At 30.4% G+C, this 230,686-nt stretch carries 190 protein-coding genes, 1 tRNA gene, 2 rRNA genes, 7 pseudogenes, 1 riboswitch and 1 other annotated feature (2 of these 202 running past the window's edge); of the genes and pseudogenes, 25 read left to right on the top strand and 175 right to left on the bottom strand.

Annotation, left to right across the window (positions count from 1 at the left end; translation table 11 throughout):
* The 8 genes and pseudogenes from AXY43_RS25755 to AXY43_RS25720 all read right to left on the bottom strand — a co-directional run.
* A protein-coding gene (locus AXY43_RS25755; RefSeq protein ID WP_039771955.1) for a hypothetical protein crosses the window boundary here: on the bottom strand, window positions 1–815 show its beginning. It extends 1,057 nt beyond the left edge of the window; the window shows 815 of its 1,872 coding nt (coding positions 1–815); it begins with the start codon at window positions 813–815; its stop codon lies beyond the left edge, outside the window.
* A gap of 193 nt (window positions 816–1,008) precedes the next feature.
* On the bottom strand, window positions 1,009–2,448 hold the full coding sequence (gatB, locus tag AXY43_RS25750) for an Asp-tRNA(Asn)/Glu-tRNA(Gln) amidotransferase subunit GatB (protein ID WP_017212623.1): 1,440 nt from the start codon (window positions 2,446–2,448) through the stop codon (window positions 1,009–1,011).
* 13 nt (window positions 2,449–2,461) lie between these two features.
* Window positions 2,462–3,900: pseudogene (gene gatA, locus AXY43_RS25745) on the bottom strand (Asp-tRNA(Asn)/Glu-tRNA(Gln) amidotransferase subunit GatA).
* Window positions 3,901–3,915: 15 nt separating this feature from the next.
* Window positions 3,916–4,200: an Asp-tRNA(Asn)/Glu-tRNA(Gln) amidotransferase subunit GatC gene (gene gatC, locus AXY43_RS25740; protein WP_012058353.1), complete on the bottom strand. Its 285-nt coding sequence runs from the start codon at window positions 4,198–4,200 to the stop codon at window positions 3,916–3,918.
* A gap of 322 nt (window positions 4,201–4,522) precedes the next feature.
* Window positions 4,523–5,812 (bottom strand): aspartate--tRNA(Asn) ligase, encoded by a 1,290-nt coding sequence (aspS, locus tag AXY43_RS25735; RefSeq protein ID WP_105412385.1) that lies wholly within the window; start codon window positions 5,810–5,812, stop codon window positions 4,523–4,525.
* A 344-nt stretch (window positions 5,813–6,156) separates the two neighbouring features.
* Window positions 6,157–6,412: a binding site (T-box leader), on the bottom strand.
* A gap of 202 nt (window positions 6,413–6,614) precedes the next feature.
* Window positions 6,615–7,169, bottom strand: a complete 555-nt coding sequence (locus AXY43_RS25730; RefSeq protein ID WP_039771951.1) for a GNAT family N-acetyltransferase — start codon at window positions 7,167–7,169, stop codon at window positions 6,615–6,617.
* Between the two features lie 283 nt (window positions 7,170–7,452).
* Window positions 7,453–8,565 (bottom strand): amidase domain-containing protein, encoded by a 1,113-nt coding sequence (locus tag AXY43_RS25725; RefSeq protein WP_023976983.1) that lies wholly within the window; start codon window positions 8,563–8,565, stop codon window positions 7,453–7,455.
* 33 nt (window positions 8,566–8,598) lie between these two features.
* Window positions 8,599–9,501 (bottom strand): M15 family metallopeptidase, encoded by a 903-nt coding sequence (locus AXY43_RS25720; protein WP_023976984.1) that lies wholly within the window; start codon window positions 9,499–9,501, stop codon window positions 8,599–8,601.
* A gap of 371 nt (window positions 9,502–9,872) precedes the next feature.
* On the opposite strand from AXY43_RS25720, the gene AXY43_RS25715 reads away from it, so the two are divergent.
* Complete coding sequence (locus tag AXY43_RS25715) at window positions 9,873–11,282, top strand: peptide MFS transporter (protein ID WP_105412384.1); 1,410 nt, start codon at window positions 9,873–9,875, stop codon at window positions 11,280–11,282.
* A 63-nt stretch (window positions 11,283–11,345) separates the two neighbouring features.
* Here AXY43_RS25715 and AXY43_RS25710 read toward each other — a convergent pair whose 3' ends face one another.
* The 43 genes and pseudogenes from AXY43_RS25710 to AXY43_RS25510 all read right to left on the bottom strand — a co-directional run bounded on the left by AXY43_RS25710 (window position 11,346) and on the right by AXY43_RS25510 (window position 62,449).
* Complete coding sequence (locus AXY43_RS25710) at window positions 11,346–12,401, bottom strand: alpha/beta fold hydrolase (protein WP_031276446.1); 1,056 nt, start codon at window positions 12,399–12,401, stop codon at window positions 11,346–11,348.
* 124 nt (window positions 12,402–12,525) lie between these two features.
* Window positions 12,526–12,867, bottom strand: a complete 342-nt coding sequence (locus AXY43_RS25705; RefSeq protein ID WP_087702746.1) for a hypothetical protein — start codon at window positions 12,865–12,867, stop codon at window positions 12,526–12,528.
* A gap of 739 nt (window positions 12,868–13,606) precedes the next feature.
* A complete protein-coding gene (locus AXY43_RS25700; RefSeq protein WP_023977037.1) occupies window positions 13,607–13,789 on the bottom strand; it encodes a hypothetical protein in 183 nt (60 codons plus the stop codon).
* A gap of 124 nt (window positions 13,790–13,913) precedes the next feature.
* On the bottom strand, window positions 13,914–16,070 hold the full coding sequence (locus tag AXY43_RS25695) for a sensor histidine kinase (RefSeq protein ID WP_242986324.1): 2,157 nt from the start codon (window positions 16,068–16,070) through the stop codon (window positions 13,914–13,916).
* A complete protein-coding gene (locus tag AXY43_RS25690) occupies window positions 16,045–16,749 on the bottom strand; it encodes a response regulator transcription factor (protein WP_017212614.1) in 705 nt (234 codons plus the stop codon). The genes AXY43_RS25695 and AXY43_RS25690 overlap by 26 nt, the downstream gene beginning before the upstream one ends.
* A gap of 638 nt (window positions 16,750–17,387) precedes the next feature.
* Window positions 17,388–18,641, bottom strand: coding sequence for an HD domain-containing phosphohydrolase (locus AXY43_RS25685; protein WP_087702745.1), 1,254 nt, complete (start codon window positions 18,639–18,641; stop codon window positions 17,388–17,390).
* Window positions 18,642–19,411: 770 nt separating this feature from the next.
* Complete coding sequence (locus AXY43_RS25680; protein ID WP_017212612.1) at window positions 19,412–21,298, bottom strand: endonuclease MutS2; 1,887 nt, start codon at window positions 21,296–21,298, stop codon at window positions 19,412–19,414.
* Between the two features lie 666 nt (window positions 21,299–21,964).
* Window positions 21,965–23,473: an IMP dehydrogenase gene (locus AXY43_RS25675; RefSeq protein ID WP_077842241.1), complete on the bottom strand. Its 1,509-nt coding sequence runs from the start codon at window positions 23,471–23,473 to the stop codon at window positions 21,965–21,967.
* A gap of 491 nt (window positions 23,474–23,964) precedes the next feature.
* Window positions 23,965–24,225, bottom strand: a complete 261-nt coding sequence (locus tag AXY43_RS25670) for a DUF1883 domain-containing protein (RefSeq protein WP_012058339.1) — start codon at window positions 24,223–24,225, stop codon at window positions 23,965–23,967.
* A 210-nt stretch (window positions 24,226–24,435) separates the two neighbouring features.
* Window positions 24,436–25,485 (bottom strand): ACR3 family arsenite efflux transporter, encoded by a 1,050-nt coding sequence (gene arsB, locus AXY43_RS25665; RefSeq protein WP_105412383.1) that lies wholly within the window; start codon window positions 25,483–25,485, stop codon window positions 24,436–24,438.
* A 28-nt stretch (window positions 25,486–25,513) separates the two neighbouring features.
* Window positions 25,514–25,927 (bottom strand): arsenate reductase ArsC, encoded by a 414-nt coding sequence (locus tag AXY43_RS25660; protein WP_023976194.1) that lies wholly within the window; start codon window positions 25,925–25,927, stop codon window positions 25,514–25,516.
* Window positions 25,928–25,953: 26 nt separating this feature from the next.
* Complete coding sequence (gene arsA / locus AXY43_RS25655) at window positions 25,954–27,702, bottom strand: arsenical pump-driving ATPase (protein ID WP_105412382.1); 1,749 nt, start codon at window positions 27,700–27,702, stop codon at window positions 25,954–25,956.
* A 55-nt stretch (window positions 27,703–27,757) separates the two neighbouring features.
* Window positions 27,758–28,144: an arsenite efflux transporter metallochaperone ArsD gene (arsD, locus tag AXY43_RS25650; RefSeq protein WP_012058335.1), complete on the bottom strand. Its 387-nt coding sequence runs from the start codon at window positions 28,142–28,144 to the stop codon at window positions 27,758–27,760.
* 73 nt (window positions 28,145–28,217) lie between these two features.
* Complete coding sequence (locus AXY43_RS25645) at window positions 28,218–28,535, bottom strand: ArsR/SmtB family transcription factor (RefSeq protein WP_023976197.1); 318 nt, start codon at window positions 28,533–28,535, stop codon at window positions 28,218–28,220.
* A gap of 412 nt (window positions 28,536–28,947) precedes the next feature.
* A complete protein-coding gene (locus AXY43_RS25640; RefSeq protein WP_039771945.1) occupies window positions 28,948–29,553 on the bottom strand; it encodes a YdcF family protein in 606 nt (201 codons plus the stop codon).
* Window positions 29,554–29,594: 41 nt separating this feature from the next.
* Window positions 29,595–30,395, bottom strand: a complete 801-nt coding sequence (gene hisJ / locus AXY43_RS25635) for a histidinol-phosphatase HisJ (protein WP_023976199.1) — start codon at window positions 30,393–30,395, stop codon at window positions 29,595–29,597.
* A 602-nt stretch (window positions 30,396–30,997) separates the two neighbouring features.
* Complete coding sequence (locus AXY43_RS25630; RefSeq protein ID WP_023976200.1) at window positions 30,998–31,474, bottom strand: GNAT family N-acetyltransferase; 477 nt, start codon at window positions 31,472–31,474, stop codon at window positions 30,998–31,000.
* A gap of 485 nt (window positions 31,475–31,959) precedes the next feature.
* On the bottom strand, window positions 31,960–32,256 hold the full coding sequence (locus AXY43_RS28250; RefSeq protein WP_171786255.1) for a group II intron maturase-specific domain-containing protein: 297 nt from the start codon (window positions 32,254–32,256) through the stop codon (window positions 31,960–31,962).
* A 132-nt stretch (window positions 32,257–32,388) separates the two neighbouring features.
* The gene (ltrA, locus tag AXY43_RS25625) at window positions 32,389–33,303 is read right to left on the bottom strand and encodes a group II intron reverse transcriptase/maturase (RefSeq protein WP_012059836.1); all 915 of its coding nucleotides are present in this window, start codon (window positions 33,301–33,303) and stop codon (window positions 32,389–32,391) included.
* A 635-nt stretch (window positions 33,304–33,938) separates the two neighbouring features.
* Window positions 33,939–34,742 (bottom strand): N-acyl homoserine lactonase family protein, encoded by an 804-nt coding sequence (locus AXY43_RS25620; RefSeq protein WP_105412381.1) that lies wholly within the window; start codon window positions 34,740–34,742, stop codon window positions 33,939–33,941.
* A gap of 35 nt (window positions 34,743–34,777) precedes the next feature.
* Window positions 34,778–36,078: pseudogene (locus tag AXY43_RS25615) on the bottom strand (acetyl-CoA hydrolase/transferase family protein).
* A 27-nt stretch (window positions 36,079–36,105) separates the two neighbouring features.
* Window positions 36,106–36,369, bottom strand: a complete 264-nt coding sequence (locus AXY43_RS25610) for a hypothetical protein (protein ID WP_023976203.1) — start codon at window positions 36,367–36,369, stop codon at window positions 36,106–36,108.
* Window positions 36,370–36,384: 15 nt separating this feature from the next.
* Entirely contained in the window at window positions 36,385–36,654 is a 270-nt protein-coding gene (locus AXY43_RS25605; RefSeq protein WP_243099112.1) for a NifU family protein, read from the bottom strand.
* Between the two features lie 13 nt (window positions 36,655–36,667).
* Window positions 36,668–38,122 carry a 4-hydroxyphenylacetate 3-hydroxylase family protein gene (locus AXY43_RS25600; RefSeq protein ID WP_105412379.1) on the bottom strand — a complete coding sequence of 485 codons (1,455 nt, stop codon included), beginning with the start codon at window positions 38,120–38,122 and terminating at the stop codon, window positions 36,668–36,670.
* Between the two features lie 456 nt (window positions 38,123–38,578).
* Window positions 38,579–40,351 (bottom strand): sigma 54-interacting transcriptional regulator, encoded by a 1,773-nt coding sequence (locus AXY43_RS25595; RefSeq protein ID WP_105412378.1) that lies wholly within the window; start codon window positions 40,349–40,351, stop codon window positions 38,579–38,581.
* A gap of 111 nt (window positions 40,352–40,462) precedes the next feature.
* Window positions 40,463–41,743 (bottom strand): acyl-CoA reductase, encoded by a 1,281-nt coding sequence (locus tag AXY43_RS25590; RefSeq protein WP_243099111.1) that lies wholly within the window; start codon window positions 41,741–41,743, stop codon window positions 40,463–40,465.
* A gap of 11 nt (window positions 41,744–41,754) precedes the next feature.
* Window positions 41,755–42,852, bottom strand: coding sequence for an acyl-protein synthetase (locus AXY43_RS25585; protein WP_105412376.1), 1,098 nt, complete (start codon window positions 42,850–42,852; stop codon window positions 41,755–41,757).
* Entirely contained in the window at window positions 42,849–44,327 is a 1,479-nt protein-coding gene (locus AXY43_RS25580) for a class I adenylate-forming enzyme family protein (protein WP_105412375.1), read from the bottom strand. Before AXY43_RS25580 ends, AXY43_RS25585 begins: the two co-directional genes overlap by 4 nt.
* Window positions 44,324–44,566, bottom strand: coding sequence for an acyl carrier protein (locus AXY43_RS25575; RefSeq protein WP_017212825.1), 243 nt, complete (start codon window positions 44,564–44,566; stop codon window positions 44,324–44,326). The genes AXY43_RS25580 and AXY43_RS25575 overlap by 4 nt, the downstream gene beginning before the upstream one ends.
* A gap of 464 nt (window positions 44,567–45,030) precedes the next feature.
* Window positions 45,031–45,279 (bottom strand): hypothetical protein, encoded by a 249-nt coding sequence (locus AXY43_RS28245; RefSeq protein ID WP_238953652.1) that lies wholly within the window; start codon window positions 45,277–45,279, stop codon window positions 45,031–45,033.
* 262 nt (window positions 45,280–45,541) lie between these two features.
* A complete protein-coding gene (locus tag AXY43_RS25570; protein WP_243099110.1) occupies window positions 45,542–46,375 on the bottom strand; it encodes a reverse transcriptase domain-containing protein in 834 nt (277 codons plus the stop codon).
* Between the two features lie 703 nt (window positions 46,376–47,078).
* Window positions 47,079–49,007, bottom strand: coding sequence for an ABC transporter ATP-binding protein (locus AXY43_RS25565; protein ID WP_023976210.1), 1,929 nt, complete (start codon window positions 49,005–49,007; stop codon window positions 47,079–47,081).
* A complete protein-coding gene (locus AXY43_RS25560) occupies window positions 49,004–50,779 on the bottom strand; it encodes an ABC transporter ATP-binding protein (protein WP_023976211.1) in 1,776 nt (591 codons plus the stop codon). Before AXY43_RS25560 ends, AXY43_RS25565 begins: the two co-directional genes overlap by 4 nt.
* Before the next feature lie 13 nt (window positions 50,780–50,792).
* Window positions 50,793–51,236, bottom strand: coding sequence for a MarR family winged helix-turn-helix transcriptional regulator (locus AXY43_RS25555; RefSeq protein ID WP_023976212.1), 444 nt, complete (start codon window positions 51,234–51,236; stop codon window positions 50,793–50,795).
* Window positions 51,237–51,412: 176 nt separating this feature from the next.
* Entirely contained in the window at window positions 51,413–52,513 is a 1,101-nt protein-coding gene (locus AXY43_RS25550; RefSeq protein ID WP_103698709.1) for a PQQ-dependent sugar dehydrogenase, read from the bottom strand.
* Between the two features lie 851 nt (window positions 52,514–53,364).
* A complete protein-coding gene (locus tag AXY43_RS25545) occupies window positions 53,365–54,369 on the bottom strand; it encodes an ABC transporter substrate-binding protein (protein ID WP_023976214.1) in 1,005 nt (334 codons plus the stop codon).
* A complete protein-coding gene (locus AXY43_RS25540) occupies window positions 54,350–55,132 on the bottom strand; it encodes an ABC transporter permease (protein WP_023976215.1) in 783 nt (260 codons plus the stop codon). The genes AXY43_RS25545 and AXY43_RS25540 overlap by 20 nt, the downstream gene beginning before the upstream one ends.
* A gap of 1 nt (window position 55,133) precedes the next feature.
* Entirely contained in the window at window positions 55,134–55,895 is a 762-nt protein-coding gene (locus tag AXY43_RS25535; protein WP_023976216.1) for an ABC transporter ATP-binding protein, read from the bottom strand.
* Window positions 55,896–56,564: a thiaminase II gene (gene tenA, locus AXY43_RS25530; RefSeq protein ID WP_105412374.1), complete on the bottom strand. Its 669-nt coding sequence runs from the start codon at window positions 56,562–56,564 to the stop codon at window positions 55,896–55,898.
* A gap of 91 nt (window positions 56,565–56,655) precedes the next feature.
* Window positions 56,656–56,753, bottom strand: a riboswitch (TPP riboswitch).
* A gap of 771 nt (window positions 56,754–57,524) precedes the next feature.
* Window positions 57,525–59,459: a Cache 3/Cache 2 fusion domain-containing protein gene (locus AXY43_RS25525; protein ID WP_039771929.1), complete on the bottom strand. Its 1,935-nt coding sequence runs from the start codon at window positions 59,457–59,459 to the stop codon at window positions 57,525–57,527.
* Window positions 59,460–59,665: 206 nt separating this feature from the next.
* Window positions 59,666–60,862: an enoyl-ACP reductase FabV gene (gene fabV / locus AXY43_RS25520; RefSeq protein WP_023976219.1), complete on the bottom strand. Its 1,197-nt coding sequence runs from the start codon at window positions 60,860–60,862 to the stop codon at window positions 59,666–59,668.
* Between the two features lie 32 nt (window positions 60,863–60,894).
* Window positions 60,895–61,119 carry a hypothetical protein gene (locus AXY43_RS25515; protein WP_105412373.1) on the bottom strand — a complete coding sequence of 75 codons (225 nt, stop codon included), beginning with the start codon at window positions 61,117–61,119 and terminating at the stop codon, window positions 60,895–60,897.
* 373 nt (window positions 61,120–61,492) lie between these two features.
* Window positions 61,493–62,449, bottom strand: a complete 957-nt coding sequence (locus AXY43_RS25510) for a tRNA dihydrouridine synthase (RefSeq protein ID WP_023976221.1) — start codon at window positions 62,447–62,449, stop codon at window positions 61,493–61,495.
* Window positions 62,450–63,001: 552 nt separating this feature from the next.
* On the opposite strand from AXY43_RS25510, the gene AXY43_RS28240 reads away from it, so the two are divergent.
* Entirely contained in the window at window positions 63,002–63,139 is a 138-nt protein-coding gene (locus tag AXY43_RS28240) for a hypothetical protein (protein ID WP_243099109.1), read from the top strand.
* Window positions 63,140–63,207: 68 nt separating this feature from the next.
* Here the strand turns inward: AXY43_RS28240 and AXY43_RS25505 are convergent, their stop codons facing one another.
* From AXY43_RS25505 to AXY43_RS25465, 9 genes are all read right to left on the bottom strand, one after another.
* Window positions 63,208–63,825: a LysE/ArgO family amino acid transporter gene (locus AXY43_RS25505; protein WP_105412372.1), complete on the bottom strand. Its 618-nt coding sequence runs from the start codon at window positions 63,823–63,825 to the stop codon at window positions 63,208–63,210.
* Window positions 63,826–63,932: 107 nt separating this feature from the next.
* The gene (locus tag AXY43_RS25500; protein ID WP_023975676.1) at window positions 63,933–65,408 is read right to left on the bottom strand and encodes a PLP-dependent aminotransferase family protein; all 1,476 of its coding nucleotides are present in this window, start codon (window positions 65,406–65,408) and stop codon (window positions 63,933–63,935) included.
* Window positions 65,409–65,909: 501 nt separating this feature from the next.
* Complete coding sequence (locus tag AXY43_RS25495) at window positions 65,910–67,130, bottom strand: adenylosuccinate synthetase (RefSeq protein ID WP_105412371.1); 1,221 nt, start codon at window positions 67,128–67,130, stop codon at window positions 65,910–65,912.
* 137 nt (window positions 67,131–67,267) lie between these two features.
* A complete protein-coding gene (locus tag AXY43_RS25490) occupies window positions 67,268–68,176 on the bottom strand; it encodes a hypothetical protein (RefSeq protein WP_243099108.1) in 909 nt (302 codons plus the stop codon).
* Window positions 68,177–68,362: 186 nt separating this feature from the next.
* Complete coding sequence (locus tag AXY43_RS25485) at window positions 68,363–69,412, bottom strand: hypothetical protein (protein ID WP_242986307.1); 1,050 nt, start codon at window positions 69,410–69,412, stop codon at window positions 68,363–68,365.
* 24 nt (window positions 69,413–69,436) lie between these two features.
* A complete protein-coding gene (locus AXY43_RS25480) occupies window positions 69,437–70,906 on the bottom strand; it encodes a nicotinate phosphoribosyltransferase (protein WP_105412369.1) in 1,470 nt (489 codons plus the stop codon).
* A gap of 11 nt (window positions 70,907–70,917) precedes the next feature.
* Window positions 70,918–71,457, bottom strand: a complete 540-nt coding sequence (locus AXY43_RS25475; RefSeq protein ID WP_023975682.1) for a cysteine hydrolase family protein — start codon at window positions 71,455–71,457, stop codon at window positions 70,918–70,920.
* Between the two features lie 792 nt (window positions 71,458–72,249).
* Entirely contained in the window at window positions 72,250–73,050 is an 801-nt protein-coding gene (locus AXY43_RS25470; protein WP_023975683.1) for a ribose-phosphate pyrophosphokinase, read from the bottom strand.
* Window positions 73,051–73,119: 69 nt separating this feature from the next.
* A complete protein-coding gene (locus AXY43_RS25465) occupies window positions 73,120–74,013 on the bottom strand; it encodes an NUDIX hydrolase (RefSeq protein WP_023975684.1) in 894 nt (297 codons plus the stop codon).
* A 731-nt stretch (window positions 74,014–74,744) separates the two neighbouring features.
* On the opposite strand from AXY43_RS25465, the gene AXY43_RS25460 reads away from it, so the two are divergent.
* Entirely contained in the window at window positions 74,745–75,281 is a 537-nt protein-coding gene (locus AXY43_RS25460; protein ID WP_023975685.1) for a GNAT family N-acetyltransferase, read from the top strand.
* A 694-nt stretch (window positions 75,282–75,975) separates the two neighbouring features.
* Here AXY43_RS25460 and AXY43_RS25455 read toward each other — a convergent pair.
* Window positions 75,976–77,310, bottom strand: a complete 1,335-nt coding sequence (locus AXY43_RS25455; RefSeq protein WP_087702719.1) for an ATP-binding protein — start codon at window positions 77,308–77,310, stop codon at window positions 75,976–75,978.
* Window positions 77,311–77,691: 381 nt separating this feature from the next.
* On the opposite strand from AXY43_RS25455, the gene AXY43_RS25450 reads away from it, so the two are divergent.
* From AXY43_RS25450 to AXY43_RS25435, 4 genes are all read left to right on the top strand, one after another.
* Complete coding sequence (locus AXY43_RS25450) at window positions 77,692–78,546, top strand: ABC transporter substrate-binding protein (RefSeq protein ID WP_105412368.1); 855 nt, start codon at window positions 77,692–77,694, stop codon at window positions 78,544–78,546.
* A 192-nt stretch (window positions 78,547–78,738) separates the two neighbouring features.
* Window positions 78,739–79,017 (top strand): spore coat associated protein CotJA, encoded by a 279-nt coding sequence (locus tag AXY43_RS25445; RefSeq protein WP_039771906.1) that lies wholly within the window; start codon window positions 78,739–78,741, stop codon window positions 79,015–79,017.
* Window positions 79,018–79,026: 9 nt separating this feature from the next.
* Entirely contained in the window at window positions 79,027–79,290 is a 264-nt protein-coding gene (locus tag AXY43_RS25440; protein WP_039771905.1) for a spore coat protein CotJB, read from the top strand.
* A 6-nt stretch (window positions 79,291–79,296) separates the two neighbouring features.
* The gene (locus AXY43_RS25435) at window positions 79,297–79,863 is read left to right on the top strand and encodes a manganese catalase family protein (RefSeq protein ID WP_012058296.1); all 567 of its coding nucleotides are present in this window, start codon (window positions 79,297–79,299) and stop codon (window positions 79,861–79,863) included.
* 222 nt (window positions 79,864–80,085) lie between these two features.
* Here the strand turns inward: AXY43_RS25435 and AXY43_RS25430 are convergent, their stop codons facing one another.
* The 3 genes from AXY43_RS25430 to AXY43_RS25420 all read right to left on the bottom strand — a co-directional run bounded on the left by AXY43_RS25430 (window position 80,086) and on the right by AXY43_RS25420 (window position 83,115).
* On the bottom strand, window positions 80,086–81,849 hold the full coding sequence (locus AXY43_RS25430) for a sensor histidine kinase (protein ID WP_105412367.1): 1,764 nt from the start codon (window positions 81,847–81,849) through the stop codon (window positions 80,086–80,088).
* A gap of 550 nt (window positions 81,850–82,399) precedes the next feature.
* Window positions 82,400–82,528, bottom strand: a complete 129-nt coding sequence (locus tag AXY43_RS28575; protein WP_278337367.1) for a hypothetical protein — start codon at window positions 82,526–82,528, stop codon at window positions 82,400–82,402.
* 239 nt (window positions 82,529–82,767) lie between these two features.
* On the bottom strand, window positions 82,768–83,115 hold the full coding sequence (locus tag AXY43_RS25420) for a hypothetical protein (RefSeq protein ID WP_105412365.1): 348 nt from the start codon (window positions 83,113–83,115) through the stop codon (window positions 82,768–82,770).
* 382 nt (window positions 83,116–83,497) lie between these two features.
* Here AXY43_RS25420 and AXY43_RS28235 point away from each other — a divergent pair, with 382 nt between their 5' ends.
* The 3 genes from AXY43_RS28235 to AXY43_RS28230 all read left to right on the top strand — a co-directional run bounded on the left by AXY43_RS28235 (window position 83,498) and on the right by AXY43_RS28230 (window position 84,759).
* Window positions 83,498–83,644 (top strand): hypothetical protein, encoded by a 147-nt coding sequence (locus AXY43_RS28235; RefSeq protein ID WP_179208060.1) that lies wholly within the window; start codon window positions 83,498–83,500, stop codon window positions 83,642–83,644.
* A gap of 438 nt (window positions 83,645–84,082) precedes the next feature.
* Window positions 84,083–84,385, top strand: coding sequence for a hypothetical protein (locus tag AXY43_RS25415; RefSeq protein ID WP_105412364.1), 303 nt, complete (start codon window positions 84,083–84,085; stop codon window positions 84,383–84,385).
* A gap of 233 nt (window positions 84,386–84,618) precedes the next feature.
* The gene (locus AXY43_RS28230) at window positions 84,619–84,759 is read left to right on the top strand and encodes a hypothetical protein (RefSeq protein WP_181246125.1); all 141 of its coding nucleotides are present in this window, start codon (window positions 84,619–84,621) and stop codon (window positions 84,757–84,759) included.
* 85 nt (window positions 84,760–84,844) lie between these two features.
* Here AXY43_RS28230 and AXY43_RS25410 read toward each other — a convergent pair whose 3' ends face one another.
* From AXY43_RS25410 to AXY43_RS25360, 12 genes are all read right to left on the bottom strand, one after another.
* Complete coding sequence (locus AXY43_RS25410) at window positions 84,845–85,366, bottom strand: hypothetical protein (protein ID WP_039772475.1); 522 nt, start codon at window positions 85,364–85,366, stop codon at window positions 84,845–84,847.
* Window positions 85,367–85,570: 204 nt separating this feature from the next.
* Window positions 85,571–85,750: a (2Fe-2S)-binding protein gene (locus AXY43_RS25405; RefSeq protein ID WP_087702713.1), complete on the bottom strand. Its 180-nt coding sequence runs from the start codon at window positions 85,748–85,750 to the stop codon at window positions 85,571–85,573.
* Between the two features lie 410 nt (window positions 85,751–86,160).
* On the bottom strand, window positions 86,161–86,595 hold the full coding sequence (locus AXY43_RS25400; RefSeq protein WP_105412363.1) for a hypothetical protein: 435 nt from the start codon (window positions 86,593–86,595) through the stop codon (window positions 86,161–86,163).
* A gap of 59 nt (window positions 86,596–86,654) precedes the next feature.
* Window positions 86,655–87,089, bottom strand: a complete 435-nt coding sequence (locus AXY43_RS25395; RefSeq protein ID WP_039772481.1) for a hypothetical protein — start codon at window positions 87,087–87,089, stop codon at window positions 86,655–86,657.
* Between the two features lie 234 nt (window positions 87,090–87,323).
* The gene (locus AXY43_RS25390) at window positions 87,324–88,538 is read right to left on the bottom strand and encodes an NAD(P)/FAD-dependent oxidoreductase (protein ID WP_105412362.1); all 1,215 of its coding nucleotides are present in this window, start codon (window positions 88,536–88,538) and stop codon (window positions 87,324–87,326) included.
* 123 nt (window positions 88,539–88,661) lie between these two features.
* Window positions 88,662–88,961, bottom strand: a complete 300-nt coding sequence (locus AXY43_RS25385; protein ID WP_146145465.1) for a phytoene desaturase family protein — start codon at window positions 88,959–88,961, stop codon at window positions 88,662–88,664.
* Window positions 88,962–89,226: 265 nt separating this feature from the next.
* Window positions 89,227–89,973, bottom strand: a complete 747-nt coding sequence (locus tag AXY43_RS25380) for a hypothetical protein (RefSeq protein ID WP_087702710.1) — start codon at window positions 89,971–89,973, stop codon at window positions 89,227–89,229.
* Window positions 89,957–90,118 carry a hypothetical protein gene (locus AXY43_RS28225; RefSeq protein WP_179208058.1) on the bottom strand — a complete coding sequence of 54 codons (162 nt, stop codon included), beginning with the start codon at window positions 90,116–90,118 and terminating at the stop codon, window positions 89,957–89,959. Before AXY43_RS28225 ends, AXY43_RS25380 begins: the two co-directional genes overlap by 17 nt.
* A gap of 244 nt (window positions 90,119–90,362) precedes the next feature.
* Entirely contained in the window at window positions 90,363–93,092 is a 2,730-nt protein-coding gene (locus AXY43_RS25375; protein ID WP_087702709.1) for a class I SAM-dependent DNA methyltransferase, read from the bottom strand.
* A gap of 282 nt (window positions 93,093–93,374) precedes the next feature.
* Complete coding sequence (locus AXY43_RS25370) at window positions 93,375–94,895, bottom strand: FAD-binding oxidoreductase (RefSeq protein ID WP_423236888.1); 1,521 nt, start codon at window positions 94,893–94,895, stop codon at window positions 93,375–93,377.
* A 7-nt stretch (window positions 94,896–94,902) separates the two neighbouring features.
* Window positions 94,903–97,557: a phosphoenolpyruvate synthase gene (locus AXY43_RS25365; protein ID WP_105412360.1), complete on the bottom strand. Its 2,655-nt coding sequence runs from the start codon at window positions 97,555–97,557 to the stop codon at window positions 94,903–94,905.
* Window positions 97,558–97,571: 14 nt separating this feature from the next.
* A complete protein-coding gene (locus AXY43_RS25360; RefSeq protein WP_105412359.1) occupies window positions 97,572–98,186 on the bottom strand; it encodes a TetR/AcrR family transcriptional regulator in 615 nt (204 codons plus the stop codon).
* A 308-nt stretch (window positions 98,187–98,494) separates the two neighbouring features.
* Here AXY43_RS25360 and AXY43_RS25355 point away from each other — a divergent pair, with 308 nt between their 5' ends.
* Together AXY43_RS25355 and ppsA are read left to right on the top strand one after the other, a co-directional pair.
* Window positions 98,495–99,082, top strand: coding sequence for a TetR/AcrR family transcriptional regulator (locus tag AXY43_RS25355; RefSeq protein ID WP_181246123.1), 588 nt, complete (start codon window positions 98,495–98,497; stop codon window positions 99,080–99,082).
* A 58-nt stretch (window positions 99,083–99,140) separates the two neighbouring features.
* Window positions 99,141–101,764: pseudogene (gene ppsA / locus AXY43_RS25350) on the top strand (phosphoenolpyruvate synthase).
* Window positions 101,765–102,010: 246 nt separating this feature from the next.
* On the opposite strand, the gene AXY43_RS25345 reads toward ppsA, so the two are convergent.
* The 8 genes from AXY43_RS25345 to AXY43_RS25310 form a co-directional block, all read right to left on the bottom strand.
* Window positions 102,011–103,132 carry an IS4 family transposase gene (locus AXY43_RS25345; protein WP_243099107.1) on the bottom strand — a complete coding sequence of 374 codons (1,122 nt, stop codon included), beginning with the start codon at window positions 103,130–103,132 and terminating at the stop codon, window positions 102,011–102,013.
* A 275-nt stretch (window positions 103,133–103,407) separates the two neighbouring features.
* Window positions 103,408–103,803, bottom strand: coding sequence for a hypothetical protein (locus tag AXY43_RS25340; protein ID WP_105412357.1), 396 nt, complete (start codon window positions 103,801–103,803; stop codon window positions 103,408–103,410).
* A 495-nt stretch (window positions 103,804–104,298) separates the two neighbouring features.
* Window positions 104,299–105,516, bottom strand: a complete 1,218-nt coding sequence (locus AXY43_RS25335; RefSeq protein ID WP_105412356.1) for an ammonium transporter — start codon at window positions 105,514–105,516, stop codon at window positions 104,299–104,301.
* 718 nt (window positions 105,517–106,234) lie between these two features.
* Window positions 106,235–106,843 carry a hypothetical protein gene (locus tag AXY43_RS25330; protein WP_087702700.1) on the bottom strand — a complete coding sequence of 203 codons (609 nt, stop codon included), beginning with the start codon at window positions 106,841–106,843 and terminating at the stop codon, window positions 106,235–106,237.
* A 251-nt stretch (window positions 106,844–107,094) separates the two neighbouring features.
* The gene (locus AXY43_RS25325; protein ID WP_105412355.1) at window positions 107,095–108,414 is read right to left on the bottom strand and encodes an SEC-C metal-binding domain-containing protein; all 1,320 of its coding nucleotides are present in this window, start codon (window positions 108,412–108,414) and stop codon (window positions 107,095–107,097) included.
* 220 nt (window positions 108,415–108,634) lie between these two features.
* Window positions 108,635–109,360: a DsbA family oxidoreductase gene (locus AXY43_RS25320; RefSeq protein WP_181246126.1), complete on the bottom strand. Its 726-nt coding sequence runs from the start codon at window positions 109,358–109,360 to the stop codon at window positions 108,635–108,637.
* A 699-nt stretch (window positions 109,361–110,059) separates the two neighbouring features.
* Window positions 110,060–112,483: a flavocytochrome c gene (locus AXY43_RS25315; RefSeq protein ID WP_105412353.1), complete on the bottom strand. Its 2,424-nt coding sequence runs from the start codon at window positions 112,481–112,483 to the stop codon at window positions 110,060–110,062.
* A gap of 14 nt (window positions 112,484–112,497) precedes the next feature.
* Window positions 112,498–113,097 (bottom strand): NADPH-dependent FMN reductase, encoded by a 600-nt coding sequence (locus AXY43_RS25310; protein ID WP_012058282.1) that lies wholly within the window; start codon window positions 113,095–113,097, stop codon window positions 112,498–112,500.
* Window positions 113,098–113,542: 445 nt separating this feature from the next.
* Between AXY43_RS25310 and AXY43_RS25305 the strand changes: the two genes are divergently transcribed.
* Entirely contained in the window at window positions 113,543–114,490 is a 948-nt protein-coding gene (locus AXY43_RS25305) for a LysR family transcriptional regulator (RefSeq protein WP_105412352.1), read from the top strand.
* The gene (locus AXY43_RS25300; protein WP_105412351.1) at window positions 114,483–115,421 is read left to right on the top strand and encodes an FAD:protein FMN transferase; all 939 of its coding nucleotides are present in this window, start codon (window positions 114,483–114,485) and stop codon (window positions 115,419–115,421) included. Before AXY43_RS25305 ends, AXY43_RS25300 begins: the two co-directional genes overlap by 8 nt.
* Window positions 115,422–115,575: 154 nt before the next feature.
* On the opposite strand, the gene AXY43_RS25295 is transcribed toward AXY43_RS25300, so the two are convergent.
* From AXY43_RS25295 to AXY43_RS25265, 7 genes and pseudogenes are all read right to left on the bottom strand, one after another.
* Entirely contained in the window at window positions 115,576–115,755 is a 180-nt protein-coding gene (locus AXY43_RS25295; RefSeq protein ID WP_077869958.1) for a hypothetical protein, read from the bottom strand.
* A 77-nt stretch (window positions 115,756–115,832) separates the two neighbouring features.
* A complete protein-coding gene (locus AXY43_RS25290) occupies window positions 115,833–116,495 on the bottom strand; it encodes a hypothetical protein (protein WP_105412350.1) in 663 nt (220 codons plus the stop codon).
* A 754-nt stretch (window positions 116,496–117,249) separates the two neighbouring features.
* Window positions 117,250–119,844 (bottom strand): ABC transporter permease, encoded by a 2,595-nt coding sequence (locus AXY43_RS25285; protein ID WP_105412349.1) that lies wholly within the window; start codon window positions 119,842–119,844, stop codon window positions 117,250–117,252.
* Window positions 119,841–120,524: an ABC transporter ATP-binding protein gene (locus AXY43_RS25280; RefSeq protein ID WP_065416982.1), complete on the bottom strand. Its 684-nt coding sequence runs from the start codon at window positions 120,522–120,524 to the stop codon at window positions 119,841–119,843. Before AXY43_RS25280 ends, AXY43_RS25285 begins: the two co-directional genes overlap by 4 nt.
* A gap of 135 nt (window positions 120,525–120,659) precedes the next feature.
* Window positions 120,660–121,661, bottom strand: coding sequence for a sensor histidine kinase (locus AXY43_RS25275; protein WP_105412348.1), 1,002 nt, complete (start codon window positions 121,659–121,661; stop codon window positions 120,660–120,662).
* Between the two features lies 1 nt (window position 121,662).
* Window positions 121,663–122,340 (bottom strand): response regulator transcription factor, encoded by a 678-nt coding sequence (locus AXY43_RS25270; RefSeq protein WP_105412347.1) that lies wholly within the window; start codon window positions 122,338–122,340, stop codon window positions 121,663–121,665.
* Between the two features lie 236 nt (window positions 122,341–122,576).
* Window positions 122,577–122,810, bottom strand: a pseudogene (locus tag AXY43_RS25265) (hypothetical protein); the annotation flags it as partial.
* Window positions 122,811–123,298: 488 nt separating this feature from the next.
* Between AXY43_RS25265 and AXY43_RS28675 the strand changes: the two are divergent.
* Window positions 123,299–123,538, top strand: coding sequence for a hypothetical protein (locus AXY43_RS28675; RefSeq protein ID WP_338418617.1), 240 nt, complete (start codon window positions 123,299–123,301; stop codon window positions 123,536–123,538).
* Between the two features lie 51 nt (window positions 123,539–123,589).
* Here the strand turns inward: AXY43_RS28675 and AXY43_RS25255 are convergent, their stop codons facing one another.
* Both AXY43_RS25255 and AXY43_RS25250 read right to left on the bottom strand, forming a co-directional pair.
* Window positions 123,590–124,792: an alpha/beta hydrolase family protein gene (locus AXY43_RS25255; protein WP_087702690.1), complete on the bottom strand. Its 1,203-nt coding sequence runs from the start codon at window positions 124,790–124,792 to the stop codon at window positions 123,590–123,592.
* Window positions 124,793–124,813: 21 nt separating this feature from the next.
* Window positions 124,814–125,386 (bottom strand): flavodoxin family protein, encoded by a 573-nt coding sequence (locus AXY43_RS25250; protein ID WP_017212772.1) that lies wholly within the window; start codon window positions 125,384–125,386, stop codon window positions 124,814–124,816.
* A 143-nt stretch (window positions 125,387–125,529) separates the two neighbouring features.
* Between AXY43_RS25250 and AXY43_RS25245 the strand changes: the two genes are divergently transcribed.
* The gene (locus AXY43_RS25245; protein WP_017212771.1) at window positions 125,530–126,042 is read left to right on the top strand and encodes a MarR family winged helix-turn-helix transcriptional regulator; all 513 of its coding nucleotides are present in this window, start codon (window positions 125,530–125,532) and stop codon (window positions 126,040–126,042) included.
* Window positions 126,043–126,697: 655 nt separating this feature from the next.
* Here the strand turns inward: AXY43_RS25245 and AXY43_RS25240 are convergent.
* Both AXY43_RS25240 and AXY43_RS25235 read right to left on the bottom strand, forming a co-directional pair.
* Window positions 126,698–127,735, bottom strand: coding sequence for an LPO_1073/Vpar_1526 family protein (locus AXY43_RS25240; RefSeq protein WP_017212770.1), 1,038 nt, complete (start codon window positions 127,733–127,735; stop codon window positions 126,698–126,700).
* Window positions 127,716–127,949 carry a hypothetical protein gene (locus tag AXY43_RS25235; RefSeq protein WP_017212769.1) on the bottom strand — a complete coding sequence of 78 codons (234 nt, stop codon included), beginning with the start codon at window positions 127,947–127,949 and terminating at the stop codon, window positions 127,716–127,718. The genes AXY43_RS25240 and AXY43_RS25235 overlap by 20 nt, the downstream gene beginning before the upstream one ends.
* A gap of 217 nt (window positions 127,950–128,166) precedes the next feature.
* Between AXY43_RS25235 and AXY43_RS28780 the strand changes: the two are divergent.
* Window positions 128,167–128,972: pseudogene (locus tag AXY43_RS28780) on the top strand (IS3 family transposase); the annotation flags it as partial.
* Window positions 128,973–129,068: 96 nt separating this feature from the next.
* Here AXY43_RS28780 and AXY43_RS25220 read toward each other — a convergent pair.
* From AXY43_RS25220 to AXY43_RS25165, 12 genes and pseudogenes are all read right to left on the bottom strand, one after another.
* Complete coding sequence (locus AXY43_RS25220; RefSeq protein ID WP_012058272.1) at window positions 129,069–129,260, bottom strand: YwbE family protein; 192 nt, start codon at window positions 129,258–129,260, stop codon at window positions 129,069–129,071.
* Between the two features lie 106 nt (window positions 129,261–129,366).
* On the bottom strand, window positions 129,367–130,146 hold the full coding sequence (locus tag AXY43_RS25215; RefSeq protein WP_077856925.1) for a class I SAM-dependent methyltransferase: 780 nt from the start codon (window positions 130,144–130,146) through the stop codon (window positions 129,367–129,369).
* A gap of 1,262 nt (window positions 130,147–131,408) precedes the next feature.
* A complete protein-coding gene (locus tag AXY43_RS25210; RefSeq protein WP_105412532.1) occupies window positions 131,409–132,302 on the bottom strand; it encodes an AraC family transcriptional regulator in 894 nt (297 codons plus the stop codon).
* A gap of 838 nt (window positions 132,303–133,140) precedes the next feature.
* Window positions 133,141–134,534: pseudogene (locus tag AXY43_RS25205) on the bottom strand (GntP family permease).
* Between the two features lie 188 nt (window positions 134,535–134,722).
* Entirely contained in the window at window positions 134,723–136,279 is a 1,557-nt protein-coding gene (locus AXY43_RS25200; protein ID WP_039772531.1) for an acyl CoA:acetate/3-ketoacid CoA transferase, read from the bottom strand.
* A 434-nt stretch (window positions 136,280–136,713) separates the two neighbouring features.
* Complete coding sequence (locus tag AXY43_RS25195) at window positions 136,714–138,420, bottom strand: sigma-54-dependent Fis family transcriptional regulator (protein WP_023975724.1); 1,707 nt, start codon at window positions 138,418–138,420, stop codon at window positions 136,714–136,716.
* A 318-nt stretch (window positions 138,421–138,738) separates the two neighbouring features.
* On the bottom strand, window positions 138,739–139,164 hold the full coding sequence (locus tag AXY43_RS25190; RefSeq protein ID WP_017212763.1) for a MaoC family dehydratase: 426 nt from the start codon (window positions 139,162–139,164) through the stop codon (window positions 138,739–138,741).
* A gap of 72 nt (window positions 139,165–139,236) precedes the next feature.
* On the bottom strand, window positions 139,237–140,244 hold the full coding sequence (locus tag AXY43_RS25185; RefSeq protein WP_039773941.1) for an electron transfer flavoprotein subunit alpha/FixB family protein: 1,008 nt from the start codon (window positions 140,242–140,244) through the stop codon (window positions 139,237–139,239).
* Window positions 140,245–140,266: 22 nt separating this feature from the next.
* Window positions 140,267–141,046 carry an electron transfer flavoprotein subunit beta/FixA family protein gene (locus AXY43_RS25180; RefSeq protein WP_011967673.1) on the bottom strand — a complete coding sequence of 260 codons (780 nt, stop codon included), beginning with the start codon at window positions 141,044–141,046 and terminating at the stop codon, window positions 140,267–140,269.
* A 13-nt stretch (window positions 141,047–141,059) separates the two neighbouring features.
* The gene (locus AXY43_RS25175; RefSeq protein WP_105412346.1) at window positions 141,060–142,199 is read right to left on the bottom strand and encodes an acyl-CoA dehydrogenase; all 1,140 of its coding nucleotides are present in this window, start codon (window positions 142,197–142,199) and stop codon (window positions 141,060–141,062) included.
* Between the two features lie 74 nt (window positions 142,200–142,273).
* Window positions 142,274–143,059, bottom strand: coding sequence for a short-chain-enoyl-CoA hydratase (locus AXY43_RS25170; RefSeq protein WP_105412345.1), 786 nt, complete (start codon window positions 143,057–143,059; stop codon window positions 142,274–142,276).
* Window positions 143,060–143,476: 417 nt separating this feature from the next.
* The gene (locus AXY43_RS25165) at window positions 143,477–143,836 is read right to left on the bottom strand and encodes a hypothetical protein (protein ID WP_105412344.1); all 360 of its coding nucleotides are present in this window, start codon (window positions 143,834–143,836) and stop codon (window positions 143,477–143,479) included.
* Window positions 143,837–144,174: 338 nt separating this feature from the next.
* Between AXY43_RS25165 and AXY43_RS28570 the strand changes: the two genes are divergently transcribed.
* On the top strand, window positions 144,175–144,306 hold the full coding sequence (locus tag AXY43_RS28570) for a hypothetical protein (protein WP_257721991.1): 132 nt from the start codon (window positions 144,175–144,177) through the stop codon (window positions 144,304–144,306).
* 219 nt (window positions 144,307–144,525) lie between these two features.
* Here the strand turns inward: AXY43_RS28570 and AXY43_RS25155 are convergent, their stop codons facing one another.
* The 6 genes from AXY43_RS25155 to AXY43_RS25125 form a co-directional block, all read right to left on the bottom strand.
* On the bottom strand, window positions 144,526–146,529 hold the full coding sequence (locus tag AXY43_RS25155) for a KUP/HAK/KT family potassium transporter (protein WP_023976941.1): 2,004 nt from the start codon (window positions 146,527–146,529) through the stop codon (window positions 144,526–144,528).
* Window positions 146,530–146,702: 173 nt separating this feature from the next.
* Window positions 146,703–147,092, bottom strand: a complete 390-nt coding sequence (locus AXY43_RS25150) for a DUF4118 domain-containing protein (RefSeq protein ID WP_023976940.1) — start codon at window positions 147,090–147,092, stop codon at window positions 146,703–146,705.
* A 228-nt stretch (window positions 147,093–147,320) separates the two neighbouring features.
* Window positions 147,321–147,665 (bottom strand): hypothetical protein, encoded by a 345-nt coding sequence (locus AXY43_RS25145; protein WP_023976939.1) that lies wholly within the window; start codon window positions 147,663–147,665, stop codon window positions 147,321–147,323.
* A 406-nt stretch (window positions 147,666–148,071) separates the two neighbouring features.
* Window positions 148,072–148,869, bottom strand: a complete 798-nt coding sequence (locus AXY43_RS25140) for a nucleotidyltransferase domain-containing protein (protein WP_105412343.1) — start codon at window positions 148,867–148,869, stop codon at window positions 148,072–148,074.
* 477 nt (window positions 148,870–149,346) lie between these two features.
* Window positions 149,347–149,772, bottom strand: coding sequence for a helix-turn-helix domain-containing protein (locus AXY43_RS25130; RefSeq protein WP_023976937.1), 426 nt, complete (start codon window positions 149,770–149,772; stop codon window positions 149,347–149,349).
* A gap of 106 nt (window positions 149,773–149,878) precedes the next feature.
* Window positions 149,879–150,649: a type II toxin-antitoxin system HicA family toxin gene (locus AXY43_RS25125; protein WP_023976936.1), complete on the bottom strand. Its 771-nt coding sequence runs from the start codon at window positions 150,647–150,649 to the stop codon at window positions 149,879–149,881.
* Between the two features lie 797 nt (window positions 150,650–151,446).
* Between AXY43_RS25125 and AXY43_RS25120 the strand changes: the two genes are divergently transcribed.
* Complete coding sequence (locus tag AXY43_RS25120) at window positions 151,447–151,797, top strand: thiol reductase thioredoxin (protein ID WP_077869914.1); 351 nt, start codon at window positions 151,447–151,449, stop codon at window positions 151,795–151,797.
* Between the two features lie 282 nt (window positions 151,798–152,079).
* Here AXY43_RS25120 and AXY43_RS25115 read toward each other — a convergent pair whose 3' ends face one another.
* The 25 genes and pseudogenes from AXY43_RS25115 to AXY43_RS25000 form a co-directional block, all read right to left on the bottom strand.
* Window positions 152,080–152,811 (bottom strand): HNH endonuclease, encoded by a 732-nt coding sequence (locus AXY43_RS25115; RefSeq protein WP_087702989.1) that lies wholly within the window; start codon window positions 152,809–152,811, stop codon window positions 152,080–152,082.
* Between the two features lie 337 nt (window positions 152,812–153,148).
* On the bottom strand, window positions 153,149–153,313 hold the full coding sequence (locus tag AXY43_RS28215; protein WP_017212855.1) for a hypothetical protein: 165 nt from the start codon (window positions 153,311–153,313) through the stop codon (window positions 153,149–153,151).
* Between the two features lie 390 nt (window positions 153,314–153,703).
* A complete protein-coding gene (locus AXY43_RS25110; protein WP_105412342.1) occupies window positions 153,704–156,634 on the bottom strand; it encodes a helicase C-terminal domain-containing protein in 2,931 nt (976 codons plus the stop codon).
* Window positions 156,635–156,646: 12 nt separating this feature from the next.
* Complete coding sequence (locus tag AXY43_RS25105) at window positions 156,647–157,075, bottom strand: HepT-like ribonuclease domain-containing protein (protein ID WP_012058245.1); 429 nt, start codon at window positions 157,073–157,075, stop codon at window positions 156,647–156,649.
* Complete coding sequence (gene mntA / locus AXY43_RS25100) at window positions 157,072–157,461, bottom strand: type VII toxin-antitoxin system MntA family adenylyltransferase antitoxin (protein ID WP_243099106.1); 390 nt, start codon at window positions 157,459–157,461, stop codon at window positions 157,072–157,074. Before mntA ends, AXY43_RS25105 begins: the two co-directional genes overlap by 4 nt.
* A gap of 989 nt (window positions 157,462–158,450) precedes the next feature.
* Entirely contained in the window at window positions 158,451–159,233 is a 783-nt protein-coding gene (locus tag AXY43_RS25095) for a homocitrate synthase (protein WP_023976163.1), read from the bottom strand.
* A gap of 21 nt (window positions 159,234–159,254) precedes the next feature.
* Window positions 159,255–160,169 carry a homocitrate synthase/isopropylmalate synthase family protein gene (locus AXY43_RS25090; protein WP_012058242.1) on the bottom strand — a complete coding sequence of 305 codons (915 nt, stop codon included), beginning with the start codon at window positions 160,167–160,169 and terminating at the stop codon, window positions 159,255–159,257.
* Window positions 160,170–160,386: 217 nt separating this feature from the next.
* Window positions 160,387–160,854: a siroheme decarboxylase subunit beta gene (ahbB, locus tag AXY43_RS25085; protein ID WP_023976165.1), complete on the bottom strand. Its 468-nt coding sequence runs from the start codon at window positions 160,852–160,854 to the stop codon at window positions 160,387–160,389.
* The gene (gene ahbA / locus AXY43_RS25080; RefSeq protein ID WP_039773838.1) at window positions 160,847–161,314 is read right to left on the bottom strand and encodes a siroheme decarboxylase subunit alpha; all 468 of its coding nucleotides are present in this window, start codon (window positions 161,312–161,314) and stop codon (window positions 160,847–160,849) included. Before ahbA ends, ahbB begins: the two co-directional genes overlap by 8 nt.
* A 51-nt stretch (window positions 161,315–161,365) precedes the next feature.
* Entirely contained in the window at window positions 161,366–162,340 is a 975-nt protein-coding gene (gene nirJ2, locus AXY43_RS25075) for a putative heme d1 biosynthesis radical SAM protein NirJ2 (RefSeq protein WP_105412531.1), read from the bottom strand.
* A 49-nt stretch (window positions 162,341–162,389) separates the two neighbouring features.
* Complete coding sequence (nirJ1, locus tag AXY43_RS25070) at window positions 162,390–163,559, bottom strand: putative heme d1 biosynthesis radical SAM protein NirJ1 (protein WP_039773840.1); 1,170 nt, start codon at window positions 163,557–163,559, stop codon at window positions 162,390–162,392.
* A 368-nt stretch (window positions 163,560–163,927) separates the two neighbouring features.
* Complete coding sequence (locus tag AXY43_RS25065) at window positions 163,928–164,236, bottom strand: 2Fe-2S ferredoxin (protein WP_012058237.1); 309 nt, start codon at window positions 164,234–164,236, stop codon at window positions 163,928–163,930.
* A gap of 345 nt (window positions 164,237–164,581) precedes the next feature.
* A pseudogene (nifB, locus tag AXY43_RS25060) lies at window positions 164,582–167,271 on the bottom strand (nitrogenase cofactor biosynthesis protein NifB).
* Window positions 167,258–168,622, bottom strand: a complete 1,365-nt coding sequence (nifE, locus tag AXY43_RS25055) for a nitrogenase iron-molybdenum cofactor biosynthesis protein NifE (RefSeq protein WP_039773842.1) — start codon at window positions 168,620–168,622, stop codon at window positions 167,258–167,260. The pseudogene nifB and the gene nifE overlap by 14 nt, the downstream one beginning before the upstream one ends.
* A 1,090-nt stretch (window positions 168,623–169,712) precedes the next feature.
* Window positions 169,713–171,077: a nitrogenase molybdenum-iron protein subunit beta gene (nifK, locus tag AXY43_RS25050; RefSeq protein ID WP_012058234.1), complete on the bottom strand. Its 1,365-nt coding sequence runs from the start codon at window positions 171,075–171,077 to the stop codon at window positions 169,713–169,715.
* A complete protein-coding gene (locus tag AXY43_RS25045; RefSeq protein ID WP_105412341.1) occupies window positions 171,077–172,663 on the bottom strand; it encodes a nitrogenase component I subunit alpha in 1,587 nt (528 codons plus the stop codon). Before AXY43_RS25045 ends, nifK begins: the two co-directional genes overlap by 1 nt.
* 18 nt (window positions 172,664–172,681) lie before the next feature.
* The gene (locus AXY43_RS25040) at window positions 172,682–173,065 is read right to left on the bottom strand and encodes a P-II family nitrogen regulator (protein WP_012058232.1); all 384 of its coding nucleotides are present in this window, start codon (window positions 173,063–173,065) and stop codon (window positions 172,682–172,684) included.
* 24 nt (window positions 173,066–173,089) lie between these two features.
* Window positions 173,090–173,416, bottom strand: a complete 327-nt coding sequence (locus AXY43_RS25035; RefSeq protein ID WP_023976171.1) for a P-II family nitrogen regulator — start codon at window positions 173,414–173,416, stop codon at window positions 173,090–173,092.
* A gap of 251 nt (window positions 173,417–173,667) precedes the next feature.
* A complete protein-coding gene (gene nifH / locus AXY43_RS25030) occupies window positions 173,668–174,489 on the bottom strand; it encodes a nitrogenase iron protein (protein ID WP_012058230.1) in 822 nt (273 codons plus the stop codon).
* A 456-nt stretch (window positions 174,490–174,945) separates the two neighbouring features.
* Complete coding sequence (locus AXY43_RS25025; RefSeq protein ID WP_242976457.1) at window positions 174,946–175,875, bottom strand: hypothetical protein; 930 nt, start codon at window positions 175,873–175,875, stop codon at window positions 174,946–174,948.
* Window positions 175,876–175,912: 37 nt separating this feature from the next.
* The gene (locus AXY43_RS25020; protein ID WP_077830421.1) at window positions 175,913–176,521 is read right to left on the bottom strand and encodes a Fe-only nitrogenase accessory AnfO family protein; all 609 of its coding nucleotides are present in this window, start codon (window positions 176,519–176,521) and stop codon (window positions 175,913–175,915) included.
* A 156-nt stretch (window positions 176,522–176,677) separates the two neighbouring features.
* On the bottom strand, window positions 176,678–177,643 hold the full coding sequence (locus tag AXY43_RS25015; RefSeq protein WP_023976174.1) for a helix-turn-helix transcriptional regulator: 966 nt from the start codon (window positions 177,641–177,643) through the stop codon (window positions 176,678–176,680).
* 61 nt (window positions 177,644–177,704) lie between these two features.
* Window positions 177,705–178,667: an ABC transporter substrate-binding protein gene (locus AXY43_RS25010; protein WP_105412340.1), complete on the bottom strand. Its 963-nt coding sequence runs from the start codon at window positions 178,665–178,667 to the stop codon at window positions 177,705–177,707.
* A 210-nt stretch (window positions 178,668–178,877) separates the two neighbouring features.
* Window positions 178,878–180,395 carry an ATP-binding cassette domain-containing protein gene (locus AXY43_RS25005; RefSeq protein ID WP_105412339.1) on the bottom strand — a complete coding sequence of 506 codons (1,518 nt, stop codon included), beginning with the start codon at window positions 180,393–180,395 and terminating at the stop codon, window positions 178,878–178,880.
* Window positions 180,396–180,719: 324 nt separating this feature from the next.
* Complete coding sequence (locus AXY43_RS25000) at window positions 180,720–180,926, bottom strand: TOBE domain-containing protein (protein ID WP_039773847.1); 207 nt, start codon at window positions 180,924–180,926, stop codon at window positions 180,720–180,722.
* 632 nt (window positions 180,927–181,558) lie between these two features.
* Between AXY43_RS25000 and modA the strand changes: the two genes are divergently transcribed.
* Window positions 181,559–182,362 (top strand): molybdate ABC transporter substrate-binding protein, encoded by an 804-nt coding sequence (modA, locus tag AXY43_RS24995; RefSeq protein WP_023976178.1) that lies wholly within the window; start codon window positions 181,559–181,561, stop codon window positions 182,360–182,362.
* Window positions 182,363–182,418: 56 nt separating this feature from the next.
* Here modA and AXY43_RS24990 read toward each other — a convergent pair whose 3' ends face one another.
* The 11 genes from AXY43_RS24990 to AXY43_RS24940 all read right to left on the bottom strand — a co-directional run bounded on the left by AXY43_RS24990 (window position 182,419) and on the right by AXY43_RS24940 (window position 195,752).
* Window positions 182,419–182,850 (bottom strand): MOSC domain-containing protein, encoded by a 432-nt coding sequence (locus AXY43_RS24990; RefSeq protein WP_023976179.1) that lies wholly within the window; start codon window positions 182,848–182,850, stop codon window positions 182,419–182,421.
* The gene (moaC, locus tag AXY43_RS24985; protein ID WP_105412338.1) at window positions 182,850–183,329 is read right to left on the bottom strand and encodes a cyclic pyranopterin monophosphate synthase MoaC; all 480 of its coding nucleotides are present in this window, start codon (window positions 183,327–183,329) and stop codon (window positions 182,850–182,852) included. Before moaC ends, AXY43_RS24990 begins: the two co-directional genes overlap by 1 nt.
* Window positions 183,330–183,408: 79 nt before the next feature.
* A complete protein-coding gene (gene moaA / locus AXY43_RS24980; protein WP_105412337.1) occupies window positions 183,409–184,383 on the bottom strand; it encodes a GTP 3',8-cyclase MoaA in 975 nt (324 codons plus the stop codon).
* Between the two features lie 119 nt (window positions 184,384–184,502).
* Window positions 184,503–185,522 carry a molybdopterin-binding protein gene (locus tag AXY43_RS24975; protein ID WP_105412336.1) on the bottom strand — a complete coding sequence of 340 codons (1,020 nt, stop codon included), beginning with the start codon at window positions 185,520–185,522 and terminating at the stop codon, window positions 184,503–184,505.
* 222 nt (window positions 185,523–185,744) lie between these two features.
* Window positions 185,745–186,674 carry an NTP transferase domain-containing protein gene (locus tag AXY43_RS24970; protein WP_077855899.1) on the bottom strand — a complete coding sequence of 310 codons (930 nt, stop codon included), beginning with the start codon at window positions 186,672–186,674 and terminating at the stop codon, window positions 185,745–185,747.
* A gap of 574 nt (window positions 186,675–187,248) precedes the next feature.
* Window positions 187,249–188,067, bottom strand: a complete 819-nt coding sequence (locus AXY43_RS24965; protein ID WP_105412335.1) for an FAD binding domain-containing protein — start codon at window positions 188,065–188,067, stop codon at window positions 187,249–187,251.
* Window positions 188,061–188,528 (bottom strand): (2Fe-2S)-binding protein, encoded by a 468-nt coding sequence (locus AXY43_RS24960; protein WP_077868579.1) that lies wholly within the window; start codon window positions 188,526–188,528, stop codon window positions 188,061–188,063. Before AXY43_RS24960 ends, AXY43_RS24965 begins: the two co-directional genes overlap by 7 nt.
* Complete coding sequence (locus AXY43_RS24955; RefSeq protein WP_105412334.1) at window positions 188,528–190,642, bottom strand: xanthine dehydrogenase family protein molybdopterin-binding subunit; 2,115 nt, start codon at window positions 190,640–190,642, stop codon at window positions 188,528–188,530. The genes AXY43_RS24960 and AXY43_RS24955 overlap by 1 nt, the downstream gene beginning before the upstream one ends.
* A gap of 129 nt (window positions 190,643–190,771) precedes the next feature.
* Window positions 190,772–191,383: a nucleotidyltransferase family protein gene (locus tag AXY43_RS24950; RefSeq protein ID WP_105412333.1), complete on the bottom strand. Its 612-nt coding sequence runs from the start codon at window positions 191,381–191,383 to the stop codon at window positions 190,772–190,774.
* A gap of 52 nt (window positions 191,384–191,435) precedes the next feature.
* Window positions 191,436–194,003, bottom strand: coding sequence for a selenium-dependent xanthine dehydrogenase (gene xdh / locus AXY43_RS24945; protein ID WP_105412332.1), 2,568 nt, complete (start codon window positions 194,001–194,003; stop codon window positions 191,436–191,438).
* A gap of 402 nt (window positions 194,004–194,405) precedes the next feature.
* A complete protein-coding gene (locus AXY43_RS24940) occupies window positions 194,406–195,752 on the bottom strand; it encodes a nucleobase:cation symporter-2 family protein (protein ID WP_105412331.1) in 1,347 nt (448 codons plus the stop codon).
* Between the two features lie 419 nt (window positions 195,753–196,171).
* On the opposite strand from AXY43_RS24940, the gene AXY43_RS24935 reads away from it, so the two are divergent.
* On the top strand, window positions 196,172–197,473 hold the full coding sequence (locus tag AXY43_RS24935; protein WP_105410909.1) for an IS110 family transposase: 1,302 nt from the start codon (window positions 196,172–196,174) through the stop codon (window positions 197,471–197,473).
* 152 nt (window positions 197,474–197,625) lie between these two features.
* Here the strand turns inward: AXY43_RS24935 and AXY43_RS24930 are convergent, their stop codons facing one another.
* From AXY43_RS24930 to AXY43_RS24870, 13 genes are all read right to left on the bottom strand, one after another.
* Window positions 197,626–198,693: an XdhC family protein gene (locus AXY43_RS24930; protein ID WP_105412530.1), complete on the bottom strand. Its 1,068-nt coding sequence runs from the start codon at window positions 198,691–198,693 to the stop codon at window positions 197,626–197,628.
* An 80-nt stretch (window positions 198,694–198,773) separates the two neighbouring features.
* Window positions 198,774–199,151: a RidA family protein gene (locus AXY43_RS24925; RefSeq protein ID WP_105412330.1), complete on the bottom strand. Its 378-nt coding sequence runs from the start codon at window positions 199,149–199,151 to the stop codon at window positions 198,774–198,776.
* Window positions 199,152–199,234: 83 nt separating this feature from the next.
* Window positions 199,235–200,563 (bottom strand): putative aminohydrolase SsnA, encoded by a 1,329-nt coding sequence (gene ssnA / locus AXY43_RS24920; protein ID WP_105412329.1) that lies wholly within the window; start codon window positions 200,561–200,563, stop codon window positions 199,235–199,237.
* A gap of 283 nt (window positions 200,564–200,846) precedes the next feature.
* Window positions 200,847–202,049, bottom strand: coding sequence for a diaminopropionate ammonia-lyase (dpaL, locus tag AXY43_RS24915; RefSeq protein ID WP_105412328.1), 1,203 nt, complete (start codon window positions 202,047–202,049; stop codon window positions 200,847–200,849).
* Between the two features lie 46 nt (window positions 202,050–202,095).
* On the bottom strand, window positions 202,096–202,719 hold the full coding sequence (locus AXY43_RS24910; protein WP_241394670.1) for a TetR/AcrR family transcriptional regulator: 624 nt from the start codon (window positions 202,717–202,719) through the stop codon (window positions 202,096–202,098).
* A gap of 374 nt (window positions 202,720–203,093) precedes the next feature.
* Window positions 203,094–204,518 (bottom strand): NCS2 family permease, encoded by a 1,425-nt coding sequence (locus AXY43_RS24905; RefSeq protein WP_077830441.1) that lies wholly within the window; start codon window positions 204,516–204,518, stop codon window positions 203,094–203,096.
* Window positions 204,519–204,893: 375 nt separating this feature from the next.
* Window positions 204,894–207,911: a putative selenate reductase subunit YgfK gene (gene ygfK / locus AXY43_RS24900; RefSeq protein WP_105412327.1), complete on the bottom strand. Its 3,018-nt coding sequence runs from the start codon at window positions 207,909–207,911 to the stop codon at window positions 204,894–204,896.
* Between the two features lie 154 nt (window positions 207,912–208,065).
* Window positions 208,066–209,349 (bottom strand): guanine deaminase, encoded by a 1,284-nt coding sequence (gene guaD, locus AXY43_RS24895; protein ID WP_105412326.1) that lies wholly within the window; start codon window positions 209,347–209,349, stop codon window positions 208,066–208,068.
* Between the two features lie 526 nt (window positions 209,350–209,875).
* Window positions 209,876–210,517 carry a helix-turn-helix transcriptional regulator gene (locus AXY43_RS24890; RefSeq protein ID WP_103698556.1) on the bottom strand — a complete coding sequence of 214 codons (642 nt, stop codon included), beginning with the start codon at window positions 210,515–210,517 and terminating at the stop codon, window positions 209,876–209,878.
* A gap of 122 nt (window positions 210,518–210,639) precedes the next feature.
* Complete coding sequence (hydA, locus tag AXY43_RS24885) at window positions 210,640–212,016, bottom strand: dihydropyrimidinase (protein ID WP_105412325.1); 1,377 nt, start codon at window positions 212,014–212,016, stop codon at window positions 210,640–210,642.
* A 671-nt stretch (window positions 212,017–212,687) separates the two neighbouring features.
* The gene (arcC, locus tag AXY43_RS24880) at window positions 212,688–213,608 is read right to left on the bottom strand and encodes a carbamate kinase (RefSeq protein ID WP_077831265.1); all 921 of its coding nucleotides are present in this window, start codon (window positions 213,606–213,608) and stop codon (window positions 212,688–212,690) included.
* Between the two features lie 170 nt (window positions 213,609–213,778).
* Window positions 213,779–214,972, bottom strand: coding sequence for a knotted carbamoyltransferase YgeW (ygeW, locus tag AXY43_RS24875; RefSeq protein WP_105412324.1), 1,194 nt, complete (start codon window positions 214,970–214,972; stop codon window positions 213,779–213,781).
* A 36-nt stretch (window positions 214,973–215,008) separates the two neighbouring features.
* Window positions 215,009–216,319 (bottom strand): YgeY family selenium metabolism-linked hydrolase, encoded by a 1,311-nt coding sequence (locus AXY43_RS24870; protein ID WP_105412323.1) that lies wholly within the window; start codon window positions 216,317–216,319, stop codon window positions 215,009–215,011.
* A gap of 558 nt (window positions 216,320–216,877) precedes the next feature.
* On the opposite strand from AXY43_RS24870, the gene modB reads away from it, so the two are divergent.
* The gene (gene modB, locus AXY43_RS24865) at window positions 216,878–217,555 is read left to right on the top strand and encodes a molybdate ABC transporter permease subunit (protein WP_423236889.1); all 678 of its coding nucleotides are present in this window, start codon (window positions 216,878–216,880) and stop codon (window positions 217,553–217,555) included.
* The gene (locus tag AXY43_RS24860) at window positions 217,555–218,604 is read left to right on the top strand and encodes a sulfate/molybdate ABC transporter ATP-binding protein (RefSeq protein ID WP_105412321.1); all 1,050 of its coding nucleotides are present in this window, start codon (window positions 217,555–217,557) and stop codon (window positions 218,602–218,604) included. The genes modB and AXY43_RS24860 overlap by 1 nt, the downstream gene beginning before the upstream one ends.
* Window positions 218,605–218,810: 206 nt before the next feature.
* Here AXY43_RS24860 and AXY43_RS24855 read toward each other — a convergent pair whose 3' ends face one another.
* The 9 genes from AXY43_RS24855 to AXY43_RS24820 all read right to left on the bottom strand — a co-directional run bounded on the left by AXY43_RS24855 (window position 218,811) and on the right by AXY43_RS24820 (window position 227,544).
* A complete protein-coding gene (locus AXY43_RS24855; protein WP_105412320.1) occupies window positions 218,811–219,755 on the bottom strand; it encodes a polysaccharide deacetylase family protein in 945 nt (314 codons plus the stop codon).
* Between the two features lie 571 nt (window positions 219,756–220,326).
* Entirely contained in the window at window positions 220,327–220,491 is a 165-nt protein-coding gene (locus AXY43_RS28210; RefSeq protein WP_181246136.1) for a hypothetical protein, read from the bottom strand.
* Between the two features lie 404 nt (window positions 220,492–220,895).
* A complete protein-coding gene (gene istB, locus AXY43_RS24850; protein ID WP_078114545.1) occupies window positions 220,896–221,648 on the bottom strand; it encodes an IS21-like element helper ATPase IstB in 753 nt (250 codons plus the stop codon).
* Entirely contained in the window at window positions 221,641–222,936 is a 1,296-nt protein-coding gene (gene istA / locus AXY43_RS24845) for an IS21 family transposase (RefSeq protein WP_105410817.1), read from the bottom strand. Before istA ends, istB begins: the two co-directional genes overlap by 8 nt.
* 391 nt (window positions 222,937–223,327) lie before the next feature.
* Window positions 223,328–223,561 carry a hypothetical protein gene (locus AXY43_RS24840; protein ID WP_017212907.1) on the bottom strand — a complete coding sequence of 78 codons (234 nt, stop codon included), beginning with the start codon at window positions 223,559–223,561 and terminating at the stop codon, window positions 223,328–223,330.
* A 306-nt stretch (window positions 223,562–223,867) separates the two neighbouring features.
* Window positions 223,868–224,746, bottom strand: coding sequence for a tyrosine-type recombinase/integrase (locus AXY43_RS24835; protein ID WP_017212908.1), 879 nt, complete (start codon window positions 224,744–224,746; stop codon window positions 223,868–223,870).
* Between the two features lie 82 nt (window positions 224,747–224,828).
* The gene (gene spoIIM, locus AXY43_RS24830; protein WP_023976443.1) at window positions 224,829–225,461 is read right to left on the bottom strand and encodes a stage II sporulation protein M; all 633 of its coding nucleotides are present in this window, start codon (window positions 225,459–225,461) and stop codon (window positions 224,829–224,831) included.
* Window positions 225,462–225,626: 165 nt separating this feature from the next.
* Window positions 225,627–226,409 (bottom strand): SDR family oxidoreductase, encoded by a 783-nt coding sequence (locus AXY43_RS24825; protein ID WP_031276223.1) that lies wholly within the window; start codon window positions 226,407–226,409, stop codon window positions 225,627–225,629.
* Window positions 226,410–226,620: 211 nt separating this feature from the next.
* The gene (locus tag AXY43_RS24820) at window positions 226,621–227,544 is read right to left on the bottom strand and encodes a ketopantoate reductase family protein (RefSeq protein WP_105412319.1); all 924 of its coding nucleotides are present in this window, start codon (window positions 227,542–227,544) and stop codon (window positions 226,621–226,623) included.
* Between the two features lie 132 nt (window positions 227,545–227,676).
* On the opposite strand from AXY43_RS24820, the gene AXY43_RS24815 reads away from it, so the two are divergent.
* Both AXY43_RS24815 and AXY43_RS24810 read left to right on the top strand, forming a co-directional pair.
* Window positions 227,677–228,561 (top strand): LysR family transcriptional regulator, encoded by an 885-nt coding sequence (locus AXY43_RS24815; RefSeq protein ID WP_105412318.1) that lies wholly within the window; start codon window positions 227,677–227,679, stop codon window positions 228,559–228,561.
* A gap of 106 nt (window positions 228,562–228,667) precedes the next feature.
* A complete protein-coding gene (locus AXY43_RS24810) occupies window positions 228,668–229,174 on the top strand; it encodes a flavin reductase family protein (RefSeq protein ID WP_105412317.1) in 507 nt (168 codons plus the stop codon).
* A 74-nt stretch (window positions 229,175–229,248) separates the two neighbouring features.
* Here AXY43_RS24810 and AXY43_RS24805 read toward each other — a convergent pair whose 3' ends face one another.
* The 4 genes from AXY43_RS24805 to AXY43_RS24790 form a co-directional block, all read right to left on the bottom strand.
* Window positions 229,249–229,662, bottom strand: coding sequence for an acyl-CoA thioesterase (locus tag AXY43_RS24805; RefSeq protein WP_087703043.1), 414 nt, complete (start codon window positions 229,660–229,662; stop codon window positions 229,249–229,251).
* A gap of 91 nt (window positions 229,663–229,753) precedes the next feature.
* Window positions 229,754–229,870, bottom strand: a 5S ribosomal RNA gene (gene rrf, locus AXY43_RS24800).
* A 3-nt stretch (window positions 229,871–229,873) separates the two neighbouring features.
* A tRNA-Asn gene (locus tag AXY43_RS24795) sits at window positions 229,874–229,948 on the bottom strand.
* Window positions 229,949–230,086: 138 nt separating this feature from the next.
* A 23S ribosomal RNA gene (locus AXY43_RS24790) occupies window positions 230,087–230,686 on the bottom strand (it continues 2,310 nt past the right edge of the window).

Raw genomic sequence — 230,686 nt, 5'->3', positions numbered from 1 at the left:
TTTTCACCTTTAGGGCAATCAATAAATATTATTCCTAAGTATCTCGCTTTGCTAGCAGGAAGCTTAATATATGCTCTTTCAACCATAAGATCACAAGAAGTATTTATTCCGTAAATGACATTACACAAATTTCGGAAATCTCTATTTAAAAACTTATTAATATAATCTTGAGCTTCATTTGCATATTCATGCCCCTCTTCATTACATTCATAGTATTTTGAAATCATTTTCAACCATTTGCTATAATGTTTATGAAACTCATCTTTGAAATCTCCAAAATAACTCTTCCATATATGCTCATCTTTCTCTTCAAAATTATCAAAGTCATCAGAAGAATTTATTTTCCTTAATTCAATAAGCAATTCATTAAAATTAATATCTTTAAATACATTTTGTATACTATTAACTTCATAAAATTTAATTAAGGAAACATTATTAATTTGATTGTTTAAAGAATTATAAAAAGCTTTCTTAAAACCTTCTTCACTAAAATTATCGTTTTCTACACAATTATCTTTATCAAGAATTAGATACGCCTCATATAGTGATTTTATAATCTCATCTTTAAGTTTTTCAACCATGCTAAGTTCATTTTTCAAGCATAAATAAACATTAATAAAATTGCTTTTTGTAGATGAGCACAGCATTTCTGTTGGAAAACTAATATAGTTGTCACTTTTTAAAAAATCTGTTTCTTCAAAAATTCCATCTTTAATAACTACTTTTTGCAATTGAGATTTCCCTAAATTCTCAAGATCTATCACGTTTACCCTTGTCTTAGTTTCATTTTCAAATTTGTTTATGATATTCCCCATAATTTCCTCCCTTTATTAAAATATAATGGAGCTTGAGTATTTAACATATAAGTTAATATATAATATTATTTTTTGTAAATATTTATTCCAATAAAACAAGGCAAAATGCACAATTATTTAATTCATGAATTAGGTAAAATAAAAAGGAGAGCTTTTGCATATATAATGCATGCTCTCCATTTCAATTTAATTTTTAAATCTCACTAAGTTTTTTGTCAACAAGTTCTTTAGCAACTTTTGGGTTCGCTTTACCTTTTGACAATTTCATTACTTGACCCATTAAGAATCCAGCACTTTGTGTCTTTCCTGCTTTAAAGTCTTCTACTGATTGAGGGTTATTTGCAATTACTTCATCAACTATTTTTTCAAGTTCATCAGACGAACTGATTTGCATAAGCCCTTTTTCTTCAATCATCTTCATTGGATCTTTGTTTTCATCAAAGATTTCATCAAGAACTTCTCTTCCTACATTATTGCTAATTTTACCTTCTTCAACTACCTTAAGAAGCTTTGCAAAGTTTTCAGCTTCAAGAGGCATATCTTCAGATTCCATTTTTCTATCATTTAATATTCTTAAAATATCACCTAATATCCAGTTAGAAGCAATTTTAGGCTTAGCACCTAATTCTACAACTTTTTCAAAGAAAGTAGCAAGTCCTTTATCACCTATTAAAATATCAACTTCTTTTTCTGTAAGTTCATATGAAGTTAAAAATCTTTCTTTCTTTTCATCTGGCATTTCAGGTAAAGATTTAGTTATTGTTTCAATTTGTTCATCATAGATTATGATTGGTGGTAAATCTGGTTCTACAACATATCTATAGTCATCTGCTTCTTCTTTAGATCTCATAGAGATTGTTTTACCTTTTGCAGCATCCCATCTTCTAGTTTCTTGAACTACCTTATGACCTTCTCCATAAGTGTAAAGTTCTCTTTGTCTTCTTTCTTCTTTTTCTAAAGCTTTTTGAAGTTCTCTAAATGAGTTAATATTTTTAAGCTCTACCTTAGTTCCATATTCTTTTTGCCCTACTGGTCTTAATGAAATATTAGCATCGCATCTTAATGACCCTTGTTCCATACGACAATCAGAAATTTCACCATATTCTAAAATTGATTTGAGCTTTTTCATAAACGCTACAGCTTCACTAACACTTCTCATATCTGGTTCTGTAACTATTTCTGCTAGAGGAACACCAACTCTGTTATAGTCTACTAAAGAAATTGGTTCTCCTTCTACGTGAACTAGCTTTCCAGCATCTTCTTCTATGTGAATTCTATTTAATCTAACTTTTACTTGCTTTCCTTCATGTTCAAATTCTACAAGCCCACCTGAACAGATTGGTAAATCAAATTGTGAAGTTTGATAATTTTTAGGAAGATCGGGATAAAAATAATTTTTTCTATCCATTTTGTTATATTTATTTATTGTACATCCTAGTGCAGTTCCTGCTTTTATTGCTAAATTTACAACTTCTTCATTAAGCACTGGAAGCGTTCCAGGAACCCCTGTGCATATTGGACATGTATTAGCATTAGGTTCTGCTCCAAATTTAGTTGAACAAGAGCAGAAAATTTTTGTCTTCGATTTTAATTCTGCATGTATTTCAAGTCCTATTACTGTTTCAAAATTCATCGTAATTCCCCTCCTATAATTCAATAGCTAAAGCTTGCTCTAAGCTATATGCAGCTTTGAATATTTTTTCTTCGCATAACATATCACCCATTAATTGAATTCCAATTGGTAAGCCTTCTTTGCTCTTTCCTGCTGGAATTGATATTGCTGGATTTCCAGCTAAATTAACATTAATAGTGTAAATGTCACTAAGTACATTGATAATGGATCAGCCTTTTTTTCACCAATTTTAAAAGGTAATACAGGTGAAACTGGTCCTACTATTAAGTCATATTTTTCAAAAGTCTTTTTAAGATCATATCTTAATTTTCTTCTAAAAGCATCTGCTTTCTTATAATAAGCATCATAATATCCAGAAGCAAGTGCATATGTTCCAAGCATTATTCTTCTCTTAACTTCTGCTCCAAAACCTTCAGTTCTACTGTTTTCAACTAATTCATCTAGATTTGTGTAATTTGGAGTCTTATAACCATATCTTATTCCATCATATCTATCTAAATTAGTACTTGCTTCAGCAGATGACATTATATAATAAGCTGCTAATCCATCCTTAATTATAGGAAGAGAAAATGTTTCAACTTCTGCTCCTAATTCTTTTAATTTATCTAAACTATTTTTTACTGATTCCTTAATTTCTTCATCTAATCCTTCACCAAAGAATTCTTCAGGGACACCGATTTTCATTCCCTTAATTCCATCTTGAAGACTAGCAGTATAATCTATTTCTTTTAAATCTCTTATACTTGTAGAATCATATTCGTCAGTTCCAGAAATTATATTTAAAATATAAGCACTGTCTTCTACTGAATTAGAAAATGGTCCAATTTGGTCTAATGATGAACCAAAAGCAATAAGTCCAAATCTAGAAACTAATCCATATGTAGGTTTTAATCCTACAACACCGCAAAATGCTGCTGGCTGTCTTATAGATCCACCTGTATCAGATCCTAACGACACTGGTGCGAATTTTGCTGCAACTGCCGCTGCTGATCCACCTGATGATCCTCCTGGAACTCTAGTTATGTCTCTTGGATTTAAAGTCTTTTTAAATGCTGAGTTCTCATTTGAAGATCCCATTGCAAATTCATCCATATTTGTTTTACCAATAATTATTGCATCTTCAGCTAATAATTTTTTTATTACAGTTGCATCATATGGTGGAATAAAATCTTCAAGCATTTTTGATGCACAAGTAGTGTTTACTCCTTCTGTACAAATGTTATCCTTTATAGCTATTGGAATACCTGCAAGTCTTCCTAGAGATTCACCAGCTTTTACTTTAGCATCTATTTCTTTAGCTTTAGCCAATGCTTCTTCACAAGTAAGAGTTAAAAATGCATTTATAGTCCCTTCGTTTTTTGTAATTTCTTCAATATATGATTGAACTAGTGCTTCACTAGTTAATTCTCCACTTTTAATTTTTTCTACCATTTCTTTAATATTCATTTGCATTATCTAGTCACCACCCTATTCAATAATCTTTGGTACTTTAATATAAGTCTCTTGCATGTCTTTAACATTTCTAAATAAATCCTTACATTCGAATTGTTTAACTTCATCCTTTCTTACTACTGGCTTTAATTCTGCCTTATTATCTATATCTTCTTTAATATCTAAATCTAATTCATTTAAATATTGAAAATGCTCTAAAATATTTTCAAATTCTTTTGCAAATTTAGCAGCTTCTTCATCAGAAAATCTTAATTTAGAAAGCTTTGCTATATATTTTACTTCATCAATACTAACTTTCATTAATTTCACCTCATCAAATTTTTTGTCATTATAATGCTGTTTAAAACACTATGTTAAAATTCATTAACTTTACATAAACTAATTAGCTTTATTCAATAGAAGCTTTTTAGGTTTCTATTGAATAACTTTTTTAAATGAAACTCGACTCACTACGTTCGCTGAGTAGGTTCGACTTAACAAATATAAAATTTGAAGTCTTACTTAAGGAAACTCGACTCGCATTCCCTCACTGAGTAAGTTCGAATATCCAAATGTAAAAGCTCACAGAGAAAGTTCTGCTAACCAAATATAAAATTTGGAGCATCACTTTTTGGATTCTCACTTACGGTGTTAATCTCTTCATGTCTCTTGGGAATAATGATGCTTCTCTTATATTTCCAAGGTTTAATATTTGCATTGTAATTCTTTCTAGACCAATTGCAAACCCTCCGTGAGGTGGCATTCCATATTTAAATGTATCTAAATAGAAAGCAAAGTCTTCAAGCTTTAATCCTAGTCTTTCCATTTTAGCTTTTAACATTTCATAATCATGTATCCTTTGACCACCAGTTGTAATTTCAACGCCCTTGAAGATTAAGTCGAAACTCTTTGTCATTTCTCTATTTTCTTCACATTCCATTGCATACATTGGTCTCTTAGCTGTTGGATATTCTGTTAGGAATACATAGTCACTATTATATTTTTCTTTAACATATTTATGGAATAGTGCTTCACCCTCATTATCAATATTTCCAACTGGAGATTTTTTATTAAATTCTGTTAATAAAATTTCTTGAGCTTTAGCAAGTGGAATTCTTGGAATATTAATTTCTTCTGGAAGAACCACATCAAATAATTTCAATTCTTCAGCACATTTTTTATTTAAGTGTTTATATAAATATCTTATAAAGCTTTCTTCCATTTCCATAAGATCAGTTTCGTCTTTTATAAAGCCCATTTCAACGTCTAAACTAACATACTCATTTAAATGTCTCCAAGTGTTGTGAAGTTCTGCTCTATATGCATAACCAACTTCAAATACTCTTTCAAAACCTGCTCCAACCATCATTTGCTTCCAGAATTGAGGACTTTGTGCAAGGAAAGCTCTTCTGTTAAAGTAATTAACAGTAAACATTTCAGATCCACCTTCTGTTCCAGAATGAGTTATCTTTGGAGTATGGATTTCTTCAAAATCATTACCCTTGAAGAACATTCTAAATGCTTCTTCAATTTCATTTTGAACCTTGAAAATTGCTTTTTTCTTAGGAATTCTAAGACTTATTGTTCTATAATCCAATTGAGTTTCAAGAGCAGCCTTTTCTTTAAAGCTTTGAATTTCAAATGGTAATTTGTCATAATATACAGTTCCTGCTATTTTAATATCTGATACTTCAATTTCCATTCCCTTTGGAGCCTTTTCATTTTCGCGAACTATTCCAGTTACTTCTACTGCATTTTCAAGTCTTAAACCTTTAATTTGTTCCTTAGTACATACTAATTGAATTATCCCAGATTTATCTCTAAGTAAGATAAATGAAACATGTGAAAGATCACGAATTTTATGAACCCAACCTTTAAGTAATACTTTTTCTTCCCCGTTAACTGCTAAATCTTTAATAAATATTCTTTTCATGATTATTGCTCCTTTTCCCATATATTGATTATTTTTACATAAGATTTTTATAGATATTTTGTAAAAATAAATATTTTTATTTTAATTAAAATTTATAATAAAAAAATCGTAGGCGACTGTGGTTAAGTTCCGTATTGTGCTTCGCACTCTTTTCATATGTGTAGATTTTTTTCACGCATCTGCCTTTTCGAACGCATGTGAGAAAAATTTGGCAGGCGAATAAGATTTTTTTTATTCTTTTCTAAATACAAATACTATTCAATCAACCTTTTTTAAGTTATCTACAGGTTTTACTGAAATATAAATTCCTAAAGAATAAAAAAATCTCGTCCCTATGCATTATGCATAGGGACGAGATTAACTCGCGGTACCACCCTAGTTAGTTTATAAAAAACTCACCTCAATGAAGTACAAAACATTATTGTTTTATACTCTCCACTTTTAACGGTATGGACCCGATTAAGCCTACTCTTTTAATCTAAAATTTCGGTTAATAGCTCCGAAGTGTTCTTCAATTCAAGACTCATACAGATATTCCACCATCATCTGCTCTCTAAAAATCATCTATTTGAATTTACTTTTCTTCATCATTGCATATATAAATTTTAATTTCTCAAAAGTTAATTTCTTTATTATTTATAAGCATATTTGCTTTATGGAATTCATTATATTGCAAAATAATTTATAAATCAATACTTTTTTTAAAAATTTGTTAATGAATTTTCAAATTATACTTTTTTATGAATAATTTTCTTGAAATGCATTTTAAAATAAACTAAGTTTTTACAGTGCTTAGAGTTTATCATTTTAATTCTTTCATTAAAACAAATCTTCTTAATCCACCATATTTTAATTTATCTTCCATAACATTATACCCAAGTTTTTTAAATGTATTCAGGCTATATTTATTATCAGGATAAACTGTTGCACAAATACAATTCATTCCTGCTGTTTTGCTTATTTCTTCAAGAGATTCACACATTATCTTTTGAAGTTTATTTCCTCTATAATCATCCAAAACCATAGTTGATTCAATCTGCCCTACCTTAAGCAACTTTTCCCCTTGAATTTTTATATCATGTCCATAATTATGTTCATCGTATCCATATTCAATATATGCTCCTATAGCAATTAGCTCATCTTCATCTAACGAAACACAACCCAAGACTATACCTTTTTCATTTATAGCAGTTTCAAATTCTTTTTTATCTGAACATACAAAGAAATCTTTGTTTTCTAATCTTGTATATACATCATCTTGTAATTTCATAATTTTATCGATATAGCTTACATCCAATAGTTTCAATCGGGCTTGTACAACACTTTTATCTTTTTTATTTAATACTATTTGTTTCATTCTACTTTAGTAAGAATACAACTATATTTCTTACTAGTCCCCCCCTTAATGATTAATATCTGATTTGTATTATACTATAATAATTTGATTATATAAAACTATATTACAATTCACAATGCACAGTTCACAATTCACAGTTCCAATTAGGGTTATTCTTGCAATATTTTTTAGACTTATATCTATGAAGAAAACATTTTGAAATTAGTTGTTACACAAATTTTATTCTTTTAATTTCAAATAAAGCCTTAAAGTGCATTTAATTACCCCTTAAGGCAAATTTTATTTAGTAATGAACTCTAATAAGCCAAAACTTAATTTTTTTATCACTCCATCCTAAATCCCATGGAACATTATTTCTATCCGTATTATGACATGTTACTAAAGAATATCCTTTAGAATCGACTCCTGTAACTGTCGATACATGGGTTATATCACCTTTCTTTTCGTATGCTATGAAATCTCCTGGAAGTAATTTATAAGAAGCCTTATATACCTTTTCATAACTTCCTCTAGCAATTACCGATGCTCTTCCGCTATTAATCATATAATGAGTGAACTTACCGGCATTTACCCAAGGACCTGTCGCACTCCCTTTGTCATAGTTCCATGTAGAATTTTCCTTGAATTTTCCTCCTTCGCGTAGTATTTGTGACGCAAAATTTGCACAATCTCCACCCTCTGGATTAAAATCTCTATATTTATTGTTATACTTAAAGCCATATTCCTCAATAGTTGCCGCTCCACAGTACCTTTCTGCATATTCCTTTGCTCCTTTTCTTTTTTCATTAATATTGGAAATATCCCTAAGAGGCTGTGATGATATATATTGTTTAATCTCATCTGCTTTAATATTTTCTAAACTTAAGGAATCAGCAAATGGATCTGTATACCACTCCTTTGTTATTATCCAATTATTATCTCTCTTGCTTAATTGAAAAGAATGATAGGTCCCCATCCTTGAGCTATTTATAGCTTCCGGCTGATCCGGATATATGTACTTATACTCTGTATTACAAATTAAACTAAAAGAGCATTTATTATCTCCAATTTTACATTTTTTGATTACCACTTTAGGAATTATATCCACAAATTGTATTCCCTGCTTTTCTGCCCAGTTATTAATATATTTGACCTTTTTCTCCTCATATTCATATGCCCATTGACCATATCTAGTATCGGTAGCATATAAAGCTTTAATTGAATCCAAATCTTTGCTAAGTATAGCTTTATTTTTTATTGCAAATATATTTTCTACGATACTTTTCACCTCATTGTCGGTACTAGCATCAGCAAATACAATGCCACTTTTATCACTAGTAATCAACGATAAAAATACAATGAATACTAAGATTATCATAAATTTTGACCGGTTTTTTTTGATTTTAGAGAGTCGCATCTATCATACCCCTTTCTAAATTAAGTCATTCTGTTACAATTTATTGTTAATTATTTCAATATACTTATTAGTTTCTTCGTTTAGAGGAACACCTTGGAACCATTCATCATTTTTATTCCAATTAGCAAAATATCTAGCTTTTAATATTATTTCTGGTCTATATTCAAAATGCAATATATCAAAATGTCCCCATTTTCCTCCCCACACGAAATTATTCTTTTCAAATGCTTCCACTAGTTCTTTAGGGTAATCAGAGAGTCTTTCCTTTCCAGCCTTTTCTGAACTCCACTTCCAATAATCTCTCTTATCACTTTTAAGATCAATTGCGATTCCATATGAATGTGGGCTTAGCCTTCCAGTTCCAGATATGACTCTATAATTAAATGTTCCGCTAGCAGGGTAAAGTATACTACCTATATCTGATCTTGATTTTGCTAAAGGCATTAATTCTTTTAAAGCTGCTTCTAAAGACGCATTAGCATTATTTTGCTTATTGAATTGATAATTAGTATATCCATACTTTAAGCTAGCTAAGTTTTTTTCAATTGCTCCCTTAGAATTTCCATATACTTCGCTTAATAACTCGTAATGTCTAGCTCTACCAGGATCAAAATTTTTATCCATGATCTCTGTATTTTTTTCTAATGGGTAGTCTTGCTCTAACATATCTTGTAAATCAGGATTTGTTAATTTTACTTCATGATTTTTTTCCTTTTTATCATCATAAATAATTTTCTTACCTGATTTCATAATTATGTAAACTTCATCATCACTTTTCTTTTCTACATCTACTATATGTTGAGGATATGATAACATAAGAATCAAAATATCCTGCTTCATCTCTGTTTGGTAATCCCTATCTTCTGATGCCCTTGAATCTATAGGAATGCTAAAAATAATAAAAAAACATATTATAAAATTACTAATTTTTCTTATCAATTATATTTCACCACCTTTTTAATCGTATAAATATATACTGTCCCAAGAATAAACATACTATGTACAATAATTTCTTATAAAAACTTAGTAAACAAATTTTAAAAATACATAAAAAAATCATATTTTTTAATTAATATCAAAAAATATGATTTTTTTATGAAAAGCTATCATTTTTTAATATATTGCTAATTCAACAACTGTTTTTAGGGATTCTATTATTAAATTTTTTATATAGAATATTTAATTTTTCATATAAATACCACTATTACAGGTTATAATTTAACATTTTTATAACCAAAAATTTGCAAGTTGTCGAATTTGTTGCTAAAATTGTTATGTTAATAAAATATCAAAGAAAGAGGTTTATTATGGAACTTAAAAAAGACAGCGATATAATGATGAAAGAAGTTTCATCAAACGGATCAAGCAAAATGAAACACCCACCAGGTCTGTATATGTTATTTTTTACAGAAATGTGGGAAAGATTTAGTTACTATGGTATGAGAGCATTGCTTGTAATGTATTTAACTACAGAATTTATAAGAGGTGGACTTGGTGTAGATAAGGTATCTGCAATGACTATATATGCAAATTTCACATCTCTTGTATATCTTACACCACTAGCAGGCGGATATATCTCAGATAGATACTTAGGACAAAGAAAAGCTATCACCATTGGAGGAATAATAATAGCTCTTGGACAGTTAACATTATTCTCAAACCAAAGTATGACTACATTGTACATAGGTTTATTTTTACTTATAATCGGGAATGGTTTCTTTAAACCAAATATTTCAACAATGGTTGGTCATTTATATGCTGATGGCGATAAAAGAAAAGATTCAGCTTTCACTATTTTCTACATGGGAATAAACGCCGGATCATTTTTAGCACCTCTTATATGTGGTACATTAGCAGAAAAAACAATGGCTACTACACAAGCAGGGGAAATTATACACTACGGATTTAGATATGGTTTCTTAGTTGCAGGACTTGGAATGATTTTAGGACAAGTAATCTTTAATGGATTAGCAAACAAATTCCTTGGAGATATTGGTAAAACACCTGTAGGTGTAGCTAAATCTAATTCCAATGATAATAAAGCAAAAGCTAACCCATTAACTACAAAAGAAAAACATAGAACTGCAGTTATTTTAATATTAACAGCTTTTGCTATAATATTCTGGACAGGCTTTGAACAAGCTGGAAGTTCACTTACTATATACACACAAGATTTTATAGATAGGTCAGTTGGTGGATGGGAAGTGCCAGTATCTTGGTTCCAATCACTAAATCCATTGTTTATATTAATACTTGGAATACCTATATCAAAGCTATGGTACAAATTAGCTTGCAGCAAGAGTGGTGATTTAAGTATTCCTCAAAAGATGGCAACAGGTTCAATACTATTAGGACTTGGTTTCTTACTTATGGTTGGTGCTGTTATGCAAAGAGGCGGAAATATAGAAGACACTGCTATTAAAGCTAACATGATATGGCTTGTAGGAACTTATTTCTTCCATACTGTTGGTGAACTTTGCTTATCACCAGTTGGGCTTTCAATGGTAAGTCAATTGGCGCCAGCTAAACTTGCATCTTTCCTAATGGGTGTATGGCTTCTAAGCAGCTTTGTTGCTAATCAAATAGCAGGAAGACTTGCTGGTTATACAGAAACTTTAGGACACTTACAAATATTCGCTGGAATAGCTGCTGTTTCAATTATAATGGGAATATTATTCTTATTATTTAATAAAAAATTAGCAGCAATGATGGAATAGTATATTATGAATAGAAGCTTGTCTTTATATGCAAAGACAAGCTTCTATATTTTGTTTAAAAAATTATACTTTATCATAAAAATCTAATAATTCATTTAAATACGGTTTTTGAGTTTCATCTTTTTCTAGATATATTTCATGTCTAGAGTTTTCTATCTTTTCTATTTCGCAATTCTTTGCGCTACTTGCGAATTTATTTTGTCCTTCTGCTTTTACATAAGTATCATTATCAGCTTGAAATAATAATATTGGAATTTCTACTTTCGATGCATTTTCTGTTTTTATAATTTCCTTCGTTGTATCAAAGGCTTCCTTTGTCCAATTATAGCTCGCACCACCTCTTTGAAGTTCTTTGTTATTAGCTACTATATCATGACTATATTTATAACGATTCAAAGAACTTGTCCCAATCTCATTTTCCTTATACTCTGGTGTATATGCTTTCTTACCTAAAACGTAATTTCCACCATTACCAATAGCAACTTCAAATTCTACTATAAAATCAGCTAGAAATCTTGGTATATTTCCGGTGTTAACTTCAAGCATGGGAGCACTTAATACCGCAGCATCAAAATAATCTGGGTAATCCTCTATGAATTTTGTTCCAATAGTTCCCCCCATTGAATGAGCAAACAATAATACCTTTTTACCTTGATTATTGGGCATAACAACTTCATCCATAAATTTTTTAAAATCAGTTACATATTGATCGAATTTTTCTACATTCACTTGGGTTTTATCAGCTATTCCAAGTGTGCCGGATCTGCCATGACCTCTATGTTCAATTCCGAAAACATTATATCCTTCTTTTAAAAAATAATATATTAATTCATGATACTTCTCTAAACTCTCAGTATATCCATGAGATATTACTATATTAGCCTTTGCATTTTCTATATTGTATTTTTCATAGTACAATTTAACGTCCTTATCTCCATATATGTATCCAGATTCCAGTTTACTTTTTATATATGGTTCGACTTTACTTTTCATATCTTCATTGTAATTATACTCAGATATATATATTTCATCTAATTTACTATTTATTTCAGCAGCATTAACTTTAATATTAAAAGTATTTATATTGACAAATAGCTGTACTATAAGTGAAATTAGCATTAAACCAATTTTAAATCTTTGAATATTTCTATTACTATGCTTCCCCAATTGTTTTACATCCCTTCTTATACATTAATTCATTTTATAAAAGAAAAAGCTGTATCAACAGCTAATTATCCTATAATTATTCTAATATAGAAATTACCCACTTATTACATGCTGTACACTTATGTACTGTTATAACAAATAAATCAAATCTCTTATTTAGATCCATAACTCCTAAAGCGTCTCTCTCCTCTTTAGTAATAAACTCGTCATTTTCATCAATATATCCAATTATCTCCACCAGATAATTTTTCTTTGTCTTATCACAACACCCATTAGAACCTGCAATTTCTATAATCTCATAACTTAAATTTTCACTTAATTCATCAATAATACCAATTATGTCTTCATAATCTTTTATATCATCAACAAAATCCTCTTCATAAAAATCTAAATCTTTAATTTGAAATAATTTATTCATACATATCGCTCCTATTTTTATTTATATATGTTGCAATTCACAATGCACATTTCACAACTCACAATTACGGCTAAAATTCTTGCAATAGTTTTAAAATCATGATGAAGAATTATTTTTGCAATATATATATTTTTTTTAATATAAAACAGTAATTTCATACTAAAACATTATAATATGTTAACTTTCTTTTAGCAAACCAATTCGATTCAAATAACTTATAACCGATATACAAATTTAAAATTATATTACGTGTGTTAACTTGCCGAAATCATAAATATTTTGATTCCGAAAATCTATGAAAATATTTTCTCCACAAATATATTTATGATTTCTAGTTAAAGACATGAACTTAAACTTTGGGCAAATTTATAAATATATTCATGAAATAAGTGAAGTATAATTGCATAAAAATATAGTAGACTCATCATTTTTTCAATAAGATGAATCTACTATATTTAATGTTGCTCTTCTTTATAGATATCCAATTTGAGAATTATACTTATAGTTTGAAAAATCTGCTATATCAGAAAGGACAGGTACTCTTTTGTGCAGTGTTACATTAGAGAATATGTTGCAGGCATTTCTTCATCATAAGTTGTTCCATTTTGCTTGTCACGAGCTTGTCTCGTGAGCATGCTGAAATGGTGCAACTTATGATGTTAGAAAGCCTCAACTTATTCTCAGTAACCGAAACAACAGAGTACCTGTCCTTTCGGCAGATTATCGCATAAGTCTAAATTTAATTTTGTTCTTCTTTAAGTTTTTTTAATTTATTTTGAACTAACCATAACTTCTTTTGCTTTCTATTAAATGCAACCATTCTGTTTTTATTATTTTTGTTTTCATCAATTAACTTTATATATTCTGCATCTGCAATTTTTAATGCATCTTCAATTACTAAAAGTTCCTCCTTGGTAAACATAATGCCTCCTTTATTAACTAACAACCTATTATTTTTTTGATTTTGCCGTCTAACATAAGTATATTAAAAATCACTTAACTAGTAAAGCTGCATTAGTTTATTGTCAACAGATTAAATCTACTCATTACTTATTAAATTTAATTACAACCTTAAATAAATCTCCATCTATCTCTATATTAAAAGTTCCACCTTGGACTTCCACAAAACTCTTTGCAATTGCAAGACCAAGACCAGATCCTTCTGTATTCCTTGATTTATCTCCTCTTTGGAATCTATCTACAATATCAAATGGATCAAAATTCAACTCTTCTGCAGACATATTTTTTATTGTAATCTCTACATTTTTCTCATGATCTATTATGTCTACATATACTCTTGATACCTTCATAGCATATTTGACTACATTTATTATTAGATTTTCAAAAATTCTAAAGGTTTTTTGGCTATCAAGATTTAATATCACCTTACTTGCAGGGTAACTATTTTTTAATATTAACTTTGAATCCTTTATTTTATCATCTAATTCAATTTGCGTCTGTCTCATTAATTCTACAATATCTACATTCACTAAGTTTAGCTTAATATCTCCACTAGTAGCCTTACTTACTTCAAACAAGTCTTCAATCAGAAATTTTAATCTTTGTGATTTTTTATCAATTGTATCAATATACGATTTTCTTTCTTCTTCAGTTAAATTATCTTTTTTTAATAAATCAGTATAAGTTATTATTGAAGTAAGAGGTGTTTTTAAATCATGCGAAACATTTGAAATAAGTTCAGTTTTCATTCTCTGACTTTTAACTTCTTCACTTACCGCTTTTTTCAAACCATCTTTTATTTTTTCAATTCTATCTTTTAGTGGATTGAATAATCCTAAATCATCCTCTATTTCTACTTCTAAATTACCGCCAGCAATTCTATCTGCTTCATTTAAAAGTATACTAAACTTATTCCTTATATCTCCATACTGTTTTCTAATTGAATGAAATAATATCATATTATAAATTAATGCTATTACTATTCCAAAAAACCAGAAAATACAGCAGATTAACATTATTATCAAATTTACGCCAATAACTTTTATAATGAACTTATTGGATTTATCATTTAAATCTATATGCTCTATATAATTAAATACATTACTGAATAGCTTTTTAATCTGCCTAGAAATCTTAATTATTAATAAGTTTTCTTTTAAGTATTTAATTACTCCAAAATTTATTATGCTTTTTAATAACATGACACCTGCAAATATAATATAAATAGCTGCCATCCACATAATTATATTTACTGAAATTACTGTATAACTTTCAAGGTTTTTATCCATTCTTGAGCCAATTAAATTTATAGCGAATCTATTTCTTAAAGTTTCTGTTACCGTAAGTCCTAATACAGTTCCAATGACAATTCCACCTGCTCCAAAAATAAAGCAATTAATCTCAAAAGGAATTTTCGAGAAATATTTAACTCCAAATACTTCCTTACCATTTTTATAAGGAATTAGTAAACTAAGTATTAATATAATACTTACTATTCCTAAGAGGATAGCTACCACAGATGCAATATTCATTTTATTTTGTGATTCATCTATCCTTCTGCTTAAGGCATCTGTATATTTAAGGTCTTTAGGAATTCCATAAATGAAAGTTACATTCTTAATAGAATTAAATTTAACATTATCTTCAGTAATAAGAGGATAGCCCCAAATTTCTCTTATATTTAGGCCTGAAAATGCATTTTTTACGATATTTGCATCAGCACCGTAAATATTACTTATTGACATTAACCCAGTGTTATCATATTTTACGGTCATGTACCACGAATATTTATCATTTAAATTATTAACTTCACTATCGGATATTAATTCCTTTAAATCATTATTTGTATTTGTAATATTTATATCATCACTATACACTAAATAATCAAGATTTTTATAGTTATTATTCAAATTATTCTTCCACTCACTCAGTTCATAGTTAAAATTTCGAATAATATTATCCTCAGTATCATTATGTGTATCATAGGATGATATATAAATTTTATCACCTGATAATTCTTCATGGTTTGTCTGTCCTACAAGATCTTTATATAAAGCATAATCATTTTTATAAATAGTTCTTAAGAAATCATCTTCTTCAAATGGAGATTTAGGCTCTGCTTTTGCCCATCCCCTCATGTTAGGATAAATATTAAATATTCCTACTGACATTATTAAAAATATAATAAATGTTACTAAATTTGTAACATATGATTTTTTACTGTTTTTCAATTTTGTATCCAACTCCCCATACCACCTTTAAATATTTTGGATTCTTTGTATCAATCTCTATTTTTTCTCTTATATTCCTAACGTGAACCATTACTGTATCAGTATTTATGGCTTCCTCATTCCACACTTTTTCATATATTTCTTCTGCTGAAAAAACTCTTCCTGGATTTTTCATTAACAATTGTAATATTTTAAATTCTATTGGTGTAACTTTTATTAATTCTCCATCAAGAATCACTTCTTTTGTATCATTGTTTAATTCTAGACCACCAATTGAAAATACATTACTTTTTTGTTCAGCTCCACTTACAACACTTAAATATTTTGAATATCTTCTAAGCTGCGAATTGACTCTAGCTATCAACTCCATTGGATTAAACGGCTTAGTTACATAGTCATCCGCTCCAATATTAAGGCCTAGAATTTTATCCATCTCCTCTGATTTTGCAGTAAGCATTATTACAGGAAAATCATAATTCTCACGGAGTTTCATCACCATTGTTATTCCATCCATCTTTGGCATCATTATGTCAACTATTGCTAAATGCAAAGTTTGATTTTCTATTATCTCCAATCCTTCTATTCCATTGCTTGCTCTATAAACATTGTAGCCTTGGTTTTTCAAGTATATCTCTATTCCATCACATATTTCTTTTTCATCTTCAACTATTAAAACATTATAAAAATTCATTATTCTTTAACACCCTCACTTACTATAATTTACAAATAATATTTGATTCATATATATATTGTAATGCACAATTCACATTTCACAATTCATAATTACAGCTAAAATTCTTGCAATATTTTTAGAATTGTCATGAAGAATTATTTTTGCAATATATATTTAATTAATCTCATAACCTAAATTAAAATTCCTATTCTTATTTAATTTGGAATAAAATTCACATAAAATTTATTATATATCATATGTGAAGCATTTCCAAACTTACAAATATACTTTCCTACTAAATTTATTTTATTAAATTTGATTGTAAATTATAGAATTAAAGATTCTACCATAAGCACCTCCTATTCTTAGATTATATATGCTGCAATAATGTACTTGCATTTAACTCCTAGTAATCCAAACGTTAAATTAAAACAAAATGTATAAACTCAATTACAACATATTTATTTTTTATATACTGATTAGCTACAACTAAAATATACAATTGAAAAATAAAGATAATTTACAATTAAATCGAAAGAATTTCTAAAGAAATTTGGAAATCCTATGAAAAATAACTTTTCAACTAAAAATCCCAAGCAATTAATTATATAGCACATATAATTAATTGCTTGGGATTATATGATATTCACTTATTTTTACGAGAATTTTTTTAATAATTGTTTATATTCAGTCGTTATATTTAGATATTTTGCCATTAAATCACTAGCCTGCTTTTTTGCCTCATCAATTATAAAATCATAATTATCTATAAGCAAATTAGTGATATGTAAATCAATTTTATTATCCTTAGCCATATTATTTAGAATTTTTATTATCCTATCTTTACTAAATTCCTCTTTATAACTCCTTACTCCTAATAAAGCGCTAGTAATATCCCCTATTGCTACTATTCTCATTTCTTTAGTTAATTGATCTCCTTTTAGTCCAAACGGATAGCCCGCACCATCTAACTTCTCATGGTGAAATGTTCCTATATCTCTTATATCATCTATATTTAAATCACTTAAAATATCATATCCTATAATAGCATGGCTTTTCATAATTTCAAACTCTTCGTCTGTAAGTTTACCGGGCTTTTCTAAGATTTCTACTGGAATAGCAATCTTTCCTATATCATGAAGTGCAGCTGCTATTTTAATTTTTGATAAAATTTTCTCATCTAACCCACACAACTTTGCAATTTGAAAACTTACAGCTTCTACTAATATGGTGTGTTTAACTGTTGCTTCACTTCTAAAATCAATTGAATAAGCTAACATTTTACTATACGATACAACTTCATCTCTTGTAAGTATTCTAGTACCAAAAAAATCATACAACTCATCAACATAAGTTTTATCTATTAACTTTTCGATAAAATTAAATTTTCTATCTGCTTCCATCAATAATTCTATATATTCATTTGAATATTCTTCTGCATGATTTCTAATAAAATCTTTCGTTAATTCTTTTTTTGATAAATATACTCTATCAATATAATCGGCAAAACTTAATATCATTCCTTCTTTAGATAGAATATCCATGTGCTTGTCCTTAAAATACTTACACGTAAAATGATGGCTTAGAACTATGTTATATAAATTAGGTAACGGAGAAAAATATTTTATAAATAATGAACCATAGATAGCATGATCAAATGGAGTTTTTACATCAATATCAACAAGCTTATCTCTTTCCGCAACCTTATATGCACCAATATCGTGAAAAATTGATATGACACAAATTTTAAGCATATCTTCATTATTATAATTTCCTTTTGCTTTTAATAAATTTAACATTATATATGCAACTTTTTCCCCATGATTCAAAAGTCTTTTGTCCACAGAATTAATAGCTCTATGAATGATATGAATCATTTGCTTTAATGTAACTTCCAAGTTTTCCTTCATATGTTTCCTCCAATTCATTCAGTAACAGTAAAATTATCACCTATGACATGCGTAATAATCTGTTCATATTATAGCATTATTATTTACCAATAAAAAGGCTTACTTAATACATGTTTCCTGAATTAGAAAGAATTAATACATTATTGTGCTTTTTATAAAAAGAGGTTATCTTATTGTTTTATATACCTTTATAAGATAACCTTTTTTAATATATATGCTGCAATTCACAATGCAAGTTTCACAATTCACAATTACAGCTAAAATTCTTTCAATATTTTTAGAATCATAACTAAGAATTATTTTTACACTATATATAATTGTTCAAAGCGTTGAAAACACTACAAATTGTTAACTTTTTATGTTTTTTCTTTAAAAATATTTTCACTTTTAAATTCTTAAATTCTTTCCTTCTTAAGAATTTAAACTCTTATATTCTTTAATTCTTAAATTCCTTTATTCCTAAATTCTTATATTCTTTCCTTTTTAACTTTATAGATAGACAATTTAAGAGCTCAACTTACAGTAGAATATACCGCTATACTAGAAATTAAATACATTTTTATGAAATAGGCATTTGAAAAGCTCGCTGCCAAAAGCACTTAATTGAAGCTTGTTCCTCATCAGCTTGTCACGTTATAAACGGGAGCAAGCTAATGTGGATACAAGCTCCTATTTAGTGCTTTCAGCGAAATTTTTCATAGCTCTGTGGAATAAAAATGTATTTGATTTCGTTGAGTCATCGAATAAATCTAAGTTTTAACGTTAGATATCTATATACCTTCCTGCTTTCTAAATTTTTTGAGTCCTTTTTTAGATCCTCTTTCAATATCTCTATTAAGTTTTCTTTCTTTATAGCTTGAAAATAGCTGGCTCATATCATAATCTTTAGGATATAATTCTTCTGCGCTAATTTCGAGTTTAATTCTTTTATAGTTTACTTCTATAAATTCATTATTAAATAAAACAGTTATATTATTTAATCTATCAATTTCTTTATAGACAATTCCACTTGCACCTTTATCTAACAGTAATACTTTATCTCCAACTCTATAAATATACTCATGAGTTTCGGATTTTTCTATTTCTCTTTTAGAAATTTTACTTTCTTTTACTAAATTATAATTATATTCTTTCGTTTGAATATATTTTCTACTTCTTTCAATTATATTATCACTAATCCCCATTTTTCTTGATATATATAAGGCATTACTGTCTCCACTTTTTCCTATATGAAGTTTATATAATGGCTCCAAAGTATCTCTTTTAAATTCCATAGCTGCATTTTCGAAGTCTGGATGATTTTGCGAAAAATTTTTAATTTCCCCATAATGAGTGCTTGCTACTGTAATGCACCCCTTATGATAAAATTCTTCTAAAATTGCAATAGCAAGTGCTGCTCCTTCATTTGGCTCAGTTCCACTTCCAATTTCATCAAAAAGCAATAATGAATTTCTGCTGCTTTCTTTTAAAATCTCTGCTAAATTCTTTACATGAGATGAAAATGTACTTAAAGCATTTTCTACACTTTGATTATCACCAATATCAACAAAAATATCATCAAATACTGCAATTTCAGTATTTTCATGTGCACTTATATGAAATCCACTTAATGCTGCTAAAGTAAGTAATCCAACACTTTTTAATACAACTGTCTTTCCTCCTGCATTTGGACCAGTTATTATTAAGCTTCTATATTTATTTCCTATTTCAAAATCAAGTGGAACGCACTCTTTAATTAATGGGTATTTTCCATTTACTATTTTTATATAGCCATACTCATTAAGTTTTGGCTCAATTCCTCTTATTTCCTTGCTATATTTTGCTTTTGCAAGTATCATGTCATACTCTGAAATAACTTCGATATTTATTTTTATTTCTTGATGCTTTTGAAAAATCATTTCACTTAAGATAGATAATATTTTGTATTCTTCAACACTCTCTTCAGCCTTTAAAGTTATTAATTCAGTTGTATATTTTGAGACTGAAGCTGGTTCCATAAACACTGTAGTACCTTTTGAAGAAGCTTCAACTATAGTCCCTTGTATATGATTTTTATAAGCAGCTTTTATAGGAACCGTATATCTTCCATTTCTTATACTAACAAAAAATTCTTGCATATACTCTTTATTGCTTGGATTCTTAATAAATTTCTCTATCTTTTCCTTTATTTTTTCTTCACAAAGCTCAATGCTCCTACGAATTTTTTTAAGTTCTTTTGTAGCATTAGAATCAACAATTGTTCCTCTAATAGCCATATTTATTTCATCTTCAATATATTTTAAATCTGTAATATTTTCTCCATATGCACTTAATGTTTCTGCATATCCTTCTTTATCTTTAATGAACGCTTTTACTTTTCTGCATCCTCTGAGAAAATCTCCTACTGTAATCACTTCTGATGGCTCCAAAACCCCACCTTTTTCTATTTTTTCAATTAATGGAGATATATCAAATACTCCTTCAAGGGGCATATGGTAAGATGCATCGATTAGTCTTCTCCCTTCGGAAGTTTCTTTAATCATTCTTCTTACTTGTTTTATATTATTACTTGGAACTAATTTATCAATCAACTTTTTTCCCAAGTTACTTACACAATATGATTTTACAATGTCTTTTAATTCTTTATAATTTAATTTTTCTAATGTGGCATTATTCATTTTTTCATTTCCTTTTCTTATATATTCAAGCCACGAATAAGGTTATAGATCTCAAAATTGAGCTGCTCAGCAAACTAATATTTAATGCAATGTATACCGTTCATCAAACATATATGTTGCAATTCACAATTCACAATTACGGCTAAAATTCTTCCAAGATTTTTAGAATTATGATAGAGGATAATTTTGCAATACATATAATTTAAATTTTTAAGTAAGTCAGGCCCACCCGCTTAGCAGTTGGTTTTCTGAATGCTAAAGCATAAAATAAAAAAAGCTGTGGATACCTCCACAGCTAAAAAATTCAATATCAAATAAAGATAGAAATATACCTATCTTTTGAAAGCAAATTCGTGGCTCGTATCTTTTAATAGTTATAATTAATTCAACAACAAATAAAAGTATAAAATACTTCTTTTTTGAATTAATATTAAATTACTATAATTAAGATACTAAACACTCACAAAAATACTTCCTTCCAATGAAATCTATATACTATATAATATGACAGGGATTAAAGAATGTCAATTTTAATTTTTTATTATTTAAACATTTGATATTAACTATGAGTAATTTCATACTTTAATTTGCAAACTCTCTATAATTCCTTGCGAAACAGTTTAACTGCATCTTGTAAGTTTGAAATTACCTCATAGTATATTCTCTTTACTGTTGAGCATTATAGTGATTATCTTTTAACATTACATCATGAGAACTTCCTTCTACGATACTTGTTGCAGACACTAATGTTATTTTTGCATTCTTTTGAAGTTCTGGAATAGTAAGAGCACCACAGTTACACATTGTAGAACGAACTTTATTAAGTGTTATACTTACATTATCTTTTAAACTTCCAGCGTATGGAACATATGAATCAACACCTTCCTCAAAAGATAATTTCTTATCTCCACCAAGGTCATATCTTTGCCAATTCCTTGCTCTATTTGAACCTTCGCCCCAATACTCTTTCATGTAGTTTCCGTTTATATTTACTTTATTAGTTGGACTTTCATCAAATCTTGAGAAATATCTTCCTAACATAATAAAGTCTGCACCCATAGCCAATGCTAATGTAATATGATAGTCATGAACAATACCACCATCAGAGCATACAGGAATATAAACTCCTGTTTTTTCAAAATATTCATCTCTAGCTTTAACTACATCAATAAGAGACGTTGCCTGCCCTCTGCCTATACCCTTTTGTTCACGAGTTATACAAATAGATCCACCACCTATTCCAACTTTAACAAAATCAGCTCCTGCTTCAGCTAAAAACATAAATCCATCTCTATCAACAACATTTCCAGCTCCAACTTTTATGTTTTCTCCAAAATTCTTATGTATATAATCAATTGTTATTCTTTGCCATTCTGAAAATCCTTCAGATGAATCAATACATAATACATCTGCTCCAGCCTCTATTAATGCTGGTACTCTTTCAGCATAGTCTCTAGTATTAATACCTGCCCCAACTATGTATCTTTTTTGAGAATCAATAAGTTCATTTGAATTCTCCTTATTAGCTGAATAATCTTTACGGAATACCATGTATTTTAACTTTTGATCTTTATCAACTAATGGCAGCATATTTAATTTATTATCCCAAATAATGTTGTTTGCTTCTTTCAAGCTTATATTAGCATCAGCATATATAAGTTCACTAAAAGGTGTCATAAATTCTGAAACCTTAGTACTTAAATCCATTCTAGTTATTCTATAGTCTCTACTTGTCACAATCCCAAGAAGTTTTCCATTTGGAGTCCCATCTTCAGTAACTGCCATAGTAGAATGTCCTGTTCTCTCTTTTATTTCTACAACTTCTTCCAAAGTAGTATCAGGTTTGATGTTAGAATCACTAGTAACAAAGCCTGACTTATAGTTCTTAACTCTTGCAACCATAGCAGCTTCATTTTCAATTGACTGAGATCCATATACAAATGAAACTCCGCCTTCTTTTGCTAAAGCTACTGCCATTTTATCATCTGATACGGACTGCATTATCGCCGAAACTAAAGGTATATTAATGCTTAATGGTGATTCTTCACCTTTTTTAAACTTAACAAGAGGTGTTTTCAAACTTACATTTTGTGGTATGCAGTCTACAGAAGAGTAACCTGGTACTAATAAATATTCTCCAAAAGTATGGGATGGTTCATTAAAATAATATGCCATTTTATCTTACTCCTTTTACATTTTAGATATTTTGTATATAATAATATATTTATCCTGTTATTGTCAATGTAAAACAAGATCTATTTACTTATTTTAAAATACTACCAAAATTTAATGTAAATTTATATATAAATGTACGCTAAATAATGCCTATTAATATATAGATATCCGACTTTAAAACTATATTTATGCGGTAACTCGCCGAAATCATAAATATTTTGTTCCGAACAGCTATGAAAATATCGCTGAAAATTCTAAGCTGCAGATTTCACCACTTTAGCATGCTCCCGCTTTCAGTGTGACAAGCTAAAGTGGAACAATCTACAACTAAGAATCTTAACAGCTCATTTTCAAATGTTTTCTCCACAAATATATTTATGATTTCTAGATAAGATAACCCTTTATATATAGTAAATATGTTCACATAATAAGTATAATTAATAATTTGGACATCTATAGTTAAATAACATATTAACTAATACATATGTATTTTATCTAAATACTTTTATAGAGTAGTTTAGAATTCCTGATCCTCCGCCTAAATCTATCACAATATACCAGTGACCAGAACTTGGAACTGTAATATTATATGGTGAGCTATCAACTGGACCACCATAGTATTTAAAACTATTATTATTTCTATACCTAATAAAATTATTACCATCTAATAAATAAATATTTACCTTTCTGTCAATAGTAATCCCTAGTATATCTCCTTTTCTAAAATTACCTTCCTCATAAGAATATTTCATAATATTTTTAAAACTCCTTTCTTAAATTACATAAAACACTTTCGAATATACAATAGATTCCACATATAAATATAAAGCTATAATAGCACAATTTATACTATTATAGCCTTACAACTATTGATTTATATGCAAATTTTATAAATTAATGACTCTATATATTTCACAACAAGCTCTATATATTTTTATTAACTGTAACTATCAATATCATTTCTATTTAGAATATGAGAAATATTTTCTTCCCCAGTGAAGTGCTACATTTACTAGTCCTATCATTACTGGAACTTCTATTAATGGTCCTATTACTGCTGCAAAAGCAACTCTTGATTGAATTCCAAATACTGCTACTGCAACTGCTATTGCAAGTTCAAAGTTATTGCTTGCAGCTGTAAAAGATAAAGTAGTAGTCTTATGATAATCTATGCCTGACTTATAACTAATGTAAAATGATACAGAAAACATTACTATGAAATATATTACAAGTGGTATAGCTACTTTAATAACATCTAAAGGTAATTCTACAATATATTTTCCTTTAAACATGAACATAACTACAATTGTAAATAATAAGGCTATTAGAGCTAATGGACTAATTTTAGGAACAAATTTTTTTACATACCATTCTGTTCCCTTCATAGGTTCTAGTATAAGTCTAGTAACCATTCCTAATAAAAAAGGAATACCAAGATAAATTGCAACAGACGTTGCCACTTGTCCCATGGAAATATGAATCTCATATCCTGTAAGTCCAAAAATAGGTGGCAATACAGTTATGAAAAAGTATGCAAATACAGAATAAAATACTACTTGGAATATTGAATTAAATGCAACTAATGCAGCAGCATATTCACTATCTCCATCTGCTAAGCTGTTCCAAAGAATTACCATAGCTATACATCTTGCAAGTCCTATAAGAATAAGTCCTGTCATTAATTCCGAATCAGATTTTAAAAATACAAAAGCAAGTATAAACATTAATACTGGCCCAATAAACCAGTTTTGTACTAACGATAATCCTAGAACTTTTGGATTTTTAAATACTTTTCCTAGTTCCTTATAATTTACTTTAGCAAGTGGTGGATACATCATAACAATAAGGCCTATAGCTATTGGTATTGATGTTGTTCCAATAGATAAGCTCGCTAATCCTTCCGATAGGGCTGGTACTCCCCATCCTAACAATATTCCTAGCGCCATGGCTGCAAATATCCAAAGAGTCAAATATCTATCTAAGAATGATAACCTTGATGATTTATTACTCAATTTTAAAATTCCCCCTATTTTTAATTTACTATTCTAATTTTATTTCATTATTCTCAATTCTTCTGGCTAATTCTTTTACCTTTTCTTCTATTGTTTTAGCTGTTTTTATAAATTCATCATCACTTTTTCCACTTGGATCTTCTAAGCCCCAATCTTCTCTATGCTTAGATGGTAAAAATGGACATTGAACATTACAGCCCATTGTTACCACTATATCCACCTCAGGAATATCTGATAAAAGCTTTGATTTTTGAGTTTCATTCATATCAATGTTGTATAAATCCTTTATGATCCTTACTGCATCTTGGTTTATTTGAGGTTTTGTTTCTGTTCCTGCTGAATAACTTTCAAAAACATCATTTCCATAAAGTTTTCCTAGTGCCTCTGCCATTTGTGATCTGCATGAATTGTGGACACAGATAAATGCAACTTTTGTTTTCATCTTTTTTATCTCCCCTTAAAATAATTTTATTGAATTAAGTTAATTAAGTTATTTCCTCTTACGTCTTCTGCCTTCCATTCTATTACCGCAAAGTTTCCATTAGAAATTTCATCAACTTTGTTAATCCACTGAATTTCATTACTTGCCTTTACCTTTAAGATTTCATTGGTTGTATCAGTTGCATAAAGACTTGAATTGATTATCCACCATTTGCTATGAATCTGAGCCCTATCTAAATCCTTTTGAAGTCTCATGGCTTCATAAACAGGAGTTGTTTCAGCCAAAGTTACTATAACTACTTCAGTTTCACTTTCATTTCTTAATCTAGGCAATAATTTTATTACTGACTCTGGTATATCTCCTTCTGATCTAGAAATTTCTTTATTATAACTTTCTGTTGAATCTAAAAGAAGTAAAGTATGGCCTGTTGGCGCTGTGTCTATTACTACAACTTCATTTTCTGATCTTTCAACAATTTCAGCAAAAGCTCTAAATACTGCTATTTCTTGAGTACAAGGCGATCTTAAATCTTCTTCAATATATTCGATATCTTCATAAGTCATATTGTTTTCTCTTGCCTTACCTATAACTTCTTGTCTGTACTTTTCGAGTTCTTCTTTTTCGTCAATGTTACTCAAAGATATTCCATAGCTTTCATCTAATACAAATTTCAAGTGAGCCGCCGGATCTGTAGTTGTTAAGTGAACCTTCTTACCCTTTTTTGCAAGTCCTAGTGCTATAGCTGCTGCTATAGTTGTCTTACCAACTCCACCTTTACCCATTGTAAAAATAACTTTTTTGCTGCTATTATATAGATCCTCAATGACATCTTTTAATTTTGGCATAGCCACTGCATTTAAAGATTCCTCACTAATTTTAATATAATCTTTTTTAAGGAAAGCTCTTACGTTTTCAAGCCCAGTTATATTATAAGGTCTTAAAGGAATTTCAAAAGTTTCGATATCCTTAAATTTAGGTGGCATATTACTTAAAGCTTTTTGCTGCTTTTCATAAATAGCACTTGAGAGTTCATCATCATGATTTTGAAGTACACCATTTATAACTAATATTTGATTGTTTACTCCTATTTCTTGAAGTTCACTAGAAGCTCTTTCTGCCTCTTTTAGTGGAGAAGTTTCAGGACGAGATACAAGTACAAGCGTTGTTTTCTCTCCATCAGCTAAAGTATCTACTGCACTTTTGTACATCTCTTTCTTTTCTTCAAGTCCTGCAAGTTGGCCTAAGCATGATGCTCCATGAGTGCTTTCATTAATAAAATCACTCCATGCAGAAGGTAATTGTAACATTCTTAAGGTATGCCCTGTTGGTGCAGTATCAAAAATGATATGATCATATTCATTGAATACTTTTTCATCAGTTATCATAGCTGAGAACTCATTAAATGCTGCAATTTCAACAGTACATGAACCTGATAATTGTTCTTCCATATTGTCTATTACTGCTTGTGGTAACTTTCCTCTATATGGAGCTATTACACTTTCCCTATATTCAGCCGCTGCAGCTTCTGGTTCAAAATTTGCAACAGTTAAGTTTGGGACTTCCTTTATTTGAACTCCTTTATTATTTAACTCTGTATTAAATACATCTTGAAGATTTGATGCTGGATCAGTACTTACAAGCATAATCTTCTTTCCTTGATCCGCTAAATTCACGGCTACAGCACAGGCTGTTGAAGTCTTACCAACTCCACCTTTTCCAGTAAAAAATAGATACTTAGTTAAGTTCAGCTTTTCAATATCAAACAGTTTCAACATAATTTACTCTCCCCTTCTACTTAAGTGTATCGATTTATTCTAATGAACCTAATTATTAGCAGCATCCACCTTTACATCCACAGCCTTTAGCAGGCTTTTTTATACTAGCTTTCTTTATATTAAGCTTCAAAGTATCTGCTGGTATACCTAATAAAATACAAAATTCTTCGTTAGTTGGATAACTACCTTCCTTAACTACTACTCCATCTACCATAGTTACAGGTAAAGCTTCAATTCCTTTGGTGTTTAAAATTTCATTTATCACTTTATTATCTACAAATATTTGAGGATTACTTGTTAAATTGTGTCTTTCCACTACTATACCTTTGTTTTTCAAAGTATTAAGTGCAGTTGAAACTCTCAATAATTCTTTATCTACAGATGGCCCGCAAACACCTGTTGAACAACACATAGCTGGATCAAAAATAATCATTTTTTTCATTTTTATTAACTCCTTTACAATCATAATTTTTATATTTAAATTTGATTTACAGATACATTTAGTTTTTATCTTCTTATTTACAAGTACATTTACTCTTATTATTACAAATACAATCTTTTGTTTCTGTCACAAGGTTCATCATAAATAAAGTAAGTTTATTGCAATTATTTAAATTTAAGCTATAGTAATTCCAAAGTCCTTCCTTTCTAACTTCTATAAGACCACAATCACTTAATACCTTCATATGATGAGAAAGTGTTGGTTGAGTAAAATCAAAATATTCTAGAATATCGCATGCACATCTTTCACCACATGATAATATATCAATTATTTTCAACCTGCTTGAATCAGATAACGCTTTGAAAATTTTTGAATTTTCATCGTAATTCATTCTATTTCACGCCTCCTATATAGACATCTATCTATATATAATATAAAACTTCATCTATATATTGTCAATCCAAACAATATATTTTAACTTTCTATTAACACTAAATACACAACAATCTATATAGTCACTTTATTCAGTAATTAAATTATTGTTACAAAATACTCTATATTTTTTCACTGAGCCATGAAATTTTAAAACTTTTAAAAATAGATAATCCCATAAGCAACTATCAAGCTTCTTATGGGATTCATAACATGAATTATATAATATTATTATCAATTCTTTATAAAATTATCTATACTGTGTGATATTTCAAGGTAGGAGTTGATAAATCAAAATTTTTAAAGTACATATGTTACAATGCACAATTCAGGATAGAATTCTTGTAATATTTTTAGAATTAATAAAATATTTAGGACCAAGTAGGAATTGCTTTCTTAAGCTGTCCTCCACAACGTGATAATTCTCCCATAACCTTATCAATTCCATTCTCAGTTTTGAACCAATTTTCCTTAGTTATTCCGTCCACATCTATTGGACATACAAAGAATTTTGTCTTTGGATATGCATAACTATAAAACATGAGACATCTCTTGGCATGAAATGATTTGCAACATATTATGGCCTTTTTTATATCTAAATTATAGTTATCAGTAACTTCCTTTGACTTAAAGGCATTTTCCTTTGTCCAAGTTGCACCATCTTCTTTTAATATTGCGCTACTATTAACTCCATTTGATATGGCTATTTCTCTCATAAACTCCCATTCAGTGTTATATGATCCACTATATATTTCAGCCTTAGTTATTGGTCCTGCAAAGTATCCTTTTGACATGCTATATTTTCCTGATGGAAGTATGTATGGTGCATATCCATCTATCCAAAGTTTTGAAGCTTTTTCTGCTGGCTCCGACCATGAGCTGCCAGGTACAAAAATAATATCACATTTTTCTGGTTTATCCTCAACAAAAATAAAAGATGTAATTTCTTTAATAAAATTAATACCTTCTAATGACATACCTTACTCCTCAATATAGTTTTACGGCTGCTATCTGAAATTTATTCTTTATCAAAATCTCTTCCAACATCACTTGCTGTGTGAGAATCTGATCCGTATACTTTTTTAATCCCGTACTCATCTATCAACTGTTTAAAAATATCTGATACATAGATTTCACCGCAATATGGCTTTCTAAGGCCAGCTGTATTTACATCTACTTCATAATTCCTTGATTTAATTTCTCCTACTATTTCTTCTAAAAGTTCTTTGTTTTTATATTCTAATGGGTATAATTTATTGAAAATTCTAATTAAATTGGGATGCCCTACACGATGAGGCTTATACTTTCCTAAGTCTGATTTTATTGCTTTAAGCAAAGTCTCATAATACTTATCATAAACTTTTTCAGTGGTACCATAAAACTCTAAAGCTCTTTCAAAGCCTTCTTTTCCATCAATAGCCACATATTCATTATCCATTTTTATAAAATGTACAGAAATTAGCCCATCTTCTAATTTTGGACCATAGGAATTAAGTAATCTTTTAGTTCCTTCTTCATATCCATCAACAAAATCAACTTCTAGTCCTATATTTATTTTGATTTTGTCTTTATATTTTAATTTTATTTCTTCAACATCCTTAAAATACTTCTCTATTACTTCTTCATTTGGAGCACATTCATCTTGAAATTCTTTGTCATCTATAAAATAACATGGAAAAGGCATGTGTTCAGTAAATGTTATTTCCTCTAATCCCTCTATTAATGCTTTATCAACATACATTTCAAAACTATCTTTAGTTCCATGAGGACAATATGGCGAGTGCATATGTCCATCTCTTACTATCCTTTTATTATTCATAATATTATTAAAAGAGAGGATTTAATACGCTCTCCTTTAATTCTCACTTCCCTTCTATTGTAAAATATGATTTATATATGTTGCAATTAAGTTTCTACATTTTGCCTTAATAGGGCACTTAGCATACTAGAAGTTTAAATGTAAGTTTATTATTGCAACATATATAGATATCCATCTCTAAAACTAAATTTAGGTGGTAACTTACCGAAATCATAAATATTTTGATTCCGAAAAGCTATGAAAATATCGCTGAAGGTTCTAAGCAGCAGGTTGTATCCACTTTAGCATGCTCCAACTTTCAGTTTGACAAGCCAAAATGGAACAACCGTTAGCGGAAACTCGACTCACGTTCGTTCACTGAGTAAGCGATTCTCACCAAATCAAAGATTTGGGTTCTCTGCTTAAGAACCTTTAACAGCTCATTTTCAAATGTTTTCTCTACAAATATATTTATGATTTCTAGTGAAAATATGAACTTAAAGTTTTAGCAACTTTGTTAATATGTTCATCTATATATGAACAAAACTTATAGAGGCTGTCTTTAATGAAAATTGCAGCTTTCTGCTAGCTTAGATCATAGGCAGCAATATTATCACTTCTAATTATTTTTCATATTCATACATATTATAATTACATTCGCTCATCCCAAGTGATTCATATGTTGCTTTAGCATTTATATTTTCTTTTTCTACATACAATCTTATGCCAGCTATTCCATCATTATTATCACATATATTCTTAACATTATGATACAACTTCTTATAAATACCTTTTTTTCTATACTCAGAATCTACATATACACTTTGCACCCAAAGAAACATACCATTTCTCCAATCACTCCATTCATATGTAAACATAATTTGTCCAACTACTCTACCATTTATTTCATAAACATAGTATTGTCCTTTTGATGAATCTTCTATCATCGCTTTAACACCATTGCTCAAAATTTCTAAATTAAGTTCTTTATCCTCTGTTTCTTTTGCTAAATTGTAATTAAATTTTACTATGGTTTCCAAATCTTCAATTCTTGCTTTTCTTATGTTTCCTAAATTATTGTCATTATTAATATTACTCATTTCTTTCCTCCATATATCCAGACACATTCAAAAAATATCAAATCTATATCTGATAGTGTATTTTATTCTTTACTTATATTTTAGCATTTAAATATTATGTTACATAGTATTTTTATTGTTTTGTCTAAACAATAGAGTAAATCACATACAAAATTCTATTAAGCATTTACTATACTTAAATGCATATAAAAACAAAGAAATTCCATATATGCTTGTAACCTTAATGTCATAATATGGAGCAATCATTAGAAAATAAGCTGATGAAAATAATTAATGTAGGGTTGTTCCAGGTTTACTTGTCCTAATAAAATTAGGAGCATGCACATATGGATACAACCCTACATTAACTGCCTTTCAGCAAAATTTTCATAGTCCTGTGAAACAACAATGTTTCTGATTTGGTAAGTAGACTAGGGAATCACTTCCCTAACCCCTCTCAGAACCGTACGTGCGGATTTCCCGCATACGGCTCCCCACATTATAATTCACAGTATATATGATATATCTTCTTTTAAGTTGAAAATATTAACATATATTTTAGCTTTAGGTATTTTGAAGCACTCAAACATAGTGTCAAAACTTCTCCAGTTATAACTTCTTTTCTGACTTCTTTTGTTTAGCCATTTAAAAGTTAGTTTTCTTACTAAATATCTGAAAGTTGCGAGACTTAAACTGTTGTCAGTGATTCCGTAATACCTATAATATCCTATTAGTCTCTGTGTCAGTTTCTCCATTAATAATGTGAGCGGCACTGTTCTATTATTCTTTAACCATTCATTCAATCTCTTTATGCTAGCTCCAAATTTCTTTGAGCTAGTCTTCCTCTTAACTCTAAAACTTCCATTCTTTCTGCAACTGCAGAAGTGTGTAAATCCTAGAAAATCAAAAGTTCTATCTTTATATGATTCTAACTTTCATGCTCTCTTGAATTTTCTATCATAGTAGGCATTCTTACCGAAATATAATATTTTAGTTTTATCTTCAGCTACCTGCAAGTTAAATTTGTCTAATCTGTTTTTCAATGCTTCATAGAAAGCTTTCGCTTCGTCTTCATACTGAAAACAGCAAACAAAATCATCCGCATAGCGTACTATGTACGCCTGTCCTTTACACTTCTTTTTGATAAAGTTATTAAACCATATATCTAAAACATAATGTAAATAAATGTTTGCTAATGTTGGAGATATTATTCCCCCTTGTGGAGTTCCTTCATATACTTTATAAAACTTTCCGTTTTCCATTATTCCAGTTTTCAAAAATCTACCTATATATCTAAGTAAGTTCTTGTCTGCAATCCTGTGTTCAAGAAATTTCATCAACCACTTGTGGTCAACATTATCAAAGAATCCTTTAATATCAGCATCTACAACATAATTCACATTCTTTTCAGATAAATATACATTTAAGATTTTAAGAGCATCATGACAACTTCTATTTTGTCTAAACCCAAAAGAACTATCAATGAAATCTTGTTCATATATTGATTTTAATATTTTATTAATGGCTAATTGTACAACTTTGTCTTCATATGCCGGTATACCTAGAGGTCTTTTCTTGTTTGAACCAGACTTATCTATGTATACTCTCCTTACAGGCTGCGGTCTATATTTAAAAGTCTTCATTCTAATTAGTAGATTATCAATATTATTCTCTAAGTTAGTTTCATATTCTTCCTTTGTTACCTTATCCACTCCTGTAGCCTTATTTCCGCTCAGTTCATAATGGCATAAAATTAGCATTTCCTTGTTAACTAAATGCATTAGTGATGTAAATTTCTCTTTAGGATTATTTCCAGCTATTTCTGCTATCCTCTCAAGTTTTGTGTACATTTTTTTTTTCCTCCTCTGTGTGAGAATTTCTGTTTCTCTTTTCAAGGTCTATAATATGTTACACCCTTCCCTCCATGGTCATTACTCATTTCTTCAGTACTATGGTGTAATCCGACTACTCATTATCATTTGAATACCTCTGATTTCTAATCATTGTTTTCCATACTCTGAAGTCAGAGAATAATGAGTCCTCCCAAGTTGACGTACTATATCAATGTATACCATGCTACACCTTAAAACCACGAGAAAGCACAGATATTCTTGCAATAATGATTATCTATGTTCTGACTTCTAATTTACCGATATTATCGTCCTTTCTGACTTTGTGATAATTTCGTGGCTAGTAGTTTCAGCATTCGCTTGCGGCCTGGTACCTTGTTTGTCTACACTTAACTTATTACATCGCCATAATAAGCCCAAGACTAACTAATGACTGGTTGCTGGCCTTTGTCATGCAGGATTCCCACCTGCTATATAGTAATAATGAGGAAGGTTAGCCCTCATTATCTTTTACGCCCTTGCTTGGCGTACCGGTAAGTTATCACATAAATGCAGTTTTAAATTTGGATATCTATATAATAATAAAAAGAAGCAGCAATTTAATTCACTACTTCTTTAATAGTTTTTACTACTTTTTATTCATAAAACTCAGGAGCAAGTTTTATTGTTTTAAAGAACTCCTCATCATGAGCAAAAAATACTTTTGCGTCATATTTTTTCTCTAACTCTCTTACTTTTTCAATTGATTTAAAGAAAGAAAGACTATCATAAAGCAATCCTGATGCCTTAGCTGGTGGACCATAAATTTCTGAACTATATACACAATCTTGTGGGAAGATTAATGTACCTTCATTTTCTAAATGAACTACTATTCCAAGTAATCCTGGTGTATGACCTGGTAAATTTACTATTTCTATGCCCTTTGCAAATTCAAAATCGTCTTCAACTAAATGATATTGCTTTACCGAAACATCCATATCAGCTTTAATATAGCCTCCATGTGTTAACGGATTTTCATTTAACCTTACTTGAGTTTGAGCTTGCATAAAGTCTGCCTTTGGTACATATACATCTGCATGTTTAAACATATCTAAATTTCCTGCATGATCTAAATGCATATGAGAAATTATTACTTTCTTTATTTCTTCTGGCTTTGTACCACATAAAGCCAATTGATTTTCTAGTCTTTGTTCTTTTGTTTGATATAATGGATAAACTTCTTGAAGATTTTTTGGCCAATAACCATTCATGGCCTCTGGATTGCTTCCTACATCATATAATATTTTTCCATCTGGATGATCTATTAAAATAGACATTACAGGTAGCTTAATCCATTTATTTTGTACATGCGGCTGGCTATATGTTCCCATAGTAGCCCCACCCACTACATTATTTTTATCAGTTTCTAAATATCCCGTGTCTAAAACATACACTTTCATAAGTTACTTCCTCCCATATTTTCATTTATTTTAATTTAAAATTTCACTTTAAATCTCTTTTCCCACTCTTCAATAAGTGTATCTCTAAAATCCGGATGTGCAACATTTATTAATGCTTTAGCTCTTTCTTTTAAAGTTTTGCCTTTTAACTCAGCTATTCCAAACTCAGTTACTACATAATGAATATCATTTCTAGATGTTGTAACAGTTGCACCCTCATCTAAAATTGGAACTATTCTTGAAAGTTTTCCTTTACTTGCAGTTGATGGCATTGCAATTATTGATTTACCACCTTTAGCCATTGCTGCTCCTCTTACAAAGTCAACTTGTCCACCTACGCCACTGAACTGTTTAAGTCCAATTGTATCAGCCGCAACTTGTCCCATAAGATCTACCTGAATACATGAGTTTATAGATACCATCTTATAATTTTCTGCTATAACACATGGATTATTTACATAATCTACAGGATACATGGCAACACTAGGATTTCCATTAACATAATCATAAAGCCTCTTAGTACCCATTAAAAATGTAACTACAGATTTTCCAGGATGTAAAGTTTTTGCTTTATTTGTTATTACACCTGTTTCTATTAATTCAACTACTCCATCAGATATCATTTCCGAATGAATCCCAAGATCCTTTTTTTCTTTAAGAATAATAGTACCGCATCTGGAATTGCACCAATTCCTAATTGAAGTGTAGACCCATCTTCAATGAGCTTTGCACAGTTTTCACCAATAGCCTTTTCGACTTCTCCTATTTTAGGTGGCTTAAGCTCAATAATATCATTTGAAGTTTCAACTATATAATCGATATCAGAAACATGTATAAATGAATCTCCGAGTGTTCTTGGCATCTTGTCGTTTAATTCCGCAATAACAATTTTAGCGGCCTCTGCAGCAGGTTTTGTGTAATCATTTGAAACTCCAAAACTACAATAACCATGTTCATCTGGAACACTTAATTGAACGAGTGCTACATCTACTGGCAACGTACCTTCACTAAACATTTTTGGTACTTCTGAGAAAAAGCATGGTGTAAAATCTGCTCTTCCGTCAAGAATAGCTTCTCTTGTTGTTGCTCCTGCGAATATAGAATTGTGGTGAAAATTAACAGCCATTTCAGGCTTACAATATTCACTTTTACCCATGGATACCATATGAACAATTTCTACGTTTTCATATAAATCTTTGTTTCTAACCATTGCATCTATAATTTCTTTTGGCTCTCCGCAAGCATGTCCAGTTACTACTCTATCATTCGATTTAATTTTTCTTACAGCTTCGTCAGCTGTAACTACCTTACTCTTGTATAAATCTTTCCAGCTAATCTTAGACACCTCCTAAATATAACCGGATTACAATTTTTTCAAGTCATATACTAATTTATCATAATCCCCTATATTTTTAATAAAAATTTTATTATATTTTGATATATATTTTTCATGGCTTACACAGCAATTTGAACATCCACAGACTAAAATTAAATAGTCATATTCCTTATTTTCCTTTGCAATCTCGAAATTATGAGTTTTATCAAGATCGTTAATTAAATTTGTAATAAACGTTTTTCTATCATAACTGGCATTACAGCCACCACAGTATCTAATACCTATTTCCAAAATTTCACCTGGCCTTTATTTTCTAAGCAGCTCTCTAGCAAAATCAAGCATTTCTCTGCTAATTGTATCAACGAGTTGTACATCTTTTATTTCCGGTATCTCTTTTAATACGCAGGAAATTAATTCTTCCATAGTAGATTTTGCCGAAGGACAGCCACTGCATGCGCCTAAAAGTTTTACGTAAGCTACACCATCTCTAACTTCTACAAGCTCAATATCTCCATTATGCTCGGCAAGTAATGGTTTTATTTTAGTATTGATAGCATCATTAATTTTATTTACCATGATTTTGCTCATATTATTCTTCAATTCTAGCTATTTTCTTAGCTATTTTCTTTTTAGCTGCCAAATTTCCTTGTCTAGCTATCATAATTCTTTGAGCTTGTGGTGATCCAGCTCCATGCATTGATTCTGTTCTATATCCGACAGCTGCAGTCCCTAAACAAATATTTTCTATTAATCTTAATATTCTCATTCTATTTTCTGTTGAAACTGAGTTTACACCTCTCAAATATTTATCTATATATGGTCCTATCTTTTCATCTTTAAAATCTGCTTCTGATGGCATAGTTACCATGATTCCTCCAGCAATATCTTCTGCAAGTCTACATATTTCATAAGGGAATCTTGTAACATTTTGCTTACATACATTTGCTAGCAGATTATCAATATAATAATTTCCAGCTTCTGTTTTAGAACCCATTGCTGAACATGCAATACCACAAGAGAATAAAGTTTCATTTAAGTGAGTCATTTCTATTAATTTATCTTTAACATGAGATGCTTTGTGAGCTCCGTTATAATCAGCAGCTACTGCAGCCGCTCCAATTAGAACATCTCCAACTCCAACTTTGCATCCACCATAACTTTGTCTATGATATCCTGCAAATCTTTCAACAATCATTCCAGCAAAATCAGTTTCTCCATTTAAGAAAATTCTTTCATTTGGTACAAATACATTATCAAATATTGTTAATGTTTCTTGTCCACCAAATTCAGCATTTCCAAGATCTATATCTGCACCTGGTTCTAGTTTTCTTGTATCACAAGATTGCCTTCCGTATATATGAATTATTCCTTCAGCATCTGTAGGCACTGCAAAAGATATTGCCCAATCCTTATCATTTGGAGTTAATGCTATTGTTGGCATTACTACTACCTCATGAGAATTTAACATTCCAGTTTGGTGACATTTTGCTCCTCTAACAACTACCCCATCTTCTCTTCTTTCAACAACCCTTAAGTATAAATCACCATCAGCTTGTTTACTTGGCGATAATCCTCTGTCCCCCTTAGGATCAGTCATTGCACCATCAACGGTTAAGTCGTTTTCTTGAACATATTTTAAAAACTTATTAAAGTTTTCATGATAATTTGTTCCACAAGCTTTATCTATTTCGTATGTTGAACTGTATAATGCATTAAAAGCATCCATACCAACGCACCTTTGGAAACATGATGCGGTTTTTTGACCAAGTAATCTTTGCATCTTTACTTTTTTAATAAGATCATCTGTGCTTTGATGTAAATGAGCAAATCTATTTACTTTTTCCCCTGTTAAATTAGAAGTAGCTGTCATTAAATCTTCATACTCTGGCATTTGTGCTAATTCATAAGTCATAGCAACTGAATTAAGAGATGGTCTTATGATTGGATTATCAACAACATTGTCAACTGGTTTTCCAAACATGTACACTGTTAGGTTTAACTTTCTAAGGCTTTCAATATATTGTTCCTTTGTTTTTAATGGCATATTATCGCTTCCTTCACTAATTTTTATTTTCTAATAATATTACTAAGCAATAAGCGTGCCAAAATAAAAAATTACTATACTAACTTGAATTTACCATAATAATCTCATAATTTTTTCAATATCACCTCTAATTTCTGGAATAATATAAATATTTGTTGCAAAAATGCAACTAAAATTTCAATTAAATTTCATAATAACCTTAGAATACGTTTACAATAGCTACAATTTAAAAATATTTTATTACGTTGCACTTCTGCATCTTGTTGCATTTTTGCACCACTGGCTACCCATTATATATCATGTTTCTAGTATAATACATAAATTTAAATAGATTATAATATTTATTTACCATACTTAACAAAGAAATTGGATACATATTTACGGAGCAGGCATTTCAAAATAAGCTGCCGTAGCTAATAAATATGTATCCAATTTCTATTTAAATACGTCATATTATTAAATTTCTTCTTTTATATATTTCTGCCTCTTCCTTACAAATGTTGATGCATCTATTCCTAGTGATTTTGCTGCTGCTCTGACATTTCCATACTTGTCATATGCCTTCTTAATTAATTTCTTTTCTATGGCATCTAAGGTTTCTTTTAAATTTATACCTTCTTCAAAAGTATTTAAAGTTACAATCATGCCATTTGAGCCAATAATATTTTTAGGAAGATCTGACCTCTTTATCTTATCATCCTCACTCATTATTACAGCTCTCTCAACAATATTTTTTAGCTCCCTAACATTCCCAGGCCAATTATATTCATACATACAATTTAAAGCATCTGAAGCAAATATCTTATTGAAATTGTACTTTTTATTAAGCTGTGTGAGAAAAAAATTAATTAATGGCAAAATATCATGCTTTCTTTCTCTAAGGGGTGGAATATATAGCGGTATGACATTGAGCCTATAATACAAATCCTCTCTAAATTGTTTTTTCTTTATCATATCTTCCAAATCTCTATTTGTTGCAGCTAGTACTCTAACATCAATTTTTATAGGCTTTGTTCCTCCAATTCGTACTACTTCCATTTCTTGAAGTACTCTTAGAAGCTTAACCTGCATATCCATTGGAAGTTCTCCAACTTCATCGAGGAAAATAGTCCCTCCAGAAGCCATTTCAAATAAACCTATTTTCCCTTCTTTATTTGCTCCAGTAAAAGCACCTTTTTCATATCCGAAAAATTCAGATTCTATTAAACTTGCAGGCACTGCACCACAATTAACTTTAATAAATTGTTTTTTACTTCGTTTGCTTACTTTGTGTATATGCTTTGCTATTTGATCCTTTCCTGCTCCGGTTTCTCCGAGCATAAGAATCGTAGTGTCCACTTTTGCAATTCTATTGGCAAGCTGGATAATTTCAATAGTTTTATGATCTTCTGCAACAATTTCTGAAGTATTTAATAATTGAGTTCTCATTTCTTCGATTTCAGAAACATATTTAAGAGTAATTTCTTTATTCTTTTGAAGTTGTTCTTTTAACTCATAAAGTTGTGTTACATCTCGTACGTTTGTAACCACCATGATTATTTTTCCATTCTTATCAAAGATGGGATTACTGCTCACAAGAACCTTTACTCCTGTTTTGAATTCCTGTTGAATTGTAGTGGTTTTTCTATTCTTTAGCACTAAAAGAGTAGCCGACTGAGATATAACGCCTTCTTTCTCCAGGTCTTTCATATTTCTTCCTAAAACCTCTGATCTTTTAAGTCCTGTAATACTCTCATAGGCATTATTTATCTTTATAGTATTAGCTTCCCCATCTGTTATATAAATTCCATCATAAGAGCACTCAATAATAGAGTCTAACTCAGTTAATCCTAACTTTGTATTTTTCATATCTCTACATTTTTTTGAAATTTTTTCAACCAAATCATTAATAAAATCTGTATGAGTAATTATCCCTATAATCTTATTGTTTTTATCTATAACTGGAAGACGACCAACATTATATTTCAATACATCTTCTATATTCATTTCACTATTAATTGTTATTACTTTTTTAAGATCTAAAGTTTCTAGCTTCGTATTCATTTCTAATTTATTAAAAATAGCTTTCATTAAATCTGTTTTTGTTACAATGCTAATTAACTTTCCATCTCTATCTACAACGGGTGCTCCATCTATGCCATTTTCAATAAAAAGCTTTGCTGCCTCTTCAAATGTATTATTAGGTTTTAACACCAATACCTTTTTTGTCATCAATTCTTTTACTTTCACATTCTCCACACCCTATATCTTATTTATACAAAATTTATAATTCACCAGTAACATAAATACCGTTTATAAAACAAATCTAAAGATTTATCCATTATTAAGTATTTCTCTTTTTTAATTTAGATTTAAAATTGTCCATTTAACTATTTCACTCATAAAAAGTATTCCATCCCAAGGTGAATCATATAAATTCATGAGACCCACTTTAACTAACCTATCAACACCATGCAGGCTGACTTTATTTGCAAAATTCATAATCCTGCTATTATCTTCAGAAGCTATTCCAATAGTTTGTATTCTTGGCGTTATTAGCTTGGAAACCTCAAATATATCTTCAACCTCTTTTAAAAATATAGTTATATGCTGCACAGGTTCTTCTAACATTATTTCTTTATCTATTAAAATTGTATATTTAAGGTCTTTACTGCATATTATATCTTTTTCTAAAGATAAAAGATATTCTCCTCTTTTATTAATTATATTTGCAGCTGCTCCTTGATTAATTTCAAGCTTAGGATATCGTTTTAAACCCTTTTCTAATGATTGTGAAAGCATTTGTGCTGCTTCATTAATACCTACAGTAGATTTTTCAATAAATAACACTTGAGGAGAAGAGCATGCTCTTTGATCAAAGCTTATTATATCCTTTGCAAAATTATCGAAGGTTTTAGTTATCTTAAGACTTTCCATGGCAGATTTTTCAAATACAGCGAAGGAATATTTAGGGCCAAATATAACATCCTTACATGTGGTCTTCTTAGGAAGAACTGACAATGTGTTCACGGCTTCTTCACCGCCGCATATTACTCTTACATCCGCTGCCTGTGACATTTCAGTATTTAATTTTAAATCATTACTTGAAAAATTTATAATTGAAATACTCTTTAATAAGGTACTTCCATAATATTTTTCTCCTCTAAAATTAATTACAATATCTTTTAAAGGTTTTAGAAGTTCAATTACAATATTTATACTACCAATAGGTATCCTGCATAAATTAACATTTCTACAAATAATGGCTTGAACTAAATAATACATTGGAAGAGTAGGAACATTGCCAGCCATGAAATGACACACTATCCCTCTAGGTTGAGCCTTCATAAATTTATTATCTGCTATTTCTATAAAATCATCTAGGAATTCTTGTTTTCTTAGATCTTGGTGTAAAAGCTTCTTAATATTGTCTTTCTTTAGCCATAATATCAAAAAAGGCACACCTTCATAACTTAAAAACTTTCTATCGCTACATAATATTTTACTATATTCATTAATTATTTCAATCATAGCTTCTGATGGATACGAATAAATTGTTTCTCTATTTTTATTAAGCTCTTCTATAATTGCATCTAAACTTTGAAGCTTCTTAGGTTCCTCATAAAATTTATCTCCTAACATAAAGCAGCCTATCATTTCTTGTCCCTCTTTTCTGCAAAAGTATCTCCACATCCTCTTGTTTCAGATTTATCTACTCTATTTTTAAACTTAAAGTATTTACCCTTTCTTCCGCATTTACAATCATCTACGCCTATAAATTCACCAATATCCTCAGTTAATATAGCCTGCCCCGGATAACTCGAAGTAAGTCCACTCATAACCTCTATAAAGCCATATTGACCTTTTTCCACTTCTTTAAGCGTTGAAAAATCTCGTATGATAATTTCTCCAAAATCAGGTACATGTTTATATCCGAATTCACAGTCAAGAAAAACTACGCCTAACTGTTCAACCATTCCATAAAAATCAATTATGTTTTCAGGGTCAGTTCCAAATACTTCAGCCACAGATCTATTAAACTCTTTCTTTTCAACTTTTTGGGCATTTAATTTTTTCCAGCCTCCGCTATGAAGTATTTTAATTTTCGGCATGTTTAATTTTATATTTTTTTCTTTTAGTACGTTAACAAACCTAGTCCAGATAATATAAGTAAATCCATATACTAATATATCTGTATCTTTGTACTTTTCTTCAAATTCTTTAAGTCGTTCTATATTAAGTATGATGTTATCATCTACCAAATCCATAGCATAAGTTAAACTCTTTCCAAAACTGCTTACTCCTCTTATTGCCGCGCCTCTTGCAGTTAGATAGTCACTTTTTTTGTTAACTTCTTTACTATCAATTATTAGCATTGGTCTTCTATACGATCCTAAAAAACTTGTTAGAGTTGATATTAATCCTTGAGATTGTCTTATAGATGTTTCCTTATCAATAAATATCTTGCTAGGAATGTTTCCAGTGGTTGAACTTGAGTTTAATATTCTAACTACACTTTCCTCACTACAAGTCCTAAGCTCAAAATGCTTAAACATATTTACAGGAATAAAGGGAATCTCTTCAAGAGAATTTATATCATTTATATTAACTCCTAGTTTTTTATACATAATGTTTAAATTTTCATTTATTCTACTTTTATCTATCTGGGGCCTGAGAATGCTCAAAAGCTTTTTTTCTTTATCCTTTTGCAGACACTTAAATTGCTCATTATTTATAATTTCATCTATCATTTCAGATCCCCCATCATTACTTTACCAGAAGAATTTTTTGGAAGTCCATCTAAAAACACCACATATTTAGGTACTTTGTAGGACTGCAATTTATCTTTGCAATATTCAATTATATACTTTTCATCAACTTTAAAAACTTCATCATTTAGTACTACAAATGCTTTTACTGCTTCCCCTAATATATCGTCTTGAACTCCAATTACTGCTGCTTCTATAACACTTGGAATTTGAATTATAATATTTTCAATTTCTTTAGGACTTATTCTATTTCCACCACTTTTTATGATTTGTTTTTCCCTTGCCACAATATAAATATAACCATCTTCATCTACTGTAGCCAAGTCACCGGTATATAAATAACCATTTCTAATGACCTTTCTCGTTTCTTCTTCATCGTTAAAGTAACCTTTCATTATGTTTTCACCAGAAGCCACTACTTCACCTATTTCATCCACTTTTACTTCATTTCCTTCTTTATCAATTACTTTAAGCAAAGTTCCAGGAATGCCTTTACCTATTGAACCCATTTTTTCATCAAGTATATTAGGTGGAAGATACGAAAGTCTTGCAGTTGCTTCAGTTTGTCCATACATTATAAATACATCTACTCCTACAAGAGCTTGTCTTAGTTCTTTAATAAAACTATCAGGGAGTCTTCCTCCTGCCTGAGCCACGTATCTTAGACTTTTCAAATCTCTATCTTTAATACTAGATTTTCTAAGTAAAATTTGATAATTACTTGGGACCCCTGCAAAACCTGTACATTCATATTTTTCGATATCATCTAGAACTGTTTCTGGAAACATAAATTTATTGTTTATTACTAAGCTGCCGCCAACTCTTAAATGTGTATGGAGCAACGATGTTCCAAAGCAGTAGTAAAATGGTAAGACAACTTCTATCCTATCTTCGCTATTTAAGCTTAAATATTCTATTATGGAATTAGTATTGTGACAGAGATTATGATTCGTAAGCATTACTCCTTTTGGTCTTGCTGTTGAACCAGATGTAAATAATATTACAGCCACACTATTTTTAAAATCAATTTCTTCTTCTCCATTATTACTAGTACATTCTTTATCTAATAGAAGGTTATTTAATGTTTCTTCAGTAACTATCTTAATATCCTTATTAATCAAACTTCTCATATTATCCAGAAAACGTTTTTCAATAAAAATCGCTTTAGGATTGCAACTATTAATTATATACTCAATATCATTCTTACTTAGAGTAGGATTTAGGGGTACACAAGTGCACCCACTTTTTATTATTCCAAAGTAACTTTCTATAAAAAAAGGTGAATTCTCACTTATTAATAGAATCTTATCTTCCTTTACTATATTAATTTTCTTTATATTATGAGATATCATCAGTACCTTAAAGTACAAATCACTATAACTGATATTTTTCTTATCAATTATTGCAGTTTTGTTAAGCCCTGAGGAAAATTCAAAAACATAGTCAGTAAAGGTCATATTTCAACCCCATATCTTTTCAATGTATTTTTGATATCTCCTATAGTATATAACCTTGAAATATCTTGAACTGCCATAGATATTTCAAATTCTTCCTCAAGGGCTACTACTAGTTCAATATGGCTAAGTGAATCCCATGCCTCAATTTCGTCTGGACCAAAACCGTCTTCAATTTCATCTAAATTTTCAATACTCCAAACAGATTTTATTATTTTGTTGAAAGTTCCTAAATTACTCATTTCTAATTCCTCCAATATTTTTATTCTTAAAGTATATTTAAAGCAAGAATTATGCCAATAATTCTAGATAACTGCTTTTTTGTTTTAGTATGAGTAATTTAATTTATTTTTTAATGTGTACATAAATATCCAATTCAACTTATTAGATAAATGTATTTACAAAGTTGCTAAAATTTTAAGTTTGTATCTTCACTAGAAATAATAAATATATTTGTGAAGAAAACATTTGAAAATGAGCTGTTAAAAGTTCTTAGCTGTAGGTTGTTCCATTTTAGCCTGTCAAACTAAAAGTTGGAGCATGCTAAAGTGGATACAACCTGCTGCTTAGAACTTTCAGCGATATTTTCATAGCTTTTCGGAATCAAAATATTTATTATTTGGTAAGTAGACTAGGGAATCACTTCCCTAACCCCTCTCAGAACCGTACGTGCGGATTTCCCGCATACGGCTCCCCACATTATAATTCACAGTATATATGATATATCTTCTTTTAAGTTGAAAATATTAACATATATTTTAGCTTTAGGTATTTTGAAGCACTCAAACATAGTGTCAAAACTTCTCCAGTTATAACTTCTTTTCTGACTTCTTTTGTTTAGCCATTTAAAAGTTAGTTTTCTTACTAAATATCTGAAAGTTGCGAGACTTAAACTGTTGTCAGTGATTCCGTAATACCTATAATATCCTATTAGTCTCTGTGTCAGTTTCTCCATTAATAATGTGAGCGGCACTGTTCTATTATTCTTTAACCATTCATTCAATCTCTTTATGCTAGCTCCAAATTTCTTTGAGCTAGTCTTCCTCTTAACTCTAAAACTTCCATTCTTTCTGCAACTGCAGAAGTGTGTAAATCCTAGAAAATCAAAAGTTCTATCTTTATATGATTCTAACTTTCATGCTCTCTTGAATTTTCTATCATAGTAGGCATTCTTACCGAAATATAATATTTTAGTTTTATCTTCAGCTACCTGCAAGTTAAATTTGTCTAATCTGTTTTTTTAATGCTTCATAGAAAGCTTTCGCTTCGTCTTCATACTGAAAACAGCAAACAAAATCATCCGCATAGCGTACTATGTACGCCTGTCCTTTACACTTCTTTTTGATAAAGTTATTAAACCATATATCTAAAACATAATGTAAATAAATGTTTGCTAATGTTGGAGATATTATTCCCCCTTGTGGAGTTCCTTCATATACTTTATAAAACTTTCCGTTTTCCATTATTCCAGTTTTCAAAAATCTACCTATATATCTAAGTAAGTTCTTGTCTGCAATCCTGTGTTCAAGAAATTTCATCAACCACTTGTGGTCAACATTATCAAAGAATCCTTTAATATCAGCATCTACAACATAATTCACATTCTTTTCAGATAAATATACATTTAAGATTTTAAGAGCATCATGACAACTTCTATTTTGTCTAAACCCAAAAGAACTATCAATGAAATCTTGTTCATATATTGATTTTAATATTTTATTAATGGCTAATTGTACAACTTTGTCTTCATATGCCGGTATACCTAGAGGTCTTTTCTTGTTTGAACCAGACTTATCTATGTATACTCTCCTTACAGGCTGCGGTCTATATTTAAAAGTCTTCATTCTAATTAGTAGATTATCAATATTATTCTCTAAGTTAGTTCCATATTCTTCCTTTGTTACCTTATCCACTCCTGTAGCCTTATTTCCGCTCAGTTCATAATGGCATAAAATTAGCATTTCCTTGTTAACTAAATGCATTAGTGATGTAAATTTCTCTTTAGGATTATTTCCAGCTATTTCTGCTATCCTCTCAAGTTTTGTGTACATTTTTTTTCCTCCTCTGTGTGAGAATTTCTGTTTCTCTTTTCAAGGTCTATAATATGTTACACCCTTCCCTCCATGGTCATTACTCATTTCTTCAGTACTATGGTGTAATCCGACTACTCATTATCATTTGAATACCTCTGATTTCTAATCATTGTTTTCCATACTCTGAAGTCAGAGAATAATGAGTCCTCCCAAGTTGACGTACTATATCAATGTATACCATGCTACACCTTAAAACCACGAGAAAGCACAGATATTCTTGCAATAATGATTATCTATGTTCTGACTTCTAATTTACCGATATTATCCTCCTTTCTGACTTTGTGATAATTTCGTGGCTAGTAGTTTCAGCATTCGCTTGCGGCCTGGTACCTTGTTTGTCTACACTTAACTTATTACATCGCCATAATAAGCCCAAGACTAACTAATGACTGGTTGCTGGCCTTTGTCATGCAGGATTCCCACCTGCTATATAGTAATAATGAGGAAGGTTAGCCCTCATTATCTTTTACGCCCTTGCTTGGCGTACCGGTAAGTTATCACATAAATGTAGTTTTAAAGTTGGATATCTATATGTTGCAATTCACAATTACGTCTAAAATTCTTGCAATATTTTTAGAATTATAAAAATCCATTTCCTTGCATAAAAATAAAGGATAGTAAACAATATTACTATCGTCTACTATCCTTAAAATATTATAATTTACATTACTTCACTATCTAAATTTGCTCCTGAAAATTGGCTGTTGTAAAGATCTGCATAGAAACCTTTCTTTGCAAGAAGTTCATTATGGTTGCCCATTTCTATGATACTTCCCTTATTCATAACTAGAATTAATTCTGCATCCCTAATTGTAGAAAGCCTATGTGCAATAACAAAACTTGTTCTGCCTTTCATAAGTTCTGTCATAGCTTTTTGTATATAAACCTCTGTTCTTGAGTCAACACTACTTGTAGCCTCATCAAGAATCATTATAGTAGGATTTGCTAGAATTGCTCTAGCTATTGTAAGAAGCTGCTTCTGGCCTTGAGATATATTAGAAGCTTCTTCGTTTAATATTGTATTATATCCATCTGGAAGAGTTTTAATAAAGTGATGAGCATGTGCTGCTTTTGCTGCCTGGATAACTTCTTCCTCAGTAGCACCTTCTCTGCCATAAGCTATGTTATCCATTATAGTTCCGTTAAATAACCATGTATCTTGAAGAACCATACCAAACATATTATGAAGTGCACCTCTTTTTATATCTCTGATATCTACACCATCGATCATTATCTTACCAGAATTTATTTCGTAGAAACGCATAAGTAAGTTAACGAGTGTAGTTTTACCTGCTCCAGTCGGTCCTACAATTGCAATTGTATGACCTTGTTTAACATCAAGGTTCATGTTCTCAATAAGTGGTTCTTCTGGTTTATAGCTAAAATCAACATTATCAAATTTAACTTCACCTTTAGGGAATTCTATAATCTTAGCATCAGCAGTATCTGAAATCTCCTCAACTTCATCTAAAAGTTCAAAAACCCTTTCTGCAGATGCAACTGTTGATTGAATTATATTAGCAATATTAGCAGTTTGAACTATTGGCTGTGTAAATTGGTTTGAGTATTGTATGAAAGCTTGAATATCACCAATACTAATTTTTCCGAGTGTTGCCAAATATCCACCTACAACACAAACTATTACATAACCTATATTACTAACAAATCTCATCATTGGCATTATTATACCTGATATAAATTGTGCTTTCCATCCAGCTTTATAAAGTCTATCATTAATATTTTCAAACTCTTTTATTGAATCTTTTTCATGTCCAAAAACCTTAACTATTTTATGTCCTGTATACATCTCCTCTACATGACCATTAAGTTCTCCTACTTCTTTTTGTTGAGCAGCAAAAAACTTTTGAGAATGCTTAGCAACAAGTGTTGTTATTACAATATAAAGTGGTAATGTTAATATTACTACTAATGTCATCATTGGACTTATAGTTAACATCATGATAATAACACCAACAATAGTTACTATAGATGTAATAAGCTGAGTCAAACTTTGTTGAAGTGTTGTTGAAATATTATCAACATCATTTGTTACACGGCTTAAAATTTCACCATGAGTTCTTGAATCAAAGAATTTAAGCGGTAAACGTGAAATTTTATCTTCAACTTCTTTTCTTAGGTTGTATACTGTTTTTTGAGCAACCCCTGCCATAATATATTGTTGAAGGAAGCCAAAAAGTGTACTGATTACATATAAGCCAAGTAGTAATAAAAGAATATCTCCTATATATTGAAAATCAATCCCAGGCACTGGTATATTACCTGGTTTTCCTGCTTTAAGTAATGCAGCATTTTGAGACATTACAGTAAATTTTCCTACTAATCCTTCAACTAATCTAGTTATAGCTTTACCTGAAATTTTAGGTCCTACTATATTAAATATAGTACTCGCTATAGCAAATATAAAAACTAAAATGAAATTCATTCTTTGTGGTTTCAAATAATTTAAAAGTCTTTTTAATGTCCCTTTAAAATCCTTAGCTTTTACTTTTGGGCCAGCAAAAGATCCCATTGGACCACCGCCAAAACCGCCACCTGATCTTTTATTTACTCTATTACGATTTTCACTCATGATAATTCCTCCTCTGAAAGTTGTGATGATACAATCTCAGAATATACCTTACAACTGTTTAATAGCTCTTTATGAGTTCCAATACCTGCAATTTGTCCTTCATCTAAAACTATAATTCTATCTGCATCCATAACAGTTGCAACTCTTTGCGCTACAAGAATTACAGTTGATTTTACTGTTTCCTTTTTTAATGCTGCACGAAGTCTTGCATCTGTTTTAAAATCAAGGGCTGAAAAACTATCATCAAAGATGTATATCTCTGGTTTTCTAACAAGAGCACGTGCTATTGATAAACGTTGCTTTTGTCCTCCTGATACGTTAGTTCCTCCTTGAGCAATTAAATGCTCATATCCATCATCCATTCCATTTATGAAATCTGTTGCTTGAGCTACTTCTGCCGCATGCTTAATTTCTTCCATACTAGCATCGTCTTTACCGTATTTTATATTTTCAGCAATAGTTCCAGAGAAAAGAACAGTTTTTTGAGGTACAAAACCTATTTTAGCTCTTATACTTTCCTGACTCATTTCCCTTACATCAATACCATCAACAAGAACTGAACCATTAGTTACATCGTAAAAACGCGGTATCATATTAATTAATGTCGATTTTCCTGAACCAGTACCACCAATTATAGCTGTTACTTCTCCAGGTTTCGCACTAAATGATATATTACTAATAGCTTCTTGCTCTGCACCTGGATAGCTGAAGCTTACATCTTTAAATTCAACATAACCGCCTTCATTTTCATTTAATAATGGGTTTTTAGGATCTACAATTTCAGATTCCATATCTAGTACTTCATTAATTCTTACTGCTGAAGCTTGAGCTCTTGGAATCATTATAAATACCATACCAAGCATTAAGAAACCAAATAAAATCTGCATTCCATATTGCATAAAGGCTATTAATGACCCTACTTCCATATTCCCTGAATCTATTCTTATACTTCCAAACCAAATTACTGCAACAGTTGTAGCATTCATGATAAACATCATTATTGGCATTAAAATTGCCATAATTTTATTTACTTTTATAGCATTATTCATTAAATCTTTATTTGCATCGTCAAATCTAACCTTTTCAGTATTTATACGGTTGAAAGCACGAACTACTCTTATTCCTGTAAGGCTTTCACGTAGTACTAAGTTTAATTTATCTATCTTAACTTGCATCAATTTAAATAAAGGCATTGCAAATTTTAAAGTAAGCCCTATTATAACTGCAAGTAGTGGAATTACTACCGCAAATATCCATGTTAGAGTTACATTCTCTCTTAAAGCCATAACAACTCCGCCTAATGCTGTCAATGGTGCGAAAAGTGCAATTGAAAACATCATTATTGTAACTGATTGAACCTGTGTAACATCATTTGTAGTTCTTGTTATTAAAGTAGCTGTTCCAAATTTATCAAATTCATTTAAAGAAAAACTTTCAACTTTTGTAAATAATTTATTACGAATTATTTTAGCAAAGCCTATTGCAGTTCTTGAAGATAAAAATGATGCTATAATTGAACAAATTGCACCTCCAAGAGATACAAGCAGCATTAATCCTCCTATTCTTAGAATATAATCAACTCCACTATACTCACCGTTATAACCTAAAAATGATATAGTCTGAACCACATCTTTTTGAACAATTCCTTTATCAACTATATCAGCCATTAATGTAGGCAGATATAAGTTTGCAATTACTTGTGTAAAAACTAATAAAACAATTATTATTATATTAACTGTGTACTGTTTTAAAAATCTAAACAATTTAATCATTAGCGCACTCTCCTTAATTAGCGTTATTTTCACTTAAAAGTCTTTTGAATATTATTAGTCCCTCAGAAATTTTATTAAGCTCTTCTTGTGTTCCTTGATTTAGTATACTCTCAATATTATGTTCAATTTGTTTATTAAAATTCTTATGCATTTCAATAAATTTCGGAGATATACTTACATAGACAACTCTCTTATCATCTTCACTTCTTTCTCTTATAACAGCATCCTGTTCTTCAAGTTTATCAATAATACCTGATACTGTACTATTAGGTAAATGTAGCTGCTTGCTTAATTCAGTCACTTTCATCTTCTTATTTTTATGTAATAGTCCAATAACCATACCTTGAGGAGCTGTCATTCCAGTCCGCTCAATTATTTTTTTCATATTTAATCTAAATAAACTCATTACTTCTTGAAATAATCTCGATACCTCTATACTTTCATTAATAATCTCCATATAATTCCCACCTCTTTTTATATTTCGCTTTCAAACATTTCGTGTACGAATATTTCGCTTTCGAAATAAATTATATCTCTATAAATATATTTTGTCAATTAACAAATAAAACTAATTAAATCTAAGACTTTTATTCAATGAGAGCCTTAGATTTAATTAGTTTATTGAATATTTTTTTATTTTAAAATAAGCCTAATAATTTTATCATCACCTGTATTAATATTTCCTCTTCCATCTCTATTACTCGTTGTAATGTAAATTGATCCATCTTTAGCCTGAATAACCTCACGTAAACGTCCATATTCGTTTTTGAACCACGATTCTACATTATTAACTACGCTTCCATCTCTATTTAGTGAGATAACAAGCAGTTGCTGTCCACGTAAATTAGCAACTAGAAGTTTTCCCTGCAATGGTCCTTGGGTTGCAAAAGCAATACCAGAAGGCGCCCATGTATCTTGTCCGCTGTGTATTAATGGCTTTTTTATCTGAATTTCAGTAGATTCCTCATCTCCTTGAAAAAGAGGCCACCCATAATTGCTTCCTGGCTTAATTATGTTTATTTCATCATGAGCTGACTGTCCATGCTCTGACTCATACAAAACATTTTTTGAATTCCAAGCTAATCCTTGAGGATTTCGATGACCTAAGCTATAAAGTGCTGAATTAGAAATTGGATTATCTTCTGGAATACTGCCATCTAATTCTATTCGTAGTATTTTTCCTGCTAAACTTTTAGGATCTTGCGCCAATGCTGAATTTCCTGCATCTCCTGTTGTAATATATAATTTTTTATCTGGGCCTATCTTTATTCTGCCTCCATTATGAATTCGTCCCCCAGGTATTTTATCTATAAGAACTTTATCAATAACCGCCCTATTATTGCTCTCAATCACTCTCACAACACGATTATAAATTACATCTCCTTCTCCATATGTATGCATAACATACATATAATGATTTTTCGAATAATTTGAATCTAGAGCAATCCCCATCAAACCACCTTCCCCTTGACTGACAAAAGGTTCATTAAATTTTATTATTGGATTAGGATTAAGTTTGCCGTCTTCAATAACTCTAATTGCTCCAGACCGCTCCGTAAAATATATTTTTCCTTCATCACTTATATCTATTGCCCATGGTACGTATAAATTTTCAGCTATAACTTGAATTTCGTAATTAAGTTGTCTTGATGCCCCTACTATTACTTGTACATTCGATTTATTGTGACTCTTAAATACTGTGTTAAATAAAATGTTTTTAATTATTTTTTTCATAGTATTATCCTCCAAGTTTAAAATAATACATGTTACAATATAAACTTTAAGGAAAAAGCAACAAATTCAAAACACATAATTTGTTGCTTTTCTCTCAACCTATATAATTACAATATTATTCTTTCAAGAGTCCAACTGTACCGGCTAAAATATAAATCATAATAAAAAATTTCATATAGTAAAATTAGCTTTTCCTCAGAACTACTCTAATATCACATAGTATTTATAAAACAATAAAAAAATCGCAGGAGACTGTGGTTAAGTTCCGTATTGTGCATATAAGAACATTTTATGCAGGCGAATAAGATTTCTTTTTTATTCTCTTTACGAACTGTAACTTTCTGAATCAGTATTTTTCATAACTTATACCCTCAAGGGGCACAATGTCCACAAATTTAACTTGAATATAAATTCCTAGAGAATAAAAAAAGATACCGAATTACAATAAATTCAGTATCTTTTTTAAAATAATTTCTCAGTTTTTATCTAAATATGGATAAATAACTTAAGAATTAAACTTATTAGATAAACATATTAACAAAGTTGCTAAATCTTTAAGTTCATATTTTCACTAGAAATCATAAATATATTTGTATAGAAAACATTTGAAAATGAGCTGTTAAAGGTTCCTAGCTGTAGGTTGCTCCATTTTAGCTTGTGAAGTGAGAGTCCAAAATTTTATTTTGGGTTCTCGAACTTCCTCAGCGAATGTAATGAGTCGAGCTTCCCTTGGAAAGTTGGAGCATGCTAAAATGGATACAACCTGCTGCTTAGAACCTTCAGCGATATTTTCATAGCTTTTCGGAATCAAAATATTTATGATTCCGGTGAGCTATACGCATAAGTATAAATTATTGAAACACATCTTTACTATCTACATCAGCTTGAAGTAAATTCTTATCTTTTAACCATTTAATATTGTTATTCCAATTTTCTTTATCTTGACTTAAGAATTTACCACTTTCATTTTCCATAAGAGGTAAAAGTATCTCTAAGCTCTTCTTTTCTGTCTCTTCATCTAATGGGAAACTTTCATTTTGAGCCTTTAATATTAAATCTAAAGCCTTATCAGGATTCTTTTGAGTATATTCAAATCCTTTTTTAGCAGCTCCTAAGAACGCTTGTATTGTATCATTATTATTCTTAATTGCGTCATCACTTGCAACAAATGCTAATTCGTAGTTATTTGGCACACCAAAATCTGATGGCGCAAAAGTTTCTAATTCAATACCTTTTTTCTCTAATAATATTTTTTCATGATTTATATATCCACCTATAATTGCATCAACTTGTTTTGTTTCGATTCCAGGCATTAAGTCATATCCAACATCTACAAATTCAACCTTTGATGGATCTCCACCAGCTTGTGCTACCATTGCTTTAACAGTTTCTTTATCGATATCAAAAGATGCATATCCAACTTTCTTTCCTTCTAAATCCTTTAATGTTTTAACTCCTGAATCTTTACGAACCATTAGTTGGTTTAATGAACTTCTAACTATTGCTCCAACTGATTTAATAGGAATATTTTCGCCTCTTGCTAAGATAATTTGTTTAGGATAGCTTATTGCTAAATCAGCTTTTCCTGCTGCTACTAATTTAATTCCATCATCTGTACCTGCAGGTGTAATTAAGTTAACCTTCAACCCTGCTTCTTTAAAGTATCCTTGCTCTTCTGCTGCATATAAGAATGAATGTACTGCATTTGGATACCAGTCTAAAAGAACATTAACTTCTTTAAGTTCTTTGGTAGCACTCTTGTCTTCCTTATTATTGGAAGCACTAGAGCACCCGCTAAATACTAAACTAACTAACATAATAAATAGTAAAAATATACTAAGCTTTTTTAATTTCATGATTGTCCTCCTTCAATCCTCTTCTGTATTTTAATAAAATCTTTTCTAGCAAGAATCCTACGGAAAATAGAATTAATCCTAGAAATGATAAAACTAACACTCCTGCGAAAACAGAATCTGCCTGAAGCATTCCTGCTGCTCTCTTAATATATATACCTAATCCCTTTTCAGCACCTAGCCATTCTCCAATGGTCGCCCCTGAAATACTGTAGGTTGCAGCTATTTTAAAACTGCTCAAAAAATTTGGTAATACGGAATTCATATGGAGTTTAAAAAATATTTGGAATCTATTTCCTCCAAGAGCTTTTAAAACATCTTCTAAATCTCTATCTACACTATTTAATCCATCTAAGGTACTTATAACTATAGGGAAAAAACAAAATAGTATTACCACTGCTACCTTTGACCATATGGTATATCCAAACCACATAACCATAATTGGAGATAAAGCTATAGTCGGAATTGTTTGAGAAAAAATTATAATTGGATATAAAGTTTTCGAAACATTTCTCCAAAGATATATGGAAAGTGCACAAGATATACCTATAATTACGGACGCAATAAGTCCTAATAGTGCTTCACCTAGTGTGATAAGAGAATGTTTATATATTAAATCTTTTTGATCTACTAAAGCTTTTATGATTTCAGAAAATCTAGGCAAAATAAAATTCGGCACCTTAAAATATGGTATTATAAATTCCCATGACAAAATTATAATTATCAAAAATATTAAAGGAAATATATAGTCTTTAATTTTTTTCATTCTATATCCCCCCTTTATTTTCTTCTAAGGAGTCAAGAACATTTAAAATATCTCTTTTTAGCTCAATAAACTCACTAGAAAGTGTGGTCTCATAATTCCTTGGTCTTTCAATATTTACATCTATAGATTTTAAATTTCTATATGGAAGCTCCGTACAAATAAGAATTCTATCTGATAAAAGCAAAGCTTCCTCTATATCATGAGTTATCATAAACACAGTATTACTTTGTCTTTGACAAAGATCTAAAAGCCATGACTGCATCTTTCTTCTTGTTAACGCATCTAGAGAAGAAAATGGCTCATCCAATAAAATTATGGAAGGATTATTTACTATTGCTCTTAAAAATGAAGCTCTCTGCCTCATACCACCTGATAATTCATGTGGATAATATTTCTCGGTGCCCTTAAGTCCAAAATCTTCAAAGTATGTAGCTGCCACTTTTCTAGCTTCTTTCTTACTATAACCATTTAATTCAAGTCCAACTGCTGTATTGTCGAGAATATTTCTCCATGGCATTAAGGAATCTTTTTGAGGCATATATCCTATAATATTTTTATTGCCATCTTTTAATATATTTATATTACCCTTTTGCGGCTTTAATAGTCCTAAAATTAATCGAAAAAGGGTACTTTTGCCTGTGCCACTAGGTGCAATAATTGTGACAAATTCATTTTTATTTATATCAAAAGATAAATCATCTACTATTAATTTTCCAGAATCCTTATATCCAAAGGATAAATTATTAATTTCCAATGCTTTCATCTAAATAACCCAACTTTCCTTTTTGTAGCAGCCATCCCAAAACATATATTCATATTTTGAAGATATAATGAAAATCTCTTCTAATTTTTCAAGCTGTCTTTCTGGAAGCCCTTCTGCTAGTTTATCCATAAGTTTTATGCACCAATCATTTTCCTTATTATATTCTTCAGTTGCATATGTAAGTATCCATTCCCTGTAAAGTGGATGCTCTAATGCCTTACTATTATTTGCTAAGGTTTTGCCAATAAATGCATAGCTCCACATACATGGAAGTAATGCTGCTACTAGTTCTGCTAAAGATCCTTCTGATGATACCTGAAGCATAAATTTTGTGTATGACAAATTACTTGCATTTGGCTTTGTAGCCTCTAATTCTTCCTTAGTTATTCCAAACTTCTTAGCATATTCAGTATGTGCATCCATTTCAATATTTACTATAGCATTTGCACATTTAGCAAAGGCTTGTATATCTTCTAATGAATCTGCCTTAACCATCCCTAATGCAAAAAGCTTTATATAATCTATTAGATAAACATAATCCTGCTTAACGTAAAAGCAAAACTTATCTTCCTTTAAAGTCCCCTTACTAAGTTCCTTAAGAAAAGGATGCTCCAGGCACGCTTCCCAAATAGGTTTACCTTTCAATAATAATCTTTGTGAAAATTGCATAAAAAAACTCCTTTCAAACAGTACTAAAATACCATTGAAAAGAGTTAATAATCTAATTAAATTGTAAATCTACTATCTTTAGATTTAACTTTATATTATCTTATAACTTCCCTTCGCTGGCATTACCCAGTGCAGGTTCAAAGGGTCTGAAAACTCATCTCAGCCATTCTGGCTCCCCTAGTACTCGTCTAAATTTTATACTCTAAATGTAAGAATGTCAATTAAAATTTACACTCAAATCAATATATAGATAAACCAACTAATACCTGAACTTATGCATATAGCTCGCCGAAATAAGGATTATGCTGTTATTCCAGTTTCTAAGGAATTATGATGGATGATCCCAAGATTACAAGTTGCACCCAAGATTCTAGCATCAAAGGCAAGCTTTGAACTAGCATACTTGAAACAACTTATAATCTAGGAATCAGAGCCATCAAATTCCTAATGAAACATTTCATAAAAGCATAATTCTTATTTCTAGTTGGGATATATTTCATAGTATAAATCTAACTTATAATTGGTTTATCCATATAGATGCCCAGACTTATTATGTGAACACATTTCCATACTTACTATATATGAATTATTATCTTAACTAGAAATCATAAATATATTTGTGGAGAAAACATTTGAAAATAAGCTGCTAAGATTCTTAAGCAGAGAACTCAAATCTACGATTTGATGTGAATCGCTTACTCAGTGAACGAATGTAAGTCGAGTTTCCTCTAACGGTTGTTCCGCTTTAGCTTGTGAAGTGAGAGTCCAAAATTTTCTTTTGGTTTCTCGAACTTCCTCAGCGAATGTAATGAGTCGAGCTTCCCTAGGAAAGTGGGAGCATGCTAAAGTGGTGAAACCTGCAACTTAGAATCTTCAGCGATATTTTCATGGCTTTTCGGAACAAAATATTTATGATTTCGGCAAGCTATCGCATAAGTCTAATTTATAAGACAATCTTGTTTAGCTATATATATCTGAAAACTCAATATTAATATTTTCAACCTTAGATTGGTTTGCATAACCATTCTTGCTTTTCTTACCTTCATCTTCTGGAACTATCTTAACAGGAAGACATATAATAAACTCTGTACCTTCTCCATAAACACTTTTTACTTCTATTGTTCCTTCGTGCATCTCAACTAAAGCTTTAACTATAGATAGCCCAATTCCGCTGCCTTCATGGCTTCTATTTAATAATCGTTCTACCTGCTTAAATCGTTGGAAAAGCTGCGATACTTTTTCCTCTGGAATTCCCCTTCCTGTATCTTTTACAGATATAACTATATGATCATCCATATCATATAAATTAACACTTATTTTGTCTCCTGGTTCAGTGAATTTAGTAGCATTGGAAATTAGATTAAGCAAAATTCTTTCTAGCTTTTCTTCATCAAAAGCCATAATTTTTTCTTCATTATCTGTATCAAATATTATTGTCCTAGACATATATTCTACATATTCAGCAGTTGACTGTGTTATATCCTCTACAACTTGTACTATATTGCCGTTTTTCAATTCTAGTTTCATATAACCTGAATCAATCTTTGTTATATCTATAAGATTATTCACCAATCTTACCAACCTATAACAGTTTTGCTTTATACTATTTGTATAATTCTTCATTTTCTCAGTATTTAAATTTTCATCTCTATTTATAAGTACATTAAATAACTGAGCTGTTGAAAATATAATATTTAATGGTGTCCTTAACTCATGTGACATATTAGCTATAAATTCTGTTTTTAATTTTTCATACTGCACAGTTTCTTCTAATAGCCTTTTATTTTCTGCTATCATATCATTAAAACTATTTGCTAAAACTCCTATTTCATCCTTACTATCTATATTGCATCGTATTGTCAAATCGCCTTTACCTGCTATCTCCATACAGGATTTCAACTTGTTAATAGGCTTAACTAATGTATTAGCTAAAAATAATGCTATAATTCCGCCTAAAACAATAATTATCCCCCCAGTAGCTATTGTGGTCGTCAAAATTGATTTTGCTGAAGAGTTTAATTCCTCATAATCTGCTGTGGTAACTACATACCAATGCCAAGCTTCAAAATACTGATAATATCCAATCTTTTTAACTCCGTTATAAGTGTATTCAATCATTCCACTTTTTTCAGTATGCATTTTTTGAACAAAATCGTAATCACTTACATTCTTCCCACTATCAGATGGATGAAGAATTACATTTCCTTCAGAATCTAGTACGTACGCATATCCAGTCTTTCCTAATTTAATATTACTTAATGTCTTATCTAAATAATCATTACTAATTTTATTTCCTAACCCTATTGCCCCTATTACTTTTTTATCTTTATCTAATAATGGCTTCATTCTTGTTAAATATCCAATTCCTTCTATCCTAATATCGCCAATATATTCTTCATTATTTAGTGTCTTTTTATAAGCTTCAGTATCACTTGAAATATATGTACCTAATATCCTATTACCATTATTAAATACAGTAGTAGAAACCCTTATTAGTTTATCATCTTGTAATAAAAACATTGTTGCTATAGTACCTGTTGATTGTTTTAGTTTATCAACTATAGTATTATCTAAGGATATTCTTTGATTTCCTGAATATAAAACTGGTAAGTTAAAATCTCCAACTTTTACGATTTCATTGTAATCAACTCTCATATCAGCTAAATTGTTTAATACGTTATTTGCAAAATTTAAATCTCCATAAGATTTCTCAGTAAGCAAATCATTTCTCACACTCAAAGTTGTAATAATTGATTCCGTTAAACGCTGACTTTTTTCGTTTACCTCTTTAAAAACTGCTTTATTAGATTTATTCCCAATTAACAACCCCAATACACTTACAGCAAATACAATTAAGATCAAATAGCTAACGATAAGCTTATATTTTATTCTCATTTCAAAACACTTCTCCCTAGTTAATTATGTTTATTAACACTAAAATCAAATACAACCATAATATACATAGCTATTTGATTTATTGTATATCCGGATAATTATACCACAGGTACAATGTTTTTTGAAATATTATTATCTCTCTAAAATATATTTATAAAAAATAAGAAGTATCATTTTGATACTTCTTAACATAAACCTTAATTAACCTATGGTTCTAGCCTTTTCAATGCTTCTACATCAATGTCTTCACTATAATCGACTCCATCAATTTCAAAACCATTTAACTGCATAAATTCCTTTTTATATCCGTCATAATCCGATAATATTTTAAAGTTATCTGGAGTTATTTTTTCCCACAATTCATTAACTTCACTTTGTACATCTTCCCTAAGTTCCCAATCATCCATTCTTAATCTTCCACTATCATCAAATTCAATTGGGTTTTCTGTATATATTTTATCAGCAAACATTCTTTGCATCTGCATAATGCAATTTTCATGTAAACTCTTTTCTTTCATTACTTTATATAATACCGCTGCATATAATGAGAAAGAAGGGATATATGCACTCGCCTTAGTAACAATTGCTTTATTTACAGAAACAAAAGCCTTTCCATTAATCTTCTTTTTCCACTCTTTATCTATTTGAAGTGCAGAATTCTCAAGATGGCGTTTAGCCTCTCCTATTGTACCTTCCCTATAAATTTTATATGTTCTTGATGCTCCTATATATGAATACGAAATTGTTATAGCATTATCAGAGAGACAATCATTTTCAAGAAGTAGTTTACACCACTCACTCCAATCTTCACCTCCCATTACTTTTTTTGTTGCTTCTATCTCTTTATCAGTTGCTGAATTAACTTTAGTCGTAACAAGTTCATCTTTCTCCATATCAATTGTCGGCCCCTGAAATTCTCCAGATGTAGTTTTTAAAGTTGAATCATATATATTACCTGTCTTAGGATCCTTTCTTCTTGGTGATGCTAAACTATAAATGAGTAAATCAATCTTTCCAAACTCATCCTTTATATATTTCATAACATTTTCTTTAACTTCATCTGAAAATGCATCTCCAATAAAGTTTTTTGCAATTAGTCCTTCCTTTTCTGCGAACTCTTTAAAAAATATATTATTATACCAACCTGCTGTTCCAGTTCTCCTATCTGTAATTCCTGTTTCAAACGAAACTCCAATTGTATCAGCTTTTGCTCCACCAAAGGCTAAAGAAATTCTTGTAGCAAGACCAAAACCTGATGATGCTCCAATAATCAGAACTTTTTTAGGACCATGAAATTGCTTTGAATTCTTACAGTATTCGATTTGGTTTAGTACTTCTTTTCTACATCCATATGGATGGCTTGTTTTCGCTATTCCCTTAATTAATTCAGGTTTAAATATCATTCTATATCCTCCATTTATAAAATCTTCTTTGGCTAGTCTTTGTAAATCTTCGATAATATACTCTCCAGCGAATCACTTAAATATTTTTGATATTTCTTATTAGTTATATGAATCTCTATTTCATTCTTCTTTAGTATATCCACTAAGATTTTGTTTTTGGCATTTAAATCTGCCACTGCGAGAACAAGGTTTGCGATAATATTTTGCATATCTGAATTTTTACCCCTGTATTTCTCAATTATTTCTTTAACACCCATATAATCACCCCCTGATACAATAAATTATAAAAATATCAGTGATTATATTCCAAATTTTATAAATATATATTTTCAATTCACATTTCACAATTTTCAATTTTCAATTTTCAATTTTCAATTCGCAATTCACGATTAGCAATTCATAATTTACAATGCGCAATTAATGCTAAAATTCTTGCAATACTTTTAGAATTATAATGAAAAGTTATTTTTCCAATATATATTATTTCCCCTAATGCACCTTGATAGCAATACGCTATTTGTAACCATTTTACATTTTATTTTCTATAATAAACATTAGTTAAGCATAAACTTCATTTATATAAAAATTTAGGCATTAAAAACTATCTTAATATATGAGATAATTTAACCATTAAAATCCATGTATATCCGTTTTCTTTATGTCAAGTTCCTGAAACATGCTCGATATGATTCCCTTATATTCCTGCAAACTATTAGTCTTTCTTATCTTCTTAGCATATTTATCACTATTAGAAAACATATGTATCATATAAAACCACAATTCCTTCATTTTAAATAAGACATTTCTATCACCTGAAAGAACTTCTTCATATCCTGTGCAGACTTTATCATGAAATGACTTCATTAACTCTTTATCCATAACACGATTGGTCTTAATTTCTTCAATCAAGCCCGGATTTGCAATAAGTCCTCTACCAAGCATTACTGTTTCAAGCTTCGGATAAGCTTCTGACAATTTCTTATAATCTTCTATATTAAAAATATCACCATTATAACAAACGGGATTTTTACTTAATGCTAATGCATCCTTAAACATTTCCATGTTCGGCTTATTTTTATAAAAGTCTGTCTGAATTCTCGGATGAATTATAAGCTCCTCTAAAGGATATTTATTAAAGATTTCAATTAACTCATAAAATTCATCTGGCGAATCCTTTCCTATTCTTGTCTTTATTGAAATTTTGGTTGATGCATTTGAAAAGATATCTTCTAAAAATTCATCAAGCTGCTTTCTTTGTGCAAGAAATCCTGATCCCTTATACTTTGCAACAACAGTGCCAGATGGACATCCTAAATTTAAATTAACTTCATCATATCCAAATTTACTCAACTGATTTACAGTATCAATGAAATACTCAGAATTATTAGTGAGTATCTGAGGAATAACATTGATTCCTTCATTATGCTCAGGCAACACGTCGTTTAGCTCTCTAGAAGTAAAACCTTTATTCTTAGTTGGTGATATAAATGGCATAAAGTACTTATCAATTTGTCCAAAAAAAGTTTCATATGCATTCCTATATACATATCCAGTAACACCTTCTAATGGTGCAAAATAATATTTCATATCATGAATCTCCTCATTAAGTAAGTAATTTCACCTTTATTGTATCCAACAAATACATTTTTGTATATAGATATATCAGCTATAATCCATACTTATGTGTATAGCTCGCCGAAATCATAAATATTTTGATTCCGAAAAGCTATGAAAATATCGCTGAAGGTTCTAAGCAGCAGGTTGTATCCAATTTAGCATGCTCCAACTTTCAGTTTGACAAGCTAAATTGGAACAACCTACAGCAAAGAACCTTTAACAGCTCATTTTCAAATGTTTTCTTCACAAATATATTTATGATTTCTAGTGAAGATATGACTTTAAGTCTTAGCAACTTTGTAAAAATATTCATCTAATAAGTCTATTTTATTGAATATATATCTGTTCTATATGACTATGAAAATTTCACAAATATTTATCAAATTTCTCTACCAGAGATATTTCAATTTTTCAATGAAGAACCTTATAGATAACCCAACTATAAGTTAGATCTACACCATGAAATATATCCAAACTAGAAATAAGAATTATGCTTTTGCGAAATGTTTCATTAGGAATTTGATGGTTTTGATTCTTAGATTAAAAGTTGTTCCAAGTGTGCTAGTTCAAAGCTCGCCTTTGAGGCTAGCATCTTGGGCGCAACTTGTAATCTTAGAATCATCCATCATAATTTCCTTAGAAACTGGAGTAACAGCATAATCCTTATTTCGGCGAGTTGTATGCATAAGTTTAAGTCTCACTTGGGTTATCTATAGCCACAAAAAAAGCTATAAATATATTGATTCAATAAATGAGCATCCTAATTTTAAGCCATAGAATATAAGTATTAGTCCACAAATTATGTTGATCCATTTAATTATTTTATTAAATTTACTGCTAAACTTCCCTACGAATCCTGCAAGTCCACTAAACCATATGACCGATGCCATGCAGACCCCCAATATAAAGTACTTTGACATTTCTGCTGGAAGTGAAGCATTGAATCCACCTAATAATAAGGATCCATCAATTATTGCCTGAGGATTAAGCCACGTAACGGCAAAACAAGAAATAATAATTTTAATTAATGAATTATTACCGAGCTTTTTATCTTCCAATATTTGTGCAGATGATCTTATTAATCCAGTTCCTATGTAAATTATAACTATAAATCCAAATAGAAGTATTGCCAATTTTAATAGATAGTATTTTTGAATAAGCGCCCCTATTCCAAAAAAGCATGAAATCGCTAATGAAATATCAAATAAGATAGTTATAAGTGCAACTTTATATGTTTCAGCCTTACTTTTTTGCATAGCAGTGTTTATTACATATAAGTTTTGTGTTCCTATTGGTGCTACATAAGCAACTCCAAATAGAAGTCCTTGTAATAAGTATTTAATCATAATTTACCCCCTTTATTAGTTCTTTTATTATTTTAACTAATAAAATATAAAAAGTCCCCAACCAAGATATTAGTTTATTACCCAACCAAAAGCAGCCATTGAAAAAATCAATAGCTGCTTTTACTTATATCATTGAAATAGCTCTTTTTTACTAATTCTGATAATATCCTTAACCCCTTTTCTAACTCTTCCAATGATGCATATGAATATGAAATTCTTAAGTTTTGGCTATTAGAAAAATCATAAATATTTCCCGGATTAATCAATATTCCTTTCTCATAAGATAATTCAAATAGTTTATTTAATGATAGTGATTTCTTTAATTTTAACCAAATATAAAATCCACCATGTGGTTTGCTCCATGTTGCTATGCCATCAAAATACCTCTTTAAAATATTTAGTGTAGCATCTCTTCGAATTTTCAGCTGATTTCTTAGTTGTAGTAAATATTCATCATATAATCCACTATCAATCAATTCAGCTAAGACTTCCTGAGACAAAGAACTTGTTCCATAATCCATCTGCATCTTAAGATCACTTAAATGTTCAATTACATTTTCTGGTCCAACTAGCCAACCAACTCTAAGACCTGCTGCTATAGATTTAGAAGCAGTGCCTAAATACATGACATTTCCATTTTTATCTTTTGATTTTAACGGTGGCGGTGGCTCTTTATCTAACCATAGTTCTCTATACGCATCATCTTCAATAATAGGAATTCTTTCTTTTGAACATATTTCTAAAATTTCATTTCTTCTCTCTTCTGTCATTACAATTCCAGTAGGATTTTGGAAAGTGGGTATAGTATATAATAAAGTTGAATTATCGTTTTTCTTATTTTTTATAATTTCATTTGGCTTGATGCCAAAGTTATCTATTGAAACACTATTTAAATTCATTCCATATGATTGAAATAAATTAAGCGAACTCAAATATGAAGGCTTTTCAACAAGTATTGTAGATCCACTCTTTAAAATCCCCATAGAAATTAACTGCAGTGCTTGCAATGATCCAGATACAATTAATATTTTTGATGGGGAAACACTTATATTATGCTTTTTCAGATACTTGCTTATTGTTTCTCTTAAATGCAGTGACCCTTTTGGTTCTTCATAACCTAAATCTTTTACATTTTCTGAAATTTTGTTTAAAATCACTTTCATCATATCATGAGGATATAAATCACGAGAAAGTTCTCCTGTTCCTAACCGTATCATTCCATCTTTAAATTCTAATTGATTTATTTTTTGAATTGTAGGCAGGTTTGGCTTTTGTATACCACTTTGAATATAATTTTGCCATTTTAATGGTGAAATAGATGTAATTAGAGACCATGTATTATTAACTATGACAGTTCCTACACCGCTTTTACCTTCAATTAGACCTTCTGCTTTTAATTCATCTAAAGCCTCCACAACAGTACTTCTATTTACTTCAAATATTTTTGACAGCTCTCTTTGTGTTGGCAGTTTACTACCTACATCCCATTCCCCTGTTGATATCATCGTCTTAATATAATTAACTATTTGCTGATATAATGGAATAGATAACATTTTATTTGGTTTCCAATTAACATTTAACATATAACTCCTACAATATATAGATATCCAACTAAGACCTGAACTTATGCATACAACTCGCCGAAATGAATAACATACTTTTGTTCCAGTTTCTAGTTTGGATATATTTCATAGTATAAATCTAACTTATAATTGGCTTATCTATATAGATCTCCAATTTAAGAATTCGACTTATTAGATGAACATATTTAAAAAGTTACTAAAACTTTAAGCTCATATCTTCACCAGAAATCATAAATATATTTGTGAAGAAAACATTTGAAAATGAGCTGTTAAAGGTTCTTAGCTGTAGGTTGTTCCATTTTAGCTTGTCAAACTGAAAGTTGGAGCATGCTAAAGTGGATACTACCTGCTGCTTAGAACCTTCAGCGATATTTTCATAGCTTTTCGGAATCAAAATATTTATGATTTCGGTAAGTTACCACATAAATCTAGTTTTAAAGTTAGATATCTATAACAACTTCACTATTTATTTTAAATAAATTATGATATTCAAATCTTATTTTAATATTTTACAATATTATCTCTTGATACTCCATAACTTAAATAACAATTGTCAGGATTGATCTTTCTAAGTATATCCTCTATAAACTCATCAGTATGCTTTAACAAAAGATTATTATCTTTATAATATTCTGCCTTATTATTATCTATCTGGTCTAGGCATGTTATTGCAATAGATTTACTTATATTTATTTTTTTATTTTTGCTATTAAAGTGCATTTTATTATAATCATTTTCTATATTCTCTGATAATAAATCTATATCTAGTGGCGCAAATCTCAAAACACCTTGAAATTCATTTCGAATGTTAGTTAAGTCTGTAATATTTTTGTATGGCTTCTCTTTCATTTCATTTGGTATTGGTCCAGCACCATGTCTTGTTAAATAGCTCCTTGTTACATAGATTACTTCTATGTTCAGTTCACAAGGCTTTGCTTTCTCTAACAAATCTATCACATTACTTACACCTGTTTTAGAATGGGTCACATAAGGAAAATATTTATAGTCCTCTGATAGCATTAATCCTTGTGCTCCTTCAAATATAGGAGTTTTATAATTTTCTAAAATACTTTCCATATTAGACAGTTCTACTTTTGATTTAAAATTGTTATCAACATCATAAATAAAGTGTTCTATTATATTTGCATCAAACAGTATACTCATTAAATTATCATTGGATGACTTTAAATTTAACTGCTCAAGCCTTTTATCTATATATTCTTTTTTTATAAGCTCCAGCTTATCTTTATAAATTCCACTGAAAATATCGCCGCAGGTTATTTTATATCTATCCATACTATTTCTTACAATCGACTCATTATACCCTAGTCCGCAGCTTCCATGTTTATTATTTCCTCTATGTCTTTCTAATATCTGATTTAATATCATGTCTTGTGGTACAACTACAGGGCAATTTGTATCTATCATTGCATGGGGAATAATTCCCATTTTAACAAGTTCATCATATTCTTTTAGAAATAACAAAGGATTCACTGAAAAATAATAGCTTAAAAAAGTTGGAATACCTTGTAAGCTTCCTGCTCCAAAATGTCCAAATACATGTCTTTTACTATCTGGTGTAACTACAGTATGACCTGCTTGAGCAGATGAATTGAATCGAATCACAACTGAATTTTCATTTATAGAACACATGTAGTCTGTCATTAGTCCTTTTCCTTCATCACCAAAATTAGAACCTATTACCACTTTTACAGATTTCATGCCAAGTTCTCCTTTCGCGGTATTAAAGATGGAGCTGTTCCATTAAGAAAATTGACCACAATTATACTGTATTAGAATTTTTAAATTTAATACAGTATATTGTAGTTTTTATTCTTTCTGCGACAGCTCCAATAACATTAAAACTTTACAAGTCCATCATCATCTTTTGCATCTGGAACTAATTCTTTAATAGCATTTCTTATTATTAGGCTTGTACTTCCATCCCAACTATCAGAAACATTATTCTTGTCTTCTCCAGTTAATACTTGTAGTGTTGATACTATAAGTTCAGGCAATTTTGTATAATCTGACAATCTCAAAACTCTTTGGCCTAAAATATCATTCCATGACTTTATTACTTCATCTGGCTGATAACGCATATGACTTCCTTCTTCAATAATAATATGAAATACTTCATATTGCTTAGATACAAGCCTTAATAAATCTTGTGCTGACATACTATCAGTTTGTATTGTATCTCCAAAGACTTTTTTTATTTCATTTTTAAGAACAGTCTTAGGACACTCCTCATCTCCTATAGTAAATAGATATCCCTTTTTTCCTCTTTTTATAAAATTATCACATTTTGTATGCATTCCAGCAAACCACCAAGGTAAAGTATAACTTTCAGAGTTATTTCCTCCACCTCCATGTTCCACATAAATTTTAGTTAACTCTTTTGCAATTCTTATATCAGCTTCAAATTGAGTTACCTGTAAAGGGGCTGAATCATATTTAACATCACCAATTCCCATAAACATGATATGTGGGTCAGAAACAGGCTTTCTACTATATATTTCAGTAGCTAATTTTTCTAAGCCTTCCCTTGCAATGCTATCTGCAATTATACCCATTGAACCAGTTACATCAAGTCCAATAATAATTGGTGTTGAATTTGGATTGTCGCTGCTGTCACAACTTTCCCTAAAACTTACTTTATACGGATTTAAACTTGGATCAAGTCTCCTCGCTGCAAAAACATCATCTACTGTTTTCTTTCCTTTTATAGTTGCACTTGCATAACATCCCAAGCTTTTGAATCCCATCTTCCTGTTCCCATTTTAATACCTCCTAAATACTCATATATTGCAATTCACAATGCACAGTTCACAATTTTCAATTCACAATGAAAAATGCATAATTCACATTTCACGATTGATAATTACGACTAAAATTCTTGCAATATTTTTTTGAATTATGATGAATGATTATTTTTGTAACATATATATATATTACTTATTAATTTTTCCAGCGTATAATTTATTTATATCAATATCCATTTCTACGAATTTTCTTTCCCAATAACTTTGTTTAATCACACTTTCCCAAAGCTTATACTCTTCCATTGGATTGTTTACTGAGACTCCTCTGACCCAATCAATAAGTGGCTTAGGTATATCAGAATCCTTAATAAAACTCATTCCATTCTTATCACCAAGCAAGGTTCTTCCAATTAATCTTATGGATTCTAAATCTAATAGAAATGTACCTATTTTAGATGACTTCATTTCTGGAGACATGATGCTATAAATTTCGCTAGGTACTCCAAGCATCTTACCATCTATAGGAACTGTATACCACCAGCCACCTAACAAAAATCCACTATGATTCGAAGGTGAAATATAATAATTATCAATATTTATTCCATTATGTGATAGATTATTATAATATAGAAAACAAGTTATATTATATAAAGTGCTTAGAATCCACATTACATGTCTTGGTGGAACTTTGCTGCTATAATAATTTAATATATCTTTAAGAGAATAAGCATCTTCTGGCTTTTCTATAAGCAGTCCTATCTTCTTATCTATGGTTTCAAATTTCTTTAACACTTTGAGAAAATACTTTTCAAATTCAGATTTCATGTTGTTATTTTCGTATTTTAAGTTCTTGATTCTATCCAATGCATTTTCTACAAAATCCTCATGCTTTTTATCAATTAAATATAAAATTGATCTATTTCCAATAAAATATTTTCCTAATTCAAATGAATATTCTACATTATATCTCATTGAATATTTCTCGCCATCAAAGCTTGTTATTTTAATTAACCCCTCTTCCATCCAGTTTCCATTCTCTAATAATTTAACAGTTTCAGAATATAATTCATTTATTTTACTTGTGACTTCTTTGTATTTCTCTGAATCCCTATGCAAATCTGGATGAAATATTTTAAGAAGATCACTGTGTTCCTTTTTAGCTATTTCTCTATCACCTGTAAATAATTCATAGGGGTATTTCATTTCAAGAATTTCTTCAATAGTGTACAAAATTCTCATTCCCTTCTTAAAAATACAGTAAATCTAAAACTCTCCATGTAACTTCTCTCTAATTTCTTTTAATGAATAATCTTTAATCAAGTTTCCATCCTTAAAAACAACTTCTAATAAATTGTCTTTATACTCCTCCTGCTCTTTTAAAGTAAGCTCGTCCTTATAAAGGATGTCCTCTCCCTCCCTGTATACATAGCACATTCCCTTTTGAGATTTTTTAAAGTTTCCTGTATCAGTTTTAGGATCTTTAAATATGAATTTTTCTTCACCATTTATTACTGCATGAGTTGCTTTCAGAGCAAATCCAAAAGTATCACGAGTATTATATTGATAGGTGTAAGAACCAATTCCAAAAGTACAATTGCTTACTGCAAATCCTTTTTGTGCAAGACATCTGCAGATTTCTTCGCACCTTTCAATTGTGATGCTATCACCATAAATTGTTCCTATATGTGAATCTAAAACTTTATATCCTTTTGAATTGATTTCCCCACCAAATATATCCCACAAAAGTTCAACAGTTCCTTTATATGCTGGACTATTATGTGGTGCTTCACTATCACCACAAATTATTTTAACTGGATCTCCACTATCTCCTCTGATTACTACCTTTCCATCTCTATTTAATATATCCTCTTTTAATATTGGAATGATATTAGTAATGAGGTTCCAATAATCGTAGGTATCTGAAACTATACTTATAACACCGCTTGGAAATACTTCATTAATTAATCTCTTATAAGCTTTAAGTTCATCAGTTCCATAAGTGCACATTACACTATGCTCAGTTGATAGGGTTCCAAGTCCAACTATTTCATTTTCAATATTACAGTTATAATAATTTTCTAGATAAAGTATTGATGATATTGTTGCAGTTAAGTCAAATGAAAGTAAATGCCCTGCACTGCTAACCTGTGCACTTTCAATTGAGCTAAATCCTCTCATGCTAAAGTCACCGCAAGCTTTTTTTACATCACCATTTTCAACAGTTAGATCAAAATACTTTAAAGCAATTTCTCTATATCTATATGCTATTGTTGCACTTGTCATAGGCTGCCATATATTACAGCTCATGAAAGTCTCCAAATAATTCACAAGCCAAGCAAATTCATCGTGAGTATTAGTGATTTCAATCATAGGTGTTTTTATATTTACTCTTGTTCCTTCTTGGACTGCTTTTATTTGTATAGGCAGATAACCTAAATCATGCAATTTTTCTATGTGAGCTGTATCTGCTGCGATGCTTCCCATTGTTCTAGATATCACTCTCTTATATTCACTAATAATTTCATCCTTAGGAATGGCGAAAAAATTTTCATCAAAATATTCTATTAAATATTTTTTTATAAAAGATTGAAGCCCAAACATAACCACTTTGTTCATGTTTTCTTTTCTAGACATTCTTGGAGTCCAATAGCTTACAAGCTTTGTAAGTCCTTCTGCATAGCACATATGATGTATTGTCTTATAAAAATCAGTTAATAATAATGGATCTATCATTTATATCTCTCCTATCTTGTAACTTTAACTCCTAGTGATTCAATTACATCTAATGCTTTGTCATGAAGACTATCATCAAAACTTGCACACAATGTTCCATCTACACTTAAGTTTGCATTTGTATACTGAGATTGAAATGTGACTACATTGCTTATTACACAAATGTTCGTTACAACTCCAACTAACTCTATTTCATCTATATCCTCGCCAACATCCTTTGATATCTTTAACATATCCGCTGGCGCTATTCCAAAAGAGTTTTTATTATAATGAAAAGTATTCTCTACGCCCACAAATTCTTTTAACTTTCCATAAAGCTCATGACCTTCAGTATTTATATAACAATGAGGTACAGGTAAATTCTTTCCTTCTCTTGTTTCTAGATAATTTTCAAAATGAGTATCATAAGTGAATAAAACCTTATCGCCATTTTTCAAATATTTTTTTGCTTTATCATAAATACCTTGTTCTAATGTTTCCGCTTTCTTAAATCCTAAAGCTCCATCAACAAAATCTTTTTGATAATCTATAACCACTAATAATTTATTCATAATCGTCTCCCCAATCTCTATAATTTAATTTTAGATATCCAACTTTCAACTTAGACTTGTGTGGTGATATACCGAAATCACATACATTTTTATTCCACAGGACTTAAGAAATCTCCGCTAGAAAGTTCTAAGTAAAAGGTTGTGCCCATTTCTGCATGCTCCTCAAGCAAGTTGATGACAAGCAGTAAACGGAACAACCTCTCACTAATAACTTTCAATAGCTCAATTTCAAATGCCTGTTTCACAAAAATGTATGCATTTCTGGCATAGGTACACACGAACGTTTAACAATAAAAGATAATTATTCTACATATAAGTCTGGTCTATAGTTGTTTATCTATACTCGCTCAAAACATTGAAAACACTACAAATTGTTAACTTTTTATATTTTTTTCTTTAAAAATATTTTCACTTTTAACTTTTTAAGTTTTTTCATTGTTAAGAATTTAAATTCTTATATTCCTTTGTTCTTAAATTCTTAAATTCTTAAATTCTTAAATTCTTATATTCTTTCATTTTTAACTTTATAGATATTCAATTTGAGAATTATACTTATAGCTTGAAAAATCTGCTATATCAGAAAGGACAGGTACTCTTTTGTACAGTGTTACATTAGAGAATATGTTGCAGGCATTTCTTCATCATAAGTTGTTCAATTTCTGCTTGTCACGAGCTTGTCTCGGGAGCATGCTGAAATGGTGCAACTTATGATGTTAGAAAGCCTCAACTTATTCTCAGTAACCGAAACAACAGAGTACCTGTCCTTTCGGTGGATTATTGCATAAGTCTAAGTTATACAATAGAGGATATTTCAAGTTTCTCATGCTCTTTAGATAAAATGCTGTTAGTAGTAAATACCTTAGTAATTAAATCAGTCTTCAAAATTTCTCCATCAAAAATTGTATCCTCACAATGTGTTACCACCAAATAAATCTCAGTTGCACCCATTTCTTTAAGCTTTTTAGCTGTTAAAATAAAGGTTCCACCCTTAGAGCATAAATCATCTACAATAATAGCTTTAAAATTTTTACTTTCTACAGTTCCGTTTATTTCAAGCTTATTTATAGATCCTGTTTTAAAATCTCTTTCTTTGTTTGCAGTTAATATTTTTTCATATTCAATTTGTTTACCATATCTTTTAGCTGCACCTGCATCTGGATAAACTAAGTAAACTGAATCTTTTTTATCATCTACTTTTTCTAATAAATCTTTTGCTAATATTGCAGACATGTTTATAACTTTAACTCTATCGAGCAATGCCACACATACATCTGAATGTGGTTCATAAATTGATACTTCTTCAAAATTTAAATTATTAATAAGTCTGCATAAATGCTTTAGGGTAAATACAGTAAACCCTTCTGTTCTATCCATTCTGCTATAAGGCATATAAGGAATTATAAGATTACATTTAATATTTAATTCATCCAAATGATCCTTTAAAAATATCAAATGAGTTATATCATTATCACTTTCAAATTTGAGTTTAATGGTATTTACCCATTCTTTAATATTTAACTCTTGGCTGTTTATTAAACTTTCTCCATTAGGAAATTTTTTAACCTCTATTTCTTTGTCATTTAAAAAAATCATTTAATTATCCCCTCTCATATTAAATCTCAATTCTCTATCATTAAATTTTATTAACAACTTACATTTTGTTTAAAAATTGTGCTCCCAGTTTTCATTAAACTTAAATACTTTAGCAGGTCTAAAAGGTTTCCCCTCTATTTTTTCATCAGTTTCTATAATCATATCTTCCATTTTTCTTCTAAAATTCAAGATTTCTCTTCCCATTATTGCTTCATATACATTTTGAAGTTCCTTAACTGTAAACAATCTAGGCAAAAGATTTAGTGCAATTGGCGTATATTCTATTTTATTTCTAATTCTGTCTAATGCATAATCTATTATTTTATAATGATCAAAAGCTAATTCATCATTACTTTCATTTAACGTCTTATAACTATTTTCCTTTTTCCTAAAAATAGTTCTTTCTATTTTTTCTATTATCTCATAATTAAATTTTATTTCCTCATCTTCACTTTCAAATTTTAGAATATATTTATTTATGGTATGCGTCTCATCTTTTTTAGAATCAACTAAATTCTTTTCTACCCAAAACCACCTTGATTCTTTCCTATCTTTATAATCACCAAATCTAATATCTTCTTTCGATATTAATGCTATATTTCCTATACTTATTACTCTTGTCCTTGGATCTCTATTAATTTCTCCAAAAGTGTATAATTGTTCAGTATATACATTATCAATTCCTGTTTCTTCCTTTAATTTCCTTAGAGCTCCTTCTTCTAAACTTTCATCATTTTTAACAAAGCCTCCTGGAATTGCCCATTTTCCTTTGTAAGGATAATCATCTCTTTTAATTAAGAGAATTTGCATTCCCTTCTTTGGCACTTTCCTTGAATTCTCTTCTATCCTATCACCAGTTGTAAATATAATAATATCATTTGTAACACTTGGCCTATCATAAATATTTACATCATATTCACTTAGAAATTCTCTTTCATTTTTATCTAATAGTTCTTGATTCAACTTCCCCACCTCTATATATTAGAAAACTTTTTACTATTTATCATTTAGATAATATCAATTTGATTCTATGTATTAATATTAACTCTAGTAACTTTATTTGTAAATACCTTTTTGAAAAATAATTATAGATATCCAAATTTTAAATTATATTTATGTGTATCAAAAACGAAATTAGATACAAATTTGTTCCAGCGGACTAATGAAATTTTCGCTGGATAGTTCTAAGTGGAAGGTTGAACCCATTTCTGCATGCTCCAAAAGCAAGTTTAGGACAAGCAGAAAATGGAACAACCTTCAACTAAGAACTATAACAGCTCAATTTCAAATGCCGCTTTCACAAACATGTATCTAATTTCTAGTATAATTCACAAAGATTAAAGTATATCTTTTGGTTTCGATATCTATATAGGTTCCCCATTAAAAGTTTAAAATATCTCAAGCAAAGAAATTTTCATATTCATATGGAACAAATATGTATTCGATTTGGGCTGATATCAATATAATTTCGCCTCACGTTCGTTCACTGATATAAAGAAATAATAAAGGCTAAAAACTTTATAATTCAAAGCAATGTAACACATTCATATAGCAGAATAAAAGACTTAAAAATAGAGATCAGATGTATGTATGGCTTATGTGATATTTTGTAAATCATGTTATAATAAGTGTTATTAAAAACTATAGTTTAATAAACAATAGGAGATTATTGTGAAGTTATAGGAGCGTATAGAATGAAAGATTTCTTTTTAAAATCAATAAGAATTGGATTTTCAATATGGAGTGAAAATGATATATGTAATGCTTTAGAATTATGGGGAAATCCAGAAGTAGCAAAATTTATTACAGCAGAAGGCACGATGTCAAAAGAACAAGTACAAGAAAGGCTAAGAAAGGAAATAGAAAATTATAACAATTACAATATTCAATATTGGCCAATTTATTTAATAGAAACTAATGAAAATTTAGGATGCTGCGGTTTACGGCCATATGATTATGAGAACAATATATTAGAAATGGGAATTCATTTAAAAGAGAAGTATTGGGGAAAAGGGATTGCTAAAGAAGCATGTTTGGCAGTAATGGAATATGCTTTTAGAAATCTTAATGCTAATGCACTTTTTACTGGACACAATCCTAAAAATTCAGCCTCTGCTCAATTGCTAAAAAAACTTGGATTTGTTTACACCCATGATGAATATTATCCACCAACAAATTTATACCATCCTTCGTACTTAATGAAGAAACAAAACTATATGGATGTGCACTAAAAGGCAATATTCATAAATCATGAATCAAAAAATCAAATAATAAATGTAAAGTCGTATTATTAAAGAAAATGAATTTGCGATTTTTTTGTGTGCAATTTTCATATATTTAGTATTAATAGGTAGACAATCCTATATATAATTTTTAAGGCTATATTTCAACATTATATTAAAACCAAACATAGCCTTATATTATTTAAGAAATGAAAATGAAAAAAAACTTTTTTACAAGTTTTATTATACTTACAATACCTTAACATTAGCTTAATGAAATTCCAAAAATATTATTATCATATAGGTTGCAAAAATAATTCTTAATCATAGTTCTAAAAATCTTGCAATAATTTTAACCATAATTGTGAATCGTGAAATGTGCATTGCTACAGATACTTTCTAATTATGTAGTTAATTTACTTATCACAGAATAATAAATAAATGTATAAATTAAACCCGTAAGGGCAATAAATCCTAAAAAGTACTTTATTAGTTTCAATACTTTTGACATAAATCTAATCCTTTCACTTTGTTATTATTTTAGTGATACACAAAATATCGTTTTACTATTATTTTAATGATACATCAAAATACCGTTAGTTTCAGAAAATGTTAAACTTTATTTATAAATTTATTCAAATATTTTTTATAGCATTCTAATTTTATCTAAGTCAATATAGCACTATATGAAAACCTAATTTAATTAAATCAACTCGAACTGCTTAACTGATATATTTTCAATATTTCTTGTTATTGGTAGCTTCATAAAAAATGTTGTTCCCTTACCTAGCTCTGTGTCAAACCATATTTTACCCTTATGAATATTAGTAATTGTATGATAGACCATAAACAAGCCAAGTCCTGTTCCTCCACTTCTTCTAAAAGAAAAAGGTTCAAATAAAGTCTCATTTATTTCCTCTGGAATTCCCCCAGCTGTATCTTTAATTATAATGAGTATGGAATTTTTATATTTTTCAGTTGTAACTTCAATTGACCCACCAATATCCATTGCTTGAATTGCATTGTTTATAAGATTCTCTATTGCCCTCTTTAAAAGCTTCTTTGATATGTTCGCATATTCATCTACATTGTCTACCAATGATAACTTTATATTTTTATGATTGCAAATAGGCTGAAAAGAGTTTAAAACATCTTTTATTAGAGGAGTTACCTTCTGTGGTGTGAGCTCTTCTGGTTTAAATATACTTAAAAGTTCCATTACCATATCATTCATTTCGTCAACTTGATTAATTATTCTATTAAAATAATTGTCCATCCTAGCTTTATCTGAAGTTGCTATGCCAAGCTGACCTAATCCTCTAACTACAGATAGTGGATTTTTAAGATCGTGAACAGCTGTTGCAATTAATTCACTTGTTGCAGCTAAATTGATTCCAGTTGATGTGTTACTAAATTTATCATTAATATATTTCATGGCTGTCTCAATTGAATTTATACAAGCTATAAAAGAGTGTAATTTTACCGGATTCATATGTTCAACTGGAACACTTATTCCAATTGCCCCTATGACATTTTCATTATTTATAATTGGCACGCCTATACATCCACACTTACAATCAGGCATACCATAGTGTTCTGCCCCATAAACCAAAATTGGCTGCCCCATTGCCAATGCAGTGCCTATCCCATTATTCCCAATATTTTCTTCTGACCAATTTACCCCAAGAGAAAAACCTTCTATTATTCCACCCAGTTCTTCAGTCTTTTCTCTAAACTCAATGATCCATCCATCATTATCTGATAAAGCAATTATGTGTGGAATATTTGCTAAACTCATAGATAGTGAATCCATATACAAGTTTGATATTTCTGTTAGTTTAGAGTTTTCCTTTTTCTTTTTTTCAAGATCCCTGCTTGATAAAAACTCAAATTTCACTTCCTTAGGATTCATTCCTAACTTCTCGCATCTTTTCCATGACTCTAATGTAATTTGTCTCGCTGTTGGATTTTCATTTATAGTCGATATAAAATCATCCCAAGATGAGAAATCATTGCTTATTTCTACTAGACATTTCATTCGGACTTTCACCCCATATATTTATTGTTTGACTATAAGTCAAATCTATTATTATTTATTATTCGCTAATCAGATTTAAATTCCTCTTTTTCAACAAAATAATACATTATAAGATAAATAATTTCCTAGAGTTATGATTTATTTATCTATATCATAACTATTTATTGAGATTTTTACCACCCTTTATTATACCTTCTTTTTCTTAACATAACCTTAATTACAACAAATCTTTTGATTTAATATATATTCCAAAAATATTTAAAGACTCTTAGTCTTAATCATGAATTATACATTTTAAATTGCAGCATATATATTATAAGTCTCTTTAATGAATAAATTTATATTAAGTTAAGATAATAATAAAAAGGAGAAATTTAGTATATGAAAATTCATAAAAAATTGCTTGTTCTTGTTATGTTATTAATGATTATTATTCAATTAATATTTTGTGGCGCTAATATACCGAATAATAAAGTATCAAAAGATAGATTAGAATCAATAAAAGAAAAAGGGGTACTGGTTGTTGCATCTTCAAATGATATTCCCTTTGCTTATATAGATCCCAAAACTAAAGAATTCACTGGAATTGATGCAGAAATTATAAGAAAAGCTGCTAAAAGGCTTGGAATAAACAAGGTAGAAATGAAGCAAATTCCATTTAACGATTTATTAAAGCAATTAAATACTGATGATAGCATAGATATAGTAGCTGATGGAATGTATGTTACAGATGAACGAAAAAAAGAAGCATTGTTTACAAATATATTATATAAAGAATCTGAAGCAATAATTACCCCTAAAGTATCTAAAATTGTCTTTAAGGAAGATTTTAAAAATGCTGTAATAGGTGCACAAGTAGGAACAGCTTTTCTAGTTCTAGCCAATAAATGGAAAGTAGAGGGTGTTGTTAAAGATGTAGTTTCATTTAAAAATCAAAATGATCTATTATCAGCAGTAAGTACTAAAAAAATAGATGCCGCAATAACTGATTCTATTTTTGCTTCATATATAATCTTTCGAAGTAATTTATATTTGAGGGTATTGCCTCCAACAGATTATACGCCTGAATCCCCTGGCAAAATAGCTGCCGCTGTTAGGAAAAATGATATTACTTTAGCAAAAGCAATAAATGAAAAAATAGATGAAATGAAATATGATAAAACAATTCTTGAAATACTCGAAAAATACGGTTTAAATAGCGATTACTTTGTTTCAATTAAAGATGGTCATATTTAACTAAAAGAAGAACAAGGCAGTGATTAGTTTTTTCTAACTATTGCCTTTATTTTTATACCATGATTCTTCATAAACATTTTAAGACAATAAGTATCAAAAATTCAAAATATATTTTATAAATTATCACATTATTTCATAATACGCATAAGATACTTATATAAATGAACAACAAATGAAGGAGTGTTAACCCTTATGTACAGACGCGACGATGATGACTGTATGTGTAAATCAAAAGAATACTCAAAAGAGCATTCAAAAAAATATGAATATGCACGCGCATATATATTACCTCAAAAATATGAAAATTTGTATTCTTGCAAAGAAGGTTTTGTAAAAGGAACAATATTTAAAGACCTTTACAGACCATATAAAAAACAACATGATCATAAAGCCTATGATTGTGACAATGATCATCATGAACATGAAAATGAATATGAATTTGAATACAAGAAAATCAAATACGAGAGGTGATATAATATTATGAACCAACGAGATATGCTAAATAGTATAAGAGTTTATCAGTTTTGTGCTGTAGAACTAAACCTATTCCTCGACAATTTTCCTGAAGATAAAAACGCTAAAGAAGATTACAACAAGGTATCTTGTAAGTTAACTGAACTAATTAGCGCATATGAAAAGAACTTTGGTCCATTAACAAACTTTGGATCTGCATATGTAGAAAATCCAAAAGCTTGGGTAAGTACACCATGGCCTTGGGAAAATTGTAGCAGGGAGGAGGAATAAGAGTTTATGTGGTATTATGTAAAAACATTAGAATATCCAGTAAATCTAAAATGCAAAGATCTTAATATGGCAAAATTATTGGTAACTCAATATGGTGGTCCTGATGGAGAATTAAGTGCTGCCTTGAGATATTTAGATCAACGCTATACTATGCCAACTGGAAAATCAAAAGGATTATTGACAGATATCGGTACAGAAGAAATGGCCCATGTAGAAATAATTGCTACAATGGTATATCAACTTATGGAAAATGCAACTATAGAAGAGATAAAAAAAGCAGGACTTGCTGGGCATTATGCTGATCATAGAAAAGCAGTATTTTATACAGATGCAACAGGAAATCCATGGACTGCAACTTATATACAAGCCAAAGGCGATGTAATTGCTGATTTACATGAAGATTTAGCTGCTGAACAAAAAGCACGAGCAACTTATGAAAATTTAATACACTTAACTGATGAACCACAAATTAAAGAAATATTAACATTCTTAAGGGAAAGAGAAGTTGTTCACTATCAAAGATTTGGTGAATGCTTAGAACACGTTCAAGATGCAATGTGCTTAAAAAAATAATATAGCATAATTTATATATATAGGCTTATATATATAAATAAAACTGCCTCAAAATACAGTTTTGAGACAGTTTTATTATACGTTAATAACTTTTTATATTTTAAGTTAAAAACCATAGAAATCAATTTCCCTACGGTTTTCTTATTATAACTTATAATTTTTTCCGTATACCATTTGTATTATTTAGGCCTCATAGTCCTACCCACCGCATTTTCCCATGAATTATAAGGTATATATATCTGAAAATTCAACATTTATTTTTTCCACATGATTGCTTAAATTGCTTTTAAATAACTTAATATTTTCTTTACTGTTACTTTCACCTGCCAGCCTAACAGGAAGTTTTATATAAAACTTAGTTCCAGTTCCATACTTACTTTCAACAGTTATTTTACCGCCTTGCATTTCTACTAATGATTTTACAAGAGATAATCCTATTCCACTGCCTTCATAATTTCTTGTAAATGATTTATCTATTTGTCTGAATCTATCAAATATTACATTAAGTTTTTCCTCTGGTATTCCTATTCCTGTGTCCTTAATTACTATAGTAATAAATTCTTCCCCATCAAATATATTCACAAATATATTTCCACCTGGTTTTGTAAATTTTATGGCATTTGAAAGTATATTAAGAATTATCCTTTCAATTTTATCTAAGTCACAGGCTATTATTTTCTCTTCTATTTCAGTATCAAATATTAGGTTTAAATTATTACTCTTTATATATTCAGCAACTGATAAAGTGATTTCTTCTATTACATTAATGACATTGCAATTAACAAGATTAACTTCAAAATATCCTGCATCCAGCTTAGTAGAATCAATAAGATTATTTACCAATCTTAGAAGCCTTAAACAATTTTGTTTTCCCATATTCATATTACTTATAATTTTTTCTTTTCCAACATTTTGTTGCTCAAGATTCATACAACTAATTTTTATCACATTTAATATTATATTCAGTGGAGTCCTAAGTTCATGAGAAATATTAGCAAAGAACTCTGTTCTTAATCTTTCTAGTTCAAGAGATTCATTTTTTAATGCTAATTCTGCTTGTTTTCTCTCTGAAATATTACGCACTGTAGTTATAACTCTTTTAGCTCCTCCTATATTTGCAATTATAACATTTCTTTCCCCCCAAAACTCACTATTATTGCTCCCAATAAATATAGCCTCACCAATAAACATATTTGTTTTTGTTGTACTATTTAATCTTCCTTCCTTAGCTATTCTATCTAATAGCTCTTCCTTAGTTAAATAAGGACCGGGAGAATCTTTTGAAATAACATCCTTTATCCTCATATGTATAAATTCATTTCTGGAATATCCAAACATAGCTATAGCTGTTTGATTTACATCTGATATATTTCCATCATAATCATGAATTAATATAGCATCATTTACTGAATTAAAAATTGCATTGAGGTATTTCTGACTTTTTTCAAGTTCGTTTTGAGACTTTTTAAATTCTAACTTACTTAATCCATTTTCAGTTAGTATTATAATAAGACCTTTTAAACATTCTATTATATGGTTAACTTGTTTTCTTGGAAAAATAGGCACTTTACTAAGTGCTTCCAAATATTCTTTTTCATCAAATCCAAATTTTTGTGCCTGCCTACGAAAATATTCTATATCTATAATTTCATCATCATAAAAAAATTGTCCAATAAAAATTGTAGCAACATGAATGTTAGATATAAAAATAGGTATTATAACTTCACGCATATTATTTAAACATTTATATTCCAAATGTTCATTTTCAGCCATATGCTTTTTTAAGTACATAATACTATTTTTACAACTTTCACAAGTAATTTCATGTTTCCTGTGAAATTTAGTACAAATATCCTGCCATCCTACTCTAATCTCATTAGTTCCATCTGCCCCATCAATCCCCATTGGAATTCCAAAAGTTTCATAAATATTATCCATGACTCTTTTAATCTCATTTATATTTATTAGTTCATTAACTTCAAGCATTTTAAGTCCCCTTTACCAAATCAATTCCAAAATTATATTTATAGCGCCTGCGCTGTATATTTATATATCTACTGATTTATATGTTAAATCTAATTTGTAATTATTATGTAAATGCTTTCTGATACCATAATTGTTTTGTTTTCAAAACAATATAGTTATATAATTTAAGAAATGAAAATTTCACTAAATAATTATTTTATTATAGCTAACTTCTTTACGCTGTAATCTCTATAATATATTTCTTAAGTTCCAGTTCTAGATTTGCATTAGTCATGTTCTCCAGTAGTTACATTAACTAGCAAATAAAATGGTTTAGTTTGTTTCTTACCCCTAATTATAACATGTTTTACACATTCTTTACATAGTTTTACAAAAAGTACAAACTTACACAGCAGTACTAAGTCGTATAGAACAAAATCACAATGAACTTTGGTTAAGTTCCGTATTGTGTCTCGCACTCTCTTCATATGCTTTCCAATTTTGAAATATAGCCAATAAATATTTATAATTTCGGTAATCCACCAGATTAGTCTAAGTTCACATTTGAATATCATCCTTCTTTCTTTAATTTCTCTAATATTTGTTTTGCTATCTTTACACCATATTTAACTGCAATTTCATCTGCTAAAACATTTAAACAAAGTTTCTTTTCACCACTATTACTATTTGTAATAGTCACTTTTTAATCTTCAGCAATAGAGATTAACATTTTTGAAACATTAACAAAAATAATTAAAATCACTGAAATCAGTGGCCTTGCATTACCTGATATATCTGGTATAGCTTCTAACTCCTTTATTTTTGATGCAAAAATGAGCTAAGAAATTTTTCCTTAGCTCATTACATCTTTGACTTGTTATTTTCTTTCACGTATCTTAGGCGCAATCAAAGAAATAACAAGTTCATGTGCCTTAAATCTTACAATGTAGAATCTAATTTAAACATTTTAACTATTTCATCCATTTTGCTAGCTAGCTCATTAAGTTTTTGAGATGTTTCTGAAATGGAATTCATAGAATTAGTTTGCTCCTTAGCTATGGCTGCTACTTCTTCCGTTGCACCTGCTGATTCTTCTGATACAACGGATATCTTTTCAATAGAAATTATCGCTTTTTCTTTATTTTTATCTACATTTTTAATATTTTCTGATAAATTATGAATATGATTTAAGCTGTTTTTAATAGAATCCTCAATTAAATCAAAAGATTTTTCTGTTTCAATTATTGCATTATTAGCTTCACTTACAGCGTCCACACCAGTATCCATAGTCTTCTTTGCAAGACTTATTTCTCCTTGTATTTCATTTATAAGCGTAGCTATTTCCTTTGATTAATGGAAATTTAAACAACCTTATCATAGACATTATGAGATGATTCAATGATTATATTGATAAACAGTCATATATAATTATCAAAATATTAGCATAAATAGTTTTTATTATATAAATATTAGTTTTTAAATAAATAAAAAAGACAACTTTAATTTAGTTGCCTTTTAAAATCATTAAAAATACTATTACTATTAGTAATAGTGATACTCAGTTATTATACAGTTTAAAAATATTACCCCTAGGTGGTATTTACATATCTTAGATGTGCTTGCTAGGCACTAACGATATTTTACATCCTGATGCCAAGAAGTTTAAAAAATGGCAGATGGAACAAATATCAATGCCATCCAGCCAATAAAACTTAGTACTAATGTAAATATATCTATTATATGCCTATCAGTCATTTCAGTACTTCTACTTATTGCTTCATTAATACCAATGTTTGGATTATCTACTCATACATAAAAAGTCATAGAATATTTAATAGCTGCTATAACGCCTAGAATTATCAAAAGCAGTGACCATAATATAGTATAAATCCCAACTACTACGTTAATTGCTAATCCTTTTAAAAACCTTCCAGAAAGCATGTCTTTTAAGCGAAATAAAACCAGGGCTTATTCTTAAACCCTGGCTTCATTTTGAAATAAGTGTACTTATGGGGATTCAAAAATTATTTTCGGAGTAATCCTAAAATATCATCTTCAAAATCGTTTCCCATGACAATCACCTCTTTCAGTTATTATTGTGTGCAGTATTAAATTTAATATACAGTATTACTACTGTTAAGTTATGCCATAAAAAAACATTTCAATGTCTATAATACACATAAATATTAAATTTACTGTCCATAATATTAATACTGAAAATTTTTTCTGTGGAAAAAGGAGACTGAGTTATATTATGGATAGAATCGAATTAAATGAAATTGAAGAAAAACTTCTACATGATGCTTATGCATCATATTTAAAAAATAAAAAATGGTGTATTTGTCATCACTCATATCGTTACTCATGTAGTAAGGAGGATAGACAACTTACTAAGGCAAAAATAGATGGTTTAGAACATTTTAAAAAAATAATATTTATAGAAGTTGATAGATGTGTGGGTCTTACAAGCTATAACATATTACCAGACGGTATAGGATATATTCAATCTAAAAATAAAGGTATCATCAATCTGTTTAAATCTAATGATGTAATTTGACGAGTGATTTATGGCTATTTTACGTTCAATTCAATGAAATAGACGTTGCTTATTCTTTAAATTTTAAAATACAAGACTCCACTTCATTAATGCTACAATGATCATTGAAAGTGATAAAATTCCTGTTATAAATGAAAGAAATAAAGATAAAATATATTTGTTAGGTATATTAATTATATCTAAATTTTAATAATTAAAGCTTGTGAAAAATGAAATGAAAGAAGAACATAATTATGGTTAGAAACGCTAAAGAAGTACTAGGTCTAAAGATATTAAATTCACCCCCTTCAGAACGAGACTCCTCTAATAATAGTTCTGAAAGCAATACTCATAAAGCTAAGAAAGATGCATCTTCAGGAAAATGGAAAAAATAGTACATTGATTTTAATGAAATTCTAGATTGAAATAAAACAAGTTAAAGTCACTCTAATCTCCACTTTAACTTGTTTTTTAAATTTATTAAGATAATACAAAATATGTATCAATATATGCTACCATTTGGTCTCCTAAAGTAAGATAGTAATATACTGGTATTAAATAATTTGAATAAAATAGTTTTTTCGATTCAGCATTATTACCTTCCAATGCTCTTATCAAATTTTGTTGCAGTCTCAGACTGATAATATAACTATCAGCTACAAATGAAATCTGTTCTGAAAAAAATATATCTGGGAAAGAATCTTTATATGTATTTCTATGATTCTCTAAATTTTTTCTAATAATATTTAATTGTTGAATAAAATTTTCTAAATCTTTATCAGTATTTTTTAATTGTTCCTCCGACGAATTTTCTGATATACCTATAATAGTTAAATTCGATCTTAGTTTTTTCATTTGATCTAAATTTTGAATAATATTTTCTTTGCCTTTTAAATCCTCTACTTTCGGACCATATGGTGCATTTTGTGCATAGGCTATATTAGATAGAGCTAGTGTTATAAGTATCACAAACATTATTACTCGTCTTACTTTTCTTTGCATTGTTATTCAACTCCTTTTTTGATGATTATCATAAAACAAAACTGCACAGTATTTAAACAAATTACATGTATATCTTTTGTTATTTTCGCAACTTATTCTCTATAAAAATTAGTGCAAAACTACCTAAATTTTAATTTAGGTAAAAAAATTGAGACTAATATAAGAAAATATATAAATTTTCCTATATTAGTCTCAATCGAATTATTATTTTCCTAGTAATTCATCCACCAATACTCTAACACTATCTTCACATGCACCGCAACCAGCGCTAACATTAATAGCGGCTTGCACTTCTTCAAATGATTTAGCACCATTTGCGATAGCATCTTTTAAATCTTTTACTGTAACATTAATACAGTCACATACTACTTTATCATTGTCCATTACATTACCTCCTAGATATAATATATGAATTCTTTTAATCGCAGTAGGTAATACTCGATAATTTTTATATTTTCATTTTAGAAAGAAGTATCACTCTACTTAAACTTTATTATTTTCACCAATTCTTGCGTCATTATTTATACTTTATTAGCTATTACCTTGCCAATAATTTTGCAACTAATACTTTGTTGAATATTGTTTAGGCTTTCGAGTAAATTCTCTATATTAGCAAGTCGTTCTAAAACTCACTACATTACCCAAGAGGTGGTAATATTGTAGTAATAGAAATATGAAAAAACTCATCTAAAAATAAAGATTAAACTTTGCATTTTTAGATGAGTTAAAATAAAATTAGCTCATGTGTCTTAAATTAAAATTCTATCATCGTTACTTTTTTATAATTAATAGTATTATTGTCTAATTCTAGCAGCTGTAAAGGTAATTGGTCCATCAACAAATACCTTTTTATTACCTGTTGTTTCTTGAACAGTTATTACATACTTCACATTAGTAGCATTTTTATCTATAACATCAACATAAGACAATGGAGTATTAACTAAATCTCCATCGCCTTCCTTATCAACCTCTGTAGCAATTGAATAAATTTGTTTACTTGGGATCAATACATTCCCTTTAAATATTTTTATATCAAAGGAAGCATAAGTTGTTTCATTGTCATTGTCAAGACCACCAACCACACCAGTTAACCAAATAAGATCACCTACAATTACTTCATCTATAACAAGTTCACCTATTACAGTAGGAGTGCTTGTTACTGGAATTAAATTATCAGTAGCTAAGCTAGCTCCAATGAAAAAGTCAAATTGTTGTATAGTTATAGCCATTTTAATTCCTCCTCAGATTATAGCTTTTAAATTAGGAAAAGATATATTTCTTAATCTATTTAAGGTCTTATGCGTAATGCTGTAAAGGTAAGTGGCCCTCTTATAAATACATTATTTATATTACTAGTTAATTGTACTGTTAACACATACCTGACATTTGTAGCAGCCTTATTTATAGCGTCAACATAAGAAAGAGGGACATTTATAATATCTCCATCTCCATCTTTATCAGCTTCTATATAAGACGAATATATTTCTTTTCCTGGTATAAATACATTTCCCTTATACAAATTAATGTTAAGTGATGCAACTTTAGTTTCATTGTCATTATCCACACCACCAATTACTGCATTTAGCCAAATAAGATCCCCAGGAATAACCTCATTAATAAACACTTCACTAATTACATAAGGCATAATGGATACTGGTATTTCAGTTTTATTGAATTCATTAGGATTCAGTTGAAAATACTCGAATTGTTCTATCGAAGCCATTTTTACTCCTTCCAAACATTTATACATACTAGTTAAGAATATAGTTCCTAACTAGTATATTGTATGACAACTGTATCTTATTAGTTACTACATTTTACAATTTAAATATTATTTTTTATATAATATAAGTAAGTCAAAATAAGAAGAGGCAGCATACATTTGCTACCTCTTCTTTCTATTGTAATCTTAAATTTTTATTTTAGTTTTTTGTTGCTAATATAGCCAATTGCGATTTCATGAGTCAAATCTACCTACTTTAAAAAGATGTAGATCTTCATTGACTTCTCCTAAATATAATTTACTTAGCATTATTCCACCTAGTACAGCAAATAAAATGCCATTTGCCCCATATCCTAAACAGTACCATAACTTGAAATTATTCGGATCTTTCCCTAGGAAACCTAAGTTATCTTGAGTAGACGCAAAAGCCCCACAATATCTATACTCTATCTCTATATTTATATTTGGAAATAAATTTTTTAGTCTTTGCTCTAACTTATCATAACTTTTGTTACATAATTCCTCGTTAAATATATCTGGTAGAAAATTTATATCCTCTCCACCAATTATTATTCTATTATCACTAGTTGTTCTTAAGTAATTGTAAGGGTCTTCGTTGTCTCTAACAATTACTCCCTTGTAGATATCTTCTATATTATTTATTGGCTTAGTTGCAACATTAAAGGTTGTAGTTTTAATTCCAAAGGCCCTTTTAGTAAAAAGTTCTGTGTTATACCCAGTAGCAACAATAATAATTCTTCCTTTAACTTTATGGCCATATATAGTTTCTACTGTAACCCCTTTGTCATCATACTTTACATCTACTACTTCTGTGTTTTCATATACTATTAGACCTTTTTCGCAGCTTACCTTAAGTAAAGCATGAGTAAACCTATAAGGATCAAATTGAGCTCCTCCACCCTTACTTAAGACTCCAGCCTTTACATCAAAGGTAAAGGGATTGTTGCTATTATCTATAAATTCTACTGGAAATCCAGCTTCACTTCTAATCTTATACTCTTCTTCAATTTCCTTTTTTTCTAGATTCTTAGCTGTATATAAAAAACTATCTACTCTTTTGAAGTCACAAGTATTTCCATTTTCATCTATAAACTCTTCAATTTCATCTAATGCCTTTATTCCTAACTCATATGACCTTAGAATATTATCTATAGATGTATGTGACTTTAACTCCATAGCATTACTATCAAGCTCATATTGAAGAAGTGAAGTTGTTATACTAGTACTACCATGCGCTATTCTTGATTTTTCTAAAATAACACTATTGATATTATTTTTAGTAAAATAGTATCCTAAAATTGCTCCAGTTACTCCCCCTCCTACTATTATCACATCTGTATCTATATCCTCTGTTAAATACTCATACTGTTTAGTTAATTTGTTAATTCTTGTAAAAATACAATCCCCTTGTACATACTGTATATTCATAATAATTACCTACTTTCTTACACCTAATACCCCTTATTGCATTTATTAGTGTTAACTTTGTTTTAAAAAAAATTCTCTAAATCTTTTATTTGAAAAGATTTAGTTTTATTTTCATGTGCCTAATTAAGAAAAGTCCCTTGTAGTATTTAAAATTTCTTCAGTTACTAATTTACTTGAATTTAAGACTAATGATATTCCAGGACCAGGATGCACTGAACTTCCTACGAAAAATAAATTATCAGCTTTACTTGATTTAAAATGTGGTCTAAAATAGTTTGTTTGAGTTATGGTCGGACTAAGGCCAAAAGCTGTACCGCCATAAGCATTAAATTTACATTCCATGTCTAGTGGGGTAAGGTAATTTATATATTCAATATTTTCTTCTATATCTTGCAGTCCCTTGATGTTTTTCAATTCTTTCATAATTGTATTTGTTAATAAATTAATCGTATCCTTATTCCAAATTATTTCTTTAAAAAAGAGATTAGGTACTCGAAGCATAATATTTAAACAATCACCCTCATTTTTACCATACTCCTATCTATTCTACTTGGACAATAAATATAGAAAGATGGATTAGTTACCCGTAAACGCTGATTCTATGTTCTCCTCAAAGTTTTCACCTTAGTATTTCAATTTATTTTGGCCTAGACAATAATTTAATCAGCTAAGTTGTACCTGGAGGTGCTTATGATATATTTCTGTGTTTTATTAATTTTTCTACGTTCTTTAAAAATTCGTTAATTTCATCCTCATTCATATTTGAATAATAAACATATGGATTTTTTACATTAAACGGAATTATTTTATCTTTTTCAATTATTCCTTTTTCAAATATAGAGCCTAATTTCTGATCTTTTACCCATTCCTTAAGCTGTTCTTTATCATCACCAAAATACTTTGATAAAGTTCCTCCATTAAAGCATTCTAATAATGATTTATCAATTCTATCTTCTGAACATCTATACCGATTGTTATTCATTCTACCATCTGGAAAAGGAGGAGGAAGTAAAATAAAGTTTCCAGGCGTGTAATATAATTCAGCAAACTTTGAAAATTTATCATTTGTTTCTTTATATCCAGATTCATTCCTTTTTACTATTAGCTCGTCAAATGTGTTACTAGATTTATTATAGGTTTTTCCAGTAGCTATTTTGAGTGCATATTTATATATTGTCCAGAATGAAATCATTGTATCTCCTCTAAGAGCAACCTTCGAATCATTATAAAGTTTATAAAAATAATAAGCATCACCATCATACTTTATTCTACTCAGTCTTCTTCCCTCAATCTCATATATCTTGAAAAATGTCAAAATATTAATAATTGGATCTTTGTCTATATATTCAGGTGTGATCTTTCGCTTATCATATTTTCTATAATTCTCAAATATTTCTTTCAGAATTGTGTTTGTATCCTCAATTTTTTTGCACATAATAATAACTCCTTCTAGATATAAATTTTATCATAAACTCATCTAATGCATCTGTATACTCTTTATTTGTCATTGAGATTGCATTGACTTTATAGGAATTAATTCTGCTTTCATATTTACTTATAGGATCTTTGTGATATCCCATAAAAAAACAACATATGCTGCAACATCTTTTCCTGTATATATATTTAATTATTGCCACTTTAATAAATTGATATCATTACTTATTTCAGTAATTTTCGACTCTCTCCATATATCAGCATATAAAAAGCAAATAAGGAGCATAACACACTATGTTAGCTCCTCCTTCTAATCAATTGATAAAAACATGAATATGATTCTATACTTTATATTTTATCTAACAAGTACTTCAAAATAAAATTAAAAATTCAAACAGTATTAAGAATCAAAATTTTCTTGTAACATTCTAGCAGAACTTCCATCCTCTTATCATCATTATCTAATACTTTATTTGAATAGAGTTTTTCTACAAGCTTGTCCAACTCTTTATGTGCTTTAAGAAGTTTTTTAGGCATTGAAAGTGGATCATAGAGTTCAGATAATATTTTATCTTTATCTTCATCCCTAATATCTAGTATTTTCTTAACAACTTGTGTTATATCACCTTTGTTTTTGTTTGTTAATTTACAGAAGGGAAAGGTATTATAACATAGTTGAACTGAATACCTATAATCCCCTTTGATTCTTCCACCAATCCTTTTAACCCATGCCATGTGCATAGACGACATAAGTATTCCCATTATATATAATTCATTACTATAAACAGCTATGCAAGAATCATGTACTATATCCTCTTTACTGAATAATGCTATAGGAACATATTTCCTTCTTTCAGATGAATGGCGTGGTATACATATATATTCACTATTTGGTTGTCTTATTTCTCCAAAGGCATAAGGAATCTCTGCTAATTTTTTTGTTGCCTGTCTATTACTTACTTCCCTATATTTTTTTACATTAGTAACCCTTTTTCTTATGAATTCTATTTTATTTATAAGATGTGTATTTTCATCATTTATCCATAAGCACCATCTAAAGCTTCCATTTATCATTTCTTTTGCACTTATCAACCTTCTTATAATTTTTTCTCCATATTCTGGGTAAGTTTGATTAAAACAATCCTTTTCTTCTTCCGTTAATATAAGATTCTTGTTATCATTTGGCATATTTCCCATTGCTGCATATGGTGTATCTTCTACATCCAATCTATTTAATGTACCTTTAACTATTAAATTTTCACCATCCACTAAATAACAATTTATATTTTTTACTTTTAGTCTTAAAGGCTCAGAGGAAACAGCTGCATAATCATATATATACTTTTTACTTCTTGGCTTCTTTGAAAAACATATAATAACTACAAAAACTGCCGCATTATTCCTCAATCCATTTTTCCATTTAAATGACCTGTGAGCAAAATTAATAACAATTCCTTTGCTAAACATATAACTCCAAAGAGGTTCAATTTGCTCTCCTTGAATAATAGAATTTGTAGATACAAATGCTGCTTCTATATTTGTATTTTCAATATAATCTGCTGCTTTTTTATACCATGCACTAACGTAGTCTAGAATTCCATGTTTCTTTATTTTTTCGAAAACCAGACTCATATCTTTTTCCTGCTCTTTATTTCTATCTTGTTTCGATATAAAAGGAGGATTCCCCGCTATATAGCTTAAACAATCTGGTTTCACGTAGTCTTTCCAATCAATTTGCAATGCATTGATATTGAATATATTGGCTGATTTCTTCAAAGGTATTCTTGCATAATATCTTCCAAGTTCTTTTGATAGTTCCATATTCATCTGGTGATCAGACATCCATAATGCTACTTTTGCAATTAGCGACGATAATTCATCAATTTCAAATCCATACATTGAATCAACATCTAAAATATTTAGTGATCCTATAACATTTATATCTTTTAATTGAACATACCCTATGATGCTATTAATTTTCTTAATTATTTCTAACTGCAATTTTCGTAATTCTCTATATGCTAAAACTAGGAAGTCACCACAACCGCATGCGGGATCTAATATTTTAATTTGTGATATATCTACGAGTAATTTTTTCAATGAATTCTGATCACTTCCACACTTCTCTAATCTCTCATATAAATCATCTAAAAACAATGGATTTAGAACCTTAAATATATCTTTTTCAGCTGTATAATGTGCTCCTAAACTTTGTCTCTTCTCTTTATCCATAGAGCTTTGAAATATTGAACCAAAAACTACTGGTGAAATACTACTCCAATTAAGTTCACAGCAATCTTTCAAAATCTTTCTTGTACTTGAATCAAAAAATGCTGTAGGTAATCTGTCTCCAAATAATCCACCATTTATATAAACCAACATATCTAAATTAGGATTTATATTTTTTTGCCTAAACTCATTATCTGTATTTAATATATCAAAAATACTATTTAATTGAGCACCCAAATCCGAACCATCTTCTTTTGTATTATTCATTATATATTGTGAAAATGCCCTTTTAGGCCAAATTCCAGTATGATCAGCAAAGAAACAAAATAATAATCTTACTAGAAGTACTCCCAGATTATGACCTGTATAACCATTATTCATTAATGCATCATGTAGATTACCAATTTCAGTTCCTGCATCAATATTAACCGGATCTTCTTCTTTAACATTAATTGAATCGTAATCACTTATAAAATTAAATAAATGAAGTTTTGTATATAATTCATTTAGCTTAAATTCGTATTCTTTACTTTCATCTAAATCATATAATTTGAAGTTTTCAAAATCTGATACAATTATATATCTGGGTAACTCATTTTCTTTTAGTCCTGAAAAATACTTTAGTGCTTGGGAATAAGCTGTATCTAAGTTTTTGCCTTTCGATTTATGCTCAACTATTAATTTTCCCTTCCAAAACAAGTCGATAAAGCCATTGCCGTTCTCTGTTGCTACAAACTTTTCAAATGCTGCAACTCTTCTTCTTGAAATACCAAATACCTGAAAAAAGTCATTCCAAAAACTTTGTGCCTCTGCCTTTTCATTACTTTCTAATTTCCATTCTCTTGCAAATTGAATAGCCTTCTCTTTCATCTGTTTAAATGAAATAGACACTAATTGCTCCCCCTCAAAAATGCTTCGACCATAAATACGTCTTAATTACTAATATGTAATTGCCTTAGATATATTCATGAAAATAGAACTTTCAAAAGCTGAAATGCGCAAATACTACGTACAAAAAACACCTCACTAAATATTTATATAGTAAGGTGCTTATGCTTGGTAATTTATTTGTGCTCAGAGGTGCTTCGGAAGGAACTTATGACTGAGGTTATTCAATAAAAGTTAACCATACTTTGTTTTCAGATAAAAAGAATGTTTTTTTCTATTAAATTCTTATTTTATTGATTGTGGATAATTAAATATATTAAATGGATCATACTTTTCATTTATATATTTCAACCTACATACATTTCCACCATAATATTCTTTTTCATAATTTCTTAATGGACTGTACGGAAAATTAACATATGATCCTTCTGTTATCATTTTTATATAATTTAATCTACTAGCTACCCATTCCTTATTTTCTTCTGCATAAATTGAATTTTCCCATACTGATTGTATACCTATAATATAATTGGAGTCTCTATAATAGAAAGCTGTTTCATGCTTTCCTTTATCCTTTACAGCTCCACCTAATCCATAAAAAGTAACTGCAGCATAAACTGAGCCTATAGGCTTTTCTTGAATAGAAGATGCTAATTTTAATAACTCGTGCTTTGAATATATTCTATCTGCAAATCTACCAGCAGATTTAAATTTTTCACTAGCATTATATATAGCTCCAATCTTTTTTGTAGCATTTAAAAAGGTTGTATATTCAAAGTCAGCCTCAGCTCTTGGTAACACCAATAAAGGTTTTAATATTTTCTTTAATTCTTCTATATCTCCATAAAATAATCCTATAATGAATGCTGCTACACCCTCATCTGCAGAATTATAAAAACTAGCTCTCATATTCACTCTTCTATCTAAGGTTTGATATAAATTTTGAAATATATCCATAATCCTTGCTTGTTCTAATGGTGTGGTATTTGGATAAGATATTGTAAACTCTGTTACCTTATTTAATTTTGGTGGTAATCTAAAAGTTAATGAGATTACTATTCCAAAGTTTCCTCCTGCACCACCCCTTAATGCCCAAAATAAATCACTATTGCAATCTCTATTTGCAATAATTATCTTACCTCTATAATCTACAAGTTCAAACTCTAATACATTATCAATTCCTAAACCAAATAACCTGCAAGATAGTCCCCATCCTCCGCCTAAAGTGTATCCTGCTACTCCAACAGTTGGGCAAGTTCCACCTGGAAAAGGATATCCTCTTGTGCCTACATATTCGTAAAGTTCATTATTTTCTACCCCGGATTCTATTTTTACTGTATTAGTTAATTCATTTATACTTATTTTCTTCATTCTACTAACATCAATTACTATAACATTATTTCCAATTGAATATCCCTCATAATTGTGCCCACCAGATCTTATTCTAAATTCAATATTTTTTCTAATGCAAAACCTTAAAGCACTTATAACGTCTTCTCTACTAGTACAATATAATATAGCTATTGGATATTTTTGTATTGCTCTGTTCCACACCTGTCTATCTTCTTCATATTCTATATCATTAGGTGTTACAATCTCACCATTAAAACATAAATCCTTAGCTAATTCCATCATTATCATCCTTTGTAATAGAATATTTTGATTTACAATAAATCTATCTATTGCTATTAATATATGATAAACATAACAATTACTTTCACATATTATATCAAAACATGCACTCTGATTAATCCTCTTCCACCTATAAGCATTCCAACAGTAATCCCTAACATAAAAAAGATCCAATGCTAGCCTATTCTTCTATTACCATAACATACCCGTTATTTCCGTCCACTCTGATTTTTTGACCTGTTTTAATCTTTTGGGTAGCTTCTGATATTCCTACAACTGCTGGAATTCCATACTCCCTGGCTACTACAGTTCCATGAGTTAGTAGACCTCCAACTTCCATAACTAATCCAGCTGCATTTATGAAAAGTGGTGTCCATCCTGGATCCGTAAATTGCGCTACAAGAATTTCCCCCTTGTTCAAGGATGCCTTTGAAGGATCAGTTATTACCTTCGCAACTCCTTCAATAACTCCTGAAGAAACAGGAATACCTGGAAGTGCTCCTTTTGGAAGATCACCTATCTTATATCCACCTTTTATTTCTTCTCCTTCACTTGTAATAACACGAGGAGCATTTAACTTTTTATAATGTTCATATTCTTCTTTTCTTTGTTCTACTATTGTTTTAAGACTCTCATTATTTTCAATTGCTCTATATAATTCACTGAATGTTACATAAAAAAAATCCTTTTCTTCATTTAAATAACCTTTAACAACCAAATCTTCTGCTTCTTTTAGCAATTCCTTCTTAAAAATCATACAAAGTCTCATCATCATAAATTTGTGATGTTCTCGTATTGGAAAAGAGTTTCTTAAAACAAATATAAGCCTTTTCACAATTTTAGCTTTAATTTTGCCATGCTTTCTTTGTATTTCTTCTACCATATTTTCTGTTGCTATTTTTGCTTTTTTTATAGTATTTTTGTATTCTTCCCTATGAGCGCCTTCCTCTGAAGTTTTAATAGTTGCAAGTATTGATTTTACAAGTGGCTCAGGATTTTCAATCCATCTATCTCTAGCTATATCTATTTCTCCTGAAGCACGCACTCCGTACATATTTATAAAATCATTAAAAAAGCTCTTAAATTCCTCATTACCTTTAATTTCATTTATTCTTGAAACCAAAGTTTCATAATCTTCATTTTCAAATTCATCAATTAAACTTTGAGATTTTCTCACCATATCCGCCAAATCTCCAGTAAGTAATCCCATTTCTGTTGTAATATTTCCTTCTAAACCTTTTGCAATTATATTACTATAATTATTTGTTCCTAAAAGCTTCATTTCCAGCTTTTCAAGAAGCTTAAAAGCAATAATTCCTGGAGCTAAATATGGTACTATTATTTTAGCATCCTCATAAAGACTTGCTTTTTCATGTATTATATTTAACTTTTTAGTACCTTTCTTTGAATTTAAAATAGCCTTCAATGTATCTTCTTCACGCTGCTTAATATAATTATTCATAAACTCCACCGTTCCAGTTAGGTTAGTGAAAAGAAGGTTTTTCATAACTTTAACTGCTATTGGAGCTATATATTTTAAGAAGGGTCTTAAGTTAGCTTTATTTCCTTTAAACTTTTCCTTAAATTCTTCTCTCTTTAAGAGCTCTCCTAAAGCCTCTGCCATCAAAGCATCTGCATTTGTTAATAAAGCTAAAAGCTTTTCCTTTATTCTCTCAGAATTCATAAAGCCACTTACATCTGCATAAATCCTACCACCTGCTGAAGCTAAAATTTTATATTTTTCTTCTCTTTTAATATTTCTACCAAAAGGCAGCATATCTCTAAATAAATCAAGCCCTAAAGGGGATATTGGATCGGTCATCACTTGAAGATGATTTATAGAAATATATACATGAGTGTTATCATCATTGTTATTAGGGGTTGGAAGTGGAAATAATGATGTAATTGCACGACTCTGCACAATATACAATTCGCCATTTTCCAAACACCACTCAATATCCTGTGGGCAGCCATAATGCTTCTCTATTTTAATTCCAAGTTCAGCAAGCCTTTTAATATCAGAATCCGCCATGACTTGGTTAGTAGATTTTTCACCTGTAATATCAACTTTTTTTGTCCCACCACCTTGAATTGGCATTATAGCGAGTTTCTTTTCTGCTATAGTCTTATTTATTATTTCCTCTCTTTTCTTATTAAATTTATATATATCAGGAGATACAAGACCAGAAACTAACGCTTCTCCAAGTCCAAAACTTGCATCAATAGAAATAATTCCTCTATGCCCTGATACAGGATCTGCAGTAAACATAATACCAGCTATATCTGGAAGAACCATTTTTTGAACTACTACAGACATATGCACTTTTTCATGTTGAATTTTATTTTGCAATCTGTAAAGTATTGCTCTATCAGTAAATAATGAAGCCCAACAGTTTTTTACTGCATTAATTAGCGAATCTTTTCCTTTAATATTAAGATATGTATCTTGCTGACCTGCAAAAGAGGCAAAAGCTAGATCTTCTGCTGTAGCACTTGATCTAACGGCATAATAGTTATCAATCCCAATCTTATCAGCAGCTTTAATGATTTCTTCTTCTACTTTTCTAGGCATTTCTGCTTGTTCTATTTTTTCTCTTAATTTAATCCCTATGGTAGCAATATTTTCAAGATTTGCATCTTTAATTTCTTCTACAATAAAACTATAAAGTTTATTATAATTTATAAATTCCTTATAACTTTCTGTAGTTACACAAAATCCAAAAGGAACTGGAAAACCAGCCTTAGTCATCTCTCCCAGATTTGCACCCTTCCCTCCTACAAGTGATAAATCTTTTCTATCTATTTCATCAAAGTACAATGTATACTTATTTACCATAGTGATCATCTCCCCTAATTTTTTTGAAGCTTTGCTCCATTTAAAAATAATTCTATAATTTGGCTCTTTGATAATTCTAAATCGATATTATCATTTCCATAAATACTTGAAATAAAATAATTCATGTACATGAATTGAAAATTTCTTGCCATTATTATTGAAGAAATGTCATTTCTAAGCTGTTTATTTTCTTGTGCGTTTTTTATAACTTCTGAAATCAAATTTTCCAATCCACTTCTATTAGGATTATCTATGGGATTAGCGTTAAAAAGTGTTTGGAGTCTGTATCTAAAATAAATTGCTGTATATTGAATATTTTCTCTAAATATATGATTTATGAAATCTAATATCTTATTCAATGTTTCTTTTATATCTCTTGTTTCTTTGAATTTTTCACTAACTTCATTAAAATTATTATCATGATTATTTATAAGGGCCTGAAAATAAGCTGATAATATTGACTCTTTATCTTGGAAATAATTATATAACGTACCCTTAGAAATATCCGATTTCGTTGCTATTTCCTCCATATAGGTTTCTTGAAAACCCTTTTCTTCAAAAAGAGCTAATGCACTATCAATTATTATTTCCTTAGTTAATTCTTTTTTACGTTCTCTTCTATTTATCATCAAAATCTCTCCCACTTTTATACTCAGTATATTTTTGAACTCCGTATATTTTTATACTACATCAAATATTTTCAGACGTCAATATTCTTTATATTAAGACTTTTAAATAAAAACCACGACCAAAAGATGGTTATTAATAATCCTAAACTCTAATCTAAAACTTTAAACTGTATTGATGGACGTAATTCTTCACCTTTTCTTATCCCTCATGCTCAATAATCCAATTTTTCACATGACAACTTTGTCACATGACACACTTGTCATACGAAAAAATTTATGCTATGATGTCCTCAAGAGGAGATGATTTTATGCCTAAAGATACTTTTAAAAATTTGAATGAAGACAAAAAGCAAAGAATTTTTGATGCAGCTGTACAAGAATTTTCTACTTGTTCTTTCAGTGATGCATCTATTAATCAGATTATTAAAACAGCAGGAATACCCCGTGGAAGTTTTTATCAATACTTTAATGATAAAGAAGACCTCTACTTATATATGATAGAAGAAATTTCAAATCAAAAGAAGAAGCTTATCCCTGAAAGAGTTTCAAATCCAGATGATGAGTTTTTTGAAACTTTTATACAAAAAACTAAAGAGTCACTTGAATTAGGTAAAGCTAAACCTGAATACACCAAGATAGGCATGCTTATGCAAATGGATAACTCTGAATTTATTGCTAAGTTGCGTACTGCTTCCATTGAAAAGTATAGAAAACAACTAGAACATAATAAGGAATGCGGGCTTATAAGGCAGGAAGTTAATACTGATATAGTTTTGGATATGCTTTTCTCATATACCTTGGAGGAATATTTTAAAAGTGGCTTTGATGAAAATGAGTATTTAAAAAAGGTTATCGATGCCATTAATATAATCAAAGAAGGAATCAAAAATAAATAAGGACTAATAATAAAATTATCCAATTGCTTTATTCATTGAATTAAGGAGGAAAATACCTATGAATCCATACGTACTTGGTTTTCAAGATATTGATAAAACAAAACTAGCAATTGTTGGAGGTAAGGGCGCTAACCTTAGTGAGTTATCTAGAATTGATGGAATAATTGTACCAGAAGGATTTTGTATAACTACTGAAGCTTATAAAAAGATAATTGGAAATAACAACGAATTTAATTCACTATTAAATGAATTATCCCTTTTAAATATAGAAAACATAGAAAAAATCGCTGAAATAAGCGGAAAGATTCGTAAGGTTATTGAGGAGATAGAAATTCCAAATGACATTGATGATGAAATAACCTTTTATCTTTCAAAGTTTGGTGAAAAATATGCTTATGCTGTACGTTCTAGTGCTACAGCTGAGGATTTACCAACAGCTTCATTTGCAGGACAGCAGGATACTTATTTAAACATTATGAGAAAACCTTCTATTCTTAAGCATATAAGTAAGTGCTGGGCATCACTGTTTACAGATAGAGCTGTAATCTATCGTATGCAAAATAACTTTGATCATGGCAAAGTTCATTTGTCTGTAGTTATTCAAAAAATGGTGTTTCCTCAAGCTGCAGGAATTATGTTTACAGCTGATCCTATTACATCTAATAGAAAGATAGTATCTATTGATGCCAGCTTTGGGCTTGGTGAAGCTTTGGTTTCAGGACTTGTGAATTCTGATATTTATAAAGTGCAGGAAAATAAAATTATTGATAAAAAGATATCTTCTAAAAAACTTGCTATTTATGCATTAAAAGAAGGCGGTACTGAAGAAAGAGAAATTACAGGTGAGCGTCAAAATATGCAGACACTGACAGATGATCAAATTTTACAGCTTAGTAATATGGGTAGAAAGATTGAGTCTTATTTTGGTCGTCCACAGGATATTGAGTGGTGCCTTTATGATGATAAATTCTATGTTGTTCAAAGTCGTCCAATTACTACTTTATATCCTTCACCACAAGTTAATGATAATAAAAACCATGTTTATTTATCCTTTGCTCATAGACAAATGATGACAGAAGCCATGAGACCATTAGGTTTAAGTTTCTTCCAAATATTCTTTAAGCAATTTGGAATACAAACAAATATGCCCGTGATAGGCGGAAGATTGTATATGGATATATCCCATGATCTTGCTTCGCCAATAGCTAGAAAGCTTTTTATCAGTGGTTTAGACAAGGTAGATGTTTTGATGAAGAGTGCACTTATAAATCTTCAAAAACGAAAAGAATACCTTAAATCGCTTCCTAAAGGAAATACATCTTTAAATGTAGAAGGAGGTGTCCTATCTTTTGGAATCCAGATGATAAAGGAATATCTCAGAAATGATCCAGCTTTTGTTGAAAAATCCGTAGCTGAAAATCAAGTATTACTTCGGAATAAAGAAAAAATATTTTCTTCTATTTCTGGAGAAGAGCTCTTTGATTTCATTGTAAAGGACATGAAGGATATAAAGGCTGCTATGTTTAAAGTCTATGGAGCTTATTTTGCAGGATCTTATGCCTCTAACTGGATAAACAAAAATATGAAGAAATGGCTTGGTGAAAAAAGTGTAGCTGATACCCTCGCTCAATCTGTATCAAATAACGTTACTTCCGAAATGGGATTAGAGCTCCTTGATGTAGCGGATGTAATAAGACAGTATCCAGCTGTAATTGAATATCTTGAGAATGCAAAAAGAGAAACTTTCTTTGAAGACTTAAGTAAAATAGATGGAGGTAATATTGTCAGCGATTCTATTCACAATTATCTTAAAAAATATGGTATGCGCTGCCTGGAGAAATTGATATTACCCGAACAAGATGGAACGAAGATCCAATGCTTCTTGTTCCACTAATACTAAGCAATATAAAGAATTTTGAGCCTAATGCCCACAGTACTAAATTTGAACAAGGACTTCTTGAAGCTAAACAAAAAGAAGAAGAAATATTAAGCCGCTTGAAGCAGCTGCCTGGTGGTAATAGGAAGTTAAAAAAGACAAAGAAAGTCATGAGTGTTTTACGTAATTTTGCTGGCTATAGAGAGTACAATAAATATCTTTTAATATGTTATTTCTGGATCGTAAAACAGGCATTACTCAAAGAAGCCGAAACATTAAAACAAGATGATGTAATCAAAGACATAGATGATATATATTATCTAACCTTTGATGAACTTAAAAAAGCAGTTAAAACAAAACATGTTGACTACAGCATCATAACTAAGAGAAAAGAAGAATACGAAATTTATAAGAAATTGACACCACCTCGTATAATGACTTCTGATGGAGAAATAATCTCTGGCGAATATGATACAGGTAATATGCCAAAAGGAGCAATAGCTGGAACCCCTGTTTCTTCTGGTATTGTTGAAGGACGAGCTAGAGTTATTTTAAATATGAATGAAGCAAAAATAGAAGAAGGCGATATTTTAATTACAAAATTTACTGATCCAAGCTGGACACCAATTTTTGTGCTTGTTAAAGGTTTGGTAACAGAAGTAGGTGGAATGATGACCCATGGTGCTGTTGTTGCAAGAGAATATGGCCTTCCAGCAGTGGCAGGTGTAGATGACGCTACTAAACTTATTAAGGATGGTGAAAGAATTAGAATAAATGGAACAGAAGGTTATATAGAAATCTTATAGACTAACTTAAAGGTAAAATTTTCTGTTTCAGTAGAAATAAAAAAATCGCAGGCGACTGTGGAGCCGTAGATTTTTTTTACGCATCTGCCTTTCCGAACGCATGTGAGGAAAATCTGGCAGGCGAATAAGATTTCTTTTTTATTCTTTTTCTATACAAAAACTAATTAAATAGCCTTCTTCATAAGTTATCCACAGATTCTATTACATTATAAATTCCCACAAGTGTTGATTAACCAAATTTTTACTTTAAATTATTAACTTATTTTTGATATTTTTCAAAAATAAGTTAATAGATATATAGACTTCGACCTTAAGACTTTTTTTAAGCAATTTTCTTACAAATTGAATTAGTGATAATTTAACATATTTTAAATTTTTAGTCGTTTCAACATAAGTAAATTGAAGCAAAACATAAGCTATCAATGATATGAAAAGTTGATTATAGACAGCATTTTCAGTTGTTCCAAATATTCTTTTTACATTCAAGTTTTGTTTTATAAATTTAAAGAAGGTTTCAATTTTCCAACGTTCCTTGTATATTTCTGCTATTTTTTCTGGAGTAATGTTCATTAGGTCAGTGCACACTTTTACTGATTTACCATAATAATCAGTAAATTCAACTACTCTAAATCTATTTTGAGTTTTTTTAGTCTCTTTTCCTAAATAACATGTAACATCTCGAATTACAGAAGAATTTTCTACTACTCCTAAACTTCTCAATTTCTTTGGTTTTGAAAGTATTGTATTATTTTTTATTCTTATAACAAAAGATTGTTTTATTTCTTTAAACATATCAAATCTCTCATGATTTTCATAAGCCCTATCTTCAACTAAAATAGAGTGTACATCTATTAAACCTTCACCTATCGGTCCATCATGCTTTTTAGCAATAGTTTCAATAACTTTTTGTGGTGTAAAGTCATTAATATTTAAAGATATATGAAGTTTTATTCCAGATTTCTTCCCATTAAATTTTGCCCATTTAAGACGGTTTTCACCTACGGTCACGGTAGTTGAATCAATTGCTATTAATTGTTTTGGCAAATTTAGAATTCTTCGCATTCTACGATTACATTTAGAAACAATAATCTCAAATAAAGTTTTAGAAATTTTGTAATCTACCTTAGAGGCTTTTTTAGAAATAGTTGAATAATCAACTGGTGTTAGCCCTACTGATTCCATATGCTCAACGCCATCCCTATAACTCTTATATTCATTCGTAGCTGCTGCAATAAAGAATTTTATTAAATCATATAATGTGAATTTTCTTGCAGTATCAACATATTCTAAAATTTCACTAAATTTTTCAACTTCCTTTTCACTTAAAAATGTTTGAAATATATCAAATATAGTGGTAGTATTTTTCATGAGGGCATTCTCCTTAAGTATTATTTTGGTTCGCACTTTAATATTACTACAGAATGACCTCATTTTTTATATATTTTCACTTCTATTTTTTGGTTAATCAACACATATGATAAATTCCTATAGAATAAAAAAGTTCAACTATATAAGCGACCCAATCTGGGCCGCTTTCTTAAACTCTAAGACTGGAGGTACATACTCATGAAAAGAGAAAAGAAAATTAATAAGCCGCAGTGCTCAAAGGTAGAACGTAGCATACTAAGTTGCTACTTTATTATTCAAGATTTTTCACATATTATCTCGTAATTTCCTTTAAATTTATCTCCTTCTATAAAAAGCTCATATATGTCGGTTTTCTCTATTTTTATATCCTTTTCTCCCTTTTTCCCTGGATCAAACTCATATATTAAGTTTCCTTGGGAATCAACAAATCTTAGCAATAATTTTCCATCTTTAATAGTTGATTTATAATTAAATCGTATAATATCTCCTTGATTAAAAGTAATTGTATAAGGAATTTTTGAAGAATCTGTCCATTCTCTATTTGTACTCATACGCCTAGTTATTGATGTTGTTTTATTATTTTCTTTTATAACTGTGTAACATGATAATAATGCAATTAATCCAAAAAGTATAATGCATACAAAAAATTTTTGATAAGAGTTTAATTTCATGATATCCTCCTTTATTAAAATATTATGATAAAAGTATAATCAGTTTTAAAGAATTATGTATTTGTTTCTTAATAAATCATAGATATTCTACAATCATATAAATACTGTGCCATCTTTCATTCTAAATATCTTATTCTTACCGGCTATATTCTAATAATAAGCATAATTTTTAAAGAATACCTTGCTATATTTCTAAGGATTTTCTAAAGATTATTTAACTTTATTCTTGCACCATTAAATTAAATATCTCGAAGGTTTAAATTTTCACCAGTGGATATGTTTCAAAGCAAAATAAAGGGGCTGTTGCAAAACTAACATATTTAGTGCGACAGCCCCTTTGTGAATTTCCGCCATGCAGCGGTTATCCTCTTAATGTATTGTCGTGGGTTTCATGGTAGCGGCGAAGCACAACCTTTGAAATCCACCATAGAATTTTTTTAATTCTATTTTTTAATATTATACTTTCTCCATTTTATGCATTCATGCATTATATTCCTAGTCTAATCCATTAAATGATGGATAAGCAGATTCCCCATGTTCAGCTACATCAAGTCCATCAGCTTCTTCTGAGCTATCAACTCTAATATCCATAAACATTTTCATAACTTTTATAATTAAGAAAGTCATCCCACCTGCAAATATTATTGTTATTACAATACTCATTATTTGTGCAATGAAAAGTTTAACATCTCCATAGAAAAGACCATTCCATTGTGCTACAGGATTAATTGCAGTTTGTCCAAAAATTCCAGTTGCAATACCACCCCAAATTCCACCGATTCCATGACATCCAAAAGCATCAAGTGCATCATCATATCCAAACTTAGCTTTTACTTTTTCAACAAAGAAGAAACAAATTGGAGATACTGCTATACCAATTATAATTGATGACCAAAGTGGAACAAACCCTAATACTGCTCCTGTTGCTGCTCCAAGTAATGTTGGCTTACCATGTTTTACTTTTTCAATCAACATCCATGAAAGCATAGCTGCAGCTGCTGCAGTATTTGTTGTCATGAATGCATGTACAGCAAGTGGACCAGCTCCGAGCGCACTACCTGCATTAAATCCAAACCATCCAAACCAAAGTAATGCTACTCCAAGAACTACAAATGGAATATTATGTGGTCTATATGCCATAATTCCATGTCCACGTCTCTTACCTAACATAATACAAGCTACAAGGCCCGAAATACCTGAACTTATATGAACTACATTTCCTCCAGCAAAATCAACGGCACCTAAAGAACTTATTAATCCACCAGCTCCCCATACCATATGTGCCATTGGATAATATACTAAAAGTGACCATATAGCTACAAATATGAACAATGCTGAAAACTTCATTCTTTCTACTAAAGCTCCAGTTATAAGCGCTGGAGTAATTATTGCAAACATCATTTGAAATGCAGCAAAAAGCTCTTGAGGTATTGTGGGTGCATATGCTGAAGGCTCTGTTCCTACCCCATTAAAACCTAAGAAATTAAGTCCACCTATTATCCCATGAAAATCATTACCAAAAGACAATGAATAACCTACTAAAACCCACATTATTGATGCTAATCCACAAACAAAGAATGAAGACATCAATGTATTTAAAACATTTTTCCTACGAACCATTCCACCATAAAAAAATGCAAGTCCTGGTGTCATTAAAAGTACAAGTGCTGAACAGATCAATATAAAACTGCAATCGCCTAAATTAATTTCCATATAAAATCCTCCTTAGTATGTTAGGCATATGAAAGAAAATAACGAGTCCAAAATGCCATGTATATTTTTCATCAGGCAAGGAGGTGGATTGTGCTCATAGCAACCCTATTAGTGCAATCTGCCGACACAGGATGATGGAAAATAGGCTAGCAGATGGACTGGTTATTTTTTTGAATATGCCTCAAATCTCAAAACAAAATTTCAGCTATTTATGTATAAGTTTTTTTAATTTTTGAATGTAACTTAGCTTAAAAATAACTGTGCATTACCTAAAAATTAATTTTTGAATTCTTTTTCTCAACTAATTATAATGTCCTATTTTTTTGTATAAAAAAACGGCATTCGAAAAATATACTTTTAAAAGTATGTTTGTCGAACGTCGTCGTTCTTATTTCATAGTATATTATCCTCACAGAATTTTGTCAATATTATTTACATTTAAAAATACAAATGCTTATTTTATTATCATAATAATGCCTAAATCCTCCAGTAATCTATAAAACATGGAATAATTCTAATATAGAGGTCAATGGCCATAACGAAGGAAACAATTTATGCAGGCGAATATATTTTCTTTTTTATTCTCTTTATAAAGCATAACATTCTTAATCAGCCTTTTCATAAGTTATCCACAGATTTGAATCGAATATAAATTCCTAGAGAATAAAAAAGAATTTTAACAATGCTCTTGCGCATTACTAAAATTCTTTTTACATAATTATAATTTTTTAACCTTGAATTTATCCTTGTCATTTACTATTTTAATATTTAAATTATTTAATACTTTATCTAAACTTTTTATTTGATTAATATATTTTATATTACCTTTTTTAATTACCTTTTCTATCATTTTAATTATAGCTTCTTTTTCTTCAGCTTCTAATTTAACTCTTTGACATATATATTCTCTGTTAATATGAATTAATGTAGTCCAAATTTGTTCTTCTACTATGTTATTAATATTCATCATAACCCAAGTAAAGTCTTTTCTTCTATCTTTTACAGGGTATGCTTCCTTAAAGAATTTTATAAAGGCATCTTCTTCTTTAGGCTCCTTTTCAACTACATATTTACCAAACTGATTTTTTAATTCATTTTGAAGATACATAATAGTATTCGGTTTAACTTTATCTGACATCTTCTCAATATTATCATAGATAAAATTATAAGTATCTTGAATCTTTTCTGGGTCAGCTTCACCCTTTTTTAGTATCTTTGCAATATCAATATATTCTAAAATGTTCTTCTTGCAATTTAATTCTTTGTTATATAACTTTTCCCATATTTCTTCTGCATTTAAATTTTCTAAGCTTAAGTTTTCTTGCATGCTTACACTCCTTGGTATCTTTTAAGATACTATGTATTAAAATAATTGTACTCGTAAAAATATTTGTATTAAATTATTATCAAGGTACGCGATAATTTTATCACAATAAAATAAAAGGAGCAATTATAATGAATAATATTTTGAAAATTAACAAGGAACCGTCAAAAAAATAACTAATAATTATACTTGTATATTTTGCATACTTAATTTGTTATTTTATTTCTGGTTCCTTAATTAAAGTTATCTAATAATTATTCAAATAAATTAATAACCTTCTCATCTTTACCGCAACACTTTTTATATTTTTTTAAACTACCGCATGGACAAGGATCATTTCTTTTTATATCCTTATTTGCCTTTAAGCTAACTACATTTGATTTAATATCATTAGTAGTTGAACCCTTATATCTCCATAACCTAATTTTCTTAACAAATTTATTCATCATACTCGATGCAACATATCTGGCTTCTTCATTTTCAATATTAATTAATTCTATCATTTTATCTACTGCATCTTTAGGTTCATTTTCTTGAACATCAAAAATCAAGTCTTCCATCATAGCTATTAACATGTCTCTATCTACTCTAAACATATTAGTAAACTCTTTATAAAAAGTTTTTCCTGCTTTACTATTATAAACCCAATTTTCTTCTAACATATTTAATAATTCTTCTTTCGAAATCATGGCATAACTCAAATCTTTTTCTGTATCTATATCCTTTAATAGTTCATCAAAATTATCTATTTCATTATTAACAATAAACATTCCTTCTTCTCTATATTCATTGTAGTAATATGTTGCCTCTCTAATTAACTCTTCTAATTCACAATTTTCTATATTCAAATATCTTTCTATTATCTCTTTAGCATCTGTTAGTTTTAAAATACCATATACTTTATTCATTGCCCTAAAGATATTTACAATTTCACTATTAAATTTTATTACACGTCTATATTCAATACTATTTCTTTCTTTTATTAATGCTTGTACTATTTCAGGCATTAAAAATATTGATACACCATCTTTTACAGTTGGAAAGAGCATTCCTTGCTGTATAAAATATACACTCTTATCTGCTTCCTCTTCATCAATATCATCAAAAAGTTTTACACCTTTGCTATCCACATAACTTTTTAAAATCCTATATCTTTCCTCGTCAAAGAATAAAGCTCTTTTTTCAACCAAATTCTTATATTCTTTAAGTAATGTTTCAATTAATTTTTCTTTATTTAAACCTGATATCTTATTTACTCCAAGATTTCTTGCTATATTATATATTTCATCTTTAGACAAACAATTTATTAATTCATTTAAATCAAAAGAATAAACTCTTTTACTTAGCTTTTTCTCTATTTTATTAGCAAGTTTATCTAATCTATCTTCTATGCTCCTGCAATCCTCACATAGCCAACCATTATTTTCATCACTAAAATAACTTGCTGGTTCTCCACAGTTTTTGCATTTATTATTTTCTTTTTCCTCTTCATTGCACTTTTTCATCTCAATGCATTTCCCTGTATTTTCTTCTCCATTTTTTATTTGTTTATTATAATCATTCTTTTTCTTCAAACAATTCTATCTCCTCTGTATATAAAATCAATCTACTCCTTAAGTACAAATTTGATTTTATATATAAATTAAATTTAAGTCAATAACTCACTAATACTTTCTATTATATCTGATAAAATACCAAAGGCTATTTCAAAATTGAAATTAAATTCCTATTTTGAAATAGCCAAATCTTAGTTCTTTATTAATTTTTCAAAAAATTAATCATTCCAATACAGTCTCAAATTTTACACTTGCCATCTGAACAAATTCCTAAACTACTATCATCTTGACTTTGTTCTTCCACTGTAAATTTCTCTATTGGTAATGAGAGTTCTTCTTTTCTTACTTTCTCCAACATCTCTAAAAACAACTCAGGTTGTTGCGCACCAGATATTGCATATTTATTATTAAATACAAAGTAAGGAACACCGCTTATTTTAAGCTTTGAGGCGCTTTCTTCGTCATTTCTCACTTCAGCTCCATACTTATCTGATTCCAATACTTGTAAAGCTTTATCAATATTAAGACCAACTTCACCAGCTAGGCCAGCCAATACTTTATAATCAGATATATTTAGTGAATCTATAAAGTATGCTTTTAAAATTCTTTCTGCTAATTCATTCATCTTGCCTTCTGTTTTTGCATAGTGTGTTATCCTATGTGCATCAAAAGTATTAGTTGGAATTAAATTATCGAAATCATATTCAAGACCAATAGCCTTAGCTTGTTCAACAATTTGATTATTTGATGCTTTAGCTTGCTCTACTGATATGCCATACTTTTTTGCTATTATTTCATGAATATTTCCATCAAATTTCTTTTTAGCTGCAAAATCAAGTTCAAAACTTCTAAAAACTAATTCAACTTCATTCCTATGTTCAAATTTATTTAAAGCAATTTCTAATCTTCTTCTGCCTAAATAGCAAAATGGACACATAAAATCAGACCATACTTCTATTTTCATTTCTAACACTTCCTTCCTAGTATTTATATTATAAAATTTTAATTAAAAATCAAACCTTCTCTTAATTCTCTCATGTTAATTCCTACATTAAATAAATTAATAGAATTATTGCTAATATGGCTAAACCACCTTGCTTTATAAAAATACAAAAACTAAAATTTATCTTTTTTATAGCATCACAAAGTATTTATTTCAATTTAATTGTAATAAATACAATTGCGCTTGTCAATATATTTTTTGCTGTAATTAGTATATAACATCAGTATCAATTATTCTTTATCTACAGTCCTTTTACCTATTTCGATATCATGTATACTCTCCCGAACATTTAAAAGATAAACTTAATTTTTATAATGAATTCATTTCTTTAAAATAAAAAAACACAAATTTTCGTAGGTTTCATGATGGAAGCTAACCGTATCGTATCAAATGTACAATATCTAATGAAGAATAATAGAAAGAGCCTATAACAGCATTTTCACTTATGCGTGTTATAGGCTCTTCGTCTTTGTATCTGGCTCTTTATCTAAACATTAGGCACAATCAAATAAATAACAAGCCCATTTGCCGACCTATTTTCCATCGTCCTGCGTCGGCAAAATGCCATAATAGGCCCGCTATGATGGCACTTTGCCTCCTTGCCTGATGAAAAATATGCATGGCAACTTTGGACTTGTTATTTATTTTCATGTGCCTTAACTATTTCATTTCATCAATTGCAGTTTTACCAGCAATTCTTCCGAAGGTAAATATATCAGTTAATGCATTACCGCCAAGACGGTTACCTGCATGGATACCTCCAGCAACTTCTCCAGCAGCATAAAGATTTTTAATTGGTTTATCATTTTCATCTAATACGTGGGCTTTAGTGTCTATCTTAAGTCCACCCATTGTATGATGAACTGCTGGCTTTCTTGGAGTAGCATAAAACGGTGCTTTCTCTACTTTTAAGCTAAATGTATCCTTATGGAATTCAGGATCAAAACCAGCATCCACATATGAATTATATTTATTAATTGTGTCTACAAGAACTGCAGGATCCATACCAACTTTTACTGCTAGCTCTTCTAGGGTATCGGCTCTAAATAAAGTACCAGCTTCTACCTGACGGTCTAACTTTTCTTGACTTGTATTAGCTGCAGTTTTCTTTATTTCATCATCAGCTATAAGGTAGAATAAACCACCCTGTTCAATTGCAGCTTTTGTTAATACATCTCTTCCAGAGAATTCATTAATAAATCTTTTTCCTTCTTTATTTACCATTACAAAGTTTTCAGGAGGTACTTGAACTCCACTGAATAGTTCACCAGTTTCAGGATCAGCTACAGGCATCATTTGAGTGAAGCCCATTCCTGTAAGTGCTGCTCCTACAGATTTACCAAGTACTATTCCATCACCAGTCATAGCATATGAATTTGTAGTTTTTATATCATCAGCTATTTCATTCCAGTAAGTGTTGTATTCTTTCAGCATCTTTGTGTTCGCGCCAAAACCACCACTTGCAAGGACTACCGCTTTTGCATGAACAGTTATCTTTTGGCCATTAACACCAGTTGCTATAACTCCTTTTATTTCACCATCTTCTATGATAAATTCTTTTACAGGACTATCAGTAATGATTTTTCCTGAGCTATCTTGTACATATTTTGTTAGTGCAAGTATAAATGATGAACCATGGCTTTTAGTAGGCTTATGACCACGACGCCAAAGTGCACCAACTGGAGCAAATACTATGCTCTTATCATACTCAACCCCTATATCTTCTAGCCATTTAACACTCTCTAAAGCTCTGTCTGTAAGTATCTTTACTAGGTCATATTGGCCATATATTGTGTTACCATTAAGGTCAGTTCTTTTACCACCAAAATATGTTTGCATTCTGTGAAGTAGTGGAGAGTCAAATAGATGCCCTTTTTGTGTTTCAAACTTTTTCTTGTATTCTGAAAACTCTTTTCTAAGTGCACGGAAATCATCTATGTATTCTGTATGAATTAAGCTCTCATCTGTAGCTAGTAGTTCTTCAATTGTATGTCTTTCTCCTTTATTTTCTTGAAACTGCATCTGCCACTCTGGATCTGCAGCATTGACAGGACCACCTGAACGTATGGTATTTCCACCTACTGCTGGATATTTCTCAAGAACAATAGCACTTCTACCATTTTGCAGCGCTGTTGCAGCTGCACTTAATCCAGCACCGCCTCCGCCTACAACTACTACATCACAAGTATATTCTTCGTCTTCTTTTATAAGACTGCTAGCAGGCTTTGGACGTCTCTTAAGTATGTCAGGGTTAACTCCTGCAAGCTTAACTGCTTTGGCTACACCATCTAATACAGCATTACTAGTTTCTGAAGCACCAGAAAGAGCATCGACATTTAATGTCTGTCCTTCAATTATTTTATCTGGTATTCTTACAAAAACTACATCTGCAAGTCCTTCTGTCTCTCCATCTGTATTTATATCTATACTTTCTATTCTGTCTTCACTAAAGGATACTTTCATTGGAAGACTTCCACTATGACCTATTGCATCTACCTCATATACTCCTGGGTTAAAGGTAAACTCTTCTTCTTCGTTAAGTTGATTTGAAATATTTGCAAAACGCATGAAGCGTAAGAAGCATATTTCTAAGAAGTCTATGGTTCTTTCATTATTTAGATTACCTTCCTCATCAAATGCTTTATTTGCGCTTCCAAGTAAAAATTCATATCCTGGCATTACATTTGCATCAACACCTGGTGCATCTAAGATTTGACGAAGATGTAGCTGTGCACGAGAAGAACCTTGAACATCAAGTGACGCACCAAGGATCATTACTGGTTTGCCGGCAAGTGGATGAAGATCAAAGCTTAGCCATTCAATTAAGCTTTTAAGACTAGATGGAATTGAGTGATTATACTCAGGAGTAGCTATAATAACACCATCACTTGCCGTAATCTTATTATTGAACATTTGTATTACTTCACTTGAGGATTGATTATCAGATTGATTAAACATAGGAACATCTGTAATCTCAAGTATTTCTATTTCTGCCTTCGACTCAAAGTATTTTTTCATAAACTGAAGTAGTTTACGATTATATGATCTTTTTGCACTAGTTCCAACAATTGCTATAAATTTCATTGATATTAATCCTCCTACTCTTGCCATGTGAATTTTTTAACTTTTTTATGTAAAACTTTTTCTGCTAAAAGTTTTGATGTAATATCTGTAAATAGAAGAAACTCTCTAAAAATTTCATCAAGTTCTGTTAGCTTATCTGAATAAATAAGATTTCCTGCGCTATCAAATGCCCCTTGTGATTTTCCTAAAAGGAATTCACTGCTTGGCATGATTCTAGCAGCAAGCTCAGGTGAATCAAGTATTTGTCTAAGATGTGCCTGTGCACGAGAAGAACCAAGTGTACCAAGAGAAGCCCCCACTATTAAAACAGGCTTGTCAGTAAGTGCCTGACTAGTGTAACTAATCCATTCAAGAGCACTCTTTAAAACCGCTGGTATGGCATGATCATACTCTGGAGTTGCTATTATTACACCATTTGCTTTTAAAATTTTATCAGATAATTCTGCTACCTTTTCGGGAACATCAGAATCCTCTGGTTCATTAAATGCAGGTAAATCCTTAATTTCATATAGTTCTATCTCTGCCTCACTCGAAAAATGCTTTTGCATAAATTGAAGCAGCATACGATTAGTTGACACATCTGAGTTAGTGCCTACAATTGCTAAATACTTCATAGTAATCCCCTTTCTGTATTTCAAAATTTCATAACTTCATAATTTTAATAATTGTTTGATATAATTTTAACATGTTACATATATTATATCTAATAGTTATTTATTGAAGTTTGATAACATATTTGTTATAATCGAACACAAGATTAAATGAGTAAGGCACTATCAAATCAAGTGAAACTTGATTCAGGTGGAGTTTGATCTCCATCTGAATCTTAGTTGAACTTATCTAGGGTCGTGCCGCTGTTTCACAAATCACTAATGTGATTTGTATAAATTCGATTAACCAAATACAAGATTTGGATTCTCACTTATCTCCCGCTTATAGAAGCGGGAGTGTTACAGCGGCTAGACATCAGATCAATAACAAGTCCACTTGCAAGCAAGGCTATTTGTGACTCGTTATTTATTTTCATGTGCCTAATTATTTCACAAAAGGATGAATTAAATGTCAAAATACTATTCTCAAGATATTTTGTATTATATTGATGCAATTTTAAAGCACAGTAATTATGGCAAGGCTGCCAAATCACTTTATATTTCTCAACCTCACTTGACACAGAGTATTAAAAGGATAGAAAGTCAGTTAAACTGTGAGCTTATAAGTCGTAACAAGCTTCCATATCGATTAACCGAACAGGGGAAGATATATTATCAGTATTTAACTTCAATAGAAAATAATTATGCGAGGCTGATTAGGGAAATATCAGCTGTGTCAGATATAGATAGCAAGGTTATAAAGATAGGAGTGCTTCCTAGCCTTGGGACCTACCTTTTACCTCTTTTTTTACCAAAGTTTTTGGATATACATCCAAACTGTAGAATAGAGCTTTCAGAGGTTTTACCAGAAAAAAATGAGAAACTCATTCTGAATGGTGAATTGGATTTTTGGCTTGGACAAAATTCAAGAAATATTTCTCCGAACTTAAACTCGATTACTTGGGGCAGACACGGATACCGTGCTATTATTCCTCGCTGCTGTGATCTATATCAGAAAGATGTCGCCATTATTCCAGAAGGAACTATCGACATAAACAAGATATTGTCTCAAAAGCTGATACTAACTTCCAAGGGTTCTGCTATAAGAAAGCAGATAGATCAATTATTAAGCGTTTATAAGGTGGAACCAAGGATCATAATGGAAAGCACCGAAATAAATACTGCACGTAACCTTGCAGCGAGTAATTTGGGACTGACCTTTATACCAGAAAGCGTCTATGTAAAGGAGTGTCCATCTGAATACAACATATATGAAATTCCAATTGATGAGCTGAGTTTAGATTATTTTATAGCATATCACAGTGAAAAAAAACTAACTGATATTGATAAAGACCTTATAGATGCATTTCTAATTCACGGACAAAATAATTACATTGTAGGAGAGCAAAATGAATGAGTATACGAAGATAATATATCTTATGGGAACAAAGATCTCTCTATATATAAAGGGAGAATCTGCTGAAAAGCTTGCAGAAAAGGCTTGTGATATGCTGATTAATTATGAAAAAGTCTTTAGTGCTAACAGTGATAACTCACAGCTTGCCATGCTAAAAAAAACAGCTCCACTAGCTCCGCAAGAAGTGGATGCAGAGCTGTATGAGCTGATAAAAATAGGAAAAAAACATAGTTTATGTGAGAATACATATTTAAATATTGCAATAGGACCATTAATAAAATTATGGAGAATAGGTTTTAAGGAGGCACATGTACCAGAGAAAGAAGCTATAGCAAATGTATTAGAACTTTTAAAGCCTGAAAATATACAACTAGATGATGAAAAAAAGACCGTGTATTTCTTAAAAAAAGGCATTGAAATAGACCTTGGCGCCATAGCTAAGGGCTATTTTGCTGATAAAGTTATGGAATTCTTTAAGGAAAATAGCGCTGTTTCAGCTATGGTAGATATGGGAGGTAATGTTCTCGTTTTTGGAGACTCACCATCAAACAGCGTTGACTGGAAGGTAGGAATACAAAATCCATTTCTACCAAGAGGAAATGCAGTGGCACTTGTCAAAATAAAAGATCAATCCGTTGTAACCTCAGGAATATATGAGAGAATGTTTGAAAAGGATGGACGTAAATACCACCATATATTTGACAGCAAAACAGGCTACCCAATAAAAAGTAATATAGCTTCTTTAACTATTATTGCTGATAAATCCATAGACTGCGATATATATACTACAAAATTGTTTGGATTAGATGCTGCTTCAATTATTCATAGAGTTAATAGAATTAAAGGTATGGGTGCTGTTGTAATAACTGTGGACGGAAAACTAGCCTATACAAATAATCTTATAGGAAGAATATCTCCATTAACAATGTAATATTCCCTACCTTTACCTTTCAAAAAACACAACCGCTTGTAAGTAGCTATTTAAGCCACATACAAATGGTCGTGGATTTTATGTTGGAGGCGAAGCATGACCTTATAAATCCACTACATTTCTAAAAAATTTTTAAAGAAGTGTTTCATAAGTATTATGCCATTATTACCATCACTGCAATTGTAATTAAGCTGCCTAATATTCTTCCTAAAGTAACACTGTAATCTATAATCACATTAGGTAATATGGTAAAAAATATGGAGTCCTTTCCTTGTTTAAAATAATTTTGATTACTATACTTATCAGAATAAATAAATTCCTCAACAATTGGCATAACTTGATTTCCGTAATGCATAAGGTTTTTATAACTAATACTTTCATAACGGGGCTGTTGAAATAGCCCCTTTTAAATTATGATAAATTAGTATCTATTGCGTTATATAAATAAGTGGTTAAACGCCTTGTAGAAATAATCATGAAAGTAGATACATTTTCCGCTGTGACCTTGCCATTTTGATACAAAACTGTAAAGAGCGCAGTTTCCTCTGTAGTAACAAGACCAATTCCCTTATGCCCTAAAAACATGATATCGTCCACATTTCTTGTATTATAAACAATAGCATTGTTAGCAACCCATATTTCATTTACATGCATTGGTGCATTTTGTGGGTTTTGAGACGGTAAGGATAAGAAATTAAATCTAGCAGCAATAAAGTCCTTTAATGACATTACTACTTTTGATACTATTTTAGTATCTATTGTATTTAAATTCATATCATAGGTCCTTGCAAGTAAATGTTCTGACTTTAGGACTACAGTTCTTGATATATAATTGAAATATAGAAAGAATTCATCAGTTGTTCTATAAGTTTGAAGTAAATCTCCACTTACAGAAGCTAATGAAATTGTTGCAGGAACTCCGTTAGAGTTTCCAAGATCAGCTTCTCTTTGTTGCTCCTCAATCTTTTTAATCTCTGTATAATCTACAGGTACATCTTCCGGTAGAACAATCACTACTTTCCCTTTGGGTAGATTTATTTCCACCGTTTTTATTTTTTCTTTTAAATCGTGCATCAAACTACGCCTCCTGAATCTTTGATATAGTTCAATATATGATTAATTTTATTGAAATGTTACATAATTTAACATATCAATAGATATCTTGTCAGGAAATTATACTATATTTTTTGTTTTTAAATCCCCTATAACCTTGCATATGTCATTATCGAAAGATAAACTTTTTTCTAATATTTTTCCAGCAATTCAGGATAATCCAAATTCATGCGACGTAGTAAAACATTATGATGCTTTTCTTCTATTTCTTTGAATGGGCAGCGGATAATAACAGGGGTATAGAAGCCAACACCTAGCTCTAAAATAATTAAGGTGACCTTTGAAATCCACCAGAAAATCTTATCTTATTTTAATCCAAAATATATTACATACTAATAACCTTACTTATGAAATCCGCCTCATTATTTATTAATGTATATATGTTGCAATTCACAATGCACATTTCACAATTCACAATTACGGCTAAAATTCTTGCAATAGTTTTAGAATCATAATGAAGAATTATTTTTGCAATATATATATGGATAATATTCATTATAACTTTCTAAATCGTTTAATTTTAATATTTAGTAACATATTTTTTTATCTTAATATCAGGTATAAATATTGATATTAAAACATAAAAGTTAGCACGAAATAAAGCTCTATACTAACTTTTAATAAAATAAAAAAAGCTAAGGATATTCTCCAAAGCTTTTTCTTATTTTATAGCTAACTAACTTTTTATCATAGATATTAAATAATTGTATTTATACTATTCACTCTTAAGTGCATCTATAATATTCTCCATTTTTACTCTTGAGCTAGAATAAAGCATTGCTACACCAACAATTATAAATACAGAAACTACAGCTGATAAAATGCTTACCCATGGAAGAATAAAATGAAAATTAAATTTTCCCATGATTATTCTATGAATTAAATACATTATTCCAATGCTTACTGGAAGTCCATATGCAAGTGATTTAATGCCATAAAATATACTTTCATAGTTTATCATTTTATTGAAGCTTTTTGGTGTCATTCCAACAGATTTTAACATAGCAAACTCTCTCTTTCTAAGAGCAACACTAGTGGATATTGTGTTAAGTATATTTGCAACGCAGATAGCTATAATTAGTGCAACAAATCCATATCCAAAAACTGACATAAGTACAATAATCTGATTTTCTCTTTGTCTATTCATAAATACATTTTGAATAGACATTCTATTGTCACCCCCAGCATTTATAATAGTTTCAATATCTGTCTGAAGTGTCACAGGATCATTACTCTTTATAAATAAGTTTGTATCTATGCTTTCAACTATATTCCCACGAACACCTATTATTTTATCAAATACTTCTCTAGATACTATAATGTTAAACCCTGGATTTGCCTCTTGAGAAAAAACTCCTGTCGGTAATTTATCTGTAGCAGCTGCTATTTCTACTGATGTTAGCGGCTCATCTTTTTCTGGTTCAAAGCTATGATAAAGTAAATCTAGCTTTTCTCCCTTATTTACTTTTACGGCCTTTGTTTGAATATATTTTTTAGTCTGCATATCTTTATATTTAACTGTATCAATAACTATTGCAGAAATCTTATTTGTATCTTTTAATAAGTTAAAATCTACTCCAACTTCTTTTGCATATATTTTAAGAGCTTCATTATCTAATGCATTTACATTAATACTATAAGGATATGCTCCATTTTTCATTATACTTTTGTCATCACCTTTCAAGTAGTCTGCCATGGAGTTTTCATTAATCCATACCCTTGCATCAAAAGTATTTACTTGGTTAAGCTCTTTTATATTATCAAGAGCGCTTATTTTTTTAACTGTATTGTTTTTTTCCTCTACATTTTTACCTGTAACCAATACATTTATATCAAAATTTATTCCATCTTGACTTAAAATAACAGACTTCTTTAAATCCGAAGCAAAAGAGTTTACACTTAAAAACAATACCATACTGATAGTCAAAGAAAATACTGTTGCCTTATATCTACCTTTATTTCTTTTTAAATTCTTAAGTCCTATATTTCCCTCAATACCAAACACTTTTTCTGTAAACCTTGAAGTTTTTATCTCTTTACCTGTTAATTTTATATCCGAGGTTTGACGAATAGCATCGATAGCAGATATACTTGAAGCTCTTTTTGCAGGAATATATGTTGATATTAGTATAGTAAGAGCAGAAACTACAATGGCAGCAATAACAATTAATGGCGATACAACTACCCTAAAGTTTTCAGTAACTCCCAAAACACCCCTAATCATAGAGTTTACACATAGGAACGTAAGGCTCATACCTAAAAATCCGCAAATAATTCCAATTGGAATACCTATTACTCCTATAACTGCTCCTTCAAAAAACACTGAATCTCTCTTTTGTCTTTTAGTAGCTCCTACACTTGATAGCATTCCTAAATACCTTGAACGTTCTGATACAGAAATAGCAAAAGCATTATATATGAGCGAAATAGATCCAACCATTATTATTATAATCATTATAGCTGATAGACCAAGAATCATATTGTGCATTGAATCATCCTTAACAACTCCATGATATCTAAGTAAGCTATTATTAAACTCTACTGTTTTTATTTTATTTTGTACTGCTATATCTTTTGCATGATCAAATAGCCCTCTGTTAATACTTTTTAATATTACAAACGCATTTTCTTTTTCCTTAGAAGTAACATTATTTTCATCTACATAACCAAGTACTGTAAAACCTGGAGCCCATGTGGGCTCAAACTTAGGACGCTTTATTATACCTACAATTTTATAAGTTTTTGTTTTTTCCTTTGTTAAAGTTTCTCCAAGAGTATCTTTATTCTTTTGAAAATAATCGTTCTGTGTCAAAACTCTATTGTCGGAATATCTCTTTCCAATATCAGCAGTTAGAGTATCTCCTATTTTGTAGTTAACTTTAGCATTGTTTATAATGTCCTCTGAAATTACAACTTCATTTGTAGCTTCTGGGAGCCTTCCCTTACTTAATTCAACTGGAAACTTCCTAAAACCTTCTTTGTTGTACTCCTGTATAAATAAGTAAGGTTTATTAACATTTTTACTTCCATTTAACACTGCATATCCTAAATCCCTACTCAAAATAACATTCTTCGTATTTTTATCACTTTTTATTGATTGGAGCTGAACGTTATCAATATCTTTATAGACAACATGCCACTCCCCTTCATTGGCTATACTTTGTCTTTGCATTACATCCATAAAAGAAACTACGAGAGTAGCCACACCAGTTACCATTGCCGCTGAGATAATTACACCTATTATAGTTACAATTGTTCTCTTTTTATTTAGTCTTAAATGCCTTAAAGTCAATTTATTTATTATATTCACGAGCGAACCACCTCATCCTTTTTAATTTCACCATCTTCTATTGCTATGATTCTGTCAGCTTGTAATGCAATACGCTCATCATGAGTAATTATTATAAGGGTTTGGTTAAAAGTTTTATTAAACATTTTTAATAAATCAACTATTTCACTACTATTCTTACTATCTAGATTTCCAGTTGGCTCATCAGCAAGCATTATAGCCGGATTACTTATAAGAGCTCTTCCTATAGACACTCTTTGTTGTTGTCCACCAGAAAGTTGGTTAGGCAAATGATTGAGCCTTTTCTCTAAGTTAAGTATTTTTATTATCTCATCAAACTGCTTCTTATCTACTTTGTGTCCATCAAGCAGTAGTGGGAGAGTAATATTTTCTTCTACATTGAGTACTGGAATAAGATTATAAAATTGATATATAAGTCCGATTTGTCTTCGCCTAAAGATAGCCAGCTGTGTTTCATCTAAATTATAAATATCAGTGTTATCTACTAAAACCTTGCCACTAGTCGGTCTATCTACCCCTCCAAGCATATGAAGCAAAGTTGATTTTCCTGAACCTGATGGTCCAATAATTGCGACAAATTCTCCTTTTTCTACTGAAAAGGATACATCATTAAGTGCCTTCACCGCAGTATCCCCGCTGCCATATACCTTAGATAAGTGTTCTATTCTTAGTATTTCCATCTTAAAACCTCCAAGTTTTTTTATCATGGTTTTAGTATATATAGTTCAGATGACTTTACAGTGACTTTATTATTACAATTTAGTCACTTATGAATTTTTAAGCCTTAAATTTTGTTTGATATAAATTTCTATCCTTTATACCGTTATCTTATAAAATTTTATAATAAAACATGTCCCCTCATTTTTCCTGCTGCTTACATTTATATCTCCATTTTGACTTGTAACAATGGTTTTAGCCATAGCAAGACCTATTCCCACGCTATCTTCACCTGCATTTTTGCCCTTATAAAATCGCTTGAAAATATATGGTAAATCTTCTTTTTCTATTCCGCTTCCGTTATCTAAAATCTTTATTTCTGTAAACAAAGGATTTTCATCAAAGAAGATAGATATTCTTCCATCTTCTCCAGTATGCTCTATGCAATTTTTTATTATGTTGATTAAAGCCTCTGTAGTCCAGTATAAATCTCCAATAAAGCTTACTTTACTACCGCCTTCTATCACTAGTGTTTGATTCTTAATTTCTATAGGAATCAGAAGAGGCTCAGTTGATTTTCTAATTAGTTCTGATACAGCTACTCTATCCTTTTTAAAGCTCACCGTTCCAGCATCTATTTTAGATAGCTTTAGTAAAGAAGTTAACAGCCACTGCATACGATCAAGCTGCATTTCAATATTATTAGTAAATTCAATTCTTTTTTCCGACTCTAGGTCATTATTGCTTAATAAGTCTGACATAACCCTCATAGATGTAAGCGGTGTCTTCAGCTGATGGGATATATCTGATATTGCATCAGCAAGCTGCATTTTCTCTTTTTTAAGAAGTTCCCCTTGCTTTGAAAGCATAAGAGTTACCTTATAAATCTCATTTTTAAGAATGCTTAGTTCTCCCTCTTCATTATCTCTAATATCCAGTGAATACTCTCCATTGCAAATACGCCTCAGATAACCAGAGAGTTTCTCAAGCTCTCCATATTCTCTTTTAATAAACCAAAAACTACTAACAAACAAGATAACAAAGGCTATAAAAGAAATTATTCCTGCTAGAACATTCAAGAAAAAAATGCATGCTGCTGCTATCGTAGATACTATAAAAGCAATAATAAAGTACACTCTAACCTCTCTATTTCTTATCATTTTAATCACCAACCTTATATCCCATACCCCTGACTGTCTTTATAATTGTAGGCTTTTGTGGATCATCTTCCAGCTTTTCTCTTATCCTTTTTATGTAAACCGTTAGCGTATTATCATTTACGAAATCTCCTGCTACATCCCATATTCCCTCTAAGATTTGATTCCTTGATAAAACCTGCCCCGGATTATTTGCAAAGATTAGCAATAGACGATACTCAAGCGCTGTTAAAGTAATTTCTTCATCATTTTTATATACCTTTGCATCAAGAGTATTAATACGAATATTATTTAATTCTAATATTGCTTTTGAACTGCTGTCCTTACCATATCTACGTATTACAGACCTTATGCGAGAAATAAGTTCTCTGATACGAAAAGGCTTTGTTATATAATCATCTGCACCAATATCAAGTCCCATTACTACATTAACTTCATCATCGCAAGCAGTTAGAAATATGACAGGTGTATCATCTTTTTCTCTAACTATCTTACATAGTTCATATCCACTTCCATCAGGCAGGGATAAGTCAAATAAGCATAGATTAAATTTATTATCTTCTATAACACCCTTAGCTGAGGAAATATCATAACAAACCATTGTATCAAACCCCTCCTGCTTCAAGGAATATTCTAGTCCAGATGCAATAATTTTATCGTCTTCAACTAGTAAAATCTTCAAGTTATATCACCTCTCTTATAGATTTAACATTATTATAACAGCCTATACGATTTTTAAGTGACTAAATTGTAATAAAACAAAAATTGCAGTTATTTTAGTCTCCTAAAAAGTAACTAAAACAACTGCAATCTAATAATGGAAATATCCTCCTTTCTATTTTCTTTAACAAGTTCAGTCATTCTTCCCTCACAAATACCCCCAGGGATACTTCTGAAGTCCGAAGGGCTGAAATTGCTTCTAATTCCAATATGTTTAATTTTCTCTATAACAATGCTTTCATTTTCTGTACTATACACAAGTTGACCATTTTTACATTTTGTAAATTCCTTCATAGCTTCTCTGCCGTCTTTTATTGCTTTTATAATTGCAACTTCATCAACATATTTAGTTTTCTCATATTCATGATATTCCACAATCTCAAATTTAACAAATTGATTTGGATACATTTCTCTAACTTCTTGCCATTTCATTTGAATCAACTCCTTTATGTCAAATACTTGAATCTTATTCTTAATTTGCATTTCTATTTTATACAATCCGTTCTTATCATCTTTTATTTTAATTATAACTTACCTATAACTTCTTAAAATAAATATTTCACTTTGGATCAATACTAATGGCATTTTAAAACAATATTTTTTGTAAATATTATTCCTACAAAAAGATCTACCCCCAACAAAAAATGCACACCCCTAACTCAAAAAGAATCAGGGGTGTGCATGTCCAACATAAAATTCTATAAATTTAATCTAAAAACTTAAAATTTTCTACCACAGTTTTTCCTATAAAACACTGAAATCCACTAAAATCAGTGGCTTTGCATTGTATCAAAATTCTAGTTCTTATTTGGTGGAGGCGAAGCGTGACCTTTAAAATCCACTAATAATTAGCACCATAAGGAACACTATCTTCATATAGTGTTCCAGGATCTATATCAGCCTCGTTCTCTCATTCCACTGTGTCAAAACTAACTCTCGCAGATTTGAATAAAGATAAATCTTTTAATTCTCTAAATATACCTCCTTCTAAATATGAGCTCATATCAAACAATCTTACCTCTCCATTTTCAAAAAAAATAAGTGCTGTTATTTTTAAAGAGATTAACTTCTCTTTAAGAATAACAACGCCAAATAATACTGCTTATGAATGGATTGATATAAAAACCCATGCTGACCTCAAAGTACATGTCCAGAGTTAACTGCCCATATATAAATACATATAACTATTTAACGAAGGCTAGAGAGACTTATTACTTTTCGGAAAGAATATCTTCTATCCAGCTGAAAATTCTCTCATTGCCAATAAGTTTTGCACCGCACTGACAGTGTGCTCCTGCACCTTCTTTGCCTGTAAAGAGCATATAATCCTTTCTGCAAGTGAGGGCATCATAAAGTGGCTTGGCCTGTGAATCAACAAGTCCGTCCTCATCGGTATCAACAACCAGTGTCGGGCATTTTATATTTTCTGCAATGCCTTTCATTAGATATTTTCCTGCAGCTATAACAAATTCTGCTGGCATGCTACATCCGAATACATACATGCCTTGAGATATCTTCCATCGAAATTCAGGACTTTTTTTCGTAATCTGATACAGCTTATTATTAAGAGTTTCAGGGTCTTTTTCAGCAATGGTGAGTATCTGTTCTCTTGTTAAACTAAGGCTCTTTATTCCGCCTCCAAGGAAATCGTAGATTCCACTATTTGCTATACATGCAGCAAGACGATGTTCAAAGGCTGCTGCTCTTGGTGCGAGGTATCCCCCAAAACTTTCACCCCATAGAACTATCTTTTCCGGGTCTATTGATTCATTCGCAAGGAGGTAATCTACAGCAGGGGTAACAATAGTTTCATAGTCAGCTCTGAAATATAAATGCTGCTTTTTAACAACTTCACCTTGTCCAGGACCTTCTATAGCAAGACAGCTCATTCCATGTTCAAGGGCTGTCATAGCTAGTCCATAAAATTCTTCCTTTGTACCGTCAAATCCTGTTAAAAGTATCAGAACTGGATTTGGCTCATTTGTATCATTTATCTGATAATAATGGGCAGGCAGAGTTGTACCTTCATAGGGTACCATAACAGACTTAATTACCGGATTATTAAGCTCCATAACCTTTGAAAAGCATTCTGTGCTTGCGTCAAATAGCTTTTCAATTTTTTCTAGATTTGGATTTTCATGAAGAAAAAATTCTGCAGTACGGTAATAGTTAGAAGCGCGCAGATATGCCTTTTTGGCACTTATTAAGTGACCTTCCACCAAGGCTTTGTTGCCTATACCATGTAATCTCTCGGCAGTTTTAGCCCATTCATCACACCAACTGTCATAATCACCTTCTGTTATCCTATTGCTTGTAGAGACAACTTCTCCTATATCAGCTGCACAATAGGCTGTTTCACCAAGTAATCTTAGTACCTGGAAATCAAATTGTTCATCTTTAAATAATATACTCATAGTGTATTAACCTCCCTAAAATTATTTGCTCAAAATAGCACAGTTAAAGTCATTAAACATTTTTTCGGCAACTGCTTCTGCTCTTTTTTCAAAGTCAGGTTTTATGCTCCATTCTGCAACGTAATTCCCAACGACAGTAGTTTTGAATTTATCTCCTTCATTTATATCAAAAGCACGTCTAAACATTGTTTGAAGAAGATCTGTGTTGTTGGCTTCTTCACCTCCGCTAGTAACTAGTAGTGCTGAAAGTTTGCCTTTTAACAGATCCTTATTCATTAGACTAAAGTGCCTGTCCGTAAGTGGTTTAAGTTGAGCGCTCATACCATAGCAGAAAAGCGGTGTTGCATATATTAAAGCATCTGCAGCGAGCATTTTCTTAAATACCATGTCCCAATCATCCTTTTGAGGACATCCATGTTCTGAACTTTTATGTGTGCAGGCGTAACATTCTTTGCAGCCGTTAATATTTATATCTATGGCATTAATTCTCTCAATTTCATGGCCAGCTTTTCTCATCTGGTCTTCGAATAGTGACAGTGTAAAATTAGTTTTTCCGTTTTTCTTTGGACTTCCCATAATAGTTATAAATTTCATTTCTATTCTCCTTAAAAATCTTTTTTAATTTTAGTCAACGCATTGTCTAAAATCAAGTATATACTTTTAAAATTTATTTGTCAACGCATTGTCTATATATGATATAATATTTTTATAAACTATATTAATCGGGAGGATTGAAATTGGATAACAAAGAATTGAACGAACTAAGGTATATAATGGATCAGACATATGCCAGTCTCATAGCGGTTTCAAACAAACTTCAGACTGCTGGGGACAGTTACAGCGGTGATCTAACAAGTAAGCAGCTGTTGACACTTTTAGCAATACTTCATATACCTGAAGGTGATGCTACAATCATAAATATAGCAGGTAAATTGGGTACCACTAAGCAGAATGCAACAAGGATTATAAAAAGCCTTGAAAAGAAAAACTATATATCAGTAGTGCCATCAGAAAAGGATAAAAGAGCTGTTAATGTAATGCTTACAGAAGCTGGCATCAATTCTGTTTCAAAAAATGCAAGGGACGTTAAGAAAAATTTTATGACTGATATATTTAATGATTTCAGTAAAGAAGAATTGGAAACACTATGGCAACTTTTGAAAAAACTATATAGTTATGATGGTGTTCCAATGGATGGATTTGAAGAAAGAGTACAAATTCCGAATATTTCTGCTGAAATGTTGGAATAATTGAGCAAAAAACAGTATCATTTAGGTAAATTATGGTAACATGTGAAAACAAAATTTTTACAAAGGTTCCTGACACCAACAAAGTGCGTCTATTTTGATTTCATATACTCTTTATGATAATAATTCTACATAACTGTAGCAATAGAATTTTATTAATAAAATATACAAGGCACTTTACGTAAATTGAACGTAGAGTGCCTTGTTTTGCTATATCGTTTTTTTAACTTCTGTCACTAAAGATAATTTGCCATGTTAATCTTTAATCCCTTTGATATTTTTCTATTTAAATTTTAACGAAGTATTCTAAATAATAAGATTGTTTTTCACTAACATTATTATCATGAGACCAAGCTCTAGCAGAAATCCCACTATATAAAAATCTGTTCTATATGTAAGCTACTCATAACAAAAAAACACGACCACTTGTAAGTAGCTATTTAAGCCACATACAAATGGTCGTGGATTTTATGGTGGAGGCGAGGGGTATCGAACCCCTGTTCGAAAGCAGGCAGAAACCTGTTATAATTCAGTATTATCAACGCTTTTCGCCGTTTTATATAAAAATTTCTTATCGGAGTGTCTGATTTTAATTTTTATCTTCATTATAACATAAGAGAGTTGAAAGTAACATAACAGAAAATATTTCCTTACATTATCAAATCCATATTGATAAATCAAATTTTTCTCCAATTCTTCTCTGAATGTTAGCATGTGCAATTGTTATTCCAACGCTAGTTAATGTCATGTTTTTCATAGAAGAGTTATCCCACACATCAAATAATGCGAACAGCCCTGGACGTAACTGTAACAGAAATTCTTTTACTTCAATTTCAGACATCCTTTCTGTTAAAAATAGCTTCTTTATTATTTCTCTCTCTTCATTCGATAGTAACTTTTGTTTTAAAATATTATCTAAAACATCATTATTAAGTGCAGAAATCTGTAACTTTTCTGGACTATGCAAACAAGGAATTAAAATATCTCGTGCATTTTCAGGTATAGATTTTATTTGTTCTTCTGAAAGTCCCTTACAAAAAAGTCTAGGATATGTATTTAAAAAGATATTTTCAATTTTTGTTTCTCCAATGGAAATATTCCCACAACTAGCAAACTCCAAGTGTTGATAAGTTGATCGCTTTTTATTTAGATTTTGAATAAAGGGTATAATAAACTTATCTATGTAAGAGCCAATACTTTTTAAACTCGTCATTCCATTATACCCTGTATATTTAAGAAGAAATACAATTGATAAAACATCCATTTGGTCAGGCATTAACTTTGGTGCTACTTCCAAAGACTCGTTAAGAACAACCTGAACCAAATTACGCTTATCCTCCTTTGTACGCTCAACTAATAATTGGACAAGCAACTCTCCAAGTTCATCATCTCCAGTACGAGCGAACTCTTTTTGAGCAGTAAAAATAGCATATTGCATATCAGGATTTTGGGTTTCTGATAATACACTAGGTTTCTCTGCCTCAATCTTACTCAAATAGTTATCCAAAAGCTTTTCAGCTCTTTCTTTTGCTTTATTAGCTGCCAATTCAGATATTCTATAAAAGTTTGCCTCAAAAACATCCATTGCTATTTGACGAGCTTCAGTTGCCGAAACTCCTATAATTACATTTTGTCCTTGAATATTATACGAATTATCGCCACTTTTTTGCTTCTGATTAATTCTGAACATACTCATTTTCATCTCCCTCGTCATTCTTATCATTGTCATTAAAACTATTAGACATACTTAATGAACCTGCAGATTGTATGTTGATACCGTTATCCCCAGACTTCTGCTTTTGAATAATACTAGCCTTTTGCTTTATAAAAAATCCAATTACTGTACTTAATATGAGTACACCTATTCCACTAAAAAACCATTCTTTATTATTCACTAACCATGATAACATTCTGATACTCCCCTTAACTTTCTAAAATATTATGTCTATTTCTAAAGTGCAAAAATTAATATCTCTATATAACAAATTATACCATGGATTGCAGGAATTAATATCCCATAAAATATTAAACCAATAGATAATTACCACATCAACGGTGGGACACCCCCAGAATTGGATATGACATAGCCATTGAATATATACATTTCATTTTAAACTTTTCCTATTAGTATCTAGATCTGGTTATTATAATTATCTGAAATTAGCGGATGAACGTAATTACAAAGAAAAAAGAGAGTTGGAGTTAAATGATATTGTGCTTAAAGCATTTAAGCATAGAGGATATAAAAAATGATCTCGCTCTATAAAAATGGTAATAGATCATGAATTTAATCTCATAATAAATCGAAAGTGTATACAAAGAATAATGAGAAAATACAATATTGTATGCCTATTAGAAAAGCTAATCCTTATCGTAGAATGATGAAAGCTACTCGTGAACATGTTGTTGTACCAAATATCTTAAACAGAAATTTCAAGCAAGGCTTGGTTGGAAAAGTTTTATTAATAGATATAACATATCTAACATACAGCTCAACTAACAGATCCTATTTATCAACTATTAATGATGCGTCCACAAATGAAATTCTTTCATATCATCTTTCAATCAATCTTATTTTAGATATAGCTATTGAAACAGTTAAAAAGTTAATGAAAAATCATAAAAAACTGTTAAATAAAGACACCTTTATTCATTCAGATCAAGGAGTTCATTATACTAGTCCAAGGTCTCAAAAATTTCTCAAAAAATATAAGATTAGCCAGTCTATGTCTAGGCAAGGAAATTGTTGGGATAACGCCCCGCAGTAGTCTTTTTTCGGTCATATGAAAGAAGATGACATATACTCAAAAAATTGTTTGACATTTGATGAATTAGAAGCATCTATTGACAATTATATGGATTATTATAATAATTACAGGTATCAATGGGAGCTCAAAAAGCTGGCTCCTGTACAATACAGAAACCAGCTTTTGCCGCCTAGCCTTTTTCAAAATGTCCTTGACATAGGGACTATTTTATTTTTACTTCTAACCTTTATGCATACTATTAAATAATTTCCCAAGTAACTGTTACTTTATCTCTTTCACCCTGCCCACAATACCGCTCTCAAGCATCACTTTTATGCCACGATGATGCTCTGATGAATTGGTAAGTATTTTCGCCACTATTCCTTCTGTCAATTTTCCTGTACGTTGATCCTGCTTTTGAACAACTAAAACCGTTGCTCCTATTTTAATATTACTTCTCTTTGTTCCGTTCATTTCAATTTCCTCTCATCTATGATTAATATTTATCCCATTGTACACTAAACTAATTATTATTTAAACCTTTCATATAAAACTGCTTACCTTAGCACATCTAAATTTTTTATATATTTTTTTCAATTACTCCATAAATAATTGAACCGCTTTTTTTACCGCCATAATATTTTTCTATTCCTAGCTTTTCAAAATCATTAGAGCCTTGTCTTTCTTTAATAACAACTCTTTTTGCACATACTCTAAGTGCTTCCATTAAAATATTTTTTGTTAATCCTTTGTGATCTGCAAAATCCCTAAAGGAATTTATTGATGTTGACTTTCTATTTGGTTCTTTAAACATAGGATCAAAATATACTACATCAAAACTATTATCTCTTTGCTTTAAAATATAATCTTCATATGATTCATTAACAACCTTTATATTATCTATATTTTTGCCATTAACACCATTATAGTTTTCTAATCCACATTTACTTAAATAAGCTATATACTTATTAATTTCCGTTCCTACTACATATCCCTTTTCTCCAACAACTGCCGAAAAGACAAGAGAATCACCTGCAAGACCTAATGTACAATCCAATATACTATTTCCTTCTTCTAATTTTGTTGCCTCTATTATAGCTTCCTTATTTCCTTGTCTTATTGATTTAACCTTAAGTTCTGACATATTAGGATGCCAAAACAGTGCACTATCTTCTCCCTTTATAACAATCTTGTCTCTTTCAACTACTAATAAATAGTCAAAACCATCTTTCAAAATTGTTTCTTTGATACTAAAATTACCTCTTTTTATATATGATATATTTAAATCTTTAGATACACCTTTTGCTTTATAATTTAGACTCTCATCTGCATCTCTTGTAGTAGTAACTGCAATCTTCATTTTTCCCTCTCTGTCTTTCTTCATATATATTGCAAAAATAATTATGAATTTATAATTACAAAATATATAGTTATTCTTTTGTTCTACCAAACATTATACTATATTTCAGTTGAAATATGAGTTTTCTTTATAAATACCGGAATACAATAGGACATTATGCACAAATAACTCATAGTATTCTATAAATTTACCGCACTAAATAATTAAAAATATTCTCTTTCTTAATTTTAACATAGAAGTTAAAAGCAAAAAAAGTGCTCCATCTAACCAAGACTAGCACCTTTTCTTAATTAACGTTATTAATTTCATCCAGCACTCTGTGAAAGTGAATATGCTGTAGCTTTATGATTCTTTACGTGATTGATTTTGCATATTCCTAATAATTTCATGGAAAAATAGTCCTCACCATCTTCCATTAATTTCAATTTTATTTTATGTATACTATAACTAAAATTGCACATAGTAATATTATAAGGAACATAACAGTTGAGCAAAGATTTATATATGCTCTTGAGTTAGGGTGTATACAGGTCGAACAAAGATTATATAATGGTCATAATATTATGGCTGTTATATTAGTCGGCGATAAGATTTTATATGATGGGGAAAAGTTTTATTATAGTTGATTTATATCTATTATAATGGTACTCCAACTTATTATATAAGGTCGAGTTAACATTATTCAATGTGTTAAATTGATTTTATATAGCCGTGAGGTTATATTGAGTTGAGTAAATATGTTGTTTGGTGGAGCAAAACATGATTATTAGGTTGTGATTTGTTGTATTATTAGTCGAAAGATTTTTATATGATAATAAACTATCTTTTATTGTGCTAGTTAAGATTGTTATGCTCTTTTAAAAAACAATATTCAGTTCGATAACCATACTGAATATTGTTTTTTTTACTTTCTTAATATTGTTATTTATATCAGATATCAAGTCATTCTTAAACTCACTACTATTACCCCAGAGGTCCTAATTTAAAATTCCAATTTTTTATCCTAAATTAAAAAAGCTTAACAAGTTATAGAAAATAATATTTATAGGAGTTGATACGTGTGTGGGGCTTACAAGTTATAACATATTACCAGACTGTATATTTAATATTTTTATATTCATTTCTCACCTTAAATTCCACAAGATACATTTCCTTGAGTAACGGTAATTTTCTTGACATCTGCTGTATAAAGAAATACCACAAAATTCATTTCTGAATAATGTGATATTTCTACTTCTTCTTTATTTTTTTACTTGTCTATACTAGCACTTTTTTATAACCGGTATCCATATTCCGCTTTTAAAAGTTAGTGAAGTTACATCTTTATTCTCATTCCATAAGATCTCTGGCCCTTGTTTTTGTTCGTAGTTTGAAGATGGAAACCATTCAGAATAGATGCGTCCCCAAATATTTTGCAATGTATCTGGAAATGGTCCTACAGCTTCAAATACTGCCCATGTTGAAGCAGGAACTTCAAGTTTTGATAAGTTATCTGGACACTCTTTGGTAGTCGCTGCACCTATATAATGGTCAAGCTCTCCTTTTTCTTCCATTCGTCCTTCTGAAAAATTTAAAGATGCACTTATTAGTCCCCTTGGTTCTGTATTAGATAATTCTTTCAATTCATTGATATTTTCAACAGTTAAGCTTTGCCACATCTTAGCAATTTCAGGATTTACTCCATTAAAAATTATAGGTACTCTTTTCTTAATACCAATTATATTAAATGCTTCTTTCTCTTCAATTCTATAGTTCATTTCATTTCCTCCTTCAATTGATAAACGAAAAGTCATTCTTGGATATGATTTTAATGATTTTCCATTATATCGAGCTTCCGATGGCGTTATCCCGTGCAAATTTTGAAACGCTCTTGTAAATGAATCTGCTGACTGGTATCCATACTTAACGGCCAAGTCAATTATTCTTATATTGCTATTATTAAGTTCAAAAGCTGCTAAGGTAAAACGTCTTCTACGAATGTACTCAGACAGTGAAACTCCCGCAAGAAAAGAAAACATTCTTTGAAAATGATATTCTGAACAAAATGCTAACCTTGCTACTTTTTTAAAATCAATTTCACCATCAAGATTTTCTTCAATATAATTTAATGCTTCATTCATTTTTTTATCGAATCCATTTGGTAACCTTCCTTTCATCAATAGAATATCAGAAATCATATTTATCCATCCGACTATTCCTGCACAATTATGTAGGGTTAATTTATCACAAAATTTTCTGGACCTCTGAGGTGTTGGCCATGAATTTATAACTGCCCCCTGCAGGTTCTCTATGAGGATTTATGTCTGAAATTGATTAAAAATGAACATTATATCTTTGTATAGATTCTAGATCTTTATAATTTTGACTTAATTCAGTGTTAATATATGTCTCTAGATTATATTTTTCTAGAATCTCATTCTTATTCATATTTTTTCAAACTCTGCTTTTGACATATAGTTCTACATTTAAAGTTTTTACTATTTCATTATCCTAATTTGCTCTTGTAAATAAAATTTTTCATTTTTATACACCTACGTTGGAGATATATGATTTTTTCCCCCATGTACTTAATGTAGATATGACTTTTTCTCACACTATATACTAATAGAATAATAAAACACTCCTATATAAATTTGACAAGAACAAAATCGCAGTCGACTTTGGAACTTGAAATTTTTTTACGCATCTGCCTTTTCGAATAAATGTGAGAAAAATTTGGCAGGCGAATATATTTTCCTTTTTATTCTCTTTACAAATCATAACTTTCTTAATCTGTCTTTTCCATAACTTATCCACATATTTAATTTGAATATAAATTCCTATACAATAAAAAAGAGTAGATTTCACACTACTCTATAGAACTATTTATTATTAAGCCTCTACTCTTATGCTTGTTATTGTAACACCATCACTTATAATTGTCTCTTTATATTGATCTTATGAAAACTTAAAAATACGGTTTACAATATTCGTAATCCTCTCTGCTTTCAATTTTTATACAAAGTGTAAGAAACTTTGAAGGAATATCATTATGAAACATGTTCCTGTTTTTAATACAGTTATAAAGAAAATGTCTCTGTATGCTTGCTTATGAGTTAACCCTGTAATTGCTAAAAGTGTAATAACAGCTCCATTGTGAGGTAATGTATCCATACCGCCTGAAGCCATTGAAGCTACACGGTGAAGTAATTCAGGACTTGTACCTGTGGCTGCTGCCCATGCCATATATTTTTCACCGAACATGTCAAGAACTATACTCATACCGCCTGATGCTGAACCAGTTGTCCCTGAAAGAACATTTACAGCAACTGCTTCAGAAAGAAGCGGGCTACCATTAGAATTAATTCCTATTAAAGCATTAGCTATAGATTTAAATGCTGGAAGTGATTTGATAACATTACCAAAACCAACTTCTGAAGATGTGTTAAGTATAGCTAAGAATGAACCAATCGCACCTAAGTTAATAGCTTTAGGTATAGTAACTTTCATAGTTTTTGGATTTGATAAACATGCAAGTATACTACCACAAGAAGCCCGATAATAAGTGCCCAGTTATTCATTGTTCCTGTAATTCCGCCTTCAGCCATGTTATATGGTGCTTGAGTTGCCCAAGATGCGATATTCCAATTTGGGAAAACTACTTTTTGAAGAACCAAAGTAACTATAAGCACAGATACCAACGGTAATAGTGACATACCAAAGCTTGGCAAAGCTTCATTTTCATCAAATTCAGGCTCGTTTTTATGCCCTGTACCATATCCTTCTCCCTTTGCCTGAGCTGTACGTTTACGCCACTCTATATAAGCCAAACCTCCACATAAAATTATAATTGTTGCTATGATACCTACAACTGGAGCCGCATAAAGGTCTGTGTTATAAAACTTCATTGGTATTGAGTTTTGGATTTGTGGTGTTCCTGGAAAAGCATCCATAGTAAATGTGAACGCTCCTAATGCAATAGTTACTGGGAGAAGTCTCTTTGGTATATCTGCTTCTTTGAAAACAGAAGCTGCAAATGGATATACAGCAAAAGCAACAACGAAAAGACTTATACCACCGTAAGTAAGAATTGCACAAGATAAAACAACTGCTAAAACTGCTCTCTCCTTACCTAATTTGTTTACTATTGCTTTAGCAATAGCTTTTGCTGCGCCAGATTCCTCCATTGCTTTACCGAATATAGCTCCCAATAAGAAGAATGGGAAATAAACTTTTAGATAGTTTGCTAAATTAGGTAAGAATATTTCTGTGTAACTTGGTAAAATAGACATTCCAGATAATAAAACAGCTACTAGTGCGCACACTGGAGCCATAACTACAACTGAGAAGCCCTTATACGCTAAAAAAATTAGTAGTCCTAATGCTAAGAAAATTCCTAAAACCGCCATATTATAATACCTCCATATATATATTTTCTTTATTTCTATATGTTCATATAGGGTTCCTCATGGATGATTAAATTTATATTGTGAATATATTCACTAACAAGAACTCAATGATATTCTTTTGTTTAATTCTCATTGCAGAACCCTATAACTAATTTTATCTATCAGTCCATAACATACTAACTTAATATTTAAATTTTTAATCCCATCGGTTCTGCTTTGAATATACTTTCATCCATAAGTTTTAAATCTGGTGATATTATTGGTTTAAATTCCATGTGAGCCAATACATCATTCTCCAAATCTACTCCTGGTGCTATCTCTATTAAAACTAAGCCATGTTTAGATAATCTAAATACTGCTCTTTCTGTAACATAAAGTACAGGCTGTCCAATATTTGATGCGTATTCACCACTGAAAGTAATTTGTTCAACTTTATTTACGAACTTATCAACCTTACCTTCACTTAGTATTGTTAACTTACCTTCATCTATTTTTAGTTTTAGTCCCCCTGTTGTAAATGTGCCGCAGTATATAACTTTTTTAGAATTTTGAGTTATGTTTATAAATCCACCACAACCTGCAATCTTAGGACCAAATTTACTAACATTTATGTTACCCACCTTATCACATTGTGCTAATCCCAAGAAAGCTACATCAAGGCCACCGCCATCATAAAAATCAAACTGAGTAGCCTGGTCCATTATACATAATGGATTAGTTGTAGCTCCAAAGTTTAAGCCACCTGCAGGTACTCCGCCTATTCCTCCTGGCTCTACAGTTAGAGTCATTTTATCTCCAATACCTTCTTCACTAGCAACTATAGCTATTCCTTCCGGCATACCAATTCCTAGATTTGTTGCGGCATCAGGTACAAGCTCCATAGCACATCTTCTTGCTATTACTTTTCTTTCATTAATCTCTAATGGTTCTATTGAATCTACTGGTACTCTAGCATCTCCGGAATATGCTGGGTTAAATGCTTCACCAAAAGTTTGCATGTTATTTTCAGGAGACCCAACAACTACTGCATCAACATATATTCCTGGAATTTTTACTTTTCTTGGATCAAGTGAGCCTTTAGCAACTATCTTTTCAACCTGAAGAATTACTATTCCACCGGAATTTTTAGCTGCTTGAGCCATTGCAGTTGCATCAAGTGTTAGTGCTTCCTTTTCCATTGTTGCATATCCATCCTCATCTGCGTATGTAGCTTTTAAAATGGTAACATTTATAGGAAAAGTTTTATAAAGCAAATATTCCTTATCATCTATGTTGATTAAACTTACGATGTTTTCTGTTGTAAGTTTATTAAGCCTTGCACCTTCTATTCTAGGATCTACAAAGGTTTTCAATCCAACATGAGTTAATGTCCCTGGTTTTCCAGCAGCAATATCTCTGTACATCTGTGATATTGTTCCCTGCGGTAAATTGTATGCTTCTACCTTATTTTCCATAGCCAGTTTTTGGAGCTTTGGTGTTAAATTCCAGTGTCCACCTATTATTCTTTTAAGCAGCCCTTCATAACCAAGATGATTTAACCCCTTATCCTTCCCGTCACCTTGACCTGCTGCATATATTAATGTCAAATCTCTAGGTAACTGTTTACTCAAGAATGATTTTTCGATTTCTGCTGTAATTTCTTCTGGATGAGCACAGCCAACAAATCCACCTACTGCAATAGTATCTCCATTTTTTATTAAAGCGACAGCTTGCTCTTTTGACATAACTTTAGATTTAGATTTCATTCATAATCCCTCCTTGTACCTTTTTATAGAGCAATTAGGATGCCAAGTTTCTTTCCTAAAGTCGAAAACCTTTTCCAAATCTACTAAACTCTTTAAATATTATTTTTTTTAAACTGTTTACTATTAATTCTATTTACCTTTTTAAATAAAATAAATCATAAAAATATGTGTTTTTTTTGTACACTTTTAAAGATTCTCCCCCATAAGATTAATATTATATAATCTTTGTTAATGTTTATTTCCTTTACATGTATTTTTTTTATACATATTTTTTTATGAATTAATAAAAGCTTATAAATAGGCTATTCTCAAAATTTATACCAATGTTTAAACTAATATTATGTACCCTATTTTATTGAATACTAATTGCATAAGTATTCAATAAAATAGGGTAAAAAACAATTAAGTAGGAACTTTTTAAAACTCCTACTTAATTATACTTTTAAATTAAATTCTTCTATTTTCTTATATAACCCCGCCCTACTTATTCCTAATATTTGAGCTGTTTTATTTTTATTCCAATTATTTCTATTTAAACATTCTAGAATAACTTCCTTTTCAACCTCTTCAACTATGGTTTTCAAGTATTCATTTTTATCACTATATCTTTTGTATTTAGCGCTTGTAAATCTTTTAGACAAATGTTCTGTTTTTATCATTATATTAGAATCCAACAAATTAATTGCTCTTTCAATAACATTTTCAAGTTCTCTAATGTTACCTGGCCAATCATAGTTGCCTAAACACTCTATAGCATCTTTAGATATCCCCTCTACATATACATCTAATCTTTTTGCTATTTTAATTCTCAATGCATTTGCCAATGCAGGAATATCTTCCTTCCGCTCTCTTAAAGGAGGTGAAACAATTTTCACAACATTTAGCCTGTAATACAGATCCTCTCTAAACTCCCCCTTTTTAACAAGCTCCTCAAGATTTTTATTTGTCGCAGTAATTATTCTAACATCAACGCTTTTTACTCCGCTGCCTCCGATACTCTCAATCTCCCTTTCCTGAATTACCCTCAAAATTTTAGCCTGCATGTTTATATTCATGTCACCTATCTCATCTAAAAATATTGACCCACCATTTGCTAGTTCAAACTTTCCTTTTTTCCCACCTTTTTTGGCTCCAGTAAAAGCTCCTTCTTCATAACCAAATAATTCTGATTCTAATAATTCTGCTGGAATAGAGGCACAGTTTATCTTTATAAATGGAGCTAAGTATCTTTTACTGCTATTATGAATAGAATGGGCAATCATTTCTTTGCCTGTACCACTTTCACCGTTTATTAAAACATTTGAATTTGTATTTGCAACTTTTCCTATTAAATCTTTTACTTTTCTTATTTTATTAGAATGTCCAATAATATTTTCTACAGAATACTTCGCCGTTTTATTTTCAGCAATTTTGCTTTTGTAAAATTCAACCTCTTTTTCTAAGTCGAGCAACTTTTTACTTAGAGCATGAAAATCGCTAATATCTTTAAATACTACTTTACCTACAGCACTTATAACCTTTCCATCTTTTTTTATAGGCACACGCATAGCAATCATCTTATTACCTTTTATTTCCTGAATACCACCTATATCTGCAATCCCTGTTTTTAAGACCTTCCCCATCTTTGTATTTTCTATTATATCCTCTACTTTTTTTCCTATAGGATTATCGCAACCTAAAAATTCTTTATAATCATCACTGATACTGGTAATTATACCTTTTTCATTTATTACCACAAACCATTCATTAAAAGCATCCATTACAGTAAGTAGCGCATCAATATAATCCTTATCTAGGTTTATCTTATTCTGCATTTTTTTTTGATCTGTAATATCAGTAAATATTTCTATTGAACCTTCTACTCTTTCATCTTTAATTATAGGAATTCTATTTGAAATAATTTCTTTTCCATTGATAAAAACCATCTGAGATAATTCAGCTTTTCCTGCTTTTGTGATTTTTGGTATTTGTATTTCAGGTAACACCTCACCTATATATTTACCAAGACTTCTCTCTGAACTAATTCCAAACATGTCTTCTGCCTTTTTATTTATAACTAATATAATTCCTTTTTTATCAATCACTATTAAAGCTTCATTTACATTTTGAATTATTAGTTCAAAACATTCTTCTAAAAACATAATTACCTCCCTATTTAATTATATTTTGTAATAATTCATTTCATTAACAGCAATTAAACAGTCATAAATCTCTCTTTATTGATTTATAATAATAATTTTTTATACGTTTTCAAAGAAATTTTCAACTAGTGTTTATTTGTGTTTTTAAAAGAAATGAAAATCCAAATATATCTTATATTTGAATATTATTATACTACACTTAAGAAAAATTATAAAGAATCGTCAAATTTTGATATATATACAATAACAAAAGTCTTTTAGCAAACTAATGCAAAAGACTTTTGTTATTATATTCTATTTATTCAGTTCTTTAATCATTTATGCTGTTTTTTTAGGTGGCATAACCATTGCTTCGCCGTCAATAACTACTTTTCCGTCCTGATTAGTACATACTGTCTTGAACTTTACTCTATTTCTATCTTCAATCACTTCTATAGCCTCTATTTCTGCTGTTATTGTATCTCCAAAGTGAACTGGTGCAGTAAATTTAAGGTTTTGTGATAAATAAATTGTACCTGGTCCTGGAAGCTGCATACCAAAACATGTCGAAATGAGACCTGATACTAATATACCATGTGCAATTCTCCCTTTAAATATTGTTTCTTTTGCTGTAACTTGATTTGTATGTGCTGGATTTAAATCTCCAGTAATTCCAGCAAATAAATATACATCTGATTCACCAATAGTCTTTACGACTGAAGTTTTGTCTCCTACTTTTATCTTATCAATACTTAATCCTTGCATTATTTTAACCTCCTATTATTTTAATCTATACATTCTAACTACGGATTAAATCATTTTAATTAATAAATTATATTATTCAGCGCTCTTTATTTCTTTAACTTGAGCTATTAATTCTGGTACTACTTTAGTAAGATCACCAACTATTGCATAGTCAGCAATTTTCATTATTGGAGCTGAATCATCTTTATTTACAGCAATGATTAAATCTGAATCTTGCATACCAGCAACGTGTTGGATAGCTCCAGAAATACCACAAGCTATATATATTTGAGGTCTAACAGTCTTACCAGTTTGACCTACTTGATATGCTCCATCAATCCATCCTTTTTCTACAGCTGCTCTTGATCCAGCCACAGTTCCTCCTAGAGCTTCTGCTAATTCTTTAAGTAATTGGAAGTTTTCTTTGTTTCCAACTCCTCTACCACCTGATACAATGAAATCTGCTTCAGCTATATCAACGATATCTTTCTTAGCTTTTATAGTTTCTAAAACTTTAGTTCTTACATCGCTATCTGCTAATTTAACATCAACTTTTTCAATTTTACATTTAGATGGATCAGTTGTAATCTTTGCAAATACTCCTGGTCTTACTGTTGCCATTTGTGGTCTATGTTCTGGACAAGCAATTGTAGCCATTAGGTTACCACCAAATGCTGGTCTTGTAGCTAAAAGATCGCCATTTGTAACATCAACATCAATTGATGTACAGTCTGCTGTTAATCCTGTTGATAATCTAGCAGCTATTCTTGGACCTAAATCTCTTCCGATGAAAGTAGCTCCTACGAATAATATTCCTGGTTTTCTTTCATTTGCTAAATCACAAATAACTTTTGTATAAGCATCAGTTGTATAGTGTTCTAAGTTTTTATCATCAGCAACTAAAACTTCATCTGCACCGTGCTCTGCTAAAGTTTTTGCTAATCCTTCTATGTTGCTACCTAATAATAAAGCTGTAAGATTTACTCCTAATTCATCAGCAATTCTTCTACCTTCACCAAGTAGTTCTAAAGATACTTTTTGTAATTCGCCTTCTCTTTGTTCAGCAAAGACCCAAACGCCTTTGTAATCTGCTATATTCATAATAAATTACCCTCCTATTATCTTAGATGTAGTGTTTTTCTTTTAATTTTCCTACAACATAGTATGCTGCATTTTTAGGTGCTTCTCTTACGATTTCTCCTGCACCTTTAACTTCCTTAGTCATTGACTTCTTAACCTTTGTAGGTGAGCCTTTAAGCCCTAATTCAGCTACATCTACATCTATATCAGCTGCGCTCATAACTTTGATTTCATCATCTGAAGTTTCGAATATATCTACAACATTCATATATCTAGTTTCATTTAATTCTTCGATTGCAGTTAATAGACATGGAGTTTTAACTTCTACTACTTGATGTCCATCTTCTAGTGCTCTATTTACTATTAATGTATTTCCTTCAACTTTAACGTCTTGAACGTAAGTTACTTGAGGAATGTTTAAATGTTCTGCTATTTCTGGTCCTACTTGTGCAGTATCTCCATCAATTGCTTGTCTTCCAGCAAATACTAAATCATAATCTAACTTAGCTATTACTCCTGCAAGTGCCTTTGAAGTTGCCAAAGTATCTGCTCCCCCAAGTGCTCTATCTGTTAATAGGACAGCTTCATCAGCTCCCATACATAATGCTTCTCTTAAAACCGCTTTAGCCATTGGAAGTCCCATACTTATTACAGTAACTTTTCCTCCAACTTTTTCTTTTAATTGTAATGCACCTTCTAAAGCGTGTTTATCCTCTGGATTCATTATTGATGGAACACCATCTCTTATTAATGTACCAGTTTTAGGATCAATTTTTACTGCTGTAGTATCTGGAACTTGTTTTACACAAACTACTATATTCATTCTAAAAGTCCTCCTATCTTAAAATGCTTCCTGCGATAACCATCTTTTGAACTTCTGAAGTTCCTTCGTAGATTTCGCATATTTTAGCATCTCTCATCATTCTTTCTACTGGGTATTCTTTAGTGTAACCATATCCACCAAAGATTTGAACTGCTTTAGTTGTAACTTCCATTGCAACATCTGCAGCAAATAATTTAGCTCTTGCAGCATCTACTGAATAAGGCTCACCAGCTTGCTTCTTTGTTGCAGCTAGGTATACTAAGTATTTAGCAGCTTGGATTTTAACATCCATTTCAGCTATATACCATTGTAATCCTTGGAATGCTGATAATGGTTTATTAAACTGTTTTCTTTCTTTCATATAGTTAACAGCTTCTTCAAAAGCTCCTTCTGCAATACCTAAAGCTTGAGCAGCTATACCAATTCTTCCTCCATCAAGAGTTTTCATTGCTATACCAAATCCCTTACCTTCTTTGCTAAGTAGGTTTTCTTTTGGTACTATGCAGTTTTCCATAACTAACTCAGTAGTTGAAGATGCTCTGATCCCCATCTTGTTTTCTAATTTTCCTATTGAGAATCCTGGGAATGACTTTTCTACTATGAATGCAGAAATTCCTTTTGTTCCTTGACTCTTATCTGTCATAGCAAATATTATGAAAGTTTCAGCAACTCCACCATTTGTTATGAAGATTTTTGAACCATTTAATACATAATGGTTTCCTTCTAATACAGCAGTTGTTTGTTGTCCTGCAGCATCTGTACCAGCGCCTGGTTCTGTTAATCCGAAAGCACCGATTTTCTTACCACTACAAAGATCTGGCAAATATTTTGCTCTTTGTTCGTTAGTTCCATTTTCATTAATTACTGATGCACATAATGATGTATGCGCTGAAAGAATAACTCCTGTAGTACCACAAACTTTTGATAATTCTTCCACAGCTATTATATATGAAAGAACATCTCCGCCTGCTCCACCAAATTCTTTTGAAAATGGGATACCCATCATTTTAATCTTAGCCATTTTTTCAACGTTTTCCATAGGGAATCTTTCTGTTTCGTCGATTTCAGCAGCTATTGGCTTAACTTCATTTACTGCGAATTCTCTAACCATTTGTTGTACTAATTGTTGTTCTCTAGTTAACTTAAAATTCATTAAATTACCCTCCTTGTTAATTAAACCTATTTGATATAAACTATATAAAAATCTCTAATAGATTTTTAACTAAATTATTTATTTTGAAAATTCTTTTCTGCTCTTCTTTCTAAGAACGCAGTCATCCCTTCTGTTTGATCTTCTGTTGCAAAGCACTTTCCAAAGTCTTCTGCTTCTATTAATATAGCTGCATCTATATCAACTTGCATTCCTCTGTCTATAGCATCTTTACAATATGCAACTGCTTTTGGAGCATTAGCTGAAATTCTACTCGCCATTGCTTTTGCTTCATCCATTAAACTTTCTAATTCAACTACTTTATTAACTAAGCCTATTCTATAAGCTTCTTCTGCATTTATAAGATCACAAGTATATATTAATTCTTTAGCCTTTCCTGGTCCTACAATTCTAGCTAATCTTTGAGTTCCACCAAATCCTGGAGTAATTCCAAGACCCGCTTCTGGTTGCCCAAATTTAGCTTTTACTGAAGCTATTCTTATGTCACAAGACATAGCAAGTTCGCATCCACCACCAAGAGCAAATCCTGATATAGCTGCAATAACTGGCTTATCCAATTTTTCTAATCTTCTGAACACATTGTTTCCTAAAATTCCAAATTCTTTACCTTGTTCTTCATTAAGATCTTTCATTTCTGAAATATCCGCCCCAGCAACAAAAGATTTTTCACCAGCACCAGTAACGATAACTGTATACATATTGCTGTCTTTTTCTAAATCTTCTAAAACAGCGTCTAAATCCTTTAATGTTTCTGAATTTAATGCATTTAGTGCTTTGGGTCTATTGATTGTAACAATAGCTAGATGTCCTTCTTTTTCAAGAATCACATTTTTTAGTTCCATTTTAATGACCTCCTTCAAATTTGGTTATTTATTTTTTAAATTTAATTTTTAAGTATCTACCACCTTATCTATTAATGAAAACATATTTCACTATGCATATGGGAATACGAAATTGTTTACAAAAGTTTTAAAAAAAGATATCCTATCCTTAAATAGCAAATAGCATTGCACTAAAGATTGTGGAAAAATTAAGTTATATATTAGTTCACTTACTACTCCCGTTAATTTTATTATTAGCAATAAGCATGCCAATCATATTTTTTCCATGAAACCTTATATATTGTGGTTTTCGTAATCAATTCCTAAATATATCAATTAGATTTATGTCTATATTTTGTACACCTTTAATTATATTTCTTAGAATGACTTCTTCTAGATTGAGTTTCCTAATTTTTGAAGAGTTAATTTCCTACTTTCTTAACGAGATTTAGTATACAACTCGTTGCTCTTTATTTTTAATTCTTGCTCATATATCTTAATATCACAATTTGAATCCGAATATTCATTTAAAAACCTCATAATTCTACTGTTTTCATCTAACTTTAACAGCATACATATTGTATAAAAATATGCTATTGAAATAAATGCGCCGATCAATCTATTATTTCTAAATATAAAGAGAATGAGAATGATTGGTACTACATAAAGAAAATTGCTTAATCTTAGTGCATACTTAAGTATTTTTGCTAAAAATATTTTATTCTTTAATTTTTTAATTTGCTGCTTATACTGTTTATTTTCTTCAAAGTGTCTCAATAAGTGTTCCGTTTTATCCATAAATTCCCTCCTTGATAAATTTATTTATTTTCAAGTGTTACTTTTATTATTAGCAATAAGCATGCCAATCACTTCTTTTTTATGAAACCTTATATATTGCTGTTGTCGCAATTAAGTCCCTTAATATATCAATTGGATTTATGTCTATTTTTTTTACATGTCTTAACAATATACATATGTAAAAATGGAGATATCTTATCAAAAGATAAATTGGCTGAGGAGTTTAAGCCTTTAGTCATTAATATTTCTAATAGAATCTCTAATAAACAATCATATATCTTTTAAGAATAAACATAAAAATACTTCTAAATAAACTGCCAAAGGAGGATTCATAATTTATGGCTGGAAAAAGAGCCGCAAAGGTTCCTAAAAATGATTTTGAATATGATGAAGGTGAAGTGTGTGGTTTTTCTAGTGAAGCTCCTTTAACTGGTGACGATTCTCATAAAATAGCTAAAAAAAGGCAATAAACACTTGATGATGTTTATTGCCTTTAATTTTAAAAATATTATTTGTTATTTACTTGAAGTAATCCTAATATTTATACATTAAACTGTAACACTTCCACTTCTTTGAGTGAGAGATAACAGCACGATCCTTGACGAGGTACCTCTTGAGGATATAAGTTCAACTAAGATTCAGCTGGAGATCAAACCACACCTGAATCTTAGTTGTTGAACTTGATAAAGTTATTTTGAAACTCTTTTTAATGTTTCCTTATTACAGCTGCCTAAAAAGAGCGGGACATTTTCAATATCAACATCACTAGTATCAAGTCCAAACCATTTTGTCGGAGAAACAGTAAATCTTTTTATAAACAACTTAGCTCTGTATATGAATGATTCCCAAAAATTCAATTCTGTTTCATATGAAAGCTGTTCTACAATTAAAGAGAAACGAAAATCGCCAACTTTTCTATCGGGCATAATAGTATAGTTTCTAGATTGAATATTTATTTCTCCACTTTTAACTAATTCAGTAGAAATCTGACGTAAATACATATTTAATCTCTGTTCCATTCTAAAACCAAGCCTTAATTGAACTTTTACTATATAAAATGTTCCAAAGGTTTCCACTTCATATTCCGCATCATAAGGATTATCAGTAACAACAATATTAACAAACCAATACACATCTGCTTTCTTAGGTCTTTTATCTAAGATAGAGTACATTATATTTCTTTCAATTTTCTCTGCATACTCTGAATTAGTTAAATATACAAGATTTGTTGCATATTTAGGTCTATCAGTATCTTTTCGCAAGAGATTTAGCTGTGCTTTATAATCTTCAATTTTCACATACTGTAATAAGCGAATTTTAGTGTGGTGACCTTGGATCCATATATACATAACGGATAAGAACGTTAAAGCAATTAAAACTGCTACATATCCACCATGCATAAACTTAACAGCATTTGCAATAAAGAAAGAAACTTCAAATGTACCAAAGAAAACTAACATACTAATGGCAATGGCAGATGAAATCTTTTGTTTTAATAAATAGTTAAATAGTAGAATGGTTGTCATCAGCATAGTGACAGTAATTGATAATCCATAGGCACCTTCCATATTTTCAGAACTTCTAAAGTGTAGAATAAGTCCAATACAAACAATCCATAAAAGTTTATTAATTGAAGGAATATACAATTGTCCTTTATATCTAGATGGATACATTATATGTAATCTAGGAAATAAATTTAATTTAATCGCTTCAGAAACAAGAGTAAACGATCCTGAAATTAATGCTTGAGAAGCAATAATTGTAGCCAAAGTTGAAATTATTATACTGCAAATCAAAAAGCTATGTGGGACCATTTGAAAAAATGGATTTAAGCCTTCTACATTTGTATACAGTGGGTTTCTTATAGCAGATAAAACCCAAGCTCCTTGACCAAAATAATTTAATAATAAGCAGATTTTAACAAAAGGCCAAGATGCATAAATATTTTTCCTTCCAGCATGCCCAAGGTCCGAATACAATGCTTCCGCACCTGTGGTTGCTAAAAATACGCTGCCCAGAATAAAGAATCCTAATTTATTTTCATTGCTAAGAAGAATCTTTATTGCATAGTATGGAGACAATGCACGTAATAGTGTCCAATCATGAGAAATTTGCATAATTCCTAAAATTGCCAACATCGAAAACCACACAAGCATTACTGGTCCAAACATTTTTCCGATTAAATCAGTTCCAAAATGTTGAATAAAAAAAAGTATACTTAATATTACTATTACAATGGTAATAATAATATCTTGATTACTACCAAAAAGAGCGTTAAAACTTGGAATAAGCTCTAATCCTTCAACCGCCGAAGTTACAGATACAACAGGGGTCAACATCCCATCAGCAAGTAAGGCCGAACCACCAACCATAGCTGGAATAATAAGCCACTTTGCACGATTACGAACCAGAGTAAAAAGAGAGAAAATTCCTCCCTCACCTTTATTATCCGCCTTTAATGTAACAAAAACATATTTTATTGTTGTTAAAATAGTTATCGTCCAAAAAATTAATGATAAAGATCCAAGAATAAAATTTTCAGATATATTTTCCAACCCACCATTACCTTGAACAATTGATTTCATTACATAAAGAGGTGAAGTTCCAATATCTCCATAAACTACGCCTAACGCAACTAAGATTCCTCCTAGACTTAATTTACTGACATCATTATGTTTTATCGTTGATTTCATATTAATCATCCTTTGCAATAAATATAAATATATTATGTCTTGTTCTAAATATAATTTCAATGCTTTTTCTAACTTTCAGATTTCCACCATTAAATCTCGTCATACTAAGCAAGTTTTCTACTAAGTCTTATAAGCCACTCAGTGTCATATAAATACCTTGAAGGAGCTCTCCTTTAGTTTCTTCTGATATAATTTAAATGAATATAATATCCTTTTGCCCCATAAAAAGTGTTAGTACCTGCACCAGATTCTTTATCATTTACAAATGTCCAATACGCAGCAGCTTCTTCATCCTTATTTAATAAACTTCTATCTTTTCCCCCTTTAATTACTGTATAAATAAATGAAGTTGATAGCTTATTTTCTTGTGCCAAGTAGCAGATAACTGTTCTTTCTAATAACCTAGATAAGTATTTTATACCTCTCCCTATAACATGTAATGAATATCTAGGTTTTGTAAACAGATAATTAAATAAAATCACGCTAATTGTAGAACATACAAATCCTAAAATATACCCTCTGGTTTTAATATTTACAATAATAACTCCTAAAATAAAAATCATAATAACATTAGCTTAGCCATAGCATAACTTTTTCCGACGCCAGCTGCATACCCAAAAAAATATCTTGAGTTTTCCTCTTGAAGACTCTTTTTCTTCTTCCTTTATTTGATTTAAAAGATAATCTGGATTTTATTTTTTATCAATATCTACTTAAATCACTCCTAACTTTCACTTAATTTTACCCTATACCTACAAAATTATATAGATATATATAAAATAAAGCTAGTATTATTCTATTTTTGAATATACGCACTCTTTTCCTTCTTGTATATAATCATAAAATACTATATTACTTCCTTTAACTTTCCCTTTTAAACTTTCAACATTTAAATAATTTCGTTTATCTTTATAAAAAATTATTTCTATTTCATTATCGCTTATTGTATATTGACCATAGGTGTAAAATACATCTTTATAAAAATTATTTATAACCTTGCATTTTCCAGTTGAATTAAGTTCTAAAATAGTATTATTTGAAGTTATGTATTTGCCACTATAAGGATTACTACTCCCACCCATCATAACAATACTAATAATTGCAAAAAATAAAAATATAGAAACTATTTTTTTCATTGTATCCTCCTTACTCCTAGAAATAATGATATAACGGAAAAAAATCAAAATTAGTAAGTGTATAAGCATGAAATCTAACATTGTTTTCATCTTGTCAGAATTCAATCTTAAATATAAATAATACTATTTAAGGTATAAAGATTGGATTAAAATTCTTATATTCGTATAAAGATTATATAAAGATTGTAATGTTTTATGAATATTAAAATTTATTAAATAATTTTAATTATTATCATTAATCCAAAGAATTGTGGCACCAATTATAACATAATTGGTAAATACCCATATACTTTATAAGGCCTAATATTTTAGAATGCACATAAAAAAAATACCACATTTTCTTTATGAATAATGTGATATTTCAGCATGCTCTTTAATTATTGCTTCATCATCAACTAATATATATCTAGCTATTTGATACATGATTTATTTTATTTAAATAATTTATAGAATATTTTTCAGCTTCCACACGTTTTATAAAATATTCTGTTATAAAGTATTCTCTTAATTCCAAATATATTTGTATTATCATCTTTAGCGATTTTATACAACTTTCAATACTATATGATGGTATAGTCTCTTTCAGTAAGCTTATGCTCTCTGGAGCAACAAATTCTATTTTTCTAACGCCCCTTGGCAGCTCTCCATTTTTCATCAATATTAGTGGACCTATTACCATTTGCCTTAATGATGATATGAATTCTATAGTCTCAAAAATTTCACCTCTACCTATTTTTGCAGCTCCATAATGAATCCAAACCCAAAATCTATCCTCTATCCATTGTAAACTTGGAATTGGAAATCTTGCATTATTTTCTTTTAATGCTTCTGATACAAAATTACCTCTTTCCCATAAAATAACAGGGTCTTCAACTCTATGTGCTATATTATCTATTGATACGAATTTTAAATCAACATGTAGTAATTCTGGACCATATAAACATATCAAAAGTCGTGGTTCTCCAACGTGTTCTCCTGTAAACGCTGATAGCAATGTACCTAGATTTGCTGCTATTTTATACCGCTCATCCATTACTTCTTCATAATGGTTAGAATCTACTGCAATTATAAAATCAATATCTGAATATTCGTCCATTTCATTTGTAATATATGATCCTCCTGTTGCAATTCCTACAATTCTAAAATCATCTTTTAAAATTTTTATTGAGTTATCTATAAATTTTTTATGATTTATTGGTATCATATAGACCATCTCCTTTAAAAATAGCCAAACTTTAAAATTAGGCATTAGCATAGAATATCATATTTTTAAAAATATTACTATATCAAGAATACATTACTTCGTTTTATTTTTTTCTGATTTAAATCTTCTATTGAGAATATCTTTTAAAACCAAAACGGTATTCTCGTCATTAAAATTAAATTCGTTTTTGCAGTCATCGTATAACTTCAAGTATTTCTTTATTTGCATTAGGATATTCCTTTATCCTTTTTGTTATATCTATAATCCCCATAGTACTACCTTAAATCAACATCTCTGAAATATGAGATGAAGTCTTATTAACTAATGTATTTAAATTGATCATAACATAAGTTGATGCTTTAGAAAAAACATTAATATCCTTAATTTCTTCATTTAACTCTTTTATTTTTTGTCTGTTGTATCATAAATCATTTTATACTCTTCGAATTGAGACTAAGATATCTCCTTGTGCATTTTTTATCTATAGAGATTCTTATGTTTTTTGGATATTAAAACCTGAACCAAATCTTTTAAAATTACCACATCCTTATTTGTAATTTTATCATCTTCCAATAGTTTTACTAAACGTTTAATATTGTTAGGTTTTTTAGAACAACGAAATTTTCCGTTTTTATCTAAATTATTATTATTAGTAGTAGTGGTTCCCAGATCTAATTTTTCATCTTGATTAACGCCTAAGAGGAAATCTGTAGTAACATTATAATATGAAGCTAATCTTATTAAGTGATCATATATAGGATTTGCTTTACCAGTTTCCCATTTAGAAAGCATACTGCCAGTAATACTAATTTTAAACATTTCATTAATTTCATCTGCTAATTGATCTAATGTAATATTCTTATTTAACCTAAGATTTTTAAGAATTTTGCCAGTAATATTCATATTTCCCCTCCACAATGTAATTGATTGATTTAAAATTAAGTATACAATTATTAACATCATCAATCTACAAATTACAATTTATAATTTATTCATTAATTAATATTAATTAACTTGCTTTATTAGCATGAATTTGCTTTTGTATCTGAATCATTAACCCATATTTTAATTCATGAGCAGGAATTGGTACTATTTTATTAGTTTTATTATGTTGCATAATAATATGATCTCCGCTTTGCCTTACCTGCTTATACTCATTTTTCTCTGCTAAATCAATCATTTCTTTATAATCAAATATCTTAAAATAATCTTTTTTTTGATTTTTTTTAAGCTTTTCTAATAATTCTACTCTCTCATCATACTCTTTATTTCTTGTATCAATTATATCTTTAATTGTCATAAGATCCCAATAAACATCTTGCAATACCTCAATTTCACCCATGGATCCCATATCAAATTCAGAATACATATTAATAAGCTTTTTAGTAAATGCATCCATTCTTCTATTAAACATAAGAAGATCTTTCTTTGCACTTATAAATCTACTTACAATTTGAATCATGGTACATTTTAGCTGTGCTGCTTCACTTCCACAAACGTACATATATTCTTTCATCTTATCTCTGCTATTTTCATAATCATCTTTCATTTGAATATACTCTTTAACCAGTTTTTCTACTTCTTCTTTTAATGGATCACCTACAATAGCATTTATATTTAATTTATCTATTAATTTACCAATTGAGTATTTCAAGTTGTGAGCTTTTATATACACTTCATCCAGTAGCTCATACTTGTACTTATCATATTTTCCTAAAATGTCCAATGTTTTATCTGTATTTTCTTTTTCTAATTGATTAAATTTTATTATCCAGTTCATTTTTCATACCAGCTTTCATAAATTCTTATAAAACCCAATTTATTACTTTTAAACCATGTAATTGTATATAATTATACTATATTTCCCAAATTTAATCAATATGTTAATAAAACTGATTTATTACTGAATTCGCTCTTTGTTAAACTAAGTTGAATGTTATTGTATTTACGAAAAAAGTAATTAATTACTTTTTTCAAGTAAAAAAATGCATGTACTAATAATTTTCTACATGCATTTTTTTATAATATATATGTTGTAATTCACAATGCAAAATTGCGACTAAAATTTTTGAAATATTTTTAGAATTATGATCAAGACTTATTTTTGCAATATATATTTTTTTATTATTCTTTATGCTATTAAGCAACAATTATCTTATGTTTATTACTAAATTATAAATAAGCTAAATCCCCTATCTTTTGATACCTATTGGAATTCTAAGAAATCTTGCTTCTTTAAAAAAGCTGAAACTTATTAATTTTATGTGCCTTCATCCCAAATAACTTTTGAAAAACCACATCATTTTGGGGATCTAATACTTTAATCATAGTTACTACCTCGTTTAGTAGTTCTTCTATAATATTGACTTATTTATCTCTACTTATACGAACAAATATTCTTTTTTTAATACATAAAGAGATGCTAAGCCATTTTTGCCCCCCATTTACATATCTTATTCTATAATTTTCTTTATAATATTTTCTATAATTTCACAAAATAACTACTAGAAAAACTAACTAGATTGATTAAATAATTTAGCTTTGATATACTATTATAAAAAAACTAGGAGGATACATATGTTTGAAAAAGATAGCTATGAAGAGAATGTAAAGTTATTTGAAAAAGTAATTTCTACACAAGCAGAAGAATTATTATCTAATGAAGACTTAGCTGCTATCTATATTGGTCGTGCAACATGCCCATTTTGCCGTAAATTTGCTAAGAAATTAAGTGGCTTAACTAATAAAATTAACACAACAATTTACTATGTAGATAGTTCTAATTTTTCAGATGATTTAATTGCCTCATTTAGAGAAAAATATAATATTGTAACTGTACCAGGATTTATTGTTAGTAAAAATAGAGAAATAGAGGTTCGCTGCGATTCTTCACTTTCAGAGGATGAAATATTAAATCTGTTAAAGTAAATAATCAACGAATATAATTATTATAAACTAAAGATACTCTAATTATAATAATACAAAAAGTGTGATAATGCTTTTCTATGGTAAGCATAAAAATTTTATCACCTTTAATATTTTTAAAGGTAGCAGTAAAATATCCTAGTAAGGCATAAATAAGCTTTACTAGGATATTTTAATATGTCTAATGTCTCAAATTCGTATTATTTAGCCTAATGGTGATATTAATAATATAAAGTAATTTCTCATTTATGATATGGTTCACAGTATCTATTGTAAGTGAGTTTTTTATATATTAAATCTGAATGCACAATTACATTTTTCAATTGTATTTCCTTTAAAAATGGAATAATGTTGAGGATATTTTTCATCAAAATATCTAATATCCTCTTTATCAAATCTAAGCAAATAACCATTCATATAAATATTGCCACTTATTTCGATTGTATCTGTATCTGGAATAATATTAATATTAATATTAATATTAATATCCTTATCATACTCTACTTTAAATGTATTTTTAGTATAAGCAAAATCAAATATTTCTTCATTCTCAACCCACCACTTATTATCTTCTACCCAGCAGATAAGATTTCTTTTTTTATCATATAGTCTCAAGGATACGTATAAATTATTATTCTCTACATTCATCTTAATTAGGTTTTCACCATTATAGTTAATAATATTGGGTGTATCTATAAATGTATTACCACCAATCATGACCTTACACTTATTAATAATAGATAAATATCCAGAACTTCTATCAATTTCACCTGATAGCTTTTTTCTTCTTTCTAATAGTTCCTCTTTTATTATTTTTCCTTGATGAACTAATGTATGACAATTGGGACATAATAATATTAAATTGTCAGAACAATTTTTTCCCCCATCCGCATATTGTACTATATGGTGTCTCTCCATTAAATTAACTCCACACCATGCACACTTAAAATTTGATGATTTATCTACTTTGTCTCGCTCTTCTTTTTTTATATATCTTGATTTTTCTTTCTCACTCATTATTTTTTCACCCCAATCCTCCTTTTTATTGTAGCATATTAACTTATGGTACGGTATTTCCACCTATAAAAATAACCATAACAAAGTTATTTCAATGGCTAAGACTATAAACCTCACTTATTTATGATATGGTTAACCATTTATTATGGTAAAACTCTTTAAATTCCATTTAATTATACTACAATGTTTTGTTTTTTCTCCTAATACTATCCAGAATAACTATTCTACTCCAAAAATAAAACTGCCTCAAAATACAGTTTTGAGGCAGTTTTATTATATGTTAATAACTTTTTTTATACTTTAAAGTTATAATTTTCACTTTAATACTTTTAATTTATTAACTAAGTTGTTGTTCTAATTGTTCTAGATCACTTATGACCATATTTATAACTTCGATTTTAGACTTAGCATAATCATTCTTAGGAAGCCATTTCAACCCACATTCTAAGGATTCCTTTGTACTCTTATATTCTTGTAATAATTGTGTTATATTTTCTACCATACCCTTCACATCCCTCTCTTTATTCAATCTCTAAATTATAATTTTCTTATTTTGTAAAATAAATTACTTTATTTATATTATTACCACCTCCGTATAAAAATATAATAAATTTTCAACTTTATATTTATATACGTTTATTATAGCATATATTACATTTAAAGCTTATATTTTTTCTAAAAATTTTACCATTATCAAAATAATCTTTCAAAAACATCCTATAATTGTAATATATATAACCGATTTAAGAATTCCATTTATTAGATTGACATATTTACAAAGTTGCTAAAACTTTATGTGCATATCTTCACTAGAAATCATAAATATATTTACATAGCTTTTCGGAATCAAAATATTTATGATTTCGGTAAGTTTTATCACTTAAATTTAATTTTAAATCTTACCATTTAATTTAAAATTAATGTTTTCAAAATAATACATATCATTCTCAACTTTTAGTAATTCCCAAAATAATTTATGCTTTTTCGACTCATTGTTAAATTCCTCTTTAATGCTTTTATTACTTTTCTTAATGTTGTTTATGATTGTATTAATATTGTTTCTTCTCCAATTATTATAATCAAACTCCATCTCTGAAAGTACTTTAGTAGTGGATGAAAATTCTATACTTGGCCCATTTAGATCTCTTTCAAGATTTCTTATAGTATATGAATTTTGCCCTGGGTCTAAAATTATAAAGTATCCATAATCAAAAGTACTTCTAATAAGTCTACCATATATTTGCTTAGCTTTAATACATACCTGCGGATAATTCACATCCTGATACCCCTTCTTCTGGTATGTAGTAATTGCTCTTAAAATAGGATATTCTGGACTATAGTTAGGAATTTTATCTAACATAACACAGCTTAATGCATCTCCAGGTACATCTATCCCCTCAAAAAAGCCCTTGCTTCCAAGTATTATAACCTGCCTATTTTTATCATTTAAAGCTCTTACTGATTTTTTGCTCATATGTACTTCTATTTTTGTTCCTCTAGTAAGCAGTTCAAGCTCTTCACTCACAGCAGTTCTCCTTGCATTATTATTGAATAAAACAAGAATATGACCATTTATTTTTAATGCGGTATTATAAATAAATTTTGAAACATTTTTTATATATGATGGTTCATCATATCTTCCAACATCTTTTAAAGCAAATATTTTAGTCCTTTTCTTTAAATCAAAAGTTGGTGGAATTATAAACTCCTTTGCTTTTTCCTGTCCTAAATGCTTTTTTATTTTATTAAAAGAATTTTCTATTCTCAATGTTGCCGATAAGAACGTCGTACTTTTAACGTCTTTTAACATATGTTCATTAACTAGCTCTCCAACATTTAAAGGAACATTTTTAAGTGTGAATGATTTATATTCTGAGTCTACTTCTAATATTTTTGCATAGAACACTGAGCTTTCTAAAAACTTATCTAAAACATCAAATGCACTTTTAAGCTTTGCTATGAAATCAGATAAATTCTTGTGGTCAATATCTCCATCTATTTCGTCATCTAAAGTTATATTATAAATATAATCATTTAACATCTTATATAGTGGATATATACTTTCTTTCAAAACTGATATCTCAGATCCTATGGCATTTGTTATTCCTTTTAAATCTTCTCTTGGAAGGAAAAATTCAGTAGTAAAATTATATTCCCCGCTAACAAGCCTTATACTTCTAAAATCATTTAATAATATATTTATATTTACTATAATGTCATTTGCTAAATACATAATTTTATCTTTTTCTATGGTTTCCCTATAACCATAGCTGGCATTTAAAGTTAAAAGCATAGCTATAATACTCGGGTGACCTTTTTCTATAAGATCTAGCAATTGTATAAATTCAGCTGACGAAAATTCCTCAGCAAAAAAATCATAACACTTTTCCATTAAGTTATGACCCTCATCAATAATTATGTGGTTAATTTTTTTCTTTTCAGTATATGGCCAGCATGCTAAAAGAGAATGATTAATAACTGTAATGTTTTCCTCAGGCAGCTCATTATACCTTTTTCTCAAAAAGCAAGCCCTTGTACATTTATCAAGCTTACATTGTTCACTATCACAATTAACTTCCCTTATGTACTTATCCAATTCCAGATGTTTTTGAACTAGATAATTTATATTTTCTATATCTCCATAATTACCATTTTCACAAAGTCTTCTTAGGAAAAGTAATGCTAGATTCCCTTTTTCATCCATCTGAAATTCTTCACATCTATTTATTCGCTCTATGCAAAGATAATTTCCTTTACCTTTCATAGCACCGTAATTTAATTTATCATCTAATCTTAATTTTTTAAGTATAGTCGGAATATCTCTCTCAATAAGTTGATTTTGTAATTCCTTTGTATTAGTAGATATAATAAAGCTAGCATCATCTTTTCTATTTTTCTGCTTATTTAGGTACGTTTCAATAGCAGCTATTATTACATACGCAAAAGTCTTCCCACTTCCAGTTGGTGCCTCTATAAATATCCTCTCACCTTTTTCAAAATTTTCTCTTATCTTTTTTGCAAATTCCTTTTGATCTTTTCTATACTGGTATCCAAAATCCCCACCATTGTTCCATATCTCTTCATTTTCAAGTAAATCTTCATATTTCAAATAATCTATAGGAATTTTCTTTAGCTTAAGTTCCTCTTCTTTGTTCTCTAGGTAATTTACATATGTATAACCTTCATCAATGAAAAAAGGAGGCTTCAATAAATGCTTAGTCCATGGCCATTTTTGTAAATACTGATATTCTTTAATAATTAGATTATGTAGAGATTTATTCTTTTTTCTGCTATTTTCTTCTCTATTCCATTGCCTTAAAAGTAGTGAATTAACTACTTTTAAGGTGTCTATTGAATCTGATAGTCCTCTATGTAACTCATCCTTATTTAAATTAGTAATTTCTTTAATTAAAGAATTTAAATTATATTCTTTTCTCCATGGTTCTAAAATTATTGCAAGTTCCATAGAATCCATTATTGTATTTTTTATTTCAGGAATATAAAAAGATAAAAATTTTCTTTCAAAATTTGCATTATGGCATATTAAAGGTAAATCTTCTAAAAATTCCAGTACTTCTTGTTTTATTGAATTCAAACTTCTAGCACTTAGTAAATCTGCCTCCTTTAAATCACTGCAGAGACTGTAAATACTTATTGGCACGCGTCCTCTTGGTCTTATTAATGTATTATAAGTAGTTATAACTCCATTCTTAACTTTAACAGCTCCAATTTCTATAATTTCTGAGCATGTTTCATCAAGTCCAGTTGTTTCTATATCTAAATATATTACATTATCTAAAACACTGATTAAATCTTCTAGCATCTTTTCCCCTACTTACTCTTTTAAATACTGTTTTGCGATATTTAAAATTTTCTTAAAATCATCTTTATACTTTACAACATGCTCAAATAATTCTGCATGTGCTGGTTCTTTATATCTATGTGAAATTCTATTTCTAAGAAGTCTTGATTTTTCTAAGAAGTTAAACAACTCAGCATCAAGTACTTTTTCCTCTTTTAACACTTCCAAACTATCATTTAAAGTCATACCTATTTTATATTTTTTTAATGACTTAAGAGTTACTGATGTAAAGTCTTCTAGTATTGTATTAAAACTTACAAATAATTGTCTCAAACTAGATTTTGCAAGCTTAATCATTATTTTATTATCACTATTGTTTTCTAATATCTCAATGCACTCATCGATATCACTTATACACTCTTGAAAATCTTCAACTATCTTTATAAGTCTTTCTTGATTCATGACAACACATCCCTTCTTCTAAACCAAAAGAAATTCTCATTTTCTCTATATATTATATCAACTTCATCTTTATACTTTTCTAAAATAACATTATTATCATTAGAATATATAATTTTACCTTCATTTAATACATTTATCTTTAAAAATATAGTTAATTCTCTACTTCTTAAATCTATAACATCAATTTCTTTACCCAAAGTTCTTTCTAAAAATAATTCAAGTTCTAATATTTTATCTAAAGGTATATTTTCTATACCTATTACTGCTATATCTATATCTGACTCTTGAGTGAAATCATCGTTGTTAAAACTTCCAAAAGTGAGCATACTCGAAATGCTATATCTTTCTAGAAGATTATTTACTTCTTCACTTTTTAGTTTGCTCATAATTTGTTTTTTTTCATCTGCCAACTTCATCTTGTTCACCCGCCAATTTACAATAATTTATGTAATAAATTATAACACAATTTTATTTAAACATATTTATTATTTTGGACTTTATAAATAATACTATGCAACTTATATTTTTTCAATATAGATATCTAGCTTTGAACTTAGATTTATGTGATAACTTACCGAAATCATAAATATTTTGTTCCGAAAAGCTATGAAAATATCGCTGAAGGTTCTAAGCAACAGGTTGTATCCACTTTAGCATGCTCCAACTTTCAGTTTGACAAGCTAAAATGGAACAACCTACAGCTAAGAACCTTTAACAGCTCATTTTCAAATGTTTTCTTCACAAATATATTTATGATTTCTAATGAAGACATGAACTTAAAGTTTTATCAACTTTGCAAATATGCTCTTCTAATAATTCGAATGCTTAAATTGTTTATCTATATATACCGAAATTGCATATATTTTTATTCCACAGGACTTAAGAAATTTTCGCTAGAAAGTTCTAAGTAAAAGGTTGCACTCATTTCAGCATGCTCCTTAGGCAAGCTCATGACAAGCAGCAAATCAAACAACCTCCCATTAAGAAACATCAACAGCTTATTTTCATAGTCCTGCGAAATAACAATGTTTCTACTTTCGGAAAGATATATGCATAAGTTCAGGTCTTAGTTGAATGTCCATAATTTCCCACGCAATAAAATAAGCTTGAAATAATATCTACATTCTTCAAGCTCACTTTTTTATTTATATGATTTTTTTAATTATTTTTAGAAATGTTTTATATTAGAACATATTGTAATTGAGTTTCTACATTATTATTCTCATTTAATGCAATTAGCTCAATAGAATTCCACTTACAAATTTATTATTACAATAATATATTACCAAAATAATTTTTCATGATAATTCTAAAAATATTGCAAGGATTTTAGACGTAATTGTGAATTGTAAAATGTGAATTATAGCATATATATCTAAATCAATCCCTCAATTTTTTTATTTCTTTTTAAATATGCATTTGATATTTTTAAAAACTCCTGTAGATTACAATTTCCTGTTCTTTCACCTATTCCACCCAACGTGCAATCCACATATTTAGCACCACTTTTAACTGCCTCTAGGGAAATTGGAATCGCCATTCCAAAATCGTTATGAGCATGAATTTCTATTTCTATTCCGGTATTGTTTACTAAAGTTTTAATTGAATCCTTTATAAGTGAAGGCATTGATATTCCTACGGTATCTGCATATCTTGCCCGCTTTACGCCCATACCAATAATTATTTCACACAAATTTATAAGATAGCTAATGTCTGCCCTAGAAGCATCTTCAAAACCTATAGTAACTTCATAACCTTTATCTCTCGCTAAAAATACACATTCCTTAATATTTTCTTCAACCCACTTTTTATCCTTTCCTAAATTCGAATATATTTGTATATCCGATGTAGGAACGCTAATATGAATAATATCTGGTTTACACTCCATTGAATGAAATATATCATTTTTATTCATTCTATTCCAAGCGGAAATTAGTGAATTTTTTCTTATTTCTAATATCCTCTTAATGCATTCTTTTTCTAAATCTCCCATTGCAGGTATGCCTGCCTCTATCTGATAAATCTTCATTTTATCCATATATTTCGCAATTTCAATTTTTTCATCAATTGAAAAAGCTTTTCCTGCACATTGTTCACCATCTCTTAAAGTTGTATCCACAATATATATTTCATTGTCTAATTTTTCATTATAAATCAATATATCACCACCTTATAAAATCTAAACACACAGTTTCTTATATAATCTTTTTATTTCATCATTACTTAATCCACCACGCTTTTGTGTGCTCAATTTCCTTACATCTTCCAACATAATTGTTAAATTATCATGCTCGTATTTTATGTTTAGTTCTTCTAATTTTATTTCTAATGCATTTACACTTGAATGCTTACCTATAATAATATTTCTTTTCCTTCCAATTTCACTAGGGTCATATGGTTCAAAAGTTCTTGAATCTTTAGCTATACCATTTACATGAATTCCTGATTCTACATTGAAAATATCTTTTCCTATAAAAGGTGCATTTCCTCTGATTTTACTTTCAGTAATATCTTCAAATATGCTTAATACCTTGGGAAATAGCTTATAATTACTATGATCTTTTATTTTCTCTAAAAAAGAAGACCCTCCTAATATTTCTTGAAGAGGAGCAAAGCCACCAATTCCTGCAAAAGTCGTTACAACTTTCTTCCCTCCAGCTTTAACCCATTCTAAACTCATAGCTGTAGCTGATTTATAATTATTTTTTATACTTAGCTCTATATTATTTCCAAAGAACTTTATTATCTCTAAAAAAATCTGCTGATAATCATAAAAGATAATGTCATCAAGTCCTACTATTCTTGCATTCATTTTGTTATATATATTTAGCTTATTGTCTAATATCTCATATAATACATTAACACTTTCTATTTCAATTTTATTATTGTTAGATATTATGAATTTTACATCTTGAGGCAATGGTGATAGTTCTTCATAAAGCTCTTGCGTAATTTCTATATAATCGCTTCCTATTATATATAGTAATTTTATCAATTCTCTTACCTGTGCGCTTTTCTCTTTTAACTTATCACCAAATATCTCTCTCAAAACAATTATTGTCCTATCTATAATTTCGATTTTTCTTTCATCCATAATTCCACCCCTTTTTAATTGCAAATTTTTTCTACATGTGAATATAATCTATCTAAAAGGAGCCTACTTAATATATTTATATATATTAAACAGGCTCCCTTGCCAACAAAAAATAGCCTAAAACAAAACTTCTTAGTTTGGTTTTAGACCACATTGTCTTTGTTAATATGCTATTTTATACATATATTATCACATAACCAATGCTTTGTATATATATTTATTTGAAATATTTCATGCTAGTCTTTTTTAATTCTCTTGTGCTATACAAAATTTTGTAATTTTCAATTCCTATATCATCAGCTATCTGCTTAATAATTTTGTTACAGCTTTCCTTATCTTTCTCGTGTATCATTGTGTATAGATTATAATCCCACGAACCAAAAGGTTTCCTTTCATAACAGTGTGTAACTACAGAAATGGATGCCATATATTCTCCAATTTCATCTAATCTTTCATCATCAATCTTCCAAACTACCATTGCATTAGCTTTAAATCCAGCTTTTCTATGATAAAGTATTGCTCCTATTCTTTTTAATATTCCAGTTTCACTATAATTTCTGATTTTATCTATAAGCACATCTTCATCCATACTAAGCTCTTTAGCTATATCCTTATACGGATTAGTTATTATAGGAATATCCTCTTGCAATCTACTTATTATTTTCTTATCAAAATCACTAATCATTTGTATCATCTCCTTGAAGATTTAAAGCCACTTTAATCTTAAATAACTTAACTGAAGGTAAACTCATTATTTCTTCCAAACCAGTATTTCTCTTTATTTCTTCAAGAATATTAATCAAATTCTCTTCTGAACGCGTTATCATAGTAAACCACATATTATACTCATCTTCTCTTATATAATTGTGAGTCACTTCATCATACATATTTATATATTCTGCAACCTTTTCAATTTCATTTTCAGGCACTTTAGCTGCACAAAGAGTACTTGTATATCCAATTTTTCTCGAATTAAAAATTCCACCTATTCTTCTTATTATTCCTTCATTTTTTAACTTATTTATTCTTTTTAATACTTCATTTTCTGTAAGTAATAATTTTTCCCCTAGTATTTTAAAAGGATTCTTATCTATTGGAATTTCATTTTGCATTAAATTAAGCAATTCTTTATCTGTTTTATCCATAGCAGTTCCTCCTCACTTAAAGTTTTGGAATGTCAAATAGAATCCTTGCCTTTAATTATTAAAAATGCAAATTTTATCTGATGCCATATAATCTCCGTCATTATAATATGCAGCTCTTGCTCTGCAGCCTCCACAACTTTTTTTATCTTTACAACTGTTACAAGTTCCTTTATATTCTTGAGTTCTTAGGTTATTGAGTAATTCACTATTTTTCCATATTTCATCAAATGGGATTTCTCTTATATTACCAGCCACTTCTGTTAAATAAGCACAAGCCTGAACATCTCCTTTTGGATTAATAATACAATAGCTTGTTCCTGCAATACATCCACGTTTAAATCTACTATTTACACCTAAATCTTCTGCAATTCTAACAAATTGTGGAGCACAAGTTGGCTTTATTTCTATGTTTACTTCACTTTGCTTTTTCATTATTGACGTTAATAACTCTTCATACTCTTTTGAACTTAATAATTCATCTTCTATATCTTTTCCTCTTCCTGTAGGTACAAGGAAGAATATATGATGAGCTGCTGCTCCCATAGCTACTGAAAAATCAGTCAAACTAATTATCTCATTTTTATTCCAATCCATGACAGTTGTATGAATTTGAAATCTAATTCCTAAATCTCTACAATTTTTCATTGCATAAATGGTATCTCTAAAAGCTTCATTATTTCCTCTAAATTTATTATGTTTTTTTGAATCAAGACTTATGCCTATTGCAGAAATACCAGCAGCTTTTAATTTTTCTGCCATTTCCCTTGAAATAAGGGTGCCATTTGTTCCAAGGACAGGTCTTAAGCCAGCTTTGGATGCATAATTTATTAATTCAAAAATATCCTCTCTCATTAATGGTTCTCCACCAGAGAATATCATTATTTTAAAATTAGCTTTTGCAATTTGATCTATAAGTAACTTTGCTTCTTCTGTATTTAATTCACCTTGACTTTCTTTGCCTGAATCTCTATAACAATGACTGCACTTTAAATTGCATTTATTTGTAGTATTCCATGATATTATCATTTGCATTCACTCACCTTTACATAAAATCTCATATACTCTTTTGTATTTCTTATTTCATAATATTAATTTCATCATCTGTAAGATAGCAAGCAGGATCCTCTGCCCAAAAATCATTATGTACAGCTTCAGCTCTAGTTCTGAAATTGCCATTACAAACATTTAACCATTTACAAGAAGAACATCTACCCTTTAATAATTTTTTTCTATTTCTAAGACCATTTAATATTTCATTTTCAGAATTTCTCCATATAGATCCGAATTTTTCTTCTTTCACATTTCCAAAAGTATGTTGCCAAGTAAATTGATCTGGATGAACATTTCCAAAAAAGTCTACATTAGCAAAAGCCATTCCTGATCTATTTCCACCATTAGTCTTTAAAAGTTTTAATATGTTATCTGATTTATCTTTAAATTTCTCTAATGACTTTAAATATGTATAAACGGCATCTGCATGATTATCAACTGTAAGTATCTCAACACTTGGACCAAATTCTATTGCCTTACTTATGATTAAGTCTAGAGCTTGTCTTGTTTCTTCCTTAGAAATATCTTCATCTACCATTTTACTTCCTCTTCCCGAATATGCTAAATGATAGAAACACACTCTAGGTATCTTTTCTTCTTTTATTAGCTTAAATATATCTTCCAATTCTTTATAATTGTTTTTATTTATAGTAAACCTAAGACCTACTTTTTGATCAACTTCAATGCAATTTCTTATTCCTCTTAAAGCACTGTCAAAAGCACCACTAACACCTCTAAACGCATCATGATTTGATCCTATACCATCAAGGCTTACACCTACATATCCAAGATTTATTTTCTTTAAAGATTTGCAAACATCTTTATCTAAAAGAGTCCCATTAGTAGATATCGTACTTCTTATTTTTCTTTGACTTGCATAATCTAATAATTCCAAAATGTTTTCCTTCATCAGAGGCTCTCCCCCAGAAAACAATAATGCTGGTACGTTAAAATCTTTTAAATCGTCTATGAACTTTTTTGATTCATCTAACGTAAGCTCGTCATCATATCTTTTATTATCTGAACTTGCATAACAGTGTTTACATTTTAAATTACAAGTTTTTGTACAGTTCCAAGCAACTACAGGTCCTCTTCCTGGACTAACTCCATACTTTTCTATGGCTGCGCCTTCTACATACCTTAAGCTATCTCCATAATTATCAGAATTACATAAAAGTTTAGTTATACTTATCATTTTCAAATCTCCTTACATCATTGATTCTCGTTATGATCTAAGCAATTTTTTAAATTCATAAACAAAAACAAATCTAAATTTTTTTACATGGACAGAGCTATCTTAAAATCAAAACCATAGAGATAATTACTCTCTATGGCTTCAATTAATTATGCTTCATTATACCACGAATTGTTAATGCAGTAAAACAATGCTATTCTAAAATACGGCACCTTATACCATCGAGAATATCCGAATCTGTAGCATAAAATACCGCCAATACTTTTGTAATTGGCGGTATCAAATATTTTTATTTTTTCACTGTTGCTTAACACAAAGCAGTTCATAGTGTGACAGCCCACTTTTATGGACTAGTATAAAATTTATTTTTAAATAACTAATTCTTGTACTACTTTTCCACCTTCAATATGTTCTTCCACAATTCTTTCTACATCTTCAACTTTTACATTTCCATACCAAGTTCCTTCAGGATATACAACTACTATAGGACCTTTGTTGCAAACACCCAAACACCCTGTATTAGTTACCATTACTTCATTTATTAAATCCCTATCTTCAACTTCTTCCATAAACTTTTGCACAACCTTTACTGAATCTTTAGAATAGCACATTCCTTTTTGCATTCCATTAACTCTACAACTTGCACAAACAAAAATGTGATGTTTAATATCAATCATTTCACTCATCTCCTATTTTCATTAAATATTTATACTTTGATGTATATTCCATACCAGAAAGAAGAGGTACTCTTTTGTAACCACAAGGGTCATAATATGTAGTGTTGCATTGATAATATGGCTGTAGGATTTCTTAAGCAGAAGTTGTTCCATTTGAGCTTGTGAAGTGAGAGTCCAAAATTTTATTTTGGATTCTCGAACTTCCTCAGCGAATGAAATGAGTCGAGCTTCCTTAGGAAAGCTGGAGCATGCTCAAATGGGTGCAACTTCTGCTTCTAGAAATCCACAGCCATATTATCTAGCAACCGAAACAACAGAGTACCTGTTCTTTCGTTGGATATCACATTAAGCTCTTAGCATTTCTTCAACTTCAGTTCCTTTTAATATAGCTTCTGCTGCTTTTTCAACAGCTGTTTCAATGGTTTCACATGTCATAAAAACTTCTATATTCATACTTTTAAATTTTCTTTTTGGTTCATCACCAATTCTAAGACAAAGTACTCCATTGCAGTCTGAAACAACTTTTGAAAGCTTAGCAAACTTATCTTCCTCTTCCTCACAAACTTCTTTACCATTACAATATTTTTCAACATTTCTTTTTTCCAAATATCTTGGCTCTCCATTTTTATATTCATAGATATAAAATTCAGATGCATGTCCAAAATGCATGTCCACGCCTATTCCACTTTTTGATGCAATAGCAAACTTTAGTGGTTTTTCTTCTGTAACTTCCTTTACATTTGATGGCTTATTAAATTTTTGAGATTGATCATCTCCAAGTAAACCAATAGCATCTGCCCTACATTGCTTACAATGATACATCTGCTCAATATGCTCTCCACATTTTTTTCTTAAATCCATTATCTCTTTATTACTTGTAAGCGGCATATTTTCAAAGACACTTCCTTTTACAGGAATCATTTGCATTATATTTGTTATTCCTGCTCCAAGTTCCTTTGCTTTTTTTGTTACTTCTTCTATATGATGATCATTGATTCCCTTAAGCATTACTATATTTACCTTAACCATAATTCCTCTATCAGCTAAATACTTAATACCTGATAATTGGTTAGTTAAAAGGATTTGAGCTGCCTCTTCACCAGTATAAGTAACCCCTAAGTAATCTACGAATTTATATACTTTAGCAGTTATTTTAGGATCAATAGCATTCATTGTTACAGTTACATGACTTACTCCTAAATTAATCAGCTCTTGAGCATAAAATGGAAGCATTAATCCGTTTGTTGATAGACAAAATGTAACTTCTGGATCATGTTCTCTTATAAGCTTCAAAGTTTCCCTAACATTATCAAAGTTAGCAAGAGCATCGCCAGGTCCTGCTATTCCAACAACTTTTAAGTTGTCCATTTTTGATTTTACTAGTTTGTATTTAGCAAAAGCTTCTTCTGGAGATAATACTTCAGTTGTTACCCCAGGTCTGCTCTCATTAACACAATCAAATTTTCTTAAACAATAATTGCAGCTAATATTACACTTTGGCGCTATAGGAATGTGCATTCTTGCATACTTGTGAGCTGATGAACAGCTAAAACATGGATGAGTTTTTGTTTTTTCTTCTACTTCTTCTCTGCTGATAATTCTTGCTTCCATCTTTTTCTCCCCCTCAATTGCTATATCTTTATTACTTATTTCAACTTCTTCCTTATAATATTCATTGTATAAATTCTCTCTAAAGGTCATTTCAGTCTTAGCAAGCATAACATTAGTAATTTGATCCCCTAAATTTAAAGATCCTTCATAGCCTATAGATAATATTCTTTGTCCACCGATCCTATCATGAATAGGAAATGACATTCGAATTAATGGAATCTTATGTTTTTCCTCTATTCTTCTTCCATCCGAGCTTCCAATCATTACATTTACCTTTAAATCTAAGGCGAATTTTTCTATTTCCTTAAAGTCTGCCTCATCTATGATTTTGCATTCACCTGCAAATAACTGATTTGAAAGTTCGTCAACTTCTTCCCTTAAGCTTGGTTCAAGTTTTTTACATACATCTCCACTTGCAATAAGTACTGGTACAGCTCCGTTTTCCACAGCTAATCTTGCAGTAGAGTATACAAAATCAGGTTCTCCAAATATAGCAATTCTAGCTTCTGCATTATATTTATGAGAATCAATCATAGCATCTAAATATCTTCCTCTTTGTTTTTTATATTTTTCTGGAATTGGATTCCTGATATTTTAGCTAGCACTTTTAAAAAATTATCAGTATCTCTAAGACCTCTTGGAACATTAATTCTAAAATTCTCAACTCCAAAATTCTCCTCTAAATAAACTCCTACAGAATATTCTTCTTTAATAAATGTGGTTAGTTCAATGGTAGCCTTTGCACCACCCATAAATTTAATTTCGTCTATACTCGTACCATTGCTTGGAAGCCTATTATATTTTTTACTATGAACTCCATCTAAATTCTCCGATAAGTCAGGCAGCAATATATAATCAATTTTAAAATCCTCCAAGATCTCTTTTATCTCCCTCATATCCGCACTACTCATTGGCCCGGCAATAACATTTACTTTTTCATTTTTATCTGTATACATTTCTACATTTTCTACAACTGCCCTTAAAGCTGTAAAATATCCGCCATATTGAGTTCCACCATATCCAGGCGATTGTATTGGTATTAACTTAACTTTACTATCTGGATGTTTTTCATAAAATATCTTTGAAAGTCTTACTACATCCTCTCCTATGGTTTCTGCAAGGCAAGTTGTTGCAATACCTATAACTTCTGGGTTATATAATTTAATTAAATTTTCTAATCCTTTAATTAAATTATTTTCACCACCATAAACAGTTCCTTCTTCAGTTAGTGAAGATGAAGCAATATCTACAGGCTCATTATAGTGTGTTGCCATATGTCTTCTAATATATGTACTACAACCTTGAGAACCATGTAATATAGTCATGCAATTTTTAATTCCATATAAAGCATTGCTAACTCCCATAGGCATACACATTTTGCATGGATTTACGGTTAGATTTACATAACTTTTAGATTCCTTCATTCTCTTCACTCTCCTTTACATACTTCCATACAGGACTATTAATTGAAAGATTAATTTCCTTTGCGAAATTAACAGCTCCTACAAAACCTCCAAGAGGATGCTTTCTTTCATGATTATGGTCACAAAAGGCAACTCCCAATTTATAAGCAAGTGGTCTTTCCTTAACCCCTCCAACTAAAATATCTACATCCTGCTCAATCATAAATTTTTCTAATTCCGAAGGATTTGCATCGTCCAAAACTACTGTTCCATCCCTAACTAGACTATTTATAACTTCATAATCATCTTTCTTTCCAGTTTGTGTTCCAACCATCACTGTATCTATTCCAAGTTCATTAAACTGTTTGATTAAGGAGATTGCTTTAAATCCTCCGCCTACATATATTGCAGCTTTTTTACCTCTAAGATTTTCCTTATATTTTTCTAATATAGGCAATATCTTTTCTTCTTCTTCCTTAACAAAAGCCTTAGCCTTTGCTAACATTTCTTCATCTCCAAATAAGCTTGCTATTCTGAGTAATGAATTTTTTGTATCTTCAAGTCCCACAAAACTTATTTTAACGAAAGGAATGTCCATTTCTGCTTCCATTCTCTTTGCTAAATATGTCATGGAACCAGCACATTGAACAACATTAAAACTTGCGCTGCTAGCTTTGATTAATTTGTCATAGCTGGAATCTCCAGTAATAGTTGATATCACATCTACTCCAATTTTCTTTAGATACTCTTTAACTATCCATATTTCACCAGCTAAATTGAAATCTCCTAACATATTAATTCCTTTTCTCTTAGGGAGAATATTCCTAGAAAATAAATTCATTAGTGCATTACATGCTAATTTATATCCTTTAGATTTATTTCCAGAAAAACCTGGCGACATAACTGGAATGACAGGTACATTATATTTTTCCTCAGCCATTTTACATACTGCCTTAACATCGTCACCTATTACTCCAACAATGCAAGTTGCATAAACGAAAATCAACTTAGGATTATGATTTTCCATTATCCCTTCTATGGCAGCAATTAATTTTTTTTCACCACCAAAAATAACATCTTGTTCACTTAAATCTGTTGAAAAACTATTTCTATATAAATTATCACCACTTGAAAGACTTCCTCTTATATCCCAAGTGTAACTAGCACATCCAATAGGTCCATGAACTATGTGGTATGCATCTGTTATTGGATTTAATACAACTCTTGCTCCACAATATACACACGCTCTTTGACTAACTGATCCTGATACACTATCACCATCGCACTTCATAGATTTTTTATTATGACCTTCTTTAAAGCACACAAAATCTTCTCTTTCTTCAAGAAGTGAATTAGATATCCTTTTTTCCATAATGTCACACACCACCTTTTAAATTTGTAATTATAGATTGAGAATTGAGAATAAAGGATGAAAGTTAACTTAACTTTAAACAATGCACACAATACATTTTTTATAAATTCCTTATAACCAAATTTATTACTCATTCTACATTCTCAATTTTCAATATTAATGAGCATTAAAAGCCCTATTAATAAATAGAGCAATTGACATGTTTTACCCATGTTCAATTGCTCAATCATTGAAATTATTAACTTTTTTGAATTTAACATATCTTTTAAAATCTTAATTGCATCATAGTTGCTTTTTTTATTCAAGATCTTAATTGCAGAAAAGTTCCGTATTGTGGCAAAGCCACTCTTTTTATACGTGCATAGCTGCTTTTTTATTTAAGATCTTAATTGCAGCATAGCTGCTTTTTTTATATGTGTATATATGTTGCAAAACTAATTCGTCATCATAATTCTAAAAATATTGCAAGAATTTTAGCCTCAATTGTGAATTGCAACATATACATATGATTTGGTTTATACTATTTCACACACTCTTTCCAAATAAATAAATTAAAAAACAAATTTAAATTTTAGATATACACCGCACCAGAAATGGTGGGTACTTTCTTAAACAAATAAATCAACATTTACACTTAACTTGCAGTGAAAACTTTATCCAAAATACACATCTTTCCACTAAATACTTATTAAACACTCACTTCACACACTATTTTTAGATAAATAATTTTAAAAATAAATTTAAGTTTTGGAGTATACATTACACCAGAAATGATAGGTACTCTTTTATAACCACAAGGGTCATAATATGCAGTGTTGCATTTAGAATACTAATGTAGGATTTCTTCATTAGAAATTGCCAAAACTTTAAGTTCATATTTTCACTAGAAATCATAAATATATTTGTGGAGAAAACATTTGAAAATGAGCTGTTAAAGGTTCTTAGCTGTAGGTTGTTCCAATTTAGCTTGTCAAACTGAAAGTTGGAGCATGCTAAATTGGATACAACCTGCTGCTTAGAACCTTCAGCGATATTTTCATAGTTTTTCGGAATCAAAATATTTATGATTTCGGTAATTATGCATATTTATCTACATTACTAATTCAAAATCTTCATCTTTTACGTCTCTATCTTGTCTATCCATTAATGCACCAAGCATTAATTCTAATAATCTCATAGCACCTCTATATCCAACATTAGGCATATATGAATGAACATATCTATCTAATACTGGGAATCCAATTCTAACTAGTGGGATATCTTCAGCTCTTGCTATGTATTTACCATGAGTTCCACCCATTAGTAAATCAACAGATTCATTCTTAATTAATTGATGTAATTCAAAAAGATCAGCATCTTGTTTAGCTATGCAGCCTTCAACACCAAATTCATCAAACAATGCTTGCATTTGTTTTTCAAATACATTTGATGGAGTTCCTGTAATTACATACTTAGGAATCATTCCAAGCTCTAATAAGAATTTAGATAAAGCAATTAGCACATCTGGATCTCCATATAAAGCTACTTTCTTTCCATCATAATATGGATGAGAGTCAATCATTATATCAACTAATTGTCCTCTTTCTTCTTCAAGTTCATAAGGAACTTGTTGCTTGCTGAATTTACTTAATTCCATAATTAATTCATCTGTAGAACCAATACCTATTGGCATCTTTAATGTAGAGTATGGAATCTTGAATGATTTTTCAAGAGTAGATGCTCCTGCTTCTGAAGCAAAACTTCCTAGTGCTAATGTTTTTTCGCAGTCACCTAATTCAATAATATCTTGAATCTTTGTACCACCCTTTGGATACATTTCATATTTTCCAGTCATTGGGGCATCTAAAACTCCAGTTGTATCTGGTAACATTGTAAAATCTACACCCATAAGTTTTAATAATCTCTTTACTTCACGCATATCGCCAGGGTTAACGAATCCAGGAATCACGCACATTTTTCCGTTCTTTACTCCAGTTGTTTTAGATAAACCTTTAATAAAGCCAGTAACCATATTAGAGAATCCAGTAATATGTGATCCAACATAACTTGGGGTATTTGCATGTAACACATATTTTCCTTCTGGAATATCTATAGCATCAATAAAACCTTTTAAATCATCACCAATTGTTTCTGATAAACATGTAGTATGAACTGCAATTATTTCTGGATTATACATATCAAAGATATTTTTAACAGCAGTTTTAATATTGCTACCACCACCAAATACGCAAGCACCTTCACTAAATGATGAACTAGTTGCTATAGCTGGTTCTTTGAAATGTCTAGATAAAACTGTTCTATGATATGAGCAACAACCTTGTGAACCATGACTGTGGGGCATACATCCATGAACTCCAAGAGCTGCATACATAGCACCAACAGGTTGACATGTTTTACTAGGATTAATAGTAATCGCTTTTCTTTCCTTAATTTCTTTAGGAGTTAAATCTAACATTATACCTCACCTCCAAATGTTCCTTCTAATATTGATTCAGTTTTCCATGGAGCTACAGTGTATTTCCATGCTGGAGTATATAAACTCATTGTTACATCTCTACCAAAGTTTGCAGCACCCTTAAATCCTGCATAAGGTCCACTATAATCATAAGAGTGCAATTGTCTTGATAATACTCCACCTTTTTGTATTATATATTTATCCTTAATGCCCGAGAAAAACATGTCAAGTTTTAACTTTTTAATAAATTCTTCTGTTTCAAATTCATTTAAGTCATCAACTACAATCGAACCTTTTTTCATGTCACGCATCATACCTGGATAATATTCTAAATTAATGATTTCTTTCTTTAATTCTTCTAATTCTTCATCTGTTTTAACTGGTTTATATTTACCTTCAATTTTTTCTACTTCTAATACTTCGATATTTTTTAAATCCGCATCTTCAATTATAGTTGGTATTACTTCTCTACCTTCATAGTCATCTCTATGTGCAAATTCAAATCCTGCAACTAATGTTTCTACACCTAAATCATTTAATAGCATTTGATAATGGTGAGATCTTGAACCTCCAACATATAAACCTGCCTTTTTACCAGTTAACTTGCTTTTATAATAATCCATATCATCTTTAATATCTTCAAGCTCTTCAGCTATAACAGCCTCTGTTCTTTCTGTGAACTCTGGATCATTAAAGAATTTCGCAATATCTCTTAAAGTTCTAACAGTACAATCAACCCCGATAAAATCAACTTTTATCCATGCAGTACCATATTGAATTTTCATCATTTCTGCGATATAATTAATGGAACGGTGACATTGGACTAGATTTAAATCTGCAGTATGGGCTTTTCTTATATCGTCAATGCTAGCATCACCTGTCATGACTGATATAACTTCATAGCCTATTTTCTTTAGAATTCTTTCTATTTCCCAAGCGTCACCACCTATGTTATATTCACCAAGGATATTAACTGAATGAGTTTTTGGTGTGTAATCTATAGTTCCTATTACAGATTTTATCAGCTTGTTATTTGCAATATGATGTCCTGCTGATTGAGATACACCTTTATATCCTTCACAAGGGAATGATATAACATCAATTCCATACAATTCTTTAGATTCATTTGCAACTGCTGGTAAGTCATCACCTATAAGTCCAACTGGACATGTCGCACATATAAATATTGCTTTTGGATTAAATATATCTACAATTTCTTTTATAGCAGCCTTTAATTTCTTTTCTCCACCAAATACGATATCACTTTCACCTAAATTTGTAGAAAAACAATATTGTATAAAGTTTCCGTCGCCTTTCTGTGGTATTGCTTTATTTCTTCTAGTACCCCATGAATAATATCCACATCCTATCGGTCCATGAGTTAAAAGTACTATATCTTTTAATGGTCCAAGAACAACACCTTTACATCCAGCATAACAACATCCTCTATGTGTCATAACTCCTGGTATAGTTCTTCTATTTGCATCTATTTCTTGAGTTTCCTGCTCAAGTTCAAGCATATGTTTCTTTCTGTTTTTATATACTTTGGCACTATACTTGTCCAAAACACTATCAACTTTACTCATTAACTTCACCTCCACACTTTAAATTGCCTCTTCACCTATTTGTCCATCTCTGACTCTGTATACTTCTTCAACTGGTAATACAAATATCTTTCCATCTCCTGGAGTCCCAGTTGAATTTACACTTATCACGGTATCTACTACTGTTTTTACTTCGTCATCTTTTACTACTAAAGTTATAAATCTTTTAGGTATTAATCTTCCTCTTTCTGATAAATTCTCACCATACGATGTTGGCGGTACTTCACCAGTTTCCATGTAAGCTTCAACTAAAGCTATATCAATTGATTTCTTGCCTCTTCCAAGTACTTTTCTGCAAGTAATGGATGGAAAGCCAGCTTCTGCGAGTGCTTCTTTAGTTTTATTAACTTTATTCAAACGAATAATACACATAACTTCTTTCATAAAGCTATTCCTCCTATTTCAATTTTATAATCCTGATTTCCCACTACTTACAGTGTATACTTCCTCAATCGGTGCAACGAATATTTTTCCATCTCCAAATGCACCTTTTTCTCCTGTTCTAGAATTTCTAATTATTACCTTTATAACATCATCTTTATCTTCATCTTTAACTGCAATTAGAAGCATTTCTTTTGGAAGTTCATCATAATAGATTTCTCCAACTTTGATTCCTTTTTGTTTCCCTCTACCATAAACCGCCATCTTCGTTACTTCTGGGAAGCCAGCATCCAATAATTCTGAAAGCACAGTACTAACCCTTTCTGGTCTTATTATTGCTCGAATCATATACATATCTCTCTATCTCCTTTTATTTAATATTTTGTTTTATATATTTTTCAACTTAAATTTCACATTATAAATAATTGAATTCAAAAAATCCTGAATTGAAAAGTGGTGCTCCAAAAGTGATGCTCCAAATCTTGTATTTGGATAGCAGAACTTTCGCCTTGTGGGAATCTTCTATTTGGTTAGCAAAACTTTCTTTATGAGCTTCAACATTAATCAATAATTGTGAATTGTAAATTAATAATTGTGCTTTTATCTTAGATATCCATTAAACCATATTCCATTAATATTTCTTCTAATCTTTCTTGTTTCATTGGTTTTGGAATAACAAACATTTTATTTTCGTTTATATTCTTAGCCAATGTTCTGTATTCATCTGCTTGATCAGCTTTTGGATCAAATTCTATAACTGTTTGTTTGTGTATCTCAGCTCTTTGAACCATGTTATCTCTTGGTACGAAATGGATAAGTTGACTTCCAAGTTCTTTTGCAAAAGCTTCTAAAAGGTCTAATTCTTTATCAACTTTTCTACTATTACAGATGATTCCACCTAATCTAACTCCACCAGTTTTAGCATATTTTTGAATACCTTTTGAAATATTGTTAGCTGCATATAATGCCATCATTTCTCCAGATGCAACGATGTATATTTCTTGTGCTTTACCTTCTCTGATTGGCATTGCAAAGCCACCACATACAACGTCTCCTAATACATCATAAAATACATAGTCTAAATCAGGTGTATATGCTCCTAATTGTTCAAGCATTCCTATTGAAGTAATAATACCTCTACCTGCACATCCAACTCCTGGTTCTGGTCCGCCTGATTCAACGCATCTTATATTTCCATATCCTGTTTTTAAGATTGCATCTAATTCAATGTCGTCTCCTTCTTCTCTTAAAGTATCTAGAACTGTTTTTTGTGCTAAACCTCCAAGAACTAATCTTGTGGAATCTGCTTTAGGATCACATCCTACGATCATTATATTCTTTCCCATTTCAGCTAAAGCTGAAGTTAAATTTTGTGTGGTTGTAGATTTTCCTATTCCACCCTTTCCATAAATAGCTACTTGTCTCATATTAGTTTCCTCCTCATAATTAAATATATTATATAAGCCCAAATGGGTCATTATAACTTATTTGTATTAATATAACAATAAATTATTTTAAAAAAATAAGCCTAATTTATTTAACTATTAATAGTTATAATAAAATAGACTTCTTTGTCCTTTCATTGTAATAAAAAAAATCTAAGTCGTTAACTTCCTCATTGAGTTAAACACTTAGACTCCATTGCCTTAATGACAGGTTAATATTTTTTTAATTTAAGTTATATTATTTCAAAAAAACTTGTATATAATTACTTTTTTATTAATTTCTTTTTTTCATTTGCTTGTTTTATTTATTGAAACTATAATATCACAAAAAACTGATATTGCAAACTATTTTTTTATTTTCTATAACTTTTCTAATGATAACGATATATTTTTATCAATTTATCAAAATCATTCGTGTTTTGTTAAATTTAATGAGAATTATTTATTTCTATCTCCATTAAGGGTAAAGTGTCTTTCTCCAAATGCTTTTATCTCAAATTTATTTTCTTTAATCTCATATTCATATTGTTTATCTATTATGACCTTATCATCAATAAATTCCACCTTTAAAGTTATCGTATCCAGAACTTCACTGTTAGAATACAATCTAATTTTTTTTGGAGAATGAAAAATCGTGTCACCTTCCGATGTTTTAATTGTAATTGTATTAGTAGATGTGATAAGAGATTTTATGCTTCCATCCTCATAAAATTCTAAAGAATTACTATCCCCATGAATTCCCATTGCATTAACGTCATAAGCTTCGATTTTTCCAATGGGCGTTTTTATATTTGTTGCAATTAATGGCTCACAGGATTTTATTTTTCCACTTTTATATAAAGAGACTCCTATTCTGCCTGCAAAATTATATTCTCCAAGATTTATTTTAATTCTTTCTTTTGGCCACAATGTGATACTTTTAAGTTCTTGTGTTTCATAAAAATGAAGAGACATAATCTTAGCTTCAAATGATGAAAAATCAAAATTAAATTTATAAGCTTTTGCTAATTTATATTCATCATCTTCAGTCCAATACCCTGACAATCTTCCATCCAAAGGAAACAATCTATTTATTTCACCATCTTCATAGAATGTTATTTTTTCAACTTCAAATACACCTATACTAGTATTTATTACTGTCAAATCATTTAATGAAATACTCTTAATATTGCCATTCTTAAATACCTTTACTGGTGGAAATTCTTTTCTTCTTTCATCTACAAATCCATGCAACGGTACTAAATTATAGTCTAAAACTTTTAATTCACTGTATTCTTCCACCTTATACGCTTCTGGTTCCCCAGTGGAATAATACTCAGCAATAATAGCATCATTTAAAATACCATACTTAGTTATTATTTTCTCCATAAATTCGCCTCCTAGTCTATTATTTCTTTCATGTGCCTCAAACATTTTTCTGTACAGTTACCATATAATCATTTCTTTTTATCTCATTAATGGATAATAAGATTTCACCCTTGTCCATTTTTGCAACCAGCCAAGGTGGTACATGACAGCAGTGTACTTCTATTTTTTTTACATCCTCTTTTTCTAAATAAGGAATTATTGCCTTTTTAGAAGTTATTTCAGGGTTTATCAGCTCTAATTCCTGTAGATCTATCATGAAATATCCATCGCCAAGTTTCTTAGCAATTTCAACTTCTTTATTTTCATTCTCCTCTTGGACTATTTCATTTTTAATAATTTCATCAAAATAATCAAATGGGTTTCCTTCCAATTCCCAAACACTAAAATCCCCCATATAAAATACACTATACGGAATTCCAAAAGCCTTTGTTACTATTATAATTTTACAATCATCCATTTCATTAATTACATTTTTGTATTCCTGTCTGATTTCATTTATTGATTTTTCACCACCTGCCCTATTAATTAAAATAGTTTTTTTTGTTTTCCACAAATGTTTTTCTTTTGCAAATATTTTTACATATCGTGCTTCTTCAAAAGAACTTATAAGATCTTTTTCGTTTAAAAATACTCCTATTTCATCCATATACCATCGCTCCTTTATTTAGATATATTCAAAAAATAATCAATCATCATTTATTATTTTCTTTCATATACCTTATTTTTTAATAACAAAAAGGCACAGTAAAATTACTGCGCCTTTGCATAAAATTATAATATTAATCTTATACTATATCATTATTTATGTTTTATCAAGTATTTTGCCTATATCTTTTAAATCATATCCGCCTAAACTTTCAATTTCCCTCTTAAACTCTTCACTTTGAATGGTTCTAATTATAAGTTGATATATAGGATATTTTAAATCAGATTCCTTGATAACTAAGTCATATCTTTCTTCCTGAATTTTAATAAAATCAATCCCATCAACCTGATTAGCTGCTTTTTCATTTCCTATCCCAACATTACCTTCCCCTCTTGCAATACTTCTTGCTACTGCAGAGTGGGATTGTTTTTCAATATTATATCCTTTAATTTGTTCTCTATTTATATTATTAACTCTTAATTTCTCATCAAGCAAAATTCTTATTCCAGAACCCTTTTCCCTATTTATCATGGATATATCTTCTTTAATCAAATCTTTCCAATTAGTTATTTTATTGGGATTTCCTTTTGGAACATAAAAACCAACATTTCTGTAAGCCAGGTTTATAATTAAACAAGATATACCTGGAACTAGTTTTCTTACAAAAGCAGTATTATATTCATTAGTATCTCCATCCCATAAATGTACTGACGATATAGAAATTTTATCATTATATAAGTCATATAGACCTGAATAGCTTCCTGTATTAGACCTAAGTACCCTTATATCATTTGCCTTTTCCATAATTTTTTCTGCTAAAACATCTAAAATCACATCTTGCCCTGATATTATAATATCATTTGAATTTTCCACTTTTTTTATATTACTCAGGTTTTCTTCTATTACTGGCTCATCTATTAATATCTTAATCTGATTATTGCTACCTTTCGTTACCTTTTGACTATTGATGTAATTCTCAACATCCTTTTTATCAATTCTAAGCTTTTTCCCTACTTTGTATCCAGGTAATTCACCTCTTTTGACCATTTCATACACTGTATTTTTAGTTATCTTTAATAGTTCAGCGACATCTACTGCCGTTAGGGATTCTTCATTATTCATAGAACTTCCCTCCTCCGTATAATAATTTATTCTAACATTTAGAGGTGAGAATTTCTAGCATTTAGAAACATTTATTTAACTTTGGAAGTAATTTGTTTATATCATTATTGCTTATAAAATCCCATCCCAACCAATTTAACTTATAATTGTTTTCTTTTAAATACTCTAAATAATCCATTGGATGAGGCAGTGCTGCATCTTTGCATACATTTTGTACTTGTTCACTAGTAAAATAATTCACCACATTTTCCAACATGTTTGAAATATCATTTTGGACTAATAATGTCACTGGACTAACTATTGCACCTTCTTCAGGCCAAACAATCTTAACATTCTTATTATTTTTAAGGAGCCTTGCATAAAAATAAGGAATAACACTAATTGTAGGTGAATTCTCAATTCCTTTCCCTGCATTCTTTACCATTTCAGCTGGATGTCCGCCAAATCCAACAAGTTCTTTTAATTTCATAATTCCATCCATACCATAATCTTTATATATCGCTAGCAATGTTGTTTCACAATACTTTCCTCTCTTTCCTCTTATGGCAACTTCTTTTTTAAATGAACTATTCAAAAGTTCTCCCCACGAGGTTGGTATATTTCTATTATTCAATTTAGTTAAATCTACTGCCATAACTAAATGATTTAATGCCATTATATAATAATTACCTTTTGGATCACTAAAATCATTTTCAATTAATTTTCCATCTTCTATGCTTTTGACTTCCTTAAAGTATTTTTCTTCTATTGCCTTAGCTCTAAAATCTTTTCTATAAAAACTATTAACTCCGGCACTTATAATAATCTTTGGCAATTCCTCTTTTTTAGGAATATATGAAGACTCATCCATCCACATGACCTCATAATTAGCATTACCTTCAACAAGATATTTAAAATCACATTCACTTTCTAAATTATTTATCATTTCATCAAAACCAATTTCTATTGGCACTTTTATAGGGCACGGTAACAATCCAAGAACATCGTATTGTGATTTATCAATTATATTTTTCATCTTCCCCATATTTTTAAACCTCCATCTTATATTTTTTTCACTTATTTTTAATAAGAAGATGTTCCATTTTTGCTTGTCACGAGCTTGCCTCGGGAGCATGCAGAAATGGTGCAACTTCTGATGTTAGAAATTCACAGCTGTATTCTATAGAAACCGAAACAACAGAGTTCACCTAATTTCGGTTGGCTATTGCGTAAGTCTAAAGTCGCATTTGAATATCTATAGAAAATATTCTTTCATATCCCAATCTATTACTTTTCCACTTCTTAAGGCATTTCTGAGTTCTAACATTTTATTATCAATTTGTTTCATAATCTTAAGATTATCTCTTTCCTTTGGAACTGTTGTGATTACTTTATTTATCGCACCATTTTTTATCACAATTCTCTTATCCCCAAGCAATGCTAATATAGGGTCATGAGTAGATACAAAAACTATTTTTCCTTCTTTAACTAAAAGTTCTAATGCTCTACTTCTATCTACCCCTGCATTTTCAATTTCATCAATGAGTACTATTGGGGAAACGCTTAATAATGCTGTATCTGCAATCATTAATGCTCTTGATTGCCCACCGCTCAATGAAGTTATATGTGTATCCCCAGTGAATTCTTCTCCTGCTAGTTCATTTGCATATTTTACTATTTTGTCTGTAATACTTTTTATCTCTATAACATTCCTGCTTTTAGCATGCATTCTTATAAATTCTTCTACAGATACATCCATTACAAAATTCATATTCTGCGAAAGCTCTGCAACCAGCCTACTGCAATTTAAATTTTCTCCATTTATTTTTATAATTCTTCCAGTTGGAGTATCACCACTCGCAATACACTCTATATCTTCGAGTAATCTACTTTTACCAGATCCTGTAGGTCCAACTATGCAAATTACTTCCCCTACTTTAATTGTAAGTTCAATATCTTCTTTATTTCCACCTTTATCATGTCCTCCTACAATTGTTAATGAGTTAACTATTGTGCAGTCCATTTCAGATATTTCACTATTCTTGTCTAAAGAATAACTCGTTTTAAGTTCTCTGTTACTTTTAATTTCTTGGAAATTTATTTTTTTTGTGTTTCCAGTTTGGTAATCTTCACCTATTATTGTTTCTCCAAGGCAATAAGAGCATAATGCTGAAGGCATTGTAAATCTAAGTTTCTCTCCTTCAAGACTCTCAATAGATTTTGCTTTTTTTATGCTTAAGCTTAATTCATAAGCCCCCTGACCAGTAAGACCATTAATATACACTATCTCTGCTTTGGAATTAGCCTCTTTTACCATAAAACTAAACACTTCTCTTTCAGCTTGAGAAACTATGTCGCCTTTTGTAATTACTATAATATCCGCATATTTTAACATTGGTCCAATCTTTTTAGGAGTGTTTACTCCAGAAAGACTATCTATTACACACACTGCTAAAATACCTTTAATATGAGGTGAGCACCTATTGCATAACCCCGCACTCTCGCTTATCAACAAATCAAAACCATTCTCTGTTCCATATTTAATACAATCATCTATATTACTGATATAAAAGTGATCCGGGCAAAGATTTCCTGATAATCCTACCATAACCTCAATTCCTGCCTTTTTATAAAGTAAATCATCATAAGTTGTAAGACAATCAAATTTTACAACTCCACATTTTCTTTGTTCCGATTTTAAGCACTCAATTACCTTTAATATTACTGAAGTCTTGCCCGATGATGGTGGTCCGGAAAATGTAACAAATTTCAAATCAATCACTCCATTCTTGTTCAACCTTTTAAGATACTATTGTTGGGATATCATAATTTAATTTTTTATAAACAAAAAATCTCAAAGAGTTTTCTACATTTCTGCATTCTCCTCTTTGAGATCATTATTAATCATTCCGAACATTTCATATAGATATCATAAATATACGCACTACCCATATTCCGGTATCATGTAAAGAATTATTTTTGATATATATTTTTTATCTAAATATATATAGTAGGCTGCTAGTAAAAAAGAGAATATCTTAGCTTAAGATATCCTCTTTTGATTATGATTTCATATGTAGTATAAGATGAGAGCGAACTAAGCCATAACCATTACTGATGTTGCCTTAATTACTGCTGTAGCTTCTGATCCTACTGTTAATCCTAGTTCCTTTACTGCATCCATTGAGATAGTTGCTGATATTATAGTATTTTCAGCAATTTCGATTTTTACCGATGCATTTACTGCCCCTTCTTTAATTTCAACAACTTTTCCTGCCAATTGGTTTCTTGCACTTAATTTCATTTTTATTTCCTCCCCAAGTTAAATTCAATCAATGTTGTTATGTTACTATTGATTATGTACATTATAAGTTATTTTGAGCTAATTTACAATATTTTCTCTATTATGTTAAAATTTATCATTTGACAATACAATTTGAAAATAGTTTTACATCAGCATCACATTTATAAAATCATTTATTATTTCAATAAATACAATGAGCCAAAAATATCTTGAAATAATTATAAAAGATTATGAGTAGAATCAATAATCTTATGTAATCACTGTTTCTACATGACAAATGCAATATAGAGATGTGATATTACAAGCTATATAATTTTACATAATTATATATTTTCTTAAACATAAGCAAAAAAAGATCTCAAAGAAGCTCATACATTTCTGTAATCTCTTCTTTGAGATCTTTATCTAATAAAACATAACGTAACATCACATTACTATTAGCCTAATTATAATCATATCCTAATAATTTTGTCAATATTACTATTCAAGTACTTATTTTTACAATTACATATTGTTTTTCTTATAAATAAATGCTAGTATAATAAGCAACAAGTAAAACGCAATGAAACATATCTAAACACAACAAAACATAACTATAATAGAAATATCTTTATGAATGTGAGGTTTTATTTATGAAAAGGAAAATAGGATTATTTAGTTTAGTAACTGTTTTATTAACAACGTCACTTATTGGTTGCGGAGCTCAAAAGGCATCAACTACTCCACAAAAGGAATCTGCTGCTGAAGCTTCAATAGAATTAAATATTTCCGCTGCTGCCAGCTTAAAAGAAGCGATGACAGATATACAAGACGAATATAAAAAGACTGCTCCAAATGTTACTTTAACTGTTAACTATGGTGCTTCTGGATCTCTACAGCAACAAATAGAACAAGGTGCTCCTTGTGATATCTTCATTTCCGCTGGTCAAAGCCAAATGAAAGCATTAGACAGCAAATCTTTATTACTTGAAAATACTAAAAAAGACTTAGTTAAAAATGATTTAGTTTTAATCGGACCTAAAGACACTACTATAACCGGTCTTTCTGATCTAACAAGTGATAAGGTTAAAAAGATAGCTGTTGGAGAACCTAAAAGTGTACCAGCTGGACAATATGCTGATGAAGTTTTCACTAAGCTTGGTATTAAAGATTCTATTTCATCAAAACTTGTTTTTGCAAAAGATGTAAAAGAAGTACTTGCCTGGTCGACTTCTGGAAATGCTGAAGTTGGATTTGTATATAAAAGTGATGCGTTAAGCAGTAAGGATGCTAAAATTATAGAAACAATAGCAGAGGACAAGCATTCACCGATTACATATCCAATCGGAATAATTAAGGCTAGTAAAAATGCTGATGCCGCAAAAGCATTTGAAGATTTCTTATTTACTGATACTTGTAAAAAGATCTTTGAAAAATATGGTTATGGAATAGCTTAATATAGTGAAAAAAATAACAATTCAAAAATATCACTTGAATTGTTATTTTTCTTATTTTAAACTATTATAATATTATCTCCAGCTTTAATATACCCCTCTTCTAGTACTTTAGTAAATATTCCTTCCCTAGGCATTACACAATCTCCTACCAATTTTCTAATTTCGCATCCCAAATGACATTCCTTTCCTATCTGAGTAACTTCTAGCGTAACATCGCCAATTTTAAGCTTTGTTCCTATAGGAAGTTCATATAAAACTATTCCCTCAGTAGTGATGTTTTCAGCAAACTTTCCTGGAGTAAGTCCTTCGACTCCTGATGATTTCATTTTATCAATACTTTCAGTTCCAAGCAAACTTACCTGCCTATGCCACTCTCCTGCATGAGCATCCCCATCTAGACCATGATTAACTCTAAAGAAACCTTTTTCTATAGGATATTTTATAACACCTTTTTTCTCACTTATATTCACTGAAATAACCTTACTCATCATAATCCCTTCCTTTCAAATATGCCTGATTTCCCTCCACTTTTTTTAACAAGCATAATATTGTTTATAACCATTTCTCTATCAATAGCCTTACACATATCATAAATAGTTAATGCTGCAGTGGATACTGCAGTAAGGGCCTCCATCTCAATGCCTGTCTTTCCTACAGTCTTAGTAGTTGCAGTTATTTCAATTTTATTGTTTTCAACGTCAATTCGAAAACTTATATCACAGCCAGATATCATTATAGGATGGCACATTGGTATTATTTGTGGAGTATTTTTAGCACCCATTATACCTCCTACCTGCGCTACTGATAATACATCTCCTTTTGAAATAGTACCTTCTTTTATTCTTTCAATGGTTTCTCTTTTCATTGAAACTGTTCCAATTGCTACTGCTTCTCGTGCAGTATCAAGTTTTTCAGATACATCAACCATTCTTGCTCTTCCTTCTTCATTTATATGAGTTAGTTCCATTTTTCTTATTCTCCTATCTTATACTTCCTAAGTTTTTATATTCTATTGATGCATACTGCTATAACTTTTCCAACAGTATTTATCCTCCTATTTGAACCATGTTTTTTAATTCTATATTTTCCGTGTCACTGCTATTAAAACCATGGTGACTTGGTTTATTATATATTGCATTTTCAATAACTCTTTTTAATTGTTCTTTACTTATTCCACTACGTAGAAGAGGCTTTAATGCGACTCCATTATTATAACGAAGACATAATTTCAAATTTCCATCAGCAGTCAAACGAATACGATTACAAGTGTCGCAAAATTCATTTGAAATTGCACTTATAAAGCCAATACTTCCTTTAAAATCTGATAAATTATAATACACAGCTGGTCCATTACCATGTTTAATTTTTGAGTTCTGAAGAGTTCCAAAATTTTGTTCTATCTGCTCAAATATTTGTTCATTACAAACAGGTGAATAACTTTTTCCAAAACCAATAGGCATAAGTTCTATAAAACGCACATCGATTGGATTTTCTTTAGCAATTTTCAATATATCTATTAAATCATCACCATTTAACTGAGCTATTGGGACACAATTTATTTTTGTTTTCAATCCAAGCTCCACTGCTTTTTTTAATCCAAGCTTCACTTTATCTAAGCAGTCTCTGCGAGTAATTTTATTAAAGCTTGTACTATTTAATGTATCAAGACTGATATTTACACTATCAAGACCAGCTTCTGCTAAACTATCTGCCATGTCACCAAAAAGTACGCCATTTGTGGTCATTGTTATCTCTTCAATCCCATCAATATCTTTGATTCTTCTAACTAAATTTACAATACCCTTTCGTACTAATGGTTCTCCTCCTGTAATTTTGATCTTGTGAATACCAAGCTGTGAAACAGTTTTAACTATTAGCATAATCTCCTTAAAAGTAAGTATTTCGTCATGTTCTAAGTTTTCAATTCCACATTCCGGCATACAATATACACATCTAAGATTACATCTATCTGTAACAGAAATTCTAAGGTATTCAATATTTCTACCACTACTATCTACCATTTTATTCACCTCATATCAACCAAGTTTATCACAGATAATTTTTAAATACTTATCCAAGATATTGAGCCATAGGAACACTTTCAGGCTGACCTTGTAATATTTATTAACCTTTGTCAGTCTTATTTCCCAAAGCCACAATTAGGGAATGTACAAATATCGCATGAAAGACACAACCCACCATGCCCAAGGTTTGCAATATCCTCTAAAGTTATTTTATCATTTACCATAACTCTTGGAAGAATCAAATCAAAAATAGTACGCTTGGCATACATTACGCAGCCTGGAAGTCCAATAACTGGAAGTGTATCATTGTAATATGCTAGTAAAAACATTGCACCTGGAAGCACAGGTGCACCATAGGAAACAATCTTTGCGCCTGTATTTTGAATTGCAGTTGGTGTTGTATCATCAGGGTCTACGCTCATTCCACCTGTACATATTATTAATTCTGCACCTTCTTTAATAAAATCCTTTATAGCTTCTGTAATTAATTTAGGATCATCACTCAAAATCTTCTGTCCTAAAACTTCAACATTATATTCTGCAAGTTTTTCTCTAATGACAGGCCCAAATGTATCTTTAATTCTTCCATAGAAAACCTCATTCCCTGTAGTTACAATCCCTGCTTTTTTGTGGATAAATGGAAGAATCTCCATTAATGGTTTATCACCTGCCAATTTAACTGCCTCGTCCATTTTCTTTTGTTCAATTACAAGAGGAATAATTCGTGTGCCTGCTAATTTATCACCTTTTTTTACAGGAAAATTACTGTGGCGTGTCGCAATCATCATTTCACCAAGAGAATTTATTTTACGAAGCTTTTCAATATCAATTTTAAACAAACCATCTTCTGCCGCAATTAGTTCAATTTTGCCTTCCTTCACCTTAGTTGCACTCATATAGTCACTTTTACATATTTTACTGAGAATTTCTGCTGCTTCATTTTCATGAAGCATCCCCTCCTTTTTTTCCCATACATAAAGATTATCTTTACCTATTGATAATAAAACTGGAATATCTTCCTCAGTAACAATGTGTCCTTTTTTAAACGCAACATCTTTTTTTTCTCCTTTGATAATTTGTGTAATATCATGACAAATTACATTACCTACAGCTTCTGTAGTTTTAATCTTTTTCATTTTTGTTCCTCCATCATTATTTGGTAATTTTATATAAGTATAACGAATTATAAGTAAAATTTTTTTCAAAAATTTTGTTAAATATCAAGTGAAACTTGATTCAGGTGGGGTTTGATCCCCATATGAATCTTAGTTGAACTTATCTAGGGTCGTGCCGCTGTTATCTCCAATTTATTGAAGTGGGAGTGTTACAGCGGCTAGACATCAGATTAATTGCAACTTCTAAAATAACCTTTCAAATTCATTCTTTGCATACTGGTGTACATTCTGTTCAAATTGCTGATATTTTTCCAAAAATTCAGTACCTTCTTTTGTAAGATAAGTTTTCCCCCCATTGCTTCCACCATGCTTTCTTTCAACTACTGCATAATCTAGTTCTTGTTCCAACTGATTTAACATACTCCATGCTTTACTATAAGATAATGCCATATGTTTGCATGCACTTCGTACAGAGTGGGTATCTTGAATCAGAATTAGAAGCAATTTTGTTCTTGAATCAAAAAACAATGATTCTTTTTCAATGCTGATTTTAACAAAGGGATGAAGTATATGTTTATTATGTTTTATTAAAAGTTGATCTAATCGATCAATATAATCAGTATCATATAGAATACCTTCATCTTCTACATCTATCCATTGTCTTTTAACTCCAATATTTTCAATGGCTCCTCGTAATCCCATATTCCCATTATATTTTAGAATCTTAGGAATCAATTCAGACGATATCAAAAGGGGATGCCCAGATTTTCCACGATATGCTGGTGAAAGTAATTTTTCATCATATTCTATCATCATTTGAAGCGTCTCTGGTGTAAACATAGGAATATTCACTGGAGTGAATAATACCTGGTCGCATTTATTCTGTAAAAAATCTAGTCCTATCTTTGCAGAATCGAACTTTCGCGAGTTTTCGTATTGATCATTTCGCAAAAATACAACTCCATAATCAGCTAAATGATGTTCTATTTCTTCAGCCTTATATCCAGTAATCACCACAATTGGTGAAATTCCAGCTTTTTGAAAAGTTAAAACAATTCTTTTTACTACAGTAATGGAACCAATTTTCAATAATGGATTTAATCCATTTCTTTCTGATGTTTTTCCTGCGGCAACAATTATACCGCCTGTTGTTCTCTTCTCTTTACTCTTCATATCTATACCTCTTGCTCTACTTAAGTAGTATTATCTTATTCTTCCACAAAACTCAAATAGGCTTGTACATATCATTCAAACTTTAACAAATTGATTAGTATCTTATATTTTGGTTATTAGATTCCAATTTGATTCCTTAAACTAATTGGTTATATTTTACTTTTCATACAATATTATTCTACACGTTTTTATGAAATAATTAAACCCTAAAAATACATATTATGGATTATTATTATATCTGTTTAGAATATATCCTTATTTATCAACAATTTTAATAATGAGCCTTATTCAAAAAATAACGAGTCCATCTGCTACGCCTATTTTCCATCATCCTACGTCAGCAGATTGCTCTAATAAGCCCGCTATGAGACAATCTACTTCCTTGCTTGATGAAAAATAATCATGGCATTTTGGACTTGTTATTTTCTTTCATATGCCTAAAAAGCATTCAATCCTATTGAGATTAAATGCTTATATTCTATTTAACTTTATCTTATCTCTAGCCACTAAGATTCAGACGGGAATCAAATCCCGCCTAAATAAAATTCCACTTAATGCCAGAATCTTATATAAGTTAAATTCCATTACTTTCAAGAAAATCACGTAGTAAATTCATACACACAGTTTTTCTGTATTTTGCAGATACTCTACCCCTTATTGGAACAATTTCCTTTTCATATGCTGCTAGATACTTATCCTTGAGAACCTTAGCTTCTTCAACAGTCTTTCCTATAAGCATTGCATCAATATCTGAACGGCTTATAACAACATCACTTACTGCACCAAATGCTGTTCTGCAGTTAAAGACCTTATCATCAACTATATTAATGATGCCAACGAAAGAAACTCTTGAAATTGCCAAAGCATTTCTTTCACCAACCTTCTTGTAATAATAATTATTTAAATTATTTTTATTCATTAGAATCTCAACGAGGAGTTCATCTTTCTCAATCGCAGTATTCTTTCTTCCAAGGTAAAAGTCAGAAATAGGAATTACTCGTTCGCCTCTGTTACTTGCAAGACGTAGTTTAGAGTCAGTGGCAAAAAAAATCAGTGCACTATCAGCCTTTGGAGAACCATTGCATATATTTCCACCAACAGTACCAATATTTCGAATTGCTGGTGCTGCAATCTGTGAAACTGCTTCTTTCAGTACTGTTGGAATAAGTTTATTTTCAATAATATCAGTATAAGTACATGCTGCACCAATACGAATATATTCTTTATCTTCTACAATATTTTTCATTTCTGCTACTTTATCAAGGAATAAATATGTGGCATTTTCATCTGGTTTAATCATCAAATCAGTACCTCCAGCATAAGGTGTAGCACTTTCCTTTGCTAGGATGTCCAATGCTTCTTTTAAAGATGTTGGTTTATAACAATCTACCATAATCCTTTCCCCTCCTTTGCTGCAATGCCAATAGCCTTAACTATGGCATTATAACCAGTACATCTACAAAGATTTCCAGAAATGCCTTCGCGAATCTCTGCTTCTGTAGGATTTGGATTCTTGTTAAGGATACATTCAGATGCAAGGATCATGCCTGGAATACAAAAACCACACTGCACCGCACTAACTGATGCATATGCCTTATCAATAACTGCAAAACGTTCAGTTTCTCTAAAGCCTTCAATAGTGACAACAGTACTGCCTTCAATACTGCCCATAGCCACCATACAAGAATTAACTAACCTGCCATCAAGAATTATAGAACAAGCTCCACATTCACCTTCTTTACAACCACACTTTACGCCAGTAATACGAAATTCATTTCTAAGTACATCTAGTAAACGCTCATTTGCTTTAGAATTTGATGTAACCTCTTTGCCATTAAGAATAAATTTTATCATTATTTATCCACCTCCTGTAAAACCATCATTGTATCTTCTGTTGTGAATGGAACTTTATTTAAATCTCCACCAATAGCATTTTCCATAGCTTCAACATAAGCTGGAGCTGCACCTACGAGAGGTAACTCACCTGCACCCTTTGCTCCATATGGACCATGTGTATATGGATTATTGATTATTTCAGTAACTAAATTTGGTACATCTACTGCTGTAGGAATAATGTAATCACTAAAACTATTATTTCTAATCACACCTTTATCGTTGTAATCCATCTGTTCCATAGATGCATATCCAATCCCTTGAAGGAATCCGCCCTGCATCTGTCCTTGTATAATATTCATGTCAATAGGAACACCAACATCAAAGCTTCCCCATGCTCCTAGTATCTTTGTAGTGGCAGTAAATGTATCTACTTCCACTTCAATAGCATTTACTCCCCAAGAATAAGTTGGATATGCATCTCCCTTAAATTCATCAAGACTAAATGGAATCACAAAATCAGGTTCAACGAAATGTTCTTCTATAACTTGAACTTCTCCTGCTTTCCATTCTTTTTTAAGTCTCTCTGCTGCACGCCTTAATAATTCTCCAACTGTCATAAGCGAACGACTTGCAACAGTTGGGCCTGAATCAGGAACAAGATCTGTGTCTGGATTATTGATAAATACTTGTTCATAGGAAATACCAAGAGTATCCGCAACAATTTTAGAGAAAGTAGTTTTAAGACCTTGACCTATATCTGAATTACTTGCAAGAATATCTACAGTATCATCTGAATTTTTCCTTATTTTGGCGACTGCCTTAATGAAATCACGTTCTCCACTGCCAGTAAAACCACATCCATGGAAAAATAAAGACATTCCAATACCTTTACGATATCTACCATTCTGAATCTTATACTGGTCTCGTTTTGCACGGTAATTGCAAAGTTTATCAATCTGTTCAATCATTTCAGGTAGAGGTACATGGAAATGATATTTGCCACTAGTAGACGTAGAATCACCTTGTTTAACAATATATTCTTCCTTAAGCTTAAGGGAATCAACACCCATTTCTTTTGCAATATGATCCATAATCATTTCTACTGCAAAGAACGTCTGTGGTGCACCAAATCCACGGTATGCGCCACAAGGTACAGTATTGGTCTTAACAGCACGTCCCACAACACGGAGATTATCTACACGGTATACGCCGTTTGCACAAATTAAGCCACGCTGTAAAACAACTGGAGAAAGTGTAGTATATGCACCACTATTAAATAAAACATCAATGTCCATGCCAGTAATCTTACCGTTCTTAATAGCTACCTTATAGGTAGATATAGATGGATGACGTTTTGAAGTAAACTCCATGTCTTCTCTTCTATCAAATATAACCTTAACAGGTCTATTGGCCTTTTTAGCAGCAACTGCAACCTGGCAGGCAAGTATTGAAGGAAATGCTTCTTTTCCTCCAAATCCTCCACCAGTAACATCTTGAATTATTTGTATATCCTTTGCATCATAACCCAATGCTTTTGAAACTGCTCCATAAACATAATATGGACATTGCATAGAACCTCGTACAGTCATTCTTCCATCATGTGGATAGGCAATCATCCCCTGAGTTTCAAGGTAAGCTTGTTCTTGATATCCAGTCTGAAATGTTTCTATGAAAACACGATCAGCTTCTTTTAACGTCTTATCTATCTCCCCTTTTGCATAGTTGTAATGGAAAAAAACTGTATCAGACTTACGCATATCCAAAATAGGAACTTCTTCTTCGTATTCTACAATAATCTCATTTAAAATTCTTTCAACTTCTTTAAACTCAGGTCCAACAACCATTAAAATCGGTTCCCCAACATACTCTACAGTATCTTCAGCATAAACCGGAGTATCATCCTCAACAATATGGACACGGTTTACACCTGTTACATCTTTCTTATCAACAACAAAATAACCTTCCGGTAATTTAGGAATCGAAATATTGGTGATTCGTGCTTTTGCCTTTGCTGAATGCAGTAGTTTACCATAAAGCATACCATCCATCACACGATCATCCACAAAAAGAGCACTACCCCTTATTTTAGATTCATGATCCTTTTTCTTTACAGATTCACTTATTTTTTCCATGCATAGCGCCTCCCATATATCTACTAATTATTTTTTGCAAAATTTCAAAGTCTTTAACTTTATGTTATCTTACAAAAATATTTGCAATGTATTTCCTTACTTAAAATCCAATTTTAATATATTAAAATCTCAATTCTTTTCATCCATATAATGTACCAACCTATTGTAATCTTCCTTTGTATCTGCATCTATCGTACACCCAAAATCCTCAACACGAACTGTTACTATTTGGTCTTCAAGCTTATTCCATAGTTCTCTAAGACCCCCATCTCCATGAAAATTAATAATAAAATCTATGCATTTCCAAGAAATCAAAGGTGGATGTTTTCGTTGTCCATTAATAGTAGGAAAAGCCACCATAGCACCTGTTCTGCTTATTGAATCTTTCACCATAAGGAAAGTTTTTGTTTTAATTGCTGGCATATCTCCCGGGAGAAGATAAAAGGCATCACAGTTATCCAATGCTAGTACTCCAAGCTTAACAGATGCAAGCATATCCGTTTCAGCATATTTTTCATTGTATATAAATGTTAATCGTGAACAATCATATTTATTACGTAGTAAATTCTCAACTTCTTCAGCATTAAATCCCAAAACTACAACGATTTGATTCACTCCAGCATTAAGCATACTATCAATACTGCATTCAATTATAGTTTTTTCTTTCAATTCCAGGAGTGGTTTAAAAGCCTTCATACGGCTGGATAAACCAGCAGCCACTATAATGCCATTAGTTTTCATCTAAGAATCTTCCTTTCTTAAAAACAAAAGAATAAATACTTCCTTTTATATATTATTTATTCTTTTGTTTTTTATAAAATGTATCTTTTAGTGGCAACTGAGCACGGAATTTTCCGTCTAATCTATAGTAAGCAAGGGAACAAGCTGGAGCTGTTGGAATCAAGCATAGTTCTCCACAACCTTTGGCACCATAAGTCTCTGGAATTTTATTTTTGCTCTGCACAAGAATAACTTCAAGCTCAGGGGCCTCAGTCGCTCTCATAAGTCCTAGCGTGCCTAGTTTTGTTTTAGGATAACTTCCTTCAATTTTAAATTCTTCTGTCAAAGCATAACCTAATCCCATAACCATACCACCTTCAATCTGCCCTTCAACAGACTGAATATTAACAGGTGTTCCAACATCATATGCTGCAACTACTTTTTCAACTTTTCCTTCTTCATTTAAAATAACAACTTGAGCTCCATAGCTATAGCTTACATGACTAATTGGATTTTCTTTTATAGATCCCATTGGGTCTGTCTTTGCAGAATACTCTCCATAAAATTCCCTGCCTTCTAAATCATCAAGCCCTAAGCCTTTATCTAATTCTGCTTTCAATTTTTCAGATGCTCGTCTTACAGCTTCTCCAGTTACTACAGTTTGTCTAGAAGCTGTACTAGTTCCTGAGTTAGGTGTACGAATAGTATCTGGTCTTTCGTGCATAATAAGAACCGGATCTAGCCCAGTTGTCTCACATAATACAGTAGTGCACATTGTTGCAATCCCTTGCCCCATGCATGCTGCAGAAGTTCGAATATGAACTTTTCCATCTTCAATTGATAAAATACAACGCCCAATGTCTTTATTACCTACACCAGTTCCGCTATTTTTGAATCCAATGGCAATGCCCGCATATGGATTTGATTCATATACATCCTTAACGGCTTCCAAACACTCTGTCATAGCAACACTTTCATCTGCTATCTGACCATTTGGCAGAACCTCCCCAGGACGAATTGCATTACGATAACGAATTTCCCATGGTGAAATTCCAACCATTTCAGCAAGTAAATTAATGTTATTTTCAGTAGCAAAGCAACTTTGTATTACACCAAATCCTCTAAATGCGCCCGATACAACATTGTTTGTGTAAACTGACATTCCTAAGATATCAATATTCTGATAATTATATGGTCCAGGTGCGTGAGTACATGCTCTTTGTAATACAGGCCCACCAAGAGATGCATACGCACCTGTATCGGCAATAATAACACCTTTCATAGCTGTCAAATAGCCATTTTCATCGCAAGCTGTTGTAAACTCCATTTCCATTGGATGACGTTTAGTATGATAATCCAGGCTTTCCTGTCTCGAGAATTTTACTTTACATGGTTTTTTCGTATACCATGCCATTAATGCAGCATGATGCTGAACGCTCATATCTTCTTTACCACCAAATCCGCCTCCAACAAGTTGTGCATGACAATGTATCTTTTCTATTGGAATTTTAAGCATATTTGAAATCTCACGTTGCTCATCATAAACAGATTGAGAACCAGAATACAACAATATGCCATCTTCTCCTTCAGGCATGGCGATTGCACATTCTGGCTCCATAAATCCATGTTCCTGAAATGGTGTCTTATATTTTCTTGTTACAACATATTTAGAATTTTTAATTGCTTCATTAGCATTCCCCCGTTTTAGAATATCACGGCTCATAATATTTCCATCAGAATGGATTAGAGGTGCATCTGCCTTTAAAGCATCTGTCGGACAAGTAATTGGTTCCAATTCAGTATAGTCAATTTCAACTAATTGACATACTTCATCAAGTTTGTCTTTATGGTAAGTTGCTACTAATGCCAATGCATCTCCTACATATCTAGTTGTATCTCCTTCAGCAATCATTACATCCCAGTCCTGCTTTATATGTCCAATTTTATTGTTTGGAACATCTTTTGCAAGTAAGACTTTTGCGCAGTCTGGATGTGCTTCTGCTTTCTTTATATCAATTTTATTTATAATAGCTCTTGGATATTTTGTACGTACTGCTTTTACATATAACATTCCAGGTATTTCAATATCATCTACGAAAATACCTGTCCCATTTATTTTTTCAGCTGCATCAACACGTTTAAATTTCTGTGCCATTTTCAATTCAGTAGGAGCAGTTGGAATTTTAAGATTGTCCCTAAAATATTCTGCCGCCATTAAAATAGCTTCTTCAATTTTCTTATAGCCTGTACATCTACAAAGATTTCCATTAATTGCTTTTTTCACATCTATTCTTGTTGGTTTAAGATTAATATCTAATAATGATTTTGCGGAGATTACCATTCCAGGAATGCAAAAACCACATTGAACTGCTCCTGCTTCTGCAAAACAATGTTCATAAACTTCCTTTTCTCTAGAGCTTAATCCTTCAACAGTTAAAATCTTTTTTCCTTCAAATTTTGATATCTTTTGGAGGCAAGCCTTTACTTTTTTCCCATCTACTAAAACAGTACATGCTCCACAGGCCCCTTCGCTGCAACCATCTTTTACAGAAGTGATTCTCAAATCATCTCTTAAAAAAGACATTAAAGATTTATCAATTTCAGATACTTCATCTTTACCATTTATATTTAATCTAAACATAAATAACCTCCCATTTCATATCTTTTAACAGTATTTACTATAAATAGTATAAATCTGTAAATAATTTCTAGCAAATTATTTCTCAAAAGAACTTGCTAAGTATAGATTCTAACATTTTAATATATAGATAAATAACTTGTGAATTCAACTTATTAGATGAACATATAGTTCATATCTTCATTAGAAATCAAGTACATTTTTGTGGAGCAGGCATTTGAAAATAAGCTTCTATAAGTACTTAATGGAAGCTTGTTTGCATTAGCTTTTCACAATGAAATTGGGATCAAGCTAATGTTAGTGTAAGCTTCCATTTAAATTTTCATAGTCCTGAGAAACAAAAATGTATTTGATTTTGGTAAGTTATCAAATAACTCTAAGTTGTATGCTAGATATCTGTAAGATTCATTCTGAAACCGAATTTTGCTTTATATTGCTTTCAATATTCCTATTACCATGATTCAAAAATGCATTTAGAATTACGGCAGTTACTGATGCCGAAACTATACCACTACTAAAAATTGACTTGAAAAATGTTGGTGTTTGGTCAAGTAACGTAGGTACAGCAGTAATTCCAAGTCCTATACCAATAGAGCAAGCAACAATCATCATATTTGCATTATTATTAAAATCTACACCTTGAAGCATTTGAAAACCTGCGACTGCAACCATTGCAAACATTATTGTTGTAGCTCCGCCTATAACAGGCTGAGGAATAATAGTAGCTAATGCTGCAAATTTAGGAATCAATCCTAGTGAAATAAGAATAATACCAGATGCGATAACAACAAAACGGCTTTTTACTTTACTTAAAGCTAAAAGTCCTAGGTTCTGATTGAATGTTGTATATGGGAATGAATTAAAGATACCTCCTAAAAATGTTGAAATTGCTTCTGCTCTAAGTCCACGTACAATATCCTTTTCAGCGATAACCTTTTCACAAACCTTGCCAATTCCAAGAAATGTACCTGTTGATTCAATCATTACTGTTAACATAACGAATGTCATCATAATTATTGAACCAATATCAAATTGAGGTAATCCAAAATTAAAAGGATGAACAATACTTATCCATTTTGCATTTGTTACTACTGAAAAATCTACTTTTCCCATAAATGTAGCAACTATTGTTCCTAAAATAATACCATTTAAAACAGAAATTGCTTGAAAAAATCCCCTTAGAAATTTATTAGATATTAAAACAATGATCATTACAAATGATCCTAGTATAAGGTTGTCTACACTTCCAAAATCTTTAGCTCCTGAACCGCCACCAATACTAGTAACCCCTACATTTACTAAAGAAAGACCTATCATTGTAACTACTGTCCCTGTTACAACAGTAGGGAAAAACTTTAATATCTTTCCATACAATGGCGCTACTAATACAACAATAATTGCGGCTACTATTATAGAACCATACGCTGTTTGCATTCCTAAACTTTTACCAATAATAATTAGTGGACCAACTGCAGCAAATGTACAACCTAAAATTGCTGGCAGCTTAATACCAACATACGGACCTATCCCAATTGCCTGTATTAAAGTTGCAATACCGCAAGTAAATAAATCTGCAGCCACCAAAAATGCTAATTGCTCGGGTGTTAGACCTACAGCACCGCCAATTATTAATGGTACTGCAACTGCACCTGCATACATTGCTAGTACATGTTGTAATCCTAAAATAGCAAGCTGACTTACTGGTAGCATTTCATTTACTTTGTCATCTTTTTTAATATTATTTTGTGACATAATCAACCTCCTTGTATAATCTAGTTGTAACATTTGATAGAAAACTATTTATCTTTCTAACGAACATTACACCTCTTATTATTTTTAATATTCTAATTTATTACTTTGCCTACGCCCCGATAGGGAATATGCATTTCATATCTTAAATAGTTTTTTATTTAAATTCCTTAAAGGAATCTAACCAAGTTTTATATAGTCTAGTATAATACTCCTGAATAGAAGATAGATGTAAACCTCCTGGGAGGTCTTTTAGAACCTATACCCGTAAAAAAGCGTATCATTTCATCAGGTAGAATTCTATGTTTAGCTGGTTGGGTTTCCCTTCGGGAATTACCCGTGTCACAAACAAGGTTATAAGCTATCTGACAGAGTGGAAGTTCTATTCTATATCTAAAATTTAATTTAAGGAGATATATACAATGTCTAATTTTTTTTATAGTCCTGTAATAGGAATTGATGTTTCAGCTGATTTTTCATATACTGCAATACTCGCACCGAATGGTGATATTTATAAGAAGTCATTTAAAATAAAGCATGATCTCAATGGCTTCAACCACTTAGTTGATGAAATAAAAAAAGTGGAAGAAGAGTTTAACATGAAAACTGCAATTTTCATGGAGTCCACTGGCGTGTACCATTTATCTCTTTTCCACTATCTTAATAAATATTTCGATAACACATTTGTTATCAATCCACTCGTTACTAAGTCTAACAAAAATGGCGACATAAGAAAAGTGAAAAATGATAAAAAAGACGCTTTATCTATTGCAACAATAGGAAAATTTCAAAACATTAAGTTATCACAACAACTTAGCCTTGATATTTTTCTTCTGAAAAATCTTGTAAGAGAGTATTACAAACTTACAGATACTAGCTCTACTTTTAAGAAAAAATTATCCGCTGATTTAAGAGTTATTTTTCCTGGCTATAATACTATATTTTCAGATTCAACATCTAAAAGTTCAATTGAGCTTTTAAGTCAATACCCAACGCCACAATCAATTTTAGAGGCACCTAAGGAAAATATAATTAAGATTTTCCTTAATAGCTCTAAAAAGGGCATTATCTGGTCGGAAAATACATATTCCAAATTATTTAAGGTTGCTAATGAAGCTAAAATAATTGGCTTACCGTTAGACGGTTTAGCCGTCAAAATAGCCAGCTCTATAACATTAATAAAAACTATTCAATCAGAGATTGATACATTGCTACAGAAAATTAACAATTTTATACAGTCTGAAACTTTTCCTGAATCTATTAGAGCTAATATTGAACTAATTGATTCAATTCCTGGCATAGGGCAATTAACTGCTATTACTATAATAGCTGAAATAGGTGATATTGATGGTTTTCTTAAGCCCAAACATCTTGTAGCTTTCTTTGGTATTGATAGCTCAGTTAATCAATCAGGTAATTTTAAAGGCGATGATAATAAAATTTCAAAAAGAGGAACTCGAATCGGTCGAAGAGCATTATATTCTGTTGCACTAGCTTCAATCCGTAACAATCGTAATGGAGTTCCTATAAATAAAGTCCTATTAGATTATTATCAAATAAACCTTAAAGGCAAAAAGCCTAAAATCGCCTTAGTCGCTATAATGCATAAAATTATAAACTACATTTTTGCTGTTCTCCGAAATCAAACTCCGTTTGAGCAAAGAGATCCAAAAATACATAAGCAAATGTTCCTAGAAAATAACTCTTTAAACAAAGTCGCTTAATTTTATTCCAATTTCTGTAACCGTTCGTGTTTTGAAACGGTTTGTTTGCCATACTCTTTTTCCAAAAACTATTTTTTTTAAAATTAACTTGACTATTATTAGCTGGTCTCAATAAAATTTAGTATTAATTAATGTTAAAAAATTAACTTTTCCTAAATTATTTCAATTAGTACTTCCATAGTTCCACCACATGCCATACCTTCAGATTCAGCCACATCACCGGTCATGTCAACTTGCTCTATATAAAAACCTTTTTCTCGCATAATTTCTCTTGCCTTTTGCAATACACCAGATTCACTGCATCCTCCGCCTATACTTCCGATAGTTCTGCCATCAGGATAAGTCAACATTTTAGCTCCTGCTTTTCTCGGAACTGATCCTTTAGAAGACAGTATAGTTATAAGTGCTTTAGATTCTGATGATTTTTTAGATATATTTTCTAATATTTCTGCATCAAACTCTGGAATGGCGAAATTTTTGCCAAACTTACTCATAGAACCCTTATTTTTAAAGCTTATAAGCTGTGCTACTATAGAAATAGCTATTTCATCTGGAGTGATAGCATATATCTCTATACCTATTGGAGCATTAACCAATTCCAGCTTTTCTTTAGAAAAGCCCTCCTCTAATAGCTCGCTTCTCATAGCATTTACCCTGCGCCTTGAGCCTATCATTCCAACATAACTAAGGTCATGCTTTAAGACTTGACGCAAAACAACTCCATCATATCTATGCCCTCTTGTTATAATAACTACATAATCGGACTTCTTTAAGTTAATTAAATCAAAGGATTTCTCGAAACTTTCACAAATAACTTTTTCTGCTTCAGGAAATCTCACTGTATTAGCAAAGGAAGGTCTGTCATCTATAACCGCAATAGAGAAACCTGCTCTTGATGCAAATTCTGATAAAGGTTTTGCTATGTGACCGCCACCAAAAACAATTAAACGTGGTTTAGGGATGAATGGTTCAATTAAAATAGTCTCATTTTCTTCTATATTAAAAGATTCAAGTTTCCCACTTTCTAAACAACTACATATTTTTTCGTAAATATAGTCGCTAAGTGAAAGAGACTTTTTTTCTATATCTTCCTTTGTTAAAATAACTTTTCTGACAATGGAACCTTGTCTCTCACTATGCAAATCAAGATAAGTTAACATTACGCACTGATTACAGTTGTTAACTTCAATTAATATTTGCTTGTATATGTCTTCAAACATTTTTTCACCTTCCACCGTAAATATTCTCTTAATAATATTCTCACCATTCTCTTATCACTTTTTATAAATCTATCGTAATATTATTCCATTGTTGCAATGACTTCTATTTCAATAATTGCATCCATTGGTAATTTAGCAATTTGGACACAACTTCTTGCTGGTGGATTTTCTTTAAAATATGTTCCATAAACTTCATTTACTGCTGCAAAATCATTTAAATCTTTTACAAATACAGTTGTTTTAAATACTTTCTCCATACTTGTTCCTGCTTCTTCTAATATGGCTTTACAATTTTCTAAACTTTGTTTAGTCGCTGTTTTTATTTCAGTTTCTAAAACTTTTGTTTCCGGATTTAATGGTAGTTGACCTGAAGTATATACTAATCCTTGAACTACCACTCCTTGGGAATATGGTCCTATTGCTGCTGGTGCCTTTTGAGTATTAATTATTTTTTTCATTTTTAATTCTCCTAATCTTGTTATATTTTATTTTTTATTCACTTACTTTTAACAAAGATGTTCATTTCCAAAATATCTTTTGATTAAATTCTATCCCATAGCTTTTGACTTACTTTTCTAGCTTCATTTAATATTTCATCTTCATTAACATTAAGAAGCTTACCATTGCTAACTAAAACATTTCCATTTACTATAGTTGTATCCACAGATTTTCCCATCATTCCAAATAAGATATGTGAATTGTAATTACTTTCATTCATTGGTGTTAATGGATTGTAATCTACTATTATCACATCTCCATTAGCTCCTCTTTCAATAATTCCAAATTTTCCTGCAAAATGCCTTTCTGCAATACTCCCATTATTCTCAAATAGCATTAAAGGTACTTCACCCCAAGCTACTGATGGATCTTTTAAATTATGCTTATGAATTATATTTGCAACCTTCATGGATTCAAACATATCTTGAGTATAACCATCTGTTCCAAGTCCAACAGTTACACCTTTCTTTATAAGTTCAATGGCTGGTGATACACCTACTGCATTGCCCATATTTGATTCAGGATTATGCACTACAGACGTATTTGTATTTAAAAGTAATTCTTGCTCATTTTCATTTGCATGTACACAATGTACTGCAATTGTTTTTTCTCCTAATATATTAAAATCATTTAGTCTTTCTACTATTCTCTTGCCATACTTTTCTACACATTGCTCTTCATCTGCTAATCCTTCAGCTACATGAATATGATATCCGCAATTTAATTTTTCAGCTTCCTTTACACATTTTTTTAAGGATTCATCAGATAGTGTAAAGCTTGCGTGCATTCCAAATATTGCAGACTTCATATTATCATGCTTTTCATTGCAATAATTTATATAATCCACATTTTCTTTAATTCCCTTTTCTAAAACTTCTTCTCCATCTCTATCAGATACTTCGTAACAAAGCGAAGTTCTTATCCCAAGTTCTTCTGCTACATTTCCAATTGTAAAAAGGCTGTCTTTAACAGCATTTGGACTTGCATGATGATCAAAAAATGTTGTTACTCCAAACTTTAAACTATCCATTAATGTTGTGTAAGCACTATACTTTATATCTTCTAAAGATAAGTTTTTATCTAATCTCCACCATAAATTATTTAATATATCTAAGAAGTTTTTAGATGTTGGACCATCTAAATTCATACCTCTTGCAAAGGCGCTATATATATGTCCGTGAGTATTTATAAGACCTGGCATAATAACTTTTCCTTTTGCATCTATATATTCTGCCTCATTATATTTATCTAAGATATCACCGGTGTTTCCATAATCAATTATCTTACCATCATTTATAACTAATGCACCATTTTCAAAAAATGGATTTTCCTTGTTTTGAGTTATTAGTCTTCCATTACCTACAATTTTCATAAAAACTCCTCCATACCTTTTTATACTAGCTTTCGCCTTTTTTTATTTTGAACTCTATTTTGGTATTTATCTGATGTCTAGCCACTGTAACACTCCCACGCACTTTGTGAAAGCGACTATGCCAAATTGCAAATTTGGAATATCTGCTTTCCTATAAGTGGGCGATAACAGCGGTACAACCCTAGACGAGGTACCCCTTGAGGATATAAGTTCAACTCAGATTTGGATCAAACCCCATCTGAATCAAGTTTCACTTGATAAAACATTCATTGTGACCCAATTATTAATATTTACCATCCCAAACTATTTCTCTATATTTCTCTGGATCTGTATCTCCTTCTGTACTAAATAAAAGCACTTTAGAATTTTCACCTAACTCTAAATCTTCTTTTAAATCTTTATATTCATCATTAGTCATAATTTCATATAAAGCACCAGCCGTTACTGCTCCTGATTCACCTGAAATTACGCCTGTATCTCCCTTTAATGGATTTCCAAGAATCCTCATTCCTTTAGCTGCTACCCAATCAGGGCATGAAATAAATGCCTTTGAATAATTCTTTAATATGGTAAAACCAATTGTGTTAACTTCTCCACAAGCAAGTCCAGCCATAATAGTTTGCATATCTCCACCAACCGATCTTGCTTCCCCATCATTTGCTATTGCTGATTTATAGTAACAATCGGCAAGATTTGATTCTACTACTACAGTTTTTGGGCAGTCGTCTCCATATTGCGAAGCAAAGAAACCTTGAACAGCTCCTGCGAGTGATCCAACGCCAGCTTGTACGAAAATGTGAGTAGGCTTTAAAACATTAAGTGCTTTTAATTGTTCACTTGCTTCTAAAGCCATTGTTCCATATCCTTGCATTATCCATGCAGGTATTTTTTCATAGCCTTTCCATGCAGTATCTTGAATAATTACGCCATTATGTTCTTCTGCATATTTATTTGCAAGTCTTACGGCATCATCATAGTTTAGTTCTGTAATGCTAGCTTCTGCACCTTCTGCCTTTATGTTATTTAATCTTTTAATTGAAGATCCCTTTGGCATGAAAACTACTGATTTTTGTTTCAACCTATTAGCTGTCCATGCAACTCCTCTTCCATGATTACCATCTGTTGCTGTTACAAAAGTTATATCTCCAAGCTTATCTTTAACTTCCTTACAAGTCATTTTTTCATATGGTAAATCATCTATATCCTCACCTAACTTTTCTGCTAAATATCTCCCCATGGCAAATGAGCCGCCTAACACTTTAAATGCATTTAATCCAAATCTATAAGATTCATCCTTTAAATATATTCCTCCCAATCCAATCTTTTCAGCTAACTCTTTTAAATCTATTAATGGTGTTTCATCATATTCTAAAAAACTTTCATGAAATTTCTTTGCCTTTGATACTCCTTCTTTATTAAGAAATTTTACACTTTCTTCTTTATCAGTTTTAGGCAACGTATTTTCTTTCCATAATATTTTTTCCATTATAATTCCTCCTATTAAATTAATTCTTATCTTACTAAAAGTTTAATTACTTTATGCTAAGGCAAATTAGCTTGTTATTTTTTTGAATTTGCCCAAATATCACTTCTTCTGCTAGATCAAAATATTGATCTAAATCAAATTTCCCCTCATCAATTAAATATTGCAGTGAAGCACCTAGCATTAAAGACACTGCTAAGTACGGTAACATGTCCAAATTCATCATATCTTTATCTTCGATTTGATCACCTTTATATAAAACTTCACGAATATTGTCACGCCAAATTTCAAATGTATTTTTAAATTTTAGTTTTATTTCTTCATTTACTGTTCCTTGCACCCAATAATCAATCTGGGTATAATCAAATTCCTTTTTGTTGAGAATATCATTCTTTTTTTGATCAAAAAAACCTCTGATATTTTCAACTACACTTTTATTTCCCAAATTAATATAATTCTTTCGATCATTAGAAAATTCTTCTTGTATCTTATCTAAAAGAGAAATCAATATATCATTTTTAGATGAGAAATGATAATGTAAATTTGCTTGACTCATATGCGCTTCATTGGCAATCATATGCATACGAGTACCACTAATTTTCTCTTTTGAAACCACTTTCATTGTAGCCTTTAGTATTTTTTCTTTAACGTCACCAGACATAATTAATCCCATCTTTCTTGTAACATTTTATTATGTAGAAATTTATGTTTATTCAATTGATTTTCCTCTTATCCAATAATTACCGCCTGTAAACTCTCCCAATAGTGAATATTACAAACTTACAGATACTTGTTCTATCTTTGATAGAAAATATCATATCAGCTGAACTAGGTGCTATAGATTGTTTTAGGCACATGAAAATAAATAACAAGTCCAAAGTTGCTATGATTACTTTTTGAATGTGGCTTATTAAATCTAAACACCTAGTTACCTTATTTGGCACAGACATTTTAACTTATCTCGCAAGTTTTGCGATTACTATTGTTTTAACTCATAATATGCTTCCTATAATCATTAACTGGTATATAAGTTACTATTCCATAGTTTTATTCAAAGGGAAGTAAAATATATCTAAGAATGAATAATACTGCAAGTATATACACTATTGGATGGATTTCTTTTTGTCTGCCTGTAGCTATTTTTGTTATTGGATAAAAAATCATAGCAACTGCAATTCCATTAGCTATACTATAAGAAAAAGCCATTAATGATATAGCAAAAAAGGCTGGAACTGCTTCTGTAAAATCGCTGAAATCTATATTAACAATTGCTGACATCATTAAAACACCTACTATTACAAGGGCTGGAGCTGTTGCTTGTCCTGGAACTATACCAACAAGGCCTGAGAAGAATAATGATAAAATAAATAATATTCCCACTACTGTTGAAGTAAGTCCAGTTCTTCCTCCTTCTGAAACACCAGCTGTAGACTCAATATATGTTGAAATGGTACTTGTACCTAAAACTGAACCAGCAGTTGTTGCTACTGCATCACAAATCAATGCTTTTTTCATTCTTAAAACCTTACCATTTTCATCAACCATTCCTGCTTTTGTAGCTGTACCCACAAGAGTTCCGATAGTATCAAAAAGATCGACTAAACAAATAGTTATAACAACCATTATAACGCTAAGAAATGCGCCTCCTATTGATGTGCCTCCTTTTGAAAAAAGTCCTGCAAAATCAAATGCTGCAAACGTAGGAGCAAGTGATGGTGGTGCACTGAAAACATGTAGATTTTCAAGTGATGTGATTTTGAATGGAATTCCTATTATTGTAGTTGAAATTATTCCAATTAAAATTGAACCCTTAATACCCCTAGCCATTAGAACAGCAGTTATTATGATTCCTATTATAGTAAGCAGTGTTCCTGGATTTGCAAAGTTTCCGAATCCAACTAGTGTTGCTGGGTTTGACACTACTACACCACCAGATTTCAATCCAATAAGAGCTATATAGAGTCCAATACCTCCGGAAATTGCATATTTTAGATTTTGAGGTATTGCATCAACTATCTTTTCTCGTATGGATGTTACTGTAATAAGTATAAATAATACACCTGACATGAATACGCATGATAAAGCCTGATGCCATGTAAAACCTAAGGTTAAACATACAGTATACGTAAAAAATGCATTAAGACCCATACCAGGAGCCTGAGCAAAAGGAAGATTTGCATACAGCCCCATTATTAATGTGCCAATGGCAGCTGCGAGACAAGTAGCTACGAAAACTGATGATACTATTGGATCAGAGCCTACACTAAACTGTGCTGCTGCATCTCCTACTGCATTTGCAGAATTCATACCAGCTATTTTTAATATATTAGGATTAACAAATATAATGTATGCCATTGTAACAAAAGTAGTAATTCCAGCAAGTATTTCTGTCTTTACATTTGAGTTATTTTCTTCCAAGTGAAAATAACTCTCCAAAAATGATGGTTTTTGTTTGGTTACATCTTTTTTCATGAAATGTCCTCCTTAAAATTATAGCTAGTGTTAGGCACATTCAAATAAATAACAAATTCATGTGCCTTATTGTTGTTTCAATTTTCTAAATCCTTGCCATACACTCCCCCTCTTGCAGTGGTACATAACCTCTTCGCTTGCTATCTATTTAATTTTTAATACTAAGGCACATTCAAAAAATGACAAGTCCATTTACTAGCTTATTTTCCATCATTAAAGGAGGTTAAATCGCATGCGCAATTTAACTAAGTTCGAGAAAACAAATACAAGATTTGGACTCTCACTTATAATAGGCCCACTATGAGGGCAATTTGCCTCCTTGCCTGATGAAAAATATCCATGGCAACTTTGGACTTGTTATTTATTTTCACATGCCTAAAGCATATAATCATACTTATCTATGCACGTTTGAATTAGATTAGCCATTTCTTTTGAAAGTGCTGATTGCTGCGAAGCAGTATAACTTATAATATCGCTTTCTTCAGTTCTTACTAGACAAATACCTTTTTCTAAATTTTCAATAAAGAATCCTTTGTTATCACTATTTTCAAAATCTTCTTTACTCCAAAAAACTGTTATTTTATCCTTATATGGATTTCCTTTATGAGGACAAAAAATACCACAATTACCGCACTCATTGCACATACCATCTAAATGTACAATCTGATGATTAGAAGCAAAATCACTGTTTACATTAATCATTACGTTTGCTCTATTAGGACAAACATCAACGCATAATTCACAAATGTTCTTGCACCCTAAACATCTATTAGCTTCTTCTTCACAAGACTTTAAATCTCCTAATATTCCCTTCCTTCCATATAATATCTTTTCATCAGTACAATAATCTTTTTGCTTAAAATCAGAACTTAACCCTTCTTTTGATAGAATATCTTTTGTAACTTTTTTTGCATCCGCTATTGCATTAACAATTGTAGATGGACCTTTTTTTAAATCACCAATGATATATACATTTGCAATATTTGTTTCCAATTTTTCATTAACAATTGGAAACTCATTAGAGTCCAAATTTATTTCATTTTGTCTTAATAACTTGCTATCAATTTTTTCCCCTGCTGCTATAATGACTGTATCTGCATCTAATGTTGTCATTTCTCCAGTACCTACAGAACTTCTTCTTAAGGATGCATCTGTATCACCTAAAATCATTTTTTCACAAGTAAGTTTTCCATCATCAATAGAAATTGGTGTAAGGAGTTCTTTAAGTAAAATGCCTTCAGAAATAGCAAGTTCTATTTCTTCATTATCCGCTGGCATATATTTTTTGGTTCTTCTATATATAATAGAAACCTCTTCAACACCACTCACTCTTTTAGCTGAGCGTGCTGCATCCATGGCAACATCTCCTCCCCCAATAACACAAACTTTTTTACCTAAATCAATTTTTCCTTCTTTTTTCTTATATTTTTCTAAAAATGAAATAGCATTAATTGCTTTATTATCGCAATCGCTTAATGAAATTTTTCCAGGTTTCCATGCTCCTATGGCCAACACTACATAATCATATTCCTTTTTTAATTCCTTCAAATTAATATTTTCATCTATACAAAATTGAAATTTTACTCCTTGCTTTTTAACCATTTCCAAATCTTTTTTAATCATTTCAGAAGAAATTCTAAACTCAGGTATAACATGTTCTACAACACCCAATGCACTCTCCTTTTTATCCCTTACAGTAACATCTACACCATTTCTTCTTAAGAAAAGAGCTAATGAAAGACCTGCAGGACCAGCTCCAATAATAACAACTTTTTTCCCGGTTCTAATATCTGTTGGCTCAATAGACTCAATAAATTTATCCTGTGCATTTAAAACTGCAATTTGTTTTAAATCTCTGATTGAAACAGATTCATCATAATCAATCCTAGTACATTTAGTCTGACATTTATGATTACAAATAGTTGATGTAATAGCCGGTAACGCGTTATCTATCGCAATTATTGAAAAAGCCTCATCATATTTTTTTTGTCCTACTAAAGCTGTATATTGTGGGATTTGCTGATTAATTGGACATCCTACAGAGCAAGGTGCAACTGCACAATCATAAAACTGAAGGTTAGAATTAAGTTTTCTGCTATTAACAAGTCGTAGTTCTTTTCGATAATGTTTATCATTAATAGTTTCCTTGACTATGTCCTCCAGAATTTCTACATTAATTCCAGAAATTTTACCATTAAGCTGCTTCTCAACTTTTTTAGCCATTTGAGTTATTCTTTCGTAACCACCTGGCTTTAAGATAGATGTTGCAAATGTTATTGGACTAATTCCTGTAGATAATATTTTATCAATATTAAAGAAGTCAGCCCCACCTGAATAAGAAATTTGTAAATCACCATTAAATTCTTTAGCTAATTTGCTTGCTAAAGATATAGATAGTGGAAATAATGCACGTCCAGACATATACATTTCTTCTCCTGGTAATTCATTATTAGTAATTTTAGCTGGCAGTGTATTAGTTAGTTTAACTCCTATTTCTAAATTTAAGTTATTTGCGACCGCCTTCAAACGTTTTAGCATTGCAATTCCATCTGAGTACTGCAAATCATTTGTAAAATGATGCCCATTAAGAACTATATAGTCATAACCCATAGCTGTTAAAGTTTCTTTAACAAACTTTTCTCCTAGTAATGTAGGATTCATTTTAATATAAGTATTTAATTTCTTTTCTTCAAGAAAATAGCTAGCAATGCTTTCAATTTCATTAGCAGGACAACCATGAAGTGTTGAGATCGTAATAGATGAACAAATAGTTGGTGAAATTTTTTCCAAATCTTCCTTTGTAAATTCAGAAAACATATCTATATGAGAAAGAAGTGTTTCTTGACATTCTGTCCAAATTTTTGTAGATGATGCGTCTTGCATCCCTTTAATATAAGTATCAATTTTAGAAGATTTTATGCCTTTCAAGTCATATCCCACGCTCATATTGAACATAAAATCTCTTTCCTTTGCAAATTTGAGCTCTTTCATTAAGACATGAAGTAAAAACCAGGCTTTTACATATTCATCAAAGGCTTCTGACACTTTTAATTCTGTAGACCACTCTACGTTGTAACCCTCATCTTGTGCATTGATGCAAGGTTTAGACACTGTAATATCTTCTCCATCGATAACTTGTACTGTTTTTAATTCAATAAAACGACTTCCAGTTAGATATGCACAAACAATATTTTGCGCTAATTGGGAATTTGGGCCTGCTGCCGGTCCAAGTGGTGATGAAAGTTTCTCATTAAATAAAGTAATTGATTTTCCAGTTTCATTATAATAAAATTTATCTTTATGCACGCCAAAAATAGATTCTTTTTCTTTTAACTCTCTAGTAATCCAAGTTAACATTTTTTCAAAAGGAATGCGTTGCATTTTATCACTCATAAATAATCCCCCTATTTTCTATTTTTTCTGTTTAAATTATGACTAAGGCACTTTCAAAAAATAACAAATCCATTTGCGACCTATTTTCATGTGCCTAAAATAAATACAAGCTAGTACTTATTGACTAGTTAATCAAATTTTAGTGTAAAAATATTCAATATTGTTTCGGTTCTTCTATCTTTTTACCTGCTACATATCTTTCCTTAATATTTCTGTCATCGCCGGTGTAAATAAATTTTTCTAGTCTTTCTTCTACTGACAATGGCTTGAAGATGGATAAACTGCTATCGTCAATAATTAAGGCATCAAATTCATATCCTTCTTCAAAACTTCCCACTTTACCAAAAAATTTTCCTCCGCCCTTTGTTGCCAAGTATAATAATTCTGCTGTGGTTAAAGGCTTATCTGCTTTGTTACTTTCTAGCCATTTTAACTTTGACACCTGAGCACAACTAGCAATTACATTAGTCGTCGATACACTGTGACCACCTGATATATCTGTTCCAAGTCCTATATTTAAACCTTTTTTCATCAATTTTCGAATAGGCGCAATACCACTTGATAAATTGTTATTTGAATTAGGGCAGTGGGCAATGAAAACTTCTTTTCTTCCCATTAGTTCAATTTCATCTTCTTCTAACCAAATACAATGGGCCATTATAGTAGGAAGATCTCCAAGCAATCCAGCTTCATTATAGACACTTGCATAGTTTTTTAATTTGGGATGTAGTTTTTTCACAAAACTGATTTCGCTCAAATTTTCACTCAAATGAGATTGCACTGGAACATTATATTTTTTTGATAATTCCCCAAGGCTTTTTAAGAGCTCAAAGCTGCATGTTGGAACAAACCTTGGTGTAATAATAGGTTTCACTAATTCATATTTTTGCCCATATTCATCTAATAGTTCTTTAGTATTATGAATGGATTCCTCCGTACTTTCTAATAAATATTCTGGTGCATTTCTATTCATATTAACCTTTCCTACATATGCACCTAATCCTGCTTCTGCAAACAAATCCATTAATAACTTTGTTGAATTCTTATGAATGGTAGCAAAAACGCAAGATCTAGTAGTACCATATCTCCATAAACTTCTTACAAAAGCAGAATACACTTTTTTTGCATAGTCTATATCTGAATATTTTTTTTCTTCTGGGAAGGTATATGAATCTAACCATGGCATAAGTTCCTTATCTAGTCCTAATCCTAAATTAGGAAACTGCGGTGCATGTGAATGAATGTCAATAAATCCTGGTATTATAAGTGCAGGTCCATAATCTAAAATCTTTAGTTTACTGAATTTTTCAGGCAGCTCTTTATAAACACCTTTAACAAATTTACCATCAATAACAATATATCCACTTTCAAATATTTCATATTTACCTAATTCTTTAGTAAAAATAATATTGCCTTTAACAATATACTCATCTTGCATCACAAGACCTCCTAATAAAATACACATTACTAATGATCAAGGGTTCACTTTTATCTGATGTCTAGCCGCTGTAACACTCCCACAATATATGAAACTCCTCTTCCTAAAGTCAGATGAGTAAGCGATTCACACTAAATCATAGATTTAGGTTCTCTGCTTAAGTGGGAGATAACAGCGGCACGACCCTAGATAAGTTCAACTAAGATTCACTTGATGCATTAAATATAAAGCAATCGGAAACGTTTACTACATTGTAAATATGACGAACTAGCCATTTCTTGTTTTTATTATTACTAACTGACTAGTTGATCAATTTTAATTATATTCCATATATTGGTATTTATCAACAAATTTATATATGTCAGTAATACATTTTTTCTAAGTTCACCTATTTTACATATGAGTTCTATTATTATATATATCTGATTTGCACACAATTATTACTTATTAAATTAATAATCTACAGAATTAAAGACTAATTGTTTAATTTTTTATTAATCCTTCCAAATACTTTACAGTAATATATTTAATCCTCATTGTTATTTAAATAGCTGTAAAGTGAATATTTTGAAATATCATAGAACTTTGAAATTTTATCTCCTGATCTTTTAATTAAAAGCGCACCTTTACTCTCTAAATATTTAATGGCTTTCATTTTATCTTCTTTAGTCATAACTGCAACAGGTTTTCCAATTAATTGATACGATTCCTCAATTAAATCTTTGAGAAGTTGATTAACATCAGTTGGAATTGTAACATCACCTTCATCACTGTGTTCTACTTCCTTTATTGAAACAAAATCTTCTATAATCTTATTAGATACCATTAGCTGAGTGATATCATAATTAATACAAAGAAGTGCTTTCGCTTTACCATTTTCATCTGGAATACATATAGTAGTAGATTTCAAAATACGTCCATCATTTGTACGGGTACTATAACTATAATGGTCTTTATGCTGAAGATTTGAGTGAATTGTTTCCATTGCAATTCGCGATGCAACATCCCCAACTTTACGTCCTGTAACATGACCATTTTCAATCGCTATAATGCTATGTTCATATCCTGCTTTTAGATCATGAATCGCAACTTCACAGTTTGGACCAAACTCTTCCGCAATCCCTTTAATAAGCCTTTTAAAAAAATCCAAATCATCATATACATTCATGCTTAAATCTCCTCTATCATCTTATATTTACATTACAATATAAATATGTTTTCTTATAATTCAAAGCATACAACCAACTATTGTGGCCACTGTGCTTAATATATTAAATAAACAATATACTATTATTCAATTACTTTTCTCTTAATAAATTTTCCATCACCTTTTTTCCCTAAAAACTTATTATTTTTATAAGCTACTTTACCACTCTGTATTACAATATCAATATCTCCCTTTAATGTCATGCCTTCAAAGCATGTGTAATCTACAGCTCCATGAAGCATACTTCTTGTAAGAGTATACTCAGAATTTGGGTTAATTATAGTAATATCAGCATCCCCACCTGGAATTAAAGAACCCTTTTTAGGATAAAGTCCATAAATCTTTGCAGGATTTGTACATAAAAGTTCTACAAAACGATTAATTGAAATTTTCTTTTTCATAACGCCTTCAGAGAAAATTACCCTTACTCGTTCAGCAACGCCAGGAGCTCCATTAGGGCATTTTGTAAAATCGTTAATACCCTTTTGTTTGTCACCCTTTAGATTGAATGAACAATGATCAGTAGCAATTATATTAATTACACCATCTTGTACACCTTTCCATAGAGCAGCAATATCATTGCTTTGACGCAAAGGTGGAGACATTACATATTTTAGTCCATTATTGTCTGGCTCAAGATATTTTTTCTCTGTCATTGTTAGGTACTGAGTGCAAGTTTCAGAAAAAATATTCTTTTGCCCCTGCGCTCTTGCTTTTCTTATCTCATCCAATCCCTTTTCAGTAGATATATGAACAATATAAATTGGAGCATCTCCTGCCAATGCTGCAAGATGTAGCACTCTGCTAATTGCCTCGGCTTCACAATGGTCTGGTCGTGATTTTGCATGATATATTGTTTCTAAACAGCCATTTGAAACATAATTTTCTCTAAGGTAATTTATAACATCATTGTTTTCAGCGTGTACAGCAATAATTACTCCCAATTCTTTTGCTTTTTTTAATACTTTTAAAATTGAGACGTCATCCAGTTTAAAATCATATGTCATATAAATCTTAAAGCTAGAAATTCCTTCTTTAGCCAAAGACTCCATTTCAGATAAAACCTCATCATTTACATGCTGTACTACTCCATGGAATCCATAATCAATTACTGATTTTCCATTAGCCAATTTATGATATTCGTCAATTTGGTGGCGAAGAGCACAATTTTTAGGACCAAAGGCTACATGATCAACAATACTTGTAGTTCCGCCACAAACAGCTGCAACAGTTCCAGTATAAAAGTCGTCTATTGATCGACTATTTCCAGATTGCAAATCCATATGAGTATGAACATCCACTGCTCCAGGAATTATATACATTCCCAAAGCATCAATAATTTCTGCATTATCATTGGACAAATTTGTTCCAATACAAGATATTTTATTATTTTCTATCATAATATCTGAACAATAACTTTCCGATTCAGTCACAATAGTTCCATTTTTAATAATAATCATTCATAAGCACTTCTTTCATTTTAGGCACATGAAAATGAATAACAATTCCAAAGTTGCCATGGATATTTTTCATCAGGTAAGGAGGCGAATTGCCCTCATAGCGGGCCCATTAGGTCAATTTGCCAACGTATGATGATGGAAAATAGGCTGGCAAAAGGACTTGTTATTTATTTGATTGTGCCTGATATTTTTTTGATTATTCCTTATATGTAGTTGTATTCCTCTCCTCCTAAATCTCTAGTTAAACTTATATCCTCAACGAGTACAATGTCCAACAGCTAGCTGTGGAGCAAAATATTTATGATTTCAGTGAGTTACTGCGTAAGTCTAGGTTACGATTTTGATATCTATAGATATCAAATTTGAGAATTATACTTATAGCTTGAAAAATCTGCTATATCAGAAAGGACAGGTACTCTTTTGTAACCACAGGGGTCATAATATGCAGTGTTACATTAGAGAATATGTTGCAGGCATTTCTTCATCATAAGTTGTTCCATTTTTGCTTGTCACGAGCTTGTCTCGGGATCATGCTGAAATGGTGCAACTTATTATGTTAGAAAGCCTCAACTTATTCTCAGTAACCGAAACAACAGAGTACCTGTCCTTTCGGTAAGTTATTGCATAAGTCTAAGTTTTGGATACCTATAGCATAATGCATAAGTTTAACTTTACATTTTAAAGTGAGTACCTGTTTTACCTAGAATTCCATCCTGTACTTTGCTTAGAAGCGTAATAATTGCATTCCTTCCTTTTCCTGAAGAAACAAATTCTAAAGCTGCTTGTACTTTTGGAAGCATAGATCCTGGTGCAAATTGGCCTTCTTTAATATACTTTTTAGCTTCTTCCACTGTAAGTGAATCCAGCCATTTAATATTTGGTTTACCAAAGTTTACAGCAACTTTTTCTACTGCTGTTAGAATAATCAAACTATCTGCATCTATCTCTTTAGCTAACAATGCTGCTACAAAATCTTTATCAATTACTGCTGGTACACCTTTTAAATGATTGTTTTCTGTTTGAATAACTGGAATTCCACCACCACCACATGCAATAACTATTTCTCCAGCCGATACTAGCTCTAAAATCGTTTCCTTTTCAATTATATCAATAGGTTTTGGAGAACAAACAACTTGCCTATATCCCCTACCTGAATCTTCTTTCATCACTATTCCAGTCTTCTCTAATTTTTCAGCATCCTCTTTTGAATAAAAACCTCCAATTGGCTTTGTAGGGGTTAAAAATGCGTTATCATTAGGATCCACAAGAGTTTGAGTAATGAGAGTTGTGACGGGGTTATTTAAATTACGTGATAAAAGTTCTTCCCTAATCGCATTTTGCAAATCATATCCAATATACCCTTGACTCATTGCAACGCACATTGTTAATGGTATTTGAGATTTTTTAACAAACTCCATTGCTGAGTTTATCATTCCCACTTGCGGTCCATTTCCATGAGTAATAACCACCTGGTTTCCACCTTCGATTAAATCTACAATACTTTCAGCAGTTAATTTTACTGATTTCATTTGTTCATCTAGTGTATCTCCCAGTGCATTTCCTCCTAACGCTATTACAATCTTACTCACCATATATCCCTCCAATTCTCTTTTTAAATATTTAGGCACTAGAAAGAAAATAAAAATTCAAATTATATGCCATGAAATATTCTTATATGCGGCATAGCTGCTCTTTTTAAATAAAATGTTCTTATATGCAGCATAGCTGCTCTTTTTAAATGTGTATATTTTTTTATTAGTTCCTAACCCTTGAATCTTATATCCTCACTTTGAGCCATTCTTTCTAAAACTTCTGCAGGATTCTTTACCTTTGCTAGAAGAATCATTGCTGCTATAATATATGGCTTATAGCTTGCTTCTTTATAAAGTGGAACTCTGTAACGATCAAATACAGAATCTTCAACTTCACCTTTCTCACATGACAAATTACTAATATCAGCTGGTAAGCAATGTAAATAAAGTGCCTTTCCATCTTTAGTTGTTTTCATTAATTCCTCTGTACATTCCCAATCTTTATGTTCTGCATTTTGAGCAAGAAGTTTTTTCTCTAATTCTTTAATACCTTCAGAATCGCCTTCTGAATAAAGATCAGTACGTTCTTTCATTGCTGCAAAAGGAGCCCAGCTCTTTGGATATACTATATCTGCATCTTTAAATGCTTCTGCCATATTATTAGTTTTTGTGAATGTTCCACCTGATTCCTTAGCATTATTACGAGCTATATTTTCAACTTCTTCCATTACTTCATAGCCTTCTGGATGTGCTAAGCAAACGTCCATACCGAAACGTGTCATTAATCCTATAACCCCTTGTGGTACAGATAATGGTTTACCGTAAGATGGTGAATAAGCCCAAGACATAGCTATTTTTTTACCCTTTAAATTTTCAATGCCACCAAACTCATGTATGATATGTAGCATATCTGCCATAACTTGAGTTGGATGATCAATATCACATTGTAGATTTACTAATGTTGGTTTTTGTTCAAGAACTCCATCTTCATATCCTTCCTTTACTGCATCAGCAACTGTATGCATATATTTATTTCCTTTTCCAATATACATATCATCACGGATTCCGATGACATCAGCCATAAATGAAATCATGTTAGCTGTTTCCCTTACAGTTTCACCATGAGCGACTTGACTTTTTCCTTCATCTAGGTCTTGTACTTCAAGTCCTAAAAGATTACATGCACTAGCATATGAAAAACGAGTACGTGTTGAATTATCACGGAATAATGAAATTCCAAGTCCACTATCAAACAATCTTGTTGATTTATTATTTTTACGTAAATCTCTTAATGCATCTGCCACTTCATAAACTGCTTTTAACTCATCTGTAGTTTTCTCCCATGTAAGGAAAAAATCATTTTTATACATTTCATCAATTTTCAGGTTTTTTAATTCATTTATATATTTATCGACAATACTCATAATTTTAATATCCCCCTTAATTTCTACTAATAATATTTATTTATTTGAAGTATATATAGTTGGAACAGCAGCATAAACCGCAGCACATTTTACTAAATCTTCTTTCCATGTCTTTTCATTAGGAGCATGTGCTTGAGCTTCTGCGCCAGGCCCAAATCCTATTACAGGAATTCCGTTACGTCCCATAATTGAAACACCGTTTGTAGAGAATGTCCATTTGTCAGTAAGTGGACGAGCTTTTCTCATTGCTTCATTTTCACCAGCACCGATTCTTGTTGTGCCGTAAAGACCTTTATATGCCTCTTCTAATGCTTTTGTTACAATATGATCTTCTGGAATTACCCAAGTTGGGAAGTAGCATTCAATTGGGTATACTAAACCAGTGTAGCTTGGTCTATCATAGTTATACATACTTACTGTTGCATTGTATTTTTTAACAGCTGGAAGTTGACGAATTTCTTCTAAACAGCTTTCCCAAGTTTCACCTGCTGTCATACGACGGTCTAATGAAATTGAGCATGAGTCAGCAACTGCGCAACGGCTTGGTGAAGTATAGAATACTTGAGAAGTTGTAACAGTACCTCTTCCTAAAAAGTTAGCCTCTTTAAATTCCGGGTTGTATTTTTCATCTAACATTTTTACTAAGCCTTTGATTTCTTTATTATCAGCTGCGTCATTTTCGTTAAGGTCACGAATGTTCATTAATATTTCAGCCATTTTGTAAATTGCGTTGTCTCCTCTTTCTGGAGCTGAACCGTGGCATGAAATTCCTTGAACATCAACACGGATTTCCATACGGCCTCTTTGTCCTCTGTAAATACCACCATCTGTTGGCTCTGTAGAAACTACAAATTCAGGTGTGATTTTACTTTCTTTGATTATATATTCCCAGCAAAGTCCATCACAATCTTCTTCTTGAACTGAACCAACAACTAATACTGTGTATTTTTCATTTAAAAGCCCTAAGTCTTTCATTATTTTTGCACCATAAACAGATGAAACAATTCCGCCTAATTGATCAGAAGTACCACGTCCACCTATTTCAGTTTCTGTTTCATATCCTTCGTATGGATCAAAGTCCCAGTTATCTCTGTTTCCTATACCAACTGTGTCAATATGAGCATCAAAGCCTATTAAAGTTTCTCCTGTACCCATATATCCTAAAATATTACCCATTGGATCTATTTCTACTTTATCAAATCCAACGCCTTTCATTTCTTGTTCTATTCTTTTTATAACACCTTCTTCTTCTGCACTTTCACCAGGTATTGCAACTAAATCACGAAGAAATTTGGTCATATCCTCCTTATAGTTTTCAGACTTTGATTTAATTTGATCAAAATTCATATTCTCTTCCCCTATCTTAATTAATATTTTATTTGGAATCATATTTATAACGGAAATAAATGCTTGTCTACTTTGTTTGTAATGATATTCAGTAGCCTATAAAATCCACTTCTGAAATATTATTATTAAATTAATCTCCTATATATTCTACAAATCATTTCCTTACCTAAAAAAAATTTTTTATACCAAATTTATTTTTATGGTAATATCATACATCTTTTCAATTAAATTGTAAATATTTTCAAGTTATCTTTTTTAATAATATTTCTATTATTTTTTTACTATCAGAAAACAAAATTAATCATATGTAATACACTATTGTATTTTTATAGAATTAATGCTAATATTATAAAAATCATAATAAAACCGAACTAAACATTATCAAACATGACTATATAAAACATATTTAAATATTTTATTATATATTTATTCTATTTTGCATTGATTTTTAACAATTGTAATCTACTATAATTAAAATTTTTTAGATTGACTGCTACAGAATTATGTTATATTTTTTCACAATTTTTTAGTTTGTCTAACTTTTAAGGAGGAATTAATATGGATTTTTCACCTTTATGGATTTCTATAAAAACTGCTACATTATCAACAGTAATAACATTCTTTTTAGGAATTATGGTTTCTTATTGGATGTCAAATTTCAAAGGAAAATCTAAAGGAATAATAGATGGGTTATTTACTTTACCTTTAATTCTTCCTCCAACTGTTGTAGGCTTCTTTTTATTGCTTATCTGTGGTAAAAATGGTCCTATAGGAAAGCTACTAGATCTCTTTAATACTTCTTTAATTTTCAGCTGGAGTGCTACGGTTATTGCTGCTATAGTGGTTTCATTTCCTATGATGTATAGAACCACACGTTCTGCTTTTGAGCAAATAGATATCAATATTCTTTCTGCTGCCAGAACTCTTGGCCTTAGTGAATTTAAAATATTTTATAAAATCGCTATTCCATTAGCCATGCCAGGTATTATAGGTGGGCTAGTTTTATCTTTTGCAAGAGCTATGGGTGAATTTGGCGCAACACTTATGCTAGCAGGTAATATCCCTGGAAAAACTCAAACTATGCCACTTGCAATATTCTTTGCAGCCGAAGGTGGAGATATGCAAAAAGCAATTCTTTGGGTTATCATAATTGTTACTTTATCATTATTTCTAATTCTAATATTAAACTATTGGTCAGAAGTTCAGTTAAAGCTTATGGGAAGGGGTGCTAGATAATGTCATTATATGTAAATATAGCAAAACATCTTTCCTCATTTAATTTAAATGTGAATTTTGAACATAAAAGCGGTGTTCTAGGTTTCTTAGGTTCATCAGGATCCGGAAAAAGTATGAGTTTAAAATGTATATCTGGATTAGTTACTCCTTCTAGAGGAAAAATAATTGTAAATGATAAGATTTTTTTTGATTCAGAGAATAAAATTAATTTAACTCCACAGAAAAGAAAAATCGGTTATCTATTTCAAAATTATGCTTTGTTTCCTAATATGAATATAATTGATAATATTGAAATAGGCATTTCTAATATGGAAAAAGATCAAAAGGAATCCTTAATCAAAGAATATATAGAAAGATTACATCTTGGTGGACTCGAAAAACGCTATCCTTGGCAGTTATCTGGCGGGCAGCAGCAAAGAGTAGCTTTAGCTAGGGCACTTATAACGTCCCCTGATATTTTACTTTTGGATGAGCCTTTCTCTGCTTTAGATCAACATTTAAGAAATGATTTAGAAAAAGAATTAATGTCTATAGTAAAAGATTATAGTGGTAATGTTATCTTTGTTACTCATGATATAGCTGAAGCTTATAGAGTTTGCGACAATATAATTGTTTATGAAAATGGAGTTTCTTTAGAAAATCGAGAAAAGAAAGACTTATTTAAACATCCTAAAAGTCTTACAGAAGCTACATTAACAGGATGTAAAAACATATCTAAAGCTAAAAAGACTGGGAAAAATACCATTTATGCTGAAAATTGGGGACACGAATATGTTATTAATGACGAAATTCCAGACAATATCCAATATATCTGCATAAGAGCTCATGATATTGAAATATGTACAAACAATAATGAAAACATTAATACTTTTCCTTATACCATTGATACTATTATAGAAAACCCCTTTGAATTTACTATATATATGAAAAACAATACTAAAAAAGATGCAAAATTGATTGAATTTAAGGTAGAAAAAAAGAATATGAATTTCTCTCTAAACACTAGTGTATATCTCAACTTTCCAAATGACAATCTATTTTATTTTTAGACTTAAGTCATTTACTACTATATATATAATTAAAAAGTCCCATTTTAAATTTATGTGAATATACAAAAGGTGATGGATAATCTTAAGTTAACTTTTCCATCACCTTTGTATAAAACTGCAAATCAAGACTACAATAATCTTCTTATATAAATAGAAAGAGGTGAATTTTAATATAATTTCTAAATTCATCTTTTTCTTAATAAATACTATTTAATAACCTTGAATTCATATCCCTGTTGTTTTAAATATTCTATAATTCCTGGTAATGCTTTTGCTGTTTCTTCTTTACCGTAAGTATCATGCATCAAAATTATTGCCTTTTCCCTTCCTGCTGTAGTTTTTATAACTTCCTGCCTTAATTGCTCTGCATTCTTAGGTGCACCTTCCGCATCCTGAGATAATGAATTCCAATCTATTTGATGATAATCTTTTTCATGTAAAGCCTTGTCCATAGTATCCATACCAACTGAATCTTTATTCTTCCAAGTCATATGCCCACCTGGAAATCTAATAGCTCTAGTTGAAAAATCTTCTCCTAAAACCTTTTTTAGAGACTCATTTGTTTTTTCAATGTCAGACATACAATTCGATAAGTTTATCTTTCCATTTGGATATAAATAATTATAATTATGTGAATAAGTATGATTACCTATAGAATTTCCTTCAGATAATTCTCGTTTAACTATATTTTTAGTGTTCTCATCTTTATCTAGTGATTTTCCCACAATAAAGAATGTTGCATGCACATTCTCCGACTTCAAAATATCTAGTATTTGAGGTGTAACTGTTTCCGATGGACCATCATCAAATGTTAAATATACTACTTTCTTACCGTCTGCTCCATCTGGCTTTTGCCCCTTCATTTGCTGATTCAAATACTTTTCAATAAATGAAGAATCTTCTACTTCTGAATTACTCTCAACATTCAGAGAATCTCGGTTATCCTTTTTATCATTTGAATTTGAATCTGAATCTCCACTTTGCTTAGTGTCATCAAGTGCTTGTACTTCTTGTCTATTTTTGGAAAACTTCGCTGCAATGAGAGAGCTACCTCCGACTATTAAAAAAACTATAGTCATAAATAAAATAATTATTCTAGCTTTTTTTATGTTATTATCTTTACTTTTATTATACCTATAATTTTTTCTCATATATTTATTTCCTCCTATAGCTAGATTAATTTACATTTTTATAAGTATATCATATTTGTTTTACTTATTGCACAGAAGTTCGACTTAAATATAAATTATGTAATTTTTTGTAATAATCTATATATTTTCTGTCGTTTTATTGTATACTTTTCCATAAAAATCACTTCACTACAATATACGACATTATTTATGCTAATTTAGCTATTTACAAGCTCTAATATATGTTACTAATAGTATATACTAACTCAGCATGTACAATACTATTATCAATTAGTATTCTAATTCCATATTACTTTAAAATAACCATAAATAATTTATTCAAATCCAAAACCGCTATTAAGAAATTTATAATTTTTCTTTTATTTTTTTAGTCTGCCATCATACTGACACAATGATATACTAAAATAAGTACATAAAGTTAATAAAATCTTTTTTTCATAAATATTTACCCTATAATATAAAAAACAAAGAGCAACATTCATATTACCCCTATGTATGTTGCTCTTTGTTTTTATAGTTTTAAATAATAATGCTAAAGCATTATTACAGTTTATCTTATTTATAATAAATATCATATTTTTATATTTAAAACCGAAGTGATAAGTGTTTTAAGCTTTATATACAATCTAAAGCCAATATACGCTGACGACTTTCTAGCTACATCTTTATATTGATTGTCAAGCCACTCGTAATCATAAATTTTAAAAAACATATCATCAATTTCTTTATCATTCATTATCTCACCTACTTATATATGCTCTCAATAAAATTGATAATTTTTCTAACTGTATCTAAGAACAACTATTGCTATACATGTGCTTGTTCATGTTTCATAATATATTATGACTTATAATATATTAAATTTCATAGAAAACATCTAAATTACAATTTGCTATGTGGTCTTATATAAAATATTAATATCTTATACCTCCATACTTTATATGAAAAACAAATTATTATTAATAATTTTCATATTTATTGCTATTTATATAATAATCTCCCTTTGCATGTCCTTCTTTTTCTCTATATAAATGTCAAGCGCTCTTATACCTCTATTAGCTAGCTTTATAAATAATATGAATGCATATATAAATGTCAAGCTAGAAATGTAACTTTTTGATCATTTAAGAATGTGGTTTTTTAATCTTCTTCTTGTTTAAAATGATCTTTTAGTCTATATGATTTTCCATTGATTGTAACAACATGGGCGTGATGTAAAATTCTATCTAAGATAGCACTAGCTATAACAGGATCATAAAAAATATCATCCCAAGAGTTAAAATTTATGTTGGTAGTTAAGATAGTGCTTTTTTTCTCATACCTCATATCAATTAATTGGAAAAACAGTTTCGAATCTTCTTTATCTATAGGTAAATACCCCAATTCATCAATAATAAGAAGTTTATACTTACTAAAATGCTTAAGTCTAGCATCTAACCTATTCTCTAAATTTGCTCGTTTTAGCTGCTGCAGCAAATCATTACACTTAATGAAATATGTACTGTACCGGCGCTTCGCAGCCGCGATTCCTATAGATGTCGCAAGATGTGTTTTCCCAACTCCGCTAGAACCTAAAAATACAATATTTTCTTGTGATTCTAAAAAACGCAGTGTTAAAAAATCCAATATTTGATCTTTATTAATTCCAGGTTGAAAATTAAAGTCAAAATCTTTAATTTCCTTTTGATGTGGAAAAGCCCCAACCTTAACCATTGATTTAATCATATTGGCTTCTTTACAGTCGATCTCGTGAGCTGTAAGCTTAATTAAAGCATCAACAAAAGATAGATTGTTTTTTGTTGTAAAATCAATAACTTCGTCCAAATGAGTAATCATTTGCTTCATCTTCAAATATTCTAAATTATTTATGAGTTGTGTATATGTACTATTCATTTTGATATATTTCTCCTATCATTTTCAAATTATTTCTGGCTACTTCTATCATTTCATATGAATTTTTATTAAATGTTAAACCACTGATTTCAGCATAATGATCAGCATGATAATTTAACTTCTGATTTTTTATTCTATGAATAGTAACTAACTTTGTGCTATAATACACATGTAGTTGATCATCATAAACTTGAAGTTTTAGTTTTTTACCTATATATTCTGGTGGTACAGAATATTGGTTTGATTTATATGAAATCATACTTTGGCGATTTACTTTAACATTTGTGGTGATTATTTTGTGGTGATTTCTTATCTGTACTTTAGGCAGTTCTGATAAGAAATCTTTTTCTTTTTCTAAATGCAATATGGGTATTTTACCAGTTGATGTATGGCATGTACCATTAATTCTATTGTTTAAATCCGAAACAAGCTTATGCAGACCTTCATAATCTAAGGTTCCATTATAGGCCCTTATTTCGTCTAATAGTTTCATAGGAGCCTCAACTTTTGCTTTTGTATTCGGTCTTCCTGCTATGCAGGGACGGACCTTAAATCCATAGTCATCTGCAAATTGTTGAAATTTATTGTTTACTTTTCCCTTAGAATAAGTAGTTCGAGGGTTATCCATAACTGTTTTCATGTTATCTGTTAGTAATTCTTTTGGCACACCTCCAAAAGTTTCGAATGACTCATCTAAAAAAGATAGTAGTATATCTTGCGTTTTATCAATCGATAATTTATATACTCTAAACCTTGAGTATGAAAGGATTGCCACAAAAATATTTATATTAATAATTTCACCTGTAGTCAAAACAAATTCTATATTTTCTTTCCAATCCAATTGTGCTTGTTGCCCTTTCTCCGTTTCATATCGCATAGGCGAAGCATTTGATATATGTCCTTTTTTCCTATTATTAAAGTACTCATTAAATTCTGAGTGATTAGAAATGTATCTTCTAAACGAAGATTGTGCGCAATCTAGTCCATGATTATCTTTTAGATATTGCCATAAAATACGTTTATAATAAAATACTTGAATTGAATCTTTGCTAAGAAGCTCTTTTATAATAGGCTCAAAAGCTTCTATTTTAGATTTGCATTTTCTAGTGGTAGGTTTGACATATCCATTTATATATTTGCCTACGGTTCGAGGATCAACTCCAAGTTCTCTAGCTATTTGGCTTTTATTTACTTTCAAATTGTTTACCTCCATAAGTGGCTTTAATTTATGAAGATCTTCTACCTTATTTATTTTAATTTCTGAATAAATGTTTGTTTGTATAATCATAATTACCCCCAATAAATATTGGGTAATTATAATTTATAAAAACTAATTTGTACATTCTTAAATGATCATTTCCTTACATTCTTATCTTATCATTTATAGCATATATTGATAAAGCAAATATTACTATTGATAATATTAAATATACTATAATTAGTATGGCACTTAATATTGTAGTGCTTGTTGGATGCATAAAAAATTCCTCCCCAATCTATTATTAATTAAAATTGCATTTAAGATTATACCATTAATTACCTATAACCACAATCATCTATAAATATTATTATTAGGTTACTTCTATACTTTTTCTATATCAATTTAAATTTAAAATAAAATTTTATAACGTCAAAAAGAACCCTATTTCTAGAGCTCTTAGTTAAGTTTACTCTCTATATCATTTCTCATTATTACACCTTGGCACAATAATATAAAACTTATTTAAGGCTTTACATTTGGGACATTTCACTTTAATATCATATTTCCCCTCTTTAGCACTTACTAGTTTAGCACTAGCTATTGATGAAGTCTCTCCTTCAAAATTCAATACTCTTTCTGTTTCTGGAGTCGTGTATTCCCATGCAAAACTTATATCACACTTAGAGCATTTCTGTATTGAACTTAATAACATTAATCTTCCTCCTCTTATATAACTAATTGTATATAAAGCTTTCTCCTCTTATACAGCTAATTGTATATAAAGGCTACTCTATCCATATGCACCTTTCCTTTTTGACCATAAATATCGCCTCCTCTCATATAAGTTAATTATACAAAAGTTGGAATATTCCTTCTGTAAATTTTAATAAATAAATATTAATCTACAAACACAAAAATTCATCCTTAAATAAAAATTGCCACCAATTTGATAAGTGGTGGCAAACGGGTGGAAACTCCCGTAATACTTTTAATTAATTTCTTGTACAAATAACTATTCTCAAGCTCTTGGATGAGTATGCATGTATATATAGTTTATTTTATCATTATTGATTATCTCATAGTACGTATCCATATATGTTAATACCTGATTACCGAGTAACTTCTGAACAGCCCTAACATTTGCTCCATTTTGAAGAAGATGAACAGCAAATGAATGTCTGAAAGTGTTTAAATTAACGTCTTTATCTATACCAGCTTTTCTAGAGTATTCTTTAACAATTCTCCAAATACCTTGTCTTGTAAGCTTATTACCATTTAAATTCACAAAAAGGTTAGAAACACCGCACTGTGCTATCTTATACCTTATGCTTAGATATTCTGTTAATGCTTTACAAGCACTTCTTCCTATAGGAATAAGCCTTTCATAATGCTTGTTATCTGTACATTTTACAAAATTTAAATCAAGATTGACATCATCTACATTTAATGCAATAAGTTCTGAAACTTTCATTCCAGTAGCGTACATCAACTCTAACAATGCATTATCACGAATTCCTTTTGAGCAGTCTTTTTCCACTATTCTAATTATCTTATCTACTTCTTCAATGGTCAAAATTTGTGGCAATTTTCTATTATTTTTTGAACTCTTATATTCAATTTTAGGAACTTCCTTAATTAAAGTTTCACTTTTCAAATATGAATAGAAATTCCTTAGACTTATAACTATTCTATTTATAGATCTTTCTGATTTTCCTTGATTAGTGAGATTTTGTATATATGACATAACCGTTGATTTATCACTTTCATATAAGTCTATCTTTTTTCTATTTAAGAATTTTAAATAGAGACTAACATCAGTTACATATGCATATATAGTATTCTCACTTTTACCACTCTCAAACAAATAATTTTTATAATTATTTATACTATTTATCATTATTAACTCCTATACCATTGATTATGATTAGCATTCGACCAAATCGTCATTTTTCTTTCCTTATTTAAAATCATCTTTTGTTTTATAAATAGAATTTATTAGCCACAAATCTTATCAAAGATGGTGATATATAAGTTTCAATTAATATGCCTATTGTAAATAATATTAGGATGACAATTAATTTATTTAATACACCATCTAAAAAAGGATCTTTTATCTTTCCATGTTTGAAAAATCTTCCCTTAAACCTTTCTGTAGACATAGATAAACTAATAACACTTAATGCTATGAAACATGGAATATATATTAAATTCTGAGGAACAATAGATATTAAGGCTAGTCCCATCCCTTTTCCTTGAAAAGTAGTTATCATGAAAGAAAAAGTATACCCTAATGTAAAACCTTTTAATAAGTCCAAAATTAATATTACAGGAGCTCCAAAAAAAGTTAAACCTAATATAAATATAGGTATAATAATTAGTATATTTTTCTTTATAACCTCGAATAATAAATTTCCATAATTGATAGGATGGCTACCTATAGAATTAGTAAAACTAAAAAAATAATTTGTTAAATCCGTTTTATCTGATTCCCCCATATATTTAACAGTGTAAAGCCCAAAAGATATTCCTAAACAAAACATTATCAGTACAATGAAAAAATAGGCTTTCTTATCCCTAAAAGTATCATTTAGTTTAGTAAGTAAAAAATTCATCTCTTATTCCTCCTTTAGTTACTCTACTTTATACTATGTTTTATATTTGAAGTTTATTCCAGCACCTAATTATAAATATGTAAATCCGAAAAAAAAAATCTTATGCATATAGAAAATAACTTCTATATACATAAGATTTAAAAAATTTTTATAATGTATTAAATACTAATTACTATCATATCTCCATCCATTATCATCGTTATATATCATAAGTTTTGTCATTCCGCCATCTATATTAATATTTTCTCCATTAATAAAGCTGTTTTCTTCATTACACAAAAACATAGCTGCTCTCGCTATATCTTTTGGATTCCCTATTCTGCCTGATGGATGCTGCAATAAATCACTCTCACTATACTTTGGTACATATTCTTCATCATAATAAGAACCTGTATCAATCCAACCTGGGCTAATCGAATTCACCCTGACTTTATTAGAAAGACTAACAGAAAGCCCATGAGTCAATGCCAAAATTCCGCCTTTAGCAGCTGTATAACTTTCTGTATCAGATTGTGACATATAGGCTCTAGTAGATGAAATATTTACAATTGCACCATTTTTATTAAAATTATTCATAAGTAACTGGGTTAATATGTATGGCGCGGTTACTCCAACTTTGAGTACATAATTAAAATCTTCATATGAACATTTAGAAATAATTCCTTTTTTATTAATACAAGCATTATTAATGAGGTAATCTATATTTTTATATTTTTTTATTATAAACTCTGCAAACTTATATAAAGTATCCTCTTCTGCAATATCGCCTAAAAAGAATTCAACTTCTCCACCTTTTCTTTTTATATATTCTACATTTTCATTCCCTGCTTCTTTATTTTTATCAATGAAGATAACTTTAGCACCGACATTTGAAAATTCTCTTGTTAAACATCTTCCTATCCCTAAAGCTCCTCCAGTAATTATGCATACTTTATTTTTATAATCCATAATATATCTTAGTGCAAGAGTTAAATCACACTAAAAATTCACCTCCGTAAATAAGTCAAAATAATAAACTATTATAGTTGCTAATATTATAACACACTAGCGAATTTTTAATGATCAATCTTATTTTAAACTAAATAATTATATTCGTGAACTATAAATGAATTATTTAAGAAAATGCTTTACATACCTATTATATGTGTTTCAGAATATCTTACACAGGTTGTAAAACTCTTAGCTTTTCATAAGCTTTTTGAGTATAAGGGGTAGGAACTCCCAAATCTTTTCCCATCCTACATAAATCGCCACAGAATAATTCAAGCTCAAATTTTTTCCCAGATACAACATCTCTATGCATTGAACTTATACTTTTTTTAGATAAGCTTTTTAGTGTATTGATTGCATTCTCATAAATATTAGGATGAAGATTTATTCCCTTACTTCTAGCAACTTCTTCGCATTCCTTTGCTACATTACAAAATGTTTCAAATTTCATTTTATCTTCTAATATTCCTTTTACTTTCACATCGTAGTATGAATCAGTTATATTAAAAGCACAATTAAATACGTAGTTATTCCATGCAAAAATTTCTGCATCTCTTCTTACCTCACATAAAATATTTGATTTAGTTAAAACATTATAGATCCGTTCTAAATCTCTTTTATACATAGGGCGTTTTTTATTAGATGATATAAATATTCTAGTATTTTGGCTAGTATGCTTAATAACTCCATCACCTTCAATTTTTGAGCTAATTGACATAATAGCATCTGTTACTTTTCCTTTTCTTAAGTAAGAATATAACTTATTTCCGCCGTCTACCCCATTAATTATAGGAATAATTAAAGTATGATCACCTACCATAGGTAAAATTGCTTTTGCTGCCGCCTTTAAAGAATATCCTTTTACGCAAACAAAGATAATGTCAACAACACCAATTTCATCTGAATCATCTGTTGCAAGTGTAGGAAAAACAGTAAAATTTCCATTTATTTCACTTTTCAATGAAATTCCATCAGTCTTTATTTTATTTAATATTTTTCCATACGCTACAACATTAACATTTTCTTTGCTTCTACAAAGCATAGCAGCAATATATCCACCTATCGCTCCCATTCCAATTATTCCAATCTTCATAATATATTCTTCCTTTCTTTTATATTTTTAATATAAATTCAAATATTTTTCTAGCTTATTACTATTTTAGCTTATCTTAATGTATAATAAAAATATATATTAGTTATGAATACTATAATTAGGAGTTATACTATGATTTTTGATCTAAATCTTTATAAAGTCTTTCTCACAGTGGCCAAATGTAAGAATATATCACGTGCAGCTGAAATTCTTTTTGTTTCTCAGCCTGCTGTAAGTAAATCAATAAAAACATTAGAAACTTCTTTTAATGTAACCTTATTTTCGAGAAGTTCAAAAGGTGTGACCCTAACACCAGAAGGAAAAATATTATTTAATCACATAGAAAATGCTTTTGATGAACTTAACCTTGGAGAGAATATTTTGGAAAAGCTAAAAAATAAAGAAACTGGTACAATTAATTTAGGTGTAAGCACAACAATTGGAAAAAATTATTTTTTGCCTAGATTTCGAGAATTTATAAAAGAATATCCTTATTTTAAGACTAGGATAATAAATAAACCTACTTTGGATACAATAAAGTTAGTTCAAGAAGAGAAATTAGATTTAGGCATAATTGGTACTACTTCCACCCAAGATGATCTTAATTTTATAAGGCTTTGCAAAATTCAAGATATCCTAGTAGCAAGTGGTGCTTATTTAGAAAAACTAAACTTGAATTCTGCTGACGATGCATTATTAGCTGAAGGATCTTTTATGCTTCTTGAAAATCCTAACGCTACGCGAGAACATATAGAAAGCTATTTTAATAAACATAATATCAATATCATTCCGGATATTGAAGCCAGCAATATGGATTTTTTAATTGAATGCGCAAAAATGGGACTTGGTATTACTTCTGTTATAAAAGAGTTTTTAAATGATGAGCTTGAAAATAAGATCCTTTTAGAAATTCCTCTAAAAGATGAGATTCCTCCCAGATATATAGGTGTGATCTATAAGAATTCAAATAATCTTTCAATAGCCGCTAAAACACTTATTGATTTCCTAAAAAAGTGATTTAAGTAATTATATAAAATTTAAAATTATGTAATTGAACTTTTATTATAATAGCTTTAAAATAAGTATAAATTATTAAATAAAAAAATTTATAGGAGGCAAGCATATGTCATTCAAAGAAATTGAAATTAAAACCCTAAATATAAATCCATTCACTCTCATCGGACACGAATGGTTATTAATCACAGCTGGTACTGAAAATAAATTTAATACCATGACTGCAAGTTGGGGAGGACTAGGCGTATTCTGGGGTAAAAACTCAGCTACTGTATACATTAGACCTGGACGTTACACAAAACAATTTGTAGATTCAAATGATACATTTACATTATCATTTTTTAGCGAAGATTACAGAAAAGCTTTAAATATTTGTGGAAGTCTTTCTGGAAGAGATAATAACAAAGTTGAAAAAGCAAATTTAACTCCAATTTTTGATGAAAGTAATACTTACTTTAAAGAAGCTAAAATGGTGGTAGTATGCAAAAAAATGTATCATACAGAAATTAAACCTGAGAACTTTGATAATCCTTCTTTTGATGAGAAAATTTATCCTGAAAAAGATTATCACACAATTTATATTGGAGAAATCGTAAAAATATTGGTTAATGAATAAACCTGCTACAAAACAAAGATCATATCTAAAATTCTTAATTTAAGATATGATCTTCTAGATTCACACGATATATTTTATATTAAAGATTCTAACTTATTAAATATTTCTTTATTGACCTTCTTTAAGTTAATTATCTTGAAGTCATTGTTAACAAAAACATGTAATGTACTTCCTTTAGAGATTTCTTTTTGATCATTTTCTCTGATAACGGAATAATTAAACTCTACCTTAACAGGCGTTAGTTGCTTAACCCATGTTTTTATGATTAATTCATCTTCATATTTTGCTCCTATAATATATTTACAATTACTTTCAGCTAAAGGTATCAGTATGCCATTTTCCTCCATTTCACTGTAGCTTATATTACTTCCTTTTATGAAATCAGTTCTCCCTGCCTCAAACCAAATAAAGTAATTAGAATGATGAACAATTCCCATTTTATCTGTTTCTGCATATCTTACTACAATCTTTGTTTCACTTATATACAATTAAAGCACTCCTTCTTATGATAAATATACTATTTATTTGATAATTTCTGTATAAAAAAAAAGACAGCCATTATGACTATCTTTAATACTTACCTCGCAACGTCCTACTCTCCCACACAGTCTCCCATGCAGTACCATCGGCGCTATAGACCTTAACTTTCCTGTTCGAAACGGGAAGGAGTGTTACCTCTATGCCATCATCACGAGATATTGGCTCCGCGAAGAGGACTCGAACCTCCAACCTATCGGTTAACAGCCGAGTGCTCCACCATTGAGCTATCGCGGAACGCTATTTGAAAGAATTTGTTCTTTCAAAATTGCACATAAGTGAGGGTCCAAATTTTATATCTGGGTACTCGAACTTACTCAGCGAACGCCAGTGAGTCGAGCTTCCTCTATTAATGTATATTACAACTTGATTATATTGGTCAAGCCCTCGACCTATTAGTATCAGTCAGCTAAATACGTTGCCGCACTTACACCTCTGACCTATCAACCTTGTAGTCTTCAAGGGGTCTTACTAGCTTATGCTATGGGAAATCTCATCTTGAGGTGGGCTTCACACTTAGATGCTTTCAGCGTTTATCCCTTCCCGACTTAGCTACCCAGCTATGCTTCTGGCGAAACAACTGGTACACCATAGGTCAGTCCATCCCGGTCCTCTCGTACTAAGGACAGCTCCTCTCAGATTTCCTACGCCCGCGACGGATAGGGACCGAACTGTCTCACGACGTTCTGAACCCAGCTCGCGTGCCGCTTTAATGGGCGAACAGCCCAACCCTTGGGACCTACTTCAGCCCCAGGATGCGACGAGCCGACATCGAGGTGCCAAACCTCCCCGTCGATGTGAACTCTTGGGGGAGATCAGCCTGTTATCCCCGAGGTAGCTTTTATCCGTTGAGCGATGGCCCTCCCACGAGGTACCACCGGATCACTAAGCCCGACTTTCGTCCCTGCTCCACTTGTAGGTGTCGCAGTCAGGCTCCCTTCTGCCTTTACACTCTTCGAACGATTTCCGACCGTT

The sequence above is a fragment of the Clostridium sp. MF28 genome (assembly GCF_002969175.1).
Taxonomy (GTDB): Bacteria; Bacillota; Clostridia; order Clostridiales; family Clostridiaceae; genus Clostridium; species Clostridium beijerinckii.
Note: the sequence above shows the minus strand (reverse complement) of the source record. Positions and strands in the feature narration are given on the sequence as shown.

Excerpts from the sequence above, each read along its gene's own strand:
- gatB (WP_017212623.1), bottom strand. The coding sequence starts at position 2,448 with ATGAATTTTGAAACAGTAATAGGACTTGAAATACATGCAGAATTAAAA.
- gatC (WP_012058353.1), bottom strand. The coding sequence starts at position 4,200 with ATGAAAGTTAGTATTGATGAAGTAAAATATATAGCAAAGCTTTCTAAA.
- aspS (WP_105412385.1), bottom strand. The coding sequence starts at position 5,812 with ATGAAAAGAATATTTATTAAAGATTTAGCAGTTAACGGGGAAGAAAAA.
- AXY43_RS25730 (WP_039771951.1), bottom strand. The coding sequence starts at position 7,169 with ATGAAACAAATAGTATTAAATAAAAAAGATAAAAGTGTTGTACAAGCC.
- AXY43_RS25725 (WP_023976983.1), bottom strand. The coding sequence starts at position 8,565 with ATGCGACTCTCTAAAATCAAAAAAAACCGGTCAAAATTTATGATAATC.
- AXY43_RS25715 (WP_105412384.1), top strand. The coding sequence starts at position 9,873 with ATGGAACTTAAAAAAGACAGCGATATAATGATGAAAGAAGTTTCATCA.
- AXY43_RS25710 (WP_031276446.1), bottom strand. The coding sequence starts at position 12,401 with ATGCTAATTTCACTTATAGTACAGCTATTTGTCAATATAAATACTTTT.
- AXY43_RS25705 (WP_087702746.1), bottom strand. The coding sequence starts at position 12,867 with ATGAATAAATTATTTCAAATTAAAGATTTAGATTTTTATGAAGAGGAT.
- AXY43_RS25700 (WP_023977037.1), bottom strand. The coding sequence starts at position 13,789 with ATGTTTACCAAGGAGGAACTTTTAGTAATTGAAGATGCATTAAAAATT.
- AXY43_RS25690 (WP_017212614.1), bottom strand. The coding sequence starts at position 16,749 with ATGAATTTTTATAATGTTTTAATAGTTGAAGATGAAAAAGAAATATGT.
- AXY43_RS25685 (WP_087702745.1), bottom strand. The coding sequence starts at position 18,641 with ATGAAGGAAAACTTGGAAGTTACATTAAAGCAAATGATTCATATCATT.
- AXY43_RS25680 (WP_017212612.1), bottom strand. The coding sequence starts at position 21,298 with ATGAATAATGCCACATTAGAAAAATTAAATTATAAAGAATTAAAAGAC.
- AXY43_RS25675 (WP_077842241.1), bottom strand. The coding sequence starts at position 23,473 with ATGGCATATTATTTTAATGAACCATCCCATACTTTTGGAGAATATTTA.
- AXY43_RS25670 (WP_012058339.1), bottom strand. The coding sequence starts at position 24,225 with ATGAAATATTCTTATGAGGAAGGTAATTTTAGAAAAGGAGATATACTA.
- AXY43_RS25660 (WP_023976194.1), bottom strand. The coding sequence starts at position 25,927 with ATGAAAACAAAAGTTGCATTTATCTGTGTCCACAATTCATGCAGATCA.
- arsA (WP_105412382.1), bottom strand. The coding sequence starts at position 27,702 with ATGTTGAAACTGTTTGATATTGAAAAGCTGAACTTAACTAAGTATCTA.
- arsD (WP_012058335.1), bottom strand. The coding sequence starts at position 28,144 with ATGAAAAAAATGATTATTTTTGATCCAGCTATGTGTTGTTCAACAGGT.
- AXY43_RS25645 (WP_023976197.1), bottom strand. The coding sequence starts at position 28,535 with ATGAATTACGATGAAAATTCAAAAATTTTCAAAGCGTTATCTGATTCA.
- AXY43_RS25640 (WP_039771945.1), bottom strand. The coding sequence starts at position 29,553 with ATGTCATTAGAAGGTATTAATTTTATTAAAGAAATTACATCTTTTATT.
- hisJ (WP_023976199.1), bottom strand. The coding sequence starts at position 30,395 with ATGAATAATAAAAGGATAGTAAGAGATGGACATATGCACTCGCCATAT.
- AXY43_RS25630 (WP_023976200.1), bottom strand. The coding sequence starts at position 31,474 with ATGAGTAATATTAATAATGACAATAATTTAGGAAACATAAGAAAAGCA.
- ltrA (WP_012059836.1), bottom strand. The coding sequence starts at position 33,303 with ATGTACACAAAACTTGAGAGGATAGCAGAAATAGCTGGAAATAATCCT.
- AXY43_RS25620 (WP_105412381.1), bottom strand. The coding sequence starts at position 34,742 with ATGAAAGTGTATGTTTTAGACACGGGATATTTAGAAACTGATAAAAAT.
- AXY43_RS25605 (WP_243099112.1), bottom strand. The coding sequence starts at position 36,654 with ATGGTAAATAAAATTAATGATGCTATCAATACTAAAATAAAACCATTA.
- AXY43_RS25600 (WP_105412379.1), bottom strand. The coding sequence starts at position 38,122 with ATGCCATTAAAAACAAAGGAACAATATATTGAAAGCCTTAGAAAGTTA.
- AXY43_RS25590 (WP_243099111.1), bottom strand. The coding sequence starts at position 41,743 with ATGTTAGGAGATAAATTTTATGAGGAACCTAAGAAGCTTCAAAGTTTA.
- AXY43_RS25585 (WP_105412376.1), bottom strand. The coding sequence starts at position 42,852 with ATGATAGATGAAATTATAAATAATGAGCAATTTAAGTGTCTGCAAAAG.
- AXY43_RS25580 (WP_105412375.1), bottom strand. The coding sequence starts at position 44,327 with ATGACCTTTACTGACTATGTTTTTGAATTTTCCTCAGGGCTTAACAAA.
- AXY43_RS25575 (WP_017212825.1), bottom strand. The coding sequence starts at position 44,566 with ATGAGTAATTTAGGAACTTTCAACAAAATAATAAAATCTGTTTGGAGT.
- AXY43_RS28245 (WP_238953652.1), bottom strand. The coding sequence starts at position 45,279 with ATGGAGAAACTGACACAGAGACTAATAGGATATTATAGGTATTACGGA.
- AXY43_RS25570 (WP_243099110.1), bottom strand. The coding sequence starts at position 46,375 with ATGTACACAAAACTTGAGAGGATAGCAGAAATAGCTGGAAATAATCCT.
- AXY43_RS25565 (WP_023976210.1), bottom strand. The coding sequence starts at position 49,007 with ATGAGTGAAAATCGTAATAGAGTAAATAAAAGATCAGGTGGCGGTTTT.
- AXY43_RS25560 (WP_023976211.1), bottom strand. The coding sequence starts at position 50,779 with ATGATTAAATTGTTTAGATTTTTAAAACAGTACACAGTTAATATAATA.
- AXY43_RS25555 (WP_023976212.1), bottom strand. The coding sequence starts at position 51,236 with ATGGAGATTATTAATGAAAGTATAGAGGTATCGAGATTATTTCAAGAA.
- AXY43_RS25550 (WP_103698709.1), bottom strand. The coding sequence starts at position 52,513 with ATGAAAAAAATAATTAAAAACATTTTATTTAACACAGTATTTAAGAGT.
- AXY43_RS25545 (WP_023976214.1), bottom strand. The coding sequence starts at position 54,369 with ATGAAATTAAAAAAGCTTAGTATATTTTTACTATTTATTATGTTAGTT.
- AXY43_RS25540 (WP_023976215.1), bottom strand. The coding sequence starts at position 55,132 with ATGAAAAAAATTAAAGACTATATATTTCCTTTAATATTTTTGATAATT.
- AXY43_RS25535 (WP_023976216.1), bottom strand. The coding sequence starts at position 55,895 with ATGAAAGCATTGGAAATTAATAATTTATCCTTTGGATATAAGGATTCT.
- tenA (WP_105412374.1), bottom strand. The coding sequence starts at position 56,564 with ATGCAATTTTCACAAAGATTATTATTGAAAGGTAAACCTATTTGGGAA.
- AXY43_RS25525 (WP_039771929.1), bottom strand. The coding sequence starts at position 59,459 with ATGAGAATAAAATATAAGCTTATCGTTAGCTATTTGATCTTAATTGTA.
- fabV (WP_023976219.1), bottom strand. The coding sequence starts at position 60,862 with ATGATATTTAAACCTGAATTAATTAAGGGAATAGCGAAAACAAGCCAT.
- AXY43_RS25515 (WP_105412373.1), bottom strand. The coding sequence starts at position 61,119 with ATGGGTGTTAAAGAAATAATTGAGAAATACAGGGGTAAAAATTCAGAT.
- AXY43_RS25510 (WP_023976221.1), bottom strand. The coding sequence starts at position 62,449 with ATGAAATATTATTTTGCACCATTAGAAGGTGTTACTGGATATGTATAT.
- AXY43_RS28240 (WP_243099109.1), top strand. The coding sequence starts at position 63,002 with ATGGTTTTGATTCTTAGATTAAAAGTTGTTCCAAGTGTGCTAGTTCAA.
- AXY43_RS25505 (WP_105412372.1), bottom strand. The coding sequence starts at position 63,825 with ATGATTAAATACTTATTACAAGGACTTCTATTTGGAGTTGCTTATGTA.
- AXY43_RS25500 (WP_023975676.1), bottom strand. The coding sequence starts at position 65,408 with ATGTTAAATGTTAATTGGAAACCAAATAAAATGTTATCTATTCCATTA.
- AXY43_RS25495 (WP_105412371.1), bottom strand. The coding sequence starts at position 67,130 with ATGAAATCTGTAAAAGTGGTAATAGGTTCTAATTTTGGTGATGAAGGA.
- AXY43_RS25490 (WP_243099108.1), bottom strand. The coding sequence starts at position 68,176 with ATGGGATTCAAAAGCTTGGGATGTTATGCAAGTGCAACTATAAAAGGA.
- AXY43_RS25485 (WP_242986307.1), bottom strand. The coding sequence starts at position 69,412 with ATGAGAATTTTGTACACTATTGAAGAAATTCTTGAAATGAAATACCCC.
- AXY43_RS25480 (WP_105412369.1), bottom strand. The coding sequence starts at position 70,906 with ATGATAGATCCATTATTATTAACTGATTTTTATAAGACAATACATCAT.
- AXY43_RS25475 (WP_023975682.1), bottom strand. The coding sequence starts at position 71,457 with ATGAATAAATTATTAGTGGTTATAGATTATCAAAAAGATTTTGTTGAT.
- AXY43_RS25470 (WP_023975683.1), bottom strand. The coding sequence starts at position 73,050 with ATGATTTTTTTAAATGACAAAGAAATAGAGGTTAAAAAATTTCCTAAT.
- AXY43_RS25460 (WP_023975685.1), top strand. The coding sequence starts at position 74,745 with ATGAAAGATTTCTTTTTAAAATCAATAAGAATTGGATTTTCAATATGG.
- AXY43_RS25455 (WP_087702719.1), bottom strand. The coding sequence starts at position 77,310 with ATGAAATGTCTAGTAGAAATAAGCAATGATTTCTCATCTTGGGATGAT.
- AXY43_RS25450 (WP_105412368.1), top strand. The coding sequence starts at position 77,692 with ATGAAAATTCATAAAAAATTGCTTGTTCTTGTTATGTTATTAATGATT.
- AXY43_RS25445 (WP_039771906.1), top strand. The coding sequence starts at position 78,739 with ATGTACAGACGCGACGATGATGACTGTATGTGTAAATCAAAAGAATAC.
- AXY43_RS25440 (WP_039771905.1), top strand. The coding sequence starts at position 79,027 with ATGAACCAACGAGATATGCTAAATAGTATAAGAGTTTATCAGTTTTGT.
- AXY43_RS25435 (WP_012058296.1), top strand. The coding sequence starts at position 79,297 with ATGTGGTATTATGTAAAAACATTAGAATATCCAGTAAATCTAAAATGC.
- AXY43_RS25430 (WP_105412367.1), bottom strand. The coding sequence starts at position 81,849 with ATGCTTGAAGTTAATGAACTAATAAATATAAATGAGATTAAAAGAGTC.
- AXY43_RS25420 (WP_105412365.1), bottom strand. The coding sequence starts at position 83,115 with ATGGATACTGGTGTGGACGCTGTAAGTGAAGCTAATAATGCAATAATT.
- AXY43_RS28235 (WP_179208060.1), top strand. The coding sequence starts at position 83,498 with ATGGCAGATGGAACAAATATCAATGCCATCCAGCCAATAAAACTTAGT.
- AXY43_RS25415 (WP_105412364.1), top strand. The coding sequence starts at position 84,083 with ATGGATAGAATCGAATTAAATGAAATTGAAGAAAAACTTCTACATGAT.
- AXY43_RS28230 (WP_181246125.1), top strand. The coding sequence starts at position 84,619 with ATGGTTAGAAACGCTAAAGAAGTACTAGGTCTAAAGATATTAAATTCA.
- AXY43_RS25410 (WP_039772475.1), bottom strand. The coding sequence starts at position 85,366 with ATGCAAAGAAAAGTAAGACGAGTAATAATGTTTGTGATACTTATAACA.
- AXY43_RS25405 (WP_087702713.1), bottom strand. The coding sequence starts at position 85,750 with ATGGACAATGATAAAGTAGTATGTGACTGTATTAATGTTACAGTAAAA.
- AXY43_RS25400 (WP_105412363.1), bottom strand. The coding sequence starts at position 86,595 with ATGGCTATAACTATACAACAATTTGACTTTTTCATTGGAGCTAGCTTA.
- AXY43_RS25395 (WP_039772481.1), bottom strand. The coding sequence starts at position 87,089 with ATGGCTTCGATAGAACAATTCGAGTATTTTCAACTGAATCCTAATGAA.
- AXY43_RS25390 (WP_105412362.1), bottom strand. The coding sequence starts at position 88,538 with ATGAATATACAGTATGTACAAGGGGATTGTATTTTTACAAGAATTAAC.
- AXY43_RS25385 (WP_146145465.1), bottom strand. The coding sequence starts at position 88,961 with ATGAAAGAATTGAAAAACATCAAGGGACTGCAAGATATAGAAGAAAAT.
- AXY43_RS25380 (WP_087702710.1), bottom strand. The coding sequence starts at position 89,973 with ATGTGCAAAAAAATTGAGGATACAAACACAATTCTGAAAGAAATATTT.
- AXY43_RS28225 (WP_179208058.1), bottom strand. The coding sequence starts at position 90,118 with ATGGGATATCACAAAGATCCTATAAGTAAATATGAAAGCAGAATTAAT.
- AXY43_RS25365 (WP_105412360.1), bottom strand. The coding sequence starts at position 97,557 with ATGGTAAATAAGTATACATTGTACTTTGATGAAATAGATAGAAAAGAT.
- AXY43_RS25360 (WP_105412359.1), bottom strand. The coding sequence starts at position 98,186 with ATGATAAATAGAAGAGAACGTAAAAAAGAATTAACTAAGGAAATAATA.
- AXY43_RS25355 (WP_181246123.1), top strand. The coding sequence starts at position 98,495 with ATGCCTAAAGATACTTTTAAAAATTTGAATGAAGACAAAAAGCAAAGA.
- AXY43_RS25345 (WP_243099107.1), bottom strand. The coding sequence starts at position 103,132 with ATGAAAAATACTACCACTATATTTGATATATTTCAAACATTTTTAAGT.
- AXY43_RS25340 (WP_105412357.1), bottom strand. The coding sequence starts at position 103,803 with ATGAAATTAAACTCTTATCAAAAATTTTTTGTATGCATTATACTTTTT.
- AXY43_RS25335 (WP_105412356.1), bottom strand. The coding sequence starts at position 105,516 with ATGGAAATTAATTTAGGCGATTGCAGTTTTATATTGATCTGTTCAGCA.
- AXY43_RS25330 (WP_087702700.1), bottom strand. The coding sequence starts at position 106,843 with ATGCAAGAAAACTTAAGCTTAGAAAATTTAAATGCAGAAGAAATATGG.
- AXY43_RS25320 (WP_181246126.1), bottom strand. The coding sequence starts at position 109,360 with ATGAAAATAGAAGTATGGTCTGATTTTATGTGTCCATTTTGCTATTTA.
- AXY43_RS25315 (WP_105412353.1), bottom strand. The coding sequence starts at position 112,483 with ATGAAATTTATAGCAATTGTTGGAACTAGTGCAAAAAGATCATATAAT.
- AXY43_RS25310 (WP_012058282.1), bottom strand. The coding sequence starts at position 113,097 with ATGAAGTATTTAGCAATTGTAGGCACTAACTCAGATGTGTCAACTAAT.
- AXY43_RS25305 (WP_105412352.1), top strand. The coding sequence starts at position 113,543 with ATGTCAAAATACTATTCTCAAGATATTTTGTATTATATTGATGCAATT.
- AXY43_RS25300 (WP_105412351.1), top strand. The coding sequence starts at position 114,483 with ATGAATGAGTATACGAAGATAATATATCTTATGGGAACAAAGATCTCT.
- AXY43_RS25295 (WP_077869958.1), bottom strand. The coding sequence starts at position 115,755 with ATGCCAATTGTTGAGGAATTTATTTATTCTGATAAGTATAGTAATCAA.
- AXY43_RS25290 (WP_105412350.1), bottom strand. The coding sequence starts at position 116,495 with ATGCACGATTTAAAAGAAAAAATAAAAACGGTGGAAATAAATCTACCC.
- AXY43_RS25280 (WP_065416982.1), bottom strand. The coding sequence starts at position 120,524 with ATGGAAATACTAAGAATAGAACACTTATCTAAGGTATATGGCAGCGGG.
- AXY43_RS25275 (WP_105412348.1), bottom strand. The coding sequence starts at position 121,661 with ATGATAAGAAATAGAGAGGTTAGAGTGTACTTTATTATTGCTTTTATA.
- AXY43_RS25255 (WP_087702690.1), bottom strand. The coding sequence starts at position 124,792 with ATGAGTATATTATTTAAAGATGAACAATTTGATTTCCAGGTACTAAGA.
- AXY43_RS25250 (WP_017212772.1), bottom strand. The coding sequence starts at position 125,386 with ATGAAATTTATAACTATTATGGGAAGTCCAAAGAAAAACGGAAAAACT.
- AXY43_RS25240 (WP_017212770.1), bottom strand. The coding sequence starts at position 127,735 with ATGAGTATGTTCAGAATTAATCAGAAGCAAAAAAGTGGCGATAATTCG.
- AXY43_RS25235 (WP_017212769.1), bottom strand. The coding sequence starts at position 127,949 with ATGTTATCATGGTTAGTGAATAATAAAGAATGGTTTTTTAGTGGAATA.
- AXY43_RS25220 (WP_012058272.1), bottom strand. The coding sequence starts at position 129,260 with ATGAACGGAACAAAGAGAAGTAATATTAAAATAGGAGCAACGGTTTTA.
- AXY43_RS25215 (WP_077856925.1), bottom strand. The coding sequence starts at position 130,146 with ATGAAGATTGCAGTTACTACTACAAGAGATGCAGATGAGAGTCTAAAT.
- AXY43_RS25210 (WP_105412532.1), bottom strand. The coding sequence starts at position 132,302 with ATGAAAGGAAGGTTACCAAATGGATTCGATAAAAAAATGAATGAAGCA.
- AXY43_RS25200 (WP_039772531.1), bottom strand. The coding sequence starts at position 136,279 with ATGAAATCTAAATCTAAAGTTATGTCAAAAGAGCAAGCTGTCGCTTTA.
- AXY43_RS25195 (WP_023975724.1), bottom strand. The coding sequence starts at position 138,420 with ATGTTTTTAGAAGAATGTTTTGAACTAATAATTCAAAATGTAAATGAA.
- AXY43_RS25190 (WP_017212763.1), bottom strand. The coding sequence starts at position 139,164 with ATGCAAGGATTAAGTATTGATAAGATAAAAGTAGGAGACAAAACTTCA.
- AXY43_RS25185 (WP_039773941.1), bottom strand. The coding sequence starts at position 140,244 with ATGAATATAGCAGATTACAAAGGCGTTTGGGTCTTTGCTGAACAAAGA.
- AXY43_RS25180 (WP_011967673.1), bottom strand. The coding sequence starts at position 141,046 with ATGAATATAGTAGTTTGTGTAAAACAAGTTCCAGATACTACAGCAGTA.
- AXY43_RS25175 (WP_105412346.1), bottom strand. The coding sequence starts at position 142,199 with ATGAATTTTAAGTTAACTAGAGAACAACAATTAGTACAACAAATGGTT.
- AXY43_RS25170 (WP_105412345.1), bottom strand. The coding sequence starts at position 143,059 with ATGGAACTAAAAAATGTGATTCTTGAAAAAGAAGGACATCTAGCTATT.
- AXY43_RS25165 (WP_105412344.1), bottom strand. The coding sequence starts at position 143,836 with ATGGATAAAACGGAACACTTATTGAGACACTTTGAAGAAAATAAACAG.
- AXY43_RS28570 (WP_257721991.1), top strand. The coding sequence starts at position 144,175 with ATGGCTGGAAAAAGAGCCGCAAAGGTTCCTAAAAATGATTTTGAATAT.
- AXY43_RS25155 (WP_023976941.1), bottom strand. The coding sequence starts at position 146,529 with ATGAAATCAACGATAAAACATAATGATGTCAGTAAATTAAGTCTAGGA.
- AXY43_RS25150 (WP_023976940.1), bottom strand. The coding sequence starts at position 147,092 with ATGATTTTTATTTTAGGAGTTATTATTGTAAATATTAAAACCAGAGGG.
- AXY43_RS25145 (WP_023976939.1), bottom strand. The coding sequence starts at position 147,665 with ATGAAAAAAATAGTTTCTATATTTTTATTTTTTGCAATTATTAGTATT.
- AXY43_RS25140 (WP_105412343.1), bottom strand. The coding sequence starts at position 148,869 with ATGATACCAATAAATCATAAAAAATTTATAGATAACTCAATAAAAATT.
- AXY43_RS25130 (WP_023976937.1), bottom strand. The coding sequence starts at position 149,772 with ATGAATATTACTGGCAAAATTCTTAAAAATCTTAGGTTAAATAAGAAT.
- AXY43_RS25125 (WP_023976936.1), bottom strand. The coding sequence starts at position 150,649 with ATGAACTGGATAATAAAATTTAATCAATTAGAAAAAGAAAATACAGAT.
- AXY43_RS25120 (WP_077869914.1), top strand. The coding sequence starts at position 151,447 with ATGTTTGAAAAAGATAGCTATGAAGAGAATGTAAAGTTATTTGAAAAA.
- AXY43_RS25115 (WP_087702989.1), bottom strand. The coding sequence starts at position 152,811 with ATGAGTGAGAAAGAAAAATCAAGATATATAAAAAAAGAAGAGCGAGAC.
- AXY43_RS28215 (WP_017212855.1), bottom strand. The coding sequence starts at position 153,313 with ATGGTAGAAAATATAACACAATTATTACAAGAATATAAGAGTACAAAG.
- AXY43_RS25110 (WP_105412342.1), bottom strand. The coding sequence starts at position 156,634 with ATGCTAGAAGATTTAATCAGTGTTTTAGATAATGTAATATATTTAGAT.
- AXY43_RS25105 (WP_012058245.1), bottom strand. The coding sequence starts at position 157,075 with ATGAATCAAGAAAGACTTATAAAGATAGTTGAAGATTTTCAAGAGTGT.
- mntA (WP_243099106.1), bottom strand. The coding sequence starts at position 157,461 with ATGAGCAAACTAAAAAGTGAAGAAGTAAATAATCTTCTAGAAAGATAT.
- AXY43_RS25090 (WP_012058242.1), bottom strand. The coding sequence starts at position 160,169 with ATGGATGAAAGAAAAATCGAAATTATAGATAGGACAATAATTGTTTTG.
- ahbB (WP_023976165.1), bottom strand. The coding sequence starts at position 160,854 with ATGATTAGTGATTTTGATAAGAAAATAATAAGTAGATTGCAAGAGGAT.
- ahbA (WP_039773838.1), bottom strand. The coding sequence starts at position 161,314 with ATGGATAAAACAGATAAAGAATTGCTTAATTTAATGCAAAATGAAATT.
- nirJ2 (WP_105412531.1), bottom strand. The coding sequence starts at position 162,340 with ATGATAATATCATGGAATACTACAAATAAATGCAATTTAAAGTGCAGT.
- nirJ1 (WP_039773840.1), bottom strand. The coding sequence starts at position 163,559 with ATGATAAGTATAACTAAACTTTTATGTAATTCTGATAATTATGGAGAT.
- AXY43_RS25065 (WP_012058237.1), bottom strand. The coding sequence starts at position 164,236 with ATGATTGATATTAAACATCACATTTTTGTTTGTGCAAGTTGTAGAGTT.
- nifE (WP_039773842.1), bottom strand. The coding sequence starts at position 168,622 with ATGGAAAAAAGGATATCTAATTCACTTCTTGAAGAAAGAGAAGATTTT.
- nifK (WP_012058234.1), bottom strand. The coding sequence starts at position 171,077 with ATGTTAGATTTAACTCCTAAAGAAATTAAGGAAAGAAAAGCGATTACT.
- AXY43_RS25045 (WP_105412341.1), bottom strand. The coding sequence starts at position 172,663 with ATGAGTAAAGTTGATAGTGTTTTGGACAAGTATAGTGCCAAAGTATAT.
- AXY43_RS25040 (WP_012058232.1), bottom strand. The coding sequence starts at position 173,065 with ATGAAAGAAGTTATGTGTATTATTCGTTTGAATAAAGTTAATAAAACT.
- AXY43_RS25035 (WP_023976171.1), bottom strand. The coding sequence starts at position 173,416 with ATGTATATGATTCGAGCAATAATAAGACCAGAAAGGGTTAGTACTGTG.
- nifH (WP_012058230.1), bottom strand. The coding sequence starts at position 174,489 with ATGAGACAAGTAGCTATTTATGGAAAGGGTGGAATAGGAAAATCTACA.
- AXY43_RS25025 (WP_242976457.1), bottom strand. The coding sequence starts at position 175,875 with ATGGAGAAAATAATAACTAAGTATGGTATTTTAAATGATGCTATTATT.
- AXY43_RS25020 (WP_077830421.1), bottom strand. The coding sequence starts at position 176,521 with ATGGATGAAATAGGAGTATTTTTAAACGAAAAAGATCTTATAAGTTCT.
- AXY43_RS25015 (WP_023976174.1), bottom strand. The coding sequence starts at position 177,643 with ATGAATAATGAAGAATCCCTAACGGCAGTAGATGTCGCTGAACTATTA.
- AXY43_RS25010 (WP_105412340.1), bottom strand. The coding sequence starts at position 178,667 with ATGGGGAAGATGAAAAATATAATTGATAAATCACAATACGATGTTCTT.
- AXY43_RS25000 (WP_039773847.1), bottom strand. The coding sequence starts at position 180,926 with ATGAAATTAAGTGCAAGAAACCAATTGGCAGGAAAAGTTGTTGAAATT.
- modA (WP_023976178.1), top strand. The coding sequence starts at position 181,559 with ATGAAAAGGAAAATAGGATTATTTAGTTTAGTAACTGTTTTATTAACA.
- AXY43_RS24990 (WP_023976179.1), bottom strand. The coding sequence starts at position 182,850 with ATGAGTAAGGTTATTTCAGTGAATATAAGTGAGAAAAAAGGTGTTATA.
- moaC (WP_105412338.1), bottom strand. The coding sequence starts at position 183,329 with ATGGAACTAACTCATATAAATGAAGAAGGAAGAGCAAGAATGGTTGAT.
- moaA (WP_105412337.1), bottom strand. The coding sequence starts at position 184,383 with ATGGTAGATAGTAGTGGTAGAAATATTGAATACCTTAGAATTTCTGTT.
- AXY43_RS24975 (WP_105412336.1), bottom strand. The coding sequence starts at position 185,522 with ATGAAAAAGATTAAAACTACAGAAGCTGTAGGTAATGTAATTTGTCAT.
- AXY43_RS24970 (WP_077855899.1), bottom strand. The coding sequence starts at position 186,674 with ATGAAGAGTAAAGAGAAGAGAACAACAGGCGGTATAATTGTTGCCGCA.
- AXY43_RS24965 (WP_105412335.1), bottom strand. The coding sequence starts at position 188,067 with ATGGTAGATTGTTATAAACCAACATCTTTAAAAGAAGCATTGGACATC.
- AXY43_RS24960 (WP_077868579.1), bottom strand. The coding sequence starts at position 188,528 with ATGATAAAATTTATTCTTAATGGCAAAGAGGTTACATCAAATTCTAAA.
- AXY43_RS24955 (WP_105412334.1), bottom strand. The coding sequence starts at position 190,642 with ATGGAAAAAATAAGTGAATCTGTAAAGAAAAAGGATCATGAATCTAAA.
- AXY43_RS24950 (WP_105412333.1), bottom strand. The coding sequence starts at position 191,383 with ATGAAAACTAATGGCATTATAGTGGCTGCTGGTTTATCCAGCCGTATG.
- xdh (WP_105412332.1), bottom strand. The coding sequence starts at position 194,003 with ATGTTTAGATTAAATATAAATGGTAAAGATGAAGTATCTGAAATTGAT.
- AXY43_RS24940 (WP_105412331.1), bottom strand. The coding sequence starts at position 195,752 with ATGTCACAAAATAATATTAAAAAAGATGACAAAGTAAATGAAATGCTA.
- AXY43_RS24935 (WP_105410909.1), top strand. The coding sequence starts at position 196,172 with ATGTCTAATTTTTTTTATAGTCCTGTAATAGGAATTGATGTTTCAGCT.
- AXY43_RS24930 (WP_105412530.1), bottom strand. The coding sequence starts at position 198,693 with ATGTTTGAAGACATATACAAGCAAATATTAATTGAAGTTAACAACTGT.
- AXY43_RS24925 (WP_105412330.1), bottom strand. The coding sequence starts at position 199,151 with ATGAAAAAAATAATTAATACTCAAAAGGCACCAGCAGCAATAGGACCA.
- ssnA (WP_105412329.1), bottom strand. The coding sequence starts at position 200,563 with ATGAAAATTGTAGGTAATGGAAGACTAATAACTCAAAACAAGGAAAAT.
- dpaL (WP_105412328.1), bottom strand. The coding sequence starts at position 202,049 with ATGGAAAAAATATTATGGAAAGAAAATACGTTGCCTAAAACTGATAAA.
- AXY43_RS24910 (WP_241394670.1), bottom strand. The coding sequence starts at position 202,719 with ATGGGATTAATTATGTCTGGTGACGTTAAAGAAAAAATACTAAAGGCT.
- AXY43_RS24905 (WP_077830441.1), bottom strand. The coding sequence starts at position 204,518 with ATGAAAAAAGATGTAACCAAACAAAAACCATCATTTTTGGAGAGTTAT.
- ygfK (WP_105412327.1), bottom strand. The coding sequence starts at position 207,911 with ATGAGTGATAAAATGCAACGCATTCCTTTTGAAAAAATGTTAACTTGG.
- guaD (WP_105412326.1), bottom strand. The coding sequence starts at position 209,349 with ATGCAAGATGAGTATATTGTTAAAGGCAATATTATTTTTACTAAAGAA.
- AXY43_RS24890 (WP_103698556.1), bottom strand. The coding sequence starts at position 210,517 with ATGAATGTATATGATGATTTGGATTTTTTTAAAAGGCTTATTAAAGGG.
- hydA (WP_105412325.1), bottom strand. The coding sequence starts at position 212,016 with ATGATTATTATTAAAAATGGAACTATTGTGACTGAATCGGAAAGTTAT.
- arcC (WP_077831265.1), bottom strand. The coding sequence starts at position 213,608 with ATGGTGAGTAAGATTGTAATAGCGTTAGGAGGAAATGCACTGGGAGAT.
- ygeW (WP_105412324.1), bottom strand. The coding sequence starts at position 214,972 with ATGAGTATTGTCGATAAATATATAAATGAATTAAAAAACCTGAAAATT.
- AXY43_RS24870 (WP_105412323.1), bottom strand. The coding sequence starts at position 216,319 with ATGAATTTTGATCAAATTAAATCAAAGTCTGAAAACTATAAGGAGGAT.
- modB (WP_423236889.1), top strand. The coding sequence starts at position 216,878 with ATGGATTTTTCACCTTTATGGATTTCTATAAAAACTGCTACATTATCA.
- AXY43_RS24860 (WP_105412321.1), top strand. The coding sequence starts at position 217,555 with ATGTCATTATATGTAAATATAGCAAAACATCTTTCCTCATTTAATTTA.
- AXY43_RS24855 (WP_105412320.1), bottom strand. The coding sequence starts at position 219,755 with ATGAGAAAAAATTATAGGTATAATAAAAGTAAAGATAATAACATAAAA.
- AXY43_RS28210 (WP_181246136.1), bottom strand. The coding sequence starts at position 220,491 with ATGAATGATAAAGAAATTGATGATATGTTTTTTAAAATTTATGATTAC.
- istB (WP_078114545.1), bottom strand. The coding sequence starts at position 221,648 with ATGAATAGTACATATACACAACTCATAAATAATTTAGAATATTTGAAG.
- istA (WP_105410817.1), bottom strand. The coding sequence starts at position 222,936 with ATGATTATACAAACAAACATTTATTCAGAAATTAAAATAAATAAGGTA.
- AXY43_RS24840 (WP_017212907.1), bottom strand. The coding sequence starts at position 223,561 with ATGTTATTAAGTTCAATACAGAAATGCTCTAAGTGTGATATAAGTTTT.
- AXY43_RS24835 (WP_017212908.1), bottom strand. The coding sequence starts at position 224,746 with ATGATAAATAGTATAAATAATTATAAAAATTATTTGTTTGAGAGTGGT.
- spoIIM (WP_023976443.1), bottom strand. The coding sequence starts at position 225,461 with ATGAATTTTTTACTTACTAAACTAAATGATACTTTTAGGGATAAGAAA.
- AXY43_RS24825 (WP_031276223.1), bottom strand. The coding sequence starts at position 226,409 with ATGGATTATAAAAATAAAGTATGCATAATTACTGGAGGAGCTTTAGGG.
- AXY43_RS24820 (WP_105412319.1), bottom strand. The coding sequence starts at position 227,544 with ATGAAGATTGGAATAATTGGAATGGGAGCGATAGGTGGATATATTGCT.
- AXY43_RS24815 (WP_105412318.1), top strand. The coding sequence starts at position 227,677 with ATGATTTTTGATCTAAATCTTTATAAAGTCTTTCTCACAGTGGCCAAA.
- AXY43_RS24810 (WP_105412317.1), top strand. The coding sequence starts at position 228,668 with ATGTCATTCAAAGAAATTGAAATTAAAACCCTAAATATAAATCCATTC.